The 225,940-nt window shown below is 58.2% G+C and carries 220 protein-coding genes and 5 tRNA genes (2 of these 225 cut by a window edge); 109 read left to right on the top strand and 116 right to left on the bottom strand.

Translation table 11 applies throughout. From position 1 onward, the window contains the following. Positions 1-2,474, top strand: the 3' portion of a protein-coding gene (locus GOW16_RS10200) for a penicillin-binding protein 1A (protein WP_170414170.1). It extends 13 nt beyond the left edge of the window; the window shows 2,474 of its 2,487 coding nt (coding positions 14-2,487); the start codon falls outside the window, past its left edge; the stop codon is at positions 2,472-2,474. Here GOW16_RS10200 and GOW16_RS10195 read toward each other — a convergent pair. Then, the gene (locus GOW16_RS10195) at positions 2,468-3,301 is read right to left on the bottom strand and encodes an aminoglycoside phosphotransferase family protein (protein WP_170414167.1); all 834 of its coding nucleotides are present in this window, start codon (positions 3,299-3,301) and stop codon (positions 2,468-2,470) included. The genes GOW16_RS10200 and GOW16_RS10195 overlap by 7 nt on opposite strands. Positions 3,302-3,377: 76 nt before the next feature. Between GOW16_RS10195 and prfB the strand changes: the two genes are divergently transcribed. The 3 genes from prfB to GOW16_RS10180 all read left to right on the top strand — a co-directional run bounded on the left by prfB (position 3,378) and on the right by GOW16_RS10180 (position 6,902). Beyond that, positions 3,378-4,502 (top strand): peptide chain release factor 2, encoded by a 1,125-nt coding sequence (prfB, locus tag GOW16_RS10190; RefSeq protein WP_170414164.1) that lies wholly within the window; start codon positions 3,378-3,380, stop codon positions 4,500-4,502. Positions 4,503-4,691: 189 nt separating this feature from the next. Beyond that, positions 4,692-6,086, top strand: a complete 1,395-nt coding sequence (locus GOW16_RS10185) for an amidase (RefSeq protein WP_170414161.1) — start codon at positions 4,692-4,694, stop codon at positions 6,084-6,086. Between the two features lie 33 nt (positions 6,087-6,119). Next, positions 6,120-6,902, top strand: a complete 783-nt coding sequence (locus tag GOW16_RS10180) for a DUF2189 domain-containing protein (RefSeq protein WP_170414158.1) — start codon at positions 6,120-6,122, stop codon at positions 6,900-6,902. Between the two features lie 5 nt (positions 6,903-6,907). Here the strand turns inward: GOW16_RS10180 and GOW16_RS10175 are convergent, their stop codons facing one another. From GOW16_RS10175 to GOW16_RS10160, 4 genes are all read right to left on the bottom strand, one after another. Beyond that, positions 6,908-7,648 carry a helix-turn-helix domain-containing protein gene (locus GOW16_RS10175; RefSeq protein ID WP_170414155.1) on the bottom strand — a complete coding sequence of 247 codons (741 nt, stop codon included), beginning with the start codon at positions 7,646-7,648 and terminating at the stop codon, positions 6,908-6,910. Between the two features lie 276 nt (positions 7,649-7,924). After that, on the bottom strand, positions 7,925-8,485 hold the full coding sequence (gene ilvN / locus GOW16_RS10170; RefSeq protein ID WP_170414151.1) for an acetolactate synthase small subunit: 561 nt from the start codon (positions 8,483-8,485) through the stop codon (positions 7,925-7,927). After that, on the bottom strand, positions 8,485-8,889 hold the full coding sequence (locus GOW16_RS10165) for a hypothetical protein (RefSeq protein WP_170414148.1): 405 nt from the start codon (positions 8,887-8,889) through the stop codon (positions 8,485-8,487). The genes ilvN and GOW16_RS10165 overlap by 1 nt, the downstream gene beginning before the upstream one ends. A gap of 5 nt (positions 8,890-8,894) precedes the next feature. After that, positions 8,895-10,646, bottom strand: coding sequence for an acetolactate synthase 3 large subunit (locus tag GOW16_RS10160; RefSeq protein WP_170414145.1), 1,752 nt, complete (start codon positions 10,644-10,646; stop codon positions 8,895-8,897). A 422-nt stretch (positions 10,647-11,068) separates the two neighbouring features. Here GOW16_RS10160 and GOW16_RS10155 point away from each other — a divergent pair, with 422 nt between their 5' ends. After that, entirely contained in the window at positions 11,069-11,914 is an 846-nt protein-coding gene (locus GOW16_RS10155) for a HalD/BesD family halogenase (protein WP_170414142.1), read from the top strand. Positions 11,915-11,962: 48 nt separating this feature from the next. Next, positions 11,963-12,346: a bleomycin resistance protein gene (locus tag GOW16_RS10150; RefSeq protein ID WP_170414139.1), complete on the top strand. Its 384-nt coding sequence runs from the start codon at positions 11,963-11,965 to the stop codon at positions 12,344-12,346. An 83-nt stretch (positions 12,347-12,429) separates the two neighbouring features. Here GOW16_RS10150 and GOW16_RS10145 read toward each other — a convergent pair whose 3' ends face one another. After that, positions 12,430-13,077 carry a response regulator transcription factor gene (locus GOW16_RS10145; protein ID WP_170414137.1) on the bottom strand — a complete coding sequence of 216 codons (648 nt, stop codon included), beginning with the start codon at positions 13,075-13,077 and terminating at the stop codon, positions 12,430-12,432. After that, a complete protein-coding gene (locus GOW16_RS10140) occupies positions 13,074-14,507 on the bottom strand; it encodes a cache domain-containing protein (protein ID WP_170414135.1) in 1,434 nt (477 codons plus the stop codon). The genes GOW16_RS10145 and GOW16_RS10140 overlap by 4 nt, the downstream gene beginning before the upstream one ends. 247 nt (positions 14,508-14,754) lie before the next feature. Here GOW16_RS10140 and GOW16_RS10135 point away from each other — a divergent pair, with 247 nt between their 5' ends. The 3 genes from GOW16_RS10135 (at position 14,755) to GOW16_RS10125 (ending at position 19,257) form a co-directional block, all read left to right on the top strand. Continuing rightward, complete coding sequence (locus GOW16_RS10135) at positions 14,755-15,837, top strand: TRAP transporter substrate-binding protein (protein WP_170414133.1); 1,083 nt, start codon at positions 14,755-14,757, stop codon at positions 15,835-15,837. 121 nt (positions 15,838-15,958) lie between these two features. Beyond that, on the top strand, positions 15,959-16,885 hold the full coding sequence (locus GOW16_RS10130) for a TRAP transporter small permease subunit (protein ID WP_170414131.1): 927 nt from the start codon (positions 15,959-15,961) through the stop codon (positions 16,883-16,885). Positions 16,886-16,902: 17 nt separating this feature from the next. Beyond that, on the top strand, positions 16,903-19,257 hold the full coding sequence (locus GOW16_RS10125; RefSeq protein ID WP_170414129.1) for a TRAP transporter large permease: 2,355 nt from the start codon (positions 16,903-16,905) through the stop codon (positions 19,255-19,257). A gap of 134 nt (positions 19,258-19,391) precedes the next feature. Here the strand turns inward: GOW16_RS10125 and GOW16_RS10120 are convergent, their stop codons facing one another. The 4 genes from GOW16_RS10120 to GOW16_RS10105 all read right to left on the bottom strand — a co-directional run bounded on the left by GOW16_RS10120 (position 19,392) and on the right by GOW16_RS10105 (position 21,610). Beyond that, positions 19,392-19,781: a VOC family protein gene (locus GOW16_RS10120; RefSeq protein WP_170414127.1), complete on the bottom strand. Its 390-nt coding sequence runs from the start codon at positions 19,779-19,781 to the stop codon at positions 19,392-19,394. 7 nt (positions 19,782-19,788) lie between these two features. Then, on the bottom strand, positions 19,789-20,613 hold the full coding sequence (locus GOW16_RS10115; protein ID WP_170414125.1) for an arginyltransferase: 825 nt from the start codon (positions 20,611-20,613) through the stop codon (positions 19,789-19,791). Positions 20,614-20,690: 77 nt separating this feature from the next. Continuing rightward, a complete protein-coding gene (locus tag GOW16_RS10110) occupies positions 20,691-21,122 on the bottom strand; it encodes an RDD family protein (protein WP_170414123.1) in 432 nt (143 codons plus the stop codon). Between the two features lie 65 nt (positions 21,123-21,187). Continuing rightward, positions 21,188-21,610: a DUF2852 domain-containing protein gene (locus GOW16_RS10105; protein WP_170414121.1), complete on the bottom strand. Its 423-nt coding sequence runs from the start codon at positions 21,608-21,610 to the stop codon at positions 21,188-21,190. A gap of 147 nt (positions 21,611-21,757) precedes the next feature. Between GOW16_RS10105 and GOW16_RS10100 the strand changes: the two genes are divergently transcribed. The 5 genes from GOW16_RS10100 to GOW16_RS10080 are packed head-to-tail and all read left to right on the top strand — an operon-like array spanning position 21,758 to position 26,972. Beyond that, complete coding sequence (locus GOW16_RS10100; protein WP_170414118.1) at positions 21,758-22,147, top strand: nuclear transport factor 2 family protein; 390 nt, start codon at positions 21,758-21,760, stop codon at positions 22,145-22,147. After that, positions 22,144-24,933, top strand: coding sequence for a glutamine-synthetase adenylyltransferase (locus tag GOW16_RS10095; RefSeq protein ID WP_170414115.1), 2,790 nt, complete (start codon positions 22,144-22,146; stop codon positions 24,931-24,933). Before GOW16_RS10100 ends, GOW16_RS10095 begins: the two co-directional genes overlap by 4 nt. Then, positions 24,920-25,192: a hypothetical protein gene (locus GOW16_RS10090; protein ID WP_170414112.1), complete on the top strand. Its 273-nt coding sequence runs from the start codon at positions 24,920-24,922 to the stop codon at positions 25,190-25,192. Before GOW16_RS10095 ends, GOW16_RS10090 begins: the two co-directional genes overlap by 14 nt. Before the next feature lie 38 nt (positions 25,193-25,230). Then, positions 25,231-26,433 (top strand): RSP_2647 family RNA methyltransferase, encoded by a 1,203-nt coding sequence (locus GOW16_RS10085; RefSeq protein ID WP_170414109.1) that lies wholly within the window; start codon positions 25,231-25,233, stop codon positions 26,431-26,433. Beyond that, on the top strand, positions 26,430-26,972 hold the full coding sequence (locus GOW16_RS10080) for an RSP_2648 family PIN domain-containing protein (protein WP_170414106.1): 543 nt from the start codon (positions 26,430-26,432) through the stop codon (positions 26,970-26,972). Before GOW16_RS10085 ends, GOW16_RS10080 begins: the two co-directional genes overlap by 4 nt. A gap of 70 nt (positions 26,973-27,042) precedes the next feature. On the opposite strand, the gene GOW16_RS10075 is transcribed toward GOW16_RS10080, so the two are convergent. Further along, positions 27,043-27,732, bottom strand: a complete 690-nt coding sequence (locus GOW16_RS10075; RefSeq protein WP_170414103.1) for a M48 family metallopeptidase — start codon at positions 27,730-27,732, stop codon at positions 27,043-27,045. A 208-nt stretch (positions 27,733-27,940) separates the two neighbouring features. On the opposite strand from GOW16_RS10075, the gene trhA reads away from it, so the two are divergent. After that, positions 27,941-28,609 (top strand): PAQR family membrane homeostasis protein TrhA, encoded by a 669-nt coding sequence (gene trhA / locus GOW16_RS10070; protein ID WP_170414100.1) that lies wholly within the window; start codon positions 27,941-27,943, stop codon positions 28,607-28,609. Positions 28,610-28,622: 13 nt separating this feature from the next. On the opposite strand, the gene GOW16_RS10065 is transcribed toward trhA, so the two are convergent. The 5 genes from GOW16_RS10065 to GOW16_RS10045 all read right to left on the bottom strand — a co-directional run bounded on the left by GOW16_RS10065 (position 28,623) and on the right by GOW16_RS10045 (position 32,760). Then, positions 28,623-29,807 (bottom strand): vWA domain-containing protein, encoded by a 1,185-nt coding sequence (locus tag GOW16_RS10065; protein WP_170414097.1) that lies wholly within the window; start codon positions 29,805-29,807, stop codon positions 28,623-28,625. Positions 29,808-29,810: 3 nt separating this feature from the next. Further along, a complete protein-coding gene (locus tag GOW16_RS10060) occupies positions 29,811-29,981 on the bottom strand; it encodes a hypothetical protein (protein WP_170414094.1) in 171 nt (56 codons plus the stop codon). Between the two features lie 3 nt (positions 29,982-29,984). Continuing rightward, positions 29,985-31,352, bottom strand: a complete 1,368-nt coding sequence (locus tag GOW16_RS10055; protein ID WP_170414091.1) for a DUF2927 domain-containing protein — start codon at positions 31,350-31,352, stop codon at positions 29,985-29,987. Next, positions 31,349-31,798, bottom strand: a complete 450-nt coding sequence (locus GOW16_RS10050; protein ID WP_368039883.1) for an N-acetyltransferase family protein — start codon at positions 31,796-31,798, stop codon at positions 31,349-31,351. The genes GOW16_RS10055 and GOW16_RS10050 overlap by 4 nt, the downstream gene beginning before the upstream one ends. 116 nt (positions 31,799-31,914) lie before the next feature. Then, entirely contained in the window at positions 31,915-32,760 is an 846-nt protein-coding gene (locus GOW16_RS10045; protein WP_170414088.1) for an AAA family ATPase, read from the bottom strand. 372 nt (positions 32,761-33,132) lie between these two features. On the opposite strand from GOW16_RS10045, the gene dksA reads away from it, so the two are divergent. Then, positions 33,133-33,555 carry an RNA polymerase-binding protein DksA gene (gene dksA, locus GOW16_RS10040; protein WP_170414657.1) on the top strand — a complete coding sequence of 141 codons (423 nt, stop codon included), beginning with the start codon at positions 33,133-33,135 and terminating at the stop codon, positions 33,553-33,555. Between the two features lie 71 nt (positions 33,556-33,626). Next, complete coding sequence (locus GOW16_RS10035) at positions 33,627-34,778, top strand: FAD-dependent monooxygenase (protein ID WP_170414085.1); 1,152 nt, start codon at positions 33,627-33,629, stop codon at positions 34,776-34,778. Positions 34,779-34,781: 3 nt separating this feature from the next. On the opposite strand, the gene xth is transcribed toward GOW16_RS10035, so the two are convergent. Both xth and GOW16_RS10025 read right to left on the bottom strand, forming a co-directional pair. After that, the gene (xth, locus tag GOW16_RS10030; RefSeq protein ID WP_170414082.1) at positions 34,782-35,561 is read right to left on the bottom strand and encodes an exodeoxyribonuclease III; all 780 of its coding nucleotides are present in this window, start codon (positions 35,559-35,561) and stop codon (positions 34,782-34,784) included. A gap of 281 nt (positions 35,562-35,842) precedes the next feature. Beyond that, positions 35,843-36,166 carry a HesB/IscA family protein gene (locus GOW16_RS10025; RefSeq protein ID WP_170414078.1) on the bottom strand — a complete coding sequence of 108 codons (324 nt, stop codon included), beginning with the start codon at positions 36,164-36,166 and terminating at the stop codon, positions 35,843-35,845. A 76-nt stretch (positions 36,167-36,242) separates the two neighbouring features. Between GOW16_RS10025 and GOW16_RS10020 the strand changes: the two genes are divergently transcribed. Beyond that, positions 36,243-37,385, top strand: coding sequence for a deoxyguanosinetriphosphate triphosphohydrolase (locus GOW16_RS10020; RefSeq protein WP_170414075.1), 1,143 nt, complete (start codon positions 36,243-36,245; stop codon positions 37,383-37,385). Here the strand turns inward: GOW16_RS10020 and GOW16_RS10015 are convergent, their stop codons facing one another. Then, on the bottom strand, positions 37,386-37,937 hold the full coding sequence (locus GOW16_RS10015; RefSeq protein WP_170414072.1) for a hypothetical protein: 552 nt from the start codon (positions 37,935-37,937) through the stop codon (positions 37,386-37,388). A 131-nt stretch (positions 37,938-38,068) separates the two neighbouring features. On the opposite strand from GOW16_RS10015, the gene argS reads away from it, so the two are divergent. From argS to GOW16_RS09985, 6 genes are all read left to right on the top strand, one after another. Then, positions 38,069-39,814, top strand: coding sequence for an arginine--tRNA ligase (gene argS / locus GOW16_RS10010; protein ID WP_170414069.1), 1,746 nt, complete (start codon positions 38,069-38,071; stop codon positions 39,812-39,814). Between the two features lie 39 nt (positions 39,815-39,853). Then, positions 39,854-40,966 (top strand): SPOR domain-containing protein, encoded by a 1,113-nt coding sequence (locus GOW16_RS10005; protein ID WP_254429730.1) that lies wholly within the window; start codon positions 39,854-39,856, stop codon positions 40,964-40,966. Then, positions 40,963-41,970: a beta-N-acetylhexosaminidase gene (gene nagZ, locus GOW16_RS10000; protein ID WP_170414066.1), complete on the top strand. Its 1,008-nt coding sequence runs from the start codon at positions 40,963-40,965 to the stop codon at positions 41,968-41,970. Before GOW16_RS10005 ends, nagZ begins: the two co-directional genes overlap by 4 nt. Continuing rightward, a complete protein-coding gene (locus tag GOW16_RS09995) occupies positions 41,960-42,754 on the top strand; it encodes a segregation and condensation protein A (RefSeq protein ID WP_170414063.1) in 795 nt (264 codons plus the stop codon). Before nagZ ends, GOW16_RS09995 begins: the two co-directional genes overlap by 11 nt. Next, the gene (gene scpB, locus GOW16_RS09990; RefSeq protein ID WP_170414059.1) at positions 42,747-43,409 is read left to right on the top strand and encodes an SMC-Scp complex subunit ScpB; all 663 of its coding nucleotides are present in this window, start codon (positions 42,747-42,749) and stop codon (positions 43,407-43,409) included. Before GOW16_RS09995 ends, scpB begins: the two co-directional genes overlap by 8 nt. 63 nt (positions 43,410-43,472) lie before the next feature. Further along, positions 43,473-43,643: a hypothetical protein gene (locus GOW16_RS09985; protein ID WP_159089934.1), complete on the top strand. Its 171-nt coding sequence runs from the start codon at positions 43,473-43,475 to the stop codon at positions 43,641-43,643. 52 nt (positions 43,644-43,695) lie between these two features. On the opposite strand, the gene GOW16_RS09980 is transcribed toward GOW16_RS09985, so the two are convergent. From GOW16_RS09980 to GOW16_RS09945, 8 genes are all read right to left on the bottom strand, one after another. Next, a complete protein-coding gene (locus tag GOW16_RS09980) occupies positions 43,696-44,772 on the bottom strand; it encodes a 2'-deoxycytidine 5'-triphosphate deaminase (RefSeq protein ID WP_170414056.1) in 1,077 nt (358 codons plus the stop codon). Between the two features lie 61 nt (positions 44,773-44,833). After that, positions 44,834-44,910, bottom strand: a tRNA-Pro gene (locus GOW16_RS09975). Positions 44,911-44,971: 61 nt separating this feature from the next. Beyond that, positions 44,972-45,607, bottom strand: a complete 636-nt coding sequence (locus GOW16_RS09970; protein ID WP_170414053.1) for a MerR family transcriptional regulator — start codon at positions 45,605-45,607, stop codon at positions 44,972-44,974. A gap of 18 nt (positions 45,608-45,625) precedes the next feature. Continuing rightward, positions 45,626-45,928, bottom strand: a complete 303-nt coding sequence (gene ihfA, locus GOW16_RS09965) for an integration host factor subunit alpha (RefSeq protein ID WP_008755922.1) — start codon at positions 45,926-45,928, stop codon at positions 45,626-45,628. Between the two features lie 96 nt (positions 45,929-46,024). Then, on the bottom strand, positions 46,025-46,996 hold the full coding sequence (locus GOW16_RS09960; protein ID WP_170414051.1) for a beta-ketoacyl-ACP synthase III: 972 nt from the start codon (positions 46,994-46,996) through the stop codon (positions 46,025-46,027). Positions 46,997-47,017: 21 nt separating this feature from the next. Then, entirely contained in the window at positions 47,018-48,106 is a 1,089-nt protein-coding gene (gene plsX / locus GOW16_RS09955) for a phosphate acyltransferase PlsX (RefSeq protein ID WP_170414046.1), read from the bottom strand. A gap of 24 nt (positions 48,107-48,130) precedes the next feature. Further along, on the bottom strand, positions 48,131-48,337 hold the full coding sequence (gene rpmF / locus GOW16_RS09950) for a 50S ribosomal protein L32 (protein WP_008756996.1): 207 nt from the start codon (positions 48,335-48,337) through the stop codon (positions 48,131-48,133). Between the two features lie 205 nt (positions 48,338-48,542). Continuing rightward, positions 48,543-49,079: a YceD family protein gene (locus tag GOW16_RS09945; protein WP_170414043.1), complete on the bottom strand. Its 537-nt coding sequence runs from the start codon at positions 49,077-49,079 to the stop codon at positions 48,543-48,545. 84 nt (positions 49,080-49,163) lie between these two features. On the opposite strand from GOW16_RS09945, the gene GOW16_RS09940 reads away from it, so the two are divergent. From GOW16_RS09940 to GOW16_RS09930, 3 genes are all read left to right on the top strand, one after another. After that, positions 49,164-49,637 (top strand): outer membrane protein assembly factor BamE, encoded by a 474-nt coding sequence (locus GOW16_RS09940; RefSeq protein ID WP_170414040.1) that lies wholly within the window; start codon positions 49,164-49,166, stop codon positions 49,635-49,637. Positions 49,638-49,735: 98 nt separating this feature from the next. Beyond that, complete coding sequence (locus GOW16_RS09935) at positions 49,736-50,470, top strand: GNAT family N-acetyltransferase (RefSeq protein ID WP_170414037.1); 735 nt, start codon at positions 49,736-49,738, stop codon at positions 50,468-50,470. A 41-nt stretch (positions 50,471-50,511) separates the two neighbouring features. Continuing rightward, positions 50,512-52,320: an ABC-F family ATP-binding cassette domain-containing protein gene (locus GOW16_RS09930; protein WP_438826269.1), complete on the top strand. Its 1,809-nt coding sequence runs from the start codon at positions 50,512-50,514 to the stop codon at positions 52,318-52,320. Here the strand turns inward: GOW16_RS09930 and GOW16_RS09925 are convergent. Together GOW16_RS09925 and GOW16_RS09920 are read right to left on the bottom strand one after the other, a co-directional pair. Continuing rightward, positions 52,317-52,868 carry a sugar O-acetyltransferase gene (locus GOW16_RS09925; protein ID WP_170414031.1) on the bottom strand — a complete coding sequence of 184 codons (552 nt, stop codon included), beginning with the start codon at positions 52,866-52,868 and terminating at the stop codon, positions 52,317-52,319. The two genes, GOW16_RS09930 and GOW16_RS09925, sit on opposite strands and share 4 nt — an antisense overlap. Positions 52,869-52,877: 9 nt before the next feature. Next, positions 52,878-53,633, bottom strand: a complete 756-nt coding sequence (locus GOW16_RS09920) for a 3-hydroxyacyl-CoA dehydrogenase (protein WP_170414028.1) — start codon at positions 53,631-53,633, stop codon at positions 52,878-52,880. A 204-nt stretch (positions 53,634-53,837) separates the two neighbouring features. On the opposite strand from GOW16_RS09920, the gene GOW16_RS22640 reads away from it, so the two are divergent. Continuing rightward, positions 53,838-54,755, top strand: a complete 918-nt coding sequence (locus GOW16_RS22640) for a hypothetical protein (protein ID WP_174864298.1) — start codon at positions 53,838-53,840, stop codon at positions 54,753-54,755. A gap of 80 nt (positions 54,756-54,835) precedes the next feature. Here the strand turns inward: GOW16_RS22640 and tyrS are convergent, their stop codons facing one another. Next, a complete protein-coding gene (gene tyrS / locus GOW16_RS09910; RefSeq protein WP_170414025.1) occupies positions 54,836-56,083 on the bottom strand; it encodes a tyrosine--tRNA ligase in 1,248 nt (415 codons plus the stop codon). Positions 56,084-56,173: 90 nt separating this feature from the next. Further along, positions 56,174-57,439, bottom strand: coding sequence for an MFS transporter (locus GOW16_RS09905; protein ID WP_170414022.1), 1,266 nt, complete (start codon positions 57,437-57,439; stop codon positions 56,174-56,176). Positions 57,440-57,601: 162 nt separating this feature from the next. On the opposite strand from GOW16_RS09905, the gene GOW16_RS09900 reads away from it, so the two are divergent. Continuing rightward, positions 57,602-58,708, top strand: coding sequence for an anhydro-N-acetylmuramic acid kinase (locus GOW16_RS09900; RefSeq protein WP_170414019.1), 1,107 nt, complete (start codon positions 57,602-57,604; stop codon positions 58,706-58,708). A gap of 476 nt (positions 58,709-59,184) precedes the next feature. Here GOW16_RS09900 and GOW16_RS09895 read toward each other — a convergent pair whose 3' ends face one another. Both GOW16_RS09895 and GOW16_RS09890 read right to left on the bottom strand, forming a co-directional pair. Further along, positions 59,185-60,087: a fatty acid desaturase gene (locus tag GOW16_RS09895; protein ID WP_170414016.1), complete on the bottom strand. Its 903-nt coding sequence runs from the start codon at positions 60,085-60,087 to the stop codon at positions 59,185-59,187. A gap of 3 nt (positions 60,088-60,090) precedes the next feature. Then, the gene (locus tag GOW16_RS09890) at positions 60,091-60,510 is read right to left on the bottom strand and encodes a cupin domain-containing protein (protein ID WP_170414013.1); all 420 of its coding nucleotides are present in this window, start codon (positions 60,508-60,510) and stop codon (positions 60,091-60,093) included. Positions 60,511-60,594: 84 nt separating this feature from the next. On the opposite strand from GOW16_RS09890, the gene GOW16_RS09885 reads away from it, so the two are divergent. Next, positions 60,595-62,013: a protein adenylyltransferase SelO gene (locus GOW16_RS09885; RefSeq protein WP_170414651.1), complete on the top strand. Its 1,419-nt coding sequence runs from the start codon at positions 60,595-60,597 to the stop codon at positions 62,011-62,013. A gap of 11 nt (positions 62,014-62,024) precedes the next feature. Here GOW16_RS09885 and GOW16_RS09880 read toward each other — a convergent pair whose 3' ends face one another. Continuing rightward, positions 62,025-62,996, bottom strand: coding sequence for a cation transporter (locus GOW16_RS09880; protein WP_170414010.1), 972 nt, complete (start codon positions 62,994-62,996; stop codon positions 62,025-62,027). A gap of 96 nt (positions 62,997-63,092) precedes the next feature. Continuing rightward, the gene (locus GOW16_RS09875; RefSeq protein ID WP_170414007.1) at positions 63,093-63,980 is read right to left on the bottom strand and encodes a DMT family transporter; all 888 of its coding nucleotides are present in this window, start codon (positions 63,978-63,980) and stop codon (positions 63,093-63,095) included. Between the two features lie 217 nt (positions 63,981-64,197). Here GOW16_RS09875 and GOW16_RS09870 point away from each other — a divergent pair, with 217 nt between their 5' ends. From GOW16_RS09870 to GOW16_RS09845, 6 genes are all read left to right on the top strand, one after another. Beyond that, on the top strand, positions 64,198-64,902 hold the full coding sequence (locus tag GOW16_RS09870) for an endonuclease/exonuclease/phosphatase family protein (protein WP_170414004.1): 705 nt from the start codon (positions 64,198-64,200) through the stop codon (positions 64,900-64,902). Between the two features lie 71 nt (positions 64,903-64,973). After that, entirely contained in the window at positions 64,974-65,387 is a 414-nt protein-coding gene (locus tag GOW16_RS09865) for a Fur family transcriptional regulator (protein WP_170414000.1), read from the top strand. A gap of 136 nt (positions 65,388-65,523) precedes the next feature. Further along, complete coding sequence (locus tag GOW16_RS09860; RefSeq protein ID WP_170413995.1) at positions 65,524-66,405, top strand: DMT family transporter; 882 nt, start codon at positions 65,524-65,526, stop codon at positions 66,403-66,405. A gap of 145 nt (positions 66,406-66,550) precedes the next feature. Continuing rightward, positions 66,551-67,828: a phosphopyruvate hydratase gene (gene eno, locus GOW16_RS09855; protein WP_170413992.1), complete on the top strand. Its 1,278-nt coding sequence runs from the start codon at positions 66,551-66,553 to the stop codon at positions 67,826-67,828. A gap of 47 nt (positions 67,829-67,875) precedes the next feature. Continuing rightward, the gene (locus tag GOW16_RS09850; protein ID WP_170413989.1) at positions 67,876-68,415 is read left to right on the top strand and encodes a GNAT family N-acetyltransferase; all 540 of its coding nucleotides are present in this window, start codon (positions 67,876-67,878) and stop codon (positions 68,413-68,415) included. 149 nt (positions 68,416-68,564) lie between these two features. Further along, the gene (locus GOW16_RS09845) at positions 68,565-68,732 is read left to right on the top strand and encodes a hypothetical protein (protein ID WP_170413986.1); all 168 of its coding nucleotides are present in this window, start codon (positions 68,565-68,567) and stop codon (positions 68,730-68,732) included. Between the two features lie 49 nt (positions 68,733-68,781). Here the strand turns inward: GOW16_RS09845 and GOW16_RS09840 are convergent, their stop codons facing one another. The 3 genes from GOW16_RS09840 to mazG all read right to left on the bottom strand — a co-directional run bounded on the left by GOW16_RS09840 (position 68,782) and on the right by mazG (position 71,090). After that, the gene (locus GOW16_RS09840; RefSeq protein ID WP_170413983.1) at positions 68,782-69,231 is read right to left on the bottom strand and encodes a GNAT family N-acetyltransferase; all 450 of its coding nucleotides are present in this window, start codon (positions 69,229-69,231) and stop codon (positions 68,782-68,784) included. After that, positions 69,228-70,169 (bottom strand): nucleoside hydrolase, encoded by a 942-nt coding sequence (locus GOW16_RS09835; protein ID WP_170413981.1) that lies wholly within the window; start codon positions 70,167-70,169, stop codon positions 69,228-69,230. Before GOW16_RS09835 ends, GOW16_RS09840 begins: the two co-directional genes overlap by 4 nt. A gap of 63 nt (positions 70,170-70,232) precedes the next feature. Next, positions 70,233-71,090: a nucleoside triphosphate pyrophosphohydrolase gene (gene mazG, locus GOW16_RS09830; RefSeq protein WP_170414648.1), complete on the bottom strand. Its 858-nt coding sequence runs from the start codon at positions 71,088-71,090 to the stop codon at positions 70,233-70,235. A gap of 66 nt (positions 71,091-71,156) precedes the next feature. On the opposite strand from mazG, the gene GOW16_RS09825 reads away from it, so the two are divergent. The 4 genes from GOW16_RS09825 to GOW16_RS09810 all read left to right on the top strand — a co-directional run bounded on the left by GOW16_RS09825 (position 71,157) and on the right by GOW16_RS09810 (position 74,783). Beyond that, the gene (locus tag GOW16_RS09825; RefSeq protein WP_170413978.1) at positions 71,157-72,320 is read left to right on the top strand and encodes a M20 aminoacylase family protein; all 1,164 of its coding nucleotides are present in this window, start codon (positions 71,157-71,159) and stop codon (positions 72,318-72,320) included. Between the two features lie 13 nt (positions 72,321-72,333). Then, positions 72,334-73,302: an agmatinase gene (gene speB, locus GOW16_RS09820; RefSeq protein WP_170413975.1), complete on the top strand. Its 969-nt coding sequence runs from the start codon at positions 72,334-72,336 to the stop codon at positions 73,300-73,302. 62 nt (positions 73,303-73,364) lie between these two features. Continuing rightward, the gene (speB, locus tag GOW16_RS09815; RefSeq protein ID WP_170413972.1) at positions 73,365-74,312 is read left to right on the top strand and encodes an agmatinase; all 948 of its coding nucleotides are present in this window, start codon (positions 73,365-73,367) and stop codon (positions 74,310-74,312) included. Between the two features lie 72 nt (positions 74,313-74,384). Then, positions 74,385-74,783, top strand: coding sequence for a DUF1499 domain-containing protein (locus tag GOW16_RS09810; protein WP_368039882.1), 399 nt, complete (start codon positions 74,385-74,387; stop codon positions 74,781-74,783). On the opposite strand, the gene GOW16_RS09805 is transcribed toward GOW16_RS09810, so the two are convergent. After that, the gene (locus tag GOW16_RS09805) at positions 74,724-75,011 is read right to left on the bottom strand and encodes a hypothetical protein (RefSeq protein WP_170413966.1); all 288 of its coding nucleotides are present in this window, start codon (positions 75,009-75,011) and stop codon (positions 74,724-74,726) included. The two genes, GOW16_RS09810 and GOW16_RS09805, sit on opposite strands and share 60 nt — an antisense overlap. A 63-nt stretch (positions 75,012-75,074) precedes the next feature. Here GOW16_RS09805 and prfA point away from each other — a divergent pair, with 63 nt between their 5' ends. The 3 genes from prfA (at position 75,075) to GOW16_RS09790 (ending at position 77,800) form a co-directional block, all read left to right on the top strand. After that, positions 75,075-76,130 (top strand): peptide chain release factor 1, encoded by a 1,056-nt coding sequence (prfA, locus tag GOW16_RS09800; protein ID WP_170414645.1) that lies wholly within the window; start codon positions 75,075-75,077, stop codon positions 76,128-76,130. After that, the gene (prmC, locus tag GOW16_RS09795) at positions 76,127-76,972 is read left to right on the top strand and encodes a peptide chain release factor N(5)-glutamine methyltransferase (protein WP_170413963.1); all 846 of its coding nucleotides are present in this window, start codon (positions 76,127-76,129) and stop codon (positions 76,970-76,972) included. The genes prfA and prmC overlap by 4 nt, the downstream gene beginning before the upstream one ends. 237 nt (positions 76,973-77,209) lie before the next feature. Next, on the top strand, positions 77,210-77,800 hold the full coding sequence (locus GOW16_RS09790; protein ID WP_170413960.1) for a DUF4167 domain-containing protein: 591 nt from the start codon (positions 77,210-77,212) through the stop codon (positions 77,798-77,800). A gap of 59 nt (positions 77,801-77,859) precedes the next feature. On the opposite strand, the gene rsmA is transcribed toward GOW16_RS09790, so the two are convergent. From rsmA to lptG, 5 genes are all read right to left on the bottom strand, one after another. Continuing rightward, positions 77,860-78,702: a 16S rRNA (adenine(1518)-N(6)/adenine(1519)-N(6))-dimethyltransferase RsmA gene (rsmA, locus tag GOW16_RS09785; RefSeq protein ID WP_170413957.1), complete on the bottom strand. Its 843-nt coding sequence runs from the start codon at positions 78,700-78,702 to the stop codon at positions 77,860-77,862. 84 nt (positions 78,703-78,786) lie between these two features. Continuing rightward, positions 78,787-79,752 carry a 4-hydroxythreonine-4-phosphate dehydrogenase PdxA gene (gene pdxA, locus GOW16_RS09780; RefSeq protein ID WP_170413954.1) on the bottom strand — a complete coding sequence of 322 codons (966 nt, stop codon included), beginning with the start codon at positions 79,750-79,752 and terminating at the stop codon, positions 78,787-78,789. Next, positions 79,749-81,002 carry a peptidylprolyl isomerase gene (locus GOW16_RS09775; protein ID WP_170413951.1) on the bottom strand — a complete coding sequence of 418 codons (1,254 nt, stop codon included), beginning with the start codon at positions 81,000-81,002 and terminating at the stop codon, positions 79,749-79,751. Before GOW16_RS09775 ends, pdxA begins: the two co-directional genes overlap by 4 nt. Then, positions 80,993-83,155: an LPS-assembly protein LptD gene (locus GOW16_RS09770; RefSeq protein WP_170413947.1), complete on the bottom strand. Its 2,163-nt coding sequence runs from the start codon at positions 83,153-83,155 to the stop codon at positions 80,993-80,995. Before GOW16_RS09770 ends, GOW16_RS09775 begins: the two co-directional genes overlap by 10 nt. Next, positions 83,155-84,255: an LPS export ABC transporter permease LptG gene (lptG, locus tag GOW16_RS09765; RefSeq protein WP_170413943.1), complete on the bottom strand. Its 1,101-nt coding sequence runs from the start codon at positions 84,253-84,255 to the stop codon at positions 83,155-83,157. Before lptG ends, GOW16_RS09770 begins: the two co-directional genes overlap by 1 nt. A gap of 240 nt (positions 84,256-84,495) precedes the next feature. On the opposite strand from lptG, the gene GOW16_RS09760 reads away from it, so the two are divergent. Next, positions 84,496-85,962 carry a leucyl aminopeptidase gene (locus GOW16_RS09760; protein WP_170413940.1) on the top strand — a complete coding sequence of 489 codons (1,467 nt, stop codon included), beginning with the start codon at positions 84,496-84,498 and terminating at the stop codon, positions 85,960-85,962. Positions 85,963-85,966: 4 nt separating this feature from the next. Then, a complete protein-coding gene (locus GOW16_RS09755; protein ID WP_170413937.1) occupies positions 85,967-86,425 on the top strand; it encodes a DNA polymerase III subunit chi in 459 nt (152 codons plus the stop codon). A gap of 126 nt (positions 86,426-86,551) precedes the next feature. Here GOW16_RS09755 and GOW16_RS09750 read toward each other — a convergent pair whose 3' ends face one another. Next, positions 86,552-87,496, bottom strand: a complete 945-nt coding sequence (locus GOW16_RS09750; protein WP_170413934.1) for an ornithine cyclodeaminase family protein — start codon at positions 87,494-87,496, stop codon at positions 86,552-86,554. Positions 87,497-87,908: 412 nt separating this feature from the next. On the opposite strand from GOW16_RS09750, the gene GOW16_RS09745 reads away from it, so the two are divergent. Next, on the top strand, positions 87,909-88,955 hold the full coding sequence (locus GOW16_RS09745) for an aldo/keto reductase (RefSeq protein WP_170413931.1): 1,047 nt from the start codon (positions 87,909-87,911) through the stop codon (positions 88,953-88,955). A gap of 69 nt (positions 88,956-89,024) precedes the next feature. Here the strand turns inward: GOW16_RS09745 and GOW16_RS09740 are convergent, their stop codons facing one another. Further along, on the bottom strand, positions 89,025-90,011 hold the full coding sequence (locus tag GOW16_RS09740) for a GlxA family transcriptional regulator (protein WP_170413928.1): 987 nt from the start codon (positions 90,009-90,011) through the stop codon (positions 89,025-89,027). Between the two features lie 133 nt (positions 90,012-90,144). Between GOW16_RS09740 and GOW16_RS09735 the strand changes: the two genes are divergently transcribed. The 4 genes from GOW16_RS09735 (at position 90,145) to GOW16_RS09720 (ending at position 93,685) form a co-directional block, all read left to right on the top strand. Beyond that, on the top strand, positions 90,145-91,059 hold the full coding sequence (locus tag GOW16_RS09735; RefSeq protein ID WP_170413926.1) for a 3-keto-5-aminohexanoate cleavage protein: 915 nt from the start codon (positions 90,145-90,147) through the stop codon (positions 91,057-91,059). 63 nt (positions 91,060-91,122) lie between these two features. Continuing rightward, positions 91,123-91,452, top strand: a complete 330-nt coding sequence (locus GOW16_RS09730) for a hypothetical protein (protein WP_170413923.1) — start codon at positions 91,123-91,125, stop codon at positions 91,450-91,452. 8 nt (positions 91,453-91,460) lie between these two features. Then, positions 91,461-92,927 (top strand): carnitine 3-dehydrogenase, encoded by a 1,467-nt coding sequence (locus GOW16_RS09725; protein ID WP_170413920.1) that lies wholly within the window; start codon positions 91,461-91,463, stop codon positions 92,925-92,927. Beyond that, the gene (locus GOW16_RS09720) at positions 92,924-93,685 is read left to right on the top strand and encodes an SDR family oxidoreductase (RefSeq protein WP_170413917.1); all 762 of its coding nucleotides are present in this window, start codon (positions 92,924-92,926) and stop codon (positions 93,683-93,685) included. The genes GOW16_RS09725 and GOW16_RS09720 overlap by 4 nt, the downstream gene beginning before the upstream one ends. Here GOW16_RS09720 and GOW16_RS09715 read toward each other — a convergent pair. Beyond that, positions 93,682-93,864, bottom strand: a complete 183-nt coding sequence (locus tag GOW16_RS09715) for a hypothetical protein (protein ID WP_170413914.1) — start codon at positions 93,862-93,864, stop codon at positions 93,682-93,684. The two genes, GOW16_RS09720 and GOW16_RS09715, sit on opposite strands and share 4 nt — an antisense overlap. 94 nt (positions 93,865-93,958) lie before the next feature. Then, entirely contained in the window at positions 93,959-94,822 is an 864-nt protein-coding gene (locus GOW16_RS09710) for a helix-turn-helix domain-containing protein (RefSeq protein WP_170413911.1), read from the bottom strand. Positions 94,823-94,929: 107 nt separating this feature from the next. Here GOW16_RS09710 and GOW16_RS09705 point away from each other — a divergent pair, with 107 nt between their 5' ends. The 3 genes from GOW16_RS09705 to GOW16_RS09695 are packed head-to-tail and all read left to right on the top strand — an operon-like array spanning position 94,930 to position 96,934. Then, on the top strand, positions 94,930-95,133 hold the full coding sequence (locus tag GOW16_RS09705; RefSeq protein WP_170413908.1) for a DUF2061 domain-containing protein: 204 nt from the start codon (positions 94,930-94,932) through the stop codon (positions 95,131-95,133). Further along, on the top strand, positions 95,126-96,010 hold the full coding sequence (locus GOW16_RS09700) for a fatty acid desaturase (RefSeq protein ID WP_170413905.1): 885 nt from the start codon (positions 95,126-95,128) through the stop codon (positions 96,008-96,010). Before GOW16_RS09705 ends, GOW16_RS09700 begins: the two co-directional genes overlap by 8 nt. Before the next feature lie 21 nt (positions 96,011-96,031). Beyond that, a complete protein-coding gene (locus tag GOW16_RS09695; RefSeq protein WP_170413902.1) occupies positions 96,032-96,934 on the top strand; it encodes a DMT family transporter in 903 nt (300 codons plus the stop codon). On the opposite strand, the gene GOW16_RS09690 is transcribed toward GOW16_RS09695, so the two are convergent. The 4 genes from GOW16_RS09690 to GOW16_RS09675 form a co-directional block, all read right to left on the bottom strand. Continuing rightward, the gene (locus GOW16_RS09690; protein WP_170413899.1) at positions 96,931-98,292 is read right to left on the bottom strand and encodes a DEAD/DEAH box helicase; all 1,362 of its coding nucleotides are present in this window, start codon (positions 98,290-98,292) and stop codon (positions 96,931-96,933) included. The genes GOW16_RS09695 and GOW16_RS09690 overlap by 4 nt on opposite strands. Before the next feature lie 184 nt (positions 98,293-98,476). Next, the gene (locus GOW16_RS09685; RefSeq protein WP_170413896.1) at positions 98,477-99,406 is read right to left on the bottom strand and encodes a glycosyltransferase family 2 protein; all 930 of its coding nucleotides are present in this window, start codon (positions 99,404-99,406) and stop codon (positions 98,477-98,479) included. After that, entirely contained in the window at positions 99,403-100,158 is a 756-nt protein-coding gene (locus GOW16_RS09680) for a hypothetical protein (RefSeq protein ID WP_170413893.1), read from the bottom strand. The genes GOW16_RS09685 and GOW16_RS09680 overlap by 4 nt, the downstream gene beginning before the upstream one ends. Positions 100,159-100,179: 21 nt before the next feature. Beyond that, a complete protein-coding gene (locus GOW16_RS09675) occupies positions 100,180-101,787 on the bottom strand; it encodes a peptide chain release factor 3 (protein WP_170413890.1) in 1,608 nt (535 codons plus the stop codon). Between the two features lie 109 nt (positions 101,788-101,896). Between GOW16_RS09675 and GOW16_RS09670 the strand changes: the two genes are divergently transcribed. From GOW16_RS09670 to GOW16_RS09635, 8 genes are all read left to right on the top strand, one after another. Continuing rightward, positions 101,897-102,259, top strand: a complete 363-nt coding sequence (locus GOW16_RS09670; protein WP_170413887.1) for a nuclear transport factor 2 family protein — start codon at positions 101,897-101,899, stop codon at positions 102,257-102,259. A 69-nt stretch (positions 102,260-102,328) separates the two neighbouring features. Next, positions 102,329-103,108: an SDR family oxidoreductase gene (locus tag GOW16_RS09665; protein WP_170413884.1), complete on the top strand. Its 780-nt coding sequence runs from the start codon at positions 102,329-102,331 to the stop codon at positions 103,106-103,108. Positions 103,109-103,110: 2 nt separating this feature from the next. Continuing rightward, positions 103,111-104,223: a hypothetical protein gene (locus GOW16_RS09660; RefSeq protein WP_170413881.1), complete on the top strand. Its 1,113-nt coding sequence runs from the start codon at positions 103,111-103,113 to the stop codon at positions 104,221-104,223. 105 nt (positions 104,224-104,328) lie between these two features. Beyond that, positions 104,329-105,375, top strand: a complete 1,047-nt coding sequence (locus tag GOW16_RS09655) for a methyltransferase domain-containing protein (RefSeq protein WP_170413878.1) — start codon at positions 104,329-104,331, stop codon at positions 105,373-105,375. Positions 105,376-105,455: 80 nt separating this feature from the next. Further along, on the top strand, positions 105,456-106,541 hold the full coding sequence (locus GOW16_RS09650) for an ABC transporter ATP-binding protein (protein ID WP_368039881.1): 1,086 nt from the start codon (positions 105,456-105,458) through the stop codon (positions 106,539-106,541). Positions 106,542-106,661: 120 nt separating this feature from the next. Continuing rightward, positions 106,662-107,444: a 5'/3'-nucleotidase SurE gene (gene surE, locus GOW16_RS09645; protein WP_170413875.1), complete on the top strand. Its 783-nt coding sequence runs from the start codon at positions 106,662-106,664 to the stop codon at positions 107,442-107,444. Beyond that, positions 107,441-108,091 carry a protein-L-isoaspartate(D-aspartate) O-methyltransferase gene (locus tag GOW16_RS09640; RefSeq protein WP_170413872.1) on the top strand — a complete coding sequence of 217 codons (651 nt, stop codon included), beginning with the start codon at positions 107,441-107,443 and terminating at the stop codon, positions 108,089-108,091. Before surE ends, GOW16_RS09640 begins: the two co-directional genes overlap by 4 nt. Positions 108,092-108,153: 62 nt before the next feature. Continuing rightward, a complete protein-coding gene (locus GOW16_RS09635) occupies positions 108,154-109,320 on the top strand; it encodes a LysM peptidoglycan-binding domain-containing M23 family metallopeptidase (protein ID WP_170413869.1) in 1,167 nt (388 codons plus the stop codon). A gap of 11 nt (positions 109,321-109,331) precedes the next feature. Here GOW16_RS09635 and GOW16_RS09630 read toward each other — a convergent pair whose 3' ends face one another. Next, positions 109,332-110,003 (bottom strand): helix-turn-helix transcriptional regulator, encoded by a 672-nt coding sequence (locus GOW16_RS09630; RefSeq protein WP_170413865.1) that lies wholly within the window; start codon positions 110,001-110,003, stop codon positions 109,332-109,334. Between the two features lie 15 nt (positions 110,004-110,018). After that, on the bottom strand, positions 110,019-110,327 hold the full coding sequence (locus GOW16_RS09625; protein ID WP_170413862.1) for a hypothetical protein: 309 nt from the start codon (positions 110,325-110,327) through the stop codon (positions 110,019-110,021). Between the two features lie 216 nt (positions 110,328-110,543). Here GOW16_RS09625 and GOW16_RS09620 point away from each other — a divergent pair, with 216 nt between their 5' ends. The 4 genes from GOW16_RS09620 (at position 110,544) to GOW16_RS09605 (ending at position 113,056) form a co-directional block, all read left to right on the top strand. Then, positions 110,544-110,759 (top strand): twin-arginine translocase TatA/TatE family subunit, encoded by a 216-nt coding sequence (locus tag GOW16_RS09620; protein ID WP_170354368.1) that lies wholly within the window; start codon positions 110,544-110,546, stop codon positions 110,757-110,759. A 6-nt stretch (positions 110,760-110,765) separates the two neighbouring features. After that, positions 110,766-111,224, top strand: coding sequence for a Sec-independent protein translocase protein TatB (gene tatB, locus GOW16_RS09615; RefSeq protein ID WP_170413859.1), 459 nt, complete (start codon positions 110,766-110,768; stop codon positions 111,222-111,224). Beyond that, positions 111,221-112,096 (top strand): twin-arginine translocase subunit TatC, encoded by an 876-nt coding sequence (gene tatC, locus GOW16_RS09610; RefSeq protein ID WP_170413855.1) that lies wholly within the window; start codon positions 111,221-111,223, stop codon positions 112,094-112,096. The genes tatB and tatC overlap by 4 nt, the downstream gene beginning before the upstream one ends. 117 nt (positions 112,097-112,213) lie before the next feature. Continuing rightward, entirely contained in the window at positions 112,214-113,056 is an 843-nt protein-coding gene (locus GOW16_RS09605) for an ATP-binding protein (protein WP_170413852.1), read from the top strand. A gap of 60 nt (positions 113,057-113,116) precedes the next feature. Here GOW16_RS09605 and GOW16_RS09600 read toward each other — a convergent pair whose 3' ends face one another. From GOW16_RS09600 to alr, 12 genes are all read right to left on the bottom strand, one after another. Then, positions 113,117-113,761 carry an SDR family NAD(P)-dependent oxidoreductase gene (locus tag GOW16_RS09600; RefSeq protein WP_170413849.1) on the bottom strand — a complete coding sequence of 215 codons (645 nt, stop codon included), beginning with the start codon at positions 113,759-113,761 and terminating at the stop codon, positions 113,117-113,119. Between the two features lie 40 nt (positions 113,762-113,801). Continuing rightward, positions 113,802-114,050 (bottom strand): hypothetical protein, encoded by a 249-nt coding sequence (locus GOW16_RS09595; protein WP_170413846.1) that lies wholly within the window; start codon positions 114,048-114,050, stop codon positions 113,802-113,804. Between the two features lie 280 nt (positions 114,051-114,330). After that, positions 114,331-115,854 carry an amidophosphoribosyltransferase gene (gene purF, locus GOW16_RS09590; protein WP_170413843.1) on the bottom strand — a complete coding sequence of 508 codons (1,524 nt, stop codon included), beginning with the start codon at positions 115,852-115,854 and terminating at the stop codon, positions 114,331-114,333. Between the two features lie 645 nt (positions 115,855-116,499). Next, positions 116,500-117,168: an HAD family hydrolase gene (locus GOW16_RS09585; RefSeq protein WP_170413840.1), complete on the bottom strand. Its 669-nt coding sequence runs from the start codon at positions 117,166-117,168 to the stop codon at positions 116,500-116,502. 171 nt (positions 117,169-117,339) lie between these two features. Further along, positions 117,340-117,939 (bottom strand): CvpA family protein, encoded by a 600-nt coding sequence (locus tag GOW16_RS09580; protein WP_170413838.1) that lies wholly within the window; start codon positions 117,937-117,939, stop codon positions 117,340-117,342. A gap of 40 nt (positions 117,940-117,979) precedes the next feature. Further along, positions 117,980-119,341: a DNA repair protein RadA gene (gene radA, locus GOW16_RS09575; protein WP_170413835.1), complete on the bottom strand. Its 1,362-nt coding sequence runs from the start codon at positions 119,339-119,341 to the stop codon at positions 117,980-117,982. Positions 119,342-119,461: 120 nt separating this feature from the next. Then, a complete protein-coding gene (locus GOW16_RS09570) occupies positions 119,462-120,244 on the bottom strand; it encodes a DNA repair protein (RefSeq protein ID WP_170413832.1) in 783 nt (260 codons plus the stop codon). Positions 120,245-120,391: 147 nt separating this feature from the next. Further along, positions 120,392-120,844 carry a paraquat-inducible protein A gene (locus GOW16_RS09565; RefSeq protein ID WP_170413829.1) on the bottom strand — a complete coding sequence of 151 codons (453 nt, stop codon included), beginning with the start codon at positions 120,842-120,844 and terminating at the stop codon, positions 120,392-120,394. A 96-nt stretch (positions 120,845-120,940) separates the two neighbouring features. Next, positions 120,941-121,543, bottom strand: coding sequence for a hypothetical protein (locus tag GOW16_RS09560; RefSeq protein WP_170413826.1), 603 nt, complete (start codon positions 121,541-121,543; stop codon positions 120,941-120,943). Beyond that, on the bottom strand, positions 121,540-122,286 hold the full coding sequence (locus tag GOW16_RS09555; RefSeq protein WP_170413823.1) for an ABC transporter ATP-binding protein: 747 nt from the start codon (positions 122,284-122,286) through the stop codon (positions 121,540-121,542). The genes GOW16_RS09560 and GOW16_RS09555 overlap by 4 nt, the downstream gene beginning before the upstream one ends. Continuing rightward, positions 122,283-123,065 carry an MlaE family ABC transporter permease gene (locus tag GOW16_RS09550; RefSeq protein ID WP_170413820.1) on the bottom strand — a complete coding sequence of 261 codons (783 nt, stop codon included), beginning with the start codon at positions 123,063-123,065 and terminating at the stop codon, positions 122,283-122,285. The genes GOW16_RS09555 and GOW16_RS09550 overlap by 4 nt, the downstream gene beginning before the upstream one ends. Then, positions 123,062-124,096, bottom strand: coding sequence for an alanine racemase (gene alr / locus GOW16_RS09545; RefSeq protein ID WP_170413817.1), 1,035 nt, complete (start codon positions 124,094-124,096; stop codon positions 123,062-123,064). The genes GOW16_RS09550 and alr overlap by 4 nt, the downstream gene beginning before the upstream one ends. A gap of 230 nt (positions 124,097-124,326) precedes the next feature. Between alr and GOW16_RS09540 the strand changes: the two genes are divergently transcribed. Then, a complete protein-coding gene (locus GOW16_RS09540) occupies positions 124,327-124,866 on the top strand; it encodes a GNAT family N-acetyltransferase (RefSeq protein WP_170413814.1) in 540 nt (179 codons plus the stop codon). A gap of 3 nt (positions 124,867-124,869) precedes the next feature. Here GOW16_RS09540 and GOW16_RS09535 read toward each other — a convergent pair whose 3' ends face one another. The 6 genes from GOW16_RS09535 to GOW16_RS09510 all read right to left on the bottom strand — a co-directional run bounded on the left by GOW16_RS09535 (position 124,870) and on the right by GOW16_RS09510 (position 130,847). Then, a complete protein-coding gene (locus tag GOW16_RS09535) occupies positions 124,870-126,360 on the bottom strand; it encodes a replicative DNA helicase (RefSeq protein WP_170413809.1) in 1,491 nt (496 codons plus the stop codon). Positions 126,361-126,584: 224 nt separating this feature from the next. Next, the gene (locus GOW16_RS09530) at positions 126,585-127,265 is read right to left on the bottom strand and encodes an orotate phosphoribosyltransferase (RefSeq protein ID WP_170413805.1); all 681 of its coding nucleotides are present in this window, start codon (positions 127,263-127,265) and stop codon (positions 126,585-126,587) included. 142 nt (positions 127,266-127,407) lie between these two features. Then, positions 127,408-128,589, bottom strand: a complete 1,182-nt coding sequence (locus tag GOW16_RS09525; RefSeq protein ID WP_170413803.1) for an ammonium transporter — start codon at positions 128,587-128,589, stop codon at positions 127,408-127,410. A gap of 154 nt (positions 128,590-128,743) precedes the next feature. Beyond that, entirely contained in the window at positions 128,744-129,226 is a 483-nt protein-coding gene (locus GOW16_RS09520; RefSeq protein WP_170413798.1) for a CinA family protein, read from the bottom strand. Continuing rightward, on the bottom strand, positions 129,223-129,720 hold the full coding sequence (locus GOW16_RS09515; protein WP_170413795.1) for a phosphatidylglycerophosphatase A family protein: 498 nt from the start codon (positions 129,718-129,720) through the stop codon (positions 129,223-129,225). Before GOW16_RS09515 ends, GOW16_RS09520 begins: the two co-directional genes overlap by 4 nt. Continuing rightward, positions 129,717-130,847, bottom strand: a complete 1,131-nt coding sequence (locus GOW16_RS09510; protein ID WP_170413791.1) for a bifunctional 2-C-methyl-D-erythritol 4-phosphate cytidylyltransferase/2-C-methyl-D-erythritol 2,4-cyclodiphosphate synthase — start codon at positions 130,845-130,847, stop codon at positions 129,717-129,719. The genes GOW16_RS09515 and GOW16_RS09510 overlap by 4 nt, the downstream gene beginning before the upstream one ends. Positions 130,848-131,032: 185 nt before the next feature. Here GOW16_RS09510 and dusB point away from each other — a divergent pair, with 185 nt between their 5' ends. From dusB to GOW16_RS09475, 7 genes are all read left to right on the top strand, one after another. Next, complete coding sequence (gene dusB / locus GOW16_RS09505; protein WP_170413787.1) at positions 131,033-132,016, top strand: tRNA dihydrouridine synthase DusB; 984 nt, start codon at positions 131,033-131,035, stop codon at positions 132,014-132,016. After that, positions 132,013-133,068 (top strand): two-component system sensor histidine kinase NtrB, encoded by a 1,056-nt coding sequence (locus tag GOW16_RS09500; RefSeq protein ID WP_170413784.1) that lies wholly within the window; start codon positions 132,013-132,015, stop codon positions 133,066-133,068. The genes dusB and GOW16_RS09500 overlap by 4 nt, the downstream gene beginning before the upstream one ends. A gap of 45 nt (positions 133,069-133,113) precedes the next feature. Continuing rightward, the gene (locus tag GOW16_RS09495) at positions 133,114-134,481 is read left to right on the top strand and encodes a response regulator (protein WP_170413781.1); all 1,368 of its coding nucleotides are present in this window, start codon (positions 133,114-133,116) and stop codon (positions 134,479-134,481) included. A gap of 99 nt (positions 134,482-134,580) precedes the next feature. Next, positions 134,581-136,869, top strand: coding sequence for a sensor histidine kinase NtrY-like (locus GOW16_RS09490; protein WP_170413778.1), 2,289 nt, complete (start codon positions 134,581-134,583; stop codon positions 136,867-136,869). Next, positions 136,866-138,275, top strand: coding sequence for a nitrogen assimilation response regulator NtrX (gene ntrX / locus GOW16_RS09485; protein ID WP_170413774.1), 1,410 nt, complete (start codon positions 136,866-136,868; stop codon positions 138,273-138,275). Before GOW16_RS09490 ends, ntrX begins: the two co-directional genes overlap by 4 nt. A gap of 17 nt (positions 138,276-138,292) precedes the next feature. Next, positions 138,293-138,886, top strand: a complete 594-nt coding sequence (locus GOW16_RS09480) for a helix-turn-helix domain-containing protein (RefSeq protein ID WP_170413771.1) — start codon at positions 138,293-138,295, stop codon at positions 138,884-138,886. A gap of 43 nt (positions 138,887-138,929) precedes the next feature. Beyond that, a complete protein-coding gene (locus GOW16_RS09475) occupies positions 138,930-140,090 on the top strand; it encodes an MFS transporter (RefSeq protein ID WP_170413768.1) in 1,161 nt (386 codons plus the stop codon). A gap of 20 nt (positions 140,091-140,110) precedes the next feature. On the opposite strand, the gene GOW16_RS09470 is transcribed toward GOW16_RS09475, so the two are convergent. Beyond that, entirely contained in the window at positions 140,111-140,590 is a 480-nt protein-coding gene (locus GOW16_RS09470; RefSeq protein ID WP_170413765.1) for a hypothetical protein, read from the bottom strand. A gap of 96 nt (positions 140,591-140,686) precedes the next feature. Here GOW16_RS09470 and trkA point away from each other — a divergent pair, with 96 nt between their 5' ends. The 5 genes from trkA (at position 140,687) to GOW16_RS09445 (ending at position 145,541) form a co-directional block, all read left to right on the top strand. Continuing rightward, a complete protein-coding gene (gene trkA / locus GOW16_RS09465) occupies positions 140,687-142,063 on the top strand; it encodes a Trk system potassium transporter TrkA (RefSeq protein WP_170413761.1) in 1,377 nt (458 codons plus the stop codon). Beyond that, on the top strand, positions 142,063-143,601 hold the full coding sequence (locus tag GOW16_RS09460; RefSeq protein WP_170413758.1) for a TrkH family potassium uptake protein: 1,539 nt from the start codon (positions 142,063-142,065) through the stop codon (positions 143,599-143,601). Before trkA ends, GOW16_RS09460 begins: the two co-directional genes overlap by 1 nt. Positions 143,602-143,727: 126 nt before the next feature. Continuing rightward, positions 143,728-143,967: an RNA chaperone Hfq gene (gene hfq, locus GOW16_RS09455; RefSeq protein ID WP_010440340.1), complete on the top strand. Its 240-nt coding sequence runs from the start codon at positions 143,728-143,730 to the stop codon at positions 143,965-143,967. Then, positions 143,967-145,238, top strand: coding sequence for a GTPase HflX (hflX, locus tag GOW16_RS09450; RefSeq protein WP_170413755.1), 1,272 nt, complete (start codon positions 143,967-143,969; stop codon positions 145,236-145,238). The genes hfq and hflX overlap by 1 nt, the downstream gene beginning before the upstream one ends. An 18-nt stretch (positions 145,239-145,256) precedes the next feature. Further along, complete coding sequence (locus GOW16_RS09445; RefSeq protein WP_170413752.1) at positions 145,257-145,541, top strand: putative quinol monooxygenase; 285 nt, start codon at positions 145,257-145,259, stop codon at positions 145,539-145,541. A gap of 12 nt (positions 145,542-145,553) precedes the next feature. Here the strand turns inward: GOW16_RS09445 and GOW16_RS09440 are convergent, their stop codons facing one another. The 4 genes from GOW16_RS09440 to hemB form a co-directional block, all read right to left on the bottom strand. Beyond that, entirely contained in the window at positions 145,554-145,949 is a 396-nt protein-coding gene (locus GOW16_RS09440) for a nuclear transport factor 2 family protein (RefSeq protein WP_170413749.1), read from the bottom strand. 107 nt (positions 145,950-146,056) lie between these two features. Next, entirely contained in the window at positions 146,057-148,519 is a 2,463-nt protein-coding gene (locus GOW16_RS09435; protein ID WP_170413746.1) for a penicillin acylase family protein, read from the bottom strand. 170 nt (positions 148,520-148,689) lie between these two features. Beyond that, positions 148,690-149,262, bottom strand: coding sequence for a YSC84-related protein (locus tag GOW16_RS09430; protein WP_170413743.1), 573 nt, complete (start codon positions 149,260-149,262; stop codon positions 148,690-148,692). Positions 149,263-149,403: 141 nt separating this feature from the next. Beyond that, positions 149,404-150,402 carry a porphobilinogen synthase gene (hemB, locus tag GOW16_RS09425; protein ID WP_170413739.1) on the bottom strand — a complete coding sequence of 333 codons (999 nt, stop codon included), beginning with the start codon at positions 150,400-150,402 and terminating at the stop codon, positions 149,404-149,406. Between the two features lie 119 nt (positions 150,403-150,521). Here hemB and GOW16_RS09420 point away from each other — a divergent pair, with 119 nt between their 5' ends. Continuing rightward, positions 150,522-151,049 carry a component of SufBCD complex gene (locus GOW16_RS09420; protein ID WP_170413736.1) on the top strand — a complete coding sequence of 176 codons (528 nt, stop codon included), beginning with the start codon at positions 150,522-150,524 and terminating at the stop codon, positions 151,047-151,049. Between the two features lie 19 nt (positions 151,050-151,068). Continuing rightward, the gene (gene mfd / locus GOW16_RS09415; protein WP_170413732.1) at positions 151,069-154,527 is read left to right on the top strand and encodes a transcription-repair coupling factor; all 3,459 of its coding nucleotides are present in this window, start codon (positions 151,069-151,071) and stop codon (positions 154,525-154,527) included. Here mfd and GOW16_RS09410 read toward each other — a convergent pair. The 5 genes from GOW16_RS09410 to GOW16_RS09390 form a co-directional block, all read right to left on the bottom strand. Then, positions 154,524-155,150: an SH3 domain-containing protein gene (locus tag GOW16_RS09410; protein WP_170413729.1), complete on the bottom strand. Its 627-nt coding sequence runs from the start codon at positions 155,148-155,150 to the stop codon at positions 154,524-154,526. The two genes, mfd and GOW16_RS09410, sit on opposite strands and share 4 nt — an antisense overlap. Beyond that, a complete protein-coding gene (locus GOW16_RS09405; RefSeq protein WP_170413726.1) occupies positions 155,147-156,811 on the bottom strand; it encodes a tetratricopeptide repeat protein in 1,665 nt (554 codons plus the stop codon). The genes GOW16_RS09410 and GOW16_RS09405 overlap by 4 nt, the downstream gene beginning before the upstream one ends. 57 nt (positions 156,812-156,868) lie before the next feature. Next, positions 156,869-158,077, bottom strand: coding sequence for a multidrug effflux MFS transporter (locus GOW16_RS09400; protein WP_170413723.1), 1,209 nt, complete (start codon positions 158,075-158,077; stop codon positions 156,869-156,871). Between the two features lie 75 nt (positions 158,078-158,152). After that, entirely contained in the window at positions 158,153-158,812 is a 660-nt protein-coding gene (locus GOW16_RS09395; RefSeq protein WP_170413719.1) for a DsbA family oxidoreductase, read from the bottom strand. Further along, positions 158,809-160,326, bottom strand: a complete 1,518-nt coding sequence (locus GOW16_RS09390) for a class I adenylate-forming enzyme family protein (RefSeq protein ID WP_170413717.1) — start codon at positions 160,324-160,326, stop codon at positions 158,809-158,811. The genes GOW16_RS09395 and GOW16_RS09390 overlap by 4 nt, the downstream gene beginning before the upstream one ends. A gap of 65 nt (positions 160,327-160,391) precedes the next feature. On the opposite strand from GOW16_RS09390, the gene GOW16_RS09385 reads away from it, so the two are divergent. Then, positions 160,392-161,015 (top strand): helix-turn-helix domain-containing protein, encoded by a 624-nt coding sequence (locus tag GOW16_RS09385; protein WP_170413714.1) that lies wholly within the window; start codon positions 160,392-160,394, stop codon positions 161,013-161,015. Here the strand turns inward: GOW16_RS09385 and GOW16_RS09380 are convergent. Further along, positions 161,004-161,240 carry a hypothetical protein gene (locus GOW16_RS09380; RefSeq protein ID WP_170413710.1) on the bottom strand — a complete coding sequence of 79 codons (237 nt, stop codon included), beginning with the start codon at positions 161,238-161,240 and terminating at the stop codon, positions 161,004-161,006. The genes GOW16_RS09385 and GOW16_RS09380 overlap by 12 nt on opposite strands. Before the next feature lie 467 nt (positions 161,241-161,707). Beyond that, on the bottom strand, positions 161,708-163,522 hold the full coding sequence (locus GOW16_RS09375) for an extracellular solute-binding protein (protein WP_170413707.1): 1,815 nt from the start codon (positions 163,520-163,522) through the stop codon (positions 161,708-161,710). A 292-nt stretch (positions 163,523-163,814) separates the two neighbouring features. On the opposite strand from GOW16_RS09375, the gene GOW16_RS09370 reads away from it, so the two are divergent. Together GOW16_RS09370 and GOW16_RS09365 are read left to right on the top strand one after the other, a co-directional pair. Continuing rightward, on the top strand, positions 163,815-164,588 hold the full coding sequence (locus tag GOW16_RS09370; protein WP_170413704.1) for a 3-hydroxybutyrate dehydrogenase: 774 nt from the start codon (positions 163,815-163,817) through the stop codon (positions 164,586-164,588). 13 nt (positions 164,589-164,601) lie between these two features. After that, complete coding sequence (locus GOW16_RS09365) at positions 164,602-165,630, top strand: patatin-like phospholipase family protein (RefSeq protein WP_170413701.1); 1,029 nt, start codon at positions 164,602-164,604, stop codon at positions 165,628-165,630. On the opposite strand, the gene GOW16_RS09360 is transcribed toward GOW16_RS09365, so the two are convergent. From GOW16_RS09360 to GOW16_RS09345, 4 genes are all read right to left on the bottom strand, one after another. Beyond that, on the bottom strand, positions 165,631-166,308 hold the full coding sequence (locus GOW16_RS09360) for a DUF502 domain-containing protein (RefSeq protein WP_170413698.1): 678 nt from the start codon (positions 166,306-166,308) through the stop codon (positions 165,631-165,633). A gap of 67 nt (positions 166,309-166,375) precedes the next feature. Further along, positions 166,376-167,290 (bottom strand): pseudouridine-5'-phosphate glycosidase, encoded by a 915-nt coding sequence (locus tag GOW16_RS09355; protein ID WP_368039880.1) that lies wholly within the window; start codon positions 167,288-167,290, stop codon positions 166,376-166,378. Further along, on the bottom strand, positions 167,287-168,180 hold the full coding sequence (locus tag GOW16_RS09350) for a PfkB family carbohydrate kinase (protein ID WP_170413695.1): 894 nt from the start codon (positions 168,178-168,180) through the stop codon (positions 167,287-167,289). Before GOW16_RS09350 ends, GOW16_RS09355 begins: the two co-directional genes overlap by 4 nt. 45 nt (positions 168,181-168,225) lie before the next feature. Beyond that, the gene (locus GOW16_RS09345) at positions 168,226-168,843 is read right to left on the bottom strand and encodes a thiamine phosphate synthase (RefSeq protein ID WP_170413693.1); all 618 of its coding nucleotides are present in this window, start codon (positions 168,841-168,843) and stop codon (positions 168,226-168,228) included. Positions 168,844-168,996: 153 nt separating this feature from the next. Here GOW16_RS09345 and GOW16_RS09340 point away from each other — a divergent pair, with 153 nt between their 5' ends. From GOW16_RS09340 to GOW16_RS09325, 4 genes are all read left to right on the top strand, one after another. Beyond that, positions 168,997-169,740, top strand: a complete 744-nt coding sequence (locus GOW16_RS09340) for an RNA methyltransferase (RefSeq protein WP_170413689.1) — start codon at positions 168,997-168,999, stop codon at positions 169,738-169,740. 62 nt (positions 169,741-169,802) lie between these two features. After that, positions 169,803-170,948, top strand: coding sequence for a heme A synthase (gene ctaA, locus GOW16_RS09335; protein ID WP_170413686.1), 1,146 nt, complete (start codon positions 169,803-169,805; stop codon positions 170,946-170,948). A gap of 5 nt (positions 170,949-170,953) precedes the next feature. Further along, positions 170,954-172,423 (top strand): carboxypeptidase M32, encoded by a 1,470-nt coding sequence (locus tag GOW16_RS09330; RefSeq protein ID WP_170413683.1) that lies wholly within the window; start codon positions 170,954-170,956, stop codon positions 172,421-172,423. A 158-nt stretch (positions 172,424-172,581) separates the two neighbouring features. After that, positions 172,582-173,769, top strand: coding sequence for a DsbA family protein (locus GOW16_RS09325; protein WP_170414637.1), 1,188 nt, complete (start codon positions 172,582-172,584; stop codon positions 173,767-173,769). Positions 173,770-173,823: 54 nt separating this feature from the next. Here the strand turns inward: GOW16_RS09325 and gyrA are convergent, their stop codons facing one another. Beyond that, positions 173,824-176,553 (bottom strand): DNA gyrase subunit A, encoded by a 2,730-nt coding sequence (gene gyrA / locus GOW16_RS09320; RefSeq protein ID WP_170413680.1) that lies wholly within the window; start codon positions 176,551-176,553, stop codon positions 173,824-173,826. Positions 176,554-176,746: 193 nt separating this feature from the next. On the opposite strand from gyrA, the gene GOW16_RS09315 reads away from it, so the two are divergent. Next, complete coding sequence (locus GOW16_RS09315; protein ID WP_170413677.1) at positions 176,747-177,016, top strand: usg protein; 270 nt, start codon at positions 176,747-176,749, stop codon at positions 177,014-177,016. A 416-nt stretch (positions 177,017-177,432) separates the two neighbouring features. Further along, positions 177,433-177,627 (top strand): hypothetical protein, encoded by a 195-nt coding sequence (locus GOW16_RS09310; RefSeq protein ID WP_170413674.1) that lies wholly within the window; start codon positions 177,433-177,435, stop codon positions 177,625-177,627. Positions 177,628-177,666: 39 nt separating this feature from the next. Here the strand turns inward: GOW16_RS09310 and GOW16_RS09305 are convergent, their stop codons facing one another. Continuing rightward, complete coding sequence (locus GOW16_RS09305; protein ID WP_170413670.1) at positions 177,667-178,620, bottom strand: radical SAM protein; 954 nt, start codon at positions 178,618-178,620, stop codon at positions 177,667-177,669. A 161-nt stretch (positions 178,621-178,781) separates the two neighbouring features. On the opposite strand from GOW16_RS09305, the gene zwf reads away from it, so the two are divergent. From zwf to GOW16_RS09285, 4 genes are all read left to right on the top strand, one after another. Next, a complete protein-coding gene (zwf, locus tag GOW16_RS09300) occupies positions 178,782-180,236 on the top strand; it encodes a glucose-6-phosphate dehydrogenase (RefSeq protein ID WP_170413667.1) in 1,455 nt (484 codons plus the stop codon). After that, positions 180,233-180,904, top strand: a complete 672-nt coding sequence (pgl, locus tag GOW16_RS09295; protein ID WP_170413664.1) for a 6-phosphogluconolactonase — start codon at positions 180,233-180,235, stop codon at positions 180,902-180,904. The genes zwf and pgl overlap by 4 nt, the downstream gene beginning before the upstream one ends. Positions 180,905-180,909: 5 nt before the next feature. Further along, entirely contained in the window at positions 180,910-182,523 is a 1,614-nt protein-coding gene (pgi, locus tag GOW16_RS09290; protein ID WP_170413662.1) for a glucose-6-phosphate isomerase, read from the top strand. A gap of 184 nt (positions 182,524-182,707) precedes the next feature. Then, positions 182,708-184,327 (top strand): long-chain-fatty-acid--CoA ligase, encoded by a 1,620-nt coding sequence (locus GOW16_RS09285; RefSeq protein ID WP_170413658.1) that lies wholly within the window; start codon positions 182,708-182,710, stop codon positions 184,325-184,327. A 20-nt stretch (positions 184,328-184,347) separates the two neighbouring features. On the opposite strand, the gene GOW16_RS09280 is transcribed toward GOW16_RS09285, so the two are convergent. The 3 genes from GOW16_RS09280 to GOW16_RS09270 all read right to left on the bottom strand — a co-directional run bounded on the left by GOW16_RS09280 (position 184,348) and on the right by GOW16_RS09270 (position 185,620). Then, positions 184,348-184,422 (bottom strand) — tRNA-Asn (locus GOW16_RS09280). 131 nt (positions 184,423-184,553) lie between these two features. After that, positions 184,554-184,628 (bottom strand) — tRNA-Asn (locus tag GOW16_RS09275). Between the two features lie 77 nt (positions 184,629-184,705). Further along, positions 184,706-185,620 (bottom strand): MBL fold metallo-hydrolase, encoded by a 915-nt coding sequence (locus GOW16_RS09270; RefSeq protein ID WP_170413654.1) that lies wholly within the window; start codon positions 185,618-185,620, stop codon positions 184,706-184,708. A gap of 44 nt (positions 185,621-185,664) precedes the next feature. On the opposite strand from GOW16_RS09270, the gene GOW16_RS09265 reads away from it, so the two are divergent. Then, entirely contained in the window at positions 185,665-186,984 is a 1,320-nt protein-coding gene (locus GOW16_RS09265; protein WP_170413650.1) for an ATP-binding protein, read from the top strand. Between the two features lie 33 nt (positions 186,985-187,017). On the opposite strand, the gene GOW16_RS09260 is transcribed toward GOW16_RS09265, so the two are convergent. Beyond that, positions 187,018-187,094: transfer RNA gene (locus GOW16_RS09260), tRNA-Ile, on the bottom strand. Between the two features lie 107 nt (positions 187,095-187,201). Between GOW16_RS09260 and purM the strand changes: the two genes are divergently transcribed. From purM to rnd, 3 genes are all read left to right on the top strand, one after another. Then, entirely contained in the window at positions 187,202-188,248 is a 1,047-nt protein-coding gene (gene purM, locus GOW16_RS09255) for a phosphoribosylformylglycinamidine cyclo-ligase (RefSeq protein ID WP_170413647.1), read from the top strand. Continuing rightward, positions 188,245-188,841, top strand: a complete 597-nt coding sequence (gene purN / locus GOW16_RS09250; RefSeq protein ID WP_170413644.1) for a phosphoribosylglycinamide formyltransferase — start codon at positions 188,245-188,247, stop codon at positions 188,839-188,841. Before purM ends, purN begins: the two co-directional genes overlap by 4 nt. Before the next feature lie 116 nt (positions 188,842-188,957). After that, complete coding sequence (rnd, locus tag GOW16_RS09245; protein WP_170413641.1) at positions 188,958-190,115, top strand: ribonuclease D; 1,158 nt, start codon at positions 188,958-188,960, stop codon at positions 190,113-190,115. A gap of 6 nt (positions 190,116-190,121) precedes the next feature. Here the strand turns inward: rnd and GOW16_RS09240 are convergent, their stop codons facing one another. Beyond that, positions 190,122-190,646 carry a hypothetical protein gene (locus GOW16_RS09240; RefSeq protein ID WP_170413638.1) on the bottom strand — a complete coding sequence of 175 codons (525 nt, stop codon included), beginning with the start codon at positions 190,644-190,646 and terminating at the stop codon, positions 190,122-190,124. Positions 190,647-190,785: 139 nt separating this feature from the next. Between GOW16_RS09240 and GOW16_RS09235 the strand changes: the two genes are divergently transcribed. Then, positions 190,786-191,196, top strand: a complete 411-nt coding sequence (locus GOW16_RS09235; protein WP_170413635.1) for a SufE family protein — start codon at positions 190,786-190,788, stop codon at positions 191,194-191,196. A 3-nt stretch (positions 191,197-191,199) separates the two neighbouring features. On the opposite strand, the gene GOW16_RS09230 is transcribed toward GOW16_RS09235, so the two are convergent. The 3 genes from GOW16_RS09230 to GOW16_RS09220 all read right to left on the bottom strand — a co-directional run bounded on the left by GOW16_RS09230 (position 191,200) and on the right by GOW16_RS09220 (position 193,833). After that, complete coding sequence (locus GOW16_RS09230) at positions 191,200-191,868, bottom strand: DUF1638 domain-containing protein (protein ID WP_170413632.1); 669 nt, start codon at positions 191,866-191,868, stop codon at positions 191,200-191,202. 75 nt (positions 191,869-191,943) lie between these two features. Next, complete coding sequence (locus GOW16_RS09225; protein WP_170413629.1) at positions 191,944-192,978, bottom strand: Hint domain-containing protein; 1,035 nt, start codon at positions 192,976-192,978, stop codon at positions 191,944-191,946. Positions 192,979-193,134: 156 nt separating this feature from the next. Continuing rightward, entirely contained in the window at positions 193,135-193,833 is a 699-nt protein-coding gene (locus tag GOW16_RS09220; protein WP_170413626.1) for a corrinoid protein, read from the bottom strand. A 300-nt stretch (positions 193,834-194,133) separates the two neighbouring features. Here GOW16_RS09220 and GOW16_RS09215 point away from each other — a divergent pair, with 300 nt between their 5' ends. After that, on the top strand, positions 194,134-195,198 hold the full coding sequence (locus GOW16_RS09215; protein WP_170413624.1) for a PA0069 family radical SAM protein: 1,065 nt from the start codon (positions 194,134-194,136) through the stop codon (positions 195,196-195,198). A 54-nt stretch (positions 195,199-195,252) separates the two neighbouring features. Here the strand turns inward: GOW16_RS09215 and gltA are convergent, their stop codons facing one another. Both gltA and gltX read right to left on the bottom strand, forming a co-directional pair. Beyond that, a complete protein-coding gene (gene gltA, locus GOW16_RS09210) occupies positions 195,253-196,548 on the bottom strand; it encodes a citrate synthase (protein WP_170413621.1) in 1,296 nt (431 codons plus the stop codon). Positions 196,549-196,669: 121 nt separating this feature from the next. Next, entirely contained in the window at positions 196,670-198,070 is a 1,401-nt protein-coding gene (gene gltX, locus GOW16_RS09205; RefSeq protein ID WP_170414634.1) for a glutamate--tRNA ligase, read from the bottom strand. 78 nt (positions 198,071-198,148) lie between these two features. Here gltX and GOW16_RS09200 point away from each other — a divergent pair, with 78 nt between their 5' ends. Continuing rightward, on the top strand, positions 198,149-200,194 hold the full coding sequence (locus tag GOW16_RS09200) for a ComEC/Rec2 family competence protein (RefSeq protein ID WP_170413618.1): 2,046 nt from the start codon (positions 198,149-198,151) through the stop codon (positions 200,192-200,194). On the opposite strand, the gene lexA is transcribed toward GOW16_RS09200, so the two are convergent. The 6 genes from lexA to GOW16_RS09170 all read right to left on the bottom strand — a co-directional run bounded on the left by lexA (position 200,188) and on the right by GOW16_RS09170 (position 205,013). Continuing rightward, the gene (lexA, locus tag GOW16_RS09195; RefSeq protein WP_170413616.1) at positions 200,188-200,886 is read right to left on the bottom strand and encodes a transcriptional repressor LexA; all 699 of its coding nucleotides are present in this window, start codon (positions 200,884-200,886) and stop codon (positions 200,188-200,190) included. The two genes, GOW16_RS09200 and lexA, sit on opposite strands and share 7 nt — an antisense overlap. Before the next feature lie 78 nt (positions 200,887-200,964). Then, positions 200,965-202,137, bottom strand: a complete 1,173-nt coding sequence (locus GOW16_RS09190; protein ID WP_170413613.1) for a molybdopterin molybdotransferase MoeA — start codon at positions 202,135-202,137, stop codon at positions 200,965-200,967. Next, on the bottom strand, positions 202,134-202,607 hold the full coding sequence (gene moaC / locus GOW16_RS09185) for a cyclic pyranopterin monophosphate synthase MoaC (protein WP_170413610.1): 474 nt from the start codon (positions 202,605-202,607) through the stop codon (positions 202,134-202,136). Before moaC ends, GOW16_RS09190 begins: the two co-directional genes overlap by 4 nt. After that, on the bottom strand, positions 202,607-203,419 hold the full coding sequence (gene trpC, locus GOW16_RS09180) for an indole-3-glycerol phosphate synthase TrpC (protein ID WP_170413607.1): 813 nt from the start codon (positions 203,417-203,419) through the stop codon (positions 202,607-202,609). The genes moaC and trpC overlap by 1 nt, the downstream gene beginning before the upstream one ends. Then, entirely contained in the window at positions 203,416-204,435 is a 1,020-nt protein-coding gene (gene trpD, locus GOW16_RS09175; protein WP_170413604.1) for an anthranilate phosphoribosyltransferase, read from the bottom strand. The genes trpC and trpD overlap by 4 nt, the downstream gene beginning before the upstream one ends. Continuing rightward, positions 204,432-205,013 carry an anthranilate synthase component II gene (locus GOW16_RS09170; protein WP_170413601.1) on the bottom strand — a complete coding sequence of 194 codons (582 nt, stop codon included), beginning with the start codon at positions 205,011-205,013 and terminating at the stop codon, positions 204,432-204,434. The genes trpD and GOW16_RS09170 overlap by 4 nt, the downstream gene beginning before the upstream one ends. 194 nt (positions 205,014-205,207) lie before the next feature. On the opposite strand from GOW16_RS09170, the gene GOW16_RS09165 reads away from it, so the two are divergent. Further along, positions 205,208-206,800 (top strand): divergent polysaccharide deacetylase family protein, encoded by a 1,593-nt coding sequence (locus tag GOW16_RS09165; protein ID WP_170413598.1) that lies wholly within the window; start codon positions 205,208-205,210, stop codon positions 206,798-206,800. Positions 206,801-206,845: 45 nt separating this feature from the next. On the opposite strand, the gene trpE is transcribed toward GOW16_RS09165, so the two are convergent. The 5 genes from trpE to fabI form a co-directional block, all read right to left on the bottom strand. Continuing rightward, positions 206,846-208,357, bottom strand: a complete 1,512-nt coding sequence (gene trpE / locus GOW16_RS09160; RefSeq protein ID WP_170413595.1) for an anthranilate synthase component I — start codon at positions 208,355-208,357, stop codon at positions 206,846-206,848. 12 nt (positions 208,358-208,369) lie between these two features. Further along, the gene (locus tag GOW16_RS09155) at positions 208,370-210,211 is read right to left on the bottom strand and encodes a peptidyl-prolyl cis-trans isomerase (RefSeq protein ID WP_170413592.1); all 1,842 of its coding nucleotides are present in this window, start codon (positions 210,209-210,211) and stop codon (positions 208,370-208,372) included. 83 nt (positions 210,212-210,294) lie between these two features. Continuing rightward, positions 210,295-211,509, bottom strand: a complete 1,215-nt coding sequence (locus GOW16_RS09150) for an aminotransferase (RefSeq protein WP_170413589.1) — start codon at positions 211,507-211,509, stop codon at positions 210,295-210,297. A gap of 275 nt (positions 211,510-211,784) precedes the next feature. Next, positions 211,785-212,294, bottom strand: coding sequence for a xanthine phosphoribosyltransferase (gene gpt, locus GOW16_RS09145; protein ID WP_170413584.1), 510 nt, complete (start codon positions 212,292-212,294; stop codon positions 211,785-211,787). A gap of 4 nt (positions 212,295-212,298) precedes the next feature. Further along, complete coding sequence (gene fabI, locus GOW16_RS09140; protein WP_170413581.1) at positions 212,299-213,105, bottom strand: enoyl-ACP reductase FabI; 807 nt, start codon at positions 213,103-213,105, stop codon at positions 212,299-212,301. 135 nt (positions 213,106-213,240) lie between these two features. Between fabI and pdxH the strand changes: the two genes are divergently transcribed. The 4 genes from pdxH to GOW16_RS09120 all read left to right on the top strand — a co-directional run bounded on the left by pdxH (position 213,241) and on the right by GOW16_RS09120 (position 215,090). Further along, complete coding sequence (pdxH, locus tag GOW16_RS09135) at positions 213,241-213,846, top strand: pyridoxamine 5'-phosphate oxidase (protein WP_170413578.1); 606 nt, start codon at positions 213,241-213,243, stop codon at positions 213,844-213,846. Between the two features lie 142 nt (positions 213,847-213,988). After that, positions 213,989-214,495 carry a cold-shock protein gene (locus GOW16_RS09130; RefSeq protein WP_174822401.1) on the top strand — a complete coding sequence of 169 codons (507 nt, stop codon included), beginning with the start codon at positions 213,989-213,991 and terminating at the stop codon, positions 214,493-214,495. A gap of 7 nt (positions 214,496-214,502) precedes the next feature. Beyond that, positions 214,503-214,970, top strand: coding sequence for a DUF192 domain-containing protein (locus GOW16_RS09125; RefSeq protein ID WP_170413573.1), 468 nt, complete (start codon positions 214,503-214,505; stop codon positions 214,968-214,970). Between the two features lie 43 nt (positions 214,971-215,013). After that, a tRNA-Pro gene (locus GOW16_RS09120) sits at positions 215,014-215,090 on the top strand. Positions 215,091-215,100: 10 nt separating this feature from the next. On the opposite strand, the gene GOW16_RS09115 is transcribed toward GOW16_RS09120, so the two are convergent. Then, entirely contained in the window at positions 215,101-215,535 is a 435-nt protein-coding gene (locus GOW16_RS09115; RefSeq protein WP_170413570.1) for a hypothetical protein, read from the bottom strand. 533 nt (positions 215,536-216,068) lie between these two features. Between GOW16_RS09115 and GOW16_RS09110 the strand changes: the two genes are divergently transcribed. Both GOW16_RS09110 and GOW16_RS09105 read left to right on the top strand, forming a co-directional pair. After that, a complete protein-coding gene (locus GOW16_RS09110; protein WP_170413565.1) occupies positions 216,069-219,689 on the top strand; it encodes a vitamin B12-dependent ribonucleotide reductase in 3,621 nt (1,206 codons plus the stop codon). A gap of 905 nt (positions 219,690-220,594) precedes the next feature. Beyond that, a complete protein-coding gene (locus GOW16_RS09105) occupies positions 220,595-220,840 on the top strand; it encodes a hypothetical protein (protein ID WP_170413562.1) in 246 nt (81 codons plus the stop codon). A gap of 55 nt (positions 220,841-220,895) precedes the next feature. On the opposite strand, the gene GOW16_RS09100 is transcribed toward GOW16_RS09105, so the two are convergent. Next, a complete protein-coding gene (locus GOW16_RS09100; RefSeq protein ID WP_170413559.1) occupies positions 220,896-222,440 on the bottom strand; it encodes a trimethylamine methyltransferase family protein in 1,545 nt (514 codons plus the stop codon). Positions 222,441-222,856: 416 nt separating this feature from the next. Between GOW16_RS09100 and GOW16_RS09095 the strand changes: the two genes are divergently transcribed. Further along, positions 222,857-223,375 (top strand): outer membrane protein, encoded by a 519-nt coding sequence (locus tag GOW16_RS09095; protein WP_170413556.1) that lies wholly within the window; start codon positions 222,857-222,859, stop codon positions 223,373-223,375. Positions 223,376-223,381: 6 nt separating this feature from the next. Here GOW16_RS09095 and GOW16_RS09090 read toward each other — a convergent pair whose 3' ends face one another. After that, complete coding sequence (locus GOW16_RS09090; protein ID WP_170413553.1) at positions 223,382-224,569, bottom strand: pyridoxal phosphate-dependent aminotransferase; 1,188 nt, start codon at positions 224,567-224,569, stop codon at positions 223,382-223,384. Positions 224,570-224,628: 59 nt separating this feature from the next. Beyond that, positions 224,629-224,973 carry an MmcQ/YjbR family DNA-binding protein gene (locus tag GOW16_RS09085; protein ID WP_170413550.1) on the bottom strand — a complete coding sequence of 115 codons (345 nt, stop codon included), beginning with the start codon at positions 224,971-224,973 and terminating at the stop codon, positions 224,629-224,631. A gap of 216 nt (positions 224,974-225,189) precedes the next feature. Here GOW16_RS09085 and cysS point away from each other — a divergent pair, with 216 nt between their 5' ends. Further along, positions 225,190-225,940: the start of a cysteine--tRNA ligase gene (gene cysS / locus GOW16_RS09080; protein WP_170413547.1), read on the top strand. 881 nt of this gene lie beyond the right edge of the window; 751 of the gene's 1,632 nt are visible here — the first part of the coding sequence; the start codon lies at positions 225,190-225,192; its stop codon lies off the right edge, out of view.

Below are 225,940 nucleotides of genomic sequence, written 5' to 3'. Positions count from 1 at the left end.
TTCTTTCGATTTTCGGGGCGATCTTCAGCCTCGTGACCCTGGGTATTTTTATGGCCGCGCTGGTCGTTGGCGCGATCTTCTGGATGTATGGGCGCGATCTGCCCAGCCATGAATCGCTGGCGCAATATAAGCCGCCCACGATCAGCCGAATCTATTCGGGCGAAGGCCAGCTGATCGACGAATTCGCGCAGGAACGTCGCCTGTTCACGCCGTCCGAGGAGATCCCGGATCTGGTGAAGCAGGCGTTTATCTCGGCGGAGGACAAAAACTTCTACACCCATCAGGGCTATGACCCGCGCGGTATCATTGCCGCCGGTGTCGAAGCGGTGAAGTCCAAGGGTGAGAATGTTCGGGGTGCCTCGACCATTACGCAGCAGGTGATGAAGAACTTCCTGCTTTCCGGTGACCGTCGCGCCGAACGTAAGATCAAGGAAATCATCCTGGCCACACGCCTTGAGGACACGCTGGACAAGGAACAGATCCTCGAACTTTACATGAACGAGATCTTTCTGGGCCAGAACTCCTATGGGGTGACCGCTGCCGCGCAGACCTATTTCAACAAAACTCTGCAAGAGCTTGAACCGCATGAAGCCGCAACTTTGGCGGCGATGCCCAAAGCCCCGTCGGATTATCACCCGGTCCGTCAAAAAGACCGGTTGCTGGCACGCCGCAACTACGTGCTGCGCGAGATGCAGCAGAACGGCTATATCGACCAAGCGACATATGAGGTCGAAGTCGAACAGCCGCTGCGCTCGGTCCAGAATGGCGATTTCGAGAGCTTCCGCACTGCGCTGCCGCCGCGTGACTACTTTACTGACGAGATCCGCCGCCAGCTGAGCGAGGATTTCGGCGAGGGTGAGTTCTTTACCGGCGGCTTTGCCGTCCGTGCCTCGGTCGATGAGGAAATGCAGATTGAGGCCGCCAAAGCGCTGCGCACAGCGCTACAGAAATACGACCGCTCGCGCGGGAAATGGCGCGGAACAGGCGAGGTCATCCCAGAAGAAAAACTGGCGGACGAGACACAATGGCGCGAAGCGTTGTCCATCATGGAGATCCCACGCGATGTGGTGCTTCCGACCCAGTGGTATCCAGCTGTGGTGATGAACGTCGGTGAGCAGCAATTAACAGTGGGGATTGAGAACGGCCCAGCCGATGGGATCGTCCCACGTTCCGACATCAAATGGATGCAAGGTGATTTTGCGGCGAACTTTAAGCGCGGTGACGTCATTTTGGTCATGGCCGGAGAGGAGGGCCAGTGGTCCGCCCGTCAGGTGCCCGAAGTGCAGGGCGGCTTTGTTGCGATGGACGTGAACTCGGGCCGTGTTCTCGCGATGCAGGGCGGGTTCTCGTATCAGGATTCGGTGTTCAACCGCGCCACGCAGGCGCAGCGCCAGCCCGGCTCCAGCTTTAAACCCTTCGTCTATGCCGCTGCGCTGGACAGTGGTTACAGCCCTGCGACCATCGTCGTGGACGCCCCGATCGAAGTGAACACGCCGCAGGGGCTGTGGCGACCCAAGAACTCGTCGAACAAGTTCTATGGTCCAACGCCGCTGCGCACCGGGATCGAACAGTCGCGGAACCTGATGACCATCCGTCTTGCGCAAGAGGTAACCATGCCGGTCGTGGCCGGTTACGCGGAACGCTTTGGCGTCTATGACCGGATGGGTGCATTCCTGGCGAACTCATTGGGGTCCGAAGAGACAACCCTGTATAAAATGGTGGCGGCTTACGCGATGTTCGCCAATGGCGGCGAGCGGGTAGAACCCACGCTGGTTGACCGTATTCAGGACCGGTTCGGCAAGACGATTTATCGCCATGACGACCGGCAATGTCTGGATTGTAACTCGGCCTGGATTGAACCGGATGAGTCGCCCACCATCGAGACCAACCGCAGCCAGGTCATGGATGCGATTACCGCGTATCAGCTGACGTCGATGATGAAAGGTGTCGTGGATCGCGGTACCGCGTCGGCCCATGTCAACCTGCCGGTGCCGACTGCGGGCAAGACGGGTACGACGAACGAATCCAAGGATGCGTGGTTCATCGGCTTTACTTCTAACATCGTTGCCGGATGCTATATCGGTTACGACCGCCCGCGCCCGATGGGGCGGGGGGCATATGGTGGCACGATGTGCGGTCCCGTTTTCCAGAGCTTTATGGAGAAAGCCGTCGAGAAATACGGTGGTGGTCCGTTTGAGGTGCCAGAAGGTGGCCATTTCATCAAGATCGACCGCTTTAGTGGCGCACGGCTGCCTGCCGATGCATCGGGCGACTATGTTGTGGCCGAGTATTTCCGCGATGGCGTCGACGGCTTCATCGACCGCGTCTATGATGGTGGATTTGCAATGGGTTCCGACCTGCCACTGTTCGAAGAGGCCAGCTCGGGCCGTCAGGTGACCACGTCGACGGGCAACACCGTGACGGTTGGGCCGAATGCCAGCCAGGGCGATCTTTCAACGGGTGGTCTTTATTGATCTGCCTTCCGCAGAAGCAGGTGCAACAGGTCTGCTTCTGCATCATTTGAAACGCAGCCGTCAGCGCGCCAGAAGATCGACAAGGCACATTTTGCAGCCGCCCATTTGGCAAGTCGAGTTTCGGCGACGTGCATGGCGTTCGCATACAGCTTTAGGCCGAACGCAATCTGTTGAGGTCGGCGGACCCATTCAGGCATGCCCTTAGGGTGGCGCAGGGCATTGGCCAGTTCAAAGGCTGGGTCGCCAATGTACCCCTTGGCGTCAAAGACCCGAAGTCCGGCGGGAGTCGCAATCACATTGTCATGATGCAGATCCCCATGCAGCGGAACAATGGTCTCTTGTGTGTCCAGCAGGTGGCGGCCGATGCTGATCGCGTGAACCATGTCATCCCTCAGCCGGGTTGGGCAGTCGTCTGAGAACTGGCAGTCGAAAATCGGCGCGAACACCTCGTGAAGCGGTTTCAGCCCGGTCGCGATGACCGTTGGCAGGTCGTGCAGCCGACCCGCCGCTGCTGCGAGGCTACGCACCGCTTCACCCGGGCGGCCTGATCGCGCGATCTCTCCCAGCGATGGTCCGTCCAGCCATCCCGCAAGAACGGCGTTTTGGGCCTCGGCCAGAATGAGCGCGACACCCCTGTCATGCCAAAGACGCATCAGGCGCGGGCCATTGGTTTCATTGCCTCGGTGTTGGCGGCGATAGATTTTGAGGGCCGCAGACGAATTGTCCAAAGTTCGGACCCTCCACACTTGCGCATGGCCGGTTTCTGCAACGGGCTGAGGGTCTTGCAATTCCCATCTGGTCAGAAACTCGTTCAGTGCGTTTTGCATTCCGTCTCGCCTGTCTTGTGGTGGCCCGCGCCTCTTGCTATCACGCAGGCCTGATTGAGCAAGTTGGGACAAGACCATGCGCGCCGAAACCCAAAATATCGTGGCGGAAATCGAAAAGTCGCTGGAGCTGCTGGCGCAGCGTATGGACTATGAGACCGCCCCTCATCGTCTTGAGGAATTCAATGCGCGTGTCGAGGATCCCAACCTGTGGGACAACCCCGAAAACGCACAAAAACTGATGCGTGAGCGTCAGATGTTGGTGGACGCGATTGAGACCTATGAATCGATCAAAACTGACCTCAGCGACAATATCGAGCTGATTGAACTTGGTGAGATGGAAGAGGACGAAGAGGTCGTTACCGACGCCGAAGACGCCATCCAGAAACTGGGGGCGAAGGCCGCCAAGAAAGAACTTGAGGCGTTGCTGGATGGCGAAGCAGATGGCAATGATACGTTCCTTGAAATCAACTCGGGCGCCGGTGGTACCGAAAGCTGTGACTGGGCTTCGATGCTGGCGCGGATGTATGTGCGTTGGGCCGAGAAGAAGGGGTACACTGTCGAGCTGCAGTCCGAGACTGCAGGTGAAGAGGCGGGGATCAAATCCGCCGCCTACAAGATCTCTGGGCACAATGCCTATGGCTGGCTGAAGTCCGAAAGCGGTGTGCACCGTTTGGTGCGGATTTCGCCCTATGACTCGGCGGCCAAGCGGCATACTTCCTTCAGCTCGGTCTGGGTCTACCCAGTGGTTGACGACAATATCGAGATCGAGGTGAACCCGTCAGATATCCGCATCGACACCTACCGGTCTTCGGGCGCAGGTGGTCAGCACGTGAACACCACGGACTCGGCGGTGCGGATCACGCACATTCCGACCGGGATTGTCGTGACCAGTTCCGAGAAATCGCAGCACCAGAACCGTGACATTGCCATGAAGGCACTGAAGTCGCGCCTTTACCAGCAAGAGCTGGATCGCCGCAACGCCGATATCAACGCCGCACATGAAGCCAAGGGTGACGCGGGCTGGGGCAACCAGATCCGATCTTACGTTTTGCAGCCCTACCAAATGGTCAAGGATCTGCGCACAAATCATGAGACGTCGGATACCAAGGGCGTTCTGGACGGGGATCTGGATGGCTTTATGGCCGCGACCCTCGCGATGGATGTTGCGGGCAAAAGCCGGTCCGAGGCGCAAGGCGAATAAGGTAGGCAGGGGGCGCTGCCCCCGTCTCCGCAGGCGGAGACTCCCCCGAGATATTTTTAGCCAGATGAAGTGGATCCGGGCACTGCAGCGTGCAGGGCAAAAGGTATATGTAAAACACGGGTTTAAATGGAGTTCTGGCCTCGGTAGTCTGATCGCAACGCTATAGCTGTGAACATGATGGGCCTTGGGATGGACTTAAGTCAGACAACCGCGACAGACCTGTTGGCTGAGCTTTCAAGCCGACGTCTGTCTGCCGGTGATCTTATGCGTGCAACATTGGATCGCATTTCGGCAATCAATCCGTCCCTGAATGCGATTGTCGCGCTGCGCGATGAAGAAGCGCTGATGGCCGAGGCACGTGCGTTGGATGCGGGGCCGGTGTTGGGGCCGTTGCATGGGCTGCCGATTGCCGTAAAAGACCTTGTGAATGTTGCGGGCGTGGTGTCGTCGCAGGGATCGCCGCTGTTTCGTGACTATGTGCCTGACAGGGACGACCTGATAGCGGCTCGGATGCGGGCTGCGGGTGCAATTCTGATTGGCAAAACCAATACGCCAGAGTTCGGGTTGGGTTCGCACACGTTCAACCCGGTTTATGGTACTACACGCAACCCATATGACCACTCAAAGACATGTGGTGGGTCGTCGGGTGGGGCAGCCGTTGCGCTGGCCACCGGGATGGTGGCGCTGGCGGACGGTTCCGACATGATGGGCAGCCTGCGCAACCCGGCGGCCTGGAACAATGTCTATGGGTTTCGTCCAAGCTGGGGGCGTGTCCCGCCTGAACCTGTAGGTGACGTGTTCCTTCATCAGCTGTCCTCGCTTGGTCCGATGGCGCGCACCCCAGAAGATTTAGGCGTGTTGTTGGACGTGATTTCAGGGCCGGACCCTCGGCATCCCGCAACCCCTCACAGCCCGGCGGTGTCTCCGGTTCAGGCAGCTGACTTGGCCGGCATGCGGATCGGCTGGCTGGGCGATTGGGGCGGAGCGTTTCCGTTTGAGGACGGTATTTTGGAACTGTGCCGGGATGCACTGAGCGTTTTTGCGCAGTTGGGCGCGCGGGTTGAACCTGTTGCGCCGCCGTTTGATGCGGAGTCTATGTTCGAAAGCTGGTCGACCTTACGGTCCTGGAGCGTGGCGGCCGGTCTGGCCCCTCAGTCGGAACAGCGGGGGCAGTTGAAAGACACCGCGCAATGGGAGCTGGACCAGGGGCAGGCCCTGACGGCGATGCAGGTGCATCAGGCGAGTGCGCAGCGATCGGATTGGTTCCGGTGCGCTGCTGCGCTGTTCGCTGAGTATGATGCGTTGATCCTGCCGTCCGCTCAGGTCTGGCCGTTTGAACTTGAGCTTCCGTATCCCACCGAGATCGCGGGCAAAAACATGGATACCTATCACCGTTGGATGCAGGTCATGATTCCGGTCAGTCTGATTGGTTTGCCGTGTCTGTCGGTGCCGGTCGGGTTTGGGGCAGGTGGTTTGCCGATGGGCATGCAGGTCTTTGGTCCGCGCGGCGCTGATGCACATATACTGTCAATCGGGGCGGCGTATCATGCTGCTACCGGGTGGCCACAAAAACAACCGGCTTGAGGAGAGGGTCGGTAACAGGAGGAGAGGCAGAACATGGAGAAACCATTCGGGGTTCCAGACTTGGGACCCGTGGACACTGGAATGCTGCGCCAAGCATTGCGCCGTGCTTGGGCGGATTTTCGGCGGGCTCCGATCTTTGGCCTGTTGTTTGGTGGGTTTTATGTGCTGGCAGGCTGGGCGATGGCGTGGGTCACAGTGCAGACGCAGACGTCATACTGGCTGGTGCTGGCCGCCATTGGGTTTCCTTTGCTCGGCCCCTTCGCAGCGGTAGGGCTTTATGAGGTGTCGCACCGGTTGGAACAGGGCGAATCCCCGGACTATGGTGAGATATTTGGCGTTGTGCTTCAGCAAAGTCGCCGCCAACTGCCATCCATCTGCGCGATCATCGTAGTGATTTTTCTGTTCTGGTTTTTCCTGGGTCATATGATCTTTGCGCTGTTCATGGGGCTGTCGACCATGACCAACGTGTCCAGTTCGCTTGAGGTCTACATGACAGCCAATGGCCTGACGATGCTGGCTGTCGGAAGCGTTGTCGGGGCCATTTTTGCCATCATTCTGTATATGATCACCGTTCTTTCGATACCGATGTTGCTGGACCGGGAACTGGATTTTGTGACCGCGATGATCGCCAGTTTCAGCTATGTCCGGTCGAACCCGAAAGTCATGCTGGGTTGGGGTGTGTTCGTGGCCGTCGTTACGTTCGTGGCAATGATCCCCTGGTTCTTGGGGCTGTTGATCGTCTTGCCGTTGCTGGGCCATGCCAGTTGGCACCTGTATCGTCTCATTACTCTAGCGGGAGCCGGTAAAGACGCCTGAAGAAGTTATGCGGCGTTCTGTTTGAACCGTTTGGCGGCCCGCGCCGCCGGTAGGGCAGCCTTGGCCTGGGCGCCCAGATAATTGAGCGTGAGGCGGCGCATTGTGGTTGCCTGGGCGTTCGTTTTGGAAAGGCAAATTGCGACACCGCGCCACCGCTCGGAATTCTCCTCCGCTCCGCGCGTCACAAGGTAGATACGGCTGTTTTGAGCCGCGCGGCTGGACATCAGGATAAAGATCTGGCGGCCCGCGCAGGCTGCAATGCCCTGTACCTCTCGTCTGGTTGTGTCGGTAGGAATAGCATCATTTTCAGGCTCATAGCCGCGCACCAGCGTGCATTCAGGTAAACGGCGGGTGTGGATCAGCCGATGTCTTGTCGTAAGATTTCCATCCAGTCCCGTTTCAGTGGCGTAGTAAAAGCCCGCCGGTAGCAGATGTTCCGTCAGCGTCGAGGGGCCGGACCCCAGGAATTCGGTCAGGGCTGAGGCCGCCGGATGTTCCGGAGGCATTTCAATTTCATCCAGCGGCAGCAACAGGATACGGGCGTCGACCTCGAAAAACCGGCACATACGATCCAGGACATCGGGGCGGGGAAAGCTCTCGCCCGACAGGTATCTGTTGAATTGTGTCCTGTTGATGCCCAACTGGCGGCACAGCTCGGAAACGGACGGGTATTGGCGCGACAATTGCCGCAGGTTGGCGCCGAACATCCGGCGCAATTCATCAGGGTTGCGGATACTCTTGGTCATTTCTGTCCCAGGTTCCAGAGTGTCATTCCAAAAAACGCGACGCACCCGACCAATTGGCCGTTCATGCATTCTCAATCGTACTGGTGACCCTAGCTGGCGCATCCCAACACCACGCTACACTTCGAAGCTAACGTAGGGGCAGGTAAACGCAATAGGCTTTATGCTAATTTGTATGATCTTTTGAAGTGTCCATGCTCATAAGCAACATACAGTCGCATGGTTTGAACATGTCATTGGAGATCGCCTCGCCCCGGTTGTTGGGGCGAGGCGCTAAAGTCAGTCGCCGCGCAGCAGGGCGGCCACGCCGGTGCGCGCGATCTCAACAAGGCCAAGCGGGCGCATCAGATCGGCAAAGGCATCGATCTTGTCCGGCGCGCCGGTGATTTCAAAGATGAACGAGTTTAGCGTGCTGTCGACGACACTGGCACGGAAGATATCGGCCAGTCGCAACGCTTCTACCCGCTTATCGCCGGCACCGACGACTTTGATGATCGCCAGTTCCCGCTCGACCGATGAGCCCTCAACGGTCAGGTCATGCACATCTCGCACCGAAACGATGCGGCCCAGTTGCGCCTTGATCTGTTCGATCACTTGAGGGGTGCCCGTCGTCACAATAGTGATGCGGCTGAGGTGGCCGGTATGGTCCACTTCGGCAACGGTCAGGCTTTCGATGTTGTAGCCACGGCCCGAGAACAACCCGATCACGCGGGCCAGAACACCGGGCTCGTTCTCGACCAGAACCGCGATTGTATGGCGCTCCTGCACGTCCGAGAAAGTGGGGCGTAGGTTATAGGCCGAATGGCGCGTTGCGCCTTGTTTGATATGTAGGGCAGACATTAGTCGTCGTCCTTCTTTTGAGAGTCCTCAGAAATTGGGCCACGGACCATCATGACATCCAGCGCTTCTTTCGCGGCACCCCTCAGCTCCTGCCACGCAGAAAGCTTGAACACTTCCTGCAAGACAGGCAGCGAAGCGGGTGTTGTTTGGCAGATATCATTTAGTACGCATGAGTATTTCCGGAGAGCGATTTCCTCAGATTGTGAATACGGAGGCTTGGAGAACTGTGTTTCGTCCCCATGGAATACGTCATCCCATTGATTGATGACCTCGTTTGGAACCGAAACCTCGGGAGCCTCGTTTTGGTACTTCAGTTGAGCGGGCCACGACGACGCCAGTTCCAACGCCTCAATCTGAAGATTGCGAAGGCGTTGCCTGACTAGCGTATCCTCGTGGTCCGACATTAGTTTCAAACCAGAACCGAGCCTTTGGAGTCGATCACGCCCTGCGTCTCTGCCTCGCCCAGCAGCATTTCGTTATGGGCCTTACCCGACGGGATCATGGGGAAGCAGTTCTCGTGCTTTTCGACCAAGCAGTCAAAGATCACCGGACCGTCATAGTTGATCATCTCCATGATCGCGTCATCCAGATCGGCAGGGTCGGAACACAGGATGCCCTTGGCGCCAAATGCTTCGGCGAGTTTGACGAAATCGGGCAGGGCCTCGGACCACGAATGCGAATAGCGCTCGCCATGCAACAGTTCCTGCCACTGGCGCACCATGCCCAGACGTTCGTTGTTCAGAATGAACTGCTTCACTGGCAGGCGATACTGCGCTGCGGTGCCCATTTCCTGCATGTTCATCAGCCACGAAGCCTCGCCCGCGACGTTGATGACTAGCGCTTCGGGGTGCGCCATCTGAACACCGATGGAGGCTGGAAAGCCGTAGCCCATAGTGCCCAGCCCGCCCGATGTCATCCAGCGGTTGGGGTCTTCGAAGCCCAGATATTGCGCCGCCCACATCTGATGCTGACCAACTTCGGTGGTGATATAGCGGTCATGCTTTTTGGTCAGCTCTTCAAGACGTTGCAGCGCGTATTGCGGTTTGATCGTCTTTTCGCTGTTGGTGTAGGCCAGACAGTTGACCTTGCGCCAATCATTGATCTGGTCCTGCCACTTGGCAACCGACGCCGCATCGGTTTTACGACCGCGCGCCTTCCAGACCTTGAGGATGTCTTCCAGCACATGGGCAACATCACCGACAATCGGGATATCAACGCGGATCACCTTGTTGATCGAGGACGGGTCGATGTCGATATGTGCCTTTTTGGAATTCGGCGAGAACGCGTCGATCCGCCCGGTGATGCGGTCATCGAAACGTGCGCCGATGTTGATCATCAGGTCGCAGTCGTGCATCGCCAGATTGGCCTCATAAAGACCATGCATACCCAGCATGCCCAGCCAGTTCTTGCCCGATGCCGGGTAGGCACCCAGACCCATCAGGGTCGAGGTGATCGGGAAGCCTGTTGCATCGACCAGTTCACGCAACAACTGACTGGCTGCCGTGCCGGAGTTGATGACGCCGCCGCCAGTATAGAAAACGGGTTTCTTGGCCGTTTCCATCGCGGCAACCAGTTCGGTGATTTCTTCCAGATCGCCTTTCAGAACTGGCTGGTAGTGCGACGTCGAGGGCTTGGGCGCGCTATACTCGCCCGACGCGAACTGAACGTCCTTGGGAATGTCGACCAGTACCGGGCCAGGACGACCAGAGGTGGCGACGTGAAACGCCTCGTGCATAGTGTCGGCCAGCGAATCCGTATCTTTGACCAGCCAGTTATGCTTGGTGCAGGGGCGGGTGATGCCAACGGTGTCGGCTTCCTGGAACGCGTCCGAGCCGATCATGAACGTCGGAACCTGTCCGGTCAGAACCACAATCGGGATCGAATCCAGCAGCGCATCCGTCAGGCCGGTCACGGCGTTTGTCGCGCCGGGGCCAGAGGTCACAAGGGCAACACCGGGCTTGCCGGTGGATCGGGCATAGCCCTCGGCCGCGTGAACCGCGCCCTGTTCATGCCGCACCAGAATGTGACGGATATCGTTTTGCAGAAAGATTTCGTCATAGATCGGTAGCACGGCGCCGCCGGGGTATCCGAATACCGTGTCCACGCCCTGATCCTTGAGGGCCTGGACTACCATCTTTGCGCCGGTCATCTCACGTGTCATCTGCTTTGCTCCGTTCGCGACATGTGTCTTGCGTTTGACAAAAAAAAGCCCCCGAGATTTTCGGAGGCGCATGGGTTCGATTATGGTTTACCGTTACCGGCCCATGCGCGTGGTTCCTACGATTACGACTAGCGTTTTCATCGCCAGAGGCTCCTTTTTGCTTGGCAGGGACATTATGAGCCGAGGAAAGGGGCGTCAACAGGCAATTGCACCAATTTTCTAACTCGCAGGGTGAATTTTGCGACATTTTATTGCGCAGATTGACGCATGCGGGGAATATTCAGGAAAAATCCCCCCTTTTGCGCCCAAAACGCTGCCTTGAGGGCGGTCAAAAAGCGGCATCGCGATGTCCGAAACAAGCATGATGAGAGGTTTTGACTGCGGCACGCTAAGAGTGACCGAACAAAAAAGGGAGGCGGAGGATGATCCATGATCTGGTTGATCTGGGGCGGTATCCGATCGATTGCCCGGGCTCGCGTGCATATGAACGACTGATCGGTGATCTCCGCCGCGAGCTGGATCAGGACGGCTGTGCCGTTCTGCCCGGTTTTGTCCACCCTGAGGGGCTGGCGCAGCTGTTGAAAGAGGCGGATTCTGTGGCCAGTAAGGCGCACCGGTCTTTCAACCGCACCAACGCCTATTTTTCGCAGGACGATCCGCGATTGGACCTTAGTCACCCAGTACGCAGGTTCTATGACCGCTCGAATGCCTTCGTTCCGGCGGACAACTTCCCCAAATCGGGCCCACTGCGCCGTATCTATGAATTCGAGGGCTTTTTGCCGTTCATTCGCGATGGGTTAAACGAGCCGGAGGATCAGTTTTTTCGTTATGACGACCCGCTGGCAGATGTGATCGTAAATGTTGTCGAAGAGGGGCAGGGCTTTCCCTGGCATTTCGATACCAACAACTTCACCGTGACGCTGGCCATCCAGAATGGCGAAGCCGGAGGGGCCTTTGAATACGTGCCGAACCTGCGTAGCGCCGAGGACGAGAACTTCTCGTCCGTGGGATCGGTGCTGGACGGAAATCGGGCACTGGTCAGGACTTTGGAGCTTCAACCGGGAGATCTGCAAGTTTTCAAGGGCAGATACGCTTTGCATCGGGTCGCCCCGGTCCAGGGAGCGCGCAGCCGATATGTCGGCATCTTTTCATTTGTCGAAGCCGAAGGCATGTGTGGTGGGGTTGAACGTACCCAACAACTGTACGGGCGGGTTCTGCCGCATCATCACGAGCGCGCGGGCTTGCGCAAGGATCGTCTGTTGGATTGACCTGTGCTATGTTGCGAGACATCGGATGGCTGGCAACCGGAGGCTCAGGTGCCTGAGATATTGCAACTTACACCATTTGTTTTGTGTTCTTCCCTTCAAAACCAGATTGATTTCTATTGCGACCGGCTGGGGTTTACTTGCGGGTTTAGGCAGGACAATTACGCTTTCCTGTCGCGCGGCAAGGTCGCCATTCGGTTGCTGGAATGTCCCCCGCGCGATGATGGGCGTGCCTTGGGGGACGATCAGTCCTTTTACATCGATGTGCACGGGATTGATGATCTGTATGAATCCCTCAAGGAAGGGCTGGCAGATTTACCGGAAGGGCGCGTGCGACCGCCGTTCGACCAGCCATATCTGCAACGCGAGTTTCACGTCCTCGATGAGGATGGAACACTGGTATTTTTTGGTGAGGACATTCGACCAAGGCCGTGAAACCAAAGGCTCCCGCCCGTCGTCGGCGCGCCTTTGGCGCATCTCCTCCGGTTGGGCCGGGCAGCGCGTGCCGCGCTGCGGGGTCAAAAGCCGGGACTGGTGCCCTGTAAAACGCCATGTTCCAACGCATAGCGGGTCAGGCCCGCGGTGGAGGAGATCCCCAGTTTGCGTTTGATGTTCTTGCGGTGGGTTTCAACAGTTCGGACCGAGATATCCAGCGCTGCGGCGACTTCCTTGTTGGATTTGCCCTGCGCCAGTTCCAGCAGGATCGTTTGTTCGCGCCCGGTCAGCGCTTCGCGGGCGCTGTCGCCCTTGGGCTGTAGAGATCCGCTAGCGCCTGTGCACAGGTATTGTTCGCCGCGCATTACGGCGTCGATGGCCTGTTTTATCTCGTCTGTGGGAACGTCCTTTAGAACGTATCCTCTGGCACCGTGGCTGAGCGCGGTTGAGATGTATTCGCGGCTGTCGTGCATGGACAGGATCAGAATGCGTGTCTGTGGCAGCCGTTCCAGAATTATTTCGGTCGCGCTGAGGCCGCCTAAGCCGGGCATGTTCAGATCCATCAGGATCACGTCGGGCTTCAGAGCGGTGGCCTGATCGACGGCTTCTTGCCCGCTGCCCAGTGTGCCGACCACCTCGATCTCGTCATAGCTTTCAAGGATCGACTGAATCCCTTCGGCGACCATGGGGTGGTCGTCTACGATAAGAACCCGGATTGTCTGATCGCTCATGTACCGGCCTTTCGGTTGGGCATTGCGTCTTCCTGCGGCGGCAGCATGTGGCTGAGAGGCAGGCTGACCTCGATCACCGTGCCGCTGCGTGGGGCGCGTGATGACAGAATGCGCAGCGATCCGTCAAGTTGTTCGATACGTTCCTGCATATTGCGCAGGCCGATACCGGGGTTGGCGGGGTCTGGCGTGGTGCGTAGCCCGCGACCATTGTCGGTGATCCGCATTGTTGCGCCTTTCTTGTGGCCGCGCAGGTCGATTGTAACACGGGTCGCCCCTGAATGACGCTCAATGTTGGTCAGCGCCTCTTGCGCGATACGGTAGAGGGCGATCTTGCTGTCCTGATCCAGCCGGTTGCGGAAAACCACGGTCGAGAACTCGGTCTCGATCCCGGTGCGTTCACAAAAATCATCGGTCAGCGCCTTCAGGGCAGGGCCAAGGCCCAGATCGTCCAGCACGCCAGGGCGCAGATCGCGGCTGATGCGACGGACTTCGGTAATGGCTGACCCAAGGGTGTCGATCCCCTTGTCCAGCGGATCGCGCGCACCGTCGTCATCGCCGCGCGACAAGCGGCGGCGCGCATTGTCCAGAGTATAGCGCACGCCTACGAGGATCTGGCTGATGCCATCATGCAGCTCGCGCGCCACGCGGCCGCGCTCTTCCTCTTGCGCGTCGAAAACCCGCTGCGTCAGTTCCTTAAGCTTGGCGTCTGCCAGCCTGCGCTCGCGGACATTCAGCAACATGCCCGAGGTGAAGACGACCAAGACCGCGGCAAGGACAATTGCGCCAATATATGAAAAAGTCCGTTGAACGCGCGCCTCAACTTCCGCCCGTGCAGTTGCGACAGTTGCGACAATATCGTCGATGAACACCCCGGTGCCAACCGCCCAACGCCAGTCCTGCAGACCGACCACGTAAGCGATCATCTGCGCCTCTTCTCCGGTCGAAGGTTTCTGCCACATGAAACTGTGCCAGCCCGCACCCTGACGGGCGAGGCTGATGAATTCGTCCACGATTGGTGTGCCGTCGCTATCAGTCAGACCCTCCCAGTTGCGGTTGATGAATTCGGTCTGGCGCGGGCTGACAAGGTTGTTGCCGTCATAATCATAGACGAAAAAGAAGCCGTCCTTTCCGTAGATCATCGCCGACAGGATCTGGGTCACTAGATTCTGCGCCACCTTGTCCTCGGTCGATGCGCGTCCATAGATATAGGCAAACCCGTTGCGGGCCTGCGTGACATAGTTCTTGAGCTCTTCTTTCTTAGCCTCGATGAGACGTCGTTCAAGCGCCTGAATTTCGCGTTCTGCAGTCGCGCGGGATTCCTGAACCACAAAGAAAGCAATCGCGGCCACGGCGACAACCAGAGGAATGGCCGCCACAAGCGACAATTTCTGGCCATAGGTCAGCGCGATCAGATTACGGAATCCCCTCATGGTCGAATCGATACGCAAGCACGCAGGAAAATGCAAAATTTTTGGTGAATTGGCGCATATGAGTGGGGCGCGCGCAGAATTATTTTGCGTTTGCCGCAGTTTGCACCCCGGAAATCGCCAAAAACGCACCCTCCTACGTAGTACTAGGTATTCACATTCACATCTTGGTCATTAGGCTGACGCGCACTGAAAACGACTGTGCCCGGTATTGCACCGGGTTTTGGACATGTAGGGGAGGAATACTCATATGGATCGTCGTTCATTTCTAAAAACATCTGCTCTGGGCGGTTCGGCAGCTGCTGCCACCACACTGGCGGCTCCGGCTTATGCGCAGGGCAAGCGCACGCTGACCATGGTAACCTCTTGGGGCCGCGGCCTGGCGGGTGTTTTCGACAGTGCACAGCGTTGCGCCGACAGCATCACCGCAATGTCGGACGGCAACCTGACCGTGGACATCAAAGCTGCTGGTGAACTGGTTGGTGCGTTCGAAGTATTTGACGCGGTATCGTCCGGTCAGGCTGACATGTACCACGCCGCAGACTACTACTTTGTAGGTCAGCACCCGGGCTACGCTTTCTTCACCGCTGTTCCGTTCGGCATGACCGCTCAGGAAATGGTGAACTGGTACTACCAGGACGGCGGCATGGAGCTGCATGACGAGCTGGGCCAGATCTTTGGTCTGAAATCGTTCCTGGCCGGTAACACCGGCGCGCAGGCAGGTGGCTGGTACTCGAAAGAGATCAACGGCCCCGAAGACTTCCAGGGTCTGAAATTCCGTATGCCGGGTCTGGGTGGTCAGGCGCTGGGTAAACTTGGCGCGTCCGTGCAGAACATTCCGGGCTCGGAAGTGTATCAGGCGCTGTCGTCCGGCGCGATTGACGGTACCGAGTGGATCGGTCCGTGGGCTGACGAAAAGGCCGGCTTCCAGGAAATCACCAAGGTGTACTACACTGCCGGTTTCCACGAGCCGAACGCAGGCCTGTCGCTGGCAACCAACCGCGACGTCTTCGAAAGCCTGACACCTGCTCAGCAGAAGATCATCGAGATCGCGGCGGCTGAATGCCACCAGTGGAACCTGGCACAGTTCCTGGCCAACAACGGTGCAGCCCTGCAGCGTCTGCAGTCGGGAGGCGTCAAGGTCATGGAATTCCCTGACAGCGTTTGGGATGCATTCGGTCAGGCCAGCCAGGAAGTGCTGGACGAAAACATGGGCGACGAGCTGTTCAAGAAAATCCACGACAGCCACATGGCCTCGTCGGCTTCGTCGGCTGGCTGGCTGGACCTGTCGTCGGGCGTTTACACAACACAGCGTAACCGCGTCCGCGGCTAAACGTTTTCCAAACGATCAATTGGTTTCCCCGCAATCGCGGGGAAACCTTTCTCTGTTGCGTATGCGCGGACCCATCAAACCGCTATAATCAGCAGTGCAACTGATACGACCTGGGGACAACATGCAGGACGAAAACGGTATCTCGTTCTTCGGCGCCCTGTGGAACGGACTGGTGTGGTTCGTTCAAAACATTGCCGAAGCCTTCTATAATTTCGGATACGCCATCACGCATCCGCAACTCTGGCTGAACTGGTCGGACAAAGAAGCCATCATGCGCTTTGTCTACTACGGTGGATCGGTCGAGTTCTTTTTTGTGGTTTTCACCCTCTTTCTGGTTCTGACGGCCATCGGGCTGTATTACCGGAATTTCATGTGGGGCATGGTGCGGGGCCTGGAAGGGTTCGCCAATACCACCGGGCGTTTCTTTGCCTGGGCCGGGTTGTTGATGGTCGTTCAGCAGATCGTCATCGTGTTCATGCAGCGCGTGTTTACCCGCCCGGACATGTCCTTTGGTCTGGGCATTCCGTTTCAGATGGATATCAGCTGGTTCGCCGAAGAGCTGAAGCTGTATAACGCGATGGTCGTTTGCCTGTGCTGCACCTACACATTCGTGCAGGGCGGTCACGTGCGTGTTGACCTGATTTATGCCGGCATTAGCCACCGCGCCAAACGTGTTGTCGACATGCTGGGCGCGCTGCTGTTCATGATGCCGATGGCGGTGCTGACCTGGATGTATGGCTGGTACTTCATGTGGCGGCATCTGATCGTGCCGAAACCCTCGGCCAGTGACACGCTGGACCGCCTGGTGATGAAGTCCCGCGCGCTGCGCTGGAATGTCGAAACCATCGGGTTCAGCCCCAACGGGTTCAACGGATACTTCCTGTTCAAGATCCTGCTGATTGCATTTGCCGGAATGGTGTTCCTGCACGCCATCGCGTTCCTGTACCGTTCGTACCTGGAATATGTGGAAGGACCGGACAGCGTTGGAAAATACCTCGACAAGGACAGCCTTGGCGAGGGTGAAGAAGCCTATGAAGGCGCGCATTAGGGACGGAGATCCAGACAATGTTATTCGGACTTGATGGCGTCGAGATAGGCCTCATTATCGTATTCTTCTGCCTCTTTGGGGGCATCCTTTCCGGCTTTCCGGTGGCCTTTGCCATCGGCGGGGCCGGTATCATCTCATTCGGGATCATCGCGGCGCTAGACAGTGCCGGACTGCTGATACACCAGGCGATTGACACAGGCTCGCAAGCCTATCGGGACGTTGTGAACTCGGGCGTCAAACCCGACGTAATATCCGTGTTCCGATACCCCGACTTACCAAGGATCGCAGAGCCGGTCTTTGTGCAGGGGTGGGAAACCGCTTTGGACCGCAACGTATCGTTCATCGTGAACCGTATGAACGAGCGGGTCCTGGCCGGGCAATCCATCGAGACCCTGTTGGCCGTGCTGATGTTCGTCCTGATGGGTATCACGCTGGAACGTTCGAAGATCGCGAACGACCTGCTGACCACAATGGCGCGCGTTTTTGGTCCGCTACCAGGCGGTCTGGCCGTGTCAATCGTGGTCGTGGGTGCGTTCCTTGCGGCCTCGACAGGGATCGTTGGTGCGACGGTTGTAACTATGGGCCTGCTGGCATTGCCGACCATGTTACGGAACAACTACTCGCCGGAACTGGCGACGGGTGTGATCGCGGCATCGGGCACGTTGGGGCAGATCATTCCGCCGTCTATTGTGATCGTTCTGTTGGGCACGTTGGCCGGTGATCTTTATTCGACCGCTCAGGAAACCCGTGCTCAGGATGCGGGATGTACCGACGCGCTGACATATCTGGGCGAGCCTGCGGTTGTTTCGGTCGGAACACTGTTTCAGGCCGCCCTGTTGCCGGGGATCATGCTGGCCTTGCTCTATGCGCTTTACGCCTTTGGTTACGCGCTGCTGAACCCCGAGAAAGCACCGGCGGTTCCAATGTCGGGTGGCAGCGGTGAGCCGATCACACGCAGCGAGGGTCTGACCTGGTTGCTGGGTGCGCCGGTGGCGCTGATCGTAGGTGCCGTCCTTCTGGGCAGCTCGGGCGTTATTGGGAGCCAAAATATCAATGTCTCGGCGTTCTCGGACATCGGCGAGGGCGCGTCGCTGCGTACCAACGTGTCCGAGCAGTGCAAGGTGTCGATGATCGAACTGCATGGGCAATCCGCCTGGGATCAGGCCGTGTCCGAGCAGGAAGCGATTGACGCCGCTGGCGGAGTCGCCAATGCCGAACGTCTGAGCGAAGAGGCGCTGACCGCGGCGCGCGACGCCAAGATCGCCGCGGCAGCGCCGATTGGTACTGGCGTCGCGGTGATAGTCGTTCTGCTGGGTCTGACGTTGGTCATGGGCCGAGGCATTGCGCCGTCCAAACCGACGCAGCCGTTGATCTTGGGGGCTATTGGTCTGCTTCTGATGTTGCTGGTTGATGTATTGCTCATCGCACCAACAACGTCTTCGGGGCTGACCTTCGTCCTTCTGGCTTTGCCCTTTGCCCTGGCAATGTATGGGTGCAAGGAAGCGGCAGCCCGATGCGCCACGAACGATCTGATCCGGGTGGTATTCCCGCCACTGGTTCTGATCATCGCGGTGCTCGGCTCGATCCTGGGTGGTGTGACCAACCCGACACCAGCAGCAGCGCTGGGAGCGGGCGGGGCGATCATGCTGGCAGCCTATCGCAAGCTGCAGGATCAAGGACGCTCGGGCAAGGTGATCATCTGGGCCACTTTCGCCGTGATCATCGCGTTGCTGATGGGCGTGAACTTCGACCTGCGCATCAATCAGGGCAACGTCAGCTTTGACACCTGGGTCGCCTTTTTCATTGCCTACGGTGCCTACCTGTTCGCCCTGTTTGGCCTGCTGTATGGGTGCTGGGTTCTGTTCTCGAGCGGCGTTCTGACGCCGGTGGTGCGCGAGACGGCCAAGGTGACCTCGATGGTGTTCACCATCCTGATCGGATCACAGCTGCTGAACCTGGTGGTGATCTCGTTTGGTGGTGAGCACTATATCCAGCAGTTCCTGCGCAGCTTTGACAACGAGTTCACGGTCTTCCTGATCGTGATGCTGGTGCTGTTCATTCTGGGCTTTGTGCTGGACTTCCTCGAGATCATCTACATCGTGATCCCCATCGTGGGACCAGTGATCTATGGCGGCTCGTTCGATCCGAAATGGGTGACAATCATGGTGGCGGTCAACCTCCAGACCTCGTTCCTGACACCACCGTTTGGGTTTGCGCTGTTCTATCTGCGGGGGGTTGCACCCAAGGAGGTTACGACGGGCCACATCTATCGCGGGATCATTCCGTTCGTGATCATTCAGGTAGTCGGAATCGCGATCCTGTGGTTCTTCCCATCGATCGTGACTATTGTTCCGGATTTGATCCCGAACTGATCTGGCGCAGTTGATCCAATTGAAAAGGGGGCCATTTCGGCCCCCTTTGCTTTGGTGTTTCGGAAAGGGGCGCTGCCCCTTCTTGTCCTGCGGCCAATTCAACCCCGAGATATTTTGGGCCAGATGAAGGTGGATCAGGTGAACTGTATCAGGTCCCAGCGGTTGCCAAATGGGTCGCGCCAGACGGCGACAGTGCCATAAGGTTCGTGACGCGGGTCTTCTTCGAAATGGACGCCTGCGGAGGTCATTGCGCTGTGATCACGGTCGAAATCGTCGGTTTGCAGGAAAAAGCCCACGCGGCCACCGGTTTGGTTTCCGATGGCCTCGGTCTGGTTTAGGCCGTCGGCCTTGGCCAGCAGCAGGGATGCCTCGGCTGATCCCGGCGGGGCTACGCGGACCCAGCGTTTCCCACCACCGAGGTCGATATCCTGCAGAAGGATGAAGCGGAGAGTTTGGGTGTAGAACGCGATCGCATTGTCATAGTCCGGCACCACCAAGGTGACCGCAAACAGGCTCTGGTTCATGGGACTATCAGCCTTTGGTGGGGTGGCGGTCGGGCAATTGGATGCTGGCCACCTGTTCCGCAATGGGCGCGGTGGACAAGGGGTGGTGGCTGGAATCCGTCAGTTCAGATGGGTTATTCACACTGATCCATTCGCCCTGATAGTAGGCCTCCAGCCCCGAGAAGCGCGCTTTGTAACCCATTTTGGGGCTGCCCGGCACCCAGTATCCTAGGTAGACATACGGCAGTCCGGCCTCGCGCGCGATGTCGATATGATCGAGGATCATATACGTGCCCAAAGAGCTTTGCGGCTGCTTTGGATCGTAAAACGAGTAGACCATGCTGAGGCCGTCATCCAGGACATCGGTCAGGCTGACACCAATCAGATCTCCGGTCTCGTCGTCGGCATATTCCACAACCCGGCTTCGGATCGGGGTCTCTTCGATCATCGCTGCAAACTCGAAAACGTCCATATCGGCCATTCCACCATCCGCGTGGCGGTTGTCGAGATAACGTCGGAAGAGTTCGTACTGTTCGTCCGTTGCCCAAGGTGAGTTTGCCCTGCGTTGCAGGTATGCGTTGCGTTTGGCAGCCCGCTTTTGGCTTTTGCTCGGGCGAAAGGCTGAAACATTGATTCGGGCAGACAAGCAAGCAGCGCAGTCAGAGCAGGACGGGCGATACAACACGTTTTGCGACCGGCGAAACCCTTGTTGAGACAGCGAGTTATTCAGCTGATCCGCACCTTCCCCCTGAAGGGCGGTGAACAGTTTACGTTCCATCCGGCCCTCAAGGTAAGGGCAGGGCTGTGGTGCCGTCACATAGAATTGTGGCGCGATTGGCAGCGTGTGTCGCATGAACGTTCCGTGTCTCCTGGGACCAGATGATAACAACCGATCCCAAAACCGCCAAGTGATTCACGCTGTTGAATTTTTTACGCGCGCTGGTTGATCATAACCGTCCCAAGGAACGCATCAGTAAGGCCTTGGCCGCGTGCGCTGGTCAGCATCATGATGACCGAGATAACTTGGATGACCGGAAACGCCATGCTGACAAAGTAACCGGCTGTATGGGCCACTGCTTTGCCAAAATCCATGCGGGATCCGAAAGAATCGCGCAGCTCGATCCCCATAAAGCGCATGCCCAGTGTTGCAGAGCCATTGGCGATGGTGATGACGCGGTAAGCGAAACTGACGATCGCATAGATAAGGGCCAGAATGAAAAAGCCCAGACCAAAGGTCAGCAGGATCGCCACCGTGCAGAGCAGCGAGATAAAGGCGATGTCGAATAACCAGGCGATAAAACGCTTGGTTGCGACAGACTGATAGAATTCAGGCTGTCGGTCTGGGTCAGGCAAATGCGTCATATTTTGTTTTCCGGGTGAGATTTTTGGACACCCTGTCCCGAAATTTGGGACAGGGCAAGGTCGGCTTAGGCGCGGTCGCCGTTTTCAGCCTCATCGTGGTTTTCACGGGCGCGTTCGTCCATGAACTGATCGAACTCGGCCTTGTCTTTGGCATCGCGCAGGCGGCGCAGGAAGGCCTCAAAGTCCTGTTGTTCGCGTTCCAGGCGGGCCAGTGTGTCGGACTTGTAGGCGTCAAACGCACTATTGCCGGATGGCTTCATAGCACTCATGTGGCTGTGCCAGGATTTGCGACGGCTGCAGGATTTGCTGAACATGCGTTTGCTCCAGATCATATAGGCAAGAAGAGCCAGGCCAACGGGCCAGAAAAAGATGAAACCAAGGACCATGGCGGCGATCCAGGCCCCTTTGCCCTTGTCATCCATCCAGGCTTCGGCACGAGAGAGCCACCCCGGATTTTGTGGGACGGCGTGGTCGGACAATGCGGTCATTTGGGTTCTCCGGGTTTGATGTAAATTGCGTTCACATTGTCTAGATGGGAACTGAAGCCGGGGTTGCAAGGGGTCAATGTGAAAATGATTTACATTTTGTAATTTGCGGCGGTTGACCTTGCTGCGGAACGGGCGCACTTTCCGCCTATGCAACATGTTGAAAATACGACACCTCCGACGCTGGATGAGATTTTGAACCTGGAAAAGCAGGTCTGGACTGCCTTGATGGAAGGCAATGCGGCCGCTGACCGCGCTTTGCTGAGCGCAGATTTCCTTGGGGTATATCCGACCGGCTTCGCAAATCGGGACGATCATGTGGGGCAGTTTGCCGATGCTCCGACGATGGCACGATACGAGTTGAGCGATACGCGGCTACGGGTTCTGGCCTCGGATGTCGTTTTGCTGTCGTATCGGGCGGACTATCAACGACCCGGTGCTGAAAATTGGGAGGCGATGTTGATCTCGTCCCTTTGGGAACGGCGGCATGACGTCTGGGTCAACAGTTTCAGCCAGGATACGCCGCTGGAGGCTCAATGAGCGAGCCGCTTTCCATTCAGCGGTTGCCGCGTGCGTTCGATCCATCACTGGGCGACGAAGCCCGCGATGCTGTTGGTGGCATTACACCCGAACAAGGTGAGTTGATTGCGGGGGCGGCTGGTTCCAGCCCCTATCTTAAAAGCTTGATTGACCACGAAAAGGATTGGCTGGCCGCGGCGCTGCAGCAGCCTAATGACGCGCTGGCCGAAGTGCTGCGGGCTGCACGAGAACTGCCGCCGGATCAGTTGAAGCCGGGACTACGGCTGGCCAAACGCCGGATGGCATTACTGACTGCTCTGGCGGATCTGGCAGGCGCGTGGCCGTTAGAGAAAGTGACTGCAGCGCTAACCGATTTTGGCGCATTGGCGGCGGATGTGGCGGCCAAGGCCGAGATCGCCAACCTGATCCGTCGCGGCAAACTGCCAGGGATGGGGCCGGACGATGTCGAGACCGCAGCCGGGATGATCATCCTGGCGATGGGCAAGATGGGCGCGCATGAGCTGAATTACAGCTCGGATATCGACCTGATCGTCCTCTTCGATGAGACGCGGTTTGACCCCGATGACTTCTACGAAGCGCGGCAGGGCATGGTGCGGGCGACACGCAATTTCTGCGCCACTCTCAGCGACAAGACTGCGGATGGGTATGTATTCCGCACCGATCTACGTTTGCGCCCGGACCCGGCAGTCACGCCTGTCTGCATGGCGGCCGAGGCAGCCGAGCGATACTATGAAAGCCTGGGCCGCACGTGGGAGCGCGCGGCCTATATCAAGGCGCGTCCGTGCGCTGGTGACCTCGCTGCTGGAACGCGGTTTCTGGAAACGCTTCGCCCCTTTGTCTGGCGGCGGCATCTCGACTTCGCGGCCATTCAGGACGCCCACGACATGCGTCTGCGGATACGTGAGAACAAGGGGACCGGTGGTGCTCTAACCATACCGGGTCACGATATGAAGCTGGGGCAGGGCGGCATTCGTGAGATTGAGTTCTTTACCCAGACACGCCAATTGATTGCCGGTGGCCGCGACCCGGACCTGCGCGTTCGTGGAACCGTACCCGGCTTGGCGGCGCTGGCCGAAAAAGGCTGGGTTCCGCAGGACGTAGCCGACAAGCTGACCGATCACTACCGTGCCCATCGCGAGGTCGAGCATCGTATCCAGATGGTTCATGACGCCCAGACCCACAAGGTGCCGCAATCGCCGGACGGGATAGAACGCGTGGCCTGCCTGATGGGGATCGACGCCGCAGAGCTGACCAAGGATCTGACCCGCCGCCTGACCGAAGTGCACGAACTGACCGAGGGCTTTTTTGCCCCCGGCTCATCTACCCGCGCACCGGTGGGCGAGGTGGAATTCGACCAGAACGTTCTGGCCCGCTGGACGACATACCCCGCTTTGCGATCACAACGTGGCGCGCGAATATTCGAACGCCTCAAGCCCGAGCTGCTGTCGCGACTGGCAAAAACGGCACAACCGGACGAAGCTCTGCGGGCGCTGGATGGTTTTCTGTCCGGCTTACCCGCTGGTGTTCAGTTGTTTTCCCTGTTCGAGGCCAACCCCCAACTGATCGATCTGCTGATTGATATCGTCGGGACATCCCATGCGCTGGCGGCGCATCTGTCGCGCAACGCTTCGGTGTTTGATGCGGTGATCGGGGGCAGTTTCTTTAGCGACTGGCCGGGTCTGGCCACGCTGCAGGCCGATTTGGATCAGGCGCTTACGCAGGAAACGGACTACGAAAGCCAGCTGGATTTGGCCCGACGCTGGTGCAAGGAATGGCATTTCCGCGTCGGTGTTCACCACCTGCGAGGCCTGATCGACGGCAAAGAAGCCGGGCGACAATATGCTGAGCTTGCCAGTGCTGTGATCGCCGCCATCCTGCCGCGCGTGTCCGCGCAGTTCGCCAGCAAACATGGACCTGCTCCGGGACGTGGTGCAACCGTTCTGGGCATGGGCTCGCTCGGGGCAGGGCGGATCAACTCGCAATCCGACCTGGATATGATCGTGATTTATGACCCTCTGGATCAGGATATGTCCGAGGGGCCGCGCCCCTTGGCCACCCGCACCTACTACGCGCGTTTCACGCAGGCACTGATCACGGCACTGACCGCGCCGATGTCGCAGGGGCGTTTGTATGAGGTCGATATGCGCCTGCGCCCATCTGGAAATCAGGGTCCGGTGGCGACAAGCTGGGCCAGCTTTACCAACTATCAGCAGAACGAAGCCTGGGTCTGGGAACACCTCGCCCTGACGCGAGCCAAGGTGATCGCCGGAGACGAAGGTCTGTCCGAGGATATTGAATCGTTCCGCACAAACCTGCTGTCGCAACCGCGCGACCAGCAGAAGGTCCTGCGCGAAGTGGCCGAGATGCGCGCCCGCCTGGCCGCAGCCAAATCACCGGCCGGAATATGGGACGCCAAGAACGGGCCCGGCCGAATGATGGATATCGAGCTGATGGCCGAAACCGGGGCGCTGTTATCAGGCGTGGCGCAGCGTGATGTCCATTCCGGATTGGATGGGGCCGTCGCTGCCGGGCTGTTGGACGTCGCTCGGGCGCAAACGCTAAAGGACAGCTACGACCTATGCTGGTCCGTACAATGCGCAGCGCGTTTGTTGTCCGGAAAGGTTATCGAAGCTGACAAGGTCGGAGAAGGCGGCTCTGCCTTCCTGTGCCGGGCGACCGGGTTTGAACAGGTTGAACAGCTGCAAGGCGCGCTGCAAGACAGCTACAGCACCGCCGCTGAGATCATCGGCGGAGTGATTAGAGGAAATGGCGATGGCGCAGAGTAAAGATCCGAACGATCACAAGGGGTTGATCCGCGAAGCTTACCGGATCGAGGGGATCACTCTGCCCGAGTGCCGCAGTATTTTCCTGGATTGGGCGCTGAGCTTGCCGCCCGAACGGGATCAGGCGCAGGCATTGGTTGACCTGCACGCCGCCTATTCTCAGCAAGAGGCCGGTCATCCGATGACCCAAGTGCTGGCCGAAGGGCTGCAAACCGCCAAGACCCCCAAACGCCGGGGTGGTTGGCGCTCGCGCGACCGCTAGGGCTTTTCCCTCGGGGCGTTCGCGACTATGAGGGCGTCATGACCCAATCTGCCGACCGCCCCCGTATCCGTCTGAAGCCCAAAGCCAATGCGCGCGGCCTGCGCCATGGCTTTCCGTGGGTCTACGCAAATGACATCGTGACGGACCGCCGCACGCGCAAGATTCCGGCAGGAGCACTAGCGGTGCTCGAGGATGAAAAGCGCGCGCCAATCGCACTGGTTGCGGTGAACCCCGACTCCAAAATCATGTGCCGCGTTCTGGACCGGGATTTGGACGCGCAACTTGATGCGGCTTGGTTCGAAACCCGCCTTCGCCGTGCGCTTGAGATGCGCGAGCGTTTGTTCGACGCGCCATACTACCGCCTGATCCACGCCGAAGCGGACGGCTTTCCCGGCGTCATTATCGACCGTTTCGGTGATGCCTGTGTGATTCAGCCCAATGCCGCGTGGGCCGAGGTGCATCTGGAAACCTTGACCGAGGCTCTGGTTACGGTCACCGGCGTGAAAACCGTGCTCAAAAACGCCTCAGGCCGAACCCGAGGGCTGGAAGGCTTGGACGACGTGAGCGTGACATTGCGCGGTACAACGCCCGATGCGCCACTACCAGTGCCGATGAATGGCGCGACCTATATGGCCGATCTGACCGGCGGCCAGAAAACCGGCCTTTTCTATGACCAACGCCCCAACCATGCCTTCGCAGCGCGACTGGTGCAGCCCGGCGCGCGGGTATTGGACGTCTTTAGCCATGTGGGTGGTTTCGGACTGGCCATGTTGGCCGGCGGCGCAGGGCAAGCGCTGTCCGTGGATGGATCTGCTGCCGCGCTGGACCTTGCGGTGAAAGGGGCTGAGGCCTCTGGTTTTGCAGACAAGTTCCATTCACGCCAAGGCGACGCGTTCGAGGTCCTGACCCAACTCGGCGAAGAAGGCGCACAGTTCGACGTCGTCATCTGCGACCCGCCAGCCTTTGCACCTTCGAAACAAGCGCTGGACGCAGGTCTGCGCGCCTATGAACGTGTGGCCCGCCTAGCGGCGGCGCTGGTCAAACCGGGCGGCTATCTGGGCCTGTGCTCGTGTTCGCATGCGGCGGATCTGGGGCGGTTCCGCGACGCCTCGTCGCGCGGGATCGGCCGGGCAGGGCGACAGGCACAACTGATTCATACGGGCTTCGCCGGTCCCGACCATCCACAACTGCCGCAACTGGCCGAAAGCGGCTATCTCAAAGCTGTGTTCTACCGGCTGTGAAGGCGGTTCTGGATACCTGCGTCATCTACCCCACGGTGATGCGAGAGATGTTGTTGGGCGCGGCCAAACTGGGTCATTTCACACCTGTTTGGTCGCCGCGCATCCTCGAGGAATGGGCGCGCGCGGCCCGTAAACTGGGTCCGGCAGGCGAGGCTCAGGCCCGCGCTGAAATCGCGTTGGCGCAAGTCAATTGGCCGAAAGCCGCATTTCCCGCAGCAACAAATGTCGAACAGCGCCTCTGGCTGCCCGACAGCGCGGATATCCATGTTCTGGCGACTGCCGTGGCGTCCTCGGCGGATGTGATCGTTACGGTCAATGCCAAGGACTTTCCCCGCAACATCCTGTTCGAAGAGGGGCTGGAGCGCCGCGACCCCGACAGTCTCTTACACGGGATCTGGCAATCCGACCCCGATGGTATAACTGATATCGCCACTCGCGTCCTTGCCGAGGCCAACCGCTTGTCTGGTGACCAATGGACCTTGCGCGCCCTGATGAAAAAAGCGCGCCTCCCACGCTTGGGCAAAGCGCTCTCCACGTAACCGGGATCCAGCTTCATCTGGCCAAAAATATCTCGGGGAGCGCGAGGGGCTGGCCCCTCGCTGCGCAATCCTATCCTCCTGCGCCCCAACGCCGCTCAAGCACTTCTAACGCTGCGATCCGCTCATCTGTTTTTGGATGGCTCATCAGCCAGGCGGGCACAACGCCAGCGCGCTGTTGCGTCAGGTCTTCCAGCTTGTGAAACAGGGATTTCTGCGGCCCGATCCCGATTCCGGCCTTGGTCAGCAAGGCAGCCGCATATTCATCAGCCTCATACTCATCGCCACGCGACAAACGCGATGCCAGCAGGTGTGTCAGCATATTGGCAATCCATGCGCCGATGAACGGGATAAAGCGGTTCAGAAGCATCATCAACGCGGCCCGCAGTGCATTCTGGCCCGAAAAGTCGATCATTCGACGCCGCGCATGACCCAGCGCCACGTGACCCAGTTCATGCGCGATGACGCTGGCCATTTCTTCGGCCGAAACCTCGCCACTACGGAATTTGCGATAGAATCCACGTGTAATGAAAATCCGGCCGTCCGGTGCCGCCAGACCGTTTACCGGGTCGATCTCGTAGATGTAGACCGGCACCCGGTCGATCTCCAAAGCCGCGGCCAGCCGGTCAGTCATGCGTTTCAGGGCAGGGTCGGCCAGCTCGGTTGATTTTGCATCCAGGTCTTTATGGGTGCGCCAGACAGAAATCCGGTACATCACAATGGCATAAGCAATGGCCAGCAGGATTGGCGTCAGACGTAGCATGTCTCAAATATGGGTCCGGATGGGCGATTAGGCAACCGCGCCAGTATCATCAAAACTGCTTTGAAAAAGGAACTAATTTCCTAAGTGCCTGAGTTTTCACGGGTCGCCAAAGTCACCCCGTCAAGGGCAATCAAACTGAGGTGAACAGGTGAAACAAGGGTAGCTGCCAGACTTGTCGCAGGGCCCTATAAGCCATAGCTTTGAAACTATGTGGTCTTTTGCCGATATCCGCCCGGCCTACAGCCGGGCTGAACGGGTCAGTGATGGTGTGGTTCATATACTAGGCGTCGCTGCGGCTGTTTTGGCCGTTCCTACGCTGATCGCCCTGACGGCCTTATATCGGACCGAGCCGGCTGCAGTTCTCGGTGCCTCGGTATACGGCTTCACGCTCATCCTCATGTTGTCGTTTTCCGCCCTCTACAACATGGTGCAGTCTGAGCGATGGGGAGACTTGTTGCGCCGCCTTGATCATTCGGGAATTTATATCAAAATTGCAGGCACGTACACGCCATTCATCTTGCTGTCTGGCACCCAGATGCCCGGTCTCATGATCGGGCTTTGGTCCTCTGCAACGCTTGGGTCGGTCCTGAAGATGATCGACCCGCACCGCTTCCGTTGGATTGGCCTTGCGCTCTACGTGTTGATGGGATGGGCGGCTGTGTGGGCAGGCCAAGCTCTGCTAGCTGACCTGTCGCAGCCTGTCGTCGTGCTGATGATCACCGGAGGTATCGTCTATACCGCAGGCATAGCTTTCTATCTTCTGGAGTGGGTGCCGTTCCACAACACGATCTGGCACGTCTTCGTTCTGACAGGTAGCGTGTTGTTTTTCCTGGCAGTTTCATTCCGAATTGCGTGGGCGCCGGTTCTGCAGATTTAATCGGACGACCCTGCTACCGGGTCAATTCCCGCATGCCCTGTTCCAGCCCGGCCAGCGTCATCGGCACCATGCGATCCTCGAAAATCTCTCGGATCATGCCGATGGAATGAGTGTATTCCCAGTACTTTTCCGGCACCGGGTTGATCCACAGATTGGATGACCACTGATCCCGCGCGCGCTGCAACCAGACCTGACCGGCCTCCTGGTTCCAGTGCTCGTTCGCACCGCCGGGATAGGCGATCTCGTAGGGGCTCATCGAGGCGTCGCCGACGAAGATGCATTTGTAGTCCGGGCCATAGGTGCGCAGTACCTCGTGGGTCGGGGTCTGCTGGTCCCAGCGGCGGTGATTGTCGCGCCAGACGCCTTCGTAAAGGCAGTTGTGAAAGTAGTAATATTCCAGATGCTTGAATTCGGTTCTTGCAGCAGAAAACAGCTCTTCAACCACCTTGATATGCGGGTCCATGGAACCGCCCACATCCAGAAACAGCAGCACTTTGACCGCGTTGTGACGCTCTGGCCGGGTTTTAACGTCCAGATAGCCATGTTCGGCCGTGGCGCGGATGGTGCCATCCAGATCCAATTCCTCGGCTGCACCCTCACGTGCCCAGCGGCGCAGGCGTTTCAGTGCCACTTTGATATTGCGCGTACCCAATTCAACTGTGTCGTCCAGGTTCTTGAACTCACGCTTGTCCCAGACCTTGACGGCGCGCTGATGGCGGCTTTCCTTCTGGCCGATCCGAACGCCTTCGGGGTTATAGCCATAGGCCCCGAACGGAGATGTCCCGGCGGTGCCGATCCACTTGTTGCCGCCCTGATGGCGGCCTTCCTGATCCTTGAGACGTTCGCGCAATGTCTCCATCAGCTTGTCAAAGCCGCCCAAGGCCTCGATCTCGGCCTTTTCTTCGTCTGACAGGTGTTTCTCGGCCATCTTGGCCAGCCATTCGGCCGGAATATCGACGGCTTCGAGCACCTGATCAAAGCTGATCTCTTCCAGACCTTTGAAACTGGCGGCAAAGGCCTGGTCGAATTTGTCGATGTTGCGCTCGTCCTTCACCATCGACACGCGGGCAAGGTAATAGAACGCCTCTACATCATAGGTCGCCAGCCCTTTTTTCATGCCCTCCAGAAAGGTCAGGTATTCGCGCAGTGATACGGGAATGCCTGCTTTGCGGAGATTTTCGAAAAAGGGCAGAAACATTCGTTACCCCACCATGCGGACAAGGATCAGGGACAAGATGAGACCGACCAGCGCAAAGGCGATGCCGTAGCCAGCCGCATATTGGGCAATATCCGCGCCGCTGCCATTGCGTTTCCGAGCTTTCAGTCCGCCAAGGATCGCCCCCAACAGCGCCATTCCCAAAACCACGACCATGCGTTATCCGCCTCTGTTGTTGGTGGACGGAGCTTCGGCAACTTCCTGCATCAGCGACCGGACCACGACTTCCGAGCCAAAGCCGTATCGCGCCCATGCCAGACTGTCCAGCCTGACGGTACGTGCCTGATTTGGTCGCCCGGCCTGATTCAGCGCTTCTGATTTCAACAAAAGCAAAGTGGCCAATTGAGAGGCATTTTCAGCCCGTGACATGACAGCAATTGCCTTGTCCAATTCGGGCAGAATTGCGGGCCCCTGGCCCTGTGCCAGTGCGAAGGCTGCTGTTTGCGTTGTTATATAGGCCTGATGGATTTCAGTTCCCGGCGTAGAGCGCAGAAATTGTTCAGCAATTTTGTAGTGGCGAAGGGCTTCCTGCGGGTTGTCGAATTGCGCCATACGCCCAAGGATGTAGTGGGGATAGGCGCGGCGGTGGTCGGTCCAGCCCTGTTCCTTTCCGATCTGAACGGCTCGTTCCGCCGCTCGAACCCGGTTGCGGGTTCCCGGACCAGGACCGAGCGATTTTTGTACGGCATTGATCCAGGCGCGCGGCGTGTTGGAAACAGGTTTCGCGGGGATAGTATCCCCACGTGGGTTCAACCGGCTGAGAATACCGGGCAAAGCAGCCTGAACCTGCTCGCGCGTCATGCCGCTGCGCAGTTGGGGCGAGTACGCCGTCCGCAGGATCAGCATGTCAAAACCCGTCAAGATGGTGTGGATGTTGTCGTCGTTGAACACCGAATCCGGCAGGTGGTACAGGTCATTCAGTGGCCCGAGTGCCTGTGCCAGTTCCTCATGCAGGCAGTCACGCTTTTCCTGCGGGCTCACGTCATAGGGAATGAAAATGCCCAGCCGTTCGCGGCTGCGCAGCGCGGTCCAGCTGCTTTTCCGTTTGCGGCGGTCTTTGCGGTATTCCTCAAAGCTCGAGGCGTTGGGCACCACGAAACAGGCGGCTTGCGGTAGGATGCGCTGGATCTGCTCCTGGCTGACGGCCTCGATGGTGATATTGGCCTGACCATCCGTAACCTGCCGAATGTCGATCCCGGCCTCGCGCTGCAGACGTGTCAACAAGCGGGTCAGATCACGTTGCATTGACGGCGTAGGCGATCCCGTAAGCCGAACGGTGACGGGGGTCTCGAACCGAGTGAACACAGGCAAGGTGGCACCGCCTTCGAGCGCGAAGTGCAGCAATAGAAAGTCGTCAGCGATGTTCTTGTTGGACCGTGAGGGCGGTGCGGTGCGGGTCGTTTTGAACGCCTTGGCGGGTGGCAGGTTTGCCTCGATCGCTTTGACGCGCGTCTGCGGCTCGGGCGTCGCGACCGGAGTGCAACCCGCCATGGTGAGGCCAAACAGGATCGCGGCAAACCTGATCATGGACGGTTATACCGGATAAATGGCGTTTGTTTACCGATACGGTCATAGAGTTTGCGGGCTGTGTGATTGAACTCTTGCGTCAACCAATAGACCGACGGCGCGCCTTGTCGGTCGGCCTCGTCATAAACCGCCTGGATCAAGGCGCGGCCTACGCCGGTTCCCCGGCTTTCGGGCCGGGCGTACAGGTCCTGCAGGTAGCAGACGCTTTCCTCTTTCCATGCATGGCGGTGAAACAGGTAGTGAGTCAGGCCGAGCAGTTGGCCATCGGCTTCGGCCACAAAACAGGAAAAGTCATTTGGATCATCCCCCAATAACCGCGCGAAGGTGCTAGCATAGGTCTGCGCGGGCACGGTCGTTTCATAAAACGCCAGATAGTCGCGCCACATCTCGGCCCAGTCGGCGCGGTCATCGGGTTGCAACGCTCGGATCTTGAGGGTGTCGGGCAAGCGATGGCTCCTATGTCGTCGGGTTGGAATGCCCGACAACGCCGGACGGCTTCGCCGCCAATGCTGGCACCCGGACCCCCGCAAGGCAAGCGGGGATCACCGAGTGTTCAACATTCTCAGCGTTTGCTGCGGGCCATGAAGGCGAGGCGTTCAAAAAGATGAACGTCCTGTTCGTTCTTCAGCAGCGCACCGTGCAACTTGGGCAGTGCATTGGCTCCGTCGCGCTTGAGGTCTTCGGCGGTCAGGTCCTCGGCCAGCAACAGTTTGAGCCAATCCAGCACTTCCGAGGTCGAGGGTTTTTTCTTCAAACCCTGCGTTTCCCGGATTTCGTAGAACTGGGTCAGGGCCGTGGTCAGCAATGCATCCTTGATGCCTGGGTGGTGAACTTCGACGATCCGGCGCATGGTCGCCTCATCCGGGAAGCGGATATAGTGGAAGAAACAGCGCCGCAAGAACGCGTCAGGCAGTTCCTTTTCGTTGTTCGACGTGATGATCACGATAGGGCGGTTCTTGGCTTTGATGGTGTCGCCGGTCTCATAGACGTGGAACTCCATCTTATCGAGTTCCTGCAGCAGATCGTTTGGAAACTCGATGTCGGCTTTGTCGATCTCGTCAATCAGCAACACGACCTTCTCGTCGGCATCAAAAGCCTGCCATAGCTTGCCCTTGCGGATATAGTTCGACACATCATGCACACGCTCGTCGCCCAACTGGCTGTCGCGAAGGCGGCTGACCGCGTCATATTCATACAAGCCCTGCTGCGCGCGGGTGGTGGATTTCACGTTCCACTCGATCATCTTCAGCCCCAGCGCGCCAGCAACCTGTTTGGCCAACTCGGTCTTGCCGGTTCCGGGTTCCCCCTTGACCAGCAAGGGGCGTTCCAGCGTAACGGCGGCATTCACCGCAATGGTCAGGTCGTCGGTGGCAACGTACTCGGCTGTACCTTGGAAACGTGCGGTCATGGGCCCCTCATTCAATAGCGCGCGGCGTGTGTCCTTGGGGTTATAGCGGGGCAGAAAATTTGACAAGACAGGTCGCTGCGTCGCGCGGGGCGAAATTGATGTGCGACTCCAATGCCTTTGGTTGATTCGGGCGCGAACACGGGGTGCGACAATTAATGGGGCGCCCCAAAAATGCCTGTTAATTTTCACAGAAAAACAAGGAATTGTTGTTTTAAGTCTCATATTTAGAGGAGCAGAAACGGCACGCAATCGGGCTACGTTTCCATAGTGACATTCCCCCCGCTGTCGGATAAACGCACCGCAGAAGGGGATTGCCGCATGTCAGGTGAAGCAAAGGTGACCGGCGTTGCAGGCCACACCGAGGGAGCAAAAATGAAGCAGGAAGTATTTCTGCCGGAGGATTATCGTCCAGCCGAAGACGAACCATTTATGAACGACAAGCAGTTAGAGTATTTTCGTCGTAAACTGCTGGAGTGGAAGACTGAACTTTTGGCAGGCAGCCGCGACACGATCGAAGGGCTGCAGGACAACACCCGCAACATTCCGGACGTCGCAGATCGCGCAAGCGAGGAAACTGATCGTGCGCTGGAACTGCGGACCCGTGATCGCCAGCGCAAGCTGGTAGCCAAGATCGACTCGGCCCTGCGCCGGATCGACGAGGGGGAGTACGGGTATTGCGAGATGACGGGCGATCCGATTTCGCTGAAACGTCTGGATGCGCGTCCAATCGCGACCATGACGCTGGAAGCGCAAGAGCGCCACGAGCGTCGCGAAAAGGTCCACCGCGACGATTGATCGCTGTGAAAATGCACAATTCTCAAACGCCGGGGTCTTTCGCTCCGGCGTTTTTGCTTTAAGCCAGTGACATGAATATCAACGGTCTGAAATTTGGCATCATCGGCGGTGGTATTGGCGGAATTTCCGCAGCTCTGGCGTTGCGGCAACGCGGGGCTCAGGTCGTGGTTTTTGAACAAGCTGCCGAATTGACCGAAGTTGGCGCGGGCCTGCAGATCAGCGAAAATGGAATGGTCGTGCTGCGTGCCCTGAACGTTGTGGGCGAAACGCCCGAGGCGGGCCTGCGGTCTTACGGAACGGTGCTGCGCGACTATAGGGCAGGGCGATCAATCAGCGAGATACCTGCGCCTGCCGCTGGACCGACCTACTATTACCATCGTGCCGATTTGCTGGGATTACTGCACAAGGCGGCGTATCGGGAAGGTGTCGAGTTTCAATTGGGCGCGCGCGTTGCGCAGGTTTGCAAACACCCTTCCGAAGCCGAGATTGTTCTGGATGATGGCACCAAAACAGCGGTTGATTGCGTCATTGCCGCCGATGGCGGACGAAGCGACATCCGCGCTGATCTGAACGGCCCCGAGACGGCGGAATTCACGCATCAGGTGGCGTGGCGGGCTACGATTCCGTGGGCACGGCGCGATCAAAAACCGCGCGCTGTTCTGACCATGGGGCCGGGGCGGCACGTGGTAACCTATCCGCTTCGTGATCACACGCTGATGAATGTCGTTGCCATAGAGGAACGTTCTGACTGGCAGGATGAGGGCTGGCGCCTGCGCGGCGACCCCGAGGACTTGCGGGCGCGATTCTCTGATTTTGGGGGCGCCGTCGGAGAGATACTGAAACAGGCGCAGGAACCCCATATTTGGGCGTTGTTCCTGCGTCCGGTTGCAGAGCGCTGGCAGAACGGCCGCGTTGCATTGCTAGGGGATGCGGCTCACCCGACGCTCCCATTTATGGCGCAGGGTGCGTGTCTTGCGCTGGAAGATGCCTGGGTATTGGCCCGATCTTTTGAAGATCAATCCGGGATATCGCAGGCGCTGTCCGCATATGAAACCCACCGTCACCGCAGGGCGCAGCGTGTTGTTGCGGCGGCTGGGGCGAATGCCCGCAATTTCCATCTGCGTGGCCCAATGCGGTTGGCCGCACAGGCCGCACTGATGGCGGTCGGACCACGATTTTCCCGGAAGTACGAGTGGGTTTACAGCTACGACGCGACGGCCTGAATTTTACAAGTCCAGATCCACCCAAACAGGGACATGGTCCGAGGGCTTTTCGTGTCCGCGTATTTCGGCATCGATCCGGCAATCGCGCATCAGATCTGCGGCCTGTGGTGTCAGCAGAAAATGGTCGATACGAATCCCGTCGTTCCGGTTCCAAGCACCGGCTTGATAGTCCCAGAACGAATAGTGCTCGGGGCTTTGTGTGACAGCGCGGAACGCTTCGGTGAACCCGAGGTTCAGGATTTTGCGGAACGCCGCGCGGCTTTCCGGGCGGAACAGAGCATCCTCCCGCCACGCATCGGGGCGTTTGGCGTCTTCTGCCTGCGGGATGATGTTGTAATCCCCAGCCATCAGCGCGGGTTCTTCGCTTGCCAACAATTCACGTGCGCGATCATAGAGCCGTTCCATCCAGGACAGCTTGTATTCGTATTTCGGACCCGGAACCGGGTTGCCATTGGGCAAGTACAAACCGCAGATACGCAGGGCTTTTTTTCCGATAACGGTCGCCTCGATCCAGCGCGCCTGTTCGTCCTCGTCATCACCGGGAAGTCCGCGGGTCACATCCTCCAACGGCAGCTTGGATAGAATCGCCACGCCGTTAAAGCTCTTTTGTCCGTGCGTTTCAACGTTGTAACCGCGCTCTTCAAACAGCTCACTGGGAAAATTTTCGTCAATCGATTTGATTTCTTGCAGCAGCACAACGTCTGGCTGGGCGTCATCAAGCCAGCGGGGTAGGGCCTCGGCCCGCGCTTTGATGCCGTTGATATTGAACGTGGCGATTTTCATGCGCGATCCTCCGTTACCTGTTGGCAACCTATCGCGCAGAATGAAGCCAGCGGCAAGGCGGAGGAGATTTTGCGAGGCTCTGCCTCGCGCTCCGAGGTATTTTTAGCCAGATGAAGAAACGGTTTCTTAACCAATCTTCTCGAAAACAGTTTTGCGGTACAGGCGGAGGCGCCGATGACCGCGCCAGGTGAAGCTCTCTGATGCGAGTGTCAGAGAGCGGATCCTTGCTTCATCTGGCTAAAAATACCTTGGGGGTGTGGGGGCAAAGCCCCCGCCAGTAATCACATCGAAAAGGATGTGCCGCATCCACAAGAAGAGGTGGCATTTGGGTTCTCGATCACAAACCGAGCGCCGATCAGTTCCTGCGTGAAATCTATGACCGCGTTTTCCAGAAACGGTAGAGATACCGAGTCGACAATCACTTTTTGACCTTTGCCTTCCAGCACAAGGTCATCCTCTTTGGGTTCATCCAGCGCGATTTCGTATTGAAAACCGGAACATCCGCCGCCTTCCACTGCAACGCGCAGGGCCTGACCCTGATCCGCTGCGCCGATCTCGGCCAGACGCTCAAACGCGCGTTCTGTAACTGTGGGGGGCAGATTCATGCCATACTCCAAAGGTTTATTTCCTTTACGCCTTACAATATAGAAAGTGCAAGGACAGGCGACAAGGACAAGACCTTTGAACATAGCGGGTTTTGCCTCGAACCCAGGCCGCGCTAGAGGGCGGCTTGTGCCAGAGGAGGAAAGCAGTTTCCGGTCATGCTTTCAACGCGACAGGGATCGGATCATTCATGCCAGCGCGTTTCGGCGGCTTAAGCACAAGACACAGGTGTTTGTTGAGCACGAAGGCGACAGTTATCGCACGCGTCTGACCCATTCCATCGAAGTGGCTCAAGTCGCACGGACAATTGCGGGGGCATTGGGTCTGAACGGTGAACTGACCGAGGCGGTTGCCCTAGCGCATGACCTAGGACACACGCCTTTCGGTCATACGGGTGAGGATGCGCTGCATGCGCTCATGGAGCCCTATGGCGGGTTCGATCACAACGCTCAGGCCATACGGATTGTGACCAAGCTGGAACGTCACTATGCCGAGTTTGACGGATGCAACCTGACATGGGAGTGCCTAGAGGGGATTGCCAAGCACAACGGGCCGGTCACCGGTGATTTGCCGTGGGCGCTGGCCGAGTGTAACGCGGGTTTTGATCTGGAGTTGTACACTCATGCCAGTGCCGAAGCACAGGTTGCCGCCCTTTCGGATGATATAGCCTATAATAACCATGACCTGTTGGACGGTCTGCGGGCGGGTCTGTTCACGGATGATGAAATCGGGCAATTGCCGATTGTCGGTGACTGCTATGCCGAGGTGGATTGGAAATATCCGGGTTTGGATTCATATCGCCGCAGGCATGAGGCGTTACGGCGTGTTTTTGGTGTCATGGTTTCCGATGTCATCGTCACTTCGCGTGGGCTGATCGCTAACTCTGGCGCGCAGACTGTCGAAGAAATTCGCAACCTGGGGTATCCGGTCATCCAGTTCTCGGGTGGTTTGTGGGCGCAACTCAGGGAAATTCGCGCTTTTCTTTTCAAGCAGATGTACCGCGCGCCCAGCGTTATGGATGTGCGTGCCGAGGTCAGCAAGGTCGTCGAAGACCTGTTTCCGATCTACCTTAACGATCCGAAACAAATGCCTGCACGGTGGCATGACGATATTGAGGCGGCCAGCGATGAAACGGCGCTGGCACGGATTGTCTCGGATTATATTGCGGGTATGACGGACCGATTTGCTCTGCAGGATCATGCCAGACTGGCCGGTGCCTGATCACTCGATCCCGATATAGGCAAGCGCCCAGACCTGCTGGCCCGACTGTTCGGCCGCCAGATCGGCGTCATCGGTCGGGGGAAAGACAATCATTGTGGGGCCATAGCCGCCAATTCCCATCGGAGAGCCGTCAGCGTGGGTCGCGACAATGGGTTGGTGGGCGGTGATGCTGTCCCACGGAATTTCGGATTGATAGCCGTCCATGGCCATTGGCTTGGCGGTTTTCCCTTCAGCCCCGGCCAAGGTCATCACGTCCGACAGACGTGGTCCAGAAAAAGCGATGTCGCGTTGATTGTCTTCAGGGCCGTATGGGATTGTAATCTCAACCTGTTCCAGACCGTCCAGCATGGATGCGTCAAATCCGGCCGCCCCGTCGTGCTGAACCTCAAGGAATCCCAGCAATCCTCCGTCATTCTCACCGCGGGCTGGAAGGTTGGTTTCCGTGACAGCTCCGCCAAGGGTCAGAAGCACATGGCCTTGGGCCGAGGGCATGTCGGCCCAAACCGGCACGGCAGATGTCAGAACAAAGGCGAGGGGTAGGGCAAAGCGCATGGGTTTTTCTCCGGCTGGAATTTTCACCGAGATTAGTTATGTCTACCGCTAATCCAAGCGGAAACTGCTCGCTTCCATTGACCTTGCCGGTTTGCGTGGTAAACCGCCGGGCAAGCAAAAGGACATCCGAAATGAACCTGTTTTCCGAGATCCGCGGCCTCGTGCTGGACGCGCTGGCACAGATGCAGTCCGAAGGCGCTCTGCCCGAAGGGCTGAGCTTTGACAACGTGGCGGTTGAACCGCCGCGCGATGCCGCGCATGGCGATATGGCGACAAATGCGGCAATGGTGCTGGCGAAACCGGCCAAGATGAAGCCGCGCGACATTGCCGATGTGCTGGCCGGAAAACTGGCCGAGGACGCGCGGATCACAAGCGCCGAAGTGGCCGGTCCCGGGTTTCTGAACCTGCGTCTTGCACCATCGATCTGGCAGGGCGTACTGGCGGCGGTTCTGGAAAAGGGAACCGATTATGGCCGCTCGACCATGGGGCATGGCCAAAAGGTCAACGTGGAATACGTGTCCGCGAACCCCACCGGCCCGCTGCATGTGGGCCATACACGGGGCGCTGTGTTCGGCGACGCTCTGGCAAGCCTTCTGGCGTATTCGGGCCATGACGTGACCCGTGAATATTACATCAACGATGGCGGTGCGCAGGTGGATGTGTTGGCGCGGTCCGCGTACGAACGGTATCGCGAGGCCAATGGCTTGAGCCCTGAGATTGCCGAAGGTCTCTATCCCGGCGACTACCTGATCCCGATCGGTGAGGCGCTGAAAGAGAAATATGGTGACAGCCTGATCGACAAGCCTGAGGCTGAGTGGCTGGAAGAACTGCGCGAGTTCTCGACCGACGCGATGATGGATCTGATCCGGGCCGACCTGAAGGCGCTGGGTGTCGAGATGGATGTGTTCTTCTCGGAGAAATCGCTCTACGGCACAGGCCGGATCGAAGCTGCGCTTCAATCCCTGACCGATAAGGGCCTCATCTACGAAGGCGTTCTGGAGCCGCCGAAAGGCAAAAAGCCCGAGGATTGGGAGCCGCGCGAGCAAACCCTGTTCAAATCGACCGAGCATGGTGATGACGTCGACCGGCCGGTCAAGAAATCGGACGGCAGCTGGACCTATTTTGCCCCGGATATCGCGTATCACTATGACAAGGTGACCCGTGGCTTTGACGCGTTGATCGACGTGTTCGGCGCGGATCACGGTGGTTATGTCAAACGGATGAAAGCAGCTGTATCAGCGCTGTCCGATGGCAAGGTGCCGCTGGATATCAAGCTGACTCAGCTGGTGAAGCTGTGGAAGAATGGCGAGCCGTTCAAGATGTCCAAGCGGGCAGGGAACTTTGTCACCCTGCGCGATGTGGTTGATCAGGTGGGGCCGGATGTGACCCGCTTCGTCATGTTGACGCGCAAGAACGATGCACCGTTGGATTTCGATTTCGACAAGGTGTTGGAGCAAAGCCGCGAGAATCCTGTGTTCTACGTGCAATACGCCCATGCCCGTGTCATGAGCGTGCTACGCCGTGCCGCCGAGGCGGATATCGCTACGGACGTCGCGACCCTCAAGGGGGCTGACCTGGGCAAGATCGACCATGCCTCGGAACTGACGGTCGCTAAAAAGCTGGCCGAATGGCCGCGTTTGATCGAAATTGCCGCGCGCACCAACGAGCCGCATCGGGTTGCCTTTTACCTGTATGAACTGGCGGGCGACTTCCACGCGCTGTGGAACAAGGGCAACGATGAAACCCAGCTGCGGTTCATTCAGGATGGCGATGTTGCCACAAGCCAGTCAAAAATCGCATTGGCCCGGGCCGTTTCTGTTGTGATTTCAGCGGGCTTGGGTATTCTTGGCGTCACCCCGGCGCAGGAGATGCGGTAACTAACACCGCCCGAACCGCCGGTCTGAGGCAGACAAGAAATGACCCGCGCGCCACTTTTTAAGGCGCAATCGGGCGGTGAGGCGGACATGGCAAGTTACGATTACTCGGGGCAAATGCGCCCTGAGGAGATGCATTACACGAATCAGCCACATCCTGAGGATGGGTATGAATATTCCGACGACTCCTATGGCTATGAACAGGCACCGCGAGGGGCTGGGTTAGGCCGCATCGTCAACGTCATGGGCGCTGTTGCGTCGCTGGCACTGGTCGCCGGGATCGGTGTTTGGGGCTATAAGCTGGTGATGCGCGACGTCAGCGGTGTGCCCGTTGTTCGTGCCATCGAAGGACCGATGCGAATTCAGCCGGAAAATCCTGGCGGCACCCCGGCCGATCACCAGGGTCTGGCCGTGAATGCAGTGGCCGCTGTTGGAACAGCGGCCCCGCCGGCAGATCGCCTGATCCTCGCGCCGCGCCCGGTTTCCCTGACAGACGAAGACACGCCGGTTGAGCCACTAAAGCCGACCCAAGCCGTGCATGTCGTCGAAGAAGAGATCTCGGATCAAGAGGCCGCACAGCTACGCCAGAGTTCGGTTGACGCTTTGGTTGCCGAATTGGCCGGTGGTGAGGCGAAAGCCGATGATCCTGCCGAGCAGGGCGTTCAGCTCGCGTCTTTGGCATTGCCCGAGGAAGAGCCCGCCATCGATCCCGCCGATCTGGCCGCGCAATTGCCAGACCCGGAACTGGCGGCATTGCCGGGTGTTCGTCGTTCGCTGCGTCCGACCACACGGCCTGCGCGCAGGACAGCCAGCGGGATTTCAGCAAATAGCAATACCGAGGCCGCCATCAACGCCGCTGTCAAAGCCGCGGTCGGGCTGGATGTAGATCCGAATACACTGTCCAAGGGGACACGCATGGCCCAGTTGGGCGCATATGAAAGCTCGGATGTGGCCCACGCGGAATGGGACCGTCTGAATGGTCGATTTGGTGAATATATGGATGGAAAACAACGCGTTATCCAGAAAACATCAAGTGGTGGCCGGACGTTCTATCGCTTGCGTGTTCTTGGGTTTGAGGACCTGAGCGACTCGCGTCAGTTCTGTGCCGCTCTGGTCGCGCAAGGAGCTGACTGTATCCCGGTTGCTGTTCGGTGACATTTGGCGCTGCGATCTCTGATGCTGAAGGCCTGCGCCTGACATCTGAGGAAAAGAACCTGTTCCGTCAAATGAACCCATTTGGGTTCATTCTGTTCGCGCGAAACGTTGATACCGCCGATCAGGTGCGCGCCCTGTGCGACGATTTTCGCGAAGCTGTCGGGCGTAATTGCCCCATCACCATCGATCAGGAAGGGGGCCGTGTACAGCGGCTGCGCGCTCCGTTGGCGCGTGAATGGATGCCGCCCTTGGATCACGCTGGGCGTGCCGGGGATCAGGCAGAACGCGCCATGTATCTGCGGTATCGGCTAATCGCAAAGGAACTGTTCGAACTTGGCATCGACAGCAACTGCGCCCCGATGGTTGACTTGGCACGCGACGATACGCATGCGTTCTTGAAGAACCGCTGTTATGGCTCTGACCCCAAAAGAGTTTCTGCCCTTGGCCGCGCGGTCTCGAAAGGGCATCTGGACGGAGGCGTTTTGCCGGTGGTCAAGCATATGCCGGGTCATGGATTGGCGACACTGGACAGCCACCACGACCTGCCGCATGTGGACCTGACACACGATCAGTTGGAGCGGGCAGATTTCGAACCGTTTCGGGCGCTGAATGACCTGCCGATGGGGATGACCGCGCATCTGGTCTATGACCGAATTGATCCGCAACCGGCTACGATTTCACCGACGATGATTGGCTTGATCCGCGACAAGATCGGATTTGATGGGCTTATCATGACCGATGATATCTCAATGAAAGCGCTGAGTGGCGCGCCCGAAGAGATTGCCGGCCAGGCACTGGCCGCAGGATGCGACGTGGTTCTGCACTGCAATGGAACGTTCGACGCCCGCGCCAAGGTGTTGGAAGCTGCCGGAGAAATGACCGCGCAGGCGCAAAAGCGCGCGGAAAAGGCGCTGTCGATGCGGCAAAAGCCTGTGGAACTTGACATCCAAGCGACTGAGGCTGAACTATCTGCCCTAATGGGCGGGCAGGTATATGAACGATAATCTATTCAGCGAAGACCCGGTCTCGGTCGCGGATCGTCTTGCGGCCGAAGCGCTGATTGTTGACGTCGATGGGTTTGAAGGCCCGCTCGATGTATTGCTGACCTTGTCACGAACCCAAAAGGTTGATCTGCGGAAGATCTCGGTTCTGGCGCTGGCACAGCAATATCTTGCCTTTGTGGAAAAAGCCCGCGCACTGCGGATTGAACTGGCTGCCGACTATCTGGTGATGGCGGCGTGGCTGGCCTTTCTGAAATCCCGCCTTTTGCTGCCGCTCGATCCGGATGACGAAGGCCCGTCAGGTGAGGAACTGGCCGCGCACCTGGCGTTCCAGTTGGAACGCCTGCAGGCCATGCGGGATTCTGCCGCCCGTTTGATGGCCCGCGACCAGCTTGGCCGCGATTTCTTCAAACGCGGGCAGGGTGAGGATATCACCCGTATCCGGACCGTGACGTACTCTGCCACGCTGCTTGACCTGATGCAGGGATACGCCCGTATCCGAACTCGGGATGAGTTCCGCCCCTTCGTCATGGACCGCGACGCCGTGTTCACAATGGAACAAGCGCTGGAGCGGATGCGCCCGCTGATCGGGTTCGCGGGCGCGTGGACGGATATGGAAACCTATCTGCCTGACGGTTGGGATGCTGACCCGGTGCGCCGCCGCTCGGCCACGGCTGCGACCTTTGCGGCCTCGCTGGAACTGGTGAAAGAAGGACATATGGAGATGAAGCAAAGCGAGACCTTTGCCCCGATCCATTTGCGCAAGAGGACTGACACACGTGACTGACGAACCGCAAGACGAAGGCACCGGCACTCTGTTCGAAGCGCCCCCACTGGCGGAGCAGGAGCGCATGGTCGAGGCCGTGCTGTTCGCGAGTTCCGAGCCGGTAACGATCGCCGATCTTGAGGCGCGGATGCCCCATGGCAGCGATGCGGCGCAAGCGATTGAAATTCTTCAGAAACGATATGAGGGCCGCGGCGTGCGCGTCGTCCGCGTGGGCGAAGCCTGGGCCATTCGCACCGCCCCCGATCTGGGTTTTCTGATGCAAAAGGAAACGGTTGAAACCCGCAAGCTGAGCCGTGCGGCCATCGAAACGCTGGCCATTGTCGCCTATCACCAGCCCTGCACGCGGGCTGAGATCGAAGAGATCCGGGGTGTCTCGGTCTCGCGCGGAACAATCGACCAACTGTTGGAAATGGAGTGGATCCGTCTGGGTCGCCGTCGGATGACGCCGGGTCGGCCGGTGACATTTGTGGTGACGCCGCAATTTCTGGACCATTTCGGGCTGGAGAACGCGCGCGACCTGCCGGGCCTCAAGGAGCTGCGTGCCGCTGGGTTGCTTGAGAACCGTCCGCCGCCAGGTACGATCCCGTTGGGAGAGGGGCGCGAAGAAATTGATGGTGAAGACGAGGACCAGACCGAACTGTTCGAGGAAGAGTGATAACTTGGCCCTTTTGTTGCCATTGGAATCAACTATGTTGTGGCCAAGTTGAGGAGTTGAGCAATGAATATGAATCGCATCATCGACATGATCATCCGTCAGATCATGCGACGGGTTGTCAACAAAGGCATCGACAAGGGTTTTGATGTGGCGGGCCGGATGGGCAAGCCCAAACAGAGATCGGCTGTGCCTCATGACTCGGGTGCAAATGACGACAGCAACCGTCAAGCATAATAGTTAGGTCCGGCGCAGCCAGTGATCCACAGCTGCACCGGAACAAGCGGTGTCACACAGCCTTAAAGTGTTTGGAAAGTTTCAAGCCTTGTCCCTGATAGTTTGACGCAATTCCCGCGCCATAAAGCTGCGTCGGCATTTCGGCCATCTTCTCGTAGACCAGCCGCCCAACAACCTGCCCGTGTTCCAAAACAAAGGGCGCCTCGTGGCAGCGTACTTCCAACACGCCGCGTGATCCCGCGCCGCCCGCTTCGGCGTGACCGAAGCCGGGGTCGAAGAAACCAGCATAGTGAACCCGGAACTCGCCCACCATTGCAAGGTAGGGGGCCATTTCTGCGGCATACATTGGCGGGATATGAACCGCCTCGCGACTAACGAGAATGTAGAATGCACCGGGGTCCAAGATGATGCGGCCATCGGTGGTGCGCACCTCTTCCCAGTATTCCTGCGGGTCGTATTCGCCAATTCTGTCCAGATCGATCACACCGGTATGCGGTTTGGCGCGATAGCCGACCAGATCGGTGTCGGGCAATTGCAGGTCGACCGAGAAACCCAGCCCGTCCTGAATGACTGCAGGTCCGTCGACCAGAGGGGACGCGTTGTGCAATGCGGTCAATTCTGGGTCGCTAAGCACGGCCTGACCCTGACGAAAGCGGATCTGGTTCAGCCGCATGCCCGGTCTCACCAGGACCGAGAAGGAGCGAGGGCAAATCTCGGCATATAGCGGCCCGGCATAGCCCGCAGGCACCCGGTCGAACTCGGTTCCTCCATCGGTGATTGTGCGGGTCAGCAGATCCAGCCGCCCGGTCGAGCTTTTGGCGTTGGCCACCGCGCTGGTGTCAGCGGGTAGGGCCAGCGACTCCATCAGCGGCACCAGATAGACGCAGCCTTTTTCAAGAACTGCCCCGTCGGTGATGTCGATGCGGTGCATCTCAAACTCGGCCAGACGATCCGCAACCGAGCGTCCTTCGCCCGCCAGGAACGAGGCTCGGACCCTGTAAGCGACTGTACCCAAACGTAAATCTAGGCTGGCAGGCTGGACTTGTGCCGGGATAACCTCGGGGTTCGCAGTAATTTCGCCACGGCCAATCATTGCCTCGATCTGCTGGTTTGGGCATACACCTGTCATTCCGATCCCCCCTGATGCCAGAGCGGGATCTGGCCTGTCTGCCATAAACGTCGGTGTGATTTGGTCGGGCTAGCAGGACTCGAACCTGCGACCTTCCGTCCCCCAGACGGACGCGCTACCAGGCTGCGCCATAGCCCGACGTTGAGGTGTTCATAAAGACTTTCCCGGCGGGGGCAAGAGGAAATCATCGCCTTTTTTCTTATCCTGCCGACCGGTTCTCAATTCGGTTGATTACAGCGCGCAGGTCCTTGGCGATGGGCGCGATCCGACGCAGAAGATCATCGTCAAACTCTGTCCGCTCCCATGCTTGTGTGGCGATGCCGCCCATCAGTGGGGCTTCATCCAGATACTCGGGCTCGGGCTGAGGTGGCTGTGCCTGCGGTTTCTGCGGGGCAGGTTGGGGCGTATCTACCTGAGGGGCCTGTGCTGCGGGTTCAATTGCTTCGGCCGCCGGGTCACCCAGATCCAGATCGATCTGATCGTTGGGCGCAGCTGGCTTTGCCGAAAAGGGCACGACAACGTTTTCGTCTGCCGGGGCGCTCTCGGGCGCGGCTGGCTCGTCCAGGCTGGGCGACAGCGAGGAGACATAGGCCACGCCTTGTTCGCGCAGGATGCGCTGGACGCCCTTAATGGTGATCCCGTCCTCGTGCAGCAATTTTTTGATACCACCCAATAGGCGCATATCGTTCGGCCGGTAATACCGGCGCCCGCCCGCCCGTTTGACGGGTTTGACCTGACTGAAACGGCTTTCCCAGAATCGCAGGACATGAGCCTGAACGCCCAACCAGTCCGCAACTTCACTTATTGTGCGAAAGGCGTCGGGGGACTTGCTCATAACCGTTACGTCCCGAACTTACTTGCGATTCCCTGCGGCGACGCGATCCTTCATCAGGTGCGACGGGCGAAATGTCAGGACCCGGCGGGGTTGAATTGGGACTTCTTCGCCGGTTTTGGGGTTACGACCGATGCGGGCCGTTTTGTCCCGAACACTGAACGTGCCAAACGATGAAATCTTGACCTGCTCACCCCGGACAAGTGCGTCCGACATGTGGTTCAAGACGCTTTCGACAAGCTGTGCGCTTTCATTGCGTGAAAGGCCAACCTCGCGGAAAACAGCCTCGCTCAGATCCATTCGCGTCAGTGTTTTATCGCCCATACCTATTCCCCTGTTGTTAACAAAGAATATGGTGATGGCAAATTCGCTGTCAATATCAATGAATTGCACGAGGCTGTGTAAGCCGTTTTGCGCCGGTTACCAGCGCAGAACCACTGCGCCCCATGCCAGACCGCCACCGATAGCCTCGGTCACGATCAGGTCACCAGCCTTGATCTGGCCCCGTTGTTTGCCCACCGAAAGGGCCAGGGGAATCGATGCAGCGGACGTGTTGCCGTGATCCTGAACCGTCACGACAACGTTTTCCATCGGCAGGCCCATTTTCTTGGCGGTGCCCTGAATGATGCGAATATTGGCCTGATGCGGCACGATCCAGTCCACATCGCCGCTGCTTAGCCCGGCACGCCCCAGCGCAGTTTCTGCGGTCTTCGCCAGTTTCTCGACCGCATGACGGAAAACCTGGTTGCCCTGCATACGCAGATGACCGGTCGACTGGGTAGATACGCCGCCATCGACATAGAGCAAATCTTTGTAGCGCCCGTCGGAATTCAGGTCGGTTGCCAGAATGCCGCGATCCTGTGACGTGCCTTCCCCGTCCTGCAGTTCCAGCACCAGCGCACCGGCACCGTCGCCAAATAGCACACAGGTCGACCGATCGGTCCAATCCATGATCCGCGAAAACGTCTCGGCACCAATGACCAGCACACGTTTTGCCTGACCGGAAACGATCAATGCGTTGGCGTTGCAGAGGGCAAAGACGAAACCTGCACATACGGCCTGAACGTCGAATGCGAACCCGTGGGTCATACCAAGGCGCGCCTGAACCATGGTCGCGGCAGAAGGGAAGGTCAGGTCGGCCGTCGAAGTCGCCAGAACGATCGCGTCGATATCCTCGGCCTTCAGGCCAGCATCGGCCAGAGCGGCCTCGGCAGCGTTGGTCGCCAGATCGGAAGTGGTTTCGCCATCGGCGGCAAAGTGGCGGCGTTCGATTCCCGAGCGGGACCTAATCCACTCATCTGACGTATCGAGCGTTTTTTCAAATTCGGAGTTCGGAACGATGCGCTCTGGCAAATAGTGTCCGACACCTACAACAACTGAACGGCCTGCCATTTGGGGTTACTGCCTTTATTGTTATTCGCCCGCCTTTGGCGGTACGTGCGCGGCATCTTGTGCAAGCTGGGCTGTCGATGCAACCCGTGCCGCTAATTTTTCGGCAAAACCGGACTGGGCCAGCGTAAAGGCCAGTTTGATCGCCGCCGAAACTCCGGTGGCATCTGCGCCACCATGCGATTTGACCACGGTTCCATTGAGGCCAAGGAAAACACCGCCATTCACCCGGCGCGGATCGATCCGTTTTTTCAGGCGGTTCAGAGAAGTGATTGCCAGAACCGAAGCCAGACGCGAGAGCGGAGAATACTTGAACGCCTCGCGAAGAAGATCCCCGATCAGACTTGCGGTGCCTTCACCTGTCTTGATCGCGACGTTTCCGGTAAAGCCATCGGTAACAATGACATCGGCCTTGTCACCGGGAATGTCGCTGCCTTCCACGAAGCCCACAAAATCGAAATTCGCCTGATCCGCGAATTCTGTGATCATCGTGTGGGCTTCTTTCAGTTCCGCCCGACCTTTGTGTTCTTCAGTGCCAACATTCAGCAAACCGATGCGGGGCCGATCCAGCGCCATGCCGTTGCGGGCATACGAGGCCCCCATCAGCGCATATTGCAGCAGATCCTTGGCATCGGCCCGCACATCTGCACCGACGTCCAACATCACGTTGAAGCCTTGGGGGTTGCGCGACGGCCACAGAATCGCGATGGCCGGGCGGTTCACACCCGGCAATTTGCGCAACCGCATCATCGACAGCGCCATCAGCGCGCCGGTATTGCCGCAGGACACGGCACCATGGGCCTCGCCCTTGCGCACCGATTCCAGCGCTGACCACATCGACGTCTGTTTGCCGCTGCGAACAACCTGGCTGGGCTTATCCTCCATCGTGACCACGTCGGGGCAATCACGAAAAACGACGCGCCCGTTCAGGACACGCCGTTTGGCGACAAGTTTGCGCAGCTTTTGCTCAGGTCCATGCAGAACGAAGGCGATGTCGGGGTTCTTGTTTGCCGATTTGGCAATGCCCGCCACCACAGTAGCGGGCCCCGAATCTCCGCCCATAGCGTCCACCGAGATGGTAATCCGTCCGGCTTGCGTGGGCTGTTCCGTCATGCCTTGGCCTGCGCTTAGAAAGACTTAGGCCGCGTCTTCGTCCAGGTCGATTTCGTCGGCCTGAGCGACGACTTCACGGTCATCATAGTGGCCGCAGGACGCGCAAACGTGGTGGGGGCGCTTCAGCTCACCACAGTTGGGGCATTCGTTCGGGTTTGCAGCAACCAGAGCGTCATGTGCGCGGCGGTTGTTGCGGCGCGACTTGGAAACTTTGTTCTGTTGGACAGCCATGGTCTCAACCTTTGTCTATTAAGGGTCAGCAGATTCGCTGCTGGCCGGGTTTCATTCTTCGTTTTCTCGTGGTTTGACGCGCGTTTAGGCGACGAGCCCCGCAATGTCCAACCCAAATTCCGATGAGCGCGCGAAAATACTGCGATTCTCGACATGTTCAAGCGATTTTTCTGGAGGCCTGCTATGACAGGAAAACAGACCTGTGTCACTCGTCTTTTTTCAAAGCATCGCGCAAATTCGCCAACCCGGCAAACGGCTTTGCATCCTCGTCCGTCATCGTCTGTTTGCCCGGCTCGGTATAGTCTGCCTGTTCCAACTCTGCGCCGTCCTTGCGCGGATATTGGGGCAGGGCCAGCGACAGTGCCTCAACCATCACCGATGCGGGGTCGATCTCCGCACCCAACGGTTCGGTTTCATCACCCTCGGGAATTTCAAACTCGGGCTCGTCAGGGTCTTGCCAGTCGGCCATATAGACCCGTGACACCGGGACATCGATACGCGTGGTCACGGGTTCAAGCGTCACGACACAGGGTTGAATCACAGTTGCCCCCAATTTTCCGGAAAGAATCCAGTCGCGTTTGCCTTGTGCCCTTACGTCACCTACAAAGCTGAGCTTACGCAGCCCCAACAGGCCCAGATCGGTTTTGATCGCCTCCAACCCCTTATTGTCGGGGCGCAGATCAAACGGAGTCGGTGCGTTTTGCGGCAGATCGGCCACCCGCAGAGATGTATTGGTATTCATTCGTGACCCTTTCGTGTGTTGAACCGGGGCTGCGGTTTATGTAATCGGATAGGGTCCGCAAGGTCCCAAGGCAAGAGGATGTAAATGTTGAAGGTTGTGAACAGGTTGAAACCCGCGTCCAAAACGCTTGTCTTTGCGGCCTGTCTTGTTGCGGCTGGCGCGTGCACGCCCATCTTCAAGAATCACGGATACGTTCCGCCAGCCGACCAACTGGCCGAGATCAAAGTGGGCGTCGATACCCGTGACAGCGTGGTTGAAACCATCGGTGCTCCGACCTCGGCCGGATTGGTGAAGGATTCGGGTTTCTACTATGTGCGCTCGCGCGTGCGCCATTACGGCCCCAAGCGTCCCGAAGTCGTGTCGCGTGAATTGGTTGCGATCAGCTTTGACCAGCGTGGCGTTGTGCGCAACATCGAGCGTTTTGGCCTGGAAGATGGCTATGTGGTGGTGCTGGACCGCCGCGTGACCGAATCCAGCGTTCAGAATCGTGGCTTCCTGCGCCAGCTGTTGGGTAACATCGGTAACTTCAACCCAGCGAACATTCCGGGGTCTAATTAAGTCACCGCCGCCTCTTGCTTCGGTCACAGTACAGTCACATGTTCTGTGATAGAACCGCTGCAACGTAAAGCAGGTCAGCAACCGCGGAGGATGCGACCATGGCAATATTGCTGGGGAAGGGCAGGTACCGGGCTCGTCTGGCGCTATCCCCACAGGATGTGGAGGCGGCGCAAGCGCTGCGTACGCTGGCATTCGGAACGGATCAGACCGATCAGGACGATTTCGATTCGGTCTGCGCACATATCCTTGTTGAGGATTCGCGCGCCGATGGACAGCTGGTGTGTTGTTTCAGAATGCTGACGATCGATAACGGGTCCGAAGTTGACCGCAGCTATTCAGCCCGATTCTACGATCTGTCCGCGCTCAGGGATTTCGACGGCCGAATGGTCGAGATTGGGCGTTTCTGTATTCACCCAGAATGGACTGACCCGGATATCCTGCGGGTTGCCTGGGGCGCGATGACCAACTTCGTGGACGACAACAATGTCGAGATGCTGTTCGGCTGTTCGTCCTTTGCAGGAACAGAAACGGAAGATTATCTGGACGCATTTGCCATGCTGAAACAGCGGCACTTGGCGCCAAAACGCTGGCTGCCGCGGGTCAAGGCGCCTGATGTTTTCAAGTTTGCATCCCGCCTGCGGCGTAGGCCGGATGTGAAAAAAGCGATGTTGCGGATGCCCCCTTTGCTGCGCACTTATCTGATGATGGGCGGATGGGTCAGTGATCACGCGGTGGTGGATCGGCACATGAACACGTTGCATGTGTTCACCGGGCTCGAGGTTGGTGCGATTCCACCGGCGCGTAAACGGCTGCTGCGGGCGGTCGCAAGTTAAACGCCGTTGACGCCTCGTGCCTGCCGGTTTAGCTGGCGGGCATGGCGAGAATTCCTTTGATACAGATGTCCGACATTTCCTTGACTTTCGGGGGCGATCCCGTGTTTTCGGGGCTGGATCTGGTGGTCCAGCCGGGCGACCGCGTGGCCCTGGTCGGGCGAAACGGGTCCGGCAAGTCCACCCTGATGAAAGTCATGGCTGGTCTGGTCGAACCTGATCAAGGTGACATCGTGGTGCCGCCGGGAAAATCCGTTGGGTACATGGAGCAGGATCCCGGCATGGAAGGGTTCGCGACCCTGGGCGATTATGCGTCCAGCGGGTTGGAACCGGGTGAGCTGTATAAGGTTGAACGCGCGGGCGAGGGGCTGAAGTTCGACCCGTCTCGCGCCGTCGAAACTGCCTCGGGCGGCGAGCGTCGTAGGGCGGCATTGGCCAAGCTGATGGCCGAAGCGCCCGATCTGATGTTGCTGGATGAACCGACGAACCATTTGGATATTGACGCGATCGCGTGGCTGGAGCGCGAGTTGGGTTCGACCCGTGCAGCCTTTGTTCTGATTTCGCATGACCGGGCTTTTTTACGCGCCCTGACGCGGGCGACGTTGTGGATTGATCGCGGCATGGTGCGGCGGCAGGAGCAGGGGTTCGAAGCCTTTGAATCCTGGCGTGACAAGATTTGGGAAGAAGAGGACCAACAGCGTCACAAGCTGAATCGTCTGATCAAGTCCGAGGCCAAATGGGCGGTTGAAGGCATCAGCGCACGGCGCAAGCGGAATCAGGGGCGCGTGCGGGCGTTGCAGGCATTGCGCGCCGAAAAGGCCGCGCAAATCAAACGTCAGGGGGCAGCCGCGATGACGCTGGAGGCCGGGCCAAAGTCCGGGCGAAAAGTGATTGAAGCCAAAGGCTTGTCCAAGTCCTTTGGTGCGCAGCAGATCGTTCGCAACTTTGACTTTTTGGCGCAGCGTGGGGATCGCGTGGCTTTTGTAGGGCCGAACGGTGTAGGCAAGACGACGCTGCTCAAGATGTTGCTGGGTCAGGAAAAGCCTGACGAGGGATCGGTCGCATTGGGCACCAATCTTGAGATTGCGGTGTTCGACCAAACCCGCGCGCAGCTGGACCCGGAAATGACCCTTTGGGACAGCCTGACCGGCGATCCCGAGATGCGGGTATCGGGCAAGGCGGATCAGGTGATGGTTGGGGGACAGCCCAAGCACGTGGTTGGCTATCTCAAGGAGTTCCTGTTTGATGATGCACAGGCAAGAGCGGCCGTTAAGTCATTGTCAGGTGGGGAAAAGGCGCGTTTGCTGTTGGCCAAGTTGATGGCCAAATCCTCGAACCTGCTGGTGCTGGACGAACCGACCAACGACCTGGATGTCGAAACGCTGGACCTGCTGCAGGAGTTGCTGGACGACTATGATGGCACCGTCCTGTTGGTCAGCCACGACCGGGATTTTCTGGACCGGGTTGCGACGACGACCATCGCCATGGAAGGCAATGGCCGTGCGACCGTCTATGCGGGCGGTTGGTCCGATTACATCGCGCAGCGCGGCGATGTGGCTGAAAAGAAAGCTGAAAAAGCAAAGGCTTCAAAGCCAAAACAAAAGCAGGATGCGCAGCCGAAATCCGGTCTGTCCTTTTCGGAAAAACACCGGCTTGAGAAACTGCCAGCCGAGATTGCACGGCTGGAAGCCGAGATTGGCAAACTTGAAGAGCTTATGTCCGATCCTGAGCTATTCACACGCGAACCGGTTAAATTCCAGAAAGCGACCGATGCGCTGGTCGAACGGCAAGAGAAGCTGTCAGCCGCTGAAGAAGAGTGGCTGGTGCTTGAGGAAAGGGCCGAAGGGGCCTAAGCGCGGTCCAGTGGCCGGGCGGGGTTGCCCACAATCGTTTCGCCTGCGGTCACATCCTTGGTCACAACGCTGCCAGCGCCAATGATGGCGTTGTCGCCGATGGTGACGCCGGGCAGCACGATGGCTCCACCTCCGACCCAAACGTTTCGACCAATGGTCACGGGGCGCCCGATTTCCAGACCTTGCGCGCGTTTAACCGGATCTTTGGCGTGCTGGGCGCAATAGATCTGGACATGGGGACCGAACATCGAGTCATCCCCGATCCGAACCGCAGCGGTATCCAGAATGACGCAACCTGCGTTGAAGTAGACTCGCGCGCCAAGGTGGATGTTGAGCCCATAGGCGCAGTGAAACGGAGCCTCCAGATAGCAATCCGATCCGGTCTGTGCGAACAGCGCCTGTAGTTCCGGTGCCATCGCACCACGGATATCGGGTGGGCTGGTATTATGCGCATGAACCGCATGCCGGGCACGCGTGCGCATAGCTTCAAGTTCCGGGTCCAGGCAGCAATACCACTGCCCGGACTGCATTTTTTCCCGCTCTGTCATGGAACAGGATTAGCGCATGCGAAGCGCACCGTCGATGCGGATGACTTCTCCGTTCAAATAGCCCATCTCGACGATGAAACCGGCCAGCCGCCCGTATTCGCGCGGGTCACCCAGGCGGGCAGGGTTGGGGACGTCCGCTGCCAATTGCTGTTGGACCTCTTCAGGCAGGCTAGCAAGCATGGGCGTCATGAAAATCCCCGGTGCAATGGTCATGACGCGAACCCCGGTTGAGGCCAGATCGCGTGCCATCGGCAGTGTCATCCCAACGACACCGCCTTTGGACGCCGCATAGGCCGCCTGTCCCTTTTGCCCGTCGAAGGCTGCGATCGAGGCCGTGTTGATGATCACCCCGCGCGCGCCGTCCGGCTCGGGATCATTCTTTGCCATCTCGGCTGCGGCAAGGCGCGAGACGTTGAACGTGCCGACCAGATTGATGTCGATCGTGCGCTGAAACGCGTCCAGTGGGTGAGGACCATCCTTGCCGACTGTCTTGATCCCATAGGCGATCCCGGCGCAGTTCACCGCAGCCGTGATGCGGCCCATTTTGTTCACCGACAGTTCGATTGCCGCTGCTACTGAGGCTTCATCGGTCACATCTGTCTGAGCGAAATGCCCGCCGATGTCCTCTGCGACCTTAGGGCCACGCTCAGCGTCGCGATCCAGGATCGTGACCTGCGCGCCGTGTTCGGCAAAGTGACGGGCGGTTGCCTCGCCCAGACCCGAAGCGCCACCTGTGATGACTGCGGCGGTGGTCGACAATTGCATGGTGGTCTCCTTCTTCAGGATATGAACATTTGTTCATTTAATCTGAACAGGCCTGACCTGTCCACAGATTTGAAGGAGTTAGGGGCAAATCTCAAAACATCCTCAGAAGACATTTAACTGAGCTTAATGCGCAGGTCTCATATCGAGACGCAATGGCGTAGGGCGTCGAGGGGGCGCCGCTTAACGAGTAAGGAGAGCTATATCATGAAGACCAGGACAAAATCCGGGCTGGCGGCGTTGGTCGCAGTCCCGTTTGTGGGGGCAATGGTGGTAAGCAGCGCAAGCGCGTCCACCGAGGTTTGCGATTGGAGAACAGCGCGGGATGCTGCCAACAAAGGCGACTATACGACGATGTGTGACTGCACGCATGTGACCCCGAGCTTTCTGAAGCGTCTGCAAAACCGGTCGGATTTTGCAACCACGCTGCGCAATACCAGTGCGCAATGCCCAGGACTGGCTTCGTTGCTGACCGATCTTCCGACCAGTTCGGTCGCAGGGTTCTTTAACCGTGGAGAAGACCGGAACGGAGATCAATTTGCCGAACTCGACACAGGTGGCGGAGGCGAAGACGGCGAAGGCGGCGGCAGTGATAGCCCCGGTAACGGCGGCCCTGGTGACGGCGGTGGTGAAGGCCCCGGCGACGGTGGCGGCGGTGACGGTCCCGGTGACGGCGGCGGCGGTGACGGTCCCGGTGACGGCGGCGGCGGTGATGGCCCCGGTGATGGCGGCGGCGGTGACGGCCCCGGTGATGGCAACGGTGGTAACAACGGTGGCGGCAACGGCGGTGGCAACGGAAATGGCGGCAACAATGGCGGTGGCCACGGTGGCGGCAATGGAAACGGTGGTAACAATGGCGGCGGCCACGGAGGGGGTCACGGCAACGGCGGCAACAATGGCGGCGACGGTAAAGGTGGCGGCAAAGGCGGTGGCAAAGGCAACGGCGGCAACAACGGTGGACCTGGAAACGGCAACGGAAACGCCGGAAACTCGGGCAATGGCGGCGGAAATAATGGCGGCTCTGGTCCTGGCACCGGCAATGGCGGCAGCAACAATGGTGGCGGCCATGGCGGCGGCGGTCATGGAAACGGCGGCAGCAATGGAGGTGGCAAAGGGCACCGCTAGAACGGTTTTCCTGGCACCTACACAATGCAAAAAAGGCCACCCTTGCGGGTGGCCTTATTCACGATTGAACTGTAGTTCGTCTAGCCCAGTTGAACCAATGCGTGGCGCTTCTTGCCTGCGCTCAGCTTGATCGGTGAGGACAGAGCGCCCGCGTCGATCATCAGCCCGGCATCCGTCAACGACGCGTCATCCAGTTTGGCGCCGTTTTCGGCAATCAAACGCTTGGCTTCTTTGCCCGACTTTGCCAGACCCGATTTCACTATCAGCTGGACAATAGAGATAGGTAAATCTGTTTCTGACAACGTCAGGGTCGGAAGATCGTCCCCAACGCCGCCCTTTTCGAACACTTCACGCGCCGTGGCCTCGGCATTGGCGGCAGCCTCGGACCCGTGCAACAGGGCTGTGACTTCGTTTGCAAGACGGATCTTGGCCTCGTTGATCTCAGAGCCCTGTAGCGCGCCAAGACGCTCACACTCATCCACCGGCATTTCGGTGTAGAGCTTCAGGAAACGGCCAACATCCGCGTCGGTCGTATTCCTCCAGAACTGCCAGAACTCGTAAGGCGAGCGCATTTCAGCGTTCAGCCATACCGCACCGTCCTGAGACTTGCCCATCTTCTTGCCGTCGCTGGTGGTCAGCAGGGGCGAAGTCAGGCCGTAGATCTCATGATCTAGAACCCGACGTGTCAGGTCGATGCCGTTGACGATGTTGCCCCACTGATCCGAACCACCCATTTGCAGCACGCAGCCATAGCGGCGGTTCAGTTCAAGGAAGTCATAGGCCTGCAGGATCATGTAGTTGAATTCGAGGAAAGACAGCGACTGCTCACGGTCCAGCCGCGATTTCACGGATTCAAAGCTCAGCATCCGGTTGACCGAGAAATGCCGCCCGATGTCCCGCAGGAAATCGAGGTAGTTCAGGTCATCCAGCCACTCGGCATTGTTCAGCATCAGCGCCTTGTTCTCGGCACCGCTGTCATAGTCGATATAGGCCGAGAACACCTTTTTGATGCCGGCGATGTTTTCGTCGATCTGTTCAGGGCCCAGCAGGGGGCGTTCATCCGCGCGGAACGACGGATCGCCCACCTTGGTGGTGCCGCCGCCCATCAGGGTAATTGGTTGGTGACCGGTTTTCTGGAACCACCGCAGCATCATGATCTGGATCAGGCTGCCCACATGCAACGACTTGGCCGTCGCGTCAAAGCCGATATAGGCCGGTTTGCACCCACTGATCAGCGCTTCGTCAAGGCCCTGATAATCGGTGCAGTCGGCGAGAAAGCCGCGCTCGATCATCGTGGCGATGAAATCTGATTTGGGGTGGTAGGTCATATCGTGCCTCGGGTTAATGTTGCGGGGCACTGTATAGGGCTGTGCAAAGCCAAGGAAAAGGTGCTTTTGCCATTAAAAACGTGCGGGTTTTCAGCTTTTGACCGGCGGTAGACGTAAGGCATAGACCAACGCGATCAGGTTCAGCACAAACAGTGCAAAGATCGGTGTGATCGGGTCGTGCAGATGTGCTACCGCACCCAGGATGGCGGCAAAGACAATTCCAACGAGCCCCGCGCTGACATCCCCTAGTGCGACCAGGTAGGGGCGCTCTTTTTCGACGCTCATCTGGATAAGATACAGGTAGCGCCCATAGATCACGCCGTTCCCGCCCAGCGACAACAGTAGGATCACCAGCGCATAAATCCAGACGTTCTGCGCGTAGCCGAAGAACGTGAACGCCAGCGCCATCAGGGCCGAGATTGCGGCGATCATGCACCCCAGCCACATCACCGGCTTGACCGAGACACGATTACTGAGCCACCCCCACAAAAGCGAGCCGATCACCATACCCAGGCTGGCCCCAATGACAAAATAGCTGAGCGAATGCTTGGTCCCCATATGCAGTGTCGCGGCATGGATCGTATAGAACGGCATGGCCAGTTCGACCGAGACAAAGATCAGCCGAGCGATTAGAAACTTGCGATACCACGGATAGGTCATGCCGGTTTTGAACCCGGTCGCCAGTTCGGCCATAGGTTTGGGTTTCTTCTTCGGCTCTGGCAACAGGGCCTGTTCTTCCTCAAGTAACCGCACGCCCGCAAAGGCAACACCTGCGGCAAACATGGCGATCACACCGCACCACAGGACGACGATATGGCGCTGCATCGGCTGATCTCCGGACAGCAGATCGCGGGTGACCAGAACGACAATGATGGCCAAAATGCCCGAGATCGTGGCCTGCGCAAACACCATCCGGTTCCGTTTGGCTTTGGGCACCGAGATGCCGTAGATTTGGCTGGTGCCAAGACTGGTGATCCCCTGGCACAGACCCAGAACCATCGCAGTGGTCAGAAACAGCAGCACGATCAAAACACTGGGCAATTTGGTCGCGAACAGGGCCACCGCCGCCAGCACTGCAGCCGTCAAAAGATTCGGCGCGTAAACAGCCAGCTTGGCGCGAGTCGCCCTATTGATGAAGGGCGAGACAAAGATTTCGGCAATCAGGCGCGATCCGGTGACAAAGGGCAAAAGCATCCCCGCAAAAAACGTCGGTGCGCCCAGAGCCAGATACAGGAACGGCAGCACAAGATTGGGGTTGATCAATTGCCCCCCGATCGTCGCCAGAGCACCGGACCAAAAGATTAGAAAATAGTTCCGGCCTTCAGATGGTTGTTTCTGAGAATACGTGTCCGCCATATGCATCTAAATCCAATTTGTGTTCCTTATATCAAAATGTCGGGAAAAAGTGCGACCCTCGTTTGATCTGTCTTGCCTAGGGTTCCCCTGAACAGGCAATTTGACTTGGATGTGCTGTTCAACCATGACGGTACACATCAAGTTAACGCAGGAGAGGTAAGCGTGGGGCGGGCCATCAAACGAACGGGTGCGATTACGGTATTGGGCGCGATGTCCGGCACGTCGATGGATGGGGTGGATGCCGCAGTTGTCGAAACCGACGGGCACCGGATCATCGGCTTTGGCCCAAGTGGGTATCGTGCTTACACCGACCAAGAGCGCGCGGTCCTGCGTGCGGCGCTTGGGCAATGGCACGGGCCGGACGTGGATGCGGCGGCAGAACTCGTCACGGTTGCCCATGCCGAGGCGCTGTCGGAATTTGATGAGGTTGACCTGATCGGTGTGCACGGCCAGACCCTAGCACATGAACCGCGCGGGCGCGGGACATTGCAGGTGGGTGACGGGAAAGGGCTGGCTCAGGCACTGGGTGTACCGGTCGTCTGGGATTTCCGCAGCGACGATGTGGCCATGGGGGGCGAAGGTGCTCCACTGGCGCCGTTTTTCCACTTCGCTTGCGCCAAGTGGATTGGTGCTAACCAGCCGCTGTGTTTTCTGAACCTCGGCGGCGTCGGGAACCTCACCTATGTGGACCCCAGTTTCGATGGCCCCGAAACCCCCGGAGCGTTGCTGGCGTTTGACACCGGTCCCGCGAATGCGCCGGTCGATGACCTGATGCAGGCGCGTCTGGGCCTGCCGATGGATCGCAACGGGGCCGTCGCGCGCGGAGGCACTGTCGAGACAGGCGCGCTTGAGCTGTTTCTGTCCGAGCCCTATTTCACGCGTATGCCGCCGAAGTCGCTGGACCGGAACGATTTTGCCGAGATGATCAAACTGGTGCAGGAGCTGAGCGATGCGGATGCCGTGGCCACGCTTACCGGCATGTGTGCAGCAGGCGTGGTGCAGGGAATGGAGCATTGCCCCAAACCGCCATCACGCCTTTTGGTCACCGGTGGTGGTAGACACAACCCGGTATTGATGGAGATGCTGCGCGTTGCGTTGGATTGCCCGGTCGAACCGGTTGAGGTCGTGGGTCTGGACGGCGACATGCTCGAGGCGCAGGCCTTCGCCTATCTGGCCGCGCGAGTCGCCCGCAGGTTGCCGACCTCGTGCCCGGGTACGACGGGTGTGAAGGCGCTGGTTGGCGGTGGGGTTGTGAGTTCGGTTGCGTAATGGGCAATGGGTTGTTGGGTGCCGCTTTGCGGACTTTGCTGCCGTTCGTTCCAATCCTCCACATCTGGACTTCAGAGCCAAACAGATTCACATTGAACCAAGCCCACCAAATGCCAGAACCCAAGTCCTAGTCGGTTAAGGAGACCGTGTGTACTTTCAAATTTCAGCATTGTTAGCAACGGCGCTGCGGCATGCGAAGAATGCCTATCTTTGGGTCATCAGCGGGTTCTTAAGGCTTGTTATTGTAGTAGTTGCCTTAGCTCTTGGGACAGCAATTGCCTCTATTATTGTACGAAATCTCGGTGGAAATATATTCTGGGAGCTCGGGTTTTTTGGGTTGGGAGGGTTCTTGACCCTCCACTTTGCGATGCAGACAAGGAAGTTCATGAGCTCCGGCGAATAGACCGTCGACTAATGCACAGGTCTGAACTGCAGCAATAGGTGGAATGGGCTCAAAGCAGCCTTTCCGTAAACAACTAGCTGAATGATTGGTGCTTCACGCTTCGTACATAGTTACTTGTAAACTGGGAGTATCCGTCCGAAGTCGACTTCAAATGTTCCCGCGTCCAGTCGTGCAATGCAGGCAGCTGATGAAAGGGCACATTGGGAAATGCATGATGCTCTGCGTGGTATGGCATGTTCCAGGCCAAAAACCGGACGATACGGTTTGTGAACGTGGTGCGCGAGTTTTCCAGCATGTTGGCGACGGGTGGGCACAACCCGTGTTCGGCCAGAAGGTAGAGGCGCAAGAAAGGTTGCCCAAGCAGAACGGGTAAAATCCAAAGCCAGAAAAGCAGCGGCGACAGGAACAGGCTAAGAGCTGCTACGCCATAGAACGCCAAAAGCAGGCGCGCCTCAACCCGCATGGCGCTGTGTTGACGCTCAGGCAGGTACGGGGCGTCGATCTGGCCAAATGCATTCTGGCGCAGAACAAATGCCATGCCTTTCCAGTAGGGCCAGCCGGACAGATAGATCAGCAGGCTTAACCGATCCCGTGGTCGCGGTTTGCCGCCCAGTTCTGGGTCCTTATCGGGATGGTTCGTCCATTTGTGATGCGCAAGGTGAAAGTACCGGAACCACGTGAAGGGCAGGGCGATCGGAACTGACACCAGATGCCCGATGACATCATTCAGCCAGCTGGTCTTAAACGGCGTTTTATGGGTGCATTCATGGCTGAGAGTGAACAGGAACACCAGCAAGACACCCTGCGGTACGATCAGAACCGGCCAGAGAGGGACCTGCCACGCGATACCAGCGCTGGTGACGCCCAACGCTCCTAGGTAACCTGAAAGATGACGTAGGCCCAGCATGTCCGAGCGCTGTTGCAGCTGGTCTTTGGCCTCGGGGGGCAGTGACGCTATGACGGTTCGGTGGTCCATGCATCAGCCACGCCGGATGTCGAACCCCGGTTCGGCCAGTTCGAAACCGTCGAACTCGAAACCCGGGGAAACGGTGCAACTGACCAGCGTATACTCCCCTGTGGTGCGCGCGGCCTGCCAATGGTTCTTGGGTACAATCAGTTGTGGCGCGCCTTGTGACAGATCCGGGCTCAGCAGGTGGTCGGTGGCGGGGCCGTCATCGGTTGCACTCAGCGATAGGATCAGCGGCGCGCCCGAGTGATAGAGCCAGATTTCGGTTGCATCCACGCGGTGCCAATGGCTGCTTTCACCCGCGGCCAACAGGAAATAGATGCAGGTGCCGGTGGCGCGACCCGCGTTGTCCGCGCGCCAGGTTTCGCGGAACCAGCCGCCCTCGGGGTGTTGTTCCAGTTTCAGATGCTCGATAATCTGTTGTGCGGTCATGGGGCCTCTCGTCATTGGTCCGATTATGCACGTGATCGTGCGATCCGCTATGGTATTCGTGTGCGCAAGGAATATGTTTGCGGCATGACCCTGACGATCCCGTTTGATAACAGCTACGCCCGCCTTCCCAACAGTTTCTATGCGCGGCAGGCGCCGATCCCTGTTCGTGCCCCACGCCTGATCGCCTTCAACACGGAATTGGCGAAAATCCTGCAGATCACGCCGGGCGATGTCGAAGAGATGGCCGAGGCCTTTTCCGGCAACGCGTTGCCCGAAGGCGCAGAGCCAATTGCGCAGCTTTATTCGGGACATCAGTTCGGCAACTATAACCCGCAGCTTGGCGACGGCCGCGCTGTTCTGCTGGGCGAAACCATCGGGACGGATGGCATACGTCGGGATATCCAGCTTAAAGGATCCGGACCGACTCCGTTCAGCCGTCAGGGGGATGGCCGCGCATGGCTGGGGCCGGTGCTGCGGGAATACGTGGTGTCCGAGGCGATGCACGCGCTGGGCATCCCAACAACCCGTGCGCTGGCTGCTGTTGAGACCGGGGAGGTCGTTCTGCGCGAAGGGCCAATGCCCGGCGCGGTTCTGACCCGCGTGGCGCAAAGCCATCTGCGGGTCGGGACATTTCAGGTGTTCGCGGCGCGCGGTCAATTGGACAGCCTGCGTCGCCTGACAGAATACGCCATTGATCGCCACTATCCCAATGCGGACGGGCCGATGGGCCTGTTGCGTGAGGTGGTCGAGGCACAATCGAAGCTGATCGCAGCTTGGATGAGCGTGGGCTTCATCCACGGGGTGATGAACACCGACAATTGCTCAATCGCCGGCGAAACCATCGACTATGGGCCCTGCGCCTTTATGGACAGCTATCATCCGAACACGGTCTACAGTTCGATTGACCGAATGGGGCGCTATGCCTATTCCAACCAGCCCGACATCGCCGTTTGGAACGTCGCGCAATTGGCGACCGCGCTGATCCAGCAGATGGAAGACAAGGACGCCGCCGTAGAAGAAGCGACCGAAATCGTGCATGCCATGCCGGATTTGTTGCAGCAGAACTGGCTAAAAAGGTTCCGCGCCAAGATCGGGTTGGTGACCGAGGAAGAGGGCGATCTGGAACTGATTTCGGATCTGCTGACACGTATGGCGCAAAACCAGTCGGATTTCACCAATACGTTTCGCGCGCTGGGCGGTGATGCCGCGCGGGATCAGTTTACCGACCCCACGGCGTATGATGCCTGGTCCGAAGGCTGGACTGCCCGTCTAGAGCGTGAGCAAGACCCGGCCACCACAATGACCGCCGCAAACCCGGCATTCGTCCCGCGCAATCACCGGGTTGAGCAGATGATCAAGTCCGCCGTTCAGGGCGATTACGCGCCGTTCCAAAGGCTGAATTCTGTGCTGTCGCAACCTTATGAAGATCAGCCGGATGCGGATGATCTGAAACGCCCCCCGACCGACAGTGAGGTGGTGCACGCCACGTTCTGTGGAACCTGAGTTTTGACTGCTCAGGCCTCATCACGATAGGGATTGATCTCATCCGGCCAGCGCCGCGCATATTGCGAGATCATCAAATAGACATCCGCCCCGTCGATTGCCCTGCGGGCATCCCGGACCATGCGCAGGTTCAGGGTATCGACCTCTTCGGCGGTAATCGCGCGCAAGGGGTTGTAATAGACGGTTATCAAAATGGTCCGACCTTGCTTGGTTACGGACATGTCCCGCAATGCGCCACCGTCCTCGGCGATTGCCGGGCGCAACGCACGACGCGCCGCGGCAAGAAGTTCGGGGCTGGCGGTGGCGTTTGCCAACTCACCCAATCCGCCGCGGAAGTCGCGCAGGTATGATCCGATGGCCAGGACGCACAGAAACAGCACGATGATCGAGTCGCCGACGGGTGCGATCGCCGATAGGGGCCCATCCCGGAACAGGTAGATTGCACCAAGACCAATTGCTGCTGCGGCGGTGAACAGGCCATCGAACAGCGCGGCTTTGGATTCCAGCCGCAGGATTGCACTGGCCTTTCCGGTCTGCCGCCAGGTGAAATAGTGAAACCCCCACAACAAAACGCAGGTTAGGCCGATGGCGGCGAAATAGATGAACATCGGGCCGAAAATCAGCGGCTCGGGCATCATACCGTTGTAGTAGCTATAGATGTTCTTGGTCGCGTTCGAGATGGCAAACAGCACCAACCCAAGCAAGGACAGAGAGCGGAAGGTGGAAAAGATGGCCTCATCCGCCGCATAGCCAAAGGGGCGGCGCTTGTCGGGGCCTGCGTCAATCTTTTGGCTGATCCGACGTCCCAGAAATGCCGAGCCAAAGCCGACCAGCGAATACAGGCCATCCATCATGATAGCGTTGGAGTTGGACAAAACCCCAGCCAGAATACCTGCCGCGCCCATGAAAAGGTTGCCGCCCATGGCCACGATCAGGGCGCGCCCTTCAAGCTGTTTTCTGCGTTCCGCGTTTGGCGTCGACATCTCGTAACGTCCTGATAGGGCATCAAACTCTGCAACAGATAAACACTTGAAAGGGATAGGCCAACAGTTGCTTTGATGGTCAAGGCGGGTCGTTGCTTAGTCCCGTACGATTTCAAGCACCGCGGCACTGACGATCAGGATCGCACCCAACAGCTCGCGCAACCCAAAGGGCTCGCCAGAAAATGCGGCGGCCGATGCCAGGCCAACGACCACCTCGCTCATCAGCAGTATGCCGACCCTGGCAGGGGACAGCTTGGTCGCGGGCCAGATGGTCATGAACACCATGGGTAGGGTGTAGAAGGCCGACAAGAGCACAAACTGAAGGGTCCAAAGAAGATCGGCCCGCGTGATTGTTGGCAATACAGGTTCGGGCAGGACCATGAGGCTGACCAGAGAGAGGATCAGCGCGCCTGCGACAAAGGCAAAGACCTGACCTGGGGCTGAGATCGTACTGGTTCGGTACAACCCCAGCGTACCCAGCGCCCAGCACATGCCCGACGCAAGCGCCATCCAGTCGCCGGTGTTTCGGGGCAGGGGAATGCCACCCGAGTCGCCCAGCACGACGAATAGACCGCCGACACCGCTGGCAAGACCTGCAAGCCGCCCCAGGCTCAGGCGTTCGCCCAGAAACACACGGCCCAGAATCGTGCCCCAGATCGGGGTGAGGTAGAACAACAGGATCGACCGCACCACATCCGTATAGACAAGGCTGATGGAATAGAGGCTGAAGGCCGCGCCGGTGAACATTCCGCTGAACACAATGTCGCGCCATTGCAGGGCCAGCGCTGTTCGCTCTTTCCAGATAAATGGAACCAGACCCACCAACGCAACGCTGTACATCGCGATCCCCGGCCAAGGCCCGGTTAGTCCGAGGTCATAGAAGAACCGCACGGGGATCCAGTAAAGACCCCACATCATGCCTCCGACCACTAGGACGATGCTTGCCCATGTGCGGTTGTTCGAGAGTGCGTTACTGGAAACCATTGATGCTCCCGGAAGTCAGGCCTGTAATGGCCATGTTTCGTCGATAGAGTATCAGTGCCCCGTGGATCAAGCTTGTCCTGTCTGGTCCAATTGCTTGCCTTAATTTTAGGCATTCGGTAGGCGCTAAACGCTTGAATCTGCCAATATTACAAAAGACCGGGGTTGCACCCGGCCACCAGCGTGGCACTTTGGGGGGCATCCATTTGATCGGAACCCTATGTCGCCTCATTCAACCCTGCGGATTGCAAGCTACAACATTCAGAAATGCGTGGGCTTGGATTTTCGTCGCCAACCTCAGCGCATCATGCAGGTGATTGAAAGCATGCAAGCCGATATCGTAGTGCTGCAGGAAGCTGACAAACGTTTGCCGCCGCGACCGGCCGCGTTGCCGCATTTCATGCTGGACGAGGCGGGGTGGCAGATTGTCGATCTTGGCGGCGCGGGCAGTCTTGGCTGGCACGGGAATGCAGTCATCTGGCGCGGAGATAAAATCGACGTGCGCAAAACCGGTCACCATGACCTGCCCGGGCTGGAACCTCGCGGTGCCGTTCGGGTCGAGTTCGATACGCAGATTGGACCGCTTCGTGTCATGGGCATGCATCTTGGGCTTCTGCCCGCTTCTCGGCGGCAGCAGATTCACCAGCTCCGGCGCTGCGATGAGGATCTGGATCAGATGCCTACCGTATGGGCCGGAGATTTCAACGAGTGGTCTCGCCAGCCGGTGCTCGATCATCTTGCGCCCGACATGCGATTTTTGCCCCCGGTTCCCAGTTTCCCGGCTGCACAGCCTCTGGGCGCTCTGGATCGGATCGCGCTGGGCGCTGGGCTTGAGGCTGTGGTGCATGGCGTCCACAAAGCGCGGCCTGCGCATATCGCATCAGATCACCTTCCGATCTGGGCTGACCTTCGCCGGGTCGCTTAGGTTCAATTCCCCTGTGGCGCCAGCGGCGCAGACGTATTAAGACAGAAACCCGAACTACTCTGAGGGTCACTATGTCCGACACGATCATCGCCCGTTGCGAAGCCAAAGGTCTGCGCATGACGGGTCAGCGCCGCACGATTGCTCAGGTGTTGCAGCAAAGTGATGACCATCCGGATGTAGAAGAACTGTATGCCCGCGCTTCAAAGGCGGATTCGGGTATCTCGATTGCCACGGTCTATCGCACCGTGAAGCTGTTCGAAGAAGCCGGGATTCTGGAGCGGTTGGAATTTGGAGACGGGCGCGCACGCTATGAAGATGCCGAGCGGGACCACCACGACCACCTGATCGACATGCAGTCGGGGGAAGTGATCGAATTTGTCGATCCCGAAATCGAAGCCCTGCAGGAAAAAATCGCAGCCAAGCTTGGGTACAAGCTGAAAGGGCATCGGCTGGAGCTGTACGGCGTACCGCTGGAACAGGACTGATCCATCACGAAACGCGATTGGTTGCCGCACGGCAATTCATGAATCATGTCGCAATAGGGCTTGCGACGTCGCGCATGTTCCGGTTTTGGTGACTCAAGAGCTCAGATTTTATCAGCTCATCCCAACGGACACGCGCATGAACAACGTAAACGGCATTTTGCTGATCATCGGGTCGATGGCGGCCTTCTCGCTTGAGGATATGTTCATCAAGCATTTGTCGATCACTGTCCCTACGGGTCAGATTATGATCGCGCTGGGGCTGGTATGTGGTCTGGTCTTCGTGGCGATGTCGTTGGCCACGCGCAAACGCATCCTAGATCCGGTGGCCTGGCAAGGCCTGCCGCTGGCACGAGCAGGGACAGAAGCGGTTGGTGCCCTGACCTTTGTCACCGCGCTGTCTCTGGTTGAGCTATCCACGGTTGCCGCCGTTTTTCAGGCAATGCCGCTGGCCGTGACCATGGGCGCGGCTCTGTTTCTGGGCGAGCAAGTCGGCTGGCGACGTTGGAGCGCCATCGGGATCGGCTTTATCGGCGTCCTGATGATTATTCGCCCAGGCCTGGACGGGTTTCAGCCCGAGTCACTGTTCGTGGTGGCGACCGTCATTGCGATTGCAGCACGTGATCTGATCACGCGTAAGCTGGACGTCCGTGTGGCCTCATCCGTTGTTGCCATGCAGGCCTATATCGCCGTTGCCCTTGCCGGAGCGGCTCTGATGGTGTTTTCCGCCCAGTCCGTTGTACCGCTGCAGACCGGGCAAATTGGCCCCTATCTGGGGGCAATCGCCTTTGGTGTCCTGGGCTATTACGGCATCGTCACAGCGATGCGGATTGGTGAGGCCTCGGCCCTGACGCCATTCCGATACACGCGCCTGGTGTTCTCCATTGCGGCCGGAATGCTGATGTTCGGTGAACGCCCCGATCTGATGACAATCGCAGGCGCCTCGCTGATTATCGGATCGGGCATGTACACCTTTATTCGCGAACGCAGGTTGGCTCGTGAAATGGCGGTTGTTACCTGACGGATCGTCGCACGTTGGCGCAAACAGGGGGCTGTTAGCCCTAAACTATCGTGAATATGCTTGTTAGCGATAACATGGCCGGTTTACTTTTGGCCCGGTGATGCTATGAGGCATGCAACCAAATGCAGCCATAGGGACGGGCCTCATGAGCACCATCATCGACATCCATGCACGCGAAATCCTGGACAGCCGGGGCAACCCAACCGTCGAAGTGGACGTGATCCTGGAGGACGGCACCATGGGCCGGGCCGCGGTCCCGTCGGGCGCATCGACCGGCGCGTACGAGGCGGTGGAGAAGCGTGACGGTGACAAGTCGCGTTACATGGGCAAAGGCGTGCTTGAGGCTGTCGCCGCCGTAAACGGTGAGATTGCCGAGGAACTGGTGGGCTTCGACGCGACCGAGCAGGTGGCCATCGACGGTGCGATGATCGAATTGGACGGCACCGAAAACAAGGGCCGTCTGGGCGCGAACGCTATTCTGGGTGTGTCGCTAGCGACGGCTAAGGCTGCTGCAGATTTCACTACGCAACCGCTCTATCGTTATGTCGGTGGCACTTCGGCTCGTGTTCTGCCGGTTCCGATGATGAACATCATCAATGGTGGTGAGCATGCGGATAACCCGATCGACATTCAGGAATTCATGATCATGCCTACCTCGGCCACGAATATCCGCGAGGCGGTGCGCATGGGTTCCGAGGTGTTCCACACACTGAAGCGCGAGTTGTCGGCGGCTGGCCTAGCTACCGGTGTTGGCGACGAGGGCGGCTTTGCCCCCAATATCGCGTCCACCCGCGAAGCGCTGGATTTCATCCTGCAGTCCATTGAAAAGGCAGGCTATAAGCCGGGCGAGGAGATCCATCTGGCGTTGGATTGCGCGGCAACCGAATACTTCAAGGACGGCAAATATGTCCTGTCGGGTGAAAACATCTCGCTGACCTCCGAGGAAAACGCTGAATACCTGGCGGCCCTGGTCAAGGACTACCCGATTATCTCGATCGAAGACGGCATGTCCGAGGATGATTGGGACGGCTGGAAGGCCCTGACCGATATGATCGGCGACAAGGTGCAGCTGGTGGGTGACGATCTGTTCGTAACCAACCCGGCGCGTCTGGCCGAAGGGATCGAGCGTGGCTGTGCCAACTCGATGCTGGTCAAGGTGAACCAGATCGGATCGCTGACCGAAACGCTGCGCGCCGTCGATATGGCGCACCGCGCACGTTACACCAACGTGATGTCGCACCGCTCGGGTGAGACCGAGGATGCGACCATTGCCGACCTGGCGGTTGCCACCAACTGCGGTCAGATCAAAACCGGCTCGCTGGCGCGGTCGGACCGGTTGGCTAAGTACAACCAGCTGATCCGCATCGAGGAATCGCTGGGTGAAGTCGCGGAGTACGCGGGCGCGTCTATCCTTCGCAACTGACGCCAAAAATGCTAGACTGATCCTCGTGTTTTTTTGAGGATCATGTTTTGCTTAATGTAATCGAAGCCAAAACGCCGGACCACTTTGATGAGGTTCGGCGTTTGTGTTGGGAATATCGTGACTTTCTGCTGACGTTGGATGCCAAGTCCGTGCGTGTTGTGAAAACCTATTATCCCCGCGACGTTTATGCCCGTCTGATGGATGAGATCGAAGTCGAACATGCCCGTCCGGACGGTGGTGTGCGGCTGGTGCTGAAGGATGGGCACGCCGTTGGTTGCGGGATGTTTCGCACAATTGATCCGGGCATTGCCGAAATTAAACGGGTGTTTGTCAGCGAAGCCGCGCGCGGGACAGGTGCGGGATATGCGGTCATGGCGTCCCTGATTGAACAGTGCCGAAAACAGGGGTTCGATTGCATTCGCATGGACACCGGAATACCACTGAAAGCAGCGACGCGTCTGTATCTGTCGATGGGCTTTCAGTTGCGCGACGCATATTCCGAGATTCCAGAGATCGCAAAGGACACATTATTGTTTTTTGAGATGTCATTGTCCGAAGATCACGCGGAAGTTGCACATAACGGATAAATTTTTTCATGTATTGAGCATTGTTTTTGCTGATAAAAACCACCTTTGTCAGAAATAAACGTACATAAATTCAGTTTTGTGTGAACTTTTACCTATTTGTTCGATCCCGGTCTTTCGTAATGTGCCTGCATTACAGAAAGGAGAACGAAATGACTGGTTCGAAATTCCTTCTCGTAGCTTCGGTGATCAGCACTGTATTTTTGGCCGCATGCGCGGGGTCGGGCACCTACCCGATCACAGGAGATCGGGTGTCAGCAAGTGACCCGGTATTGGGCATGGAATCGCCCTCTTACATATATCGCGGTGAAGCCCGCTAGGGCGTTCACGGGGGGGCAGGCGGGAGGCGCCTGATAAAATCTATCCGTATCAGAGCTTTCGGCTCATCAGGACATAGCGATCGCGCGGTTTGAAGCCGGTGCGCAGGTAAAGTTTCTGCGCGGATTCGTTCGCGCGATCGACTTCCAGGTGAAGGGCGGTCAGACCGGCCTCTGCCAAGGCTTTGGGCAGATCCAGCAGCACCTCGGTGGCGATGCCGCGGCCACGGACAGCAGGGCGGATGTAAATCTCGTCCACGAAGGCGTCCATACCGCCGAACTCGACCGACCAACCGAAGGTCAGGATGACATAGCCCAGCGGCGCACGCCCGGGGCCGATCAGATAGACGCAACCGTGGGGAATACCCTCAAGCAATGGGGTCAACGCATTGCGCGTCTGGTCCATATCTTGGGCGATACCAGCCTCGGTGTGAAAGGCCGAGACAAGCCCCATGAGGCGGTCGAGGTCTTCGGGGCGGGCAAGGCGAAGTGCGGCGCTCATAGCCGGGCCAGCCGTTCGGTCAAAAGGGCAAAGAAGCCGTCTGCGTCAACTTCTCCCATAAACATCGCGTTGGGCGGATGGTCGGTCACGCGCCACCAATCGGCGACGGTCATACCCATCGTCAGTTCGGACTGTGTTTCGATCTGTACGTTGATGTGCCGACCAGAGAACAGGTCAGGACGGATCAGATAGGCGGTCACGCACGGGTCGTGCAGCGGCGCACCCTCCGAACCGTATTTCTCAATGTCGAACCGTTCGAAGAAATCCGTCATCTCGGCCACAGCATGGCCGACCTTACTGTTAAGCGCGCGGAAGGCGTCATTGCGGTGTTTCGTGACCAGCGCGTCGTGGGTCACGTCCAGCGGCATAACGACGACATGAACGCCGGATTTGAACACGATATCAGCGGCTTCCGGGTCAACGTAGATGTTGAATTCCGCCGCCGGAGTTATGTTGCCAACCTCAAAATACGCACCACCCATCAGAACGATTTCCTGCACGCGGTCGACAATGTCAGGGGCTTTTTGAAAGGCGGTGGCGATGTTGGTCAACGGCCCCAGCGGACAGAGCGTCACGGTTCCCGGTTCATGTGCACGCAGGGTATCAATGATAAAGTCGACGGCATGACCGTCGGCCAGTTGCATCTTGGGATCGGGCAGGATGGGACCGTCAAGGCCGGTCTTGCCGTGCACATGTTCTGCCGTAACCAAAGGTCGGTTCAAGGGGCGGTCGCACCCGGCATAAACAGGGATATGCGTATGACCGGCTAGTTCACAGACGATCCGCGCGTTCTTGGCCGTAAGTTCCAGCGGCACGTTTCCAGCGACCGCAGTGATGCCCAACACATCGATCTCTTCGGGGCTGGCCAACGCAAGCAGGATGGCGACGGCGTCGTCCTGTCCGGGATCAGTGTCGATGATGATTTTACGCGGTGCCATGCTTTGCCTCCGGGGTCTTGAAGCGCGGACACTCGCAAGTGTCACCACACTTGTCCAGCGGTTTCAGGCCTCGGTCGTCGCATCCAACGGCGGGAGTTTGCCATTGGCACGATGCTCTTCGATTTTGACCTCGTCCCACAGTGCGTCCATCTCGGCCAGATCGCTTTGGACCGGCGTTCTGCCACGGTCAGCCAGTCGCGCTTCGACCTGCTCGAAACGCCTTGTAAACTTGGCGTTGGTGCGGCGCAGGGCGGCCTCGGGCTCAATGCCCAGATGACGGCCCAGATTGACCATCACAAATAGCAAATCGCCGAATTCATCCTCAAGCGCGTCTGCGTCCATGCTGTCACGGGCCTCTTCCAGCTCGGCGGCTTCTTCGGTGATCTTGGCCAGCACGTGACTGGCATCGGGCCAATCGAACCCCACTCGCGCGGCCCGTTTTTGCAGTTTATGCGCGCGCAGCAGGGCAGGCAGGTTGGCTGCGACTCCGTCCAGCGCGCCCTTCTGTTCCTTGCCCGCGCGTTCTGCCGCCTTGATGGTTTCCCAATCCACCGTCTGCTGATCCGCCGACTTGTCACGGGATTCATCGCCGAACACATGCGGATGGCGTGTGACCATTTTGTCCGACATGGTCCGAACCACGTCCTGAAAAGTGAAATGCCCGGCTTCCTCGGCCATTTGCGCGTGGAAGACGGACTGGAACAACAGATCGCCCAACTCTCCTTTCAGTTCATCATACGCCTCGCGTTCGATGGCGTCAGCGACCTCATAAGCCTCTTCGATCGTGTAGGGGGCTATGGTGGCGAAATCCTGTTCAATATCCCACGGGCACCCCGTTTCCGGGTCGCGCAGACGGCGCATGATTTCCAACAAACGCTCGATACCCGCTTCGCTGTCGTGGATCAGAGGATTTTCGGCCATTGCGAACCCTTTCGTTCCAGTGTCAGATGCATCCATTCCGCAGTCCCGATCAGGAGTCCACCCCAGATGCCCGTCGTCAACCGAATTGCCGATTATTCAGCCGATATGACCGCATGGCGGCAGCATTTGCACACGATCCCCGAACTGGAGTTCGAATGCTACGAAACCGCGGCGTTTGTTGCGGACCGTTTGCGCGAGTTCGGAGTGGATGAACTGCACGAAGGGATTGCCCAGACCGGTATCGTGGCGATCATCAACGGGCAGGGTGATGGCCCCACGATAGGTCTACGCGCCGACATGGACGCGCTGCCGATCCCTGAAGAGACGGGGGTCGAGTACGCCTCGACCAAACCCGGTAAAATGCACGCCTGCGGCCATGACGGGCACACCACGATGCTGCTTGGCGCGGCACGATATCTGGCCGAGACGCGGAACTTTCGCGGTCGTGTTGCGCTGATCTTCCAGCCAGCCGAGGAAGAGGGCGGTGGTGCCGGTGTCATGGTCGAAGAGGGCATCATGGACCGGTTCGACATCTCTCAGGTCTATGCTCTGCATAATGCGCCAAATCTGCCCGTGGGCGCGTTTCACACCACTCCGGGGCCGATCATGGCGGCGGTGGATACGTTTGAGATCCACATTCAAGGCGTAGGCGGCCATGGCGCCATGCCACATGAAACCCGCGACCCGGTGATGGCGGCCTGCGGCATCGCGCAGGCGATCCAGACCATTGTCAGCCGCAACAACTATGCGCTGGACGATCTGGTCGTCTCGGTCACGCAAATCCACACCGGGACAGTGAATAACGTGATCCCTGATACGGCCTTTATCAACGGCACTGTGCGGACCTTCGATCCAACCGTTCAGCAGATGGTGATCGAACGGATGGAGCAGATCGTGCAGGGGCAGGCGACGTCTTACGGGGTTGAGGCGCGGCTGGACTATGAAAAGAACTATCCGGCCACGATCAACGATGGCGAAAAGGCCGGTTTCGCCGCTGAGGTGGCGCGTGACGTATCCGGGGCCGAGCGTGTGGTCGGCAATATGGGGCGTGAGATGGGGGCCGAGGACTTCTCGTACATGCTGCAATCTCGTCCCGGCGCTTATCTGTTTCTGGGGCAGGGCGAGGGGGCCGGGCTGCACCATCCAAAATACAACTTCAACGACGAGATCGCGCCGGTTGGCGCTTCGTTCTTCGCACGGATCGTCGAAAAGGCGCAGCCGCTGGGCTGATCGGGGGGAAGATATGGCACTGGAAGACGCAAAAAATCAGGTAGATGAGGCCTTTACCAACCCTGATCTTAAGGGGCTGTCCTACGAAAACACCTTTGGCGGCGCGACATCGTTCCTGCGCCGTCTCTATACCAAGGACCTGAAAGGAGTAGATATCGCCGTAACCGGTGTGCCCTTTGATCAGGCCGTGACGAACCGACCCGGCACCCGACTTGGTCCGCGCGCGATTCGGGAGGCCAGCGCACTGCAATCGCCCGATGCACCCTACGGCTGGCCCTTCGATGCGCTCAGCGAACTGGCCATCGTGGATTACGGCGATATGGCCTATGACTATGCCAATATCCCTGCATTTCCGGATACGCTTACGGAACACATTCGTACCATTCTGGCCGCCGATGTGTCCTCAGTCACGCTGGGCGGCGATCACTATATCAGCTTCCCGATCCTCAAAGCCTATGCCGAGAAATACGGGCCGATGTCTCTGCTGCAATTCGATGCGCATACCGATACGTGGGCCGACGATGATATGTCCCGCGTGGATCACGGAACCATGTTCTATAAGGCAGTGAAGTCGGGGATCGTGGACCCGAAACGCTCGGTTCAGGTCGGTATCCGCACCACGAACGAGGACACTCTGGGCGTCAACATCATCGACGCCCGCGAGGTCTACGAATCCGGTCCCGCCGCTGTTGCGCAAAAGATCAAAGGCATCCTCGGCGACAGCCCGGTTTATCTGAGCTTTGACATCGACGGCCTGGACCCGGCCTTTGCCCCCGGAACCGGCACACCCGTTTGGGGTGGTCTGACTTCGATCCAGACACAGATCATCCTGCGCGATATTGCCGGGATTAACATCAAAGGCGGGGACGTGGTCGAGGTATCTCCGCCCTATGACACGTCCGGAGCGACGGCCATTGCAGGCGCCCATGTTGCGACCCAGATCATCTGCCTGCTGGGGTGGAACAAGCTGGTGCAGGATTAACCTTTGGTTAGCCATCTTTCCGGTATCTGGTTAACCAAAAGCCGGACGGGAGAAATACGGGCATGACAGACTTTAACCAACCGATCAGCGGCAACGATCTGGCGCGGTTTTCCGGGCCGAACACATTCATGCGATTGCCGCAGGCAGACACGCTGGCCGGTCTGGACGTGGCCGTGCTGGGCATTCCGATGGATATCGGCACCTCGTGGCGCTCGGGCACCCGGTTTGGACCCAAGCAGATCCGCAGCGAAAGCGCGATGATACGGCCCTATAACATGGCCAATTCCGCAGCTCCGTTCGATAGCTTGCAGATTGCGGATATCGGCGATCTGGCGATCAATACGTTTTCGCTGGCCGAAAGCCTTAAGATCATCAAGGAAAGCTATGACGCGATCCTTGATCAGGCTGTGATTCCGGTGGCGATGGGGGGCGATCACTCGATTACGTTGCCCATTCTGCGTGCCGTTGCGGCGAAACACGGTCCGGTTGCATTGGTTCATGTGGACGCCCATGCGGACGTGAACGACGAGATGTTTGGCGAGCGTGAGACACATGGCACGGTCTTTCGCCGCGCCTACGAAGAAGGGCTGATTGTCCCGGACAAGACATTCCAGATTGGTATTCGCGGTTCGGGCTACGCGGCCAGTGATTTCTCCGAGGCGCGGGACTGGGGCTTTCGCCAAATCCCGGCATGGGAGCTGTGGCAACAGAACTTGACCGAGATCGGCTCGCAAATCCGTAAAACGATTGGAGATCATCCGGTCTACATCACTTATGACATTGATAGTCTGGACCCTGCATATGCCCCCGGCACCGGCACGCCCGAGATCGGAGGGCTGACTACGCCGCAGGCGCTGCAACTGATCCACGCGCTGGCAGGTGTGAATGTGGTCGGGTGCGATCTGGTCGAGGTGTCTCCGCCATACGATCCGTCCGGCAATACGGCGCTGACCGCAGCAAACCTGCTGTTTGAACTGCTGTGCATATTGCCGGGCGTGACGTCACGGTAGAAGAGTTCGCATCTTGTCTGCCAAAGCGATCCGAATATGGTCAGCGGAAGGGCTGGTCCAGGGATGAATAAAATGGTGCTTTGGCTGATTGTTGTTCTGGTAATTTTGCTTGGAGCATACATCCGTTTTGCACCATCAGACCCGGCAAAATGGCATGTGGCACCGATAGGTGATCAGGACCGTGATCTTGACGGGGGTGTTGTCCGCGTGGTCGAAACGGGGCCGGATGGACTGCTGCGGCTGGATGCGTTCACACGCGTTTCAGACCGAACATCAGTTCTGGCCGGGTCTATTGAAGAAGGAATGATCACCTACATCACACGTACGAAAGTGATCGGCTTTCCGGACTACACAACAGTGCAACAGGACGGAGACAAGCTTCGCATCTATGCTCGTCTCAGATTTGGCCGGTCAGATTTTGGGGTAAACCGCGCTCGTGTTGATGAGTGGCTTGCCCTGTTGCAGCCCTGAAGACAGACACCCTTCTTGCACCTCGCGCCACATCGGTACGTTCAGCGACATCTGGCACTGCGCCATGAACATGCGGCCGTCGACCTGCAGGCAGATCATCTCTCCTAGTTCGACGCGGCTGCCAGATTTGTCGGTGCAATAGCAGTCCTGAACCTTGCCGCCGGGGCCAACCACATCGGCTAGAGCGGGCGTTACGAACAGTGTTAAAACCAGTATCAACCGTTTCATGTGCAGTAGCTTAGCATACGGACGGGCCTTGACCAAAGCCCCGGATTGATAGACACCGCCGGGATGATCCCCGAAGAACGCCTTGAACAGATAGCCCAGCGATTCCAGTACCTCGAAGCGGCCATGGCAGATGGTGCCTCGGGTGGGGACATCGCTGCTTTGGCCAAAGAGTATTCCGACCTCAAACCGGTCGTGGATCAGATCGTGGCGTGGCGACAGCTGGTGGCCGATTTGGCCGAGGCCGAGGCGATGCTGGCCGATCCCGACATGAAAGAGCTGGCCGAAGAGGAAATCCCGGCCCTGCAAACCCGTATCCCCGAAGCCGAGCACGCCTTGCAGCTTGCGCTGTTGCCTCGTGATGCGGCGGATGCGCGTCCGGCGATGCTGGAAATTCGCCCCGGAACCGGCGGGGATGAGGCCGCTTTGTTCGCGGGCGACCTGCTGCGCATGTACCAGCGCTATGCCGAAGCGCGGGGATGGCAGTTTGAGATCATCGAAGAACAGGCCTCGGATCTGGGCGGGATCAAAGAGGTCGTGGCCCATATCAAGGGCGAGAATGTTTTTGCGCGGATGAAATACGAATCCGGTGTACACCGGGTGCAGCGTGTGCCTGAGACTGAAAGCGGCGGACGCATTCACACCTCGGCCGCGACGGTCGCGGTTTTGCCCGAGGCCGAGGACGTTGACATCCAGATTGACTCAAATGATATCCGCATCGACACCATGCGCAGCTCGGGCGCCGGTGGTCAGCACGTGAACACAACCGACTCGGCGGTGCGGATCACGCACCTGCCAACCGGGATCGTAGTGACGAGCTCGGAGAAATCACAGCACCGCAATCGCGAGATCGCGATGCAAGTGCTCAAAACCCGGCTTTATGACCAGGAGCGCCAGCGGATCGACAGTGAACGCTCAGCGGACCGGGCTAGCCAGGTGGGGTCGGGGGATCGGTCCGAGCGGATCAGAACCTACAATTTCCCGCAAGGCCGCATGACAGACCACCGCATCAACCTGACGCTATACAAGCTGGATCAGGTGATGCAAGGCGATCTGGATGAGGTGATCGATGCGTTGACCGCGGATGATCAGGCGCGGCTGCTGGCGGATATGGCGCAATGATTGCGGCGCTGACAGCAGCGCAGGCAATGGTCGCGGCCACAGCGCGACTGCGGGCGGCTGGCGTGGCCGACCCGGCGCGTGACGCGCGGGTTCTGCTGGCCCATGCGGCACGGATTGAAGCCAGCCGGGTTACTTTGATCGCCCCTGAAGAGCTGTCACCAGAGATTGCAGAACGCTACGATCAGTTGATCTCGTTGCGTGCGGTGCGTGTGCCGGTGTCGCATCTGTTGGGTGAGCGCGAATTTTATGGCCGGCGGTTCCGTGTCAGTCGAGACGTGCTGGACCCACGTCCGGAAACCGAAGCGCTGATCGAAGCTGCGCTAAGTGAACCGTTCGATCATGTGTTGGATCTGGGGATCGGGTCAGGATGTATCCTGATCACGTTGCTGGCCGAACGGGCCAGCGCTTCGGGCGTGGGCGCGGACCTGAGCGAGGCTGCCTGCCTGCAAGCCAGCGCAAATGCAGTGCAGCATCAGGTCCAGAGCCGGGTGGAAATTCTGCAGTCCGATTGGTTTCAGAATATAGACGGTCAGTTCGACCTGATCGTTTCGAACCCACCCTATATTTCTTTGTCGGAAATGGGCGACCTTTCACCAGAAGTGCGTGTGCATGAACCGCGTATGGCGCTGACAGACGAGGGAGACGGGCTTGGTGCTTATCGCCGCATTGCTGCGGGCGCACCGGATTTTCTGCTGCCGGGCGGTCGTCTGCTGGTGGAAATCGGGCCAACGCAGGGACACAGCGTCGCAGCTTTGTTCGAGTCGGCGGGTTTGACCGCCACACGGATCATTCCCGATCTGGATGGCCGTGATCGCGTCGTTTTCGCCAGAATGCCGCGATAACGCGTCAAGCTGAGGCCGAAATACGCCGATTGATGTAAAAAAGCTGCGAAATTTTGGACAACCCCCTTGTCTGTACGCACAGGACGTGTTTACTCAACAACAGTCGGAGGGCTGACGCTGTCTCAGCGGGCCCCGGACGCCAAGCCCAAAATAGTCGACATCGCGTCACAGCTAAGCGTTTGAGCAGTGCAGGATGCGAGTTGATCGACAGTGAATGACAAGGCTGACGTAAAGTAGATGAGATCTTCCAAATCCCGCTCTCGGGCAAAGAACAACCGCAACCGTCCCTCTGGGGGCAATGTCGTAAACCGGGTTTTTGACAGCTCGGGTCCAGAAGGCAAGGTGCGCGGTACGCCCCAGCAGATTATCGACAAATACAACCAGTTGGCGCGCGACGCTCAGCTGTCCAATGACCGTGTGGCCGCCGAGAACTTTCAGCAGCACGCAGAACACTATCTGCGCCTGCTGAGCGAAGCGCAGCGCGAGATGGAAGCACGCCGCGAAGAGCAAGAGCGCCAGAACCGCGAACGTCAGGCTGAACGCGATCGCGAACGTGCCGAACGCCAGGAACGCGAAGCTGCTGCCCGCCAGTCGGACCCGGCCGAAGCGCCGCAGCCGGACGTGATGGACTTCTCACCCGAAGCAGCCGCCCCGGAATCCGGTTTGGTTGAGACCCCGGAAAGCCAGGATGCTGCGCCTGCTGCTGAAGCGCCTGCAAAAAAGGAAAAAGCGCCACGCCGTCCGCGCACGCGCAAGCCTAAAGCTGCACCCGAGGCCGCCGAAGACGCGCCGACCGGCAACGGCGATGCACCAGAAGCGGCGGAGTAATTCCTGCCTCAGAATTCAAAAGCCCCGGAAGTTACTCCGGGGCTTTTTCAGTTTTTGGGTCAGCTTTTTTGAACTTCCCGCGCCAAGGCACAGAAAGCCTCAAGCGGGACTTGCTCCGCGCGTTCCGTCGGTTGAATCCCCGCGGCCAGCAGCCGGTCTTCGATATCTGGTGTGACGCCCTTGAGCGATGCGCGCAGCATCTTGCGGCGCTGGTTAAAGGCCGCGGCCACGACCCGCGACAGAACCCGGGCATTCGCCGGATAGCGCGGCTCGGGCAGGGCTGTGAGGTGAACTACAGCACTTGAGACCTTCGGTGGCGGGGTGAACGCTCCGGGTGGCAGGGACATTGCAATGCGCGCCTCGGCGCGCCATTGGGTAAGGATCGCAAGGCGGCCATAGGCTTTGCTTCCGGGCTGGGCCACGATGCGTTCGGCGACTTCGCGTTGGAACATCAGCGTCAGGCTTTGCCAGAAAGGCGGCCATTCTGGCGGGGTCAACCAGCGCACCAGCAGTTCGGTGCCGACGTTGTATGGCAGGTTGGCTGCAATTCGGATCGGCGGCGTCAGATAGGCCAGTGGGTCGATTTCCAATGCGTCGCCGTTGATGACCTCAAGTCGTCCGGGATACGCCGCTGCGATGTCGTTCAGGGCGGCAATGCAGCGGGTGTCTTTTTCAACCGCGACGACTTTGCGCGCGCCTTCGGACAAAAGGCCTCGGGTCAGACCGCCGGGGCCGGGGCCGATTTCCAGCACGTCACATTCCGTCAGATCGCCCGCCTGCCGCGCAATCTTGGCTGTCAGGTTGAGGTCCAGCAGAAAATTCTGTCCCAGCGATTTACGCGCAGAGAGCTGATGTGTCGCGATAACCTCGCGTAGTGGAGGGAGGGTGTCGATTGCGCTCATGATCTGATTACCGTGGCGCGTGTCCGGGGGGGAACGCCAGTGATTTTTTGCCTCCGGCGGAGATATTTTCAGCCAGGTGAAGGTTCAAGCGCTTTGTGCCATCCGCTGGGCCAGTTTAAGCGCTTCGATCAGGCTCGTCGGATTCGCAATACCTTTTCCGGCGATGTCCAGTGCCGTGCCGTGATCTGGTGAAGTCCGGATGAAAGGCAGGCCGAGGGTCACGTTCACGCCCCGGTCGAAATCGAGCGTCTTGATCGGAATCAGTGCCTGATCGTGGTACATTGCGATGGCTGCGTCATAGCGGGCGCGGGCGGCGGCGTGGAACAGCGTGTCTGCCGGATATGGACCGGTGACAGAGTAATCCGTCCCGTCCAAACCCGCGATCAGCGGCGCGATCCAGTCCAGCTCTTCATGGCCCATTTTACCGCCTTCACCGGCATGAGGGTTGAGGCCTGCAACAGCGATGCGGGGATGGGGGATGCCGAACTGTTTGCGCAGGCCGTCGGCTGTAATGGCGATGGTTTCGCGTAACAGGTCTGGCGTGAGTTCTGACGGGACTCGCGACAAAGGGATGTGGATCGTTGCTGGCACCACGCGCAATTGATCGCTGGCCAGCATCATCACGACGCGTTTCCGACCCGCCAGAGCGGCCAGAAATTCGGTGTGGCCGGGATAGGCGAATCCGGCCCCGTCGATCAGGGCTTTCTTGTGGATCGGAGCGGTGCACAAGGCCGATGCTGCGCCGGATTGCACGAGCGAAACACCAGTTTCGATGGCGTCGATTACACTGGGCGCGTTGGCCGGGTCAGGTTGGCCTGGCATGTTGCTGGAGGGGAATTCCAGCTGCAGAACGGGCAGGGAGTTCGCGCAGATACCGTTGACCTGCGCCGGATCTTTGATCCGCTGTGTCGGGACGTCTGAAGGCAGATGTGCCGAATCCCCGATGTAAAAAAAAGGACAGCTCTCGCGCAGTTCTGACCAGGCTTTGGCCGCGATTTCGGGACCTACGCCCGCCGGGTCGCCACAGCTGAGCGCGATGGGCGCATTCATTGCTCGATGATCGTTGCGTCGGCGCGGAGCTGTTCAATCAGACTTTCAGCGAAGGCCTGTAGACGCTGTTGCGTCAGCGCGTTGGCCACATCTACACGCGTTGTGTCTTCGCCCCGGTCCAATGTGCGAGTGCACAGCATCAGGAACTTCAGGGTCTGGCCATTGTTTCCGGTCAGCGTCGTCGAAACTTCGTTCAGATCCAGTTTGGAAAGTTCAATGGCTACGTCACGCGGTATTTCCGACGGGCTGGCTTCTACACGTTGCAGGACCTCGGCCGGTTGGTCTTTGGCAATACCATAGAGGTCGTCGCAGGTATCAACCTGTTCACGCAGCTGGGCGGCCCGGGCCAGGGTTTCGGCACTGCGGCCGCCAGCCATGTTGTAAATCGCGTAGTCGATTTTGGAGTAACGCGGCGCGCTGGTGGTCGTTTCCCGCAGGCCGCGCAGCTGGAACAGGGCGATCGCATTGGGCAACGACAAAGGCTGCGTTATGTCACCTGTTCTCAGGCCCAATATCACCGGCTGCAACGCCGGAGGCAGATCCGTCAGGTTCAGCCAGTCCAGTCGCCCGCCGTCGTTGCGTGTACCTGCCGCGGAATACTGAGTCGCGGCAGAAGAAAACGCATCGAAGCCTTCAAGCTGCGTAATCTCTTCGGCCAGCAATTCGGCCTGGGCAACGGTCTGTGGTGTGACAGGAATGATGATTTCCGACATCAGAACCTGAAGGCCGCCACTGCCAGCCTGTCCCATAGCTCGGTTGATCTCGTCCTCGCTCGGTCTGGCTTGCGACAGAAAACGCGCACTGACGTAGTCGCGCCAGGATAGTTGATCGGCGACGAAATCCCGCACGGTTTCCGGGGATACGCCGGATTCGCCCAGCAATTGCAGGAACTCTTCGGTTGAAAGACGACCGCGGGCCGCAAACTCATCAATGCCTACCTGAATATCTTCTGGTGCTACCTCGATGCCTGCTTCGCGCATGGCCTGTTTGCGCAGCCGTTCCTCGATCAGCGCGTCGCGGACTTCCTCTTCGGTGGCACCGGGTGCCCCGAGAACGGTCAGGAATTGTTGACGTTGCTGAAGTTCGTACCAGGTGACAATGTCCTGATTGACCTTGATCGCAGGCGAAAACAGGCTCTGAGCCCGGCTGTGATCAGCGGACAGGGCCAGCAAGGCGGCAGCCAGTACCGGGACAACCGGCTTTAGCCAACCGGAACGGATGAATCGCGAGAAACCTGAAATCAACTGCATCTTCTCTTGTACTGTTGGCCGCCACCCTCGATGGAGTAACCTGTCAGGGCAACGGTAAACCCGAATTCCGTCGAAGGCTCAATACTTGATGACGATGTAAATCGTCTGCTGACGGTCATGTTAACCTTCACACACTCATTCTGATACGTAACGCCCAGCCCATATCGGATCGGTTCGGACTCGCTGAGGTCATAGCGGGCTATTGCCTGCGTAAGCCAATTCTGATCCACGCGGTAGCGCCCATCCAGCCGAATCTCAGAGATCTCATCCTCGGCGTTTTCCGCCGGATCCGGTTCTTGCCAGACATAACTGCCGGTGATGCCGACATTCGGCTTGTTCCAGCCTGCGCGCACCTCGGCCTTGGCGAAACTGAAATCACCGTTCAACAGGCCGCGCCCTGCCAGGGACCAACCATTTGCGGTTTGCAATTGACCGGCCAGCAATACGTCGGACGCGGTGCCCTGAAGGCCGGACGTCAGGTTGAAGTTTGGGTCAGCGGTGGCGCGGAACACTTGTCCGACCGTGGCAAGCGCACGCCAGCCATTTGCCCCATAGCGCGCCCAATTGACCCCGAATACCGCCGTTGTACCATCTTCGCGTCGATCCGGGGCCGGAAAGCGGGACAGGGCCAACAGGTTCCCCTGATCGAACTCCTGAAAGGTGCTTTCGTCATTGGGAACGTCCTGATCTGTTACATTCGTCCAACCGATCTGCGCGATGGGCTCAAGCACTTGAGTCGCGCCGGATTTCTCTCGTCGGGTCATCGGATAGCGCAAGGTCAGCGCCGCGCGCGGTGTGGCCCGGGTCACCCGATCGGGGAATTGGCTGTCATCCCGAATGTTGAACGTATCAATCGACGTCCCAATCTGGGCGTCCGCCCTAAGACCAGACGCGAATATCCAACTGCGGAGCCATTCGGCATCAAATGTCACGCGTGCAACGTCACGGCCGACGATATCCTGATCGCTGGTTCGCGTGTGATTGTGGCCCACGAAACCTAGGCGAACTTCACCGCCGACCGAGGTTGGGAAATAGCGTTTCTGAAAAAAGAGGTCGAACACCCGGGATGGGATCACCTCCTCGTTTTCGCTGTCGCGCAGGGATTTGTAGTGGATGAAACTGGTGCGGAAAGCGGTGTCGCGTTTGATCCGTTCAAGGGCGATTTCACTGCGCAGCCGGTCAAAATCGGGTAGGCCATAATCTGCGAGATAGGCGTTATCCGATGTAGTTTTCAGGTCAAACAGAAGGCGGAAGTCGTTGTTTAGGTTGAAGTAACCATTGGCAAACAAATAGCCCCGATCCTGGTTCAGTTGCAGATCGTCGCGGGTGAAAGCACCGTTCAGCTCGATCCGGCCTCGTTTGAATGCCTGACGGTAGCGATACCCCAACGTTCGCGTTTTTGACGAGACATACGGGGTTAGCGTCAGGTCCTTGTGGTCGCCCAGCTTAAAGAAATACGGCACCTGCACGCCGGTTCCCAACTGCGATGTGGTGCGGATTGATGGCACGAGGAAACCCGTCGCTCGATCCAGTGTAGGGTCAGGCAGGCGTAGGTACGGAAAATAGAAGACCGGAACATCCAGTATCCGGAACTGTGCCCCTTCGAAATACAGTTGGCGTTCCAACTGGTCATGCGTGACCTTGCGCGCGCGAATCTGCCACAGGGGCGGCTTGCCATTGGCGCAGACGTGGCAGGACGTGGCCGACACTTTGCTGAACTGCGTATAACGCCCCCCTGCGCGTGCCGCCTGGACCGAGGCGATCTGAACCTGCTGATCGAATACCATGCGGGCCCCGATCAACAGACCGTTCATGATCCCGTCATCCAGCTCGGCGGAATCAGCCAGCAACGTTGTCGCGCCGCCCTGATCAATGCGCACTGGCCCTTCTAACGACAAATTGCCGGTTTCGCGGTCATAGGTGATCCGCGTGGCCGTGACCTTTGTGTCGCCCTGGAAGGCTTCGACATTCCCTTCGGCCACCAGATTGCGTTCGGGCGTGATAAATATCCGGTCGGCCACCAGCAGGGCGGGTTGATCCTCTTGCACGGTGCCCTGAGCAGCGCCGGCAGCAGATTGAGATTGCGCCGCCACGCCCGCGGGCAAGGCCAGAGCAACCGCACCGGACAGCAACAAACTGGCAATAAGCCGCATCAGCCGTCCTCCGCATGCAGCAATAGGCCAAGGGACAGAAGAATGGCTGCGAAGGGCGGGGCCCAGGCCGCGACTAAGATAGGCAATTGACCGTTTTCCCCCAGAATTTGGGCAAAGTTACGAATGAAGTAGATGCCAAAGCCCAGCAGAACGGCTGTCAGCACGGCGATCCCGGTGCCGCCGAACCGGACATGGCGCATGGTGAAGGCCGCACCAATCAGAACCATCGACATCAGGAATAACGGGCGCGCCAGTTGTACCTGCAACCAAACTTCATATTGTTTGGTCGAAAATCCGGCCTCGCGCAGGTCTCGGATCAGTTCCGGCAGGTCATAGACCGATACGGAATCCTGTTCGCCCAGCGTGTCCAGAATGCGCTGGCGTGTCAGCGAGGTGGGAACCTCGAGCCGGGCGTGTTCAGTGGCGTGGGTTTCCGGGTTAACACCGCCTTCCAGCGACCAGATCTTGGCATTGGTCAGAATCCAAGTGCCATTCTCAAGATCCGCCTGGTCGGCCACGATCTGTTGGGTCGGCGTACCGTCCGGAGCGAAGGTAATGATCGTCACTTGATTAAGCGTGAACGTATCTCCATTCGACGTGTCCCTGGCGTGAATCACCGATTGGCCATTGGCCGAGCCCTGCCGCAGCCACAGGCCCTCTGCGCTGATCGACAGAGTTGATCCGCCGTTGTTCTTGTAGGATTCGGCAAGCCGCTTGTATTCTTCCGACGTGGCGGCCGCGATGGGGTTCAGCATGCCAACCGCCATTGCGCCGATGATCAGGGCGATCACAACCGGGGCCAACAAGGCGCGGATACCCGAGCGACCGGTGGCGCGGGTCACAACCAATTCCGAGCTGCGGGCCAGCCCGATAAACAGCGCGATCGTGGACAATATGACCAACAAAGGCAGCATTTCGCTGATCGCGGCAGGTGTATTCAACAGCGTTAACTGTAACAGCTGACCAAAAGACAGATTTGCCTCGTCAAAACGGCGCACCTGTTCGATCAGGTCGATCAGAATCATCAGCGTCAAAAAGATACTGCCGATGACCAGGAAACTTTGAATGAAACGGCGGGCGAAATAACGGTCGAGGATCACGTATGAACTCCCGCCGATAAGGCGCGTAAACAGCCTATGGTCGCGTACAGACCAGAATCACCGCGGCACGCCATTGTGCGCGACGGCCTATGCCTGCTCTGTCTTGCCAAAACCTTCTCCCCCGAGCCTGTCGGATTTTTTCCGGGACTTTAATGCAATTGCCGTCCGGGGAAAACTGCTATCTGGTCAAGCCGCGCGGCGCGGGCTAGGTCTTGGGGAACTGATTTTGAGGAGTTTGCAATGAGCAGTCTTGTACCGATCCAATTCCAAGACACAGACATGGATGCGATGGCGCAGGCCGAAGGGCGCGTGGCCATTATCATCCCGTCTGATGGCAAGATGAACCCAGCTGCTCGTCGCGCCAACCGCCTGACCCGCGGTGCTGTTGCGAGGCTGGTCGAAAGTGAGCGGTTCGAAAAGGTGAAGACCGGCGACGTGATCTCATTGGCGTGGCCAGGTGGCATGGCGGCCGAAGCACTGGATGTTCTGGTTCTGCCGCGCCGTCCCGATCCGGTCGAGGCCCGCAAAGCCGGTGCCGCGCTGGCCAAGCTGGCGGGCAGCAAGGATCTGCTGGTCATGGCTGGCAATCAGGTCAAGGCCGAGGATCTGGCCATGGGCATCGCGCTGCGCAGCTATGATTTTGACGCGCACAAGACCAAGGAGTCGGATGAAGCCGGTTCGGTCATGATCAGCCACCAGAAGGCCGATGAGATCGAGGCCGCCTTTGCACCGCTCTATGCCGTGGCGGATGGTGTGCGCATGACACGCGACCTGACCAACGAGCCCGCCAATGTTCTGACCACCACTGAATTCGCCGATCGTCTTGCTGAGATGGAGGCACTGGGGCTTGAGGTCGAAGTGCTGGAAGAGGACAAACTGGCCGAACTTGGCATGCGCACGCTGCTGAGCGTCGGGCAGGGATCTGTCAGCCCGTCGAAGGTAGTGGTGATGCAGTGGAACGGCGGCGACAAGGATGACGCGCCGCTGGCTCTGGTCGGCAAAGGTGTCGTGTTCGACACAGGCGGCATCTCGCTGAAACCGGCGGGCGGTATGGAAGATATGACCATGGACATGGGCGGCGCAGGTGTCGTTGCGGGCACCATGCGCGCACTGGCCAAACGTAAGGCCAAGGCGAATGTTGTCGGTCTGGTTGGTCTGGTCGAGAACATGCCTTCGGGCAATGCAACCCGGCCAGGCGACGTGGTCAAATCCATGAAGGGCGACACGGTCGAAATCATCAACACCGACGCGGAAGGCCGTTTGGTTCTGTGCGACGTGATGTGGTACGCGCAGGAACGGTTCCAACCGGTCGGCATGGTCGATCTGGCCACCCTGACAGGTGCGATAATTATCGGGCTGGGCCATGAGAACGCTGGCGTCTTTTCGAACAATGACACATTCTGCAATGCATTCCTGAAAGCGGCGGGTGCCGAGGATGAAGGCGCGTGGCGGATGCCTTTGGGCGAAGCCTATGATAAGCAGTTGAAATCGCGGATTGCCGACATGAAGAACGTTGGCGGCCGCCCTGCTGGGTCAATCACAGCCGCGCAATTCCTGCAACGTTTTGTCAAAGAAGAAACGCCGTGGATTCACCTGGATATCGCCGGTGTGGCTTCGGTTTCATCCGAGACGTCCTACGCCCCCAAAGGCGCGACCGGCTGGGGCGTTCGCGCGCTTAGCCGCTTTGTGCAGGACAATTTCGAGTAAGCTGATGGGAGCCGTCTATTTCTATCACCTGACCCGCCAACCACTTGAGCACACCTTGCCGGTGCTACTGGACAAGGCGCGGCAGGCCGGGTGGAAGATTGCCGTGCGGGGCACTGATCCCGCACGGATGGACTGGCTTGACGAAAAACTGTGGTTGGGACCCGAAGATGGATTCCTGCCACATGGTCGAGCAGGCGGCCCGCACGATTCTGCGCAGCCGATCCTGCTGACGACCGAGGCGCAGGCCGCCAATGACCCGTCCTGTGTCATGGCGGTGGACGGCGCGCCGGTCGACCCTGATGAGATCAAGAAGCTGGATCGTGTCTGCATCCTGTTCGACGGCAATGACAGCCACGCCGTTCAGCACGCGCGGGGACAGTGGAAAGCTCTGACGGGCGCGGGATGTTCCGCCCAATACTGGTCCGAGGAATCCGGACGCTGGGAAAAAAAGGCCGAGGCCTGAGGCACAATCCGCCGACCGCACACTGATCAATTGCGCGCGAGTGTATGACTGACGAGGCCTATATGACCGTTTTGAGCCCGAAGCAGTTAACAAAGCTTTCAGAACGGCCAGCTATTTTCTGCCCCACTACCTTCGCTTCTCGGCAGCCCGACGAACCGCGAGGACCGCTGTGGCGTAATCTCCCAGAGAAATCCCTCTGAACGCGAAAGCGGCCGGTTTCTCGCATACAGTGGTATCGACTTCTCCCGAGACAATTTCCATCAGGTCGCCGGTTACTTGCCGATAAGGCAGCATTGGCTTGTCGCTTTCAAGTTCCTGTGTTCGGTCGTCAACAATAATAGTTTCAAAAGCGGTCATGCCCTCTGGAAACCATGGAATGCAGGCATCTGTAATGGCGGCGAAGGCAGTCGGTTTTAGCCATCGGGCGTCCAGAAACGGTTCGATGGAGTAGTCCAATGTTATTGATGTCACCACCAGATCAGCATCACGCAAGGCGTCCTTGGCATTGGCGGCCATTTCGGCCTTGAGGCCCATGTCCCGAGCACGGCGACAAAGCTTGTCGGCATTCGCCTTGCCACGTCCGAACACACGAATGCTCTTTAAGGGAAAAATTTCCGAAAAAGCAGCCAAATGGGAGTGAGCTTGCACGCCGGCACCAACAAAAGCCATCGTCTCGGCTTTAGGGTCAGCAAGTCGCCGCGCCGCCACCATGGACAGTGCCGCTGTTCTGACAGCCGTAACCCAGTTCGCATCCAGGACCGCTCGGAGAATCCCGGTTTGCCCGTCCATGACCATGATTGCGCCGTTAATCGCAGGGAGTCCCTTTGACGGATTGTTTGGGCACACCGTGACTTGTTTGGTCACGATGAACCCATCAGTTCCCACCGCCAAGGTGGACATTGCGTATCGTCCATCCCCGGGCAAAATAGCAGTCTTAGGAGATGTATGAAGCTGTCCGCCTGCCTTGGCTATCAGGGCAGATTCGATTGCGTCGGCAACTTCAGAAGGCTGAATGCCTAAACCTTCCAAATCCTCGTCGGAGAGATAAGTTAGATTGCTTTCAGAAGTCATGTCGGCGCCTCTCCGCTTTGCAATCTGGCTTTCTGACTGCGGGCGTTGTCTTGGATAACTTGTTCCCGTCAGGTTTTGTTCTCAAGTGCAGTGTTGCTGAAATAGTAAATCTATCTGTCTAAAGCACTTCAACAAAACGTGGCCTCGCCGCGGTGAAAAAGCGGTCTGAACCGAATGACAGACAAGCCCGTACACCGGCCATTGGAAATGTGTCTATCTTCGAAAACAACTGCGAGAATACCCGTATCATGGTGGCATACAGTACCGTGGGATACGGCTGACATTTCTCCACTCTTGGGATTAGCCCTACGCAAAACTGTATCCCTGTTGCACTTGAATTGATCGCCTTCGCCCTTGCTCTGACTGTTCGCTGCTTTAGGGTGCGCACCGTTGCGAGCGGAGGGAATTCAGGATGAAAAAGAACCCATTGGGACGTACCGGTATCGAGGTGACGGATTTGTGCCTTGGCACCATGACTTTCGGCACGCAGACCTCTGAGGCGGATGCTCATACGCAGATCGATATGGCGCTGGAGGCCGGGCTCAACTTCGTTGATGCAGCCGAAATGTACCCGGTGAACCCTGTCTCGAAAGAGACAGTTGGGCGGACCGAAGAAATTCTGGGCAACTGGAACGCGGTGAATCCCGCACGGCGGGCAGAGTACATTCTGGCGACCAAGCATTCCGGTGCCGGATTCGCACATGCCCGCGATGGGGCACCAATTTCTGCGCAAACGATCCCCGAAGCGATCGAAGGGTCTCTGCGCCGGTTGCAGACGGACTGCATCGATCTGTATCAGTTTCACTGGCCCAATCGCGGCAGCTACATGTTTCGGCAGAACTGGGATTATGCGCCATCCGGTCACAACACCGATGAGGTGCTGGAGAATATGCAGGGGTGCCTTGAAGCCCTGCAAAGGCAGGTCGACAAGGGCAATATCCGCGCATTTGGCCTGTCGAATGAAAGCGCATGGGGCACCGCGCAATGGCTTCGATTGGCCGAACAAGTGGGTGCTCCTCGGGTCGCTTCGGTTCAGAATGAGTATTCCCTGCTTTGCCGACATTTTGACACCGACATGTCCGAGTTAAGCGTGCACGAGGATGTTGGCCTGATGGCATTTTCTCCGCTTGGGGCAGGGTTTCTGACTGGCAAATATCAGGACGGCGCGGTGCCCAGGGGCTCGCGCATGGATCTGGTCCCAACCATGGGCGGGCGCAAGTATGACCGTGTGTTTGGGGCCGTCGATGCCTATCTGGAAGTCGCGCGGCGGCACGGCCTGGATCCTGTGCATATGGCGCTGGCGTGGTGCCGGACACGGCCGTTCATGATGTCCGCTATTTTTGGCGCGACCACAGTTTCGCAGCTGGCGCATATTCTGGACGGCAAGGACCTGCAATTGGGGGCTGACGTCCTGAAGGACATCAGCGCGGCGCATCGCGCGCATCCGATGCCATTCTAGGGGGCTCTGCCCCCGCCGCGCATTGCGCGACTCCCCCAGGATATTTTTGGCCAGATGAAGTGGATCCGGTCAGTGATGGGTAGGCTGGATCCGGTCCTGACGCAGGTCTCTGGCCGACTGACCATGGGCGGTCCGAAAGGCACGGGCAAAGCTGGATTGCGAGGCAAATCCTGTGGCGAGTGCCACGTCCATCAGCGGCATGTCCGTGTCGGTGACCAGACGGCGGGCTTCGGCCAGGCGCAGTTGCAGATAGTGGTCCTGTGGCGTCGTATTCAGTCGCAGACGGAACTGTTGCTGCAAGGTGCGGGGGCTGGTGCCCAAGGTATCGGCGATGTCGGCCAATGGCAGAGGGTCCTCCAGTGACCTTTCCATCAGCGAGTTTGCCTTTGCTGTCAGGGCCGTATGGCGGTGCGGTGCGCCTGTACGGCTTTGTGGCTTTGACGGTTCAGGTGCGCCTTCGTAAAGGAACAGGCCGGACACGCGGGCGGCAAAACCTGCGCCGTGGCGCGCGGCGATGATGTGCAGCATCATCTCGACCGCCGGGATCGCGCCGCCGGAGGTCAGGCGGTTGCCGGAAACGGTGAACCGGTCAGGGCGAACGTCAACTTCGGGGAAACGGGTCGCGAAGTTATCCAGGTCTTCCCAGTGCGTCGTGGCCGAATGGCCGTTCAGCAAGCCGGCTTCGGCCAACAGCCAGGGGCCGCCGTCGATCCCGGCCATGGTGGCTCCTGTACCGGCAATGCGGCGCAGACCCGCCAGCAAGCTGGGTGTGGCGTGACGGGCCAGTTGGAACCCGGCAATCACGATCATCAGGTCGCAACTCTGCAGCCGTGTCAGCGGGATGCCCGGAACGTTAAGAGCGCTGGTCAGCATCGCTGGTTCGGTAGTGGCCGTCACATAATCCCAGTCAAAGGCCGGGCGGTCTGCCAGACGGTTGGCGGCGCGCATCGGATCAACGGCCGAGGCAAAGCTGAGCGTGTTGCATTCATCCAGAACCAGCACGGCCGTTTTCAGGGCGCGATGTTCGGGCTGCAATATGTTTTTTGCGGATTTCATCAAGTTCGATTCGCATTCTGGCAAGTTGTTTGCCCAAGGCTGCGCCAGAGTCGGGGATGAACGCAAATCGGAATCCGGGGAGAAGCCTGAGGATAACTCAGGGCGAAACCGGGTATAAGTTGGGGAAAACACCATGCCACTGGAAATGAACCGCGAAGTCTTCATCACCTGTGCTGTCACCGGCTCGGGCGGAACGCAGGATCGAAGCCCGCATGTACCACGTTCACCGAAGCAGATTGCTGAAAGCGCGATCGCGGCGGCCAAAGCTGGTGCGGCCATCGTGCATTGCCACGTACGCGATCCCGAAACCGGCGCGCCCAGCCGCCGGTTGGACCTGTACCGCGAGGTGACCGACCGCATTCGCGAGGCCGAGGTGGACGTCGTTCTGAACCTCACTGCTGGTATGGGCGGAGACATGATCTTTGGCCCCACAGAGGCTCCTTTGCCGTTGAACGAGGAAGGTACCGACATGATCGGCGCAGCCGCGCGGGTCGAGCATGTGGCCGAGTGTCTGCCCGAGATCTGCACCTTGGACTGCGGCACAATGAACTTTGCCGAAGCCGATTACGTCATGACCAACACGCCGGGCATGCTGCAGGCGATGGGTCGGATGATGACGCATCTGGGTGTGAAGCCCGAGATCGAAGCCTTTGACACCGGTCATCTGTGGTATGCCAAGCAACTGGTGAAGGACGGCATTCTGGATAGTCCGGCTCTGGTTCAGTTGTGCATGGGCGTGCCTTGGGGTGCGCCGGATGATCTGAATACCTTTATGGCCATGGTCAACAATGTCCCGGATGACTGGACATTCAGCGCCTTTGCGCTGGGACGAAACCAGATGGCCTATGCATCGGCATCGGTTCTGGCTGGCGGTAATGTGCGTGTCGGGCTCGAAGACAACCTGTGGTTGGACAAAGGCGTTCTGGCGGAAAACTGGCAGCTGGTTGAACGCGCCAACACCATCGTTTCGAACATGGGTGCGCGCGTGATCGGAGCGCAGGAAGTGCGCGAGAAGCTGGGGCTGGTGAAGCGGGCGCCGAAGGCCTGAAACACCCCCTTCTAGAGGTTTCGCAAAGCCAAGACACCGGGGCATCAACTGAAGGAATAACTCATGAAAGTGATGTCGCGGTGTTTGGCGCTTGTCGGAGCAGGATTTCTGGCGGCTTGCCTTCCAACGGATGACAAGGCGGAGGCTGAACCTGCACAGAATGAAACGCAGGCTTGCGAGGCCAAGGGCGGAACTTACGAGGTTGCGGGCAAAGCCCAACAGTATGTGTGCATCCTGCCTTTGGCAGATGCGGGCAAGACCTGTGAAACAGGTTCGGACTGTGACGGCTTTTGCCTGTCCGAGACCAAACAGTGCAGCGCGGTCACGCCGCAGTTCGGATGCACTCCGCATCTGGATGAGACGGGGCGCGAGCTGGTGATCTGTATCGACTAGGAAAAGATATGACAAAAACAGCAGCTATCATTGGTGGTGGTGTAATCGGCGGCGGATGGGCTGCCCGGTTTCTGCTTAACGGCTGGGATGTCCGGGTGTTCGATCCGGACCCAGAGGCTGAGCGTAAGATTGGCGAGGTTCTTGACAATGCACGGCGGTCTCTGCCGGGGCTGAGTGATGTGCCATTGCCAGCTGAGGGCATGCTGACCTTCCATGATGAGATGGTAGACGCTGTACAAGGGGCCTCCTGGATTCAGGAAAGCGTGCCCGAACGGCTGGACCTGAAGCTGAAGGTTTACAAAGGCTTGCAGGAGGCTTGTGATCCGGAAGCGATCATCGGCTCTTCGACCAGCGGGTTCAAGCCGTCCGAACTGCAGGAGGGCGCTCTTCGTCCCGAACAGATCGTGGTGACGCACCCGTTCAACCCAGTCTACCTGCTGCCTCTGATCGAGCTGGTTCCGACTGAAAAGAACGCACCCGAGATGGTTGAGCGGGCGCAAGAGCTGTTGAAATCAGTCGGGTTCTTCCCGCTGCACGTCAAAAAAGAGATTGATGCGCATATTGCCGACCGGTTTCTTGAGGCCGTGTGGCGCGAGGCGCTGTGGCTGGTCAAAGACGGTATCGCCACCACCGAAGAGATCGACGAAGCGATCCGCATGGGCTTTGGCATCCGTTGGGCGCAGATGGGGCTGTTCGAAACCTACCGAGTGGCTGGTGGTGAGGCCGGTATGCGGCACTTCATGGCACAGTTCGGTCCGGCACTAAAATGGCCATGGACCAAGCTGATGGACGTGCCGGAGTTCACGGATGAGTTGGTGGACATGATCGCCGATCAGTCGGATGCGCAGTCTGGTATGCATTCGATCCGCGAATTGGAACGCATTCGCGACAATAACCTTGTGGGTATGATGCGCGCGCTGAAGGCGCAAAACTATGGGGCCGGTGCCGTTTTGAACCAGCACGATGCGATGCTGAAACCCCACGCGCTGCCGACGCTGGATCAGGCGGATCTCAGCCAACCGATCCTGACTCTGGCCCGCGCTGTGCCGCTGGATTGGACCGACTACAACGGTCACATGAACGAAGCGAACTACCTCGAGGCTTTCTCGGCCGCAAATGATCGTTTCATGGAATTCATTGGTTGTGATGCGGACTACATCGCCTCTGGCGGCAGTTACTTCACCGCTGAAAATCACATTCGGTATGTCGACGAAGTGCATGCGGGCGCGAAGATCGAAGTGCGCACACAGATGCTGTTGGGGCAGGGCAAGAAACTGCACGTTTTCCACAGCATGTACGAGGGCGAAAAGCTGCTGGCCACTGGCGAAAGCTTCATGCTGCATGTCAGCCTGGAAGACCGCCGTCCAAGTGCGCCTTCGGCTGAGATCGAGGCCGCAATGGCCCGGATTTCCGAAGCTCAGGCGAGTTTGCCCTATCCGGAAGGTGCGGGTGCTGCGATCCGCAAACCGGCATGAGCGGGCGCGTTCTGATCACGGCTGGCGCCTCGGGCGTTGGCCGTGCCATGGCCGAGGCTTTTGATGCAGCCGGGGCGCAGGTCTGGGTGGCTGATGTTGATCCCAAAGCCCTGTCCGACTGCCCATCCCATTGGCAAGGGTCCAAGGTGAATGTCGCAGACGAAGACGCCGTGGCTGCACTTTTCAAGGATATCGAAGCGACATGGGGCGGATTAGACGCCTTGTGTGCCAATGCCGGCATCGCTGGCCCCACGGCATTGGTCGAGGACGTGGCCCTTGAGGATTGGAGACAATGTCTTGCTGTGAATCTGGAAGGTGCGTTTCTGTGCTCCAAATACGCGGCGCCAATCCTGAAGCGGCAAGGCAGCGGGGCAGTGATCATTACGTCTTCGACGGCTGGCCAATACGGCTATCCTAACCGGGCTCCCTATGCCGCAGCGAAGTGGGGGATGATCGGTCTGGCCAAGACGCTGGCGATGGAGCTTGGTGCGCATGGTGTACGCTGCAATGTCATTTGCCCCGGTGCAGTAGAAGGCCCCCGGATGGAAGGCGTGCTGCAACGCGAGGCTGATGCCAAGGGTATGACACGGGATCAGGTTTATGAGGGATACGCCTCGGGCACCTCAATGGGCCGATTTGTCGAAGGTCACGACATTGCCAATATGGCTGTATTCCTTGCATCGGATGCAGCCCGATTGGTGTCGGGGCAAGTGATTGCCGTCGACGGGCATACGGTCAACCCCGACCCAAAGGTCTAACCCTGATTGGGGCCGCGAATCTGGCGGATGCTCTGCCGGACTGCCTGCCAGTCACGTGCTTGCTGCATATTCCCGGCTGCCTTGCATTCGCGCATTTTCTGCGCCGCTTCGGCCTCGGCCTGATCTCCGTGGGCCGTATAAAGCGCCCGTGCATATTGAGCGGTCTTTAGTGCGTCCATTCCTATGGTCCTCCGTCTGTGATCGGATCGCTCGAAGGTTCGCGCCAAGTGACGATATCACAGGTTGACGGCTTGCGCATCCATGGGACCGCTATCAGGCGGAAATCGTTGACCGCAACTGCCTGAGATGCTCGGGAAAATCTCGCGCCGTTACATCCGCTTCGCGCACCAAGGTATCGAAATGACGGGTAAAAGTTTCAATTCTGTCGCGGTCTCGAAAGGCCATATAGTGGCTGCCTGCGTAAAATACGCACAGCAGCGGACCGAAGATCGTGACAGGCGCGGAATAGAGTCTCTTGGCGTCAAACAGATAAATGCGCATGCGGGGGTACAGCTGGTCGCTCAGCTCCAGCAAGTGATCAATCTGGTCTACCCTGATATTAGGGCATAACCCCTCATAATACCCGGTCGCGCGGGCAAAACTGTCGATTTCATACAGCGGCATGGCGATTTCATAATCGGATTGCGCGCTGCGCATCCATGTCAGGCGGTCCGCTGAGGCACCGATGGCCTGATCTGCCGTTCGGCCCAGATGTGGTGCGTATTCCCACTCCAGAACCGCCCGCGTTTTCAGCATGTCGGGCAGGGTGGCCGGCACATAGCGAACCTTGTAGCCCGCCGCCTCTTTGTGCCATTCGAAAATGCGTTCGTCGACCAGTGCGCGCGGGGCCTTGGTCATGCTCAGTGAGCTGGCCAAAAGCTCGGCTGCGCTTTCGGGTCGATCAGACAGGCTAAGCAACCAATCCGCCGAAACCCCAAGCGCCGAGGCGCAGCTGCCCACCACATGCGCATTCGGCAGCCGCGCTCCTTCACCGGTCAAAAGCTGAGAGACGGTCGAGCGGTCGACGCCAATATCCCGCGCCAGCGCGCTTTGGCTCATGTGCCGTTCTTCCATGGCGCGGGCAAGGCGAAGCCGAAACTGCGCAGCTCGGTCTCTTTTGTCGATCTTATCCTGCATGTGATGATAAATATCACGTATGATGAGTTTTGTTAATCATATTCAGAATTTTCAATCCCGCCTGTGATCCGTAATTCTTAAAGTATAACAATAATATGGGTGACGGAATGGAAACGCGACGAAGATCGGTCGTGAAAGCTGTGGTGTGGAATGCGATGGGCCTGGTCATGATGACCTTGGTTGGTCTGGTCGCAACAGGCTCGGCAGCTGTCGGTGGGACGCTGGCGATTGTAAACACGGGTATCGGTCTGACGATGTACGTGATTTATGAACGCGTGTGGGCCGGTATCACGTGGGGCCGGAATGTCTGAGCGTCCGGGACCAGAGTGGGGCACATTCGCCCTGATCGTAGCCTGCTATGCAGCGTGGCTGCTGGTGATCTTCACATTGCCGGTCTGGCTGACCATTCCCGCCATGGGGTTGGTCGCTGCTCTGCACTCATCACTGACTCACGAGGCACTGCACGGGCATCCGTTTCGCACGCGTTGGCTGAACGAAGCGCTGATGGCCTTGCCTCTGACATTGTTCATTCCGTACAACCGGTTCCGCGACCTGCATCTGGCGCATCACAGGGATTCGACACTGACCGACCCCTATGACGACCCCGAGTCGAACTATCTGGACCCGAAGGTATGGAACACTCTCAAAGGCTGGCAAAAACGGCTGCTGAGGGCGAATAATACTCTGCTTGGGCGCATGGTGATCGGCCCGGCGATTGGCCAGTTCACATTCTTTCGGGATGAGTTGCGCGGTGCCAAACGCGGAGACAAAGCCATATTGGTGGCATGGGGGCTGCATCTGATCGGAGTAGCCGCTGTTTTGTGGGTGGTAGCTCAGTCTCCCATGCCTGTCTGGGCCTTTGTTTTGTCCGCTTATCTCGGGTTGGGGTTGGTTAAAATCCGGACGTTTCTCGAGCATCGGGCACACGAAAACTCCAGCGCCCGAACGGTTATTGTCGAAGATCGTGGTTTGTTGGCTTTTCTGTTTTTGAACAACAACCTGCACGTCGTTCATCACATGAATCCGGGCGCGCCATGGTACCGGTTGCCCGCGCTGTACCGTGCCGGAAAAAACCGCTATCTAGCCAGTAACGAGGCCTATGTTTATCGGTCCTATGCGCAGATTTTCCGGGAATATTTCTGGCGCGCGAAGGACCCGGTGGCGCATCCGCTCTGGCCAAAGGGCTGATTTGCCGACACAAGGGAATTCATGAGTTTGTGGATTCCCGTCACCATCGCCGCCGCTGCATTTCAAACCGTGCGGTTCATGCTGCAAAAGTCGCTAAGCACCGTGAAGCTGTCAGCAGCGGGGGCGACTTTTGCGCGATTTGCCTACTCCATGCCTCTGGCCGTTCTTGGCCTGATCGTTGCGATGCAGATGACCGGCTTCAGCTTGCCGGGCATGACCGGGCGTTTCTGGCTGTTTGCTGTGATCGGTGGGACTACGCAGATCCTCGCGACCATCTGCGTGGTGGCTCTGTTCAAGCAACGCAACTTTGCGGTCGGAATTACGTTTAAGAAGACTGAGGTTATCCAAACGGCCATTGTCGGATTTCTGGTCTTAGGTGATCAGGTATCTTCGGGCGCGTTATTTGCGATTGTCCTGGGATTGGTAGCGGTTCTGCTGTTGTCGAAAAATCCCGGTGGAGAAGGGGCTTGGTGGGCACACCTCACCAACAGGGCATCACGCCTTGGGCTGGGGTCCGGCGTTCTGTTCGCCTTTTCATCCGTCAGCTATCGCGGTGCATCGTTGGAATTGGGGGACATTGACGCCTGGTTCCGGGCACTGGTCACTCTGGCCGTTGTGGTCTCGTTCCAATTCCTCAGCATGGGGTTGTGGCTGCTCTGGCGGGACCGGGCCGAATTGCGCGCGGTTTGGGAGACACGCCGCACAGGCGTTTTTGTCGGCCTCACCAGCCTGTGCGGATCGTTCTGCTGGTTCTTCGCCTTCACGCTGCAAAACGCGGCTTATGTCAAAGCGCTGGGGCAGGTTGAGTTGATCCTCAGCCTGTTTGCTTCGATCCTTTTCTTCCGGGAACGTATCACCCGGCGTGAGATCGCCGGGATGACGCTGCTTGGAGCCTCGATACTGGCGCTGGTGCTTACGATTTAGCCTGCGCGGCGCTCGTCAAAGCTGAGGGCGATGAAGCTGGGCAGGTGATCGCCCATGCCAACGACGGCGGGGCTCTTGTCGTCTCGGCGGCCACGCCCCTTTGGCTCTTTGTCCTTCTTGCGGTCGTTCTTCCTGCTTTCGCCTTTCTTGGCGTCGGTTGGTTTGGCTTTCCGCTCGGGCTTTGGCGCGTCTTCTTTGGGTTCTTCGGTTTTGACCGGGTTGTCGATCCGGGGAATGTCCTTTTGGATCAGTTTTTCAATTGCAGCCAAAGCTTTTTCGTCCCGTCCCGAGCAGATGGTAATTGCTTTGCCATCGCGCCCGGCACGACCGGTACGACCAATGCGGTGCACGTAATCCTCTGGATGGCCGGGGACGTCGAAATTGAACACATGGCTCACCGATGGCACATCCAGGCCACGCGCGGCCACGTCCGAGGCGACCAGCAGGCGCAGGGAACCGTCGCGGAAGCCATCAAGCGTTTTCATCCGCTGCGATTGATCCAGGTCGCCGTGGATCGCGGCGGCATCATAACCGTATTTCTTCAGCGATTTTGCGCAGATATCAACGTCGGTCTTGCGGTTGCAGAAGATGATCGCGTTGGTGCACTTGTCACCTTCGGCATCGATCAGAGCGCGCAGAACCTTGCGCTTGGCGCTGGCTTCGCGATCGCGGCGACCGCCTTTGAACATCACGACGCCCTGTTCGATGGTCTCGGATGCGGTGGCCTGTCGGGCAACCTCGACGCGGGTGGGCGCGGACAGGAAGGTATCGGTGATCCGCTCGATCTCGGACGCCATGGTGGCCGAGAAGAACAGGGTCTGACGGGTAAAGGGCGTTAGCGAGAAGATGCGTTCGATATCGGGGATGAAACCCATGTCTAGCATCCGGTCGGCTTCGTCCACCACCATGATCTGAACGCCCGTTAGCAGCAGCTTGCCGCGTTCGAAATGGTCCAGCAGACGGCCCGGTGTGGCAATCAGAACGTCGACGCCCCGGTCGATCAGTGCGTCCTGTTCCTTGAAGCTGACGCCGCCGATCAGCAGCGCCTTGGTCAGTTTCAGGTGTTTGGCGTAGGTGTCAAAATTTTCGGCCACCTGCGCGGCCAGTTCCCGTGTGGGGCACAGCACCAAAGAGCGCGGCATGCGCGCGCGGGCGCGCCCGCGGGCCAACAGAGTGATCATCGGTAGCGTAAAGCTGGCCGTCTTACCGGTGCCGGTCTGCGCAATGCCCAGAACATCGCGCCCTTCAAGTGCGGCGGGAATCGCGCCTTCCTGAATTGGGGTCGGGGATTCGTATCCGGCTTCCTCAATGGCTTTGAGGACCTTCGGGTTCAGGTTCAGTTCGTTGAATTTTGTCATGTATGTCCGGTTCATGCGGACACTAGACCTGGCCCGCGCGTCAAAGGAATGCCGGGCCCGGATGGCCATGCGCTGTCAGGCACATTTCGGCTTTGCGCGGACATAACAAAATCATGGGGCAGGGTCAAATGAAGAGCCCTTAACCTGTCGTCGCCAAGACCCGCTGCTGGTTTTGCGCAACAATTCAGCAACTTCCGGGAAAGTGTTTCGCAACCTTTGCGTCCAGATCGAGCGCTCTGTGCCGGATCAACCCGTGCTCGTCCAGACGTTCACGCACACTGGGATCGGCGCCGCTAATTTCGTCGTAGAACGCCCGTAAGCCGTCCTTGCCTTGTTCTGTTTCGATCCAGCTCAGCAATTCGTTCATATTCATACCGCCGCGTTCTCGCGGTATATTTGGGGACATACCCGGTTGATACGATCCGCGCGACAACCTGAAGGAGTAATGGGTCCGGAAATGTTCCCAGTCAGGTGCGTGCCTGTGGCACAGCTGAACCCCCGGAAGTTCTGTTTTGTCGCGCAGAACCTCGCCGTTCTGAAAGAGGTTGTGAATGCGAAAGCTGATTTTGGGCATCCCTGTCCGCGCAAACAGCTTTCCTTGGGTGTGGCTGAAAAAGCCGCACAAAACAAAGGCACCGTAATTGGGGTAAATGGACTGAACGATGCCATCCCGATTTTGTCCCTTCGGGATGTAAGCCTTGTAAAGATCCTCGGCATCGGCAATGGCCTCAATCGGGCGCACCCGTGCGAAAGGCGTGCTGTTCGGCATTTCCGACAACACACCACGTATTGATTGCCTGCTCCAGATGAACTCATCAATGTCGATATGGGCAAGCCAGTCCAGATCTGTTCGTCGGTAGGCCTGCGTGGCATTTGCGGTCTGACGAACCTGGTGTTTTTGCGGTCTTTCCCGATTCCGGCGCGCCCAGAACTTAGCATCGCAATTCCGCACTTTGATCTTTGGATGCCTGTCGATGATCTCGCGTGCTTCCGGATTCGGTTCGTCCAGGTAGATGTAGATTTTGTCCGGGTCCAGGTCGAGATGATAGGCTGCGAACCGAAGAATCTCCTGTGTGGTTCCGCGTAACGTCGTCACAATGCCCCAGGTCGTCATTTGCGAGCCTCACGCCGTGCCGCGCGCGTCTCACGCATTTTTGCCAGGCGGCGGAACACCGTGCCGGGATCGCGGTTCAAGGCCGTAAACAGGTGGTCGACAAGGGGGGCGACCGTCTCGTCGGTTAGCGCCTGCGCCCAGACCGGCGTCAAAAGATTGATATCCAAACCCCCGGTCTCAAACGAGAAACTATTCATTTCCATGGGCAATTCTGCATCTGCCTTGCGCCGCAGCCGATACGGTAACTCGGGTGAGCGACCTGAAAACAGGCGTTCAAATTCGTATAGCTTCATGAGGCCAAACAGAATTCGCATCGCGTGCCCAACTTCTCGTTGCGTAGAGTTGGCGCCGTGATCGGCAAACGTTTGGATCGACGACACCAGCCAACGCAGATCGAGTTGGTGGAGCAAGTGATCCGATTGCTCGGCCCACAATCGACAAAACAGGGCAGGAGCCTGATCGGGCCAGGATCGCTTTCGCAGGTTTGCAATAAGCTGTGCGTTCAGAAAGGCCAATTCAGATTTGCCGACGAACTCTGTTGCGATTTGCCGACGTTTGCGCGCCCAGGACGTGTTGTTTTCGCTGGGCTGCGGCTCCGCTGCGCTTTCCGGAACAGTTATAAGCGTCAATGGCGCCAAATCCACGTTTTCCGACGGCAGAACCTCGTCCCCAAAGTCGAAAGGGGCGCGGCGCCTTTCGAATCTGTCTTGCAGGGCAGGTAGGCCACCCGAATACGTCAGATCGTCATCCATACAGACCTTCGGCCAATTGCGTCAAACCATCATCTCTTTGGTTGCTGTCAGGTTCAGCTCGGGATAGTCGCGGACAACCCGGTCGATGTCCCACTGCAGGCGTGTCAGATAAACGATATCGCCGTCATGGTCATGGGCGATGTGCTGTTTATTGGCGTTGACGAATTTGTCGACCTCGGCCTTTTCACCGCTGACCCAACGGGCGCTAGTGAATTGCGACGCCTCAAAGCGCACAGGCAGGCCGTATTCCATCTCAATCCGGCTGGCCAGAACTTCGAACTGCAGCGCGCCGACCACGCCGACGATAAAGCCCGACCCAATCGAGGGTTTGAACACCTTGGCCGCGCCTTCTTCGGCAAACTGCATTAGTGCCTTTTCCAGATGTTTGGCCTTCATCGGATCGCCGGGCCGCACCGTCTGCAACAATTCCGGTGCGAAGGATGGGATGCCGGTCACGCGGATCGCTTCACCCTCGGTCAGCGTGTCACCGATGCGCAGCTGGCCGTGGTTGGGGATACCTATGATATCTCCGGCCCAGGCTTCTTCAGCCAGTTCCCGGTCAGAGGCGAGGAACAGAACCGGGTTCGAAATCGCCATCGGCTTTTTCGATCGTACATGCGTCAGCTTCATGCCGCGCTTGAAATGGCCCGAGGCCATACGAACAAATGCCACCCGGTCGCGGTGCTTGGGATCCATATTGGCCTGCACCTTGAAGACAAAGCCCGCGACCTTCTTTTCATCAGGTGCGATCTGGCGGGGTTCGGCGGACTGAACCTGCGGTTGCGGGCCATAGGCACCGATGCCTTCCATCAGTTCCTTGACTCCAAACGAGTTAATCGCCGAGCCGAACCAAATCGGGGTCATGTGCCCCTCAAGCACTGCTTGCGGGTCCAGCGCGGGCAGCAATTCGCGCGCCATCTCAACCTCTTCCAGCAGCTTGTCCAGCAGATGCTCGGGTACGTGTTCGGCCAGTTTGGGGTCGTCCAGACCGTTAATCTCGATGCTCTCGGCCACCTTGTTGCGGTCGGCGCGGTCCATCAGTTCCAGCCGGTCGCGCAGCATGTCATAGCACCCGATGAAATCACGGCCCACGCCAATCGGCCAGGCAGCGGGTGTGACGTCGATGGCCAGCATCTCTTGGATTTCGTCGATGATCTCGAACGTATCGCGGCTTTCGCGGTCCATCTTGTTACAGAAGGTCAGGATCGGCAGATCGCGCAGGCGGCAGACCTCAAACAGTTTCTGCGTCTGGCTTTCCACACCCTTTGCACCGTCGATCACCATCACAGCCGCGTCCACAGCGGTCAGCGTGCGATATGTGTCTTCGGAGAAGTCCGAGTGGCCGGGAGTGTCCACCAGGTTAAAACGGAAGTTGTCATAGTCGAACGACATTGCCGATGCCGATACCGAGATGCCCCGGTCTTTTTCCATCTGCATGAAGTCCGAACGGGTCCGCCGTGCCTCACCCTTGGCGCGCACCTGACCGGCCATCTGAATAGCGCCCCCGTACAACAGGAACTTTTCAGTTAGCGTCGTTTTGCCCGCATCCGGATGCGAGATAATGGCGAATGTCCGGCGCCGGGCGATCTCGGGCGGCAAAACGGGTTGGTTTGAGACGGTATCAAGCATGAACGCGCATATATGCGGGGAAACCTGCCGAGGCAAGACAAAGGGGCTGTTCAGAATCACGGGATTGTGGCAATGAGAACATATAGAGAACAAATAATGGAGAGGAGTGATGAATATTAAAGAAATTGCCGCAGAACTGGTCGCCGGATGCCGCGAAGGCCGGGCCAAAGAGAATTTGGATAAACTCTACGCTGACGATGCCGTTTCCGCCGAAGCGGTGGATTACTCGGGCATGGGGCGCGAAATCGTCGGGCGCGACGCGATCCGCGGCAAACACGAATGGTGGGAAGGCGCACATGATGTGACCGAGGCTTCGGTAAGCGACCCATTTGTGCATGGTGAGGACCGTTTTGCGGTGATTTTCGAAGTGAAGGGTACTGTGGTGGAAAGCGGCGACAGCTTTGATATGCGCGAGGTCGCCATTTACCACGTCGCGGATGGCAAGATCGTGCGCGAAGAGTTCTTTTATTGATCAAAGGTCCATTGCTGGTCTTCCCTGAAAGGCTGGTGCTAGATGTGCGGCAAAGACAGGGAGGATCAGATGGATCTGGGTATCAAAGGTAAACGTGCGCTGGTCTGTGCCAGCAGCAAAGGATTGGGTCTGGGCTGTGCCGAGGCCCTGGCCGCAGCGGGTGTTGATCTGGTGATGAACGCGCGCGGACCCGAGGCTTTGGAGGCTGCCGCAGAACGTATTCGTGCCGAAAAAGGCGTTCAGGTTCAAACGGTCGCCTGCGATGTAACCACGTCTGAAGGGCAGGCGCAGGTGATAAAATCTGCGCAGGGTGTTGATATCCTTGTGACAAATGCCGGTGGGCCGCCTCCGGGTCTGTGGTCGGACTGGGATCGCGATGATTTCATCAAGGCGCTAGATTCCAACATGCTGACGCCGATTGCGTTCATGAAGGCGCTTTTGCCAGGCATGATGGATAAGGGCTGGGGCCGGGTGGTTAATATCACCTCGCAATCTGTGCGCGCGCCGATCCCGGCTTTGGGTCTGTCAAACGCTGCACGTACCGGCCTGACGGGGTATGTTGCGGGAACTGCGCGTCAGGTGGCTCCGAAAGGCGTGACGATCAACAACTTGCTGCCGGGCATTCATGCCACTGATCGGGCGGATTCGTTGGATGGCGGTGTCGCTGCGCAAAAAGGGATTTCGATTGACGAGGCGCGCGCTGAACGCGCAGCAACAATTCCGGCGCGCCGGTACGGAACACGTGAAGAGTTTGGGGCCGCCTGTGCCTTTTTGTGTTCGCAGAGTGCAGGGTTTATCGTCGGTCAAAACATCCTGTTGGATGGCGGCGCCACCAATCTGACGATTTAACAATGGCACAGAATTTCTCGCTTAAGGATCAACTGTTTAACGCTGAAAAGACCCGCTACTTGGCGGGGCTTTTTGCGGGCGCGAACCCGTCTTTTGATGCAGAAGCGTTTGAAGCGAAGGTCATGTCACGTCTGCTGGATCTTGAGCTGAAAGAACGGATGGTCTGGATTGCAGAATGCCTACAACAGGCCGTACCGGGCGATTTGCCTGAGGTCGCGCCAACACTGCTGCGCGCCTTGCCGCCGCCTCTGGATCCCAGCAAAACGGATGACGATTTCGGGGATTTCATCTTTGCACCGTTAGGCGACTGGGTTGTCGCCGTGGGGCTGGACCAGCCAGAGCAATCAATGGATGTGCTTGAGGAACTGACACAGCGATTTTCGATGGAATGGGCCATACGCCCGTTCCTCAATACCCATCAGGAACTGGTGCTGTCACGGATGGGGGAGTGGTGCGCACATGACAGCTATCACGTGCGCCGACTGGTCAGCGAAGGCACAAGGCCGCGTTTGCCCTGGGGGCAGGCGGTTGCGCTTGATCTGACCGATCCGCTGCCGTTTTTGGACCGGTTGCACGCCGATGGGACACGTTACGTGACACGTTCGGTGGCCAACCACCTGAACGATATCACCAAAAAGAATCCGGATCTGGTTTTGGATCGGTTGCACGCGTGGACCGAAGCCGTGCAACAAGATCGGGATGAGCTGGATTGGATAACCTCGCACACCTTGCGCGGGCTTGTGAAGGCGGGCCATCCGCGCGCCATGAAGATGCTGGGTTTTGACCCGGACGCCAAGGTTTCGGCGGATGTCACCATCAAGGGTGACGCGCAGATCGGTGGCGCGCTGGAGTTTGATGTCGTGGTGAATGGTAAAGGGGAACAACCGGTGCTGGTCGATTACATCGTGCATTTTCAACGACCTGGGGGCAAAACCTCAGCTAAGGTGCATAAGTTGAAACAGGCTTCGCTGAAGGACGGATCTCTGACATTGAGCAAAAAACACAAGCTCAAGGGTGATGCGACCACGTTCAAACTGGTTCCCGGCGCGCACCGGCTTGAGATTCAGGTGAACGGCAAGCTACGTGCGGGTGTCGATTTTGAACTGCTGGCGTAAGGTCAAAACAACCTCACGCTTTCGTCAGATTTCAATGGTCCGGATTGCGCCAAGCCCCGCGCTGCATTAGCTGCAATGCAGTCATCAGACAGAAGGATAGCCGCGATGAAGCATGAGGCAGTGCAGAATTACTATGGCGAGGTCCTGCAGGGCAGCTCGGATTTGCAGACAAACGCGTGTTGCACGCCTGATGACATGCCCGATCATGTCAAAAAGATACTGTCGAAGATCCATGATGAAGTGCTGACCCGTTACTACGGCTGCGGCCTGATCGCTCCGCTTGATCTTGAGGGGATGAGCATTCTTGACCTCGGCTGCGGTGCGGGACGTGATGTCTATGCCCTGTCTGCCATGGTGGGTGAAAAAGGGCGCGTTGTGGGGGTGGACATGACACCCGAACAACTGGATGTCGCGCGCGTGCATCAGGACTATCACGCGCAGGCCTTTGGGCATGGCGCGTCGAACGTAGAATTTCACCACGGTTACATCGAAAAGCTGGATGAGCTTGATCTCGAACCCGGCTCTTTCGATATCATCGTGTCGAACTGCGTCATCAATCTGGCCACCGATAAAGAGGCGGTGTTGCGTGGCGCGCACCGGCTGCTGAAAGACGGGGGCGAGATGTATTTCTCGGACGTCTACGCAGACCGACGCGTGCCCAAAGAGATGGCCGAGGATGAGGTGCTGTATGGCGAATGCTTGTCCGGCGCGCTGTATTGGAACGATTTTCTGTCGATGTCGCGCAAGGCCGGTTTTGGTGATCCGCGCCGTGTGACCCACCGTCCGCTGACCATCGAAAACGCTGTATTGGAAGAACGCGTCGCGCCCCTCAAATTCCTGTCTGCGACCTATCGCCTTTTCAAACTGCCCGAGTTGGAACCAGACTGCGAAGATTACGGCCAGGCGGTGATCTACAAGGGCACTATCCCGAACGCTCCGCATCTTTTCGAATTGGATGACCACCACGCAATCGAGGCGGGCAAAGTTTTCCCCGTCTGCGGCAACACGTGGATGATGCTGAAAGACACGCGTTTCGCGCGGCATTTCGAGTTCATTGGCGATTTCTCGACCCATTACGGAATTTTCGAAGGTTGTGGCGGTGAAAGCCCGTTTGAAGCGACGGGCGAGGCCGCATCCGGCGGGTGTTGCTGATCTCTTGCGCCTGAGGGGCGGGGTTGTTATCCCCGCCTAAGCCCGATGGAATTGATCGGGAAAGGCAACGGGGTCCATCGGTGACAGAAAATGCAACTCCTCCACGGCTGGAAATCCGAAATCTGATCGCCCGGTATGAGGGGCGGGTCGTTGTGGATGACGTCTCTCTGACGGTGCGGGCGGGGCAGGTGACTTGTCTGCTGGGTCCTTCGGGCTGCGGCAAATCCACGACGCTGCGCATGATCGCCGGGGTCGAGATGCAAGAATCCGGCGAGATCTATGTAGATGGCAAGCTGATCTGTGACACGGTGTTTCGCGTGCCGCCCGAACGGCGCGAGATTGGCCTTATGTTTCAGGACTTTGCCCTGTTTCCGCATCTGAGCGTATCCGACAACGTGGCGTTTGGCCTGAGGGGGCATAAGGACGAAAAACGTGCACGCGTAGAAGAGTTGCTGCGCAAAGTCGACCTGATGCGCTTTGTGGACAGTTATCCGCATCACCTGTCCGGTGGCGAGCAACAACGGGTGGCCTTGGCCCGCGCGTTAGCGCCACGTCCGCGGATCATGCTGATGGACGAGCCGTTTTCGGGGCTCGACAACCGCTTGCGGGACGGCATCCGGGATGAAACGCTTGCGATCCTCAAGGAAGAAGACGCGGCCGTTGTTCTGGTTACGCACGAGCCGGAAGAAGCGATGCGGATGGCAGATGAGATCGCCCTGATGCGGCGTGGAAAAGTTGTTCAGCAAGGCGCGCCGTACAACGTCTATACCCGCCCGGCAGACAAGGCGGCAGTGGCATTTTTTAGCGATATCAATGTATTGCTAGCCAAAGTAAATGGGGCTTTGGCGGAAACGCCGTTCGGGCAGTTTCTGGCACCGGGTGTTCCGGACAATACAGACGTCGAGATCGTGTTCCGCCCTCAGCATGTGCGATTGGACTTTGATCGCAACGGCAAGGGACCACTGCCCACACCGACCGATGGTGTCGCTGCGCGCGGCGTGGTTGAACGGGCGCGGTTTTTAGGCAACGAAAGCCTCGTTGAATTTCGCATGGACTATGACGGCTCGACCCTGAGGGCGACAGTACCCAACGTCTTTGTCCCGAGTCCGGGACGGGTCATGTGGTTGACCATCCGCCGCGACAAGTGCTTCGTTTTCCCGATCTAGGCCATTTCGCCACAGTTTAGCGCCAAGTGGTGCGCGAAAGCCTCAGATTGCGGACGTGGTTTGCTTGCCGCGACGCGGGGGCGGGTCTATCAAGGGCAAAACGCCGGGTGGATGGGGCTAATGCGTATTCTTCTGACCAATGATGACGGGATCAATGCACCGGGGCTGATCGCTCTGGAAGCAATTGCCGCCGATTTGGCGGGCCCGGAGGGTGAGGTCTGGGTCGTGGCACCTGCGTTCGAACAATCCGGTGTCGGCCACTGCATCAGCTATACCCACCCGATGATGGTCGCGAAACTGGGCGAGCGCCGCTACGCCGCCGAAGGCTCGCCTGCTGACTGTGTGCTGGCTGGGCTGCACGACGTCATGAAGGACACACCGCCCGATCTGGTTTTGTCCGGTGTGAACCGCGGCAACAATTCTGCTGAAAACACGCTGTATTCCGGCACGGTGGGTGGTGCGATGGAGGCCGCCCTGCAAGGTGTACCTGCCATTGCCCTGTCGCAATATTTTGGGCCGCGCAATCTTGGTTTGGACGATCCTTTTGAGGCTGCAACACGTTTCGGGGCCGACCTTGTACGCAACATTTTGAAAGCGACACCTGAAGAGCAGGGTGATTACCGTCTGTTTTATAACGTGAATTTCCCACCCGCCCCGGCGGATGAGGTTCTGGGGACACGCGTCGCGTCGCAGGGTTTTCGCCGGGATACCAATTTCTCGGTTGAGCCGCACAGCTCACCCTCGGGCCGTCGGTTCCTGTGGATCAAGGGGGGCTATCAGCACAACCCAACAGCGCCCGGCACCGATGCGGCGGTTAATCTTGGCGGATACATCTCGGTCACTCCGATGCGCGCGGATCTGACTGCCCATGACGTTTTGGAACAACTGAAGTCGATCGAATGAGCGGACCTGATCCAGAAACCACCATGCAGTTCCTCTTTGCCCTGCGGTCGCGTGGGGTAACTGATGCACGCGTTCTGGCTGCGATGGAGCAGGTTGACCGGGGCCGCTTCGTCAAAGGTCTGTTTGCCGAGCGTGCCTATGAAGATACGCCGCTGCCGATTGCCTGCGGTCAGACGATCAGTCAGCCCTCGGTCGTGGGGCTGATGACGCAAGCGCTGGATGTGCGTCCCCGTGACACGGTGTTGGAGGTTGGCACAGGCTCTGGCTATCAGGCGGCGATCTTGGCCAAGTTGGCGCGGCGGGTCTATACGGTCGAGCGGCACAAACGTCTGGTGCGCGAAACCGGCCAGTTGTTCCGCGAGATGGGTCTGACTAATGTGACGGCGATGCTGTCGGATGGCTCGTTCGGTTTGTCGGAACAGGCCCCGTTTGATCGTATCATCGTGACCGCCGCCGCCGAGGACCCGCCCGGGCCGCTCTTGGCGCAGCTCAAAATCGGCGGTATCATGGTGTTGCCGGTGGGACAGTCGGACGCGGTTCAGACCCTGATCCGGGTCAGACGCACCGAGACCGGCCTGGACTATGATGAATTGTTGCCCGTTCGGTTCGTGCCCCTGCTAGAAGGGCTTGGCAAAGACGGGGCGTAAAGGAATAATTGCGATAAGCGCTAGAACCCCGGACAACAGGGGCAGGCGGTGAGGACAGTAAAATGAGAGCAGTTTCCAAATCAGCAGTCGCAGCAGGTGTTGCGTCTTTGGCGTTCCTGGCGGGATGCGAAGGCCCATTAGATTATGACCTGCGCGGCAATGTCGGTGGATTTTCTACAGCTGACGCTGCGCAGGCGGCCACGGCCAACCGGCCAGCGCCGGATGCGCGCGGCGTGATCACCTATCCCAATTATCAGGTCGCCGTTGCGCGCCGGGGCGACACGGTTGGCGATGTCGCTGCCCGGATCGGCTTACCGGCAGAGGAGGTCGCGCGGTTCAACGGACTGAAAGCGACGGACCAGCTACGGGACGGCGAAGTGGTTGCTTTGCCACGCACTGTCAGCGCCGCCAGCTCTGTCGATATTGCGACCATCGCCGGGACCGCGATTGACGAGGCTCCGGCAGATGGGTCGGTACGCACGTCGACGCTGGCGCCCGCGCAGCCAGCTGCTGCGCCTGCACCCACGCCTGCGCCAGCGGGACCCGAACCCATTCGCCATAAGGTAAAGCGTGGCGAAACGGCATATACGATCGCGCGCCTGTATGACGTACCGGTTGATGCCCTGGCCGAATGGAATGGGCTGGGATCCGATTTTACCGTGCGTGAAGGACAGTTCCTGCTGATTCCTATCAAGAACCAGCCGGCACCCCGTCAGACTGCTGCCGCTGCTGCGGTTCCTGCGACCACGATCACCCAACCGGGGCAGGGCTCGCCCACGCCGACGCCACCCAGTGCGACACAACCGCTGCCGGAAGAGGTGATCGCTCCGGCAGAGCCTGCACCGGATGTCACCGCCGAAGCGCCCACAACGCAAAGCAATTCTGCGCTTGGCCTACCGGTCTCCGGAACGATCATCCGCACTTACAAAAAAGGTTCGAATGAAGGCATCGACATCGCTGGATCGCCGGGTAGCCCGGTCAATGCCGCTGCTGCGGGCACTGTCGCCGCGATCACGGCAGACGCGGATCAGGTGCCGATCATCGTGGTAAAGCACAACAGCGACCTGCTGACCGTCTACGCGAATGTTGAAAACATCACCGTGAAAAAGGGTGCTCGGGTCAAGCGCGGCCAAAAGATCGCGTCCTTGCGCGGTGGCGACAATGCCTATGTCCATTTTGAGGTGCGCAAAGGGTTCGAGTCTGTCGATCCGGAACCTTATCTGCGGTGAAGGTGAAACCGTCAGGCGTGCGGGTCGTAGTCGCTCAAGCGTTTGCCGGGCTCGTCGGCGAACACCTCGGGCAGGGGTGAGATCGCCTCGATCAGGTCGATGCGAAAGACGCGGAACCCCTGACGCAGTTCACACCACGCCGTCAGGGTCCAGACGCGCCCCCAGTACTCCATATGCAAGGGGCGTATGACTCGTTCCGTCAGAACACCGTCGATCCGGCGGTAAGACAGGCGAAGTTTCTGACGCGATTTGATGGCGGCGCGGATCGGGGCCATATGCGCCAAACCTCTTGCTGCATCGGCAAAGGGATAGACCGCAAACTTCCAACTGTCCGCCTCGGCCACGACCTGCGTGGGCAGCACGGCGTCGATCTTGTCGGCCAGCGACTCGGCGGCGGCCTTGAGGTCCGGGTCTGCCGCCTCGGCCACGATGGCCATCCCGAGGTTCAACGCCTCAAGTTCAGCGGGCGTCAGGTTCAGCGGCGGCAGGGTAATCTGTTCGCGCACCATGTATCCGACGCCGCGTTCGCCCTCGACCGGGACGCCCGAGGCGACCAGCGTATCCATGTCACGATAGATCGTGCGAACCGACACCTCTAGCCGATCCGCGATGTCCTGCGCGCGGTACAGTTTACCATCGCGCAGGATCTGGATGATATCGAACAGCCGATCAGTACGGCGCATTGGATGTCCTGTTGGTCATGACGCTTCGATGGTCCAATGGATCGCATCATGGCGCATGATCACAGTGTCCGGTGCAATTGCGGCCATTACGGCAGGGGCGAAATCCTGCTTGGGGAAGGCGGCTGCGGCGGCCTGAGCGCAATCCATGTCAGCCCAGATAACAGTGTCGGTCCAAAGCCCGTCTTCACCCGAGCTGAGGCGGCGGAAGACAAATCCATCGGCGTTCCGAACAAAAGATTCTGTGCCTTTCATGATGTTCACGAAATCCTCCTCTGATACTTCAGCCGCGAGTTTGAAGGTTACGGTTTCTGCGATTTGTGTCACGTGACGCTCCTGTTTCGTTGAGACAGGTTCGTTTTATGACTTAGCAACTGACATAAACCTGTCAGTTGAAAAATGCGAGTCCTCAAAAAATGCGTGATCCGTTCAATTTTGCGGGCGGAACCGCACTGACACGCTTTTGCGAAGGGCCACCCGCGCGTAAACACAGACGCAGATCACATTCCCGGCGCAGCGCGCCGACTTCAAAGGAGAAGAAACATGCTCAACAATATCGGCCTTCCCGGTCTTCTGCTGATCGCCGTCGTGGTGCTGGTGCTGTTTGGTCGCGGTAAAATCAGCTCGTTGATGGGCGAAGTGGGCAAAGGCATCACATCGTTCAAAAAAGGTGTCAAAGAAGGCGCAGACGAGCTGGAGCAGGACGCGTCAGAGATGGCGAAAGACGTCACCCCCGAGACCGACAAAGACAAGGCCTAAGCGCAGATGTTTGATCTGGGCTGGACCGAGCTTCTGGTCATCGGCGTTGTTGCCCTGATCGTTGTGGGGCCAAAGGATCTGCCGGTGCTGTTCCGCAACGTTGGCCGCTGGGTCGGCAAGGCCCGTGGCATGGCGCGCGAATTCAGCAGCGCCATGAACGAGGCAGCGGATCAGGCCGGTGTGAGCGAGATCAAGAAGGGTCTGAATGCGGCCACCAATCCTGTGAACACGGCCATGGACGGCGTGAAAGAAGCTGCGCAGGAAATGGCCCGCAGCATGGACCCGACCAAATTCGACCCTGACAGCGAGACCGGTAAACTGGCTGCCGAACGTGCTGAGCAGGCCAAGAAGATCCAGGCCTCGACCGCGCGTGCCGCTGCCGAGCGCAAGGCCAAAGAAGCTGCGGATGCGCTGGCCAAGGCTGAAGAAGCCGAAGCTGCGCTGAATACTGAAAGCAAGACATGAGCAATACCGACGAGATCGAAGACAGCTCGGCCCCGTTGATCGAGCATCTGGCGGAACTACGCACCCGGCTGATCCATTGCGTCGTGGCATTCCTGATCGGGATGATAATCTGTTTCACCGTTGCCACGCCGCTGTTTAACTTCCTGACAAATCCATTGTGCGAAGTATTGGCCGAGCGCGGGCAGGATTGTGGATTGATCTTCATCTCGCCGCAGGAAGGTTTCTTCGTCGCCATCAAAGTCTCGCTTCTGGGCGGCTTCATTCTGGCGTTCCCTTACATAGGGATGCAGATGTGGCGGTTCGTAGCGCCGGGCCTCTACCGGTCGGAGAAGAACGCGTTCCTGCCGTTCATGCTGGCATCGCCATTTATGTTCCTGCTGGGGGCGAGCTTTGCCTTCTATGTAGTCACACCCTTGGCTTACGACTTCTTCCTTGGCTTTCAGCAGTTCGGAGCAGAAGGAGAGGCAGTAGTTGACGGCACCGCCACAGCACCGCTGAGCGTCGTGTTCCAGGGCTCTGCCCAAGAATACCTGAACCTGACGATCAAGTTCATCGTGGCCTTTGGCCTCTGCTTCCAACTTCCGGTCCTCTTGACGCTGATGGGTAAGGCTGGGCTGGTCACGGCCGAAGGTCTGGGAGCTGTGCGTAAATACGCGGTGGTTGCCATTCTGGTTCTGGCCGCGCTGGTGACACCGCCGGACGTGATCACACAGGTCATCCTGTTTGTGGTTGTCTATGGGCTGTACGAGGTCTCGATCTTCCTGGTCGCACGCGTCGAGAAAAAGCGCGAGGAACAGCTGCGTGCTGACGGCTACTACGACGACGAAGAAGAGGCTGATGAAGAGATTATTCAGGAGGAAGAAAGTAAGTAACCCTCTCTGCTGGTATCAATCAGGCGCGCCCTTTGTGGCGCGTCTTTTTTTGTTTCCGGCTCTTGTTGCCTTTGACGGAACATGGTTTGAACCCCGCAAGAACGACCGGAGGAGCCTATGGACGATCAAGCCTTGAACCGCATCGCTGACGCGCTGGAACGTATGGCACCAGCCCCTCTGGCTGCGCCCGATTTCGCGGCGGCCCCGGCGTTTGTCTGGCACGTGGAGCCGGATCGGCTTGAGCCCGTCGCGCAGGTCAACCGCGTCGATCTTGAGCTACTGGTTGGTATCAACCGATCTCGCGATACGTTGCTGGATAACACGCGCCGTTTTGCGGCTGGTTACAAGGCCAACAATGCGTTGCTGTGGGGCGCACGGGGTATGGGCAAATCCAGCCTGGTCAAAGCCGTTCATGGCACCCTTCAATCCGAGTTTCCCGACCTCAAACTGGTCGAACTTCAACGCGAAGACATGGGTTCAGTAGCGCGCCTGCTGAACCACCTGCGCGCAGCGCCACATCGATTCACTCTGTTCTGCGATGACCTGTCCTTTAGCCACGATGACCAGCATTACAAATCGCTCAAGGCAGTGCTGGACGGAGGCATCGAGGGCCGACCGGAAAACGTCGTCTTCTACGCTACTTCGAACCGCCGCCACCTGATGCCGAGGGATATGATCGAAAACGAACGCTCCAGCGCGATCAACCCGTCCGAGGCGGTTGAAGAAAAAGTCTCACTCTCGGACCGGTTCGGCCTGTGGTTGGGTTTCCACCCTTGCGATCAGGATGAATACCTTGCGATGATCGACCGCTATTGCGCCGCCTATAGTGTGTCTGTCGATGCAGACACCCTGCGCGCCGAAGCTATTGAATGGCAGGCAACACGTGGCGCGCGCTCGGGCCGGGTGGCATGGCAATTCTTCGTCGATCTGGCTGGGCGTAACGGTGTCCATATCGCCTGACCCGCCCGCTTCATCGGGCCAGAAATATCTCCGCCGGAGGCATGGCCCAACGGGCCATTTCTACAACAGCGTCAGAATTCGCGCTGCCTCATCCGCCGGGCTAGCCAAAACATCGCGGTCTTCGCCGGGATGGAACCTTGCGCGCACGGCCGTGGGCATCGGCGCGGGTTCAATGATCGACACGCGCGGACCTGTGCGTTCTGTCTCCACCGCCCAACTGCGGGCAAGCGCCAACTGCGCCGCCTTGGTCGCGCCGTAGATGCCATAAAACTTTTCGCCGGCCTTGGGGTCGTCAAAAAACACGGCATGCCCGCTGTCGCCTAGCAAAGGCGCGATATAGGGGATCAGAACTGACGTCGCTGTTGCATTGATATTGACCGCTTTCGTCCATTCCTTGGGGTCCACGAAATGCGCAGGCGTCAGGGCCGAGGTGTGGACCGCAGTGTGCATCCAAAGATCAACTTTACCCCAACGGTCATGAATGCCCCGGCAGAGCGTGGCCATAGCGTTCGGGTCGGCAATATCCATCGGAGCCAGCGTAGCCGCACCGCCTTTGGCCTTGATGCGGTCATCCAGCTCTTCCAGCCCGCCCGTGGTGCGGGCAACGGCGACGATGTGATACTCGGGCGCCAGAGCTTCGGCCAGGGCAGCGCCCAAACCACGCGAGGCCCCGGTGATGAGGGCAATTTTGGTCTGATCGGTCATAAGGGCGGTTTGAACCCAAGCGCGCAGGGCGTCAAGCAGATTAGCTGCCGGGGATCACGATCCGCTTGGTCTGGCCGCTTTGTCGCAGCATGACGCCTTCGTTATCAATGGCAATCACGGTGCCCGAGGACACGCGGCTGCCGGGTTTGACCTCTTTGACACGGCCCGACGACAGGCGGACCAGCGCGCGCATATCAGTTTTCGAGCCAAAGACACCCAGAACAGAGACGGAATTCTTCTTCAACGCGCCCTTCTGCGTGGCCGCGCTTTTGACGTTGGCGTTTGACATGATTTCCGGCCCGGTCACGTCGACCCGACCCCTTGTTTAGCGAGTGATTTGTCCGAGGGGCTATCAAACGATGTAGCTGAAAAAAAGGGGCAGGGAATGTGCCTTGGCGTAACGAAAATCTGCATCACCGAAGCCCTTGCAATTGCGGTTTCTTCATCGAAAAGTTGTGCGCGGATACTGTCCGATCAGACGTAGTCTGCGCCAAAAAAAGGCCCGCATCGCGTTTGCGAAACGGGCCAGAACCAAAATTTGATTCGCGGTTGAACGCGCTGGAGGAGTCTTAGCCGGACGCCAATTTGGCCGCATTCCAGGACCCGCCGGGCACCTGCATATCCTGCTTTTTCTTGCTGACCCGGCTGCTGTTCTCAAGGCTGTCCAGATAGTCTTCGCTGACGCTTCCAGTGATGTAGTCACCGTTAAAGCACGAACAATCGAAGGCCTCGATCTCCGGGTTGCCTTCCTTGGCCGACCAGATCAGGTCGTCGAGATGTTGATAGAACAAGGCGTCCGCGCCCAGCTCCTGCCGGATTTCCTCAATCTCTTTACCATTGGCGATCAGCTCATGCTTCGTGGGCATGTCGATACCATAGACATTGGGGAACTTTACCGGCGGCGAGGCGCTGGCGATGAAGACCTTCTTGGCACCAGCCTCGCGGCACATTTGAACGATTTTCTTGATGGTGTTGCCACGCACGATGGAATCGTCGATCAGAAGCACATTGTGGCCTTTGAATTCCAAGGGAACCGCGTTCAATTTGCGGCGCACGGATTTCTGCCGCTCTTCCTGACCAGGCATGATGAATGTGCGCCCGACATAGCGGTTCTTCACCAGACCTTCGCGATAGGGAATGCCGGTCGCCTTGGCGACCTCCAGCGCCACGGGGCGGGCGCTGTCGGGAACAGGGATGATGCGGTCGATCTCAAGGCCCGCCGCCTCGATCTGGCGCGCCAGTGTCTGGCCCATGCGCATCTGAGTCTTGTAGACCGAGACACCGTCCAGCAGCGAGTCCGGACGGGCCAGATACACGTACTCGAAGATGCACGGTGTCAGCTGACCTTCGACCGCCTGGAACGTGTGCATATTGCCGTCAAGGTCAATCAGAATTGCCTCACCCGGTTTCACATCACGCAACTTTTCAAAGCCATTGATGCCGAACGCCACGTCTTCGGAGGCAAATGCGTAATCGTCGCCATCGCCATCCACATCGCGCTTAGCAACGGACAAGGGACGAATGCCATAGGGGTCGCGGAAGGCCAGCATGCCAACGCCAGCCACCAGACAGATCACCGAATAGGCGCCCTGAACACGCTCCATCGTCATCTTCACACCGGCAAAGAGGTTTCGGATCGGCTCGGCGTTGCCGTTGACCTTGATGGCATCGGCCACTTTGTCGGCCAGAACGTTGAGCAGAATCTCGGAATCTGACGTGGTGCGCAGATGGCGGCTGTACTTGGCCGTCACCTTTTCACGCTGTTCGGCAGTGTTAGTAATATTACCGTTATGGACCAAATAGATCCCGTAGGGTGCGTTCACAAAAAACGGTTGGGCCTCGGTCGCGCTCAGCGATCCTGCCGTTGGATAACGCACATGCCCCATGCCGATTTGTCCCAGCAGCGTCTCGGCGTCGTTGGAGTTAAACACGTCCTTGACCAGCCCGTTGGCCTTTTTCTCGCGGAAGAACTCACCGGTATAGGTCACGATCCCCGAGGCATCCTGACCCCGGTGCTGCAACATCAACAGCCCGTCATAGATTTCCGCAAAGACATCATGCGTCCTGCTTGCGATCCCTAAAATGCCACACATGTACGGGCTCCAATTTCCATGACGTGTTTATGTTGATTAGGTTTGCGGGTCGGAAGGCCTGCACGGCTGTATCTGTACGCATTGTCGCCCGACCGGATCGGGGCGCAAACACGCCAGCGTCGCAAGGGCAAGCGCGTAAGAAAACAGATACAGCAAGATCGGCAGCTCCGATTCCATGTCAGTTCGCCACTCACATAATGCCTTAGCGCGCCTGTGTCATCAAAGGATCACATTCGCGATTTGACGCATGCGGATTTTGCCAAAAAACTACAAGAAAAGGTGACAGGGGCCGCAGGCATGTGGTGTCATGGTGGGCGTAACCAGTGTTTCAGCAATGACTAAAGTTCGATTGGATACCCGCCATGTGGCAGCACAAACAAGGAAGTAAGAAAGAAGAACCTGTTAAGCGTCGGTGCCACCGCTGCAGAGGCATGGGGCGGGCACCTTGCCAGATCTGTAACGGATCGGGAGAAGTCGTCAAAAGCCGCGACATTCACGGAAAACCGATATTCAATCGCTGCGATGGCTGTTTTGGATTGAAAACGATCCGATGCACTATTTGTGCAGGCGAAGGGTTTGTGTGACGCTGCTGTATCTTAAGCAGGAAAACTGACCCAAGGAACGTTGTGCGGACTTTGCTGACCCTCAGTATGTGTCCGAAGAAGTCAAAAGGCCGACACCTATCGCTCCCTCTATGAGGTTTGAGGCAATCAAATGGCCCATTGCCTTCAAATCGTTGGATGGGGCGATCAAGTCGGGTATCTGCACGGTTCGTGCACCTGACGCTAAAGCAGCGCGTGTACCTGTTTCGCTATCCTCAAAGGCAATGCAGTCGTTGGCGTCAAAACCCAACCGTGCAGCGGCCATATGGAATATTTCCGGGTCTGGTTTATGCCTTTCAACTTTATCGCCACCAATGACGCAATCAAGGTACATCAAAAGGCCTGATCGCTCTAGCTGACTGCTGGCTCTATCAGTATTCGTTGATGTAGCAACCGCCAATGAATGACCTTTATTGGCAAGCACTTGGATCAGCTTCAATGCACCTAGCTTTGTTGGAATTTTGAGTGCCATTGCAGTATCGATGCGTCGGTCCCATTCTCGGTTGAATTCCTCAAAGCTGACGGCCCCTCTGAGACTGTCACGAATAATCTGCTCAGGTTTTTCTCCTCGTAGCCCAACACAGTCGAGAAATGTGTCCGGACTGTCGGGCAACGCGAAAGCTCGCCGCGTATCTACAAAGCAGTCAAGGCAGACTTTCTCTGTGTCTAGTAGGAGGCCGTCCATGTCGAAAATGACCGCAGGCAGAGGCATTGAACAACTCTTCATTGATGAATGTCATCTTTTTTGCGCACGGACCAATCAAGATCAATCAGGATGCACACAATGGGCTCACCGCAGACGTTCTTCGCAGTGCGTCTCCATCCCGCAGCAGCGAAAAAAAAGCCCGGCTGATGCCGGGCTTTGTCTTATTCTGACGTCTGTTTATTCTGTCGTTGAGGGGGCTGTCAGCTCTTCGGAAGGTGCGGAACCTTCGGCACAGCTGGCGACCAGTTCTTCGTATTGGCGGGTCACCCAACCAAGGGCCGCTTCGGGGTTCTGTTCTTCGATCTTGTCGCTGAACTGTTCGAACACCTTGGCCGAACGGCTTTCGTCAACGATCGTGTAGGACTGACCCGTCATCACCGTGTCGTAGACAAAGAAGGCGATGGCAACCAACAGGATGCCGCGGGCGATGCCGAAGAAAAAGCCAAGTGCCTGATCCAGGCCACCCAATGCAGATCGCTGCACAATGGACGAGAACAGGGGGGTAAAGATGCTGACGACGATCAAAGCAATTGCAAAGACCGCAGCAAAACCCGTGATGACGGACAATTCGCAGCTGTCACGCAGGAAATCTCCGACCACCGGGATCTCTTTGACCAGTGGCACGGCCTGAGGTGCAAAGATAAATGCCAACACCGCGGCCGCGACCCAGCCAGCGATGGCCAGAACCTCACGTAAGAAGCCGCGCGAATAGGCAAGAATGCCCGAAACGACGATGATCAGGGCAACGACCCCGTCAATTATTGTAAAACCTTCCATGGCCCTCGCCTGTTCTTTTTCTGCCCCTCAGGGCGCGACCTTAACCTGCTCCGAAGGTTTCGCCAACAAACCCAACCAAATCAGAGGGTCGGGTGAGTGTCAGACCTGCCACAGTACCGGTTTTGCCGCCCGCCGGAGCGATTGCCGATGTGAAACCAAGTTTTTGGGCTTCTTTCAACCTGTTTTCTGTCTGCGGGGCCGGTCTAAGTGCCCCAGATAACGAGATTTCTCCGAAAACAACGGTATCTGCGGGCAGGGCTGTGTCTTCTCGGGCACTCAGCAGGGCTGCGGCAACGGCCAGATCCGCAGCGGGTTCACCGATTTTCAAGCCGCCAGCGACGTTGAGGTAGACATCGAGACCCGCAAAAGGGATGCCGCAGCGCGCTTCGAGTACGGCGAGGATCATCGCCAGTCGACCGCTGTCCCAACCAACAACGGTACGGCGCGGTTGCGAATGAGGGGAAGGCGCCACAAGTGCTTGTAATTCAACCAGAACGGGGCGTGTACCTTCGATTCCGGCAAAGACTGCCGATCCGGGGCTGGGTGTGCCGCGCTCGGACAGAAACAGGGCCGATGGGTTGGTCACTTGTGCCAGCCCTTTGCCCGTCATCTCGAACACGCCGATCTCATCTGCCGGGCCAAAGCGGTTCTTGACGGCGCGTAGAATGCGAAACTGATGGCCGCGCTCACCTTCGAAATAAAGCACGGTGTCCACCATATGTTCGACGACACGGGGGCCTGCGATCTGGCCCTCTTTGGTGACGTGGCCGACCATGATGACCGAAACGCCGTGTCGTTTCGCAAACGTGGTCAATTCATGTGCCGCGGCACGTACTTGTGACACCGAGCCCGGCGCGCTGTCCACGTTGTCGGCCCACATGGTCTGAATCGAGTCGATAATAGCCAGCCCGGGTTTCTCGGCCTCCAGCGTCGTCAGAATGTCCCGCAGGTTGGTTTCAGCGGCCAGCTGCACCGGGGCGTCCTCCAGCCCCAGACGCCGCGCACGCATGCGTACCTGTGCGCTGGCTTCTTCGCCGGACACGTAGATCGTCTTGACGCCCGCACGTGCAAACCGGGCTGCGGCCTGCAACAGCAACGTCGATTTGCCAATACCCGGATCGCCCCCAACCAACAGGGCCGAGGCCGGGACCAGACCGCCACCCAAAACGCGGTCCAGCTCTTCTACGCCGCACAAGGTGCGCGGCGGTGGTGTTTCCTCGGTCGACAGGTCCGTGAGTGCGATGGACTGGCCACGTTTGCCGCCGAGGGATTTCTTTGCAGGGCCAGCCGAAAGAGGCACGTCTTGCGCGATTGTGTTCCATTCCCCGCAGCCGTCACATCGCCCGGACCACCGGGAATGCGTTGCGCCACAGGCCGAGCAGGAGAAAGTTGTCTTTGCCATTCGGCCTTGGTGCCCGAGGACGGGCGGTTCTTCAAGCCCTTGCAGGGCTCTCATCGCCGCCGGTGGCGCGCCGTGTCCTCAGGCCCGATGGGCCATCGTCCCCGGCGGGCGCTGTCGCGCCTATTCCGCGGCGCGGGGCGGCGACATCGCAATGACGCTCGATTTCTTTGAATCGCGTTCAACACTGGGCGGTTGCAGCTGCGCCGACAATTCGGGCAACAGCTCGAAAAGTTCATCGCGCAGACGGGTCAATTGCGATTTTGCGATGGTTTCTTCCATCTCAATGTCGTGGGTCCATTGCCGCAGTTCATGCTGAATGACTTGGGCTTCTTCTATCCGCTTCTGGAACAGCTCAATCTCTTCCTGGCGCTGTTGCAGGAACGTGCGCGCGCGGTTCACGCGGGCATCGCCATAGGTTTCAGCCAGCTCGTGGCTGATATGGCTCATTTGCGCCGCCAGTTCCAAAACTTCGGGTTCGAGCGATTGCAGGTCGGGGTGGTGGCGCAAAAAGGCCATTCTTTCTTTTACTGCGTCGAATTCGGAGGACATCAGAAACGTATCGCCACGATCCGCCGTATGAGCCAGTTGATAGGCGTGCGACACGTCATGCATGTTCAGCGAGAACTTACGATGTGATGTTTCTAGCGCCATCATCCGCGCATTTGCGGGCAGATAGAAGGCCAGCATGAGAATCAGCACCGTCAGACCGATCTGGATATACATGCCAGCATCCACAACCGGGCCGTTGCCGAAACCGGCCTGCATGGACAGCCAAGGCAGAACCCCCAAAGCGGACAGAAGACACGCGCCGACCGAGAAAAGGGCCGCAGTGCAAATGAGGAAAAAAGTCAGTCGTAAAAAGGCATTTTGAAATTGCAATGTAATGTTATGGAGGGCAGTCATCTTAGACGAACTCCTTTTGAAACCGGAACACACCGGCCCAAAGCGGGGAACACCTAAAACACACAGAATGATCCGCTCAGGACCGAAACTACAAAAATTTACTGCTCGAAATACTAAGATGATACTCAGATAAACGTTTTCAATCAATTAGCTCTGAGAATTTCGTGATCTGCGTGTCATTTCGGTAATGTGGCCCAATGCGATCGAGGCCAGAATGCAGGCCGTGAACAGGTAAAGACCCCACGCAGTTTCAATGGTCGCGTAGGAGATTCCCTTCGCCAATGTGATGTAAAGCGCGATGAGGAAAATGTCGGCCATGGCCAGTTTACCGAGGATATTCAGCGCAGGTTGCACACGCGGGTCCAGCAGGTCCCACTGGATCAGGGCAGTGCCGATGGTTTTGATGTAAGGAGCAAACAGGGCGAAGATGGTGACAATCAGCGCCAGGAAGACGTCCGACTTCCACAGAGATTGCAGACCGGTGATGACGCTGATCTCGCTGAGGCCGAAGATTGGCAGCAGACCCGCGCGCATCAGCGGGGCGAACCATGCGATGGGGTAGAGGATCAGGAGCGAGAGAGTGGCGAAGCGGAGGGTCACGAGTTAGAGCACCTTGGGCAAGCAAATTTTGAGCTGAATGCGGCTTCGATTATGCGAACTATGCACTCCTAAAGTGCGCGACAGCGTTTCACTTCCCTACTTTGAGAGTTTTTTATTCAATTCAACTTGCACTTCTGACAGCAAAGTGTCGATTCCTGCCAAAACTGCCTCAACGCAAACCTCCCTGTAAACTCGGTCTTTAGCTGGGTAGCGTGCCCTAAATTTCTCTTCGTGGTTTTCACCGTTTTGCATTTTAAATAAGCTGTAATTGCTGTTCAGCGAAAGGATGTGAGTGTCCAAGAAATACCACTTATGTGGTGATTGACCCATGTCTTCCAGACGTCGCAGCATTCCATCGGGCGGTCCAACAATGCGAGCGGCCTCAAAAGCGGTTTTCTCAACTTTTTCTAAGTCCCTGGTTTCTCGAACTTGGCTAAGTAGTTTCTCCAAGTTGTGCCCTAGGTTCTTTATTTTTTCTTTTGAATGGCCAGCTAGTAGTAACGCTGTCTTAAATGTTAACTCGGTTGCTAGACCTACGTTTTGGTAAACTGGCCCGACACGAAATACACGATCTTTGTGATCCGAGTATTCCTTTACACTTTTTGCCCAATGCTGCTCAGGAAATAGTGTCTTACACGCCGAAAAATATGCGTCGGCGTAGTCAAAAAAATCTACTATTTCCTCAATGGGTTCAGTCACCGCACCGCCTCAATCGGCCCCTCCGCACTCCCGCTGATGAACTGCTCCACGTAGGGATCACCCGAGGCATCCATCTGCCCAACCGGGCCGGTCCATTGGATGACGCCTCCGTGCAGCATGGCCACGTTGTCGGCAATCGCGCGGACGGAACTCATGTCGTGGGTGATGGTCATCGCGGTGGCGCCCATCTCGGTCACGATCTCGCGGATCAGGTCGTTGATGACGCCGGACATGATCGGGTCGAGGCCGGTAGTGGGCTCGTCGAAGAAAATGATCTCGGGCTCGGCCGCGATGGCGCGAGCAAGTCCCACACGCTTCTGCATGCCGCCCGACAGTTCGGACGGAAATCGGTCAGCCACATCGGATTTCAGCCCAACGCGGCGCAGTTTTTCGATGGCGATTTCGCGGGCGTATTCGGCGGGGCGCTTCAACGGGCCGCGCAGCAGGCGGAATGAGACGTTCTGCCAGACGGGCAGGGAGTCGAACAGGGCCGCGCCCTGAAACAGCATTCCGAAACGGGCGAGGAACTTATCGCGGTCGCCTTTTGTGGCGTCCTTGCCGTTCACGTAGATCATGCCGCTGTCCGGTTTGATCAGGCCGAGAATACACTTCAAAGCCACCGACTTCCCGGTGCCCGATCCACCGATGATAACCATCGAGGTGCCTTTGGGGATCTCAAGGCTCATGCCTTGCAGAACCTGATTGTCGCCAAAGGCTTTTGTTACGTTCTCCATCCTGATCATACCGAGAAGAACACCCCTGTGAGAATGAAGTTGGCAGCCAGGATCATGATCGCGGCGGATTCGACCGAGGACTTGGTGGCCCGGCCCACACCTTGCGCACCGCGGCCCGAGTTCATGCCGTAGTAGCAGCCCATGACTGCCGCAATCAGACCAAACGCAGCGCCTTTGACCAGCGACGACACGATGTCCTTGACCTCAAGGAAATTGACCGTGTTCAGCAGGTATGTCGCCGCGTTGAAGCCCAGGTTTTCCGTTGCGACCACATAGCCGCCTGCGATGCCGATGATATCTCCGATCCCGACCAGAATAGGCACGGTGATCAGGGCCGCCAGAACGCGGGGGGCGGTCAGGTATTTCATCGGGTGGGTCGACAGGGTGACCAGCGCGTCAATCTGCTCAGTCACTTTCATGGTCGCGATTTCGGCTGCGATGGACGAGGTCACACGCGCGGCGATCATCAGGCCGACCAGCACCGGCCCAAGCTCGCGCACCATGCCGATGGCGACGATCTGTGGCACCACCGCCTCGGCATTGAATCGCGCGCCGCCAGCATAGATTTGCAGGGCCAGCGCACCGCCGGTGAAGATGGCGGTCAGGCCTACAACCGGCAGTGACAACCAGCCGACATTCATCAGGGCGACCGCGAACTCGCGCGGGTAATAGGGCGGGCGAAAAATGTGCGAGATCGCATCCAGCGCAAAGATCGCCACCTTGCCGAAATTGGCAAACAGCGTCAGGACAGCGCGGCCCAATCCACCCAGCGCGGCCAAAGGGTTCATTCCACGTATCCCCGGGAGTAACGCGCGCCCAGCGACGTCAGGATTTCATAGCCAATGGTGCCTGCAGCCTCGGCCAGATCATCGACCGTTTGGTGGCCATTAAGGATACGCAGGCGTTCCGGGTCTTCAGGCAGGTCGGTGACATCGACCGTGATCAAATCCATCGAGATGCGCCCGACAACCGGGCAGGGCTGACTGCCGGAAAATGCGTCGATGCCGCCTCCAATGGCCCGGTGCAAACCGTCGGCATATCCTGCCGCAACCGTCGCGATACGTGAAGGGCGGCGAGCGGTCCAGCTGTTGCCGTATCCGACCGATTCACCAACTTCGACAGCACGGACTTGGATGACCGGCAGGTCGACTGTCACAACAGGTTTCGCGTCCGCAAAAGGCATGCCGCCGTATAGGCCGACGCCAGGGCGGCAGAAATCAAAGTGGAAATCCGGGCCAAGCAACGTACCGCCCGTGGCCGCCAGCGAGCGCGGCGCGGCGGTGCCGTCGGTCATCTCGCGGAACGCCTTAAGCTGCTGGCGATTCATCGGATGATCGGGTTCATCCGAGCAGGCCAGGTGCGACATCATTACGACCGGGTTCAGCGCCTCGGCCTTTGGGCGCAGTTCAGCCCAGTCCGCAGGTTCTAGGCCCAGCCGGTTCATGCCGCTGTCCAACTGGATGCCAAAGGGGTGATCCGGAAGCGCCTGTTGGTGGCGCTGGAATTGCTCGGGCGCGTTGATCAGCGGCGTCAGATCGTGATCGCGCAGCAGGTCGGTGTCGCCTTCCATATGACCCGAGAATACGGCGATCATCGGTCCGGGGCCGATGGCCTTGCGCACGGCGACGCCTTCTTCGGCCACTGCCACAAAAAATTTGCGAACGCCTTCCTCGGCCAGGGTGGCGGACACTGGCTCGGCCCCCAGGCCGTAAGCGTCGGCTTTTACCACGGCGCCGGTTTCGACATCCGTTTTCGCATCGAGCGCGCGCCAGTTACTGGCCAGCGCTTGAAGATTGATCGTCAAACGTGCGGTACTCATGGCACCGTTCATGACATTGGATCACGGCAGGTCAAGGGGGTTTACTGTGATTATTGCAATCTTAGGCTGGAACTTGGGCAAGTTCCGGCCTGTCGCGCAAGGCATTGGCGAAAAAAGAGGATAAGCTCGCCCGCGCAACGGTATTGTGTCCGCCTTATGTTCAACTGCGGGCGTTTGCGTGGGATCGTTGAGCCGCGTACAGACCCAAGAGAGATTAGAAAGAGATCACCGTGGAGTTTACGACAGAGAAAAAAGGCTGGGCGAACAATCTGCCAGACTTTTTCAGGCAGGTTTTTGCGGCTTCGGAAAGCAATGCAGAGGGTGCAGTGATTGGCGCGTTGGTCTCGGATCTTCTGGCCACAACGCCTGACGACGACCTGATTGCAGCCATCGCTCATGACGGTCCCGAAGTGCAGGCTTGCATCCTGTTTTCGCGACTGCGCTTTGATCAGGATCCGCGATTGGTGTTTCTGATGTCACCGGTTGCCGTCAAAACTGATCGGCAACGGGCCGGTATTGGGCGGAAACTGATTGGATTCGGATTGAACGCTCTACGCCGCCACGAGGTTGATTTTGCCTTCACTTATGGGGATCCGGGCTACTATAGCAAAACCGGGTTTCAGCCAATAAACGAAGAATTCGCCCGTGCGCCGTTGCCCCTAAGCCACCCGCATGGGTGGTTGGGGCAATCTTTGACCGGGACAGAGATGGTTCCTTTCAAAGGGTCGTCTTGCTGTGTCAGCGCGTTCAATCGGCCCGAGCTTTGGTAAGGGTCAATACCCTTCGATTTGACCGTCCTGTTGCCAGGGTTTGACGAGGTTGCCAAAGCGGGTGAACTGCGCCTCGAACGATAGTTCTACCGTGCCGATGGGGCCGTGACGCTGCTTGCCGACGATGACCTCGGCCTTGGCGTGCAGACGTTCCATCGCTTGCTTCCACTCTTCCATCTTTTCCAGCTCGTGATCGCCGGGTTTTTCACGCTCTTTGTAGTATTCTTCGCGGAATACAAACATCACAACGTCGGCGTCCTGCTCGATCGAGCCCGATTCCCGCAGGTCGGACAGTTGCGGGCGTTTGTCGTCGCGGTTTTCGACCTGACGGGACAGCTGCGACAGCGCGATGACCGGGATATTCAGTTCCTTGGCGATGGCTTTCATCCCCATCGAAATCTCGGCGATTTCGTTGACGCGGTTCTCGGCCATACCCCGGCAAAGCTGCAGATAGTCGATGACCAGCAGGTCAAGGCCATGTGTCCGCTTCAAACGGCGTGCCCGCGCCGCCAATTGCGAGATCGGCAGGGCAGGCGTGTCGTCAATGAACAGGGGGCAGGCTTCCAGTTCTTTGGCTGCGTCGACAAAGCGACGAAACTCGGCCTCGGTCATGTCACCCTGACGGATTTTGTGAGACGAAATCTCGGACGCTTCGGCCAGAACACGTCCAGCCAGCTGTTCCGCGCTCATCTCGAGTGAAAAGAACCCAACGACACCGCCGTCAATCGCACCTTCGGTGCCATCCGGTTTAAGCCCGCGCTTGTAGGCCTTGGCCACGTTAAACGCCACGTTGGTCGCCAGAGAGGTTTTCCCCATCGACGGACGACCTGCCAGAATGATCAGGTCAGACGGGTGCAATCCGCCAAGCTGTTTGTCCAAGTCGGCCAGACCGGTGGAAATCCCTGCCATGCCGCCACCGCGCTGATATGCTTCGTTGGTGACGTTGACGGCTTCTGTGACCGCCTTGAGGAAGGATTGAAATCCCTGTTCGGTCTGGCCCTGCTCGGATAACTGATAAAGCTGCTGCTCGGCCTCGACGATTTGTTCTTTTGGCTCGCTGCTGACATCGACCCGCGCCGCCTTGTCCGAGATATCCCGACCCAGCCGGATCAGCTCGCGACGAATGGCGAGGTCATAGATCATCTGGGCATAGTCATGCACGGCAAAGGCACTGATCGAAGCACCAGCCAATTTGACCAGATAAGCGGGACCGCCCAGTTCCTTCAGGCCTTCATCCTCGGCCATGAAGGATTTCAGCGTCACGGGCGAGGCCAGCGCGTTCTTGGCGATGCGCGTGGCCGCAACTTCATAGATGCGGGCGTGGACCGGGTCGTAGAAATGCTCGGCCCCGATGATCGACGCCACGCGATCATACAGATCGTTGTTGGTCAGAATCGCACCCAGAAGCTGTTGTTCGGCTTCAATGGAATGCGGCATGGTTTCTGCGCTCTGAATCTGAGCCACTGCCTGTTCGATACTGCTGATCTCGTTCATATTGTCCCCGCTGCCCACGGTGTTCTTTACACGCGTCAAGGCTATCTCGGCTATCTGGAAATACCTGTGGCTAACTATGGATAAAGCCTTGGGATAACTTTCCAAACAGTTTGGATGCCTGCATGTGCGTAGCTCATTATGTAGGAATTGTGGGAAAAGTCACCAGATATCGTGGCCCGGCGACCGATTCTTCGAGACTTATCCCCAATCTGTCCACAAGAGGTTTACGTGGTTTTATTTGCTTCCTGCCAGCCCCGCGGGTCTTTCAGGAAGGCTTCAACACCCTCAAGTGTTTCCTGATCAAAGGCTTTCTGTGCTTTCGCCTCGGCCAGAACATCCCACCATGTGCATAGGTGATGTAGTCGGACACCGTGATCACCCAGTGTTTTTTCGGTCTCGGGGAAGATGCCATAATAGAAGATCACCGCCGTATGCCCGCATGTGGCGCCGGTTTCGCGGATGGCATCTACGAAGGACAGCTTAGAGCCGCCATCGGTGGTCAGATCTTCGACCAGCAGCACACGCTCGCCCTCGCTCATCGCGCCTTCGATACGGGCGTTGCGGCCATACCCTTTGGGTTTTTTGCGGACATAGGTCATCGGTAGCGCCATACGCTCTGCGACCATTGCGGCGAATGGAATGCCCGCAGTCTCACCGCCCGCGATGTTGTCGAACGCCTCAAAGCCCGCGTCACGCATTACGGTGACAGTCAGGAAATCCATCAGGGTCGACCGGATGCGCGGGTAAGAGATCAGCTTGCGACAGTCGATATAGGTCGGGCTGGGCAGACCAGAGGCCAATGTGAACGGCTCGCGGGAATTGAAGTGGACGGCCTCGATCTCCAGCAGCATCCGCGCGGTCAGGCGGGCAATCTCGGTGCTGTCGGGGAATGAACTGGGGATCATAACGGTACCTCTGGGCTGAATGGCATTGCGGGCTGATAGCCCGTCCTGCGACCCAGAGTCGAGAGGGTGCGCGTAAAAGAAAAGCGGACCTCACGCAGAGGTCCGCTTTTGCCCTTGCGGGCACAAGGCAGCCAAGGTGGGCTTAGCTGCTCATGTCATAGGCGCGTTCTCCGTGTACCGACAGATCGAGCCCGTTTGTTTCGGTTTCTGCGTCTACGCGAAGCGGGGTGATCAGCGCAACCACCTTGATCAACACAAATGTGACAACTGCCGTAAAGGCACCCACAATCACCAGCCCGCCAAGCTGCGCGGTCCATGCGCCCAAACCGAAGACGGCGATCATGATGGTGCCGAAAATGCCACCGACACCGTGCACCGCGAAAACGTCCAGCGTGTCGTCGATGTTCAGCATGTTGCGAACGACGTTGACGGCCTCTTGGCATAGCACGCCCGCCACGGCACCGATGATCAGCGCCTGAACTGGATCGACATAGCCCGAGGCAGGAGTGATTGAGGCCAGACCCGCAATCGTGCCGGTGACCAGGCCCACCATCGAGGCTTTTCCGTATTTGATACGTTCGTATAGCGCCCACGTCAGCGATGCGGTCGCGGCCGAAATATGCGTGACAGTCAGCGCCATCGCCGCCCCACCGTCGGCTGCCAATTGCGAGCCGCCATTGAAGCCGAACCAGCCGACCCACAGCATCGCGGCACCGATCATGACATAGCCGGGGTTATGCGGCGGCGTCGTGCGATTGCGGCGCGGGCCAAGCACCACGGCGATGATCAGCGCTGCCAGACCTGCGGTTTCATGCACTACGATACCACCGGCAAAGTCACGGACGCCGATCTCACCCAAAATTCCGCCATCGGTCAGGATGCCGCCACCCCAGATCCAGTGGACAACCGGTGCGTAACACAGCAGCATCCACAGGCCCGAGAAGATCATCACAAAGCCATAGCCCACACGCTCGACATATGCGCCGATAATCAGAGCCGGGGTGATGATCGCAAAGGTCATTTGGAAGGCAAAGAACAGGACCTCGGGCAGTGTGCCCGACAGGCTGTCGGCATCGACCCCGTTCAGGAAGGCTTTGCCAAGACCGCCCCACAGGCCCGAGCCTCCGTCACCAAATGCGATCGAGTATCCGGCGACCAACCACAGGATGCTCATCAAACAGGCGATTGAGAAGCAGTGCATGAAAACGCTCAGCACGTTTCGGGCGCGCACAAGGCCGCCGTAGAACAGGGCGAGGCCCGGCAATGTCATGAATAGGACCAGTGCGGTTGCAACTATGATCCAGGCAGTATCGGCTCCATTCATCAGCCGGTCTCCTCTTTGGCGTCTTCAGCTTGCGTAGCTGGCGTTGAAGCGGAGAGAGGGCGGGGAAAAAAGAGGCAGAGGTGGTTTTGGGTGCCTGTTTTAAGGGCCTTTTATCAACCGATGATTAAATGGGCGTCAAAAGGTACAGAGTGCTTTATTTTTGAGCGAACAACGAAATGCCGTGCGACAGCAGGTTCAGGGCATGATCGCGGGCCGCAATGCGGACCTTGTCACGTCCCAACGCCCCGAATTCGACCGTTTCGGTCTTTGTCTTCTGCCCGTCGGCAGCGAGCCCAAAGCAAACGCGGCCTTCTGGCTTGAATTCAGATCCGCCGGGGCCTGCGATGCCGGTGATCGAAACGGTCAGTTGGGCCTGCGAGTTCTTCAATGCACCCTCTGCCATCTCCAGCGCGACTTCTTCGGACACAGCGCCATGGGTTTCCAGAGTCTCGGCATTTACGCCCAGCATCTGTTGCTTAGCATCATTGGTGTAAGTGACAAAACCGCGATCCACCACGGCCGAACTGCCTGGAATATGCGTCAGCGCAGCGGCGACCATACCGCCAGTGCAGCTTTCGGCTGTAGCGATCATCACACCTTGCGCCTTGGCGCGGTCAAGCAGGTCCGCAACGGTCACAGGCCCAGAACCCCGTGTGAGATAACAGCAAGGATCAAAATACCGATCCCGGCAAAAACGCCTGCAATCACATCGTCCAGCATCACCCCCATCGCATCACCCTTGCGGTCCGCCCAACCGACAGGGCCGGGTTTGGTGATGTCGAACAAGCGAAACAGAAGGAAACCCGCGATCCAGCCGGGCCAAAGGGCGGTGATATCAATCCCATGCGCCCAAGAGGGGTAGGAAATAGCCCAGAGTGCGATGAACTGTCCGGCAACCTCGTCGATGACGATTTCGGACGGGTCGTGATCGTCCTGCCCTGCGGTCATCACCTTGGTGGCCCAAAGGCCGGCAACAAAAACGGCAACAGTGGCGATGACCAGTAAGGGAAACCCACCCAGCGTATGCAGACCCCAAGCCAAGGGCAGGGCGGCCAGCGATCCCCAGGTTCCGGGCGCGGGGCGCAGATATCCGACGCCGCAAACAGTTCCGATCAGGCGCGCGGCGGTCATGATTTCACCAGACAAGCTGTGGCGAGCGAGGCGATGCCTTCACTGCGCCCGGTAAAGCCCAGACGTTCAGACGTGGTCGCCTTGACCGAGACCTGATCGTCGCGCAACCCCATGATCTGGGCCATTTCTTCGCGCATTGCAGGCGCGTGAGGGCCGATCTTGGGATACTCACAAACCAGCGTGCAATCGACGTTTGAGATGCTGTAGCCCATCTGCCCGGCCAGCTCGACCGCGTGGCGCAGGAAGATCTCGCTTGCCGCGCCTTTCCATTGTGGGTCCGATGGCGGAAAGTGCTGGCCGATATCGCCCTGTGCCAGCGCGCCATAGATCGCGTCGGTTACGGCGTGCATGCCAACATCCGCGTCTGAGTGACCCTGAAGGCCCCGATCATGCGGAACCTTGACGCCGCACAGGATCACATGATCCCCGTCGCCGAACCGATGCACGTCGTATCCGTTGCCCAATCTTACATCCATATCGGTCCTCAATATGCGTTCCGCCCGGTCAAAATCCTCGGGCCTAGTGATTTTGATGTTGTCCGCATCGCCGGGCACAATGGCCACGTCCATGCCTGAAGCACGGGCGACCTCGACATCGTCCGCTGCGCCGCCGGGATGGGCGGCATGTGCCGCAACAATCGCGTCATAATGAAAGCCCTGCGGGGTCTGTGCTGCAAAAAGACCGGCTCGGTCCTGCGTTCCCGTTACGACGGCTCCATCGCCGGTCCAAAGCGCATCTGTGACTGCCAGGCCAGGGGCCGCAGCTTCATGCCGGATCAGGGCCGCCAGTACGTCCTGAATGGCCCGGCGGCTGACGCAGGGGCGGGCGATATCGTGAACCAAGACATGCTCGACCCCAAGGTCGGCAAGTGCATCAAGCCCATTCCGCACCGATCCAGCGCGATCACGGCCACCTATTGCCAGCAGAAGATCCGAGCCGGAAAACTCATCCCATGCGTTTTGGTCATCCTCGGACAGGACCAGAACGATATGGTCGACCTGCCTACGGAACCGGTCGATCGTCCAATCCGCAACCCGACGCCCGGCAAGGGGGCGCCATTGCTTGGGCATGCCGCCCCCGGCGCGCAGTCCGCGTCCTGCGGCGACGATGATGGCGGCGGTGGTCATTTAGGCGAATTCTCCGGTGATTTGAGCGCAGTGTTTAAGCTGCGGTGAATGTAGAGGCAATCACCCGCGTCAAGTTGCCTAAAAAATGGGCAGGTGATGATTTTGCAGGCTTGTTTCCCTCAGTTTTGTTGTTCATATGCGCCGAATTCGATATCTAAGTCGCAACTGCCCAAGGATTAAGCACGTTGACTCTGCAACTCGCTGACAAAACCCTGAACCCGCCGGTCATGTTGGCCCCGATGGCGGGGATCACTGATCGACCGTTCCGCGATCTGGTGATGCGCTTTGGCGCAGGCATGGTCGTAAGTGAAATGGTCGCCAGTCAGGAGATGGTGCAGGCCAAACCGGGGGTGCGGGAACGGGCCGAGTTGTCTGCCGACGTCGAAAACACCGCCGTTCAACTGGCCGGGCGCGATGCGCATTGGATGGCCGAAGCGGCGCGTCAGGTGGCCGATCGTGGGGCACGGGTGATCGACATCAACATGGGGTGCCCAGCTAAGAAAGTGACAAACGGTTATTCCGGCTCGGCGCTGTTGAAAACGCCGGATCACGCGCTGACGCTGATCGAGGCGGTGGTCGAGGCCGTTGATGTCCCGGTCACTCTGAAAACCCGACTGGGCTGGGATGACAACCTGCTGAACGCGCCAGACGTGGCGCGTCGGGCTCAGGACGCGGGCGTCCAACTGGTCACGATCCACGGTCGGACGCGATGCCAGTTCTACAAGGGGCATGCAGACTGGCAGGCGATCCGCTCGGTGAAAGAGGCGGTCTCGATTCCTGTGATCGCGAACGGAGATATCGTGGGCTCCAATGCGGCACGCACGGCTTTGGATCAATCTGGCGCGGATGGCGTCATGGTTGGACGCGGGGCGCAGGGGAAGCCGTGGTTGTTGGCTCAAATCTGCCACGACTTGTATGGAACACAGGCACCAGCGGTTCCTGCCAATGCCGACCTGATCGACATGGTGCGCGGCCACTATGAGGCGATGCTGGCCTTCTACGGCACCGATCTGGGCCTGCGTGTGGCGCGCAAGCATCTGGGTTGGTACATGGATGAGGCCGTGACCCCGGCAACCTTGCGCCGTGCAGTGCTGACCTCAAGGGACACCGCCGAGGTGTTGCGCCTGTTGGGCGATGCGTTGGGTGGAAATACGGAGGCAGCGGCATGAACTCGGATCAAAGCATCTGGGCCTCGCTTCCTGTTCCGGCATTCATCATTGATTCTGATGATCGGATCTCAGATGTGAATTCCGCCGGAGAGGGATTTCTGAACGCATCCCGCAAGGCGGTCATCGGTCACCCGGTTTGGGACCAGATCGCAGTTGATGCCCCGCTGGAAGAAGCGTTTCTGCGCGCACGCGAGCAGGGCACTCCGCTGTTTGTGAATGATGTGGATGTCGGGTCGGGCAACCGGGCTCCGTTGCAATGCGCTCTGCAGATTGCACCGCTGCTTGGGCATCCGGGGTCAATGATCATGACCATTTCACCGCGCGAACTGGCCGGACGGATGACGCGCGGAAACACAGTGAAGTCAGCCGCCCAATCCGCGATTGGCATGGCCGAGATGCTGGCGCATGAAATCAAGAACCCGCTGGCAGGGATTACCGGGGCCGCGCAGCTTTTGAGTATGAATATCAGTCAGGAAGATCTTGAACTTACAGATCTTATCGTGGCCGAAAGCCGCCGGATCGTGAAGCTTTTGGAGCAGGTTGAGCAGTTTGGAAACCTGTCCCAGCCTGATTTCAAACCGGTTAATATTCACGACGTTCTGGACCGCGCGCGGCGCTCGGCACTGCTGGGATTTGGCGCGCATATGACGATTATCGAGGACTACGATCCATCGCTGCCAATGGCCTATGGTGACCCGGATCAGCTTTTGCAGGTGGTCCTGAACCTGCTCAAGAATGCGTCCGAGGCGTCTCCCAAAGGCGGGACAATCCGTCTGCGCACTTATTTTGAGCATTCCTTCCGCCTTCGTCGCAGTGACGGTTCGGGGCATTCCCTTCCGCTGCAGATCGAAATCATCGACGACGGTCCGGGGCTACCAGAGAAAATCCGCAGCGACATTTTCGATCCGTTTGTGTCGGGCAAGGAAAACGGCACCGGCCTTGGGCTGGCGCTGGTCAGTAAAATCATCTCGGACCATGACGGCTGGATTTTGGCCGAGTCGGTTCCGGGACACACAGTATTTCGTTTGTCCCTCAGGCGAGCACCGCGGTGAAACCTGAGGCGGACCAGCCGGGCAGAGAAAGTAAGGAGAGCAACGATGGATGGCACAGTACTTGTCGCAGATGACGATCGGACAATTCGAACCGTTCTGACCCAGGCCCTGACACGGGCCGGGTGCAAGGTGCATGCGACATCCTCGCTGACAACTCTGATGCGCTGGGTTGGCGAGGGCAAAGGGGACGTTGTTATCTCGGACGTGGTCATGCCGGATGGCAATGGGCTCGAGATGCTGCCCAAGATCGCGCAGGACCGTCCGGGGCTGCCAGTCATCGTGATTTCAGCACAGAACACCATCATGACCGCTATTCAGGCGGCAGAAGCGGATGCATATGACTATCTGCCCAAGCCATTTGATCTGCCGGACCTGATGAAGCGGACTGCACGAGCTTTGGAACAAAAGCAACGCGTGCAGGCCGACGCGGTGGTGCCTGCGGAAGACCGGCCGGAGGAATTGCCGCTGGTTGGGCGAACTGCGGTGATGCAAGCGCTTTACAGGCTTGTGGCGCGGGTGATGAATACGGACTTGTCCGTCATGATCTCTGGTGAAAGTGGCACCGGCAAGTCTTTGATCGCACGGGCCATTCACGATTTCTCGGATCGGCGCACGCTGCCCTTTGTCACCGCAACCGCCGGCGACCTGCGTGACCTCGAAGGGCCTGCTCGCGTTATGGCAAGGGTTCGCGGCGGTACTCTGCTGATTGATGAGATCGCTGATATCGAGGATGAGGTGCAGGCGCGTATTGTCCGGATGATGGACACGCCCAGCGATCATGTCCCGCGCTTCATGGCGACCAGCCAATCTGATCTGACCGAGGCCATGGAGAGCGGGCGCGTGCGTCAGGATCTGTATTATAGGCTGTGCGGTGCAACGATCCATGTGCCTGCTCTGCGGGAACGGGTGGACGATATCACTCTGCTTGCCGACCATTTCCTCGCACGAGAAGAGCGCGAACACGGCACAAAGCGCTGGCTCAGCCCCGAGGCCGTAGAACTGGTACGGCGATACTCCTGGCCCGGAAACGTTCGGCAGCTTGAAAACGCAATCCGGCGTCTGAGCCTGACCAGCCGGGCTGAAGAAATCTCGAAGTCCGAGGTTGAGATGGTTTTGGGCAGCCAACCCGAAGCCGAACCGATTCTGGGCGGCGGTGAGCGTGAAAAACTTTCGGCCTCTGTCGCCCGTCATTTACGCCGCTATTTCGATTTGCACGGCAATTTATTGCCGCCTCCGGGCTTGTATCAACGCATTCTGCGAGAGGTTGAGGCTCCACTGATCGAGCAAGCGTTGGACGCAACCGGCGGAAATCAGGCGAAATGTGCGGATTTGCTGGGGATCAACAGGAATACGCTTCGTAAAAAAATCACTGAACTCGATATTCAGGTGACACGTCGACGCAAACTGATGTAATATCGCCACACAAAGCGTGGCATCCGGGTACAGGCCCGGCAACGACCACGAGATATGGCGGTAAGCCGCGAAAGCGGCACATCAGGATGAGGGCAGACGGTGGCAACCCGAGCACAGAGCGGGCTGATCCTATCGATTGATCGGTGGCGGAAATCCCGAAAACTGCGCAATTTTAGCACCTTGGGGCTGGTCCTTTTGGGGCCGCTTTTGGCGCTGGCTACGTATTTGGTCATCGGTCCGTTTGACTTGGGTTCGGCAGCGCCGACGCTGCGGCTGATTCTGCTGGCCGATCTGGTCTATGTGCTCGTTGTTGCGGCGTTGGTTCTGGGTCAGGTCGGCAGCCTGATCGCTGCGCGCCGGGCAAAATCTGCCGGGTCCCGTCTGCACCTGCGGCTGATCGGGGCGTTTACGTTGCTGGCCTTGGTGCCAACGGTGACCGTTGCGATTTTTGCCGGTCTGACGGTGAATATCGGGCTTGAGGGATGGTTTTCGGATCGGGTTCGGCAGGTCGTCGGATCATCCCTGTCCGCCGCCGAAGCTTATGAGCTTGAACACCGCAGCGGTCTGACACAGGACGCAATTGTTCTGTCCCGTTTCCTCGATAACGCGCGATCATTGGATTACTACATCTCGGACGCGGAACTGCGTGAGGTTCTGGCGCAGGGGCAATCGCAGATTCAGCGGGGCCTGCGCGAGGCGTATGTTATTGATGGCAGTGGCGAAATCAAATCCCGCGGCGACCGCTCGTACTTGTTCAACTATGAGGAGCCGACGCCGGAGCAGATGGTTGAGGCAACCGACAGTGGCCTGATCATCATCGCAGATTGGCAAAACAACGAATTCCGCGCGCTGGTGCCGTTGCAGGCCTATCTCGATCGCTATCTGTATGTCAGCCGCGAAGTGGACGGTGAACTGCTGACGCTGCTGGATGACACCAAGGAAACGGTTCAGTTTTACCAGCAACTGGAAAGCGAACGAGGGCGGGTTCTGTTCGAGTTCGGGCTTTTGTACCTAGGCTTTGCCGTCATCCTGATCCTTGCTGCGATGTCGCTGGGAATGTGGTTCGCCGAACGCCTGTCGCGCCCAGTCGGCCGTCTGACAACAGCCGCACAAAGAGTCGGCGCCGGGGATCTGAGCGTTCAAGTCATCGAAGAGGCCAGCGATGACGAGATTGCCATGTTAGGCCGTTATTTCAATCAGATGACGCGACAACTTAAAGGACAACGCGACACGCTTCTTGAAAACACGCGCCAGATCGAACGCCGTCGTCGGCTGTTCGACTCGGTGCTCAGTTCTGTGACCTCCGGTGTGGTTGGCGTTGATTCAGATGGATGTGTTACTTTCGTAAACCGCTCGGCTGAGCGTCTTTTGGATTGGTCGCGCGGGGAAGAACACTTGGCCATCGGCATCGCGGTTCCGGAATTTCTTCCTTTATTTGAAAGCCTGAAGGACAGCGGCCAAGAGGCCGTGCAGGGTGAGATTAAGGTGACGCGAAAGGGGCGGTTGGAAAACCTGTTGGTCCGTATGGCGATCCGGCGTGGCGAGGATGGCGGTTTGGAAGGCTACGTGGTGGCCTTTGACGATGTGACCGATCTGGTCAGTGCACAGCGTATGGCGGCTTGGGGCGACGTCGCTCGCCGCATTGCGCATGAGATCAAGAACCCGCTTACGCCGATCCAACTCAGTGCGGAACGGATCAAGCGCAAGTTCTCTCGCAAACTGGACGAAGAGGATTGTGACAGCCTTGAATCCATGACCGATGTGATTGTGCGGCAGACCAATGATCTGCGGCGGATTGTGGATGAGTTTTCAAAATTCGCGCGGATGCCTGAACCCGACCGGCGTGAAGAAGACATCGTCGGACTGGTGCGCGAAGCCGTTTTGTTGCAGCAAGCCGGACAGCCGGATGTGCAGATCGACGCGACCCTGCCGGACAAACCCATCCTGGCGGATGTAGATGCGACAATGTTGAACCAGGCATTGACGAATTTGATCAAGAACGCGGGTGAGGCCATTGAAACACTTAAGAAAAAAGGTCCGCCTGGTAACCTGAAGCCACAGATCAAAGTGGATGTATCCAACGATGATGCGGGTACGGTCATAACAATTGCTGACAATGGTATAGGGCTGCCCGAAGATCGAGCGCGTTTGTTTGAACCCTATGTCACCACTCGCGACGAGGGCACGGGTCTGGGCCTGCCCATCGTCAAAAAAATCATAGAAGAACATGGCGGAGCGCTGACTTTGGAAGATGCGCCCGTTTTCGACGGACAGGACCATTTCGGTGCGATGGCCGTGATCCGTTTGCCGGGGGGCAAATCACCCCAGAATTCAGCGCCACAACAGCAGGCAATTCATACTAACAAACTGAAAGCAGGCCAAAGATGAGCGACATTCTGATCGTAGATGACGAACGCGATATTCGCGAGCTGGTGTCCGACATTCTGGAGGACGAAGGCTATTCAACCCGACTGGCGGCAAACTCGGATGAGTGTATGTCGTCAATTAACTCCGAGCCACCGGGACTGTTGATCCTTGATATCTGGCTCAAGGACAGCCGCATGGACGGGATCGACATCCTGAAGGCGGTCAAACGCGACAATCCCGATGTTCCAGTGGTGATCATTTCCGGCCATGGCAACATCGAAATTGCCGTCGCAGCCATCAAGCAGGGCGCTTACGACTTTATCGAAAAGCCATTTAACATAGACCAGTTGATGGTTGTGATCCGCCGCGCCATGGAAACGTCGCGCCTGCGTCGCGAGAATGCCTCGCTCAAGCGGCGTGAGGTTACCAACTCGGACATGATCGGCAAATCGGCCTCGTTCCGGGCGATGCAGGGCCAGTTGGACAAGGTTACCAAGTCAAACGGCCGTGTAATGCTGAGTGGTCCGGCCGGGTCGGGCAAAGAGATTGCGGCCCGTTATATCCACGCCCATTCCAACCGTGCCAATGCGCCGTTCGTCACCGTCAACTGCGCGGGGATCGAACCTGAGCGCGTTGAAGAGGTGCTGTTCGGGCGCGAGTCATCCGAACGCGGGATCGAATCCGGCTTGCTGGAAGAGGCCCATGGCGGCGTGGTCTACTTTGACGAAGTGGCCGACATGCCGTTGGGGACACAATCCAAGATCCTGCGGGTTCTGGTCGACCAGCAGTTCCAAAGGGTAGGCGGGTCCGACAAAGTGCGTGTGGATCTGAGGGTTATCTCATCCACGAACCGCGATCTTGAGGACGAAATCGAAGCCGACCGGTTCCGCGAAGAGTTGTATCACCGTCTGAACGTTGTGCCGGTTGCCGTCCCGTCGCTGGAGGAACGGCGTGAGGACATTCCCGTTCTGGCACAGCATTTCATTGAAATGTGCAACGAATCCCAGGGCTTGCCCATTCGCGAGATCTCGGAAGAGGCGGTGGCGTTGTTGCAGACCATGACCTGGCCCGGCAATGTGCGTCAGCTGAAGAACCTGATCGAGCGTGTCCTGATCCTGGGCGATGGAACAGGCCCGATCGAAGCTCGTGAATTGCCGACCGAAGAAGAGAAAACCGACGACTCGGGCCGCGTGGTGTTGTCCGGTGCGTTGGCGACCTTGCCGCTGCGCGAAGCGCGCGAGGCGTTCGAACGCGAGTACTTGCTGACACAAATCAACCGTTTCGGCGGCAATATCAGCCGGACCGCCAGCTTTGTCGGTATGGAACGCAGCGCGTTGCACCGCAAGTTGAAGTCGCTGGGTGTTGTGACGTCGAACAAATCCGGAGCGCGGGTTGCGCAAATCGACGAACCAGAACCGGCGGAGTGATCCGCCGGGAGGCATTGATGGCAGAGCCCACAGTCACACTCCAAAGCAGACCAATCGGGTCAGGGTATCCGGCCTTCGGCCCGCGTTTGAAACGGATACGCAGGTCTGTGGGGTTCAAGCAGTCAGCGCTTGCCGAGTTGTTGCGGGTTGACCAAACTACCATCTCAAGATGGGAAAACGGCGTTCAAACCCCGGATCCAGAGGTACAGGCCGCGGTGTTTTCTGCCATTGGTTCATCCAGACGAGATGACAGCGCCCTGAAGAGGTTGGTGGAAACGTCAAGCGACTGTATCCATCTGGTGGAAGAGGCCAGCCACAAGTGTCTGGCATATTCGGCCAGTCGTGCGCGCGATTGGAAAACCAGTCAGAGTGCATTGCTGGGCGTACCACTGTGGCAGTTTGCGACAGACGAAATCCGGCAGGCCGAGGCTGAGTTGCAGAATGACGGTTGGTGGGATCTGCAGCACCCGGAACCCAAAGCCTTTGTTACTTCTGAGGTTCGGCATGATCAGATCAGGATTAGTGCGGGCCAGATAATTTGGGAACGGCTTTACCTGTCCGATGGTACGCCGGTTCGGTTGGTCAGCGGGACGCGTAAAAGCCGCGCATAATTTATGCGTGTCCGTGGAACAAAGTGGCCTGTAGAACAAGTTCATGACTCAGCCTGTTCGCGTTTTTGCACAAGTATTTATCCTGTGGCTTGCCGGGTTGGGCGCAGCCACGCAGTTTGCCAAGATTGCGGTACCTTTCGCTGATGTCGGGCTGCTTTACCCTGATTACACGGGTTCCATCGGGTGGTTGTTATCAATCATTAGTCTGATCGGCGCTGTTCTGGGGGCTGTATCCGGCGCGGTCACAGGGCGGGTAGGCCCCGTTAGGCTATTGGTCTTTGGTCTGGTTCTCGGCGGCGCAATCTCGGTGTTTCAATCGACGATACCCGGCTTTTACGCGATGCTGATCAGTCGCGTGCTTGAAGGGATGTCTCATCTCGCGATCGTCGTCGCCGCCCCGACGCTGATCGCGCAGATCACACAAGGCAAAGCCCGCAACGCGGCGATGGTTCTGTGGAGCAGTTTCTTTGGGGTGGCTTTTGCCATGAACGCCTGGATTGGCCTGCCATTCGTCGATCAGTTTGGGCTGGCTGCCTATTTTGGCTTGCATGGCGGATTGATGTTGGCGACAGCGGTGCTGATCGTACTGGCCCGGCTGCAATTGGACATGCATCCACCGGAAACGGTGCATTGGAATCTGAGGTACATTGCCCAGGTTCACTTGCAAACTTACCGTTCGGCATTTGTGGCTGCTCCAGCGCTGGGTTGGTTCTTTTACACGCTGACCTTTGTTTCTCTGCTGGCGATACTGCCCGGTCAGTTGCCCGAGGCGACCCAAGCGTCGATTGCCGGTCTGATGCCGCTTGCGGGGATTGTGTTGTCTTGGCTGGTCGTTCCACTGCTGTTGAACTTCGTGACCAGTATCACCGTTGTCAACCTTGGGTTTGGATTGGCTATCCTCACGATTTCAGCGTTGTTTTTGGGCGCTCCGTTGTCTGTCGTTTGCATCGCACTGTTCGCGGTGCTGGGCCTTGTTCAGGGCGGCAGTTTCGCAGCTGTACCGCAACTGAACGCGACCGCCGAGGCGCAAGCGCTCAGTTACGGAGCGATGGCGCAGATGGGCAATGGCGGCAATCTGCTGGGCACGCCGCTTTTGCTTGCAATCCTGTTGCGCTCAGATGAGGCTATAATGCTGGCAGTGGTGGTCTGCATTTACCTTATGGCCATCGCAATTCACGTGTGGTTTGCGAAAAGGCGACAGTAGGCCGGGTCTGCCTGATCCCGTCAGGTTTGGCCGGCTGTGATGATCTGGAAAGACCCGTCGTCAAACTTCACATAGCAGGATTGGGTGCTCAGCGGCGGAAATTTCGTTGTGCGTGCAGGCGTAACCTGTGACTTTATGCTCTGTCTACAGGGCGGAAGGCTAATCGGGCGAAACCCTTTTTTAGCCATGCATTGCGCCTCGACCTGATCGCGCAGACCTGCGTTAACGTCGACTGTATAGACTCGCCCGGGTTCCCACCAACCCGGCGAGCGATAGCAATGCCCGTGGCCGTCGCAATACGTGCGCCCGGGCCAATATGTGGGCGGGCTCTGCCGTACCTGATTGGCGACTGGTACTGCGTTTACCGCTTTGACCTGACATTGCGTGGTCTCGGACTGCGCGCGCGATACACTTTCACCCTCGCGGTAATACAGCGACAGGGGGCCGGTGCAGGCGGACAGGAACATCACGGGAATGATCAGGCGAAGTACTGATTTCATAGGCTTATCTTGCCTCAGTCTCGCAGGTATGACAATTCAATTGACCGCTTTGGGGGCATCTGTCATTCAAGGATTTCAGGCAGAAGGGCCAGAAACATGAAGGTCATCATATGCGGTGCCGGTCAGGTCGGCTGGCAGATCGCACGTCACTTATCGGGCGAACTGAATGATGTAACGGTGGTGGACAACAATCCCGATCTGGTACGCCGGGCAACGGAAACACTGGATGTTCAGGGAATTGCCGGATTTGCCAGCTATCCAGATGTGCTCGAACGCGCAGGCGCGCGGGATGCAGACATGATCATCGCGGCGACCCATTCGGACGAGGTGAACATGGTCACCTGTCAGATGGCACACTCGATTTTTTCCATCCAGCGCAAGATCGCGCGACTGCGAGCAAAATCATATTTGCAGGCGATCCATTCGGACCTGTTCCGTCGTGACCATTTGCCCATTGACGTTGTGATCAGCCCTGAGCGCGAAGTCGCAGCCGCTGCGATGCGCCGCCTTTCGGCCCCGTCGGCCTTTGATACTGAGATGTTTATGGACGGGCAGGCGCAGTTGCTGGGCATTCGCATCGATGAAGACTGCCCGATTGTGAACACCCCATTGCGGCAGCTCACGGATCTGTTTTCGACGCTCAGTTCGATCGTTGTTGGCGTACGGCGCGAAGGCACGTTGTTTGCGCCTGAATCCGAGGACCAGCTGTTTGTCGGTGACGAATGTTATGTCTTTACCAATGTAAAAGACGTGGATCGCACGATGGAGGTTTTTGGGAAGGCCCAGAAAAAGCAGGACCGCGTGGTGATTGTGGGCGGCGGCAATGTTGGGCTGGAAGTCGCCCGAACGCTGGAAGAGCGTGAAAGCCGTGTGCGCTCTAAGGTGATCGAGCGGGACCGCCGAAGCGCTGAAATAGCAGCGGAAACGCTGGAGCGGACGATTGTTCTGAATGGCGATGGCTTGGACGCCGCCTTGCTGCGCGAGGCCGGGATCGAACGCGCCGATGCGATGCTGGCGGTCACTGATGATGATCGGGCCAACATGCTGGCGGCGGTACGGGCCAAGGCCGAAGGCTGTGCGTTGGCGATTGCGTTGATCAACGATCCCAGCATGGTTGCCCTGATGGGGCCGTTGGGGATCGACGCCTACATTAACCCGCGTGCGACCACGGTCAGCTCGATCCTGCGCCACATTCGCCACGGGCGGGTGCGGCAGGTCTATTCTATCGGGGACGCCGAGGCCGAAGTGATCGAGGCTGAGGTACTTTCCACCTCACCCATGGCAGGGCAGAGGCTGCGCGATATTGATTTCCCCGAGGGTGTCCTTGTTGGTGCCGTAAGAAAAGGCGATGAGCTTTTGCGCCCGACCGGCAGCCTGCGGATCGATGAAAAAGATGTGGTGGCGATCTTTGCCATGGCCAAGGACGTACCCGAGGTCGAGCGCCTGATGCAGGTTTCAATCGATTTCTTCTGATGGCGCGCGCTCGGAGACAGCAGATCAGGATGATACAGCGGTTGCCGCTGTTCCTTTTGATCTGGGGAATCGTTGCGCTGTCGATGTGGATTCCGGCGGTTTATGCGCTGGCTTTGGATGATCACGATACGTCCAGATCATTTTTCTATTCCGGCTTGCTGGGGCTATTCGTGGTGTCCACCATCGCTGTGGCCGCATCGAACCGCGTGCCTCGCCGTGGGACTTTGGGGCAATTAGCCGTGTTGCTGGGGTGTTTCACTGTCCTGCCGCTGTTTCTGGCAATTCCGCTGCATGATGCCTTGGGCACGACCACCTTTCTGAATGCGTATTTCGATATGGTCAGTGCTGTGACCACAACCGGAGCGGACCTGTTTCCGGACCCGGACCGCCTGACCGCACCGCTGCATCTGTGGCGCGCTTTGGTTGGATGGATGGGTGGTTTGCTGATGTGGATTGCGGCTGCTGCAATTCTGGCACCTTTGTCGTTGGGTGGGTTCGAAATTACCGCCCGTGGCCAGCCCGGACGACCGGTTTCGGGCGTGGCGCAAAGCGAAGAGGTCGATCCCCGGGGCCGTCTGATCCGAGTGACCCGGACGTTGACGCCGGTTTATGCCGGTCTGACCGCCGTCATCTGGATCCTGCTTCTGATCGCCGGCGAAAACGGTTTGACCGCAATCTGTCACGCGATGTCGACAATGGCCACGTCCGGGATTTCTCCGGTTGGTGGGCTAGAGGGCGCGCAGGCCGGAATAACGGGTGAGGCGATTCTGTTTCTGTTTCTGTTCTTTGCCTTGTCCCGGCTGACATTTTCCACCGATACGGCGACGTCCGGCTATTCCCGTTTGGACAAGGACCCCGAGTTTCGCATTGGCCTGATGATCGTGGCGTTTGTGGCGGCCTTGTTGTTCGCGCGCGTCTGGGCGGGTGTGCTTGAGATTGGCAATCAGTTGGAACCGCTTCAGGCGCTTGGTGTGATCTGGGGTATGATGTTTACGGCGCTGTCTTTCCTGACCACGGCCGGGTTTGAAAGCGCCAACTGGAACGATGCGCAGCAATTGTCAGGCCTTGGTACTCCGGGCCTGATCCTGATGGGCCTGGCCCTGATCGGTGGGGGCGTGGCCACGACTGCCGGTGGGGTCAAACTGCTGCGGGTCTTTGCACTGTACCTCAATGGCGCGCGCGAGATTGATCGGTTGATTTATCCCTCATCCGTCAGCGGGATTGGCGGCGGCAACCGGCGGATTCAAAGTGACGGGGCATTCATCGCCTGGATCTTCCTGATGATGTTTGCCTTGACCGCAGCGCTGTTCAACCTGTTGCTGGCCGCGATGGGGTCGGGGTTTGAACAGGCCATGGTCCTCAGCGTTGCCGCGCTCAGCACGACTGGGCCGTTGATCGAACTGGCCACTGATGTCCCCATTCGTCTGGTGGATTTGCCATGGGGTGCTAAGCTGACCATGTGCGCGGCGATGGTGATCGGACGGCTGGAAACACTGGCGATCATTGCATTGATTACGCCAACCCTCTGGCGAGACTGAGAATCCTCACCTTTACTGACGCCTTATTTTTCATCTGGAATATCGGTTAACGACACTCCATACTCTGCCGGAGGGAGCGCGTTGGTCCGCAGCGCGTAGCAAGAACAATGGCGAGATTATAAAAATATGGCTTCGGACAGACAGAATCTGCAGGACGCGTTCCTGAACAATGTACGGAAAGCAAAGGTCCCGGTCACAATTTTCCTGATCAACGGTGTGAAATTGCAGGGTGTCATCACCTGGTTCGACAATTTCTGCGTATTGCTACGCCGCGACGGACAGTCGCAGCTGGTCTACAAACACGCGATTTCGACGATCATGCCGTCGCAGCCGATCAGCCTGTATGAGGGCGAAGACGCCTCTTGATGGAACATGACAGGACGCGCACCCGAGCTTGGGTGCTGCATCCGGAAATCAAATCAGATGAACAGCGCCGTGTCCCCGAACCGGCGCTGGAAGAGGCGGTGGCGCTGGCTGCCGCTTTGCCCGATCTTGACGTGATTGGGTCCGAGGTCGTGCGCCTTCAGCGCGCCCAACCGGGGCTCTTGTTCGGGAGTGGCAAGATCGAAGAGCTGGCCGAGCGGCTTCACGACGCCGAGGTCGAGCTGGTTCTGATTGACGGCCCGGTGACCCCCGTTCAGCAACGCAATCTGGAAAAGGCCTGGAAGGTCAAGATTCTCGATCGGACCGGGTTGATATTGGAGATTTTCAGCGACCGCGCCCGCACCCGCGAGGGTGTGTTGCAGGTCGAGATGGCCGCGCTCAGCTATCAGCGCACGCGTCTTGTCCGCGCCTGGACCCACCTTGAACGCCAGCGGGGCGGATTGGGTTTTGTCGGCGGTCCCGGTGAAACGCAGATCGAGGCCGACCGCCGGGCGATTGATGATCAACTCGTGCGCTTGCGTCGACAATTGCAGAAGGTGATCAAGACCCGGACGCTGCACCGCGCCGCGCGCGCCAAGGTACCGTATCCGATTGTGGCTTTGGTAGGATATACGAACGCCGGTAAATCGACACTGTTCAACCGCCTGACCGGGGCTGAGGTGATGGCCAAGGACATGCTGTTCGCCACGCTGGATCCGACCATGCGGCGGGTCGAATTGCCTGACGGCCCCGAGGTGATCCTGTCGGACACGGTAGGCTTTATCTCTAACCTTCCAACCGAACTGGTTGCGGCGTTCCGCGCCACGCTCGAAGAGGTGCTGGGGGCAGATATCGTCGTGCATGTGCGCGATATCAGCCACGCGGAAACCGAAGCGCAGGCGCAGGATGTCGAAACCATTTTGACCTCGTTGGGTGTCGATGACGAACGGCCCCGCCTGGAGGTTTGGAACAAGATCGACCTGCTGAACGATGACGAGCGCGAGGCAACGTTTGCGCGGGCCGATCGCGATCCGTCGATCTTTGCCATTTCCGCCGTAACGGGCGAAGGGCTGAAACCGCTATTGGCCGAGATTGCGATCAAACTGCAAGGCGTCCGGCACGAGACGGTTCTGACGCTGGGCTTTGCCGAGGGCGACAAGCGCGCGTGGCTGTTCCGGCAGGATGTGGTGCGATCCGAAGAACAAACGGATGACGGATTTCAACTGACCGTCCTGTGGACCGACAAGCAAGCAGCGCAGTTCGCCGCGCTTTGATCAGTCAGCTAGGTTTCAATGGCAAAATCTAAGGTTGTCCTGCGCGGTCATATTTCAGTACCCGCCGAGCGGATTGCGCAAGTACGGGACGCTTTGTCAGAACATGTTGCCCTGACGCGGGCCGAGCCAGGATGCATCTCATTCGAAGTGACGGAAGACGCGGACACTCCCGGCCGGTTCAATGTGAGCGAAGTCTTTGAAAGCCAGACCGCCTTTGACGCCCATCAGGCGCGAACAAAAGCCTCGGCTTGGTTCAAAGTGACCGAAGGCATTCCACGTCACTATCAGATTGCGCGCGAATAAGCGGATAGTTGGTTACTGTCCGTCTATCTGGCGCTGATGGTCATCGGCATCATACCAGAAAAGCGATGATTGCACCTTGTTGTCAGGGGTCAATTCCCATTCTTCCCAGCCACGTGTGACGACGTGATTGCCGGTCTCGGAGTGTTGGCCTTCTAACGTCCATACAAAAATCGCGTGTGTCCCGGCCCAGCGCAGCATGTCGCAACGTACTTCAAGGTCCGGGAAATCGGCGTGAAAGCCGCGCGCCATCTCGGCAACGGCAGCGCGGCCCACGATAGGTTCCCCCCGGTTGATCGTGATCTGCCCGTCGGGAGCGTAAAAGCTGGCGACCGATTCAGGGTCGCCCGAACTCCACGCGATTGCGTAGTCGCGTGCGAGATTGTTCATCATATCCCGAATACTGGCCATCTGTACCCCCGGTTCCAAATAGTCGGCCAACAGATCGTAGGCGAAAACACCCGTGCGCGTCCACGGCAGGGCGAAAAAGGGGCAAGGTCCTGCCGAAGCGTTGGAAATCAACGGGGGATCAGATTGGTGACTCCGACCGCTGCGGCGCGGGCCAGATCCATGTCCAGCGACATCGGGATATACTCGCCACGTCGCCAAAGCTGCGCCTGATCATCATAGTAGCGCGACAGGAAGTGCCCCGATTGACCCGTTGCCGTGATGAAGACCGAGCTGTTGGGATCGGCAAAATCATAGACACCGCGATAGCCAGCACCGTGCACGTTCTGGAAGGGGTCGGGGCCTTCACCCGATGTGCGCCCGCGCAGCAGGGTGTTGTCACCTCCGCTGGTGGACTGGCGAATGTTGACGAAAAAGCGCAGAACCGGGACCGTGCCCAGAACCGGGTGGTCGTGCGTGGCCTGATGGGCATCCCCCCAACGCAGCGATTCCAGCGCGCCGCCGTATTTCTCGGAAATCCAGATCAGTGCGTCGTCCAGCGCCAGCCGCGCCATGTCGGTGCAGGTTTCCACTGGCGCGCTCTGACGCACATCGCACCAGACCGAGGCGCCGTCAATGTCGCGGAACACGCGTTCGATGAACAGCGGCTCGACATGTTTGTATTCGGCAGCCAGCGGCCCCAACTCGTCCGAGATCAACCGGATCTGCAACGCGCGCAGCCACGCGGCGTAGATTAGCGGCTCGGGCAGGTGCTCGTTCATCTCACCGTTCCATTCGGCCAACAGGGACAGGGCGACCTGACGCCGTCGTTCGGGGGTGCCATCGGGGGCGGATGCTTCGGTAAACCAAAGGTCCGCTCCAATCAGCGGCAGCAGGGAGCGGGCGGTAAAGCTGACCGTATCAAGCTGCGCCTCGATAAAGCTGTCGCGGGTGTGGACCTCGCGCGATTGCATCAGGCGTTCCCAACGATGCACCCGCTGCGTGTCGCCCCACTCGTACGAGACATGGTTGGGGAAGGGGCGGTCGATAACCTTGTTGTTTGTATTGCCCAGAATTCCCCCCGCAGGGGCCACGAATTCGGGGTTGTCTGCGTAAGGCAAGCGTCCTTGCCATAGGTTCTCGGCCAACCAGCCGGGTGTTGGGATACGCCCACGGCTTTGGTTGCGGATGTCACGTTTGGGCATCGCACCAATCAGCTTCATGCCGATCGTGTCCTTGTCGACTAGCGACAGGTTTTGCGAAGGTGCAATGAACAACTCGGCAACTTCGATCGCTTCGCGCACAGTGTCCGAATTCATCAACGCCATCGAAGCTGTCATTGACGTATCGCGCGGGCTGAGCGCGGCCCAGGACAATGACGCGACATGGCCGGGCGGAGTGATCGTTTCCAGGTCATAATGGCTGCCGGGCAAGACGGGTCCATTCTCGGTCCAGCGCAGGGTCAGTGTGATCGGGGCTTCGTCCTTGATCTCGATGATCGAGGGACGGGAGCGGAACTGTTTAAAGCCGTCGGGCGACAGGTATTCTTCGGGGTTTTCAGGGTTCAGCTGTTCGATATGAACATCCTGATCGTCCAGGTAGGACGACGTCAGGCCCCAGCCCAGCCGGTCACTGCGCCCCGTCATTATCGCGGGAACGCCTGGAATGGTCGCGCCGATTACGCCGCCTTTGGCAAGCTCAAGCCGGGCCAGATACCAGATACCGGGTGCGGTCAGGCCCAGATGGGGATCATTGGCCAGCAGGGTGCCTCCGATTGCTGAACGCGAAGGCGCTGCCGACCACGCGTTGGATGCCCCCGCCAAGCCGCGTTTCAGGAACGGCGACAAAGGCGTATCGGGCATTGGCGTGCCTTCCGCATAGCGTGGCAGCCCCGGGAAAAGTGTTGCGTATTCCGGTAGCGCCGCAATGCCCGGACCCGGTACGTCAGGCAGGATGTCGGACAACCGATTGGGATCGTTCAGCATCAAGGATGTGCGGGCGCGCAGAACCTCGTCCTTCAAGTGGCCGGACAGTTGCAGGCTCATCAGTTTGACGATGGCAATGCTGTCGCCGGGTTGCCATGGCGAAACAGGCGCATTGAACAGGAACATCTCGGGCGCACCGCGTCCCAGTGCGTTCTCATTGATCTCATCCAGCCGGGCGTTGACGCCCGCGGAATAAGCGCGCAGCGCGGCCTTGGTGTAGTCATCCTGCACTTCGACCGAGCGGTGAGCCAGGCTGTACAGGTCAAAACGGCGTAAGAGCTTATCGATGGTGACGGTGCGCTTGCCGAAGACTTCGGAAAGTCGACCTTGCGCCGTTCGGCGCATCACAGTCATTTGCCACAGACGATCCTGCGCATGGGCATAACCCAGGCCAAAGAATACGTCCGCGTCGTTTTCGGCCAGAATGTGTGGAACATTGGCGGTGTCACGCACGATCTCGACCGGCGCGCGCAGCCCGTTGACTTCGACGGTCTGGTCATAATCCGGCAGGGACTGGCTGGCCAGAAAATAGACAAGACCCACCGCCGCGACGGCCAACAGGATCAGGCCCGTAGCAATCCGAACCAGCCAGCGAAAGACAAGACCCATGAACGCCCCATGTCCCCATAATTATTTGTTGCGTGAACACTACTGGAAGGCCTGAGTAATCGAAAGAGGAACGGCCCGCGAACGTTGAGTTAACTTGTTCAGACGAAAAACCCCGCCACATGATTTTGAACATGTGGCGGGGTCCGCGGCAAGGGGGGTGGTATTTGGTATTAGGGGATGATGCGGGTGTATTTCGTGCCTTCGACCGTGGCACCGAACTTCAGGCCGGCCTGTCCGAAAACGGCGGCGACCACCGGTTTGCGTAATTGGGTCGTGTCGGTTGAGATCGACTCGCCGGTGGCGTCGACCACATAGCCGATATCCGCCCCTGCGGTCCAACCGCTCGAACGGCGGAAGTCATCCAGTGCGTCCTGCGTCATGAAGAACAGGACATGCGCATATTGCTGCGCGCCAATCTGCAGGCCAGCACTGCCGGACAAGGCCGAGTAGTAGTCGACCGTTGCACCATTAATGCGCAGCGCGCCCTGGCCATAGGCACCGCCAAAGATGAAACCCGCCTCGGTTATAAGCGGCATCACCAGCATGCCGTTGGCTTTGTTGGCGATCTCGACGGTGTTTGGGTACTTGGTGAACATTTCGTTCAAAGTGACGTTCACGCGGGCGTCAATCTGCGCCGCGTTCGAATTGCCCACACCGTTTCCGCATGCTGCGGTCAGTGTCAGCCCGGCCATGCCAAGCGCAAAGCCACGACGGTTTAGTCGGGGAGAATTGGAACTGCTCATGTTTTTTCTCTGTATTGTCTGCCTGAATTGCCGGGTGTTCCCGATCTTGTGTGCAAGAATACGCCGATTGCGGCCGTGTGTCACGGGAAAGCTGATCCAACAGCGTAGATAATAGGCGAAAAGTCGCGACCGTCCGGGGATTTAGCTCTGAAAAATGCGTGCGACCTGTGGAGCAAAGTAAGTCAGGATTCCGTCGCAGCCTGCGCGTTTGAAGGCCAGCAGGCTTTCCAGCATGACCTTCTCACCATCAATCCAGCCATTCTGCGCCGCGGCCTGTATCATCGCGTATTCGCCGGACACCTGATAGGCGTAAGTAGGCGCGCCAAAAGTGTCCTTCACGCGTCGGCAGATATCCAGGTATGGCATGCCCGGTTTGATCATCACCATGTCTGCGCCTTCTGTCAGATCTCGTTCGATCAGGCGCAGCGCCTCGTTCGAATTGGCAGGGTCCATCTGGTAGGTCTTCTTGTCACCGGTCAGCGCACCCGACGCGCCTACTGCATCGCGGAAGGGGCCATAGAATGCGCTGGCATACTTGGCTGCATAGCTGAGGATCATCACGTTGTGGTGCCCCGCAGCCTCAAGCGCGCGGCGCATCGCGCCAATGCGGCCATCCATCATGTCCGAGGGACCAATGATGTCGGCCCCAGCCTCGGCCTGCGCCAGTGTCATTTTGACCAGCGCCTCGACGGTCTGATCATTCACAATCTCGCCATCGACGACATAGCCGTCATGGCCGTTGATGTTATAGGGGTCCAGCGCCACATCCGTCATCACAGCAATATCCGGAGCCGCAGCTTTGATCGCCCGAATGGCCCGGTTCGACAGGTTGTCTGGGTTCCAGGCCTCGGCACAGTCTTCGGTTTTCAGGCTGGGATCTGTGTAGGGGAAGATGCAGATCGCAGGTATACCAATTGCCTGCGCCTCAACCGCAGCTTTGGCGATCAGGTCGACCGAGCGGCGCACAACGCCGGGCATTGATGGAACGGGTTCTTCAACCCCTTCACCATCGCGAACAAAAACCGGCCAGATCAGATCATCCGTCGTCAGCGCGTTTTCCCGCACCAACCCACGAATGGCATCAGATTGGCGTGCCCTTCGAAATCGCGTCAGAGGGTAGGGGGCGATGGTCGGTTTCATGTCGCGCTCTCCTTGAATATTCATGCATTGGGTGGCATGAATTCCCGGTGGTCTCAAGGGTATCAATGGACGCGCCAGTGCGAAGAACGCCCCAAGGACAGTGAACAAAGGGCTGATGCGTGGACTTACACTCTTCGATTTTCGAACTCATAGACATGCGCAGCTTCTCGAATCTGTGGTATTGGATCGCATTGGCGGTGCTTTGGTCGTCGGCCAGCCACTGGGCGATGGGGGTTCCCTACGATCTGCTTGTGCGTGCGCGCCGAGTTGGCGGACAATCCGAGCAGGACCTGCTGGACATCGTAAGGATCAACCGCAACAGGATGCTGTACATCGTTGATATGTCAGGCTTGGTTATTTTTGCCCTGAGCTGTTTCTTTTTTACCGGTCTTGCGATGCTGGGTTTCTACTATGGTGTGGAGTTTGCGCAGGCCGTGTTTTTGTTGTTGTTTCCCTTGTGTCTGGTGATGCTGATCAACATTCGCGCCGCGCGAAAGCTGCAAAGCATCGAGCCGGCGGTCGAGAGCGTGTCCAAGATCCTTGTGCGCTGTAGAATTTACACCCAAATCATCGGCATGATTTCAATTGTCATCACGTCACTTTGGGGGATGTACCAGAACATCTCGATTGGTGTTCTCGGGGGATGAAAACCAGAAAGGTAAGGCGATGACGGCTCCGAACCATGTGACGGTTGGCGGCGCTCCTGAAGGGTATGACGCACAGCTTGTTCTGAATGAGATCGCGCGCGTTGGCGGGCCGGTCTGCCACGTCGCGCGTGATGACAAGCGGATGGAGGCGATGCGGGCCGCATTGGCTTTCTTTGCCCCCGACATGCCGGTCTTCGTGTTCCCGGGCTGGGACTGCTTGCCCTATGACCGGGTATCGCCCAACGCCGACATTGCTGCGGCGCGTGTGGCGACATTGGCGGCGCTGGTGCATCAGATGCCGGACCGATTTGTCCTGCTGACAACGCTGAACGCCGCGACCCAGCGGGTGCCCGCGCGTGATGTTCTGCGCGAAGCGGCCTTTTCCGCCCGCGTAAACCATCGCGTTGATGAAACGGCATTGCGGAAATTCCTCGTTCGAATGGGATTTACCCAAAGCCCCACGGTGATGGAACCCGGCGACTATGCCATCCGAGGTGGCATTATCGACATCTACCCGCCGGGTGAATCCGGCCCCGTACGTCTTGATCTGTTCGGTGACGTGCTGGATGGCGCGCGCCGGTTTGATCCTGTCTCGCAGCGCACAACCGAGAAGCTGGACGTGGTCGAATTGGCCCCGGTGTCCGAGGTTATTCTGGATGAGGCTGCCATTACACGGTTCCGCCAGAATTATCGTATCGAGTTTGGCGCAGCAGGCACCGACGATCCGCTGTACGAGGCGATTAGCGCAGGCCGCAAGCACCAGGGCATCGAACACTGGCTGCCCTTCTTCCACGAAAAGCTGGAAACCCTGTTCGACTATCTGCCGGATGCAACGATCACCGTGGATGATCAGGTGACGCCGGCGCGGCTAGCGCGCTGGGATACGATTGCCGATCAGTATGAAACGCGACGTCTTGCGCTGGAAAACCGGTCGCGCATGGATACCGTGTATAAGCCTACGCCGCCCGGACTGCTTTATCTGGACGATGTCGCATGGGAACAGGCCGTCGGGGACCGACGGGTGATGCAGTTCAGCCCGCTGCCTCAGGCCAGTGGCCCCGGAGTGATCGACGCAGGCGGGCGGATCGGGCGCAATTTCGCGCCCGAGCGGCAACAGGAAAGCATCAGCCTGTTTGGAGCTTTGGCAGGCCACATCACAGACAAGATGGCCAAGGGGCCGGTTCTGATTGCCTCGTATTCGGAAGGTGCCAGGGAACGACTGACCGGACTGATTGAGGACGAAGGCCTGGCCGAAGCCATTCCCGTCACAGACGGCACCCGCATTGGTAAGCGTGGATTGCATCTGGCGGTTTGGGCACTTGAGCACGGTTTTGAAACGCCCGGATTGACCGTGATCGCCGAGCAAGACGTGCTGGGCGATCGCCTCATTCGCCAACCCAAGAAACGCCGGAAGGCTGAGAATTTCCTGACCGAGACCCAATCGCTCAGCCCCGGCGATCTGGTGGTTCATGTCGACCACGGGATCGGGCGCTATATGGGGATGGAGGTCGTCACGGCGGCCGGTGCTGCCCACGAATGCCTGCTGTTGGAATACGCTGAACAGTCCAAGCTGTATCTGCCGGTCGAAAACATCGAGCTTTTGTCGAAATACGGCCATGACGAGGGCTTGCTGGACAGACTTGGCGGTGGCGCATGGCAAGCGAAAAAGGCCAAGCTGAAAGAGCGCATCCGCGAGATGGCGGACAAGCTGATCCGCATCGCCGCGGAACGGGCGCTGCGCAAGGCTCCGGTCATGGACCCTCCGCCCCACGCGTGGGAGGAGTTCAGCGCGCGGTTTCCCTATCAGGAAACGGACGACCAGTTGCGCGCCATTTCCGAGGTGATGGAGGACATGCATTCCGGCGCGCCGATGGATCGTCTGATTTGCGGCGACGTGGGGTTCGGCAAAACCGAGGTCGCCATGCGAGCGGCCTTTGTTGCTGCGATGTCCGGCGTACAGGTGGCCGTGATCGCACCGACCACCTTGTTGGCCCGTCAGCATGCAGCCAGCTTCAGGGAACGGTTCCGGGGCTTTCCGTTAGAGGTGCGGCAACTGTCGCGGTTTGTGTCCGCCAAAGACGCGCAACAAACTCGCGATGGTCTGGCGCGCGGCACGGTGGATATCGTTATCGGAACCCATGCCTTGCTGGCCAAAGGTATCCGGTTCAACAATCTGGGTCTGTTGATCATCGACGAAGAACAGCATTTCGGTGTCGGTCACAAGGAGCGCCTGAAACAGCTGCGCAGCGACATTCATGTTCTGACCCTGACCGCCACGCCGATCCCGCGGACGCTGCAGCTGTCGCTGACTGGTGTGCGCGATCTGTCGATCATCGGTACGCCTCCCATCGACCGGTTGGCCATCCGCACCTATGTCAGCGAGTTTGACGCGGTCACCATCCGCGAGGCGTTGCTGCGCGAGCATTATCGCGGCGGGCAGAGTTTCTATGTGGTCCCGCGCATCTCGGACCTGCCAGAGATCGAGGAGTTCCTGAAAGAACAACTGCCCGAGCTGACTTATGTCGTGGCCCACGGTCAGATGGCTGCGGGTGAGCTTGATGATCGTATGAACGCTTTCTACGACGGAAAATACGATGTCCTGCTCGCGACGACTATTGTAGAAAGCGGGCTAGATATTCCTACGGCCAATACCATGGTCGTGCACCGAGCGGATATGTTTGGTTTGGCGCAGCTGTATCAAATCCGTGGTCGGGTAGGGCGGTCCAAAACCCGTGCCTATGCGTACCTGACCACCAAGCCGCGCCAGAAGCTAACCGCCACCGCCGAAAAGCGTCTGCGTGTTTTGGGGTCACTCGATACACTCGGAGCAGGCTTCACGCTGGCTTCGCAGGATCTCGATATTCGTGGTGCGGGCAACTTGCTGGGTGAGGAACAGTCCGGCCAGATGCGTGATGTCGGCTATGAGCTGTACCAGTCGATGCTGGAAGAGGCGATTGCCAAGATCAAAGCAGGCGAGATGGAGGGGTTGTCCGATGCCGACGACCAATGGGCGCCGCAGATCAATCTGGGCGTACCGGTTCTGATCCCCGAAGACTACGTGCCCGATCTGGATGTGCGTTTGGGCCTCTATCGTCGCCTGTCGTCGCTTTCGACCAAGGTCGAATTGGAAGGCTTTGCCGCTGAACTGATTGACCGTTTCGGGACGCTGCCGAAAGAGGTGAATACCCTGATGTTGGTCGTTCGTATCAAGGCGATGTGCAAACGAGCAGGAATTGCCAAGTTGGATGGCGGACCCAAAGGGGCGACGATCCAGTTCCACAACGACAAGTTCGCGTCACCTCAGGGGCTGGTCGAGTTCATCCAGAACCAACGCGGGCTGGCCAAGGTCAAAGACAACAAGATCGTTGTCAGGCGCGACTGGAAAAAGGACAGCGACAAGATCAAAGGCGCATTCGCAATCGCCCGCGATCTGGCCGAAAAGGTCATGGCTGAAAAGAAGAAAAAAGCTAAAGCCTAATCTCCGCTGACAAATGTGCATAGTTGCCACTCGCCCGCGTCCGATTTCACGAACGCGGCGCGGTGGCCGGTCATGGGCCAAAGGAAATCGCTGTGCATGAACCCGCGTGTGCCGTCGGTCAGCATTATGGGCTGATAGTCGGCGTCGTTGCGATAGCTTGTGATGATGACGATCTCGTGGCTGATCAGGCTCAGCACAGGGGCGCCCGGTTCGGCGGCTTGCCGAAGACTGACGTTCTTGCCGGTCACAAAGTAGGCCAGATAAGGGTCCAGCGAGGCAGGTAGGGTGATTTGCCATTGATGGGGCATCCAGAATTCGCCCTCATCATCAAAGTAACCAGGCTGGGACAAGGTGGTTTCCAGATCGCCCCAATGGGTGTCATTCGCGGTGAGATACTCGCGAAGCTCTTCCGGGCCGCCCTCGCCGCCGTGGCTAAGGTAGATGTCTGGGCAGGCCGCCGCGATCAAGGCGTCTGTGTTTTGCGCTGTCACGTCCGCCAATAGATCATTGCGAAAGGCGACAAGGGTTGGGTCGCGTTCTGCCTCATCGGCGGGCGGAAAGGTCTGGCGGTCGGCAAGGGCCGGGCCGTAAATTAACAGCCACAGCAGCAGCGCGCGGATCATTCTGCCGCCTTCATCGCAGCCTGCGCACAAAAACACGAGGCCCCGACGGCCCGGTCAGCCCGGGCAAGCGCCAGATCAAGACGCTGTTTGATCAGTTTGATCTCGACGGTTTCACCGCGTGCTTTCAGACAATCATGCAAGCCCTTCAGGCTCCAGATATTGTCGGGGTGGATTGAGGCGCGGCTGAGAGTTCCGCCCAGGCCTAGATCCTCGCGGTACACTGCTTCGGCTTCCGCCACGTGGCCTTGTTCGTAAAGCAATGCGCCCAGCGCGTGGCGCGCGGGTTGCATCCAACCCCAAGGTTCGTCGTAGGGCAGCGTGTCGTCCAACTCGACCGAACGCCTCAGATGGGCGAATGCGGCGTTATAGTTGCCTTTGCGATACTCAATCTCTCCGCGCAGCATTTCGCGGGCGATGTCCAGCAAGTCGATCACGCGGTTGTTGTGCAGCAGCCGGGTTTCCGGAACCCGATCCTTGGCGGCAAGAAACAGTTGCTCTTCGGCTTCTGCTTCGGCCACCTGACCCGTGGCGGCATAAGCAATAGAACGCGCGTAGTGGGTGGTCGCGGTCACAGTGCGGTAGAGGTCCTGATCCTCGGGCAGGTGCAGGGCTTTTGCCTCTTCCCACCGACCAAACCGGATCAGAATATGCGGCCCCATCGACATGTAACTTTCGAAGAAATCCGCCATGGGCGGGCTTTCGGTGCGCAGCATCTCTTCGGGGGTTGTGTCCCAGATGCCCTGATTTGCGCGCAATGCGGGTTCCATCTGACCCAGAAACAACGCGCCGTAGATGGCGAAGTGATAGTTGTGTTGGCGATAGCCTGTGTAGATGTTGAACGCGCCTTCGCGCTCATAATATTTCAGATCGGCCTCGGTGGCCTTTTCATTCCAGTAGACGACATTCTGATAATGCCCGCACAGCACGTCGATATGGGTAGGCATGTGAACCAGATGCCCCGCATCTGGTACCAATGTGCGCAACACGTCGCCGGCCCTTAGCGCTTTTTCCGGTGTCGGCGACATCTCCATCAGATGCACATAGAGGTGCAAGAGACCGGGATGCGACATGGCGGCAGGGTCGTCGGCCATCGCGTCTTCCAGTGCTTTTTGCGCCTCCAATGTCGCGGCACCTGCGGCGGGCTCACCTGTTTTTAGGTCCCACATCTGCCAAGGGGTCAGGTTGAGCAGCGCCTCGACATAGATGGTTCGCAAATCTAGGTGATCCGGCTGCTCGCCAAAGGCCGTCCGCATTGCATCGGCGAAGTCATGGTCCCAGCTGTGCATGTCGCCGACGGGATCGCGTTGAGGATACCGCGCGGGCAGGGCGCGGATCAGGGCCTGTTCAACCGATGTGCAGTTATCGACCAGAGCCACGGCTTTCTGTGTGGCATCAAAGGCCAGCGCCAGCGCCTTTCGCTGCCCACGGTCATCCAACAGGTTCCAGGGCAGGTTGTAATTCGGCCCTGCCGCATAGGCCACGCCCCAGTGGGCCATCGCACAGTCAGGGTCGTATTCAAGCGCGCGCTGAAAACACACGACCGCTTCGTCGTGGTTATATCCGTATGTCCAGTTCAATCCCCGGTCGAACCAAAGTTGCGCGTCCGTCGAGGCGGTCGTTATCGGACAGGAATATGCGCCAAGATCGTAATAGTCGCTCACTGGAAATCTCCCCTCACATTGGGGGAAGGTTACCCTGATTCAGCGGTTCTGCACAGATCAGGCGGGCAGCCGGTTTTCGATCCGCCCCATATGCAGCATCAGGCCGAAGCCCAGGATACTCATGGTCAGGATACCTAGGGCCAAAGGGATGATGGACCCGTCGAACAACTGCCCGATAGGGGCTGCAATCACGGCTGCAAACACAGTCGAGACCGCCCCGATCACCGAAGCTGCCATACCCGCGATATGGCCCATCGGCTCCATCGCGATGGCGTTCAGATTGCCCATCGTCATGCCCGCCATAAAGAAGACGGCTGTTTGCCAGCTTACGAAAACGGCAAAGGACAATGAGGGCGAAAGTTCTGTCGCATTCAGGGCGATGACTGCGGCGGTGAAGATGACCTGCGCGCCCAGGGCCCAAGTCACGATCCGCCGCATACCCAGTTTGATCACAAGTGCCGCGTTCAACAGGCTGGCAGAGCCTGCCATCAATGCCACGACACCGAACCAGAACGGGAAACTGTCTGCACTGTCATGGATGACATCATAGACCGGCTGCACCATCGTCAGCATGGTGAACAGCATCCCCAGACACAGGGTTTGCACCATGATCGACAAGCGAACTGTTGGGTGTGTGAACATCTGTCGCGCGGCGTCCAGTATCAGGGGCAAGCGCAGCGGGCGACGGTTCTCGACCGACAAGGGTTCCGGAAGGCGCAGGCCCATCCAGACAACGGTGATCAGTGAAAACAGGATGAATGAGGCAAAGATCCCGCGCCATCCGGTCAAGGCGATCACTCCGGCCCCCATCATCGGTGCAATTGCAGGAACAAGCGTGAAGATCATCATGGCGATGGACACGATGCGGGCCATTTCACGGCCCGAGTAGAGGTCACGGATAATCGCCATCGCCACCACGCGGGGTGCTGCGCATCCGATCCCCTGAAAGATCCGGGCGATCAGCAGCATCTCGAGCGAGGAGCTGGCCCAGGCAGCTGCCGCTGCGACAATGTACAAGGCAGAGCCGACATAGATCACCGGCTTACGGCCAAAGGCATCGGACAGCGGACCGGTAAAAAACGTGCCGATCCCCATGCCCAGCACAAACGAAGTCAGGATCAACTGTGCTTTGTTGATGTCGTCAGGGCTTAGCTGCGCGCCGATCTTTGGCAGCGCGGGCAACATCGAGTCGATCGAAAACGCTATCGTTGCAAACATCATTGCAACAAGTGCGATGAACTCGCCGCGAGACATTCGATTGACCATGGCGCCCTCCTGACCTGATTGCGCTATCACGGCAGGTCAGGTGACGCTAGGTGTCAATTTGCACAAGGGTCTGTGCTAATTTGCAGGATAAGCCTCAAGTTGAGACATGATGTCGGCGATCACTTTCTCCCACATTTCAGGAGGTTGTGCGCCGGGGACGGCGTGCTGATTGGCCACGATGAAGGTCGGGACCGAGTTGACGCCCATTTGCCGGGAATGCGTGTCGCGGTTGCTGATATCCTCGCGGTCGGCCTCGGATTTCAGCAATTTTAGAACGACCGCGGCGTCCATTCCGGCATTGTCGGCAATATCGGCCAGAACCTCATGGTCGCCGATGTCGCGGGCCTGCACGAAATAGGCATCGAACAGGGCGTCTACGATGGCGTTCTGTTTACCCTCGATCCCGGCCCAGTGGATCAGACGGTGGGCGTCGAGCGTGTTGGGCGTGCGCTTCATGCCTTCGAAGTCGATCTTCAGACCTGCATTTTCGGCGTGTTCGACCACCGGAGCATAGGCGCGTACGGCTCCGTCCTTGCCACCGAACTTTCGCTCAAGGTATTCGCGGCGATCCATGCCGGCGTCGGGCATATCGGGGTTCAGCTGGAACGGGTGCCACTCGATGACAAACGGGTGGTCGGGTACTGCTGCCAGCGCCTTATCCAGATGCGTTTTACCGATATAGCACCACGGGCAGATCGGATCGGACATGATGTCAAGCTTGACGGTCTGGGTCATTCGTTGGTCGCCTTGAAATAGGCCGGCAGCGCCCGGCGCAGAAGTTTCCCATTCCCGCCACTTGGCAGTTCAGGCAGATGGATGAAGGCGCGCGGCTGTTTATAGCGCGCCAGATTTGCCTCGACATAGGTGCGCAGGGCTGCTTCGTCCAGTTTTTCCGGCCCTGTATAGAAGGCTGCTATCACAAATGTGTCCTGTTTGACCTCGACTGCCGCAGCGCCGACCTGCGCGATGCCGGGATATCGGGACAGCGCGGCTTCGACCTCAACCGGTGAGACTCGATACCCGCCCGCGTTCATCATGTCGTCGTCGCGGCCCAGATAGGTAATCTGGCCGTCGACAGCCATCGCACCCTGATCGCCCGTCAAAAACCATTCGCCCTGCATCCGCGCGCTGGCCTCGTCCGGGGCGTTGAGGTAGGTCAGCATCAGGCCGGGATCGGACCGGTGCACGGCGATGGTGCCTTCCTGACCCTGAGGTACTGGCCCTTCCGGACCCAGGATCGCTATGCGACGCCCGGGTTGTGGTTGACCCAACGCATCGCCCCGCGCCGGGTGGGTCGGGCTTGATGAAATAAAGGTCGAACACTCGGACATGCCATAGGCCTCATAGAGCTCGGTGCCGGTGGTTTGGGTCCATTTTTGGTGCAGATGGCGCGACAGTTTTTCGCCCGCACTCAACCCATGCCGCAGGTCCGGCGCGTGCAGATCGGCTTGCGCGCTCAATACTTTTCGAAACACGCCGGGGGCGGCGGCAAAGATGGTCGCCCGGTGGTCCCGCAACAGCGCGGGCAGGGCGGCCAGATCGGTGCCCGGTTCCGGAATCAGAGCTGTTGCGCCGATGGTCCAGGGGTCCATCAACCCCGTGCCCAGCGTGTATGTCCAGTTGAAGGCCCCCGCGTGGCACAAACGATCGCTCTTACGCAGACCGTACCAGCCATCTACCATCATCTGGCGTGCCCAGATGGCGCGGTGGGCGTGGGCTACGGCCCTCGGTTTCCCCGACGTGCCAGATGTGTAGACAACGTAGGCCATCCGCTCCGGGTCACCCATTTGATACTCGGCCGCAGGCAGGTCGCGCATTCCGGCCAAATCGGACAGGTCAATCTGAACCGGGTGCGCGGCGCACGCAACCTGTGGGTCACGCAGAATGGCGGCTGGCTTAAGGTCCTTGATCATGCGCTGTGTTTCCGGTTCGGTCAGCTGCGATGATGTTGGGACCGGGATGATGCCAACGGCAATTGCCCCAAGATAGGCAATCGGGAAGTCGACCGTGTTCCCAAGGCGCATCAATGCGATGTCGCCGGGTTTCAATCCGGCCTTCAGCAATCCTGTACCAGTGCCCAGAATGGCCTTCTGTAACTGTCGATACGTCCAATGCGCCGCATCCGCAGGCCCGACCACAGACAGGGCGGTCTTGTCCGACAACTGATCCGCATGGCGCAACACATGCGCGGCCAGATTGAACGGAGATGGACAGGCCGGCGGTGGCCCTTGATCGAATATTGAAAGCATAGCAACTGGCTAGCGCGGCCACTGCCGCGTTGCAAGCGGGACGGGCTGCGCCTATAGAATGACCTATGAGTACCCAAGACCAGACATCTCTGATCCGCATTGCCCGGGACTCGGGCGACCATACCGAAGTCGAACCGCTGGACCTTGGCGCGCGTGTGCGCGAGTTGCGGAAAGCTCGGAAATGGACGCTTGAACAGGCCGCAACTCAGGCCGGTTTGGCGCGTTCGACGCTCAGCAAGATCGAAAATGGACAGATGTCTCCTACTTATGACGCGCTGAAGAAGCTGGCGACCGGTTTGGAGATTTCGGTGCCGCAACTGTTCACTCCACCGCAGCGGGATCAAGTGATTGGTCGGATGGCGGTGACGCGCATGGGCGAAGGCTCTGCGCATCCCACGACCACTTATGAGCATGAACTGCTGGCCGATACGCTGACTAAAAAGCAGATGCTGCCCTATCGGGCGCGCGTCCGTGCGCGGTCAATGGACGAGTTCGACGGTTGGGTTCGTCATGATGGCGAAGAGTTTCTGTATGTGTTGACGGGCGTCGTGCGCCTGTACACCGAATTTTACGAACCAGTAGAAATGCGTCGTGGCGACAGCGCGTACTACGACGGTAGCATGGGTCATAATGTAATTTCGGTCAGCGACGAAGACGCTATGATCCTGTGGGTGACATCACTTACTTAACGAGCGGCTAAATTCGCGGTTCAAACCTTCTGTGAACAAAAAGTCCTCAAGCTCTTCATGGGCTTCGTTCATAGTCAGTTGGTGGCGTTCGGCCAGATACGCCTCAAATCGTTTGCGGTCTTGGCTCAACCGCACCTTGTCTTGATCCCGCAGGTTCGGAAAACGCCGTTTGGCGCGTATATACATTGCGTCCCAGTCTTGCGTCAGATCGGTCCAGTTCAACATAAACGAGCTTTCCGGTTAATTGGTTTCACAACTGCTCGGCCCATAGCTCAGCGTACGAACGCGGTGTGGACGTTCGGCCATGACAAAATGTCGCACCATGATTGGGGATGGGATTGGTTTCTGACGAAACCGAAAGTGCCCGTTGCAGCCAACCCGCAACGGGCAGACGGACCTGATTTTTGAGTGAGTGGAGGCCGGTCCGTAAATTCGATACGCAACGCACCGGACGAAGAGTTATGGTTTGAAATTCAAAGCAATAATCAAATCGCGCAATGCATTGCGGTATATGCACAAGCTATATCGTTAGGCCCTGTTCAGTAAAGCTTTTTGTGTGAGTTTTTCGATTCCCTACTTGACGTAGGGGCAACTACAATATGTTGCCGCGACGAAATTCAAAGCCGCGGTATCTAGTGTCGATCGACTGTGTGCTATTTTCCGCCGACGCGTTGGACGCCGCGCCTGACCGTCTACTCTTCGTACCACCAGACCTGCGGCATGTACTCCGGCCCGTCACCATAGATCGGCAAGGTTTCCGGCTGCTTGAGTTCCCTGGCGTGGGCGATCCTGCCAACATCGAAGTTCCAGATCGGAATGACATAGCGACCGGCGGTCAGAACCCGATCCAGCGCCCGTGTCGCGGCAACAAAATCCTCACGGCTTTCTGAGGCCAGCATGGCGTCAATCATTCCGTCCACGGCTGGCGAGGCCACCCCCATCAGATTGCGTGTGCCGGGAGTGTTGGCGTTTTCGCTGCCCCAATACAGGCGCTGCTCGTTGCCGGGAGACAGGGACAGGGCGCGACGGAAGAACGTTATGTCGAAATCCAGTTCGGACGTCCGGCTGGTGAACTGGGCGCTGTCGACCTGTTCTGTTGTCACCTGAATGCCTAAGCGCTCTAGCGCGCGGGAGTAGATGTCGATTGCCGTTTGACTTTCAGTATCGCCCTGTTGCAGCAGCACGGTCAGGGCAAAGACATCGCCGTTTTCGTTGCGCAGAACACCGTCCTGGATAGTCCAACCAGCTTCGGCCAGCAATTTGGTGGCGGCGCGGATGTTCGTGCGGTTGCGGGCCGATCCATCACTTTCCGGCAGGGTATAGCCTTCAAGCGTTCCGGGGGGCAGGTCATCTTTGAACTCCAACAGCAGTTCTTCAACGCGACCAGTTGCCGGACCGGGTTGCATCGCAAGATCCGAGCCCGAGTAGTAGGAAGTGATACGCGGCTGCGCATTGCCGGTAATCGTGTCGTTGATGAATTCGAAATTGAATGCGAGTGTCAGCGCTTCGCGGACACGCCAGTCGTCGAAAGGTGCCTTACGCGTGTTCATAACGAATCCGGTCATCCCCGAGGGCTTGCCGTGCGGGATTTCTGTCTTGATCACGTCTCCACGCTGAACCGCCGGGAAGCTATATTGGTTTTCCCACTTGTCGGCATTGAACTCGCGCACAGCGCTCAGTTCCCCGGCTTTGAAAGCTTCGAAAAGAACGGTGCCGTCGCCGTAGAACTCGATCCGCATCTCATCCAGGTTCATAGTGCCACGGCGAAATGGTATATCCGCGCCCCAATAGTCCGGGTTTCGTTTCAGGGTCACGTATCTGCCAGCCTCATAGCCGTCGACGACGTAAGGGCCAGTGCCGACGGGGATGTCATGCAGCCCGGCATTGGCAAAGTCTTTGCCCTCCCACTGGGACTTCTGCAGGATGGGTCGCAGGCCAGCGATCAGGGCAAGCTCGCGGTCAGGCTCATTGAAGGTTATGCGTACCGAGCGGGGGCCGGTCTGTTCGATGCTGTCGATCTTGCCCCACAACCCGCGATAGCGCAGGTGACCTTCAGTTCCCAAAGTCTCATATGACCAGATGACATCATCAACCGTCACCGGCGTACCGTCCGAGAATTCGGCATTCTCACGCAGGGTGAATTCCACCCAAGACCGGTCCGGTGCAGTCTCAACCGATTCGGCTAATAGCCCGTAAAGAGTAAAAGGTTCGTCCCAGGAACGGCCCATCAAGCTCTCATGAGTCCAAAATCTCAGTTGCCAGGGCGAGCTGCCTTTTTGCACGAACGGGTTCAAACTGTTATAGCCGCCCGTGTTTCCAAATACGACTTTCCCGCCTTTGGGCGCATCCGGATTGGCGTAGGGCAGGGACACAAAATCCGGTGGTAGGGCCGGGTCGCCATACATAGCTATGCCATGAGCCGATTCTGCATGAGCAATTGAAGTGCCCAAAAGCGCGGTGATTCCCGCGATCAATGGTCGAACGGGGCGGAGAAAATCGGGGCTCATTTTGGAAACAATCCTGCTCTGGCCTTATTTTGTTGGGATTCATCGTAGCGATGATTTTTCTTATTTTCAAACTTTTAGCTTGGACGAAGGCACGGAATTGCTTATAAAGGACGCACTGCTCGATAGGTTTCTTGCCTGTATGAAACCTGCCTCAATAACTTAACGCCCGCTTCGTGCGGGCGTTTTTTTGTGCGGGTCTGACATAGGATGCGTCGCCCGGATGTTTCCCCGTTTTCTTTGCAGCTGCAGCATGGCACTGTGTCGCCAAAGTTGACTTTGTGGGAGTTCGGCCATGAGCCTTTCGGGAAAAACAGCCATCATCACCGGATCGAATTCAGGGATCGGATTGGGCGTCGCGCGCGAGCTGGCGAAGGCCGGGGCCAACGTGGTGCTGAATTCCTTTACCGACCGCGACGAAGATCACGCGCTGGCAGCCGAAATCTCGCAGGAGACCAGCACCAGCGCGCGCTACATCAAGGCGGACATGTCAAAAGCTGAGGAATGCCGCGCGTTGATCGAGCAAGCGGGGGCTTGCGACATTCTTGTGAACAACGCCGGCATTCAACATGTCGCGCCCGTCGATCAGTTTCCGGTTGAAAAGTGGGACGCGATTATCGCGATCAACATGAACTCGACCTTTCACACTATGGCGGCCGCATTGCCTATGATGCGCGCGGCCGGATGGGGCCGCATCGTGAATATCGCCTCGGCGCATGGCTTGACGGCTTCTCCGTTCAAGGCGGCCTATGTGGCGGCCAAGCATGGGGTGGTCGGTATGACCAAAACGGTCGCTCTGGAAACCGCGCAAGAGCCGATCACATGCAACGCGATCTGTCCCGGCTATGTTTTGACTCCGCTGGTTGAGGCTCAGATCCCGGACACCATGAAGGAATACGACATGAGCCGTGAGGACGTGATCAAGAACGTCATGCTCGAACGGCAACCGTCGAAAGAGTTCGCGACCGTTGAGCAGTTGGGCGGCACTGCGATTTTCCTGTGCTCGGACGCTGCGGCGCAGATCACCGGGACCACCATATCGGTTGATGGTGGATGGACAGCTCTCTGAACAAGGAAGCCACGTGGTGAAACGGATCAATCTGGCGCTGCAAGGCGGTGGCGCGCATGGGGCCTTTACGTGGGGCGTTCTGGACCGGATTCTGGACGAAGAGGATATCGAGGTTGCGGCCATCACCGGGACCTCGGCCGGGGCGCTGAACGGGGCGGCGTTCAAATCCGGGATGGTCCACAACGGCCGCGACGGGGCACGCGACAGTATGGACGGGCTGTGGGCGCGGATGGGCGCGGTGGGGGACATGCGGCTTGCCAACTGGATGCAAGCGCTGGAGCCGGCGCAGATCGCTCAGTCGATGGAGTATTCGCTGCCATTCTCGGTCGGCGACGCGTGGTCCCGATTAGTGTCGCCTTATGCCTACGGTCCGTTTTATCGCAATCCACTGGAGCCGGTCGTGGACCGGTTCAACTTTGATGAGATCTGCGCCGATGAAGGCCCGCGATTGTTCGTCTGTGCGACCTGTGTGCGCAGCGGCAAGATCCGGGTGTTCACCGGGGATGAGATTTCGACGGATGCGATACTGGCTTCGGCCTGTCTGCCGAACCTGTTTCAGGCGGTTGAGATATTCGACCCCAAATCGGGTCGGACCGAGGCGTATTGGGACGGTGGCTATACGGGCAACCCGGCTTTGTACCCGCTGTTCAACGCAGATTTGCCCGAAGACGTCGTGGTTGTGAACATCAACCCGCTGGAACGCAATGAGGTGCCAAAAACACCGCAGCAGATCCAGAACCGGATCAACGAGATCAGCTTTAACTCATCCCTGTTTCGCGAGTTGCGGGCGATCAGTTTTGTTCAGCGTCTGCTAGCGGAAGGCAAGTTGAAGGCCGGAGAGATGAGCCGCGTATTCGTGCACATGATCGCAGATGACGACTTGATGAATGACCTTTCTGTGGCGACCAAGACGGTTCCGAACCCTGTGATCCTGCACAAACTGAAAGAAGCCGGTCGGGCGGCGGCACACCGGTTCCTAGCGGAAAACAAAGGTGATTTGGGCGAACGTAGTACGGTCAACCTGCCCGAGATGTTCGGCTGATCATTCCGGCGGCTGCGTCGGATCTTTTTCGTTGGGATAGACAAGCCCGGCGGAGATCACCAGTTTCGCGGCATCTTCGATGGTCATATCCAGCAGGATTACGTCCTCGGCCGGAAAGAACAGCAGAAAGCCTGAAGTCGGGTTTGGTGTGGTCGGGACAAACACGCCAAGCAGGTCGCCACTGGTTTCCGCGCGTTCGCTGACCTCGCCCTTTGCCGTCGTTGACACAAAGCCGATCGCCCATATGCCCCTGCGCGGGTATTGGATCAGGCAGGCTTTCTCGAACGACCTTTCGGTCTGGGCGAATACCGTCTCCGAGATTTGCTTGATCCCGGAATAGACCGACCGGACGACAGGCATCCGGCTCACAAGACTTTCTGCAAAATGGATCAGCGACCGGCCCAGAATGCCCTTTGCAATCCAGCCCACGATCACCGTGAAGGTCAGAAAGATGATGACGCCCACGCCCCGCAGGTTGATGCCAACATATTGCTGAGGCTGGAACTGCTGAGGGATCAACGGAAGAACCGCGCTGTCGATCCAACCGACGACCGACCAGATCAGCCAGATCGTCAGCCACACCGGTGCAATGACGACGATGCCCGTCAGGAACGACGCGCGCAGTCGGGACAAAAGCCCCGGGCGGCGATGCGGTTCTTCGTCAAATGGTGTGTTCATTGCGGTCCTGAGCGGTTTTCTGCCGAGTTAGTTAAGCAGTCCGGTGCGTCGGTACAATAGCTTTGTGTCAATCCGTCCGGTCAGAAAGAGCGCGCGCAATTCCAGCCGCCAGACGCGCATTGTTGCGCACCAAAGCGATATTGGCCGTCAGCGAGCGCCCCTCGGTCTGTTCGTAAATCCGTTGCAATAGATAGGGTGTGACGCCTTTGCCGGTGATCCGGTGAGCATCGGCATCAGCCTGGGCGGATGCGATGATCGGGGCCAGTTCCTCGGCCGGGATCTGTTCATCAGCCGGGATCGGGTTGGCGACCAACTGTCCGCCGGGTAGGCCCAGCGCACGGCGGGTGGCATGTGCCTTGGCGATATCTTCGGCGCTATCCATACGCAGCGGCGCGGCATAGGGCGACTTGGCCGACCAAAAGGCCGGAAACTCGTCCTGCCCATAAGCGATGACCGGGACGCCCAGCGTTTCCAGAACCTCAAGCGTTTTGGCCAGATCGAGGATGGCTTTGGCACCCGCAGCCACGACCGTCACCGGGGATTGGGCGAGTTCATGCAGATCGGCCGAGATGTCAAAAGTCGTCTCAGCCCCCTGATGCACACCACCGATACCGCCGGTTGCAAAGACCTCGATCCCGGCATAATGCGCGGCGATCATTGTGGCCGCGACCGTCGTCGCTCCGGTGCCGCCGGTTGCCATGCAGGCCGCCATATCTGCGCGGGACAGTTTGGCAACGCCCTGTGCCTGACCCAGCGACTTCAGTTCATCGGCCTCAAGGCCAACGTGCAGCTTGCCCTTGATCACAGCCATCGTGGCCGGAACCGCACCCGCATCGCGGATGTCCTGTTCGACCTGCGCCGCCACCTCGATGTTCTGAGGGTAGGGCATCCCGTGGGTGATGATGGTGCTTTCCAGCGCGACGATGGGTTGGCCTGCTTCTTTGGCGGCGCGGACCTCGGCGGAATATTGAATGTCGATCACAGGGGAGTCTCTCCGGATACGTATGTTGCGGCGGCGTTCAGAGCGCGGGTCAGAGCCTCGGCGCTGGATGCGCCACCAGATTCTGACGCGATATGCGCCGCCATGAAGGTATCCCCGGCGCCGGTCACGCGCGTGACCAGAACGGACGGGGGTGTTTGGGTCAGAATCTCGTCAGCGTTGCCGACGGTGGCCGAATTGCCGCCGTCCGTAACGAGCACGCGCAGCGCGCCGCGATCCAACAGGCCTTTGGCGGCGCTTTCCGAGTCCGCGAACTCGCGCTGGCACAGGATGCCAGCTTCTTCGAGGTTCACGTACAGCGTTGCGCGGGCATGTTTCAGAAACGGCAGAAGCCGTTCGGCCTTGCCGGGCGAGGCCGGAGCCACGCGCAGATCGGCGCGCGCGAAGGCAGGGCTTTGGGCAATTTCTTCAAGCAGGTTCAGCGTCAGGTTGCCGTCCAGCGCGATGGGGCCTGCGAAGGGGGCGTTCTCATATCCCAGCGGTCCGTGCATCAGAGGCCGCAAAATCTTGGCTCCTGCTGCCTCAAGCGAATGCGCATCAGCAATGGCTGCGATCAAACCGTTGGCCCCCTCGACCGCCATATACCGGTCCGTCGGCAAATCCTGCGAGCGGTAGATATGATCCGTTACCATTCCCAACCGCGCACAGGCGTTTGCCAATTCATCACCTTCGGGATCGCGCCCGATGGCAGTCAGCAGAGTGGGGGTCATGCCAAAACGCACAAGCGTCATGGCGATGTTCATGGCCACACCGCCGGGCAGGCGGGTGATCCGCCCCGGCACGTCCGAGCCTTGCCGCATGGCGCTGGCGGATCGACCAATCACGTCCCAAAGGACCGAGCCGATGCAGAGAATGTCGCTGTTCTGAGTCATGTGATCGTCATGCCGCAGGCCCCGCGCAGGTGCAAGGGTCAACGCTCACATCGCGTCGGTAAGTGCCTTGAGCGCTGCGGCGGGGTCGTCCTGGGCCCAAATCTCTTCGCCGATGCCAAAGAAATCGGTATGTGGGGCCAGGTCGCGGATCAGGTCAGGCGTCAACCCGCCTTCGGCCACCACTGGCACTTCGATCATTTCCGACCACCACTGGAACAGGTCTTTCTCTGCAGTGGTGCCGTCACCCAGTGTGGAGTTCCCAACCGGACCAAAGGCCACGTAGTCGGCACCTGCTTCGCCAGCGGTCATGCCGTCGTGGCTGGAGGCCCCGCAAAAGCTGCCAACAATCGCGTCTGCGCCCAGTTCTTTGCGTGCTGCGCGCACCGAGCGGGCCGCGTCGTCCAGATGCACCCCGTCCAGACCCAGACGCTGCGCCAGCAGGACATGGTTCGAAATCACCAACGCCACATCGCGCGCATGTGCAACTTCGCGGCAGGCATCGGCCGCGCGCGCGATCGTGTCCTCATCACTGCCCGCGAGCGCCAGGCGGATGCAGGCGATCTCGGCCCCGTCCAGAACGCTGGCCAAACGATTGGTGAAGGTGCTTAGTTCGATGGTCGGAGGTGTGATCAGGTAAATCTGTGGCTGCTCGGGGGTGTCCATTGGCGCGTCCTTCGCTTTCAGTCTTTTGCGCGGTTTAGCGGATTGCGGCGGGGAAGCAAACTTTTATGCCGATTTCAGGCCCAAATGACGGCGAGGACGGCTTGCCCTGCCTTAGCGCGCAGATTAGAGCAGGCGGAACTTTCGGAGACAGCCATGCCCAGCGATAAATCCCAACCCTCATTCGTGCTTGTGCGCCCGCAGATGGGTGAAAACATCGGCGCCGCCGCGCGGGCGATGTGGAATTTCGGGCTGGATCGGATGCGGATCGTGGCGCCGAGGGACGGGTGGCCGAACCCCAAGGCGGTCGCGATGTCCAGCGGGGCCGGGCGTCTGCTGGATGAGGCGCAGCTGTTTGACGATCTGGCGGGTGCGCTGTCCGACAGCACCTTTGTTTTCGCCACCACTGCGCGGCAACGCGGGTTGACCAAGCCCGTCTTTAGCCCCGAGCGTGCGATGCAGATCGCGGCGGAGAAAGTCGCAGCGGGTGAAAAGGTTGCAGTCTTGTTCGGTCCCGAACGCGCGGGGCTTGAAAATGAAGACATCGCCAAGGCGAACGCCATCATCTCGGTTCCGGTGAATCCCGAATATGCCTCGCTGAACCTTGGGCAGTGTGTGTTGCTCACCGCTTACGAGTGGATGCGTCAAACTGGGGATGTGGTGCATGAGGCCACAGATCTGGGCAAGGGCGACTGGGCTACAGGCATCGAGGTCGAGAAACTGGTCGAACACTATGAAGACCGGTTGGAAGAGGCCGGGTTCTTTTACCCGCCTGAAAAGGCCGAAGGTATGAAAACGAACCTGCGCAACCTTTGGTCGCGGATGCGCATGACGCGGGCCGACGTGCAGATGCTGCATGGGGTCATGCGGCAGATGGTCCGCTGGAAAGACAAAGGCTGAGGCTGGACCTATGTTCCGCTTCACCCTAGCTTGCGACGAAATCCAAGGCACAAGAGGACGGCATGAGCGGTAAGCGCAGCATCTTCGAAGACGTCTCAGACACTGAAAAACAACAGGCCGTTCAGCCGGGTATGCTCGATCGCGGCCGCGGCGGCGCGCGCAAGGCCATTCGTATCTGGCTGATGATCCTGTTTGCGCTGGTGGTGGTTATGATCGCGGTGGGTGGGCTGACGCGCCTGACCGACAGCGGATTGTCGATCACCGAATGGCGTCCGATCACCGGAGCGGTGCCACCGATGAACGAGGCGGACTGGCAGGCCGAGTTCGACAAGTACAAGCAGATCGACCAATGGCGCATCCAGAATCAATGGATGGAGCTGGATGACTTCAAATCGATCTACTGGTGGGAATGGGGCCACCGTCAGCTGGGCCGCGTGATTGGACTGGTCTGGGCGCTTGGTTTCTTTGGCTTCCTTATTGCGCGGAAAATTCCGACCGGGTGGACTGGCAAGCTTCTGATTCCGGGCCTTTTGGGCGGTGTTCAGGGGGCCGTTGGTTGGTGGATGGTCGCCTCGGGCGTAACCCAAGGCGAGGGGATGATTGCCGTGGCCAGTTATCGACTGGCGATCCATCTGGGGTTGGCTTTTGTGATCCTCGGCTTCCTTGCCTGGTACATCTTTGAGCTGGGCCGCGAGGAGCGTGACCTGATGCAGGCCAGGCGCGCGAAAGAGGCGCGTCTGTTCTCATTGTCCACCGGCCTGATGCATTTCGCCTTTTTGCAGATACTCATCGGCGCGCTTGTTGCAGGGATCGACGCAGGACGGTCCTATACGGATTGGCCGTTGATCGGCGGACAGCTTTTGCCGCCAGATATGACGATGCTCGAACCGATGTGGCGCAACTTCTTCGAAAGCCCCGGTCTGGTTCAATTCATCCACCGTTGTGTGGGATACCTGCTGTTCATCTTCGCGATCATCGTCTGGCGACGCGGCAGCAGCAGCGCCCACCCGCAAACGCGCTTTGCCTTCAACACAGCCTTCGCTGTACTTTCGCTGCAGGTGGTGATCGGCATCGCGACGGTGATCTATGCGGCCCCGTGGCAGATCGCCATCTTCCATCAGTTCATGGCAGTGGTCGTCTGGACGCTGATCCTGCGGGCTCGTTTCCTGACAGCATACCCAATTGCAACCTCTGTGCGCGGAGCCTGATTTCCATGACTGCTTTTGACGATCTGATGGCGTTCCAACGCGAAACCTCGGCTTTGGGAGAGATTGCCGGACGCTTGGGCTGGGATCAGGAAACGGTGATGCCGCGCGGCGCCGCGCCGCAGAGGGCCGAAGAGATGGCCGCGATTGAGGCGGTTTTGCATGCCCGCCGATCCGACCCACGCGTGGCTGGGTGGTTGGATCAAGCCGACCCTCAGGATCAAGTCGGACAGGCGCAATTGCGCGAAATTCGCCGGTCTTATGAGCGGACGGTCAAGGTGCCCGCCGATCTGGCAACAGCGATTGCGCGGGTGACGTCCGCAGCCCAGGGAATCTGGGCGCAGGCCCGCGCTGACGAAGACGTAACCGCGTTTTTGCCAGTTCTGGACGAGGTCGTTGCCCTGAAGCGTGAAGAAGGCGCGGCGCTGGCCCAGGGTGGCGATGTGTATGACGCGATGGTCGAGGATTATGAGCCCTATACAACTGGCGTGCAGATTGCCGAAATATTCGATGAGATGCGCCCACGTCTGGTGGCATTGCGCGCCGCTGTTCTGGACAAACCTGCGCCCGATGGCCTGACCGGGAAATTCGACGAACTGGCCCAGATAGGTCTGTCGCAAAAACTGGCCATTGCCTTTGGTTATGACCTGAACACAGGCCGTATCGATAAGGCTGTGCACCCGTTCAGCTCGGGCAGCGGGCTGGACGTTCGGATCACCACCAGAACCAGTGAAACCGATCCGTTCAACTGTTTCTATTCGACAATCCACGAGGTCGGCCATGCCGCCTATGAACAGGGTATCGATGCGGCATACGCCCTGACGCCGTTGGGGCGGGGCGTTTCGATGGGCGTTCACGAAAGCCAGAGCCGAATTTACGAGAACCAATTGGGCCGTTCTCGTGCCTTCACCGGTTGGCTGTATGGCCAAATGAAAGATGCGTTCGGCGATTTCGGTATTGCGAACGAAGACGCCTTTTATGCAACGGTGAATGGCGTCCACAACGGATATATCCGCACCGAGGCGGATGAGGTTCAATACAATCTGCACATCATGCTGCGTTTTGATCTTGAACGTGCCCTGATGGCCGGGGACCTGCAGGTCAATGATCTTGAGGCCGCGTGGAATGACCGGTTCAATGCAGATTTTGGCTATGCGGTCGACAAACCGTCAAACGGGTGTCTTCAGGATGTGCACTGGTCAGTGGGTTTGTTCGGCTACTTCCCGACCTATTCGCTGGGCAATGTCTATGCCGGGTGCCTCTATCAGGCGCTTCGGGCGGCGGTGCCGGATCTGGATTCGCAATTGGCGGGCGGGGACACATCGGGCGCGACGGCGTGGTTGCGCGAGAATGTGCAGCAACATGGCGGGCTTTATGCGCCGCGCGAAACCATTCAGCGCGCAAGCGGTATGGAACCTGGACCTGAACCGTTGCTTGGTTACCTGGAGCAGAAGTTCGGCGGGTTATACGGGCTCTGAAGTCAGGAAACGTTTCGTCAAGTTGCCGTGTATGGCATTGGCTTTGATCTGAATGCAGCTAGGGTGGTTCGAACGGTTTTACCGAAGGAACCACCTTGTTCTTTGCAACACATGTCAAACCACACATAGCTTCTATTCTGACCAGCAACATCCGGCTAATGGCGCGCAGACGCGTGCAGGAGGCAAAGCATCAGCTGCTAAAGCGCCCGCGCGTTGTTCATTACTTCCATGATGTTTCCGACCCATACTGCCACCTCACCGCACAGGTTTTGCAGCGGTTTCAAGACAATTATGATGTCGAGCTGCGCCCACATCTGATTTCTGGCCCACCGATTGAAGCGTTGCCAGACCCCGTGGCGCATCGGAAAAACGCCATCACTGATGCAACAAGATTGGCCCGAAAACTTAGCCTCAGCGCTCCTGAAGGCTCTGTTCCTGCCAATGATGCGATTGCGGATGCTGAAAAACTGATGGCAGCCGATCTGGCGAACGGAAGCTTTATTGAGAACGTCAGGGATACAAGCACGAACCTGTGGTCGGGCAGGGGCTTGCCATCATCAGATCACGCCAAACCCGCTGCACTGATCAGCGATGGTGACCAAACGCTCGCTGCGCTGGGTCACTATCTGGGCGGAACGTTTTATTATGACGGCGAATGGTATTGGGGCGCTGATCGTCTTCACTATCTCGAAAACCGGTTGCAGCACGCGGGATTGGGTGGCGGTTCGCCGCGAATTGTGCCTTTGCCTTCCGTCCAACCGGCAAAGAGGGTTTCTCAAGGCCAGGAGATCGAGTTCTTCTTTTCATTCCGCAGCCCTTATTCGTATCTGGCGTTTGACCGGACCGTCGATTTAGCACACCACTATGGCGCAAGGCTAGTTCTGCGCCCGGTTTTGCCGATGTTGATGCGCGGTTTACCCGTACCTCCGTCCAAGTCCTCCTACATCCTCTATGATTGCGCGCGCGAAGCACGGCGGCTGGGGATCCCGTTTGGACGTATCTGCGATCCTTTGGGCAAAGGGGTCGAGCGTGGCTATGCCCTGCTGGACTATGCCGAGGGGCAGGGCAAGCTACCCGAATTCTGTTCCGCCTTCCTGCGCGGGGTCTGGGCTGAGGGTCTGAACGCCGCAACTGATCGGGGGCTTCGGACAATTGTCGATAACGCGGATTTGGATTGGCTGGCTGCGAAACCGTTCCTGAATCCAGATCTTTGGCGAGATCGGGTGCAGACCAACCAGAACCGTCTGCAAGAGATAGGGCTATGGGGCGTCCCAAGTTTCCGCGTCGCCGGGGAAAGTGTCTGGGGGCAAGATCGCCTTTGGGCCGTCGAGGATTGTTTGACGTAAAAAAGGCGCCACACCCGAAGGTGAAGCGCCTGAATAATGTTCTGGATCAGAGAGTTACTCTTCGGTTTCGTCCTCGTCACCCTGATCGGCGATCCAGGCCACACTGACGACCTCTTCGCCCTTGCCGGTGTTAAAGACCTTCACACCACCTGCGCTGCGTGACCGGAAGGAAATCCCCTCGACAGGGACACGGATCGACTGGCCTTTGGATGTGGCCAGCATGATCTGATCTTCCATGTCGACCGGGAACGAGGCGACAAGTTCGCCACCGCGCATCGCCTTGTCCATGGCGGCCACGCCCATCCCGCCGCGTCCGCGCACTGGGTAGTCGTGGCTGGAACTGAGTTTTCCCGCGCCGCCCGCCGTGATCGTCAGGATCAGGTTCTCGGCCGCCGACATCTCGGCATAGCGCTCTTGAGGAAGCACGCTGTCAGCGTTGCCTTCGTCTTCGTCGCTGCCGGTATCATCCGTGACGCCAGCCATCAGGCGGCGCATCTTCAAATAGGCGGCGCGCTCGTCCGAGGTAGCCTCGAAATGGCGGATCACAGACATCGACACAACCCGGTCGCCATTCGACAGCCTGATACCGCGCACACCGGTGGATTCGCGTGAGTTAAAGACGCGCACATCAGTGGTGCGGAACCGGATTGCGCGGCCCGAATTGGTGACCAGCATCACGTCTTCGTCTTCCGAGCAAATGCGGGCATTCACCAGCTCAACATCCTCGGGCAGCTTCATCGCGATCTTGCCGTTGCGGCGGACATTGGTGAAGTCCGACAAGCGGTTACGCCGCACATCTCCGGCACTGGTGGCAAAGACGATCTGCAGGTTTTCCCACTCTTCATCCGGCACGTCGACGGGCATGATCGCCGCGATCGATACCCCGGTCGGGATCGGCAGGATGTTGACGATGGCTTTGCCTTTGCCAGTCCGGCTGGATTGCGGCAGACGCCAGGTCTTAAGCTTGTAGACCATGCCTTCGGTGGTGAAGAACAGCAGCTGCGTGTGGGTGTTGGCTACGAAGAGGTTGGTAACAACATCCTCTTCCTTGGTTTGCATCCCTGACAGGCCCTTGCCGCCGCGTTTCTGAGCACGGAAATCGGCCAGTGGAGTACGCTTGATGTAGCCGCCCGAAGTCACGGTCACGACCATGTCTTCACGTTCGATCAGGTCTTCGTCTTCCATGTCGCCGGACCAATCGACGATTTCGGTGCGACGAGGTACTGCGAACTGCTCGCGTACATCGCGTAGTTCGTCGCCGATGATCGACATGATGCGCTCGCGCGAGGACAGAATATCAAGGTATTCCTTGATCTTACCTGCCAGTTCTTCCAGTTCGTCCGTGACCTCTTTGACACCGATCTGGGTCAGACGTTGCAGGCGCAGATCAAGGATGGCGCGGGCCTGAATTTCGGTTAGGTTATAGGTGCCGTCGTCGTTCATCTTGGACAGAGGATCGTCGATCAGGCGCAGATAGCCTTCGATCTCGGCTGCGGGCCAGCGGCGGGTCATCAGCTTTTCACGCGCTTGTGCGGCGTCTGCCGATGAACGGATCGTAGCGACCACTTCGTCCACATTCGATACGGCCACGGCCAGACCACACAGGATATGGCTGCGTTCGCGCGCTTTGCGCAGGTCATAAGCGGTGCGGCGGGCAACGACGTCTTCGCGGAAGTCGATGAAAGAGGTCAGAAACCGGCGCAAGGTCAACTGCTCGGGGCGTCCACCGTTCAGCGCCAGCATGTTGCAGCCAAAGGACGTCTGCATTGGTGAGAACCGATAGAGCTGATTCAAAACCACCTCTGGCGTTGCATCGCGCTTCAGTTCGACTACAACGCGCACACCGTTACGGTCGGATTCGTCTTGTACGTGGCTGACGCCTTCGATCCGCTTTTCGCGCACCGCTTCGGCAATCTTTTCGATCATCGAGGCTTTGTTCACCTGATAAGGGATCTCATCCACGACAATCGCGTAGCGGTCCCTGCGGATTTCCTCGACGCGGGTCTTGGCACGGATGATAACGCTGCCGCGGCCTTCCAGATACGCTTTGCGCGCGCCAGACCGGCCAAGCATCACACCACCGGTCGGGAAGTCAGGACCGGGGACGTATTCTATCAGCTGCTCGGACGTCAAATCCGGATCGTCGATCAGCGCCAAAGTGGCATCGACTACTTCGCCCAGATTATGTGGCGGGATGTTGGTTGCCATACCTACAGCGATACCACCGGCACCATTGACCAGCATGTTCGGAAAACGGGCGGGCAGGACGGTCGGTTCCCGGTCTTTACCGTCATAGTTATCCTGAAAATCGACCGTCTCTTTTTCGATATCGGCCAGCAAGGCTGCGGCAGGTTTGTCCATCCGCACTTCGGTGTAACGCATGGCTGCCGGGTTATCCCCGTCCATCGAGCCAAAGTTGCCCTGACCGTCGAGCAAAGGCAGCGACATCGAGAAGTCCTGTGCCATCCGCACCAGCGCGTCATAGATCGCGCTGTCGCCATGCGGGTGGTACTTACCCATCACATCGCCAACCGGACGGGCCGATTTGCGGTATGACTTGTCATGGGTGTTCCCCGTCTCGTGCATCGCGTAAAGGATGCGTCGGTGCACTGGTTTCAGGCCGTCTCGCAGATCGGGGATCGCGCGGGACACGATGACCGACATGGCATAGTCCAGATAGGACGTACGCATCTCGGATTCGATGGATACCGTCGGGCCGTCGTAAACGGGGCGCTGAGGCGGGGTTTCATCCATGTTTTCTGGGGTTTCTGGCGTATCGCTCACGTAAACTGCCCGTTTATTGTGCTGGGTCTATATCTTGTGGATGTACCTTATCAGACCCGGCACATAAGGTGCAAGCAAGCAGCGCATTCTGTGCAAAAAACACCCGTAACACTGGGGTAACATATTGTTAATCAAGGGTTAGGTGGTTTTCGTGCTATGCTGAAGAGACCTTGCAACAAATTTGGAGGTCTGCATGGAGCAAAGTGAAACAGAACTGATGCTCAAAGGGTATGGGCTGACAACAGCTGAAATTTTTTATCACATGCCCGATTATATTCACGTACTCAATACATTCATTTGGCAGGATTACGACCTTGCACCAGATCACCCCAAGTTATTCGATTTTATTGAATTCTGGCAGCGTGAGATAGAAGGACCGCTGCATTCGGTGCGATTTACCCATCGCAAGATGATCGCGCCGGGCGAATGGCGCAACGTGGTGGGCGAATTCCGCGTGAATTGACTCTTGGGCGCATCAGGCCCAAACACATATCCAATTCGGTGCATCCGGTATCTTGGCGGGCAAGCCATTGATCGTAAGCGGAAAATGGCGTGCTCAGAGGTTTGCTGTTTACAGCCGCTATCTGCCTGAGTGGACCGAAGGTATTTTGATAAAATCTGGAAAGGCGCTGCCAACACGGCAAACGCTGTCGGATGTTGAACAGAGAACGTTGGACAAGCACTTGATTAATGGGTGAATGCGGTTGTTGAAAACCTCACGCCCACTTCTGATCTGTTGTCCGGCGAAGCGACGCCCGCAGAGCCAGGCTGGACGTAGGCTTTACTGCGATTGCTTCCCGCAAAGTCGTCGTCTTTCCGGTAGCCGCAGGATATGGTCGCGGCCAGGCAGTGGACAAAAAAACCGGCCAGCACACTTACATGAATATTGGAACCGGTGGGTCCGAGACCAAATTCGTGATCTTGTTTGGAACGCAGTCGGATTTGGACAATTTCGTTACCCACGGCTACGACGCCGCCGCAGAAGCCGGCGCTATGTATGGCGATGAACGCGAGGATAAGCCTCTCAGGTCCACAAATGGGCGGACGTTCTTCGTACTCAGCAAAAAAGGCTGACGCTTCAGACGCGAAGTACTGGAGGTCACCCGAGCTGAATTAGCCCGAGCAGCTGGCTCCACCCAAAACACAGAACTTGGCGCAATGCGGGTGGTTGAGGTGCACGTCCGCCTCGGCCTCGGCCAGTGTCGCGCCCATTTCGAACTCCGGTTCATAGGGCAGAAGGGTGCAGGCCAGAACCGCGGGGCGGTCCGCGCCCTTGCGTTTGACCACCATGCGGGCATTCGAACACATGACCGCCTCGGGAGATTTGTCCAGAATGCCCCAGCAAGCGGTTGTGATTTCAGGGACTTCGACGGTTTCGTCCATTTCAGGAAATAGCACGGTCTGGCCAGGGTTCTGCGCGTCGATGTCAAAGCTGTGCTGCTTGAAGAACGCATCATACCCGGCGCGGCTGTCGGCATCGCTGTCGCCCCAAACTGTGCGGCCTGCGATGGCGATATTGAACCCATTGTCGCGCAGCCACTCCATTCCGGTGACGGTCTTGTCAAAACTGCCTTTGCCGCGTTCCTCGTCATGCAGTTCCGGGCGATAGTGGTCGACGGAAATCCGCAAGGTCAGCTTGTCATTATATTCGCGCTGCAGATCCAACAATCCTTCGCGCATCTTTCGGCGCATCATCGGTTGCATTGCATTCGTCAGGATCAGGACCTCATAGCCGCGTTCCAGCGCGGCGCGGGTCATGTCGATCATCTGAGGGTTCATAAAGGGCTCGCCACCTGTGAAGCCAATCTCGCGCACCGGCCATTTGCGCTGTTCGATCTGATCCAGGTAATCGCGCACCTCATCTGTGGTGATATAGACCAGCGCATCATTGGTCGGGCTGCTGGCGATATAGCAATTGACGCATTCGATGTTGCAAAGGGTGCCAGTATTGAACCACAACGTCTCAGGGTTCTTCAGCGTGACTGAGGCGCGGGTTTGCCCATCTGCTGTCACCAATTTGTTCTGAAACTTGCCGATATTGGCGGTCTGAGGCGCGTTGTCTTTCATTCCGGTATCCGGTTCTTTGAAGTTACTTATGATGTAGCCGGTCGACTCGGATTAGTTAAGTCAGGCAGATGGCACCTGACAGAGTTTTGATGTTGTGTTTTTTGCTGTGGTTGATTGCGCTAACATTGGACATGCCCGGCGGGGCAAGATAAGGAAAAGCCATGGTTTCTCGCGTCATACCCGTTGATCCGTTTGATCTCGTCATTTTTGGCGGGACGGGTGATTTGGCGCAGCGTAAGATTTTGCCGGCTCTGTTCCGACGCTTTTGTTCAGGGCAATGGGCCGAAGGCGTTCAAATTATTGGTGCGGCGCGTACGGTCCACGACCGTGCAGGGTTTCAGGCTCTGGTCGCCGAATCGCTTCACACCCATGCCGCTGCGCAGTGTCAGGACGCGGGCGCATTGCACGCGTTCCTGGACCGCGTCGACTATGTGACCCTTGATGGGTATTCGAATGAGGGCTGGGAGCAGCTTGCCGACAAGCTGAGCCACGACAGGGTGCGGGCGTTTTACTTTTCAGTCGGCCCGCGCCTGTTCGGGCCGTTAGCCGAGCGTATCAAGGCGCATGATCTGGCAACGCCAAGCACGCGGATTGTTGTTGAAAAACCGTTTGGCCACGATCTGGAAAGTGCGCGGGCGTTGAACGCGACATTGGCGGAGCATTTCAGGGAAAGCCAGATTTACCGGATCGATCACTATCTGGGCAAGGAGACCGTTCAGAACCTGATGGCCGTTCGATTTGGCAACATGCTGTTCGAACCGCTGTGGAATAGCCAGTATGTCGACCACATTCAGATCACGGTGGCCGAATCCGTAGGGATCGACGGGCGGGAAGAGTATTATGAGCGTGCAGGTGCCATGCGCGATATGATGCAGAATCACCTGATGCAGCTTCTGTGCCTGATAGCGATGGAACCTCCGGCAAAATTTGATCCGGATGCGGTGCGGGACGAAAAGCTTAAGGTCATTCGCGCCTTGGATCAGGTTGAACCGCACCACATCGTGCGTGGACAGTTCGATGGCGGCGGCAACGGGAAAGGATACCGCGAGATTGTGGGCAACCCACGCTCGACCACTGAAAGCTACGTGGCATTGCGGGCGCATGTCAGCAATTGGCGGTGGGCGGGTACTCCGTTCTACCTGCGCACGGGAAAGCGTCTGGTGGCGCGGTCTTCGGTGATCAACGTGATGTTCAAGGATGCGCCGCATTCGATCTTTGGCGAGGAAGCCGGACGCCACGCGAACGTCCTGTCGATCCGCTTGCAACCGAACGAAGGCATAACCTTGAAGGTCACGATCAAGGAACCGGGGCCGGGCGGTATGCGGCTCGTCGATGTCCCCCTGGACATGAGCTTTGCCGAGGCGCTGGGGTCTGGAAACCAGGACCCACCGGATGCCTATGAACGGCTGGTAATGGATGTGATCCGCGGCAACCAGACTTTGTTCATGCGCGGGGATGAGGTTGAGGCCGCGTGGGCCTGGACAGATCCGATCATCGCCGGCTGGCACACACGCGGCGACGTTCCGAAACCGTATGAAAGCGGTAGCACAGGCCCGGGCGACGCCGAGCTGCTGATGAAACGAGATGGTCGCCGCTGGCAAGGAATAAACCCATGAAGATTCAGGAATATGCTGATCGCGACATGCTGGCAATTGATGTCGCAAACGCCTTGGCCGGAGAGTTGGAGGCCGCCTTGCTGCATCACGATACGGTCTCGTTGGCCGTGCCGGGCGGCACGACCCCCGGGCCGGTGTTCGACGGCCTTTGCGCAGCCGATCTGGAATGGGATCGGGTGCGGGTATTGCCCACTGACGAACGTTGTGTTCCCGGCGATAGTGATCGTTCTAACGAACGGCTGATCCGGCAGCGTTTGCTGACGAACCGGGCTTCGGCAGCTCAATACGTGCCGCTGTATGTTGAAGGTAAAGAGCCGGGCGATGTCCTGCCGGAAATCGAATCCCTGATTACACCAGTCTTGCCCTTGTCGGTTCTGGTTCTTGGAATGGGCGAGGATATGCACACAGCTTCTCTGTTTCCGGGGATGGAGGGGCTTGAGACCGCGCTGGACAGCCACGCGCCGCCGCTTGCAGTCGCCCGTCCCGAAACCCAACCCGAGGCGCGGATCACGCTGACCGGCCCGGTGCTGGACGGAGCGTTGTCGAAACACCTGATTATCTTTGGCGCCGCCAAGCGTGATGCGTTGGATAAGGCCATGTCTCTGCCACCGGAAGAGGCACCGATCGCTGCGGCGCTGACCGGAATGACGGTTCATTGGGCGGAGTAACACAGATGCAGTTGGACCCGCTCAAAAATCTTGCATCCGACGCGCAGGACAAGGCCATCCTCGGGCTGTTTGAAAGCGACCCGAACCGCGCGCAGAATTTTTCTGCGTCCACCGGGGATCTGCTGTTTGATTACTCCAAAACCCAGATCACCAACGAAGTCCGGGATGCCCTGATCGCGCTGTGTAATGATGCGGATCTGGCTACACGACGCGCGGCAATGTTCGATGGTGAAAAGATCAACGAAACCGAAGGTCGTGCGGTATTGCACACCGCGCTGCGCAATCTGGACGGTGGTCCGGTTGAGGTCGATGGGCTGGACGTCATGCCCGACGTTATGGACACGTTGCAACGGATGCGGGTTTTTGCCGAAGAAGTGCGTGGTGGAGCGTTCACAGGGGCAGGGGGCGCGTTTACCGATGTGGTGAATATCGGCATCGGTGGTTCGGATTTGGGTCCGGTGATGGCGACGCATGCGCTGGCACCTTATCACGACGGACCAAGGCTACATTATGTCTCGAATGTGGACGGCGCACATATCGCCGATACGCTGCGCCAGCTTGATCCGACGCGGACTTTGGTAATTGTCGCCTCCAAGACCTTCACGACGATCGAAACGATGACCAACGCCCGAACCGCACGGGCATGGATGGAAGACGGCGGTGGCGATCCGGGCAAGCAGTTTGCTGCCGTTTCCAGCGCGCTGGACAAAACCCAAGCCTTTGGCATCCCCGAAGAGCGCGTGTTCGGTTTTGCCGATTGGGTCGGCGGGCGATACTCGGTCTGGGGGCCGGTTGGTTTGCCGGTGATGATCGCCGTCGGATCAAATGCCTTTGACGCGTTCCTGCGCGGCGGCGAGGCGATGGATGTACATTTCCGCGCCGCCGACTGGGCCGAGAACATGCCGGTTATGCTGGCCTTGGTCGGTGTTTGGCATCGTCAGGTCCTGGGCCATGCCAGCCGGGCTGTGTTGCCCTATGATCAACGCCTTTTGCGATTGCCCGCGTATTTTCAACAGCTTGAGATGGAGTCGAACGGCAAGTCTGTTGCCATGGACGGCAGCACTCTGACCGTGTCTTCGGGTCCCGTCGTCTGGGGCGAGCCAGGCACAAATGGGCAACATGCGTTCTATCAACTGATCCATCAGGGCACCGATGTAATCCCGTGTGAATTCATGGTTGCGGCCGAAGGGCACGAACCGGAACTGACCCACCATCACCGCCTGTTGCTGGCCAATTGCCTTGCACAGTCCGAAGCGCTGATGCGCGGCCGGTCGCTGGGTGAAGCACGACAACGGATGGCGGAGAAGGGGCTGGAAGGGGACGAGCTGGAACGGCAAGCCCGTCACCGTGTTTTCCCAGGTAACCGTCCTTCCACAACGTTGATGTATCCAAAGCTTACGCCGTTTGTTCTGGGCCAGATCATCGCGCTGTACGAACATCGGGTGTTTGTCGAAGGTGTTTTGCTGGGCATCAACTCATTCGACCAGTGGGGCGTTGAGTTGGGTAAGGAACTTGCCACATCTCTCGGCCCGATCGTTGACGGTGAAGAAAGCACATCCGGCAAGGACGGTTCGACCGCTGCTTTGGTCGCCTATGCCATGCGTCACCGCGATCAGTAACGTGTTTTTTGGCGGCCTGCCGTAAAGGCAGGCTGCATTCTTTTATTGTCAGACAATTAAATGATTGGCAGGGTCGGTTACTAGGGAACGCCCTGAACTCTCTGCTTTGCGCACGCGGACAAGAGGCTTCGGGCAAGCAGACAGCACTGCCCAACAGAGCGGTGCTGACAATGGGAGGATGTCCATGCTGGGACAGATGATGACGCAGCCTTTGCTGATTTCGTCGCTGATTGATCACGCCGAACGCTATCATGGTCAGACCGAGATCTATTCGGTCGAAACCGATGGTTCGGTCACGCAGACCAATTGGGCACAGGTGGCGCAAAACGCGCGAAAGCTGGGATCAGCGCTGACCAAGCTGGGGTTGGAACCTCAGGACCGCATTGGCACGCTTGCTTGGAACAACAGGCGGCACCTTGAGATCTACTATGCGGCGTCTGGCACGGGATTCGTGTGCCACACGGTGAACCCCCGGCTTTTTCCCGAACAACTGACTTACATCATTAACCACGCCAAAGACCGGGTTCTGTTCTTTGATGCGACATTCATCCCATTGGTCGCGGCCCTGCAGGAACACCTGTCCAAGGTCCGCCATTTCGTTTTGATGGGGCCACGGAATGAGGATGCCATTGCTCAAATCCCCGGCGTTGAATTCTATGATGAACTAATCGAAACAGGCGACGACGATTTCCGATGGCCTAGTTTTGATGAAAACACGGCGTCCAGCCTGTGTTACACCTCTGGCACAACGGGAAATCCCAAAGGGGTTCTGTATTCCCACCGCTCGACTGTTCTGCACAGTTTTGGATCGAACACTCGGGACGTCATCGGATTCTCGGCCATGGATGTTGTGATGCCTGTCGTTCCGATGTTCCACGTCAACGCTTGGGGATCGCCCTATGCCTGCGCCATGTCGGGCTCACGCATGGTGCTGCCGGGGCCCGGCTTGCATGGCGAAGCCCTGGTGAATCTGGTCGACACCTACGGCGTGACGCTGGCGATGGGGGTTCCGACGATCTGGCAAGGCTTGCTGGCACATGCCGAGAAATCGGGCAGCAAACTGGCGAGCCTGAGTCGCACAGTCATTGGCGGGGCCGCATGCCCGCCTTCGATGATCGAAACCTTCCGCGAGACTTATGGTGTCGATACTGTTCACGCCTGGGGAATGAGCGAGATGAGCCCGCTGGGAACTGCAAACCATCCTATGGCAAAGCACTTCGATCTTCCGCCCGAAGAACAACACAAGCTGCGCGAAAGCCAGGGCCGCCCGCCTTATGGTGTCGAGCTTAAGATCGTCGATGATGACGGCAAGGATCTGCCCCATGATGGCGTCACGCAGGGCGATCTGATGGTGCGCGGACATTGGGTTTTGGACAGCTATTATCTGATGCAGGACGAAGACCTTCTGCAGGACGGCTGGTTCGCGACCGGAGACGTCGCAACGCTGGACCCGGACGGGTACATGACAATTCGCGACCGGTCCAAGGACATCATCAAATCAGGCGGTGAGTGGATCAGCTCGGTCGAATTGGAAAATATCGCCGTTGCCCACCCGCAGCTGGCCACGGCAGCCGTTGTCGGTGTGCCCCACCCGAAATGGGATGAACGCCCCTTGCTGGTGGCCGTCAAAGCAGAAGGTGCAGATCCAAGCGAAGAGGAGTTACTGGCTTATTTCGACGGTAAAATCGCCAAATGGCAGGTGCCCGACAAGGTCGTCTTTGTGGACGCACTACCGTTGAACGCAACAGGCAAAGTCCTGAAACGCAATCTGCGCGCGGACTTTGAGGATGCCCTGATGGGCTAAGTGCCTGATTTTGGTATAAATGGCTCCGGCGGTAGGGATCGAACCTACGACCAATTGATTAACAGTCAACTGCTCTACCGCTGAGCTACGCCGGAACGGTTCGCGCCGTATAGCAACCTGTTTCTACCGCGTCCAGAGGGGGGCAGAACTTTTTTCGCCAAAAGGACATCAATCCAAAAAGCACCAAAATCGTGGCCGCGTTAACTCGTCGATATGTGGGGGTTTTTGGCTCCGGCGGTAGGGATCGAACCTACGACCAATTGATTAACAGTCAACTGCTCTACCGCTGAGCTACGCCGGAACTGAGGGGCGTATAACAACCCGTTTTTTGCCCGTCCAGAGGGGAACTGCATCAAACGGAAAAAAAGTTCTAACAGTTTATGCTCGCCTGAAAAACTTGGCATCCACCGACAGCGGCGTAGGCGTTGTGACTTGTGATTTTCCATAAAGATCAACCAGATGCGCAAACACATTGCGCTCGGCCGCAGGCAAAAGCGCGGTTGGCGTGTCGGTATAGATGCGCTCGGCTATTTGGCGGGCGGTTCCGGGCTGGTCTTCCAGCGCCGCCAGTATCTGCGCCTCGCGTGTCAGCCGGTGATTGATCAGCCAGTCCAACCGATCAGTGGGGTGGGTTATCGGTGCGCCGTGGCCCGCGTGAAACACCGACCAGTCGCGGGCGCGCAACCTCTGGCAGGCCCGCATGAAGTCCGTCAGATCCCCGTCCGGAGGAGAGACCAGCGAGCTGGCCCATCCCATGACGTGATCGGCCGTAAAGCAGACATCGCCCCACCCCAGGGCGATGTGATTGCCCAGATGACCGGGCGTATGGATGACCTCTAGTTGCCAGTCATCGCCTGCAATAATCTCACCATCGGCCACCTCGATATCGGTGCGGAACGCGGTGTCGATTCCCTCGCCACCTCCGGCCAGACCCTGGCGCGCTAGTTGCGTCATCACTTCGCTGCGCCCGGCCTGTGGTCCGCCAAAGGCCAATATTGGCGCACCTGTACACGCGGCCAAGGGTGCTGCAAGCGGCGAATGGTCCAGATGGCTGTGGGTAACGATGATGTGGCTGATCCGTTGGCCGGGCCTTAACGCGCCCAGAATCGCATCAAGATGCGCGTCGTTCAGGGGGCCGGGGTCAATGACCGCCAAATCACGCTCACCCAAAAGGTACGTGTTCGTGCCGCGATAGGTCATCGGGGATGGGTTTGGGGCCAGTATCCGCCGCAGCCCGGGTTGTAAGTCCATCGCCTGACCGGGTGGCGGGTTGAAATCGTCGGGCGCCTGCATTCTGAGCTCTTTCTCTTGGCGGATCAGCCCGTTAGGTTTAGCGCATGTCCAGTCGATGGCTCAAACACTATATGCCGCGCAGCCTCTATGCCCGCGCAGCGCTGATTCTGGTTCTGCCGGTTGTCGTAGTGCTGTTGGTGGTTGGGATTGCCTTTTTGCAAAAGCATCTCGAGGACGTCACCGCGCAGATGACCAAAACGGCTACGCGTGAGGTAATGTTGATCCTTGAAACCATGCAAAACGCTGAAACGCAGCAGCAGGCGCTGGCGGCCATACGTCAGGATTTGTCCGCGCTCGACATGAAGGCCCGCTTTGTCGATGCCAATCAGGATCCTGCGACAGACAGGCGGCGTTGGTACGACTTCATCGCGCCGCAGGTCGAGGCCAATTTACGCGCGGGGCTGCCTGATCTGACGGCTGTGGCATTGCCGTCGGGCGACGAGGCGCGTTTGTATCTCGAGACCGATCTGGGGATTCTGCAGCTGACATTGGATCGCCGCCGCCTGTCGCCCGCGGCACCGCATCAGTTGATTGTGACTATGGTGTTCTTTGCCGTAGTCATGACCTCGATCTCGTTTCTTTATATGCGCAACCAGTTGCGGCCCATTACCCGTCTTGCCGACGCCGCGCAGGCCTTTGGTCGGGGCAGGGTGGTGCCGTATTCGCCGGGAGGGGCAATTGAAGTGCGTGCAGCCGGCAGTGCGTTTCTGGAAATGAGGGCAAGAATCGAGCGTCAGATGGAACAGCGCACGATGATGCTGTCGGGTGTCAGTCACGACCTGAGAACGCCGCTGACGCGTCTGAAGCTGGGTCTTTCCATGCTGCCCGAGGATGAGGCAGCGCCGCTGAAACAGGACGTGGATGAAATGCAATTGCTGCTGGATGCGTTTCTCGATTTCTCACGCGGTGCCGCAGAGGGTGCCGCCGAAGCCATCGAGCCTGCTGTGCTGTTGCGTCAGATCACCGAAGACGCGCGGCGCGCAGGTCATCAGGCAGAATTGGTCTCGGTCGAAGGTGACGGCTCCGCGATGCTGCGCCCGATGGCCATTCGCCGTGCGGTCGAGAACCTAATTGGCAATGCGGTGCGATACGGCAACCGGGCCGAGGTAAGCCTGTCCCTGACGCCCAAAACCATGCGCATCCGGGTCGAAGATGACGGTCCGGGCATCCCGGCCGAACAGCGCTCCGAGGCGGTCAAGCCGTTCTCGCGCCTTGATCCCGCGCGCAACCAGAATCAAGGCAGCGGCGTTGGTCTTGGGTTGGCAATTGTATCGGATATCGCTCGCGCACATGGCGGCGTACTTCGCCTTGGCCATAGCGAGCGGTTGGGTGGCCTTTGCGCAGATATCATCATAGGACGGTGATGTTCTGGATTGTGATGTTTTGGACGGTGATTTTGGTAGGCCCGGCAGGACTTGAACCCGCAACCAAAGCGTTATGAGCGCTCTGCTCTAACCAATTGAGCTACAGGCCCGTCTGAGCGCTTTGAGTACCACGGTGAACAGCCGCGTCAAGCCTGACCGTTGCAACAAGTCGCACAATCGAATAACCCGCGCGGGAACCATACATAAGGGGCTGGCCATGACGACGGGCAAGAACGGAATCACCTATGCCGATGCAGGCGTTGATATTGATGCGGGGAATGCTCTTGTCGACCGGATCAAGCCGGCCGCAAAACGCACCAACCGATCGGGTGTAATGAGCGGGCTGGGCGGTTTTGGCGCTCTGTTCGATCTGAAAGATGCCGGATATCAGGACCCAATTCTGGTTGGTGCCACCGACGGTGTTGGCACCAAGTTGCGCATCGCTATTGATACCGGCGTTGTCGATGGTGTGGGAATCGACCTCGTGGCCATGTGTGTCAACGACCTGATCTGTCAGGGTGCTGAGCCCCTGTTTTTCCTGGATTATTTTGCAACCGGCAAGCTGGATACCGAAACGGCCGCACGGATCATCGAAGGCATTGCCGAAGGCTGTGTTCAATCCGGATGCGCTCTGATCGGCGGTGAAACCGCGGAAATGCCTGGCATGTACCCGGATGGCGATTTCGATCTGGCCGGGTTCTCTGTTGGAGCAATGGAGCGTGGTGCGCATTTACCCGCAGGCGTTCAGGAAGGCGACGTTCTTTTGGGGCTGGCGTCGAACGGAGTGCATTCCAACGGCTATTCCTTGGTGCGCAAACTGGTCGAGATTTCGGGGCTGGGCTGGGACGCGGCGTCTCCGTTCAGTGACGGTTCGCTGGGTGAGGCATTGCTGACGCCCACGCGTCTGTACGTGAAACCGGCGTTGCAGGCAATCCGAGCAGGGGGCGTGCATGCACTGGCCCATATCACTGGCGGTGGTCTGACTGAAAACCTGCCGCGCGTGCTGCCCGAGGGGCTGGGTGCAGAGATCGACCTGAATTCCTGGGACCTGCCAGCTGTATTCCGCTGGATGGCCGAAACCGGTGGTATTGCTGAGGCCGAAATGCTGAAGACGTTCAACTGTGGCATTGGCATGATCGTCGCGTGTGACGCGGATCGCGCGGATGCTCTGGCAACTTTGCTGGCCGATACAGGTGAAACAGTTGCGCGGATCGGAACTGTGACCGGGGCGCCGGGCATGGCCTATTCAGGCAAGCTGTTGTGAACCACAAGCGCGTCGCAATTCTGATCTCGGGCGGGGGCTCGAACATGGTGTCGCTGGTTGACGGCATGACCGGCGACCATCCAGCGCGACCCTGTCTGGTTCTGTCGAATGACGCGAACGCGCGTGGGCTGAAAAAGGCGGCCGAGCGTGGCATCCCAACGGCGTCAGTCGATCACCGCCCGTTCAAAGGCGACCGCGCAGCGTTTGAGGCCGAGTTGCTGAAACCACTGGAAGCCGCGCAACCCGATATCGTTTGCCTCGCCGGGTTCATGCGGGTTCTGACGGGCGATTTCGTATCGCGTTTTCAGGGGCGGATGCTGAACATCCACCCCTCGCTGCTGCCTAAATACAAAGGTCTCAACACCCACGCGCGCGCTATCGAGGCCGGGGATGGCGAACATGGATGTTCGGTCCACGAAGTCACCGCAGCTTTGGATGACGGTCCAATCCTGGGTCAGGCGCGCGTGAATATTGAACCAGCTGACACGCCAGAGGATCTGGCTGCCCGGGTGCTGGTGTGGGAACATAAACTCTACCCCGCAGTGTTGCGCCGTTACGCCAGTGGGGATCGGACTCCGGTGTTGCTGCCCTGAACGTCTTAGGATGATTTACACGCGTGTGACATTCAGCCTATGGTCCGCAATACGGCTGGGTACGGTATGAAACAGATAATCAGCCGCACAGAACAAGAGCAAGAACAGCACCGCGCATGAAAACCCTGACGACGACGCAAGAGCTGGCCGATTTTTGCAAGGCCGCGGCGGAATACGACTATGTCACCGTAGATACCGAGTTTCTGCGCGAACGGACCTACTATTCAAAACTCTGTCTGGTGCAGCTTGCAGTTCCGTCTGATGATGAGGATAGCGCGGTTTTGGTCGACCCTTTGGCCGATGGCCTGTCGCTGGAACCGCTTTATGAGCTGTTCCGCGACGAAAGCGTGGTCAAAGTGTTTCACGCCGCGCGACAGGATCTTGAGATCTTTTGGGTCGAAGCTTCTGTATTCCCGCAACCTTTGTTCGACACTCAGGTCGCGGCGATGGTCTGCGGCTTTGGTGAGCAGGTCGGATACGAGACACTTGTGCGCAAGATCTGCAAGCAGGGCGTCGACAAGACTTCGCGGTTCACCGATTGGTCACGTCGGCCGCTAACAGACGCACAAAAAACCTATGCTTTGGCGGATGTCACCCATCTGCGGCAGATCTACGAATATCTGGCCGCCGAGTTGAAGAAATCGCAGCGCAGCCATTGGGTGTCCGAAGAATTGCGCACTCTGACACAGCCAGCGACCTACAACATACGCCCCGAAGATGCGTGGAAACGTGTGAAAACGCGGACGAATTCGGCCAAATTCCTGGCGGTGGTGAGAGAGCTGGCGCAGTTTCGCGAAGCCTATGCGCAAGAGAATAATGTACCACGAAGCCGGGTATTCAAGGATGACGCCCTGATCGAGCTTGCCTCGACCAAGCCAAAAACCCCGTCGGATCTAGGCGGCTCGCGCCTGCTGCTGCGCGAGGCGCGCAAGGGTGCGATTGCGGATGGTATTTTGGCGGCAGTGAAACGGGGCGTGAGTTGCCCTGCCGATAAATTGCCGAGCGTTGACAACAGCCGCGACAAGCTAAAGGTCAACCCTGCGCTGGCCGATCTGCTGCGCGTGTTACTTAAGTCCAAAACCGAAAGCTCGGGGGTGGCGGCCAAACTGATCGCGACCAGTTCTGAACTGGATCAGTTGGCTGCGGGCGAGCGTGAGCTGCCTTCGATGTCAGGCTGGCGTTTTGAGGTATTTGGCGAGGATGCCCTGAAACTGTGTGACGGCAAGATTGCTCTGGCCGCCAAGGGGCAATCTGTAGAGGTCGTTTCGCTTTAGAGGCTGTCAGCGCCGCCGGGATTCCAACGTATTACTCTGGCTGCGAACCCGAACCAGACGTATGTTTCGCAGCTCGGACCGTCCAAGCGTGTCGGCGTCGCTTACTTCACGCGATCTCTCGGTGCCCTGATTGGTTGCATAATCCGGGTAGCTGACCTCGAACGTGTATTCCAGAACGCCGTTCTTTTCGTTCTCTTCGCTTTCCACGCGGACAAGACGAGCATTATAGGCCCCCTGTCTGCTTGCCGTGCCTTTGGCGTAAACGATTGCCCCGGTTGAAGTGGGGTCGATACGCAGCTCATCTACTTTGGCAATGGGAAAGCTGATCAGTTCCTCTTCGGGACGCGAAAAAAGTCTGGGGCCTTCATTGTCTTCGGGCACTAGGGCATTGGCATCGTTCGGCGATACCGAGGTAGGCGCAGGTGTGCTGGATCCAAACCAATTGGTCGGATTTACTCGCGAGTCGCTCCAGCCGCTACATGCCGCCAGTGCCAGAGTGCTGACCAATAGAAGAGGTATTGATTTTTTCATGGTCCCAATGCCCAGAGAAGTATTTTCAGCAATGGGTTATCGCAAATTCCATAGATTGAAAACCCACAGCGGGGCTGGACAGGTGCCCAACAGAGGCATAGGTCACAAATGTGAACGTAACGAAGAGGATCGCCGTAAAATGGCAACGCCTGCCTTTGAGGAAATCGTCGAAGATTTCGAGTTTCTGGATGACTGGGAAGACCGGTATCGCCACGTCATTGATCAGGGCAAGGCGATGGAACCGCTGGATGACGCGTTCAAAGTGCCGGCCACCAAGGTGCACGGCTGCGCCAGTCAGGTGTGGCTGCACCCCATGATCGAGGGCGGTGTATTCCGGTTTGACGGCGACAGCGACGCGCTGATCGTGCGCGGTTTGATTGCAGTGCTGCGGTCTTTGTATAATGGGCTGCCCGTAGCCGAAGTACCAAAGGTCGATGCCGGTGGCGAATTGGCGCGTCTTGGGTTGAATGACCACTTGTCCGCACAACGGTCCAATGGTTTGCGCTCGATGATCGAGCGTATCCGCGAGGTCGCGCAAGAGAACGCCTGACGATCAGGCGGTCGGCTTGCGGGCGGACCACTCGGTGAGGGTCGTTTCCAGGTCGCCATAGCCGGTGAAGCGGCGTTCAAATGTCAATCCCATCCGTTCGGCGCATTCCTGGGCGCGTGCCGTCAGGTCCGGGTCGTTCGTCTGGGCTTGATACACAAGCTTGGTATAGTTCCCGAAATACATGTCCCGTAGCTGAGGATGGCGATCCAGGCCCAGCGGCTTCCACACAAAGGCATCAAACTGACGGGCCAGAAAATCCGTCAGGTAGAAAGCCGTCGTTTCATCATCGCCGTGATCTTCAAAAGCCTGATTCCCTTCGAAAAAGGAATAGCAGTGCGGGCCTTTGATCATCTCAACGCCCATCTCTTCGCAGGCCTTTTGTAACAGGCCTCCGGTGCCACAATCGGCATAGACGACGAAAATCTGGTCAAAGTTGCCGCGATGCTTAGCAACGGCTTCTTCGACGGCCTGCGTAATCCGTTCGGGGTATACGTGAAGTATGGCGGGCAGGCAGGTCAGGGTCATGTGATCCCAACCGTTGCGCTTTTTAAGGTGCAGGATTTCACGCGCCAGCGCACCGCAGGCCAATAGCAGTATGCCGCCTTGCCGATCATTCTCGGTATAGCCTTGTGTCGTCAGGCTTGTGTCATCCGGTGTGCTGTTCTGCTGCATGGCTAATTCCCTGAAGGATTACAGCATCAAAGGATGAATGCCGGATCAAGGCAAGCCCGCTTCCGACATCCCGTGTCAGGCCACCGACGCACGTGTTTCAAAGGATTGAAGCGAGGGGCGGGCAGGAGGGCCGTAGGCCGAGATCCCGTGATTTGCCAGTTCGGGAAACAGCGACAGAATCTCTTGTCGCGTGGCATCCTCAAAGCTGTTCCATGCCTGAATGCCGGGGTGGAAGCTTTCGCTCAGGCAACCTTCGCCCCAAATCAGTTCATGCTGATCGAACATCAGGTGATAATAGGTTACAAGACCGCCGGGCCGCATCACGATATCGCGGCCGTTTATCAAGTGCTTGGCAGGCGCCAGCACTTCGGCGTGGCCCGTATGCAGTTCGACCCGCCAATCGCTGATCAGCATCCTGTGCTGTTGCGAGACCAAAAGGTCGCGATTGTTTCCCATCGCGCCGGCCTTAATCAGCACAGGCGCAAACACCCCCGAGGCACGCGCGGTTTGCGACCCGATCCAGCGTAGTGATTGCAATCCATGATCCAGCGTCGGTATTCTGTCACCCACGCGCAGATTCTCGACCTCGACCAGACCGTGCTCGGTCTTGATCAAAGTGCCGGTCGTGAAACATCTGGCGATTTCCCACTCTTGCCGGTTCGAGCGCAATCCCGATGCGTCGTCGGTTCTGACGCTGTTTAATGTGAGGGATCTGATCCCTTGCTCTTCTAACGCGGCCTGGTCCGAATTGTTTGATAACTCAGGCACCAAGAAGGTATTGCCGTCTGTATCTTGGGCAATGACAGCCGTTATGTTGGCTGTGGTGCCGTCGACATATGTAATAGTGGCGTTGTATTCGACGGCAGCATCGAATTCGGTTTGTTGGCCGTCAATTGAAAAGAAATCTCGGTCTACTGTAGCATCGTTTTCGTAGGTTTGACCGGGATTTCCGATAGCCGCCCATTCAACTGCATTGTTCAGAAGTGGAGCGCCGGGTCCACCGAAGGTTTGCCCGACAATTGCGCCTGCGTTTTCTACGGTATTGTTGCCCTCAGTCGGGTCAAGAGTCGGAAGAACGCCAAGAAAAATGGCATTAAACGTTCTAGGCATAACACACCCTAAATGTACTCGTTAACAACAAGTGCGTAACAACAGATTCGCACTATCACAATTGACAGGTATTCAACCCTAAACTGCTTATCAAGCAGTTAAAGAAAAAAGGCCGCCCTCGAAAGGGCGGCCCTGATCATTTCCCTGTGAGCAGGATTATCCAGCAAGTTGGTTGTGCTTGCGAGATACAAAATCTTTTGCGGTTTCCACTGCTACGGCCGCATCGCGGCAATAGGCGTCTGCGCCGATGGCCTTGCCGAATTCCTCGTTCAGAGGGGCGCCGCCGACCAGTACGATGTAATCCTCGCGCAGCCCTTGTTCGACCAGCGTGTCGATGACCACTTTCATGTAAGGCATCGTTGTGGTCAGCAGGGCCGACATGCCTAAGATGTCCGGCTGTTCGGTTTCCAGCGCTTCCAGGTAGTTTTCAACCGGGTTGTTGATGCCGATATCCACGACTTCAAAACCGGCACCCTCCATCATCATCGACACCAGGTTTTTGCCGATATCGTGGATATCACCCTTCACGGTGCCGATCACCATCTTGCCAACGCGCGGCGCCCCGGTTTCGGCCAGCAGCGGTTTCAGGATGTGCATGCCACCCTTCATCGCGTTCGCGGCCAGCAGAACTTCGGGAACGAACAGGATGCCGTCGCGGAAGTCGTGGCCCACGATGGTCATGCCACCGACCAGAGCCTTGGTCAGGATGTCATAGGGTGTCCATCCGCGTTCCAGCAGGATGTTCACACCTTCTTCGATCTCTTCTTTCAGGCCGTCATAAAGATCGTCGAACATCTGTTCGACAAGTTCGTCGTCGTTGAGTTCGGACAGGACGATGTCTTCTTCATCGGACATGGGGTATTTCCCTGTGCTGGGCGGGCCATCGGCCCGTGGTGGCATTTTTTCCGTTTTGGCCATTTCGTCGCAGTTAGACTGTGACGATTGCGACCTCGGCGGTTCCGAGACCGACCTATACGTCAAATTAATTGCGATCACGATGGAATTTTCTGCAACAACATCCTGCAATCTGTTCACAACCGAAGGAAAAACCAGGCGGGCAGGGCTCTGGGATACGACAGCGGCGTACGCGGTTCTTCTTGCCGAATGGCGCTTCGGTGTTTATCAATAGATGAGCGGAACATAACGGGAACAAATATGCCTGTAGTCAACATAAAGGCTCGAGGTGCGGCCAGCAATGAAACAGGCAGATTCGAACGTTTTGCAACCGAATCCTGCGATGATGGCTGGGAGATAGAAGAGGAGCTTCCGACGCTCAGAACCGAGGTTCGGGAGGAGGTCGCGCGCAGCATAATCACTTACAACCGATCGCCCGATCTGCCGTTCGATCGCTCGATCAACCCGTACCGGGGGTGCGAGCATGGCTGCGTGTACTGTTTTGCTCGTCCGACACATGCCTACTTGGGGATGTCGCCGGGGTTGGATTTTGAAACCCGATTGATCGCTCGTCCTAACGCGGCAGAGGTTCTGAGGAAAGAACTGTCCTCGGCGCGGTACAAAGTTGCGACCATTGCGATGGGGACAAACACCGACCCTTATCAGCCGATCGAAAAAGGACATCGCATCACAAGGGAATGTTTACAGGTCCTGCAGCAGTTCCAGCACCCTGTCGCGATCGTTACCAAAGGCGCGATGATCGAGCGGGACTTGGATATCCTTGCCCCAATGGCGCAGCTTGGACTTGTTCGGGTCGGCATTTCGTTGACCACTTTGGACCCGGACCTGTCCCGGCGGATGGAACCGCGCGCGCCATCGCCGTTGCGACGGCTGGCGACGATCCGGCGACTGACCGATGCGGGCGTGCCGGTGCGCGTCATGACATCGCCGCTAGTACCGGGGCTGACAGATCACGAGTTGGAATCCTTGCTGGAAGCCGGGGCCGCTGCCGGTGCAGATGCGGCAAGCTGGATCATGCTGCGCCTTCCACGTGAAGTTTCGGAGTTGTGGCAAGCCTGGTTGCAGCAGCATGAACCGGCGCGGGCGGAGAAGGTCATGTCCAAGCTCCGCGAGATGCACGGCGGTCGTGACTATGACCCGCGCTGGGGGCACCGCATGCGGGGTGAGGGCGAGTATGCAGGGATAGTTGCCAAGCGGTTTGCATTGGCAGTCAAACGTTTGGGGTTGGCCACAAAGACATCGCCACTACGATGTGACCTGTTTTCCAGGCCAGCGCAGGCGGGGGACCAATTGACCCTTTTCTGAAACGAAAAACGCCCCGGACAGAGGTCCGAGGCGTTTCGAATTTGTAACCGGCAATCAGCGGTTTTCGATGTCCACGTAATCGCGGGTCGTTTCGCCCAGATACAACTGGCGCGGGCGACCGATCTTGTTCTGAGGATCGGCGATCATTTCCTTCCACTGGCTGACCCAGCCAACGGTGCGCGACAGTGCGAAGATCGGTGTGAACATCGAGGTGGGGAAGCCCATCGCCTCGAGGATGATACCAGAATAGAAGTCCACGTTCGGGAACAGTTTCTTCTCGGCGAAATACGGATCTTCCAGCGCCTGCTTCTCCAGTGCCTTGGCAACCTGCAGCTTGGGATTGTTCTCGACGCCAAGCAGGTCCAGTACTTCGTCGGCCGATTGCTTCATAACCGTCGCGCGCGGGTCGAAGTTCTTGTAGACACGGTGGCCAAAGCCCATCAGGCGGAACGGATCGCTCTTGTCCTTGGCGCGGTCGATGTACTCCGGAATGCGATCGACGGAACCGATCTCTTCCAGCATTTCCAAACATGCTTGGTTCGCACCGCCATGAGCAGGGCCCCAAAGGCAAGCAACACCAGCCGCGATACACGCGAACGGGTTTGCGCCTGAGGATGACGCCAGACGCACGGTCGATGTCGAAGCATTCTGTTCGTGGTCCGCATGCAATGTCAGAATCCGGTCCATCGCGCGGCTGAGGATCGGATTGACCTCATATTCTTCTGCAGGCACGGCAAAGCACATACGCAGGAAGTTCGACGCGTAGTCCAGATCGTTGCGCGGGTAAACGAAAGGCTGGCCGATGTGATACTTATAAGCCCAGGCCGCGATGGTTGGCATCTTGGCGATCAGACGGTGCGAGGCAACCTCGCGCTGATGCGGGTCCGAAACATCGGTGGAGTCATGATAGAAGGCCGACATAGCGCCAACGACACCCACCATGATCGCCATCGGGTGCGCATCCCGACGGAAACCGCGATAGAAATACTGCATCTGCTCGTGCAGCATGGTGTGGCGTGTGATGGTGGTTTCGAACTGCTCAAGGTCTTTGGCTTGCGGCAACTCTCCGTACAGCAGCAGATAGCACACTTCGAGGAAGTGCGATTTTCCCGCCAGTTGGTCGATCGGATAACCGCGGTGCAGCAGTTCGCCTTTTTCACCGTCAATATAAGTGATGGTGCTGTCACAGCTTGCGGTCGACGTAAAACCGGGGTCGTAAGTGAACACGCCAGCATCGCTGTACAGCTTGCGGATGTCGATGACGTCAGGTCCAGTGGTCGGAGAATAAACTGGCAATTCGTATGTTTCACCATGGACTGTCAGAGTGGCTGATTTATTGCTGTCGGTCATAGTGTCCCTTCCTCATTCTTACGCATGTCGGATCGCTGTCCGACCTTGCGGGCAACGGCTGCGCGCGGGCGCGCAGTCCGGGTGTTAGCGGAGCAGCGTTACCCAAATATGAAGGTTGGGTTTACGTCGCTGCGTCAGAAAGCCGGGCCAGGGTTTCTTCCTTCCCCAGCACAAGCATCATGTCAAAAACCGAAGGCGTCACTGCCCGACCTGCCAACACGGCCCGCAACGGACCGGCCAGTTTGCCGAACTTAACCTCTTTCGCTTCTGCAAACGAATTTAGGGTTTGCTCCAGTTCGTTTCGCGTCCAGCTAGCATTTTGCACGTGCGGCGTCAATTCATTCAGTATACCATCGGATACTGAGGCGAGCGCCTTGACGGCCTTTTCGTCCGGCTGAATTGGGCGAGACGTCAGCACAAAGTGAGCCTTTTCAAGAAGTTCCGGGAACATGCGCGCGCGATCCTTGAGGCAATACATCGCACGTTCAAGATCACCAGATTGTGTTTCCGTGAGGTCAGGTAATTTGGCCGCCGCCAGATAGGCTTCAATCTCTTGCCGCAGCGCAGCATCATCCGCGATTGCAATATGCTGTCCACACAGATTTTCCAGCTTTTTCAGGTCGAAACGGGCCGGGCTTTTGCCGATTCCATCCAGATCGAACCATTCCTTGGCCTGTTCGTCCGTAAAGAATTCATCATCGCCATGGCTCCAGCCCAGGCGCGCCAGATAATTGCGCATACCGGCGGCAGGATAGCCCATGGCCTGATATTCCTGTGCACCCAAAGCGCCGTGGCGTTTGGACAGCTTTTTTCCGTCTGGCCCATGGATCAAAGGGATGTGTGCCCAGACCGGGACGTCCCAACCCATCGCCTCATAGATCATCATCTGTCGCGCCGCGTTGTTTAGGTGGTCGTCGCCGCGGATCACATGGGTCACACCCATGTCGTGGTCGTCAACTACAACCGCGAGCATGTAGACTGGAGTTCCGTCCGAACGCAGCAGGATCATGTCATCCAGTTGATCGTTGCGAATGGTGACGTCGCCCTGAACCTGATCGCGGATCACGGTTGTACCATCCTGAGGCGCTTTGATGCGGATCGCGAATGGGGCGTCTGGATAAGAGGACTCTTCGGCATCCCGCCACGGACTGCGAAACAGGGTCGATTTCCCTTCGGCCCGCGCTTGTTCGCGGAAGGCTGTAATCTCGTCCTGCGTTGAAAAGCACTTGTACGCTTTGCCCTCGGCCAGCAACTGATGTGCTACCTCGGCGTGACGTGCGGCACCGTCGAACTGACTGATCACATCGCCGTCGTGATCCAGTCCCAGCCACTCCATGCCTTGCAGGATCGCAGCCGTTGCCTCGGGGGTCGAACGCTCGCGGTCGGTGTCTTCGATCCGCAACAGGAACTTGCCACCACGTCCGCGGGCATAAAGCCAGTTGAACAGTGCGGTGCGTGCCCCGCCGATATGCAGAAAGCCGGTTGGGGACGGAGCGAAACGAGTGACGACCTGATCGGACATTGTGTGGATTAACCTTTTGGTAACCGTGTCGGGCATAGATTGGCGCCTGTCTAACGAGCCGGAAGGACGGGGGCAACCATGCGTGTTCTGGCACGGGTCGAGACCGCTTTACTGAACCAGACAGGGTATTTGTTTCAGTGGTCTCCGGTGTGTCTGGCAGTCGGTATAGGTCTGTATTTCAGTCTTCGGTTCGAACCGGACTGGAAGGCTTATGTTGGCCTTGTTGCCGCGATTGCCATTTGCCTGGGGATGGCGCGCAAACTGCCGTCCGGATGGGCTGCGTTGACAACAGGGGGGGCGCTGATCGCTGCCGGGTTCATTCTGGCGGGCGCGCGCGCCCATGCGGTGGCAGAGCCGGTCTTGTCATGGCGCTACTACGGCCCGGTCGAGGGGCGGGTCGTTGCTATGGATCGCTCTGCGTCGGACGCGTTGCGGGTGACGCTGGATCAGGTGCGAATAGGGGACGTGCCGGGCAACCAGCGACCGCAGCGCGTCCGACTTTCCTTACACGGCGGTGCGCGGTCACTGTCGCCCGGCCAGAGGATCATGACCACCGCCCACTTGTCTCCCCCGCAAGGCCCGGTCGAACCGGGCGGGTTCGATTTTCGACGACACGCGTGGTTTCAACGGCTGGGGGCCGTGGGGTACACCCGCGTCCCGGTGCTGATCGCCGCGCCCCCGCAGTCCGAAGGTATCCGCATAACGGCGTGGCGGATGGCGATATCCCAGCATGTTCGCACGATCCTGCCGGGCGAGATTGGCGGGTTTGCAGCTGCCGTCACCACCGGTGATCGCAGTGGAATGGGGCAAGAGACTCTGAAATCCTTGCGCGCATCCAACCTGGCACATCTGTTGGCGATTTCGGGCCTGCACATGGGTTTGCTCACCGGGTTCGTCTACCTGATGTGCAGGCTTACATTATTGACCATTCCACCGATAGCCCTCAGGGTACCCGTGCGCAAGCTGGCGGCCATATGTGCATTGGCCGCAGCTACGATCTACCTGTTGCTGTCCGGGGGCAACGTCGCCACGGAGCGCGCCTTTGTCATGGCCAGCGTCATGCTGATGGCGATACTGATCGACAGACGCGCGATTTCCCTCAGGGCCGTTTCCGTCGCTGCACTGATCGTTCTGATCCTGCGTCCTGAATCTTTGCTAAGTCCGGGATTTCAAATGTCATTTGCCGCTACGACAGCCCTGGTGGCGGTATTCGGAGCGTTGCGCGACGTTGGGCCAATGCCAGGGCCAAAGTGGCTGAAACCTGTTGTAGGATTGTTGATGTCATCTGCCATCGCAGGGCTTGCGACCGCACCGATTGGTGCCGCGCATTTTAACACGATGTCCCACTATGGCCTTCCGGCCAACATGCTTTCGGTTCCGGTCATGGGAATGATTGTTGTCCCCTCGGCGGTTGTTGCCGCACTGTTGGCGCCCTTTGGGCTTGAGGTGGTGCCACTGACGGTTATGGGGCTGGGGCTAGAGTGGATACTGATGGTTTCTCAAAAAGTGTCCGGGCTGGACGGCGCGTTGGGGTATGTTGTCAGCCCGCCGTTTTATGTCCTGCCCCTGATTGCGCTTGGCGGTCTGTGGCTTGCGCTGTGGCAAGGGCGGGCAAAATGGGTTGGCGTGGCACCAATAGCCGCGGCGCTGATGCTGTGGGGGCAGGGAACCCGCCCCGATGTACTGGTCGCGGATAACGGCGGTCTTGTCGGCGTTATGACTGAGCAAGGGCGAGCGCTGAGCAAGGAAAAGGGAAGCGGCTTTGTTGCGACCGTCTGGCTGGAAAACGACGGTGACGGTGTGGATCAGGTTCACGCCGCCGGCCGATGGCCGCAAGGATCGGGTGGTATTCGGCGGTACGACTGGCAAGGTAAGGAGGTGCTGCACATCACGGGCAAACGTGCCGCGCGCGAGTTCAGTGATTGCAATGCGAACCAGATCGTTGTTTCTGCCGTCGCCCTGCAACTCACCGGAAACTGTGACGTATTCGATCCCAAACGATTGCTGACGACGGGAAGCTTATCGCTGTCAGAAGGCAAGATCACCACTACCAAGGCGGCGATGGGCGACAGGCTCTGGTCCCCGAACGCATCCGAGGACCGGAAATCAAAGCAAAATCAGTAGCTACGGATCAGTCCAACCAGGCGACCCTGCACCTTGACCTTTTCTTCCGGCAAGACGCGTGTTTCGTAGGCGGGGTTCGCCGCCTCGAGAGCGATGGCTTGCCCTCGGCGGAAGAACCGCTTCAGCGTGGCTTCCTGATCTTCAACAAGAGCGACAACAATGTCCCCGTTGTCGGCAACCGAGGTTTCCCGGATCACCACCACGTCACCATCGTTGATCCCGGCATCAATCATCGAGTCCCCGCGTACTTCCAAAGCGTAGTGCTCTCCTTTTCCGGAGATCATTGTTCCGGGTACAGCGACGCGGTGCGAGACATGGCTGATCGCCTCAATCGGAACGCCAGCGGCGATGCGGCCCATTACCGGCAGCTCCATGGCATCCACCGTGACCGGTTCAAAATTCGCGGGGCGGGGGCCAGAGGGCTTGTCGCCCTCAATCACACGGGGTTTGAACGCTGCCGTAGGCTCTCCTCCCAGGCTTTCCGGCAGTTTCACGATTTCGATGGCCCGTGCGCGGTGCGCCAGACGCCGGATGAACCCGCGTTCCTCTAATGCCGTGATCAATCTGTGGATGCCAGATTTGGATCTGAGATCCAGCGCGGCCTTCATCTCATCGAAACTGGGCGGAACACCGTCCGCCTGAACGCGTTTGTGGATGAATTCCAACAAATCCAACTGCTTCTTGGTCAGCATTGCTCACACCTCGTCGGTCATGCGTTTTCTTTTGTTCTACGCATGTTCACGTTTTGTGTCAACGGATTTGAGAGACGCCTAGATCGGAAGGTAGTGAACCTCATCGCCAACAGGCCGGGCCGGATCATGCGGCGGGCGCACCAACAGGGCATTTGCCTGTGCCAAAACACTAAGCAGCGAACTGTCTTGATCTGCGCAGGCGCGGATGCCGGTTTCATCCAACATGGCCCGCATGTAATGTTCACGCGGGCCGTTTTCCCCCAGCGGTTCAACAAGTCGTGCAATTCGCAGCGGGGATAAAACCTGTTCCACACCAAGCATGCGCCGAACCATAGGCAGCAGGAAGAGATAGCCGCAAACCATTGCACTGACAGGGTTTCCGGGCAATCCGACCATCGCAGTCTGGCCCAAACGACCCGCCATCAGAGGTTTGCCAGGGCGCATTCGGATCTTATAGAAGGACCGGTCCATCCCAAGCCCTGCGGAGACATCCGAGACAAGATCGTAATCCCCGACCGAAGCCCCCCCGATTGTGACAACAAGATCAGCGCCTTCGGCCAGTCCGAACGCGGTTTCAAGCGATGAGACCGTATCGCGTGCGATAGGAAGGATCCGAACGTGTGCACCAGCGCCTTCCAACAGTGCCTTCAGGCCAAACGTATTGGACGCGATGATCTGATCTGGGCCAGGCGTTTCGCCCGGCATGACAAGCTCGTCACCGGTTGAGACCAGAGCCACGACAGGTTTTCGCGTCACAGGCACTGTGGCGACGTTCATGGCCGCTAGCAATGCGACATCCTCTGCTCGCAACTGGCGCGGCGCCGATACCTTTGTTCCAGCCCGGAAATCGACGCCCGCGGGTCGAATGTTCGTTTTTGGACCGGGCAGGTCAATGATTGTGATCAGGTCGTCGCGACGATCGGTATCTTCTTGAATGACAACGAAATCCGCGCCTTCGGGAACCGGCGCGCCGGTGAAAATGCGCACCGCGTGTCCGGGGCCAACGCGACCGTTGAATCGATTTCCGGCAGCCGATTCGCCAATGACCTTGAACATGGCGTGCAGTTCAACCTCGGTCGATTTCAGAGCGTAGCCGTCCATCGAGGATGCCTCAAAAGGCGGCTGGTCGCGGGTCGCCTCGACATCTTGCGCAAGAACGCGACCTGCGGCGTCGGACAAAATGACTGTCTCGGCTGGCAGGGGCGAAACCAGATCAAACAGCAGCGCGCGAGCTTCTTCGACAGTGATCATTTCGCCTCGTAACGCCCTGATTTACCACCATCTTTCAGCAGTACGCGGATTCCGCCGATTTCCATGGCCTTATCAACGGCTTTCGTCATGTCATAAACCGTCAACGCGGCGGTAGATACGGCTGTCAGCGCTTCCATCTCGACCCCAGTCTGGCCCGAGGTTTTGACTGTGGCTTCCACCAACACTCCGGGCAAGTCGGGATCCAGTGTCAGTTCAACAGCGACCTTGGTGACCGGAAGCGGGTGACACAAGGGGATCAGATCCGGTGTTTTCTTTGCACCCATGATGCCCGCAAGGCGCGCCACACCCAGAACATCCCCTTTTTTGGCGCGGCCTTCGGAAATCAGGTCAAAGGTGTCCTGCGCCATCTTGATGTGTCCAGCCGCCACGGCGACACGGTCAGTGACTTCTTTGTCCGAGACATCGACCATATGGGCTTGTCCCTGAGCATCAAAATGGGTCAGCGGCATCACATGACTCCGGGAATCAGGGGGCTCGCCAGAAGGTGGCGGGTGGCTGCTGCCACGTCGTCCTGACGCATCAGGCTTTCACCGATCAGGAAACTGCGTGCGCCGTAACGTGCAATGTCGGCCAGGTCTTCGGGCGTGCTCAGACCACTTTCGCAGACGATCGTGCGACCCGCCGGCACAAGTTTGGACAGGTGTCGAGTGGTATCAAGAGATGTCTCGAAGGTCTTGAGATTGCGGTTGTTTATGCCAATCAACGAACTCTTCAATTGCGCTGCGCGTTCCAGCTCTTCTTGATCGTGAACTTCGATCAGGACATCCATGCCCCAGTCGAATGCAGTCTGTTCCAGTTCGGCTGCTTGGGCGTCATCTACCGACGCCATGATGATCAGGATGCAATCCGCGCCCAAAGCGCGCGCCTCGATGACCTGATAGGGGTCGTACATGAAATCCTTACGTAGCGCCGGCAGAGACGTGGCAGCCCGTGCTTCGGTCAGGTATTCTTTTGCGCCCTGAAAGCTGGGCGTGTCGGTCAGCACCGACAAACACGCGGCACCGCCGTCTTCATAGGCTTTGGCCAGGGCTGGAGGGTCAAAATCGGGGCGGATCAGACCTTTGGACGGGCTGGCTTTTTTGACCTCGGCAATCAGTCCGTATCCCCGACGTGCAGCGGTCCGAAGCGCATCGGCAAAGCCGCGGACTTCGGGCGCGCTGCGGGCCTCATTTTCCAGCGTTTCCAGCGATTTCTGTGTCTTGTCTGCCGCAACTTCTTCGAGTTTGTAGGCTTTGATCTTGTCCAGAACCGTTTCGGTCATGCGGCCTCCTGCGTAATTCGGGCCAGGGCCGCGATTTTTTCTTTGGCATTTCCACTGTCGATGCTGTCCCGCGCCTTGGCAACGCCGTCTTTCAAGTCGTCAGCGTGACCTGCAACCACAAGAGCTGCGGCAGAGTTCAGCAGCACAGCGTCGCGGTACGCCGACGGCGCACCGTCTAACAGCGCGCGGAACGCAACTGCGTTTTCTTCGGGCGTTCCGCCGATGATATCCTCGAACGGGTGAACGGGCAGGCCTGCGTCTTCTGGATGCAGCTCAACCTCTTTCACAACGCCATCTTCCAGCGCTGCAACCCAGCTTACGCCGGTGATCGTCAGCTCGTCAGTGCCGTCCGAGCCATGCACCAGCCAAGCGTGTTCGGCCCCCAGAAGGCCCAGCGTTTCCGCCATCGGGCGGATCAGATCGCGGCTGAATGCGCCGGTCAACTGGCGACGCACCCCGGCAGGGTTGGTCAGCGGGCCGAGGATGTTGAAAATCGTACGTGTCCCAAGTTCTTGCCGACTGGGCATTACATGGGCAATTGCCGGGTGGTGCATGGGCGCCATCATAAAACCAATGCCGACTTCTTGCAGAGCCTTTTCAACGGTTTGCGGTCCGACCATCACGTTAATGCCAAGCTGCCCCAACGCGTCTGCGGCACCTGATTTGGAACTTAAGTTTCGATTGCCGTGTTTTGCAACGGTGACGCCAGCCCCAGCCACGACAAACGCCGTGGCGGTCGAAATGTTCAGGGTGCCTTTGCCGTCGCCGCCCGTACCCACGATATCAATCGCACCTGCCGGTGCTTCGACTGCATTGCACTTTGCACGCATCACGGCGGCAGCGGCGGCATATTCGTCCACCGTTTCTCCGCGCGTGCGCATTGCCATCAGCAGCCCGCCAATCTGGCTGGGTGTTGCTTCGCCGTCAAACAGGATGGCAAAAGCCTGTTCGGCCTCGGCGCGAGTCAGGGGGCGATCGGCTGCGGCTCCGATCAATGGCTTCAGAGCGTCGCTCATGCAGGTACTTTCATCTCGGACAGGAAATTTTTGAGCAGGGCATGGCCATGCTCAGACGCGATTGATTCCGGGTGGAACTGGACGCCGTGAATGGGCAGCTCTTTGTGTTGAAGGCCCATGATCGTGCCGTCTTCCAGTTCTGCCGTGATCTCAAGGCTATCCGGCAAACTGTCCCGTTCCACGATCAGCGAGTGATAACGGGTCGCCTCAAATGGAGTAGGCAGGCCGTCGAATACGCCTTTCCCGGTGTGGTGCATCATGCCCATCTTGCCGTGAACGATTTCGTGGCAGCGGACAACTTTTCCGCCAAACACCTGCCCAATCGTCTGGTGACCAAGACACACGCCCATCAATGGGGTCTTTGTCTCCGCAGCAGCCTCGGTCAACGCCAAACAAATGCCTGCCTGATCGGGATCGCACGGACCGGGGCTGAGAAGGATCCCCGCCGGGTTCATCGCCATGGCTTCTTGGACATCCAAGGCGTCATTCCGCCGAATGACCATTTCGGCACCAAGTTCGCCTAAATAGTGTACCAGGTTGTAGGTAAACGAGTCGTAGTTGTCGATCAGCAGCAGCATTTGGGCACTTGTCTCGGCTTGGGCATTTCGGACTGGCGATACAGCCCCTGGCCACGGTATAATGTCGGGACATACATGCTCAGGCTTGCGGGTCAGCGTCAAGAGGACATCCTGTTCCGGGCGCAATCGCGGGCCAAGGCGCGGTAAACGGCGTTGAGGCGATCGAAGCAGGATGAAGGCGAGAGGCAGTTAAAATGGGCGGATTTTTAGGCGGGATGATCGCGGGGGCGGTCGTTGTTGTGCTGCTCGGTGCGGTATTATCCCTGAATACCCCTTTGACCCGAAAACCGGTTGTAAACGCCGAGGCTCCTGAGCCTGCTCCGGCGGCGGCCCCTGAGGTCAGTACTGAGGTTGCCGAGACGGTTGCGGATGCCGATCTGGTGACCGCGCCGCCGGTTACATCCGATGCGTCCGGGGATCAAACGGACAATCTTGCGGGATTGGCAGAAGTGGAGGTTTTGCCGGACACCGAGCCTACGATCAGTGAGATTGACGCTCAGGTTGAAGAAGCTGAAATACCCGACGCGACTGAGATAGCCATTGCAAACGAGGCACCGGTTGTGCCGCAGGCACCAGCGCAATTGCAACCATCGCCCGGCACCGAAAATGAGCCGATCGTTTCGGAAACCGCGCCGGAACCCCCTGCACCGGTGGAAGAAGAGGAAACCATCGTCGAGGTCGAGCCGCAGCCTGCGCCCGAAATTCTGGAAGTACTGCCCGAACCGGAAGTGGAGCAGGTGCAGCCCGAAGTTACAGAGGCTCAACCAGATGTCGTAGAGCCGTCGCCAGAAATCGCCGACACGGAGGTTGAACCGGAACCCCAGCCCGAGCCAGAAGTCGCGGCAGTTCAACCGGAACCAGAGCCGCAGCCGGAACCCACCGCTATTGAACCTCAGGCGCCCGAGGTCAGTTCGCCTGAGAACAACCCGATCGCGGTAGAAGGGGAAGAAGACCCGCAGCTTAAAAAACTGCCCCGGATTGCGGCAGTCCCGCAAATCGGTGGTGAAGAGCCGGTTACCGCCAGTGTGACCGTCGGCAAGCGAGTCGTGCCTCTCACTGAACGCGATGATGCACCGGTCGCGGCGGATGAACAGATCGTGACGCTTCAGCCCGGCAAACCAATTGAAGCCTATGCCGCCAAATTCGAAAACCCCGAATCCAAGCCGCTTATGTCGATCATTCTGATTGATGATGAAGGGGCTTTTGGGGCCGAAGCCTTGAAGGATTTCCCATACCCGCTCAGCTTTGCCGTCAGCCCGTCGGACCCAGAAGCGGTTGAAAAAATGGCGCGCCATCGCAAGGCCGGTTTCGAAGTTCTGGCGCTTGCTGATCTGCCCGAGGCAGCCAGCGCGCAGGATGCCGAGGTTTCGATGGCTGTGTGGCTGGATACCTTGCCAGAGACAGTCGGTATTTTGGAAGGCGTGGATACCGGCATTCAGGGTAACCGAAAGCTGGCTGATCAGGTCGCTGCCATTGCCGGAGATACAGGACGCGGGCTTATCACCCAGGACAATGGCCTGAATACTGTCCAGAAACTGGCGGCCCGCAACGGTATCCCCTCGGGTGTCATCTTTCGTGACATCGACGGTGCCCGTCAGGACCCCGCGATCATGCGACGCTTTTTGGATCAGGCTGCGTTTCGTGCCGGTCAGCAAGGAACTGTCGTCATGTTGGGACGTCTGCGCCCCGATACGATTTCGGCCCTGTTGCTTTGGGGACTGGAAGATCGCGGTGGCCGTGTCGCCATGGCCCCGATTTCGGCGGTCATGACACAAGAAGCTCAATAATACCTCAACCAAAAACGGCTGACCGGGTAGGTCAGCCGCTATGCATTAGGAATTGCCCGAGCCGGTAAACCGAGCCGCGTCCGCAGCGGCACGTCGTATGGCATTCGATTTGTGGACCGTTTCCATAAACTCGGCTTCGGGGTCACTGTCATAGACCACGCCTCCGCCCGCCTGAATGTAGAGCTTTTGGTCTTTGACGATGGCCGTTCGCAGGGCGATGCACATATCCATGTCGCCGCCCGCGCTGAAATAGCCAACACCGCCGCCATAAACACCGCGCTTTTCAGGCTCAAGCTCATCGATGATTTCCATCGCGCGCACTTTCGGCGCGCCCGACACGGTGCCTGCGGGCATCCCGGCAAAGAAGGCGTCCAATGCGTCCTTGTCTTCGGCCAATTCGCCGACAACGTTGGATACGATATGCATCACGTGGCTATAGCGCTCGATGATGAACTCTTCGGTCGGTCGCACGGTGCCGATCTTTGCTACGCGTCCGGTGTCGTTTCGGCCCAAATCCAGCAGCATCAGATGTTCAGCCAGCTCTTTCTTGTCAGCCAGCAGATCAACCTCGTTGGCCTTGTCTTCCTCGGGTGTCGCACCGCGCGGGCGAGTGCCTGCGATGGGGCGGATCGTAACCTCATCTCCGAAGACGCGTACCAGAATCTCTGGGCTTGCACCCACGACCTGAAAGCCGCCGAAGTTGAAATAGAACATGAAGGGCGACGGGTTCGTGCGCCGAAGTGAGCGATACAGCGCGAAGGGAGGCTGTGGAAAATCCTGCGTCCAGCGCTGCGCCGGGACGACCTGAAAGATGTCGCCCGCACGGATGTATTCCTTGGCTTTCTCAACGGCTTCCATGTAGCCGGATTTGGTGAAATTCGACACCGGTGCGGCTACTTCGGACGCATCTCCGAGATCGCGCGTTTCGGCGGGCATGGCCCGTTCAAGATCGCGCACCGCATCCATGACACGCTCTGCGGCCTGCGCATAAGCTGCCTTGGCGGATTGCCCCTCGCTGACCCAGGCAGGCGATACAACCGTGACTTCGCCTTTCACACCGTCTAGTACCGCTATGACGGATGGACGGAGCATGATGGCATCAGGCAGGCCGAGCGGATCAGGGTTCACGTCGGGCAGGTATTCCACCAGCCGCACCATGTCATAGCCAAGATACCCGAACAGACCAGCCGCTGCTTGGGGCAGGTCGTCGGGCAGATCTATTTTGCTTTCCGCCAACAGAGCCCGCAGGTTATCCATCGGGTTGCCGGTTTGGGGCGAAAATGCGTCAGGGTCGAACCGGGCAGAGCGGTTCAGCTCGGACGCCTCGCCACGGCAGCGCCAGATCAGGTCCGGCTTCATCCCGATAATCGAATACCGGCCGCGGACCTCGCCGCCAGTGACCGACTCCAGCATAAACGCGTCTTTCTGCGCGCCTGTCAGCTTGAGCATCAAGGACACCGGCGTGTCCAGATCGGCGGCCAGGCGGGTATAGACAACTTGATTCTCGCCTGCCTCATAGGCGCGGGCGAAGCTGTCGAATTCGGGGGTCAGCGCCATATCCAGTCTCTTTTAATAGCTGGCCTGAACGGCGTTCAAAGCTTGCTGATCTACGACGGGGCGCGCGCGGAGCTGTGCATCCCGGACAAAAGCGTCAAAGATGTTCTGGGCCAAAGCCTGATCCATCTGCGCAGCAAGGGCTTGTTGTACCTGACGCAGCTCATCTGTTTCGTCGGGTGGCAGCAGCTCATCCAGACGCACGATAAACGCGGTTCCGGCACCGGGTATGACGCGCAGGTCGCCCTGTTCCATTTCAAAGACCTGAGTCATGAAATCTGCGGGCACATCATCCAGAAAGGCTGTTCGGGTCAGGGCGTTTTCAACGCGGAATGGCAATCCGGTGGCGGTGAAGTCACCATCGGCCTGAACCTGTTCCAGAACAGTATTTGCCTGTTCTTCCAGAGCTTTGTTGGTTTCAGTCTGCGTCCAAGCGGCAACGACACGATCACGAGCAGACTCCAGCGGCTCTGGTCGCGGTTCGAGAACCTCATTCAGACGCAGGGCAAAGATCGAACCATCCTCAAGAAACGCGACTTCGGGAAAGTCGCCATCCTGCACGGCTTCGGCGGCACTGCGGAACCCTTCATAGGCGGCGACGCCTTCTCCGGTTTGGGCGGTCCAGTCGATCTGGCCCAATTCCATTTCCGTTTCGGATGTCAGCTCTTCCAGGGTCGCTCCACCGGCCAGCAGGTCGTTGATGTCCTCGGCCTGTGCCTCAATCTGACGGCGGGCGCGGTCGGCCGCCAGTTCCTCGCGCAGGGCAGGGGCCGCGTCCTCCAACGGCGTGTTGTTTTCGGCAAGCGAGCCATTTATCCGGAACAGCGCCGGTCCAAAGGTTGAAGGCAGCGGGCCGACAACGGCGTCCAAGTCGGCCGCAAAAACACCGTCGGCTGCCTCGCCAAGATCCTCACGGGTTACGTCGCCAAGGTCGATATCGCTGAGCTCCAGCTGACGATCCCGAACCAGTTGCTCGAACGTTTTACCGCCGACCTCAAGCTGGGCCATCGCGTTTTGGGCTTCCTCTTCATTCGGGAATGTCAGGCGTTCAACCAGACGACGCTCGGGCTGTTGGAATTCCGCTGCGCGCTGTTCATAAAGGCGCTTTACCATATCCTCGTCGACTTCCACGTCGTCCAGAAGCATTTCGGGCGACAGGATCGCATAGGTCAGCTTTTTGGTCCGCGGCAATGTGAACAGCTCGGTGTTCTCATCGTAAAACGTTTGCACTTGCTCATCGGTCGGAGCCGGGACGGGCGCGGGCAGGGCATCCGGTGCCAGGGTTGCAACAGTAAAGCTTCTGCGGGCACCAACGTAATCGGTCAAGACTTGCGTCAGGGATTCAGGCATCTTCACACCGCTGACAACGGCGTTTTGCACGATGGTGCGGGAGGTTTCCTTGCGCAGGTCCGATTCGAACTCGGTGTCGGACATGCCAACCTGTTCCAGCTGGAACTGGTACGCCTCACGGTCGAATGTGCCGTTGACGCCCTGAAATGCAGGGATCGCTACGATTTCTTCCTGCAGATTCTCATCGCCGATCGAGATGCCGAGTAAGCCTACCTCGTTGTCCAGCGCTGCCAAAGCCGTCAAGCGCGACAATGCCAGCCGATCCAGACCGAATTCCATCGCTTGCGACATCTGCAGCGGCTGACCGGTCTGCTGTTCCACCGCGCGGATTTCGCGCTGAAGCTCGCGGACATAGTCTTCGACCGAGATATCCTCGTTCCCGACCTGCGCGACCGAGCGCACGGTTCCGGTCAGGCTGGTCGCGCCAAACCCTGCAAGGCCGAGCATCAAAAGGCCCATGAGAATCCAGACAAAGGTCTTCGATAGGTTTTTCATGCCTGCGGCCATAGTGCCCTCTTCGTGCTTTTTCGGCAGGTAACTGCCCTGTCGGTTGCGGCCCTGAATACGACGCGCACCGTCGGGGGGCAAGCTCAGAAGGACAGAGCGGCCAGACGTTCGAACAATTGCTCCAATCCGGCGCGATCCAGATTGGCAAATGCGATGCGAACCTGGCGTTTTCCGGCCGGATCATTTTCGGGCATGAACATGGTGCCGGGCAGAAGCAGAATGCCCGCCTCAGGAACCAAACGCTGAGCCAACTCGTCCGATGGGATATCGAACGGATGTTCGAAATAGGCGAAATAAGCGCCCAGACCCAACAGCCGCCAGCCCTTCTCGGTCAGACGTGGCAAAAGCTCGGTTATCGCTGCGCGGCGGTCGAGGATTTCATCCCGCTCCCCAGCGAGCCATTGTGACAGGTTTTGCATACCCCAGAGCGCCGCGCGTTGACCAATCTGACCGGGGCAGATGGCGACCGTGTCCAGAAACTTTTCGATTTCGGACAGAAGAGCCGGGTTGGTCGCAATTGCGCCAACGCGGTGGCCTGTCAGCCGGTATGCCTTGGAAAAGGAATACAGGTGGATCAGAGTTTCGTCCCAGTTGGGCTGACGAAACAGGTCATGCGGTGGACCGCTGCGGCTGTCGAAATCCCGATAGGTTTCATCCACGATCAACTTGACGCCGCTCTCTTGCGCAAGGTCAAAGAAAGCGCGGAGCAGCGGGGCAGGGTACTCCACTCCGCCGGGGTTGTTCGGAGTAACCAGAACGATGGCGCGGGTTTTGTCGTTGATCAGAGCACGGGCCGCATCCGGATCGGGCAACAGAGTGTCATCGGTCTGCAGATCCACGGTTCGGACACCTGTCATGTCCAGCCACATCTTGTGATTAAAATACCAGGGCGTCGGCACAATCACCTCGTCATCCTGACTGGTGATCGCTGTGACGGCGGCGGCAAATGCCTGGTTGCAGCCCGAGGTGATCGCCACCTGCGCGCTGGACACCTGTGCGCCATAGTGCGCGCTGATCTGGCGAGCGAGTTCGGATCGTAGGTCGGGATTGCCCAGCACTGGGCCATAGAGATGGGCGCTGTCTTCGGTCACCGCAAAATCGGCAATCGCCTCGCGCAGCGCCAGCGGCGGCGGATCGACAGGGGCCGCCTGACTGACATTGATCAGGGGGCGGTCAGCAGGAAACTCAACCCCTTCCAACCATCGCCGCGCTTCCATAACCGGAGGGGCGAAGGTGGCCGCGGTTCGGGAGGCTTGGCAACCATCTGAGAAAAAAGAACTTCCTTTACGTTTGTTCATATCTTGTTCTCCGAGTTTCAGAGTGATACTTCGGGGTTGTCCAAAAGAAAGGGGGTGATTTTATTGGGCAAGAAGCCAGGAACCAGTACGGGCAAAGATGGTGGTATCTACCGACAGGTAGGGCCGCGTGGCGGAAAATCTGATAACTATTCGACAGTGCCAGACAATAAGCCGCTTCCGCCAACGACAAAACCGGGTGCGACTTGGGAGCGAGTGAAGAGAACTCCCGACAGCAAACGATAATATATGTGTAGAGATTGAGGGCAATATTGCCCTCAGTCCGTGCCGCGATAGGGCTCGACATACTGCAGGGCCATGTCCCACGGGAAAAAGATCCAGGTGTCCTGGCTGACCTCGGTGATGAACGTATCCACCATCGGACGACCCTTGGGTTTGGCGTAAACCGTCGCGAAATGCGCATTGGGGTACATCGCGCGCACCAGCTCCAGCGTTTTGCCGCTGTCGACAAGGTCATCAATGATCAGAACGCCTGTGCCATCGCCCATCAGTTCCGCGTCCGGGGATTTGAGAACCTCGGCCTCGCCCTGATCCTGATGATGGTACGAGCGGACGCTGATCGTATCGACGGTTCGAATGTCCAGCTCGCGGCTGACGATCATCGCGGGGGCCATGCCGCCGCGCGTGATGGCCACAACCGCGCGCCATGCGCCGTCATCCGGGCCTTGCCCGTCAAGACGCCAAGCCAAAGCACGGGAATCACGATGGATCTGATCCCAGCTGATGTGAAACCCTTTTTCGTGGGGCAGACGGTCCTTGGCGCTCATGTAGTTACCCCTTTTCGACATCCGGTGCGTCGACGGCCTTCATGCCGACAATGTGATAGCCCGAATCCACGTGTAGGTTTTCACCTGTTACACCGCTGCTGAGGTCGGACAGCAAGTACAGCGCCGATTTACCGACATCGTCGATGGTCACGTTGCGGCGCAGGGGCGAGTTATACTCGTTCCACTTCATGATATAGCGGAAGTCGCCGATGCCGCTGGCGGCCAATGTCTTGATCGGACCAGCCGAAATCGAATTGACGCGAATACCGTCCTTTCCCAGATCCTCGGCCAGGTATTTGACCGATGCTTCCAGCGCGGCTTTGGCGACGCCCATTACATTATAGTGCGGCATCACCTGTTCGGCGCCATAATAGGTCAGGGTGATCGCGCTGCCGCCTTCTCCCATCATCTTTTCCGCACGCTGCATCACGGCTGTGAAAGAATAAACCGACACATCCATAGTCAGCTTGAAGTTCGCGCGCGACGTGTCGACGTAACGGCCCCGAAGTTCATTCTTGTCCGAGAAACCGATCGCATGAACAACAAAGTCCAGCTTGCCCCATTTTTCTTCCAGCGCGGTAAAAAGCGCATCAATCGATTCCTCGTCGCTGACGTCACAGGGCAGGACGATCTCGCTGCCAAGCTGCGCTGCCAGCGGATCGACGCGTTTCTTAAGTGCGTCGCCCTGATAAGAAAAAGCCAGCTCTGCTCCGGATTCGGACAAGGCGCGGGCTATTCCCCATGCGATTGATTTATCATTGGCCAGTCCCATGATGAGGCCGCGTTTGCCGGCCATCAACTGATTTGACATGTTCGGTTCTCCGCCTGTCTTCGCGTCATGTTGGGATGGTTTATGCCATTGGGTGCGCTGCATCAAGGCCGCGCGCTCTTGCCCGTGGCGGGTTCTCGCCCTAGGGTGGACTTTAATAGTTTCCAGGGGATGGGAATGAGCGAACGTGACGGCATATTTGCCGGCACCGATCCGTTTGTCATAGCGGAGCGGTGGCTGGCTGAGGCCACAGAGAATGAACCGAACGATCCGAACGCGATTGCATTGGCAACCGTAGATTCGGACGGTATGCCAAATGTACGTATGGTGCTGCTGAAGGAAATCGAACCAGCAGCGTTTGTCTTCTATACTAACTATGAAAGTGTCAAAGCGGCCGAGCTGGACAATGCCGGGAAAGCCGCTTTTGTGATGCATTGGAAATCTCTGCGGCGCCAAATCCGAGTTCGTGGTACAATTACCAAAGAAAGCGGGCCGCAAGCGGATGAATATTATGCGTCCCGGTCGCTGAAAAGCCGTTTGGGGGCTTGGGCGTCAAAGCAATCGCAACCCCTTAGCAGCCGCTCAGCTCTGATGGCCGAGGTGGCGAAAGTGACCGCCAAACTTGGCCCAAATCCGCCGCGCCCACCATTTTGGGGTGGGTATAGGCTGGTGCCAACCGAGATTGAATTCTGGGCCGATGGGGCCTTTCGGTTGCACGACAGGTTCCGGTGGCAGCGGGATCAAGTGGGTTCCGACTGGCAGATACAGAGGTTAAATCCATGACGTTCGCGTATCGTGAAATGCAAGCGACTGAAAGCAAAGGAATTTTTCAGCTTGAATTTGCGGGCCATTCCCATACACATCGGACCCTTAACGAAATGATAATTTTCGCGATGGGAACGCCGTGCCAGAAGATCTGAACAACATGTACCGCGTCCGTGGACACGTGAAATGGTTCGACCCTGCAAAGGGCTACGGATTTGTTGTGTCTGATGAGGGCGGTCCGGATATCTTGTTGCACGTCAATGTGTTGCGTAACTTCGGCCAAAGCTCGGTCGCGGACGGCGCAGGCATTGAGATAATGACTCATCGCACGGATCGTGGCGTTCAGGCGGTCGAAGTTATCAGTGTCGACCCGCCGGCGCGGACGGACACCATGATGCTGGCTGATTTTGCCGAGCTGGATCCCGTTGAGATCGCCGCTGCGCCGTTAGAAGCTGCGCGGGTCAAATGGTTCGACAAGGGCAAAGGCTTTGGGTTCGCTAATGTTTTTGGCCGTGGCGAGGATGTGTTCCTGCACATCGAGGTTCTGCGCCGCTCTGGATTGTCGGATCTGCAGCCGGGCGAAGCCCTTGCGATGCGGGTCATCAGTGGCAAGCGTGGACGTATGGCAGCACAGGTTCTGGCCTGGGAAGCTGCTCTGGACGACTGAGTGATTCATGCCTAAATTTTTCCCGGGTCTTCTGGCGGTTTTCTTGCTTTGGTCCGGGATGGCCTGGGCCGCGTGCAAACCTGATCAGATCGACGTCAAAAACGACTCGGCGCAGATTCGTTTCAATATCGAATTGGCCATTACTCCGCAGGAGCGGTCGCGTGGATTGATGTTTCGCGAGTCGCTGCCAAACCGTTCGGGCATGCTGTTCGTTTTTGACCCGCCACAGCCCGTAGCGTTCTGGATGAAGAACACGCTGATTCCCCTGGATATCATTTTCCTGGATCGGGCGGGGACAGTGACGCACGTCCATCAAGGTGCGATTCCCGGTGATCTGACACCCATTGAGGGTGGCGATTCCGTCTTTGCGGTTCTCGAAATCAATGCGGGACTGGCCGCGCGCTACTCGATTAAGCCCGGAACCATCATGCGGCACAAAGTTTTTTCGAATGGGCCTGCAATTTGGTCCTGTTAGGGCTTTTCAAATCAGATCGGCATCGTTAGGAAGGCGCACGGTCCGGGGCGTGGCGCAGTCTGGTAGCGCACCTGTTTTGGGTACAGGGGGTCGTAGGTTCGAATCCTGCCGCCCCGACCACTTCTTTCACTTACGCTGGTGAGCCACCCAACGCTTGGTAAAGTTCGCCAAGCGCCTTATCTAGTGTTTCACTTTCCACCGGGACTTTAACTGCGGGTCCCGTTCTGCGTGGGACTTTGAAGTACAACTCGGCGTCGACTCGGTAGCCGGAATTATTCTTTGTCGTCGTCAGTCGCATCACGCTTTTGGGCAGATCCTGTGGGTATCCGTCATAGTTGAGAATCAGGAATGCAGTCATGTCCGGAGGTAGAAATTCACTACATTCGAAAACCCGATTCCCTGTGTTTTCAAAGCGTTCTCCGGGGCCGTCACAGCTGATCTCGAACGTGTCGAACAGCCTTTTGGGGAAATTGTCGAATTGAGCGCTGCGTGCGGGCGCGGGCACATCTTGTGGTGTGCAGGCCACGATCAGGGCCAGAACCGGAAGTATACGTAACAACGACATCAGCCCTGTTCCCTTTGATTGATTGCGTTCAGTGCTTTAGCCGACCTCTCAGACCAAAATGACCGCATCGTGATTCTTATCCAGCCTAAGCACCTTAACCTTAGATTATCAAATTCCGATAACTATGCCGGGAAACACAGTTAATTTCTCTGCTGCTTTTGGGAAAAGATGGTTAACCGCGGTGGATGAACCTGTGGAGGAATCAGAACAGCGCTTTCGCCGACCAGTTCGCAACAACGGGTCAACACAAAAGATATCAAAAATGACTTAAAAATGGCGTTGACGATCTATGGTCAGATACGTCAAGTTGTATGGGCCGGAAGGGTTGCCACTAAATCTGGTAGAAAAACTAGAATAGGGCACAGGGCGAGGGTCGGAAAGCACATCATACTAACGTGCAACCGTTTGATCGGTTTTGCGCTGCCGAATGCAGCGGCTGGTCTATTGCGCCCAATATTATTCGGCATGGCGATCGGTCCACGTCTGAGGACCTGACGCCGAAGGACAAGTTGATTGAATCTAGGGCGGCGGACATGAAGATTGACAGGAAATTTACGAAACCGGGGCAAGATGCTTATGCGGAACTGGACTTTGTCTCAGCGACGTCTGAGATAAGAAATCCGGATGGCACCATCGTTTTCCGCCTGGACAATATCGAAGTCCCCTCAAGCTGGAGCCAAGTGGCAAGCGACGTCATCGCGCAGAAGTATTTCCGCAAAGCAGGCGTGCCATCCAAGCTGAAGAAAGTAAAAGAGAAAGACGTTCCTGAGTTCCTGTGGCGCTCGGTTCCCGCTGACGGTGCTGAATTCGATGGCGAGACGTCCTCGAAGCAAGTGTTCGACCGTCTGGCAGGCGCATGGGCCTATTGGGGCTGGAAGGGCGGCTATTTCTCGACCGAGGAAGACGCGCGCGCCTACTTTGACGAGATGCGTTATATGCTGGCGACGCAGCGCGCCGCGCCGAACAGCCCGCAGTGGTTCAACACTGGTCTGCACTGGGCTTATGGAATCGATGGCCCGGCGCAGGGTCACCACTATGTCGACTACAAAACCGGCAAGCTGACCAAATCGAAATCCGCTTACGAGCATCCGCAGCCGCATGCGTGCTTCATCCAGTCCGTCGATGATGATCTGGTGAACGAAGGCGGCATCATGGACTTGTGGGTGCGCGAGGCGCGCTTATTCAAATACGGCTCGGGCACCGGGACCAACTTCAGCCACCTGCGCGCAGAAGGCGAGGCGCTGTCGGGTGGCGGCAAGTCCTCGGGCCTCATGGGCTTTCTCAAGATCGGCGACCGCGCCGCTGGCGCGATCAAATCAGGCGGAACAACCCGTCGGGCAGCAAAGATGGTAATCGTCGATGCAGATCACCCTGACATCGAGAAATTCATCGAGTGGAAGGTGATCGAAGAGCAGAAGGTGGCCTCGATCGTTGCCGGATCGAAGATGCACGAGAAGATGCTGAACGGCATTTTCGAGGCCATCCGCAGCTGGGACGGCGCGCAGGACGATGCGTATGATCCCAACAAGAATGACAGCCTGAAGAAAGCGGTTCGTGAAGCCAAAAAGGTCGCAATCCCAGAAACTTACATCAAGCGTGTTCTGGATTATGCCAAGCAGGGCCACGACAGCATCGAGTTCCCGACCTACGATACGGACTGGGATTCGGAAGCCTACAGCTCGGTCTCGGGCCAGAACTCGAACAACTCAATCCGCGTGACCAACGCGTTCCTGACCGCTGTCGAGAAAGACGCCGACTGGGAGCTGATCAACCGCACCGATGGCAAGGTCTCAAAGACCGTCAAGGCGCGCGACCTGTGGGAAAAGGTAGGCCATGCGGCATGGGCTTGTGCCGATCCGGGCATTCAGTTCCACGACACCGTCAACGAATGGCACACATGCCCGACGGATGGTGAGATTCGCGGCTCGAACCCGTGCTCGGAATACATGTTCCTAGACGACACGGCCTGTAACCTGGCGTCGATGAACCTGCTGACCTTCCTCAAGGATGGCGAGTTCCAGGCTGCGGATTACATGCACGCCTCGCGCCTGTGGACTCTGACGCTGGAAATCTCGGTGACCATGGCGCAGTTCCCGTCCAAGGAAATCGCGCAACTGTCCTATGACTTCCGCACGTTGGGTCTGGGCTATGCCAATATCGGCGGCCTGCTGATGAATATGGGCTACAGCTATGACTCGGATGAGGGTCGTGCGATCTGTGGCGCGCTGACGGCGATCATGACAGGCGTGGCCTATGCGACCTCGGCCGAGATTGCGGGCGAATTGGGTCCGTTCAAAGGTTATGAGCGCAACGCCGACCACATGCTGCGCGTCATCCGCAACCACCGCCGTGCCTCGCAAGGTGTGACCGATGGATATGAGAAACTGGCGGTCAAGCCGGTGCCTTTGGACCATGGCAACTGCCCGGACAAACGTCTGGTCGATCTGGCGATGTCGGCTTGGGATGAGGCGCTGAGCCTTGGCGAAAAGAATGGCTACCGTAACGCGCAGGCCACGGTGATCGCGCCAACCGGCACAATCGGTCTGGTGATGGACTGCGACACGACCGGGATCGAGCCGGACTTCGCTCTGGTCAAGTTCAAGAAGCTCGCGGGTGGCGGTTACTTCAAAATCATCAACCGTTCGGTGCCTTCGGCGCTCGAGAAGCTGGGTTATTCCTCGTCTCAGATCGAAGAGATCGTGGGCTATGCCGTAGGTCACGGCACCATCGGCAACGCGCCGGGGATCAACCACACCTCGCTGACCGGACATGGCTTTGGTCCGAATGAATTGGCGAAAGTGGATGCCGCGCTGGAGAGCGCGTTTGATATCCGGTTCGTCTTTAATCAGTGGACACTGGGTGAGGATTTCTGCACCGGCGTTCTGGGCATCCCGGCCACTAAGCTGAACGACCCGACCTTCGATCTGCTGCGTCACCTGGGCTTTACCAAGGCGGATATCGACGCGGCGAACGACCACGTCTGCGGAACCATGACGCTGGAAGGTGCCCCGCACCTGAAAGAGGAACACTACGCGATCTTCGATTGTGCCAACCCGTGCGGCAAGAAAGGCAAGCGTTTCCTTGGGGTTGATAGCCACATCACCATGATGGCAGCGGCACAGAGCTTCATCTCGGGTGCGATCTCGAAGACGATCAACATGCCAAATGACGCGACCATCGAGGATTGCCAGAAGGCCTACGAACTCAGCTGGTCGCTGGGTGTGAAGGCTAATGCGCTGTATCGGGACGGCTCGAAACTGTCGCAGCCTCTGGCCGCGGCGCTGGTCGAAGATGATGACGAAGCAGCAGAAGTGCTGGAAAGCGGATCGGCGCAGGAAAAAGCCGTAGTTCTGGCCGAGAAGGTGATCGAGAAGGTTGTGGTCAAAGAGATGATCCGCAGCCATCGTGAAAAACTGCCGCATCGCCGCAAGGGCTATACCCAAAAGGCAATCGTCGGTGGCCACAAGGTCTATCTGCGGACAGGCGAGTTCGAAGATGGCAAGCTGGGCGAGATTTTCATCGACATGCACAAGGAAGGCGCTGGCTTCCGGGCGATGATGAACAACTTTGCCATCGCGGTCTCGGTCGGCCTGCAATATGGCGTACCGCTGGAAGAGTTCGTGGATGCCTTCACCTTCACCAAGTTCGAACCGGCGGGGATGGTACAGGGCAACGACTCGATCAAGAACGCGACGTCAATCCTGGACTACATCTTCCGCGAACTGGCCGTGTCCTATCTGGACCGCACCGATCTGGCGCATGTGAAGCCCGAAGGTGCAACCTTCGATGATCTTGGCCGCGGTGAAGAAGATGGTCTGTCGAACGTCTCGGAAATCAGCGAAAGCGCGGCCTCCAAGTCCTTGGAAGTACTGAAACAAATCAGCTCGACCGGATATCTTCGCAAGCGTCTGCCGCAGGACCTGGTGGTATTCAACGGTGGCCAACCCGAAGTGAACGGTATGGCGGAACCCGCCGCGCAATTCGAAGCTCCGGTTGCGGAAACTGCCGTAGCCACCGGTATGGATGCGCGCACCAAAGCCAAGATGCAAGGTTACGAAGGAGATCCTTGCAGTGAGTGTGGAAACTACACGCTGGTGCGCAACGGCACCTGCATGAAATGCAACACCTGCGGCGCGACCAGCGGGTGTAGCTAAGAAATGAGGGTTGGGGCGCGAAAGTACCAGTTTCGCGCCCCGGCTTTCCCCCGCTTCACCAGTGCGGGAGAGGGATAAACCGACTCGGTTCAAAAACCGATAGAAAGGAGAAAACACGTTCGAGTTTGGCGATCAATGACGCGCTGCCAACCCACAGGAAATACATGAGTTGTCCTCAAGTAGTCTGTGGATAAGGAGGGACAAACTATGTCTCGTCGAAGGAATTCGGAAGTTACGAGTGCAAAAGCTGCATCTGCCGCAGCAAAGGTTCTCAGAAATCCGAAATCATCGAAAGCTGCCAAGACGGCAGCAGCGTCGGCGCTAACTCAGCGTCCGAACAAGAAGAAGTAATTCTTCTGAAATTAGCGCCCCGGCAACCCGGGGTGCAGGGGTCGGATAGCTGCCACAGGTACCGACCCCGACGAATACGGAGCAAGGCGCAGAGACTTACCTTCGATGCCTTGGTCCACTCGGCCGACATGCCCGTGTTGGCCGGGAACAGGGTGGGGCGGAATATTTGCTCTTTCCCACTCTTTCACGGGACGGGTGCGCTCGTCCCATGCGCAGTCCAGGCCGCAGGCAAAAAAACACCGGGCGGTCAACGAAATGAGCCTGGAAGGCGAAACTGACAGGGGGCTTCGGCCCCCTTTCTTTTTGCGTCTCGAGTCGGTGATTTAGGCAGGGCCTTGCCGGAACGGCGCAAACGCATCGGGCAAGAACCGCCGAAACGCGGATTGGACGTTTCGCCCAGCGGTTGATTGCGGACGCGACTCGGACAAACACGCGGAGAATGGCGCGAAACCGGACATGTTGTCAGGTGGGGCTGGTGATGTTTTCCGGTTGGGTGTCTCTGGTGCCTGTCCGGACGTAAACACACACACAAATACCACTTAGGAGGCATCACAATGAAACCGCAAAACCTAGCAATCCTTTCCGCATTCGTACTGGGTCTGCCGGCCATGGCAGCAGCACAGTCCGCGGCGGACACCAATGGTGACGGCGTTCTGACCATCGAAGAAGTTCAAGCCGTTCTGCCCGAGGTCGACGCTGATGGTTTCTCGGCGATGGACGCCAACGGCGACGGTTCGCTGGACGCGGATGAAATTGCCGTCGCGCAGGAGGCAGGGTTGCTACCGCCCAGCAACGGCTAATCCCGCGAAGGCATCGGCGGCCCGTACCCCCAACGGGCCGCCATATTTCAATGTGTTACGCGGGCAAGTAAATGTTGAACCTGCTGCGCAACTCAGCATCCAGCAGCGGATCGAATCTGGCCGGGGATGCGGTCGCAAGAATCTCTTCCTTCCGTTTCACTGCCTTTTCGATCAGGTCCGGCTTGCCAATTTCCACCCATTCTTTCGGAGACGACCGGTCGCCAAAAGTGGGATAGACATAATCCGCCTGCATTCGGCTGAGCGTCGCGTCGGTCCCCAGATAATGACCCGGCCCGCCCATGCAAACCTCGGCCATCTGATCCAGTGCCAACGTTTCATCCGTCACCTCAATCCCGCGCACACAGCGTTGCGCCTGTCCGATCAGGTCATCGCTAAGGATCAGGCTTTCGTGACAGAATCCCAGCAGCGAGGCGTGCATGCCCGCAGCTTCATACACCATGTTCAGACCCGAAAGTCCGGCCATGACGTTTGAGCACATTTGCTCCCAACCGGCCTGCATGTCGGGTAGCTTTGCGTCTGACGCACCTGCGGCGGCACCGCCCGGCAGGTCGTAGAAGTGGTGCATCTGTGCGCAACCTGCAGTCAACAACGCCTGTTCACCGGAACCGATGGACATCGCGCCTGTGCGCAGGTCCAAACCGAAGGGCCAGGTGCCAAAAATAGCGGGCGCACCGGGACTTACAGCGTTTACATAAACCAATCCAGCCAGACATTCGGCGGTGGCTTGCGTGATTGCACCAGCGACGGTTGAAGGCGCTGTCGCGCCGGCCATTCCGGCTGACAACAGAAGAACGGGCATTCCTGCCTTGATGCATTCCTCCATCACCTCGCAGCTTTCGGTCGCGAATTTCATCGGGGGCACCACAAAGCAGTTCGAATTCGACATAAAGGGCCGTTCGCGCCACTTGTCTTCGCCGCCAGCAATCATGTGCAGCATCTCGATTGCAGGAGCCACGTGGCTGGGTTCGGTGAACGAGGTGCCGATATGTTTGAACGTGCCGCTCGTGGTGGCATAGACGGTGTTCAGATCCATTTCCAAGTTGTCGGCGATATCGCGGCAGACCATTGGTCGTTGAACAAAGTGAATGTTTTCAAGCTGTTCACAGATGCGGGACGCATCGTGCAGGTCTTGTAGGGTTGAGTCCCGGTACTCTTGCCCATGCACATCAACCATGCTGACAGCCGCTCCGGCGGTGCCATAGTGGACACGGTTTCCCGACAGCTCCAGATCGGATTTACCGTCACGGGAATGCAAAGTGATCGAGCGGTTAGCCTTGGCAATCGTGTCCTCGACCAATGCGCGGGGAAAACGAATTCTGCCATCGTCACCCAAGGTGCAGCCTGCTGCCACAAGATAGTCGATCCCGCTTTGTGGGGCGTCTGCCAGACCTATGGTTTCCAACGCCGTCAGCGCCGCCTCATGGATGCGTTCGATCTGGGCTTGGGTCAGGACTTTGAGCGTCCCGCCTTCCATTCCGGGGCGGACGGGGCGCAGATGTTCGGGCAGGGCGCTTGCACGGGCCGCACGGCGCGCGGCACGTCCGCCGCTGCGCGATGTATTTCGGGTTTGTTCGTTCATAATTTTGAGTCCGGTCGAGATAGTACGTTCAGGGTGAGTGTACTCAGACCACAACCGGCCGCCCCCGTGCGGCACGCCCGCGATCCGCACCAATGGTACGGCTGATCAGGCGAATCTTCCAAACGTCACTTTGCATGCGGTTCCTCAACTGGTGATCAGAACTGTTCCAATACGAGGGGTAACAATCTGTCCTGTTTGCGACCTGACAGTCCAAAAGCGAAGTATTGTGCCCTGTGCGCATCAGATCTTGCCGTTGGGTAAAGTTTTTTCCCGAATGCGGGAAAATCTGTTATGCTTCTATCACTTATTTAAGAGTGGTTCGTGATCTCAATAGATTTTTAACGATTGCAGACCAAGTTTTATGTGACGATGCCCGTTGTGTGTTGGGTGAGCTGCAAGGAATTTTGGAGAGGTTGATGAAAGCCCTGATGGCCCTCATGACCAGTTGCGTGACAATCGGCATTGCGCCGGTATACGCAGAGGATTGGACGGGGGCGTATGCGGGTTTCAGCTTTGGCTATGCAGATGTCGATGGTCCAAATGGATCAGGCGGAAACGATACGACTTTTGGTCCGCATGTTGGTTATGACTATGACTTCGGCAACTTTGTTCTGGGTGGGGAGCTGGAATATAACAGGCTCTCGCTGGATCTGGGACAGGGCGAAGGTAGTTTGGACAGTGTTGCCCGCCTTAAACTGCGTGGTGGTTACGATTTTGGCTCGGCCTTGGGCTATGTCGTCGTGGGCGCAGCGCGATTGGACGCATCACCCGAAAATGACACCGCTGCAGTGTATGGCATTGGAATTGCTTATCCCATCGGCGACAGTTTCGTCATCAGTGGTGAGGCCTTGCGTCAGGATTTTAACGACGTCACTCGAGGTCAGGGCGATATTGACGCCAACGTATTCAACCTGCGTACAACCTTCCGGTTTTGACGCCGTCTATTCCGCCGCATGACTTTCTGCCAATGCGCTCGCTAAATCGCATATTGTTTTCAACGCTTCGGCAAAACGTTCATCGTCAATTGTCATCGCAACACGGACATGACCGGCGGCTGCTGCGCCAAAGCTTTCTCCGGGCATGACGGCAATCGCGTGCGTGTCTAACAGCGCATTTGCAAAGTCATCGCCGCTCAGCCCCGTGGCGCGGATGTCCAGCATCAGATACATCGCACCCTGTGCGGGGACCAAGCCGATGGTGTTTTGCTGGGCCAATATGTCGACGGCCAAAGTACGACGGCGGCGGAATGGCGCAGCGATTTCCTCTTCAAGATCATGACCCGCATTCAGTGCAAAACTGGCTGCGTCCTGAATAAAGCCGGGAACGCCGTATGTTGTGTGGGTTGCCAGGTTAATAAGATGCGCAATGACGTCCTCGGGGCCGACCACCCAACCGCAACGCGACCCGGTCATGGCGTGCGATTTGGACATGGAGCCGACGACCAGCGTGCGTTCAGCCATTCCGGGCAGGGTTCGTGGCGAGATATGCTCACCTTCCCAGACCTGCGTGTCATAAACCTCGTCTGAAATCAGCCAGAGGTCGCGGTCGTTGCAAACATCCGCGATGCCGTTAAGTGTCTCACGCGAATACACGACGCCGGTGGGATTGTTTGGGCTGTTGATCAACAGCGACACTGCGCCATCGGCGACCGCATCGACCTGCGGCGCGCGTGGCTGGAAGGCATCTTCTGCTGTGGTCTGGATGGCGCGGGCCGTTGCGCCTGCGCCTCGGATAGTACCGGGGTAGGTGGCGTAATAGGGATCAAGGTACAGGCCGACATCACCGGGGTCACACACCGCCACATGGGCTGCGAACAGCGCGGATTGGCCACCCGGAGTGATCAGCACATTGTTCCGGGACGTTCTCTGACCGGTGCGGGCCTGAATACGCGCGGCAACGGTGTCGCGCAGCAGATCCGAGCCAGGCACCACCGCGTAGCCCGTGTTTCCCTGTCGGGTGGACAGGTCCATGGCATCCAGAATGCTCGGGTGCGTGCGAATATCATGCTCACCAATGGTCAGTTCGGTGATCGCGTGACCCTCGCTGATCATCCGACGCGCGCGGTAAAAAACATCCCACCCATCACTGCCGCCCTCGGTCAGATGAGTAATACGCTGCGACAGTTTCATGGCACGCTCCGGTTTGGTCTTTTTTTGCTGACAGGGCCAGAGGTGTTGAAAAATGTCAATCAGCTTCGTGGCGGCAAAGTTGACTGCACTTTTTTAGTCAGTGACGACCGCACCAGATCGTAAGATGTGGCCAGCCGATGACGCAGCTCGTCTTCGGCACAGTCAAACGGCAGCCGGATCCAGCTGCGGTGAAAATAGGGGGCTTTGGTGCCGACACCTGCGTCGATCAACATCTGAGCCGTCTCGATATCCGGCGTTTTGACTGACACGCCATCGTTGGCTGTGCCGATACAGGCAAACATCTTGCCGCCAACCTTCCAGGCGTCGTGCCCGCCGCCCCAGGGGTCGGAAAGGTCAGCGCCTGGAAATGTGCGGCAGATGGAATTGACGAATTCTCGGCTCATGTTCGAAAGGGTGCGCCACCTTGAGATTGAACTCAAGTCTTGGCTGGACGCGTTGTCCATGCTAGGGGAAGGACATGAACCGTATGACCTGCATCATTATCTGCTGCATTACCTGCTGATTTATCAAGCGGGCCGGTTTCTTTCGTTTTCATCCCTGAGACAAGTTGCTAAGCCCGCGCCAACGCGACACGCTTTGTTGTTCTTAGGAGCCGACTGATGACGACGATCAAACTGCACAACACCCGGACGCGGACGAAAGAGGATTTCGTTCCGATCGATCCTGAAAACGTGCGGATGTATGTCTGTGGTCCAACGGTTTATGATCGCGCCCATCTGGGTAACGCGCGGCCCGTGGTGGTTTTCGACGTGCTTTATCGGTTGCTGCGCCATGTCTACGGCGCGGATCACGTGACCTATGTACGCAATTTCACCGACGTGGATGATAAGATCAACGCGACCGCGCTGGCACGCCAAAAGGCGGGTGCCAAGGGTACGCTGGAGCAGTTGGTGCAAGAGCGATCGGATGAAACCATCGGCTGGTATCTGCACGACATGGGCGCGTTGGGCGCACTGGAGCCCGATGAGATGCCGCGCGCGACTCAGTACATCGCGCAAATGATTGCGATGATTGAGGATTTGATTGCCAAGGGTCACGCTTACGCGGCCGAAGGGCACGTTCTGTTCGCGGTGGACAGCTGGAAAGAGCAGTACGGTTCGCTGTCCGGTCGATCCGTCGATGACATGATCGCCGGTGCCCGGGTTGAGGTTGCGCCATACAAGCGGAACCCGATGGATTTCGTGCTGTGGAAGCCCTCGACCGATGAGTTGCCGGGGTGGGATTCTCCTTGGGGCCGTGGTCGTCCGGGCTGGCACATCGAATGCTCGGCCATGAGCTATGAGCTGCTGGGCGAAAGCTTTGACATTCATGGTGGCGGCAACGACCTGATGTTCCCGCATCATGAAAACG

This window comes from Ruegeria atlantica, assembly GCF_013033965.1.
Taxonomy (GTDB): domain Bacteria; phylum Pseudomonadota; class Alphaproteobacteria; order Rhodobacterales; family Rhodobacteraceae; genus Ruegeria; species Ruegeria atlantica_D.
This window is presented reverse-complemented; position numbering and strand designations above follow the sequence as displayed.

What these genes read in the sequence shown, in the direction of transcription:
- GOW16_RS10130 (WP_170414131.1), top strand. Translation starts at nt 15,959, where the DNA reads ATGCAGGACGAAAACGGTATCTCGTTCTTCGGCGCCCTGTGGAACGGA.
- GOW16_RS09390 (WP_170413717.1), bottom strand. Translation starts at nt 160,326, where the DNA reads ATGCTTTCAATATTCGATCAAGGGCCACCGCCGGCCTGTCCATCTCCG.
- GOW16_RS09745 (WP_170413931.1), top strand. Translation starts at nt 87,909, where the DNA reads ATGAAAAAGAACCCATTGGGACGTACCGGTATCGAGGTGACGGATTTG.
- purM (WP_170413647.1), top strand. Translation starts at nt 187,202, where the DNA reads ATGACGACGGGCAAGAACGGAATCACCTATGCCGATGCAGGCGTTGAT.
- GOW16_RS10065 (WP_170414097.1), bottom strand. Translation starts at nt 29,807, where the DNA reads ATGTTTCTGCCCTTTTTCGAAAATCTCCGCAAAGCAGGCATTCCCGTA.
- GOW16_RS10120 (WP_170414127.1), bottom strand. Translation starts at nt 19,781, where the DNA reads ATGAACCAGAGCCTGTTTGCGGTCACCTTGGTGGTGCCGGACTATGAC.
- GOW16_RS22640 (WP_174864298.1), top strand. Translation starts at nt 53,838, where the DNA reads ATGAAGACCAGGACAAAATCCGGGCTGGCGGCGTTGGTCGCAGTCCCG.
- GOW16_RS10145 (WP_170414137.1), bottom strand. Translation starts at nt 13,077, where the DNA reads ATGAGCGATCAGACAATCCGGGTTCTTATCGTAGACGACCACCCCATG.
- speB (WP_170413972.1), top strand. Translation starts at nt 73,365, where the DNA reads ATGACAGACTTTAACCAACCGATCAGCGGCAACGATCTGGCGCGGTTT.
- tatC (WP_170413855.1), top strand. Translation starts at nt 111,221, where the DNA reads ATGAGCAATACCGACGAGATCGAAGACAGCTCGGCCCCGTTGATCGAG.
- GOW16_RS09720 (WP_170413917.1), top strand. Translation starts at nt 92,924, where the DNA reads ATGAGCGGGCGCGTTCTGATCACGGCTGGCGCCTCGGGCGTTGGCCGT.
- tatB (WP_170413859.1), top strand. Translation starts at nt 110,766, where the DNA reads ATGTTTGATCTGGGCTGGACCGAGCTTCTGGTCATCGGCGTTGTTGCC.
- GOW16_RS09870 (WP_170414004.1), top strand. Translation starts at nt 64,198, where the DNA reads ATGTCGCCTCATTCAACCCTGCGGATTGCAAGCTACAACATTCAGAAA.
- GOW16_RS09410 (WP_170413729.1), bottom strand. Translation starts at nt 155,150, where the DNA reads ATGATCCGCGCGCTGCTGCTGTGGCTGTTAATTTACGGCCCGGCCCTT.
- hfq (WP_010440340.1), top strand. Translation starts at nt 143,728, where the DNA reads ATGGCTTCGGACAGACAGAATCTGCAGGACGCGTTCCTGAACAATGTA.
- GOW16_RS09095 (WP_170413556.1), top strand. Translation starts at nt 222,857, where the DNA reads ATGAAAGCCCTGATGGCCCTCATGACCAGTTGCGTGACAATCGGCATT.
- pgi (WP_170413662.1), top strand. Translation starts at nt 180,910, where the DNA reads ATGCAGTTGGACCCGCTCAAAAATCTTGCATCCGACGCGCAGGACAAG.
- GOW16_RS09200 (WP_170413618.1), top strand. Translation starts at nt 198,149, where the DNA reads ATGCGTGTTCTGGCACGGGTCGAGACCGCTTTACTGAACCAGACAGGG.
- GOW16_RS09220 (WP_170413626.1), bottom strand. Translation starts at nt 193,833, where the DNA reads ATGTCCGATGAAGAAGACATCGTCCTGTCCGAACTCAACGACGACGAA.
- GOW16_RS09315 (WP_170413677.1), top strand. Translation starts at nt 176,747, where the DNA reads ATGGAGCAAAGTGAAACAGAACTGATGCTCAAAGGGTATGGGCTGACA.
- GOW16_RS09580 (WP_170413838.1), bottom strand. Translation starts at nt 117,939, where the DNA reads ATGGAAGGTTTTACAATAATTGACGGGGTCGTTGCCCTGATCATCGTC.
- xth (WP_170414082.1), bottom strand. Translation starts at nt 35,561, where the DNA reads ATGAAAATCGCCACGTTCAATATCAACGGCATCAAAGCGCGGGCCGAG.
- GOW16_RS10100 (WP_170414118.1), top strand. Translation starts at nt 21,758, where the DNA reads ATGCAACATGTTGAAAATACGACACCTCCGACGCTGGATGAGATTTTG.
- GOW16_RS09190 (WP_170413613.1), bottom strand. Translation starts at nt 202,137, where the DNA reads ATGATCACTGTCGAAGAAGCTCGCGCGCTGCTGTTTGATCTGGTTTCG.
- GOW16_RS09130 (WP_174822401.1), top strand. Translation starts at nt 213,989, where the DNA reads ATGTACCGCGTCCGTGGACACGTGAAATGGTTCGACCCTGCAAAGGGC.
- GOW16_RS10105 (WP_170414121.1), bottom strand. Translation starts at nt 21,610, where the DNA reads ATGACCGCATTGTCCGACCACGCCGTCCCACAAAATCCGGGGTGGCTC.
- GOW16_RS09435 (WP_170413746.1), bottom strand. Translation starts at nt 148,519, where the DNA reads ATGGGTCTTGTCTTTCGCTGGCTGGTTCGGATTGCTACGGGCCTGATC.
- dksA (WP_170414657.1), top strand. Translation starts at nt 33,133, where the DNA reads ATGAAGCAGGAAGTATTTCTGCCGGAGGATTATCGTCCAGCCGAAGAC.
- surE (WP_170413875.1), top strand. Translation starts at nt 106,662, where the DNA reads ATGCGTATTCTTCTGACCAATGATGACGGGATCAATGCACCGGGGCTG.
- GOW16_RS09510 (WP_170413791.1), bottom strand. Translation starts at nt 130,847, where the DNA reads ATGACCACCGCCGCCATCATCGTCGCCGCAGGACGCGGACTGCGCGCC.
- GOW16_RS10005 (WP_254429730.1), top strand. Translation starts at nt 39,854, where the DNA reads ATGACCCGCGCGCCACTTTTTAAGGCGCAATCGGGCGGTGAGGCGGAC.
- GOW16_RS09470 (WP_170413765.1), bottom strand. Translation starts at nt 140,590, where the DNA reads ATGAAATCAGTACTTCGCCTGATCATTCCCGTGATGTTCCTGTCCGCC.
- GOW16_RS09930 (WP_438826269.1), top strand. Translation starts at nt 50,512, where the DNA reads ATGGCGAGAATTCCTTTGATACAGATGTCCGACATTTCCTTGACTTTC.
- GOW16_RS09385 (WP_170413714.1), top strand. Translation starts at nt 160,392, where the DNA reads ATGAGTACCCAAGACCAGACATCTCTGATCCGCATTGCCCGGGACTCG.
- rpmF (WP_008756996.1), bottom strand. Translation starts at nt 48,337, where the DNA reads ATGGCTGTCCAACAGAACAAAGTTTCCAAGTCGCGCCGCAACAACCGC.
- hemB (WP_170413739.1), bottom strand. Translation starts at nt 150,402, where the DNA reads ATGAAACCGACCATCGCCCCCTACCCTCTGACGCGATTTCGAAGGGCA.
- gpt (WP_170413584.1), bottom strand. Translation starts at nt 212,294, where the DNA reads ATGAGCGCCAAGGACCGTCTGCCCCACGAAAAAGGGTTTCACATCAGC.
- GOW16_RS10015 (WP_170414072.1), bottom strand. Translation starts at nt 37,937, where the DNA reads ATGCGCTTTGCCCTACCCCTCGCCTTTGTTCTGACATCTGCCGTGCCG.
- gltX (WP_170414634.1), bottom strand. Translation starts at nt 198,070, where the DNA reads ATGTCCGATCAGGTCGTCACTCGTTTCGCTCCGTCCCCAACCGGCTTT.
- GOW16_RS09710 (WP_170413911.1), bottom strand. Translation starts at nt 94,822, where the DNA reads ATGCAGGATAAGATCGACAAAAGAGACCGAGCTGCGCAGTTTCGGCTT.
- GOW16_RS09790 (WP_170413960.1), top strand. Translation starts at nt 77,210, where the DNA reads ATGAGATCTTCCAAATCCCGCTCTCGGGCAAAGAACAACCGCAACCGT.
- GOW16_RS09370 (WP_170413704.1), top strand. Translation starts at nt 163,815, where the DNA reads ATGAGCCTTTCGGGAAAAACAGCCATCATCACCGGATCGAATTCAGGG.
- GOW16_RS09940 (WP_170414040.1), top strand. Translation starts at nt 49,164, where the DNA reads ATGTTGAAGGTTGTGAACAGGTTGAAACCCGCGTCCAAAACGCTTGTC.
- GOW16_RS09085 (WP_170413550.1), bottom strand. Translation starts at nt 224,973, where the DNA reads ATGAGCCGAGAATTCGTCAATTCCATCTGCCGCACATTTCCAGGCGCT.
- GOW16_RS09100 (WP_170413559.1), bottom strand. Translation starts at nt 222,440, where the DNA reads ATGAACGAACAAACCCGAAATACATCGCGCAGCGGCGGACGTGCCGCG.
- pdxH (WP_170413578.1), top strand. Translation starts at nt 213,241, where the DNA reads ATGAGCGAACGTGACGGCATATTTGCCGGCACCGATCCGTTTGTCATA.
- GOW16_RS09235 (WP_170413635.1), top strand. Translation starts at nt 190,786, where the DNA reads ATGGCAACGCCTGCCTTTGAGGAAATCGTCGAAGATTTCGAGTTTCTG.
- GOW16_RS09805 (WP_170413966.1), bottom strand. Translation starts at nt 75,011, where the DNA reads ATGAAACGGTTGATACTGGTTTTAACACTGTTCGTAACGCCCGCTCTA.
- GOW16_RS09345 (WP_170413693.1), bottom strand. Translation starts at nt 168,843, where the DNA reads ATGGACACCCCCGAGCAGCCACAGATTTACCTGATCACACCTCCGACC.
- GOW16_RS09945 (WP_170414043.1), bottom strand. Translation starts at nt 49,079, where the DNA reads ATGAATACCAATACATCTCTGCGGGTGGCCGATCTGCCGCAAAACGCA.
- moaC (WP_170413610.1), bottom strand. Translation starts at nt 202,607, where the DNA reads ATGCCGCTGACCCATTTTGATGCTCAGGGACAAGCCCATATGGTCGAT.
- GOW16_RS09150 (WP_170413589.1), bottom strand. Translation starts at nt 211,509, where the DNA reads ATGAACAAACGTAAAGGAAGTTCTTTTTTCTCAGATGGTTGCCAAGCC.
- GOW16_RS09740 (WP_170413928.1), bottom strand. Translation starts at nt 90,011, where the DNA reads ATGAAATCCGCAAAAAACATATTGCAGCCCGAACATCGCGCCCTGAAA.
- GOW16_RS10115 (WP_170414125.1), bottom strand. Translation starts at nt 20,613, where the DNA reads ATGCGACACACGCTGCCAATCGCGCCACAATTCTATGTGACGGCACCA.
- ntrX (WP_170413774.1), top strand. Translation starts at nt 136,866, where the DNA reads ATGAGCGACATTCTGATCGTAGATGACGAACGCGATATTCGCGAGCTG.
- GOW16_RS09960 (WP_170414051.1), bottom strand. Translation starts at nt 46,996, where the DNA reads ATGGCAGGCCGTTCAGTTGTTGTAGGTGTCGGACACTATTTGCCAGAG.
- GOW16_RS09430 (WP_170413743.1), bottom strand. Translation starts at nt 149,262, where the DNA reads ATGAGCAGTTCCAATTCTCCCCGACTAAACCGTCGTGGCTTTGCGCTT.
- mazG (WP_170414648.1), bottom strand. Translation starts at nt 71,090, where the DNA reads ATGGCCGAAAATCCTCTGATCCACGACAGCGAAGCGGGTATCGAGCGT.
- GOW16_RS09860 (WP_170413995.1), top strand. Translation starts at nt 65,524, where the DNA reads ATGAACAACGTAAACGGCATTTTGCTGATCATCGGGTCGATGGCGGCC.
- GOW16_RS10185 (WP_170414161.1), top strand. Translation starts at nt 4,692, where the DNA reads ATGGACTTAAGTCAGACAACCGCGACAGACCTGTTGGCTGAGCTTTCA.
- GOW16_RS09105 (WP_170413562.1), top strand. Translation starts at nt 220,595, where the DNA reads ATGAAACCGCAAAACCTAGCAATCCTTTCCGCATTCGTACTGGGTCTG.
- GOW16_RS10090 (WP_170414112.1), top strand. Translation starts at nt 24,920, where the DNA reads ATGGCGCAGAGTAAAGATCCGAACGATCACAAGGGGTTGATCCGCGAA.
- GOW16_RS09600 (WP_170413849.1), bottom strand. Translation starts at nt 113,761, where the DNA reads ATGACCGATCAGACCAAAATTGCCCTCATCACCGGGGCCTCGCGTGGT.
- GOW16_RS09550 (WP_170413820.1), bottom strand. Translation starts at nt 123,065, where the DNA reads ATGAACCCTTTGGCCGCGCTGGGTGGATTGGGCCGCGCTGTCCTGACG.
- GOW16_RS09925 (WP_170414031.1), bottom strand. Translation starts at nt 52,868, where the DNA reads ATGACAGAGCGGGAAAAAATGCAGTCCGGGCAGTGGTATTGCTGCCTG.
- GOW16_RS10060 (WP_170414094.1), bottom strand. Translation starts at nt 29,981, where the DNA reads ATGGTCGTGGTTTTGGGAATGGCGCTGTTGGGGGCGATCCTTGGCGGA.
- trkA (WP_170413761.1), top strand. Translation starts at nt 140,687, where the DNA reads ATGAAGGTCATCATATGCGGTGCCGGTCAGGTCGGCTGGCAGATCGCA.
- GOW16_RS09125 (WP_170413573.1), top strand. Translation starts at nt 214,503, where the DNA reads ATGCCTAAATTTTTCCCGGGTCTTCTGGCGGTTTTCTTGCTTTGGTCC.
- GOW16_RS09905 (WP_170414022.1), bottom strand. Translation starts at nt 57,439, where the DNA reads ATGGCGGACACGTATTCTCAGAAACAACCATCTGAAGGCCGGAACTAT.
- GOW16_RS09165 (WP_170413598.1), top strand. Translation starts at nt 205,208, where the DNA reads ATGGGCGGATTTTTAGGCGGGATGATCGCGGGGGCGGTCGTTGTTGTG.
- zwf (WP_170413667.1), top strand. Translation starts at nt 178,782, where the DNA reads ATGGTTTCTCGCGTCATACCCGTTGATCCGTTTGATCTCGTCATTTTT.
- GOW16_RS09395 (WP_170413719.1), bottom strand. Translation starts at nt 158,812, where the DNA reads ATGACCCAGACCGTCAAGCTTGACATCATGTCCGATCCGATCTGCCCG.
- prmC (WP_170413963.1), top strand. Translation starts at nt 76,127, where the DNA reads ATGATTGCGGCGCTGACAGCAGCGCAGGCAATGGTCGCGGCCACAGCG.
- GOW16_RS09475 (WP_170413768.1), top strand. Translation starts at nt 138,930, where the DNA reads ATGACTCAGCCTGTTCGCGTTTTTGCACAAGTATTTATCCTGTGGCTT.
- GOW16_RS09890 (WP_170414013.1), bottom strand. Translation starts at nt 60,510, where the DNA reads ATGACCGCACAACAGATTATCGAGCATCTGAAACTGGAACAACACCCC.
- GOW16_RS09980 (WP_170414056.1), bottom strand. Translation starts at nt 44,772, where the DNA reads ATGACAGGTGTATGCCCAAACCAGCAGATCGAGGCAATGATTGGCCGT.
- GOW16_RS10095 (WP_170414115.1), top strand. Translation starts at nt 22,144, where the DNA reads ATGAGCGAGCCGCTTTCCATTCAGCGGTTGCCGCGTGCGTTCGATCCA.
- GOW16_RS09635 (WP_170413869.1), top strand. Translation starts at nt 108,154, where the DNA reads ATGAGAGCAGTTTCCAAATCAGCAGTCGCAGCAGGTGTTGCGTCTTTG.
- GOW16_RS09440 (WP_170413749.1), bottom strand. Translation starts at nt 145,949, where the DNA reads ATGGCCAGTATTCGGGATATGATGAACAATCTCGCACGCGACTACGCA.
- pgl (WP_170413664.1), top strand. Translation starts at nt 180,233, where the DNA reads ATGAAGATTCAGGAATATGCTGATCGCGACATGCTGGCAATTGATGTC.
- tyrS (WP_170414025.1), bottom strand. Translation starts at nt 56,083, where the DNA reads ATGACCTACCACCCCAAATCAGATTTCATCGCCACGATGATCGAGCGC.
- GOW16_RS09515 (WP_170413795.1), bottom strand. Translation starts at nt 129,720, where the DNA reads ATGACCGCCGCGCGCCTGATCGGAACTGTTTGCGGCGTCGGATATCTG.
- ihfA (WP_008755922.1), bottom strand. Translation starts at nt 45,928, where the DNA reads ATGGGCGATAAAACACTGACGCGAATGGATCTGAGCGAGGCTGTTTTC.
- GOW16_RS09845 (WP_170413986.1), top strand. Translation starts at nt 68,565, where the DNA reads ATGACTGGTTCGAAATTCCTTCTCGTAGCTTCGGTGATCAGCACTGTA.
- GOW16_RS09810 (WP_368039882.1), top strand. Translation starts at nt 74,385, where the DNA reads ATGGTGCTTTGGCTGATTGTTGTTCTGGTAATTTTGCTTGGAGCATAC.
- ilvN (WP_170414151.1), bottom strand. Translation starts at nt 8,485, where the DNA reads ATGTCTGCCCTACATATCAAACAAGGCGCAACGCGCCATTCGGCCTAT.
- GOW16_RS09595 (WP_170413846.1), bottom strand. Translation starts at nt 114,050, where the DNA reads ATGTCAAACGCCAACGTCAAAAGCGCGGCCACGCAGAAGGGCGCGTTG.
- GOW16_RS09090 (WP_170413553.1), bottom strand. Translation starts at nt 224,569, where the DNA reads ATGAAACTGTCGCAGCGTATTACTCATCTGACCGAGGGCGGCAGTGAT.
- GOW16_RS09660 (WP_170413881.1), top strand. Translation starts at nt 103,111, where the DNA reads ATGGCACAGAATTTCTCGCTTAAGGATCAACTGTTTAACGCTGAAAAG.
- GOW16_RS09775 (WP_170413951.1), bottom strand. Translation starts at nt 81,002, where the DNA reads ATGCAGTTGATTTCAGGTTTCTCGCGATTCATCCGTTCCGGTTGGCTA.
- rsmA (WP_170413957.1), bottom strand. Translation starts at nt 78,702, where the DNA reads ATGAGCGCAATCGACACCCTCCCTCCACTACGCGAGGTTATCGCGACA.
- GOW16_RS10045 (WP_170414088.1), bottom strand. Translation starts at nt 32,760, where the DNA reads ATGACCGCACGTTTCCAAGGTACAGCCGAGTACGTTGCCACCGACGAC.
- prfB (WP_170414164.1), top strand. Translation starts at nt 3,378, where the DNA reads ATGCGCGCCGAAACCCAAAATATCGTGGCGGAAATCGAAAAGTCGCTG.
- GOW16_RS09880 (WP_170414010.1), bottom strand. Translation starts at nt 62,996, where the DNA reads ATGTCGACGCCAAACGCGGAACGCAGAAAACAGCTTGAAGGGCGCGCC.
- GOW16_RS09115 (WP_170413570.1), bottom strand. Translation starts at nt 215,535, where the DNA reads ATGTCGTTGTTACGTATACTTCCGGTTCTGGCCCTGATCGTGGCCTGC.
- GOW16_RS09825 (WP_170413978.1), top strand. Translation starts at nt 71,157, where the DNA reads ATGCCCGTCGTCAACCGAATTGCCGATTATTCAGCCGATATGACCGCA.
- prfA (WP_170414645.1), top strand. Translation starts at nt 75,075, where the DNA reads ATGATCCCCGAAGAACGCCTTGAACAGATAGCCCAGCGATTCCAGTAC.
- GOW16_RS09360 (WP_170413698.1), bottom strand. Translation starts at nt 166,308, where the DNA reads ATGAACACACCATTTGACGAAGAACCGCATCGCCGCCCGGGGCTTTTG.
- GOW16_RS09630 (WP_170413865.1), bottom strand. Translation starts at nt 110,003, where the DNA reads ATGCGCCGTACTGATCGGCTGTTCGATATCATCCAGATCCTGCGCGAT.
- GOW16_RS09530 (WP_170413805.1), bottom strand. Translation starts at nt 127,265, where the DNA reads ATGATCCCCAGTTCATTCCCCGACAGCACCGAGATTGCCCGCCTGACC.
- GOW16_RS09640 (WP_170413872.1), top strand. Translation starts at nt 107,441, where the DNA reads ATGAGCGGACCTGATCCAGAAACCACCATGCAGTTCCTCTTTGCCCTG.
- trhA (WP_170414100.1), top strand. Translation starts at nt 27,941, where the DNA reads ATGTGGTCTTTTGCCGATATCCGCCCGGCCTACAGCCGGGCTGAACGG.
- GOW16_RS10085 (WP_170414109.1), top strand. Translation starts at nt 25,231, where the DNA reads ATGACCCAATCTGCCGACCGCCCCCGTATCCGTCTGAAGCCCAAAGCC.
- GOW16_RS10110 (WP_170414123.1), bottom strand. Translation starts at nt 21,122, where the DNA reads ATGACGCATTTGCCTGACCCAGACCGACAGCCTGAATTCTATCAGTCT.
- GOW16_RS09875 (WP_170414007.1), bottom strand. Translation starts at nt 63,980, where the DNA reads ATGGTTTCCAGTAACGCACTCTCGAACAACCGCACATGGGCAAGCATC.
- hflX (WP_170413755.1), top strand. Translation starts at nt 143,967, where the DNA reads ATGGAACATGACAGGACGCGCACCCGAGCTTGGGTGCTGCATCCGGAA.
- GOW16_RS09840 (WP_170413983.1), bottom strand. Translation starts at nt 69,231, where the DNA reads ATGAGCGCCGCACTTCGCCTTGCCCGCCCCGAAGACCTCGACCGCCTC.
- GOW16_RS09750 (WP_170413934.1), bottom strand. Translation starts at nt 87,496, where the DNA reads ATGACTTCTGAAAGCAATCTAACTTATCTCTCCGACGAGGATTTGGAA.
- GOW16_RS09585 (WP_170413840.1), bottom strand. Translation starts at nt 117,168, where the DNA reads ATGCCTCTGCCTGCGGTCATTTTCGACATGGACGGCCTCCTACTAGAC.
- GOW16_RS09380 (WP_170413710.1), bottom strand. Translation starts at nt 161,240, where the DNA reads ATGTTGAACTGGACCGATCTGACGCAAGACTGGGACGCAATGTATATA.
- GOW16_RS09920 (WP_170414028.1), bottom strand. Translation starts at nt 53,633, where the DNA reads ATGCAATTGTCGACCACCGCCGCAGTCATCACAGGTGGCGCTTCGGGT.
- GOW16_RS09770 (WP_170413947.1), bottom strand. Translation starts at nt 83,155, where the DNA reads ATGCGGCTTATTGCCAGTTTGTTGCTGTCCGGTGCGGTTGCTCTGGCC.
- GOW16_RS09835 (WP_170413981.1), bottom strand. Translation starts at nt 70,169, where the DNA reads ATGGCACCGCGTAAAATCATCATCGACACTGATCCCGGACAGGACGAC.
- GOW16_RS09525 (WP_170413803.1), bottom strand. Translation starts at nt 128,589, where the DNA reads ATGAATGGAGCCGATACTGCCTGGATCATAGTTGCAACCGCACTGGTC.
- GOW16_RS10175 (WP_170414155.1), bottom strand. Translation starts at nt 7,648, where the DNA reads ATGACCAAGAGTATCCGCAACCCTGATGAATTGCGCCGGATGTTCGGC.
- GOW16_RS10140 (WP_170414135.1), bottom strand. Translation starts at nt 14,507, where the DNA reads ATGAGGGGATTCCGTAATCTGATCGCGCTGACCTATGGCCAGAAATTG.
- GOW16_RS10035 (WP_170414085.1), top strand. Translation starts at nt 33,627, where the DNA reads ATGAATATCAACGGTCTGAAATTTGGCATCATCGGCGGTGGTATTGGC.
- GOW16_RS09935 (WP_170414037.1), top strand. Translation starts at nt 49,736, where the DNA reads ATGGCAATATTGCTGGGGAAGGGCAGGTACCGGGCTCGTCTGGCGCTA.
- pdxA (WP_170413954.1), bottom strand. Translation starts at nt 79,752, where the DNA reads ATGAATGCGCCCATCGCGCTCAGCTGTGGCGACCCGGCGGGCGTAGGT.
- GOW16_RS09705 (WP_170413908.1), top strand. Translation starts at nt 94,930, where the DNA reads ATGGAAACGCGACGAAGATCGGTCGTGAAAGCTGTGGTGTGGAATGCG.
- GOW16_RS09555 (WP_170413823.1), bottom strand. Translation starts at nt 122,286, where the DNA reads ATGATCAGGATGGAGAACGTAACAAAAGCCTTTGGCGACAATCAGGTT.
- GOW16_RS09985 (WP_159089934.1), top strand. Translation starts at nt 43,473, where the DNA reads ATGAATATGAATCGCATCATCGACATGATCATCCGTCAGATCATGCGA.
- alr (WP_170413817.1), bottom strand. Translation starts at nt 124,096, where the DNA reads ATGAGTACCGCACGTTTGACGATCAATCTTCAAGCGCTGGCCAGTAAC.
- GOW16_RS09325 (WP_170414637.1), top strand. Translation starts at nt 172,582, where the DNA reads ATGGCGCGCAGACGCGTGCAGGAGGCAAAGCATCAGCTGCTAAAGCGC.
- fabI (WP_170413581.1), bottom strand. Translation starts at nt 213,105, where the DNA reads ATGTCAAATCAGTTGATGGCCGGCAAACGCGGCCTCATCATGGGACTG.
- purF (WP_170413843.1), bottom strand. Translation starts at nt 115,854, where the DNA reads ATGTGTGGCATTTTAGGGATCGCAAGCAGGACGCATGATGTCTTTGCG.
- GOW16_RS10165 (WP_170414148.1), bottom strand. Translation starts at nt 8,889, where the DNA reads ATGTCGGACCACGAGGATACGCTAGTCAGGCAACGCCTTCGCAATCTT.
- GOW16_RS10180 (WP_170414158.1), top strand. Translation starts at nt 6,120, where the DNA reads ATGGAGAAACCATTCGGGGTTCCAGACTTGGGACCCGTGGACACTGGA.
- GOW16_RS10125 (WP_170414129.1), top strand. Translation starts at nt 16,903, where the DNA reads ATGTTATTCGGACTTGATGGCGTCGAGATAGGCCTCATTATCGTATTC.
- trpE (WP_170413595.1), bottom strand. Translation starts at nt 208,357, where the DNA reads ATGGCGCTGACCCCCGAATTCGACAGCTTCGCCCGCGCCTATGAGGCA.
- mfd (WP_170413732.1), top strand. Translation starts at nt 151,069, where the DNA reads ATGACGGCTCCGAACCATGTGACGGTTGGCGGCGCTCCTGAAGGGTAT.
- GOW16_RS09375 (WP_170413707.1), bottom strand. Translation starts at nt 163,522, where the DNA reads ATGAGCCCCGATTTTCTCCGCCCCGTTCGACCATTGATCGCGGGAATC.
- radA (WP_170413835.1), bottom strand. Translation starts at nt 119,341, where the DNA reads ATGGCAAAGACAACTTTCTCCTGCTCGGCCTGTGGCGCAACGCATTCC.
- lexA (WP_170413616.1), bottom strand. Translation starts at nt 200,886, where the DNA reads ATGCTGACCAAGAAGCAGTTGGATTTGTTGGAATTCATCCACAAACGC.
- plsX (WP_170414046.1), bottom strand. Translation starts at nt 48,106, where the DNA reads ATGACGGAACAGCCCACGCAAGCCGGACGGATTACCATCTCGGTGGAC.
- GOW16_RS10195 (WP_170414167.1), bottom strand. Translation starts at nt 3,301, where the DNA reads ATGCAAAACGCACTGAACGAGTTTCTGACCAGATGGGAATTGCAAGAC.
- GOW16_RS09445 (WP_170413752.1), top strand. Translation starts at nt 145,257, where the DNA reads ATGGCAAAATCTAAGGTTGTCCTGCGCGGTCATATTTCAGTACCCGCC.
- GOW16_RS10025 (WP_170414078.1), bottom strand. Translation starts at nt 36,166, where the DNA reads ATGAATCTGCCCCCCACAGTTACAGAACGCGCGTTTGAGCGTCTGGCC.
- GOW16_RS09755 (WP_170413937.1), top strand. Translation starts at nt 85,967, where the DNA reads ATGGGAGCCGTCTATTTCTATCACCTGACCCGCCAACCACTTGAGCAC.
- ctaA (WP_170413686.1), top strand. Translation starts at nt 169,803, where the DNA reads ATGAGCGGTAAGCGCAGCATCTTCGAAGACGTCTCAGACACTGAAAAA.
- GOW16_RS10155 (WP_170414142.1), top strand. Translation starts at nt 11,069, where the DNA reads ATGATCCATGATCTGGTTGATCTGGGGCGGTATCCGATCGATTGCCCG.
- GOW16_RS09670 (WP_170413887.1), top strand. Translation starts at nt 101,897, where the DNA reads ATGAATATTAAAGAAATTGCCGCAGAACTGGTCGCCGGATGCCGCGAA.
- GOW16_RS09675 (WP_170413890.1), bottom strand. Translation starts at nt 101,787, where the DNA reads ATGCTTGATACCGTCTCAAACCAACCCGTTTTGCCGCCCGAGATCGCC.
- GOW16_RS09715 (WP_170413914.1), bottom strand. Translation starts at nt 93,864, where the DNA reads ATGGACGCACTAAAGACCGCTCAATATGCACGGGCGCTTTATACGGCC.
- GOW16_RS09110 (WP_170413565.1), top strand. Translation starts at nt 216,069, where the DNA reads ATGAAGATTGACAGGAAATTTACGAAACCGGGGCAAGATGCTTATGCG.
- GOW16_RS09265 (WP_170413650.1), top strand. Translation starts at nt 185,665, where the DNA reads ATGTCCAGTCGATGGCTCAAACACTATATGCCGCGCAGCCTCTATGCC.
- GOW16_RS09460 (WP_170413758.1), top strand. Translation starts at nt 142,063, where the DNA reads ATGGCGCGCGCTCGGAGACAGCAGATCAGGATGATACAGCGGTTGCCG.
- GOW16_RS09400 (WP_170413723.1), bottom strand. Translation starts at nt 158,077, where the DNA reads ATGGTCAATCGAATGTCTCGCGGCGAGTTCATCGCACTTGTTGCAATG.
- GOW16_RS09725 (WP_170413920.1), top strand. Translation starts at nt 91,461, where the DNA reads ATGACAAAAACAGCAGCTATCATTGGTGGTGGTGTAATCGGCGGCGGA.
- GOW16_RS09655 (WP_170413878.1), top strand. Translation starts at nt 104,329, where the DNA reads ATGAAGCATGAGGCAGTGCAGAATTACTATGGCGAGGTCCTGCAGGGC.
- GOW16_RS09225 (WP_170413629.1), bottom strand. Translation starts at nt 192,978, where the DNA reads ATGCCTAGAACGTTTAATGCCATTTTTCTTGGCGTTCTTCCGACTCTT.
- GOW16_RS09995 (WP_170414063.1), top strand. Translation starts at nt 41,960, where the DNA reads ATGAACGATAATCTATTCAGCGAAGACCCGGTCTCGGTCGCGGATCGT.
- GOW16_RS09310 (WP_170413674.1), top strand. Translation starts at nt 177,433, where the DNA reads ATGAATATTGGAACCGGTGGGTCCGAGACCAAATTCGTGATCTTGTTT.
- GOW16_RS09570 (WP_170413832.1), bottom strand. Translation starts at nt 120,244, where the DNA reads ATGACTGCCCTCCATAACATTACATTGCAATTTCAAAATGCCTTTTTA.
- GOW16_RS09240 (WP_170413638.1), bottom strand. Translation starts at nt 190,646, where the DNA reads ATGAAAAAATCAATACCTCTTCTATTGGTCAGCACTCTGGCACTGGCG.
- GOW16_RS10055 (WP_170414091.1), bottom strand. Translation starts at nt 31,352, where the DNA reads ATGATCAGGTTTGCCGCGATCCTGTTTGGCCTCACCATGGCGGGTTGC.
- trpD (WP_170413604.1), bottom strand. Translation starts at nt 204,435, where the DNA reads ATGAGCGACGCTCTGAAGCCATTGATCGGAGCCGCAGCCGATCGCCCC.
- GOW16_RS09495 (WP_170413781.1), top strand. Translation starts at nt 133,114, where the DNA reads ATGGATGGCACAGTACTTGTCGCAGATGACGATCGGACAATTCGAACC.
- GOW16_RS09155 (WP_170413592.1), bottom strand. Translation starts at nt 210,211, where the DNA reads ATGGCCGCAGGCATGAAAAACCTATCGAAGACCTTTGTCTGGATTCTC.
- GOW16_RS09865 (WP_170414000.1), top strand. Translation starts at nt 64,974, where the DNA reads ATGTCCGACACGATCATCGCCCGTTGCGAAGCCAAAGGTCTGCGCATG.
- GOW16_RS09230 (WP_170413632.1), bottom strand. Translation starts at nt 191,868, where the DNA reads ATGCAGCAGAACAGCACACCGGATGACACAAGCCTGACGACACAAGGC.
- GOW16_RS09330 (WP_170413683.1), top strand. Translation starts at nt 170,954, where the DNA reads ATGACTGCTTTTGACGATCTGATGGCGTTCCAACGCGAAACCTCGGCT.
- GOW16_RS09665 (WP_170413884.1), top strand. Translation starts at nt 102,329, where the DNA reads ATGGATCTGGGTATCAAAGGTAAACGTGCGCTGGTCTGTGCCAGCAGC.
- eno (WP_170413992.1), top strand. Translation starts at nt 66,551, where the DNA reads ATGAGCACCATCATCGACATCCATGCACGCGAAATCCTGGACAGCCGG.
- GOW16_RS10075 (WP_170414103.1), bottom strand. Translation starts at nt 27,732, where the DNA reads ATGCTACGTCTGACGCCAATCCTGCTGGCCATTGCTTATGCCATTGTG.
- GOW16_RS10135 (WP_170414133.1), top strand. Translation starts at nt 14,755, where the DNA reads ATGGATCGTCGTTCATTTCTAAAAACATCTGCTCTGGGCGGTTCGGCA.
- GOW16_RS09305 (WP_170413670.1), bottom strand. Translation starts at nt 178,620, where the DNA reads ATGAAAGACAACGCGCCTCAGACCGCCAATATCGGCAAGTTTCAGAAC.
- GOW16_RS09730 (WP_170413923.1), top strand. Translation starts at nt 91,123, where the DNA reads ATGAAAGTGATGTCGCGGTGTTTGGCGCTTGTCGGAGCAGGATTTCTG.
- argS (WP_170414069.1), top strand. Translation starts at nt 38,069, where the DNA reads ATGAACCTGTTTTCCGAGATCCGCGGCCTCGTGCTGGACGCGCTGGCA.
- GOW16_RS09480 (WP_170413771.1), top strand. Translation starts at nt 138,293, where the DNA reads ATGGCAGAGCCCACAGTCACACTCCAAAGCAGACCAATCGGGTCAGGG.
- GOW16_RS09695 (WP_170413902.1), top strand. Translation starts at nt 96,032, where the DNA reads ATGAGTTTGTGGATTCCCGTCACCATCGCCGCCGCTGCATTTCAAACC.
- GOW16_RS09760 (WP_170413940.1), top strand. Translation starts at nt 84,496, where the DNA reads ATGAGCAGTCTTGTACCGATCCAATTCCAAGACACAGACATGGATGCG.
- GOW16_RS09215 (WP_170413624.1), top strand. Translation starts at nt 194,134, where the DNA reads ATGCCTGTAGTCAACATAAAGGCTCGAGGTGCGGCCAGCAATGAAACA.
- GOW16_RS09620 (WP_170354368.1), top strand. Translation starts at nt 110,544, where the DNA reads ATGCTCAACAATATCGGCCTTCCCGGTCTTCTGCTGATCGCCGTCGTG.
- GOW16_RS09680 (WP_170413893.1), bottom strand. Translation starts at nt 100,158, where the DNA reads ATGGATGACGATCTGACGTATTCGGGTGGCCTACCTGCCCTGCAAGAC.
- GOW16_RS09690 (WP_170413899.1), bottom strand. Translation starts at nt 98,292, where the DNA reads ATGACAAAATTCAACGAACTGAACCTGAACCCGAAGGTCCTCAAAGCC.
- GOW16_RS09170 (WP_170413601.1), bottom strand. Translation starts at nt 205,013, where the DNA reads ATGCTGCTGCTGATCGACAACTACGACTCGTTTACCTACAACCTGGTA.
- GOW16_RS09970 (WP_170414053.1), bottom strand. Translation starts at nt 45,607, where the DNA reads ATGAGCAAGTCCCCCGACGCCTTTCGCACAATAAGTGAAGTTGCGGAC.
- GOW16_RS09270 (WP_170413654.1), bottom strand. Translation starts at nt 185,620, where the DNA reads ATGCAGGCGCCCGACGATTTCAACCCGCCACCCGGTCAGGCGATGGAC.
- GOW16_RS09535 (WP_170413809.1), bottom strand. Translation starts at nt 126,360, where the DNA reads ATGAACGAGATCAGCAGTATCGAACAGGCAGTGGCTCAGATTCAGAGC.
- GOW16_RS09685 (WP_170413896.1), bottom strand. Translation starts at nt 99,406, where the DNA reads ATGACGACCTGGGGCATTGTGACGACGTTACGCGGAACCACACAGGAG.
- GOW16_RS09605 (WP_170413852.1), top strand. Translation starts at nt 112,214, where the DNA reads ATGGACGATCAAGCCTTGAACCGCATCGCTGACGCGCTGGAACGTATG.
- GOW16_RS09895 (WP_170414016.1), bottom strand. Translation starts at nt 60,087, where the DNA reads ATGGACCACCGAACCGTCATAGCGTCACTGCCCCCCGAGGCCAAAGAC.
- GOW16_RS09700 (WP_170413905.1), top strand. Translation starts at nt 95,126, where the DNA reads ATGTCTGAGCGTCCGGGACCAGAGTGGGGCACATTCGCCCTGATCGTA.
- GOW16_RS09735 (WP_170413926.1), top strand. Translation starts at nt 90,145, where the DNA reads ATGCCACTGGAAATGAACCGCGAAGTCTTCATCACCTGTGCTGTCACC.
- rnd (WP_170413641.1), top strand. Translation starts at nt 188,958, where the DNA reads ATGAAAACCCTGACGACGACGCAAGAGCTGGCCGATTTTTGCAAGGCC.
- GOW16_RS09340 (WP_170413689.1), top strand. Translation starts at nt 168,997, where the DNA reads ATGCCCAGCGATAAATCCCAACCCTCATTCGTGCTTGTGCGCCCGCAG.
- gltA (WP_170413621.1), bottom strand. Translation starts at nt 196,548, where the DNA reads ATGACCGACAGCAATAAATCAGCCACTCTGACAGTCCATGGTGAAACA.
- trpC (WP_170413607.1), bottom strand. Translation starts at nt 203,419, where the DNA reads ATGACCGAAACGGTTCTGGACAAGATCAAAGCCTACAAACTCGAAGAA.
- speB (WP_170413975.1), top strand. Translation starts at nt 72,334, where the DNA reads ATGGCACTGGAAGACGCAAAAAATCAGGTAGATGAGGCCTTTACCAAC.
- GOW16_RS09285 (WP_170413658.1), top strand. Translation starts at nt 182,708, where the DNA reads ATGCTGGGACAGATGATGACGCAGCCTTTGCTGATTTCGTCGCTGATT.
- GOW16_RS10160 (WP_170414145.1), bottom strand. Translation starts at nt 10,646, where the DNA reads ATGACACGTGAGATGACCGGCGCAAAGATGGTAGTCCAGGCCCTCAAG.
- GOW16_RS09885 (WP_170414651.1), top strand. Translation starts at nt 60,595, where the DNA reads ATGACCCTGACGATCCCGTTTGATAACAGCTACGCCCGCCTTCCCAAC.
- GOW16_RS09350 (WP_170413695.1), bottom strand. Translation starts at nt 168,180, where the DNA reads ATGACTCAGAACAGCGACATTCTCTGCATCGGCTCGGTCCTTTGGGAC.
- GOW16_RS09500 (WP_170413784.1), top strand. Translation starts at nt 132,013, where the DNA reads ATGAACTCGGATCAAAGCATCTGGGCCTCGCTTCCTGTTCCGGCATTC.